The following is a 225458-nucleotide window of genomic DNA, read 5'->3' as shown; positions in this document are numbered from 1 at the left end:
GCCGGTATTGGCATCGGTCAGGATGTCGAGATCGGGATAGGCGGCGCGCACCGCTTCCACCCGCGCGATGTCGCGGGCGGGCGTGTCGCCCACGCGCAGCTTCACGGCGCGGAAGCCCTGCTCGACAAAGCCCGCCACTTCATCCACCAGCTTCGCCGGCTCCTGATAGCCGAGCGCGATGCCGCCGGCATAGGCGACCAGCGGGCGCGAGGCGCCGCCGAGCAGCTTGTAAATCGGCCAGCCCGTGGCCTTGCCGCGGATATCCCACAGCGCTGTGTCGATGCCGCTCATGCCCATGGCGGTGGCGGCGCCCATGCCGTGGCTGCCGAGCTGGAGCTTGTAGATTTTCGCCCAGATGCCGACGGCATCCGTGGCCTCCATGCCCACCACCAACTCGCGCAACGTGGTGTTCACCAACGTGGCGATGGCCAGATGGGCGCGCCCGTGATGGCTTTCGCCCCAGCCAGTAATGCCTTCATCGGTGGTGACCTTCACCACCACCGTGTCGCGCTTCACCTGCCGCCCGATGCCAAGCGTGACCTGCCGCTCCGGCGGCAGGGGGACAGTGACCGGAAAGGCCTCGACGCCGGTGATCTTCACGTGCCCGCTTCCTCCTGGGATAGGTTGTCGTCTTGCCCCGAGAATACGTATTCTCTGGGATGGGTCAACCGGAACCGGGTCCATTGGGGCCCTTTGAGGGAAGCTCTTGTCCTTGGTCACCGCCCGGGAGGTCGCCCGCCGCGCGGGCGTGTCGCAGCCCACCGTGTCCCGCGTCGTCGCCGGGCACCCCAGCGTCGGGCCGGAGATCCGGGAACGCGTGCTCGCCGCCATGCGCGAGACCGGTTACCGCCCGAACGCGGCCGCGCGCGCCATGCGCACGGGCAGCAGCGGCAATATCGGCGTCGTCACTGCACGCCTGCACAACCCGATGTATCCGGAACTGCTGCAGCTCCTGGGGCGGGAACTGCGCGCGGCCGGTCTGCGCATGATGGTCTGGAACGCCGACGAGACCGAAGGCGAGTTCGCGCTCGACGCAGCCCGGCAGGGCATGGTGGACGGGATGATCTTCACCTCGGCCAACACGGATTCCACCCATCTCAGCGAGGCCCTGGCAGGGCGCCTGCCCGTGGTGCTGATCAACCGCATCGTGGAAGGCTGGCCAACGGACCAGATCGCCAGCGACAACCGCGCCGGCGGGGCGCTGGTGGCCGCTTACTTCCTGAAGGGCGGACGAAAACGCCCTGCCCTGCTCAGCGGCCCCCTGCAACCCAGCACGATCCGGGATCGCGAGGCCGGCTTCCTAGCCGCAATGGAGGCGGCCGGGATGGGCGCGTTGCCGACCGCCCGGGTGGAGCGCTTCACCTATGAGGAAGCTTTCGACGCGCTGACACATCTCCTGGCGGAGGGTGTGTCGCCCGATGCGGTATTCTGCGCGAATGACCTGCTCGGCCTCGGTGGGCTGGACGCGCTGCGCGAGGCAGGGCGGCGCGTGCCGGATGATGCCTGGGTGGTCGGCTATGACGACATTCCGATGGCGGCCTGGCGCGCCTTCAGCCTGACCACGGTGCGCCAGCCCTTCGATGAAATGGTGCGCCGCGCCGTCGCGCTGCTGCGGCGGCGGATCGCCGGGGATGCCGCCGCCCCGGAATTCCACTGCCTGCCTGCCGAGCTCGTGCTGCGCGGATCGAGCGGCCGCGTGGCCTAGGGCACAATACCCGGCAGAACCGGCATCGCGCAGGAGGGCAGCCCGCGCGGCCCGCGCCGCGCAGGCTGCCGGACCGCTACTCCACGCGGAACCCGCCTTCCTCGATCAGCGGCTTCCACCGGGCGACCTCGCGCGTCACATGGTCCGCGAAATCCTTCGGGCTGCCGCCGACCATGCGCCCGGCCTGCGACCGGAAAACGGCTTCCTTCACCTCCGGCAAGGCGGCGATCCGGTTGAAGACACCGTTGACGCGATCCGTCAGGACCGGATCCATTCCGGCCGGCGCCATGATCCCGTGCCAGACCGCCAGATCGAAGCCCGGCAGCACCTTGGCCACGGGTGGCACCCCTGGCAGGGCCGGTGTCTCCTCCGCCGTGCTGACGGCAATGGCCTTTGCCTGACCGCCGCGGATCATCTGCAACGCGGAGGAGACCGTGGGGAAGCCGAACTGCGCGTCACCCCGCACCAGCGCCGTCACCATCTCCGCACCGGAGCGATAGGGCACATGCACCATCTCCAGCCCGGCCTGCTTCAGCAGCAGCGCCATGAAGAGATGGCTGCCATTTCCCGTGCCGGCCGAGGAATAAGTGAAGCTGCCCGGCTTCGCCTTTGCCTGCGCGATCAGGTCCGGCAGGTCCTTCACCGTCACTGAGGGATGCGCGATCACCACCCCAGGCAGGTTCACCAGATGCACGATGGGCGTGAAAGACGTGACCGGATCATAGGAAAGGTTCGGGTTCAGCAGCTTGCCGATGGCGTTGGAACCGACATCAGCCATCATCAGCGTGTAGCCATCCGGCTTTTCGCGCGAGACATAGGCGCCAGCGACCGTGCCGCCCGCGCCGGAGCGGTTTTCCACCACCAGCGTCTGGCCGCCCGTGAAATCGGCAAAACGCTGCGCCACGGTGCGGGACAGCGTGTCGATCGCGCCGCCCGCGCCAAAGGGCACGATCAGCCGCACGGGCCGGTCGGGCCAGGAGGATGCCGCCTGCCCCCGCGCCAGCCCCGGCACTGCCAGCCCCGCCATGAGCGCACCGATCCCGCGCCGGGACAGCTTTGGCTGCTCCATGCGTTCCTCCTCCTGTGTGCCGCCTCTTCCGTGCGGCCTTTCCCTGGACATGGCGCCGCCCAGCGCCGCTGGCGCCCGCATCCCGAGTGTAGCCGGGCCGATCCCCGGATTTCGAGAAGTTATCGCCCTGGCTGCGCGCTGGGTGGGTGACCCTTGACCCTGCCTCGGCCAGGCATGATGCAGCTCATTGGCTTCCTGGCTCTATCAGGAATGACCTCACCAGCAGTTCTGCACCTCAAAAGCGGTGCGGGGCGATAAAAGGAGGAACACAGGAATGGCTCATCCCGCCCTGAAAGCCGCGCTGGACGCCGGCCAGTTTGTCGTGGCGCCGGGCATCTTCGATATGATCTCCGCCCGCGTTGCAGACCGGATGGGCTTCACCGCCCTCTACGCCACAGGTTACGGCACGGTGGCCTCGCATCTCGGCGTACCGGATGCAGGGATCGCGACCTATACGGACATGGTCTCCCGCATGGCGCGCTTTGCCCAGAGCAGCAGGACGCCCGTGATTGCTGACGCGGATACCGGCTATGGCGGGCTGCTGAACGTCCGCCACACCGTGCAGGGCTATGAGGCCGGCGGCGTCACGGCGATCCAGCTGGAGGACCAGGAGGTTCCGAAGAAGTGCGGCCACACCCCGGGCCGTCGCGTGATCCCGGCCGAGGAAATGGCGCTGAAGATCGAGGTGGCCGCCGAGGCGCGACGCGACCCCAACTTCCTCATCATCGCGCGCACTGATGCACGCACCGGCCTCGGGCTGGACGAGGCGATCCGGCGCGGGAAGCTTTACCGCCAGGCCGGGGCCGACATCATCTTCATTGAGAGCCCGGAAAGCGAGGACGAGATGAAGCGCATCGGCCAGGAGATCGATGCGCCGTTGCTCGCGAACAATGTCGAGGGTGGCCGCACGCCCATCCTGCCGGCCGAGACGCTGAAGGCAATCGGCTTCAACATCGCGATCTTCCCCGCCATCGGCTTTCTCGCCACCACCGCCGCGCTGGAGCACGCCTATGGCCATCTGCGCCAGCATGGCGACAGCAACGCGCTGGAAACCTACGCCTTCAGCCGGATGAACGAGCTGATGGGCTTTCCGGAAGTCTGGGAATTCGAGAAGCGCTGGACGCGCGAACCGGGCTGATTCCGTCTTTCTCTGCCTGGCCGCCGTGTCAAAGGCGCGAAGCCGGCAGGCCTGCCCGGCGCCAGAATACGAGCGCAAGATCCGGGGCGCGGCCGCGCGCCCCGGCGTCTATGGCAAAGGCCGACTGGGGAGGCCGAAATGACGAAGGTGCACGATGCCGCACCGCCTAGGATGGGCGGCCGCGAATGGGCGATGCTGCTGGCCCTGGCCATCCTTTGGGGCGGCTCCTTCTTCTTCAACGGCGTTGCGGTGCGCGAACTGCCTTCCGTGACGCTGGTCTGGTTGCGCCTGGGCGTCGCCGCCATGGCGCTTCTTTTGGTGCTGCGCCTTCTCGGCCAAGCCCTGCCGCGGGAGCGACGGATCTGGGCCGCCTTCCTCGGCATGGGGCTGCTCAACAACGCCATCCCCTTCGTGCTGATTGTCTGGGGGCAGCACCGGATCGCCAGCGGCCTTGCCGCGATCCTCAATGCCACGACACCGCTGTTCGGCGTGCTCGTCGCGCATGCCCTGACCCCGGATGAGAAGCTCACGCTGCCCAAAGTGGCAGGTGTGGTCCTCGGCCTGTTCGGCGTCGCGGTGATGATCGGGCCGGGCGTTCTGGAAGGTCTCGGCCACGATCTGCCCGCCCAGCTCGCCTGCCTCGGGGCAGCACTCTCCTATGCCTTCGCCGGCATCTATGGGCGCCGGTTTCGGCGCATGGGCGTGGCGCCCCTGACCACCGCGGCGGGCCAGGTCTGCGCCTCGGCGCTCCTGCTGCTGCCCGTCATGCTTCTGGTGGACCAGCCCTGGACCCTCCCGCCGCCAGGCACCGCAAGCTGGGCCGCTGTTCTGGGGGTGGGGCTGCTCTCCACCGCCCTGGCCTACTGGCTGTATTTCCGCATCCTGGCGACGGCGGGCGCGACGAATCTGCTTCTGGTCACCTTCCTGATCCCGGCCACAGCCATCCTGCTTGGTGCCTTGGTGCTGGACGAAAAGCTACACGCGCAGCACCTGATGGGCATGGCACTGATCGGCGGGGGGCTGGCCTTCATCGATGGCCGCTTGCCCCGCCACCTTCGCCGGCCCCGGCCCGCGAAGGTGGGCTGAAGCCAGGGCCTGTTACGATCCGAGCCTGGGGCAGCGGGGGGGCGTGCCGGAACCCGTTTTATCTGGCGAACCACAGGCATAGACCCGCGTGAACGGAGGGGGCCGCGCTGAGATCATGAGTGCCCAGGCAGCCCGCTTCACATCACGTGGTTCCGGCGAGCGGTATGGAATCTTGCCTCATGCAAGATCCCGTTAGCTGGCAAGAGTGTGCTTTCCTGGGGCAGGAACTCGGCCTGACAGCCTTCCATTTTCTGATTACAAGCTAGGCCGCCGCAGCAACCCGCCCACCGGAGCGGGTCTTCCCGGTCATGGTAAGGACGACGCGTGGCCGAAAAACGAGAAGAGTCGGTCAACCCCGATGGGGATCCCCCGCGGATCTCGACCGGCAGCGAGGGTCTCGACAACATCCTGGGCGGCGGCTTCGATGCGGACCGCCTCTACCTTTGCGAGGGGCGGCCCGGCACCGGCAAGACGACCCTTGCACTCCAGTTCCTCCGTGAAGGGGCCCGCAGGGGCGAGACCACGCTTTACATATCCCTGTCGGAGACGGAACGGGAGTTGCGGCTCGTCGCCAGACGGCACGGCTGGTCCCTGGACGGCATTGCGGTGTTCGAACTCGTGCCCCCGGAAGCGAGTCTCGACCCTAGCCGGGAGCTGACGGTCTTCCACCCGGCTGAGATGGAGCTCAGCGAGACGACGCAGCTGGTTTTTGATCGCGTGGTGGAGCTGAACCCGTCGCGGATCGTCTTCGATAGCCTGTCCGAGATGCGGCTCCTGGCACAGAGCTCATTGCGGTACCGCCGCCAGATCCTGGCGCTGAAGCACTTTTTCACCAGCCGTGCCTGTACGGTCCTGATGCTGGACGACATGTCGTCGCAGAGCGACGATCTCCAGCTGCACTCGATCGCGCATGGCGTGGTTCACCTGGAACAGATCGCGGTCGACTATGGCGGCGAGCGCCGGCGCCTTCGGGTCGTCAAAATGCGTGGCATGCCATTCCGGGGAGGCTTCCACGACTTCACGATCAAGACAGGCGGGCTCGAAATCTACCCTCGGCTCGTCGCGGCCGAGCACCACCGGCCCTACCCTGGCGGCATCCTCTCCAGCGGCCATGCCGGCCTCGACGCTATCGTCGGTGGCGGCCTGGAGCGAGGCACCAGCGCGCTTCTGCTCGGCGCAGCTGGTGTCGGCAAATCCTCGCTGGCACTGACTTATGCCTTAGCCGCCGCGGATCGCGGCGAGCACGCCGTTATCTACGCTTTCGACGAAGGCACGGGCACCATCCTCGCCCGCGCGGCCTCGCTCGGATTGCAGCTTGAGTCAGCGCTGACTTCCGGGCTCATCCGGATTCAGCAGGTAGATCCGGCCGAGCTTTCGCCGGGCGAGTTCGCCAATCTGGTCCGGAATGCCGTGGAGGTGGACCGCGCGCGAGTTGTCGTGCTCGACAGCCTCAATGGCTATCTCAACGCCATGCCGGACGAGCGCTTCCTGATCCTGCAGATGCACGAGCTGCTGAGCTATCTGAACCAGCTGGGCGTGCTCACCATCCTCGTCCTGGCACAGCACGGCATGGTCGGGCCGATGCAGACCCCGCTCGACATCAGTTATTTGAGCGATGCGGTTCTCGTGCTCCGCTACTTCGAATTCGGCGGCACAGTGCGGCGAGCGCTTTCCGTGGTGAAGAAGCGCAGCGGCAGCCATGAGCAGACCATCCGTGAGTTCCGGCTCAGCTCGCAAGGGCTGGCGATCGGGCCGCCGCTCAAGGACTTCAGCGGCGTCTTCACAGGGACACCCCAGTATAACGGCACCGGCTCCCCTCTCCTGGCGGACGATGAACCCGACAGCCGCTGAACCCCAGCGGCCCATGGTGCTCGTGCTCGCCCCGACGGGGCGGGACGGCCTGGCCTCGGCGGAGGTGCTGCGCCGAGCAAGTCTGTCGGCGCGGGTCTGCGCCAATCTTGCGGAGCTGGTCGAGGGACTTGCAGCCGAACCCGACGCCGTGTTCATCGCCGAGGAGGCATTGCACAACCAGCCGATCGAAGGCCTGACGGCCTGGGTCGAAAAGCAGCCGCCCTGGTCGGACATGCCCTTCGTCATGCTGACAAGCCACCGGGAGCACCCCATGGTCGTCGCGGGGCGCGGGCGGCTGGTGGCGGCGCTCAGGAACGTGTCTCTCCTTGAGCGGCCGGTTCAGGCCATCACCCTGACGAGCGCCATTCACGCGGCCGTGCGGGCGCGGCGGCGGCAATACGAGGTTCGCGAACATCTGGCCGAGCGGAACCGGGCGGCGCGGGAGCTGGAAGACCTGGTCGCCGCGCGAACCAGTGAGTTGGAGGCCGCAAATCGTGAGCTACGCGCACAGATTGCCGAGCGCGCCAGGGTGGAGGATTCGCTGCGCCACGCGCAGAAACTCGAAGCCATTGGACAGCTCACGGGCGGGGTGGCGCACGACTTCAACAATCTGCTGATGGTTATCTCCGGCGGGCTCGACATGCTCGACCGCCAGACCGACCCCGCCCGGCGCCGGCGCCTCATTGAGGGTATGCGGCAGGCCGCCGGACGCGGCGCGACGCTGACGCGGCAGTTGCTCGCCTTCTCGCGCCGCCAGGCACTCCGGCCTGAGCCCATCGACCTTTGCGGGCACGTCAGTGGCATGCGGGATCTGCTCGACCGCAGCTTGCGCGGCGATGTCCATGTCACCCTTGATCTCGCAGCCGATCTCTGGCCCGTCGCAGTGGATCCTGGCGAGCTCGAGCTGGCCGTGCTGAACCTCGCGGTGAACGCCCGGGACGCCTTGCCGGCGGGGGGCACCATCACCATCCGGGGAGAGAACCTCCCCGATCTGGAGGATGGCGATCTCCGAGGCGACTTCGTGCGCCTCTCCGTCATCGACACCGGGACAGGCATGCCACCTGATGTGGCCTCGCGCGCATTCGACCCATTCTTCACGACCAAGGATATTGGGAAGGGATCGGGCCTGGGCCTCGCCCAGGTCTACGGCTTCACCAAGCAGTCCGGCGGGGCCGTCCGCATCGACACGGCCGACGGGCACGGCACGACCGTCTCCTTGCTCCTGCCACGGTCCAACGTGGCGCCCGCCATGGCGGAGCAAGCCCATGCCGAGCATGCGGTCGGGGGATCTCCGGACCTGGTGGTCGGCCATGTGTTGCTGGTCGAGGACGACGATGAGGTCGCGGCACTGGTCACCGAAATGCTCACCCAACTCGGCCTGGAGGCGACGCGGGCATCAAGCGCAACGGCCGCTCTCGGGGCACTCTCCAATGGCCGCGCCGTCGATCTCGTCTTTTCGGATGTGATGATGCCGGGCGGCATGAGCGGCGTGGATCTTGTCCGAGAGGTGAAGCGGCGCCGCCCCGGGCTACCGATCATCCTGACGACCGCCTACCCGGAAGCGGCCAGGCGCGAAGCCGAAGCCGAAGGCGTCGCGCTGCTGCCGAAGCCATACCGCCTGGAAGAACTCGCCCTTGCGACCCGGAACGTACTTGCACGGTTACGCGAAGCCTGAGGAAGTATGGAGGCCCCGCGATAGGGCCTTCGGTGCTTGTTCAGCGCGAGCGACAAGCACCGAGTAGATACATTCCCGTCCGAGCGGCGCGTCGTGCCTCAGCGCCGGATCGGGTCCAGACCCGTTTCCGCAACCAGCGGCGCGACCTCCGGCGAGCCAAGGAAGGCGATGAGCTGCCGCGCCGCCTCGGGTTGCTGCGCCCGGCTTCCCAGCGCGGCCGAGGCGTAGGAGACCTTCTGAACCTCCTCCGGGATGCGGATCACCTCAATCCCCGGAACCGGCAGGAGCTCCGAAATCTGCTGCAGTCCCAGCGCGGCATCACCCCGCGCCACCACCGCGCCGATCCGGTCCGGAAACCAGCGGCGCGACTTCGGCAGTACCTGCTCCGCGATGCCGAGGCGCTGCACCAACTTCCCTTCGTAGAAACGGCCCGAGCCGCTGGGTGAATAGGCGATACTCGGCGCGGCCAACAGCGCCGCGCGCAGCGCCTCCACCGTGGACATGTCCGGCCGCGGCGTGCCCGCGCGCACCGCGAAGGCGACCCGCGTCTCCGCGAGGCGTGTCACGCTTGCCCGGTCCACATGCCCGGCGGCCGCGAGTGCCTCCAGCGCATCCTCCAGCGCAAGTACGACATCCGCGGGCTCCCCTCGGGCCAGGCGTTGCGGCAGCGCGTCCGGCGCGGGGCCGAAGGACGCTCCGAAAGCGCTGACCAGCCGGTGCCCGGTCCGCCGCTCGAACTCCGGCGCCAGCCGTTGATAGGCGGCCGTGAAGCTGCCGGAGGAGAGCACATGTATCTCCACCCCCGTCGCCTGCGCCACGCGCAGGACCACAGGTGCCGCCAGTCCCGCGAGCAGGATGCGGCGCGATACGATTTCCATGGCTCAGCTCAGCCAGTTCGAGGGCACGAAGCGGTACCGTTCCGCGCCATCCCGCGCGATGAAGCCATGCGCCGGGAAGGGAAAGTCGTAGCCCGTCACGCGCACCCGGTCCGCCGCCACCCGGTCCAGCATGCGCTTGCGCGTCGCGGTCGCCGGGCCCTGCGCGCGCGTCGTGGAGGAGAGCAAAGAAGGGACGGCCGCACCGGCCAGTAGGCCGCGGCGTCCGGAATGCGATGCCATGGACGTGCTCCTCTCGCCGAGCTGGTCGCGCCGGCGCGGCATCGAGGATACCGGGCCCGCCACCGCGCGAGCTATCGCTTCTTCCCCCGCAGCTATAACCCGCCCCGTATAACCGCCTCCAAAACGCGACGGGCAAGCGGCTGCGGAAGCGGGATCCCTCGCCGCGCCGGCCGGTTCCCGTCCCGATCAGTTCACGTCACGCGAATGGCATTCAGCGCCGTCATTTCCGCTTCGCTCGGAGCCTGCCAGAGTGTTTCGACAAAATCGAACATCGGCCGGGTGACTTCCAGCGCGAAGGTCTTTCCCTTCTCGCGGTTGCGCGCCTCGACCCTTGCCCAGCGTGCCTCGGCGGGCAGGTCAAGGAAGTGCAGCACCACGTCCGAGCCCGCATCCCGGGCCAGGGCAGCCAAGCGCGCCCGCTGGTCAGCGCGGGTGAAGCCAAGATCCAGGACTGCGGGCAGCCCGTGGCCCGCACACTGGATCGCCATGCGGCCGATCTGGATCTCGCAACGGCCGATCCGCTCCATCATCCAGCCGAATTCGAGGGGCTGGGGGGCATCCTTCCCAAAAAGCGTAGTCATCCATTCATCTATGGAGAAGCGCACGCCTCTGAGCCGTTCAGCCAGGCTGAGTGAATAGGTTGTCTTCCCTGCCCCGGTGGAGCCGCAGACAAGATGAAACGGGGCAGGCAAGGATGGTCCTCGGATCTCGGGAACGGGTGATCGCTGTCCGCGGTGGGCCGACTCAGGCCGCGCGCCGCACCGCCGGCACGCCGCGCAACCGCCCGCCGGGTGTTCCGCCCGGCACGGCCGCGGCGAGATCCGCGGCTTCCAGCAGCCTGCTCCAATTAATGCCTGTCTCCACACCCATGCGGCGGAACAGCCAGGCCACGTCCTCGGTCGCCACATTGCCCGTGGCACCCGGCGCGAAGGGACAGCCGCCCAGCCCGCCAGCCGCGGAATCGAAAACCCGCACTCCGGCATCCCAGGCTGCGGCGACATTGGCCACGCCCATGCCGTAGGTGTCATGCCCGTGGAAGGCAAAGCGCCCACCCCAATTGGCCAGCGCCTTCTCAAACAGACGGCGCACCTGGTCCGGTGAGGCATTGCCCGTGGTGTCGCAGAGCGCGATCTCCATGGACGGATCGAGCGCCGCGATCCGCTCCACCCAGCCCAGCACCTCCTCCTCCGGCACCACGCCCTCGAAAGGGCAGTGGAAGACGGTGGAGAGGTTGAAGCGGATCAGCAGACCAGCAGCCGTCGCCTCCCGCACGATGGCGGCGAGATCGGCAAAAGACTCCTCCCGCGTGCGGTTGAGGTTCGACTTGTTATGACTCTCGGTTGCGGACATGAAGAGGCCAAGCCGCTGCGCGCCGGATTGGGCCGCCAGCTCGAAGCCGCGCCGGTTCGGCACGAGCACCGTGCATTCCAGCCCTGGAAGTTCCAGCGCGGCGCGCAGCACCTCCGCCGTATCCGCCATTTGCGGCACCGCCTTCGGGGAAACGAAGGAGCCGATCTCCATTCGCCTGACGCCCGCCTCGTAGATGGCGCGGACGATGGCGATCTTCGTCTCCGTCGGAACGAAGGGACCGATGGATTGCAGACCGTCGCGCGGCGCGACGTCGCTGATCGTGGCGAACTCGCTCATGGCGTTCTCTCCTTCAGCAGCTCGCCGAATACGTAGTCGTTATGCGCGCCCACGGAAGGACCGGGCCAGCGGACCATATCGCGCGGCGGCAGCCCCTCGAAGCGGAAGGGGGCAGCGGGATGCGGCACGGTCCTGCCGATCAGCGGATCCTCCACATCCAGCATCATCTCGCGCGCCTGGAAATGCGGGTCTTCTACGCAGTCCTTCATGTCGTAGAGCCGCGAGCAAGGCACCTGCACCGCCTCCAGGGCCTCCTGTGCCTCCTTCGCCGTCATGGTCCTGGTCCACTCGGCAATGGCGGCATCCAGCTCCGCCGCATTGGCGCAGCGGCCGGAATTGCTGGCCATGCGCGGATCATCGGCCAGGTCGGGACGGCCGACGCGCGTCATGAGGCGCCGGAAGATGAGGTCGGAATTGCCTGCCACGGCCAGCCATTTTCCATCGGCGCAGGGATAGGTATTGGTCGGCGCGGCGCTGGGCAGGGCGGCGCCCATGGGCTGCCGGATGCGGCCGAGCAGCCCGTATTCCGGCAACATCCCCTCCATCAGCGAGAAGACGGAGGAGACAAGGTCGAGGTCGATCGTGACCCCCTTCCCGTCCGCCTTCCGATCGCGCCCCCAACAGGCCGAGACGAGGGAGAGCGCCGCATACATCCCCGCTAGGTCATCGCTGATCGAAACGCCGCAGCGCGGCGGCGGCAGGTCGGTCTGGCCGGGATTGGCGGTCAGGTGCCGCAAGCCGCCCATCGCCTCACCAATTGCGCCAAAGGCGGGCTTGTCGCGATAAGGCCCGTCCTGGCCGTAGCCGGACACGCGGGCGATGACGAGCCGTGGATTTTCCGCCCGCAGGACATCCGGGCCGAGGCCGATCCGTTCCAGATAGCCAGGGCGGAAATTCTCCACCAGCGCATCGGCGCGGGCACAAAGGGCCCGTACCCGGCTCTTCCCCTCCTCGCTCTTCAGGTCGAGCGTGACGGAGAGCTTGTTGCGGCCATGAATGCTGAACCACACGGCATGGCCGTTCACCCGCGCGCCCCAGTCCCGGTGCGGATCGCCCTCGGGCGGCTCCACCTTGATCACCTCGGCGCCGAGATCGGCCAGTAGGCGGGTGGCGAAGGGGGCAGCGATGTAATGGCCCAGTTCCACCACCCGCAGCCCGGTCAGCGGCAGGCGCGGGTCCTCTCGCGGCGGGGTTAGCGGGATCGGACCGGCATCATCCGGCATGGGCATTCCTCCTGCGTCGGCAGGGGATGTTCCCCGGCGGGGCAGCGGTGGCAAGGGGGGGTCGGAAGAGCCGTGATCCGGTCGCTCTGGCCACGGGCATGGAGGACGCGTTGGCCCCACCTGGGCGGAGACGCGAGATACTTCGGCGGCAGCCGGGGCTTCGGCACGCCCGCCGGGGAAAGCTGGGCTACCCCCGCCGCAGCGCCACGGCCAACCCGGCCAGGCTGAGCAGGAGCCCGGCCAGAAAGACCGGCATGTGCTGGTTCCCGAATGCGGCGAAGAGCCAGGCGAAGCCATAGCCCGTAACCGCCTGGGCCGCCGCATAGACGGCCGTGGCGCGGGACCAGAAGCGGCCCGTCGCCGGCCCGGCCTCCGCCCGCAGCCGGCCCAGCGCGACGGCGGTGATCCCGATGCCCGAGAAGCCGGAGAGCAGGGCAGCCGGCAGCACCGCCGCCGGATGCGGAACCAGCGCGAAACCCAGCCCCGCCACCTGCGCCCCCATCCACAGCGCCATGGCCCATCGCCCCAGCCGGTCCACCGCGCGCCCGCCCGTCATGGTGCCAAGCGCCGCGCCCACCCCGAATAGCGCCCAGACCAGCCCGCCAGCCGAGAGCGCCATTCCATGCCCGCGCACCGCAAGATCCGCGAGGTAAACCATCGGGGCCGCCATGCCCGCAGCAGAGAACCCATAAGCAAGGATCAATGTGCCGGCGAAACCGCCCGGTGCTGCCGGGCTCGCCCCCGCCGCATCTGGCAAGCTGGGCGGATCAGGCCAGGACGGATGCGCGAAGGCCCAGAGTGCCGCCGCCAGAAGGCCGGAGCCGAGCCAAGTGGCCGCCACCCCGGCCGAGAGCAGGAGCGGAACCACGATCGAGACAAGGATGATCCCCGCCCCGACCCCGGCGATGACGATGCCGCCTGCCTGGCCACGCCGTCCCTCGGGCGTGACGGCCTGCACCGCGGGGCCCGCCAGGGAAATCGCCAGCCCGCCCGCGATTCCGGCCATTCCGCGCCAGAGAAGCAGCCAGAAGAAGCCGAACGGCAGCGCGCAGGCCAGCAGGGAGATGGTGGCGAAGGCCATGCCCAGGTCGAGCGCCCGCCGCACGCCCAGCCGCGCGCCGGCGGCTGGTGCCGCCAGTGCCCCCACCAGATGCCCGGCCAGGGTCGTGGCGCCGAGCGCCCCCGCCTGCCCGCCATCCACCCAGCCCCCTGCGACGAGAGCGGGAAAGAGCGGCACATAACCGAAGCGGGCCAGGCCGATGGTGGAGAGAAGCGAGGCGGCGCCGGCCAGGGCCGGACGAAGCGCCGACGGGGCGCTCACCCCCCCGCATCCTCCGCCGGGGCGGCGGAAGCCACAGCGGGAGGGACGGCAGGCTGGGCCAGCCCAGCATCCAGGGTGATAGTGGCCGAAAGACCAGGGGGCTCGCAGCCGGGACGCGCGTCCTCCAGCACCAGTTCCCCGCCATGCAGCCCTGCCACCGCGCGCACGAGGGAGAGGCCGAGCCCATAGCCCGGCGTGGTACGGGCGTTGTCGGCACGGAAAAAACGCTCCCCGGCCCGGGCGCGATCTGCGATCGGCAGGCCAGGCCCCTCGTCGGCCACGGTGATCCGCAGTTCGGAATCCGAGCTGGCCGCGGAAAGGCGGATCGTCCCGCCCTGCCCGGTGAATTTCACGGCGTTGTCCAGCAGGTTCGCCACCGCTTGGAGCAGCAGGTCGCGATCACCCGTCAGGATCAGGCTGTCCGGAAGCTTGGTCTCCAGGACCACGCCGCGCGCCTCGGCGATTGCCTCATAGAGCTCCGCCGCATCGGCCAGGAGCGGAACGAGGTCGAGCCGCGCGAAGGCGGCGCGGCGGGCGCCAGCCTCCGCCTCGGTGATCCGCAGCACGGCCTGGAAGATGCGGGTCATGCCATCAAGGTCGGCGATGCCCTGCTCGATCGCACGGCGCATGGTCTCCGCATCGCCATCCAGCGCCTCCTCAAGCCGGGCGCGGGCGCGGGCGACGGGGGTGCGCAGGTCATGGGCGATGGCATCGGACACACCACGGATGCCCGTCATCAGCGTGCCGATCTGGTCGAGCATGGCGTTCAGCGTGCGGCCCAGGCGGTCAAATTCATCTTCGCGCCCCGAGATCGGAACCCGCTGCGAGAGGTCGCCTCCAGCAATGGCGGTGACCGTTTCGGCCGCAGGCCGCAGACGCTGCTGCAGGGCGCTGCGCAGCAGCAGTGCGCCGATCAGCGCCATCAGGCAGGAGGCGCTGGCAGCCCAGCCCAGCCCCCGCCCCAGCAGCTCCCGCAGCCGCAGCCGCTCCTCGACGTCACGCCCGACGATCAGCCGGTCCCCATTGGGAAGGTCGGCGCGATACAGGCGCGCCTCGGTCAGCAAACCCTCCCGCAGCAGCGGCGCGCGCAGCCAGCGCAGCGCCTCGGCCTCGGGCGGCGGGCCGTCCAGCTCCTCCGGCGTGGTGTCGAGATTGCCGGCGATGTGACGCCCGGTGGAGTCCGTCAGGCGGTAAAGATCCTGGTCGTCGGTGTCGCGCCCCAGGCGGGCCTCGATCGCCTCCTGCACCCCAGCACGGCCAGCGGTGCGGAAGCGTTCGGTCAGTGCCCCGACATCGGCGCGGATCGCCAGATCCGTCTGCCGGTCCAGGCCACCCGCCGTGTTCCACCAGACGATGCCCGCAAAGGCCACGCCGCCCAGCAGGAACATGACGGCGAAGAAGACGGCGAAGCGGAAGCCCGCGCTGTCGACCAGCCGGATGACGGGAGCCCGGCGGACCCGCTCGATGGGCATGGCGCTACGAGGGCTGGTCCTCCGACCGGATCATGTAGCCAGCATTGCGGACCGTATGAATCAGCGGCTTGTCGAAGCCGCGGTCCAGCTTCTGCCGGAGGCGGGAGACATGCACGTCGATCACGTTGGTCTGCGGGTCGAAGTGGTAGTCCCAGACCTTCTCCAGCAGCATGGTGCGGGTCACGACCTGGCCGGCATGGCGCATCAGATGCTCCAGCAGGCGGAACTCGCGCGGCTGCACGTCGATTCGCTTGCCTCCGCGCGTGACGGAGCGGGAGAGCAGGTCCAACTCCAGATCGGCCACACGCAGCTTCGTCGCGGGCGCCTCGGCAGCGGGGCGGCGGCCCAGGGCCTCGACCCGTGCCAGCAGCTCCGCGAAGGCGAAGGGCTTGGTCAGGTAGTCGTCGCCGCCCGCCTTCAGGCCGCGCACGCGCTCATCCACCGCGGAGAGGGCAGTGAGAAAGAGAACGGGCGTGCGGTTGTCCTGCGCCCGGAGTGTCTCGACCAAACGCAGACCATCGACGCCGCCGGGCAGCATCCGGTCCAGCACCAACAGGTCGAAGGGCTCGCCAGCGGCGGCGAAAAGGCCGTCCTTGCCATTGTCCCGATGCTCGACACTATGGCCGGCCTCGGTCAGGCCCTTGCGGACAAAACGGGCGACCTCGGGATCGTCCTCCACCAGAAGAATTCGCACAGCACGTCCCTGGCTCTCGATTGCGGGCCGGCCTTTGGCAGGCCCTCCTGCTCCATAGCGTCATGCGCGGGAGCCGCGCGCAAGATGCTCCAAGTCCGGCCTGCCCCGCACGACGCGCCGGGCCGGACGGGCACAGGGGCAGGCAGAGCTAACTTCCAGGCCCTGGTCCGTCCCTCCGTCGCGGCCTGCGGCCTATTGCTGCGGCACGCCGGTTCCCGGCGGCCGGCGGCCCACCTGCACGTTGATGTCCTGGCTCCGCCCCTCCCGCAGCACCGAGAGTCGCACGCTTTGCCCCGGCGCGATGCTCGCGATGCTGCGGATCAGCGCGCGGGAGGTTTCGATCCGCTCGCCATTCAGGGCCGTCACCAGATCACCCTGGCGCAGCCCGGCCCGGGCGGCGGGGGAATTGCGCTCCACGCCCTGGATCTGCACACCGCGCCGGCCACGCGGGGCCTCGCTGCCCACATCCTGCACGGCCACGCCCAGCCAACCACGCTCCACGCGTCCATCGCGGCGAAGTTGCTCGATCACGCCCTTGGCCAGTTCGGAGGGGGTGGCGAAGCCGATGCCGGCGCTGGCACCTGAGGGAGAGTAGATGGCGGTGTTGATGCCGATCACCTCGCCCGAGGTGTTGAAAAGCGGCCCGCCGGAATTCCCGGGGTTGATCGCGGCATCGGTCTGGATGAAGTCGTCAAAGGGCCCGGCCCCGATCTCGCGCCCACGGGCGGAGACGATGCCGGAGGTCACGGTGCCGCCCAGGCCGAAGGGGTTACCGCAGGCCAGCACCCATTGCCCGACGCGCACGGGCGAGGTGCTCCAGGGCACGGCCGTCAGCGGCACGCGGGATTCGATGCGAAGCAGGGCGAGGTCCGTCAGCTCATCCGTGCCGACCACCCGCGCCGGGTGCTCGCTGCCATCCTGGAGGGAGACGACAACCCGGGCCGCCGAGCCGACCACGTGGTTATTGGTCACGACATAGCCAGCCGGATCGATGATGAAGCCCGAGCCCGCGCCCTGAACCTGCTGGCGGTTACGGCGCTCCCGGAAATACCGCTCGAAGGGCGTGCCGCGCAGCTCGGGCGGAATCTGGGTGGTCTGCTCGCCAATGACGGCGATATTCACCACGGCCGGCAGCACGGCCTGGGCGAGATCCGCGAAATCGGGAACCGTGGTGAAGCGGGGCGTGGGGGTCTGAACCTGGGCCTGCGCCCCGGCGGGCGTGCAGCCGGGCGCGATGGCCAGGGCCGCGAAGCCGCACAGGGCGGCACGGCGGGGCAAAGGCTGATGCATGTTGGCTTCTGGCTCTCCGGCGATTCGGCGAGGAAATATCCTCTCATAGAGAGGGAATGATCCCGGCGCGTTCAAGGCATCAGCTTTGCTGCGAAGGGTCTTCCGGCCAAGCGTGCCTCGGATAGCGGCCGCGCATCTCCCGCCGCACCTCCGCCCAGCCGCCGCGCCAGAAGCCCCCCAGATCCGAGGTAACGGCGATTGGCCGCCCGGCCGGGGAGAGCAGCGAAACCTGCAGCGGGATGCGCCCGCCCATCAGCGGCGGAGGGGCGGCAAGGCCAAAAAGATGCTGGGCGCGGGCCTCCAGGGCCGGCACCTCGCGGTCATAATCGATGGCGGCGGAGCGGCCCTCCGGCAGGTCCACGCGGGGCGGCAGCTCGGTGTCCAGGCGGCGCTGCAATTCCCATGGCACCAGGGATCGGAGGATGGCGCTCGCATCCAGGCCCTTCAGCTCCGAGAGGCGGGTCAGGCCGTTCAGATACGGGGCGAGCCATTCGGCGGCAGCGCCCGCCAGGGCGGTATCCGACACATCCGGCCAGGGCGCGCCCTCCGTCGCATGGGCCCAGCGCAGCCGGGCACGGAGTTGGATGGCGCCCTTGGTCCAGTCCAGGTCGCGGAAGCCACGGGAGGCGGCGGCGCGGGCCAGGGCCTCGGCCACCAGGGCCGGGTCGGCATGGGGAAGGTTGGATTCCTCCAGCACCAGCGGGCCGAAGCGCAGGCGCTTGCGGGCGACCACGGCATTGGTTCGGGTATCAAACTCCGTCACCTCCTCCCGCACGAAGCGGTCGGGGAAGCGGGCTTCGAGGGTGGCGCGGTCCAGCGGCGCGGCCATGCGGATACGGGCCTCGGTGCCCGCCAGCTCCAGCGCGGCGACCGCCAGCAGCGGCGCCTTCCGTAGTGGGTCCGTGGCGGTCAACCGGGCGCCCTGGCCGGAGGACAGGCGGAAGGCGCCCTCCATCGCGCCGCGCCGGGCCGCGATGCGGTCGGGAAAGCCAGCAGCCAGCAGGGCTGCGGGATCGCCCTCTGGCTGGGTGCGCTCGGGGATGGAAAGGCGGCGGCGGTGGAGTTGCGCGGTGCGGCGGATGCGCTGGACCGTGGCGCGGTCTGCCTCCGGATGGTCGCCGCCGCGCAGCAGGTCCAGGCGCAGGTTGATGTCGCTGGGCGCCTCCCGGTTGCGGATCGGGTCGCGCTCCTCCAGCAGGGCGGCAAGGTCAGCGGCGAGCGCCCCTTCCTCCGGCGTGCGCGTCTCCACCATCACCCGGGCCAGGCGAGGATGGGCGCCCAGGCGGGCCATGCGGCGGCCGGTGGGGGTGATCCGGCCCTGCGCATCCAGCGCGTCGAGGTCATGCAGCAGGGTGCGGGCAGCGGCCAGCGCACCCTCCGGCGGCGGGTCGAGGAATGGCAGCGCCCGCGGCTCGGCGCCCCAGGCGGCGCAGTCCAGGGCGAGGCCGGAGAGTTCGGCCTCCAGCATCTCCGGCCGGTCGGCCAGCGGCAGGCCACGATGCAGCGCCTCGGTCCAGAGGCGGATGGCGACACCGGGCTCGGCACGGCCCGCGCGCCCAGCACGCTGCTCGGCAGCGGCGCGGGAGATGCGGACGGTGGCCAGGCGCGTCAGGCCCGTGGCGGCATCCAGGCGCGGGGCCCGGCGGAAGCCGCCATCCACCACGATCCGCACACCGGGCACGGTCAGTGAGGTTTCGGCGATGGAGGTGGCCAGAACCACCTTGCGGCGGCTGGAGGGGTTGAGGGCCTTGTCCTGCTCGGCCGGCGGCATCTCGCCATGCAGCGGCAGCACATCGGCAGCCACCCCGCCTAGGCGCTCGGCCGTGCGGCGGATCTCGCCCCAGCCCGGCAGGAAGGCCAGGACGTCGCCGGGGTGGTCGCGCAGCGCCTCGCGGATAGCGCCGGCCATGGCCTCCGGCAGGTCGCGCGGCTCCTTGATGTCGCGGGGACGGTGGAAAATCTCGACTGGGTAGGCGCGGCCGGCGCTTTCGATCACCGGCGCGTCCAGCAGGCCCGCGAAGCCCGCCGCGTCCAGCGTGGCGGACATGGCCACCAGCCGCAGTTCCGGCCGCAGCTCCCGTTGCAGGTCCAGGCAGAGGGCCAGGCCGAGATCAGTATCGAGATGCCGCTCATGGGCCTCGTCGAACAGGACGGCCGAGACGCCCTCCAGCCCCGGATCAGATTGCAGGCGGCGAACCAGCAGCCCTTCCGTCACCACCTCCACCCGCGTGCGGTCGGAAACGGCCCGGTCCAGCCGGGTGGAAAGGCCGACCAGCCCGCCCGGTGACCCTTCCCCCGCGAGATCGGCCATGCGGCGCGCGGCGGCGCGGGCAGCGACGCGGCGGGGTTCGAGAACCAGGATCTTGCCGGTGGCCCAGGGCTCACTCAGCAGTACCAGGGGCACGATGGTCGTCTTGCCCGCGCCCGGCGGGGCGACGAGCACGGCATTGGAGGCCTCGCGCAGGGTAGAGAGGAGCGCGGGCAGGGCCTCGGAAACTGGAAGTTCGGGCAGTTGCATGGCCGCGCCGGTCTCGGGGGCGCGGCCCGGCTTGTCAAACGGGGCGGGGCCGGCCGCTCGGGTGAACACCTAATCGGGGAGGACGGCAATGGGTGGACAGCAGACCTTCAGGGATAGCGAGCGAGCAGGACCGTTGGCGCCCCGTCCAGCATGACTTCACGCTCTGGCGCGAAGCCCAGGCGCTCCAGCACTCGCCGCGAAGCTGGATTAGCCGGGCGCACGAGGCCGATGACCTTGCTGGCCTGCAAGGGGCCGAAGGCTATCAGGAGAGCTTCGGCTGCCAGTTCAGAGGCATAGCCATGCCCCCAGGCAGCAGGGTGTAGGTGATAGGATATGTTGAGCGCCTCGAAGCCCGTCTTTCTGGTCAGCCCTCCGAAGCCGATCAGCGCACCTTTCTGCTCAATAGCCCACCGCCCGAACCCATGCCGTTTCCAATGGCCCATTTCTCGGTCGAAGCGGGCGGCAGTGACGTCAGCGGAGTCTGGTTCAGGATGCGGGCGGTGCGCCACTAGCTCTGGGCGAGAGAAGAGATCCACCATGAAGTCGAGGTCAGCCAGGGTAGGACGCCGCAGTAGCAGGCGGGGTGTCCTCCGCTGTGCAGCTGTCGAAAGGTCGTGGGTGCTGCTCATCCTACGGTCATGTAATTCACTTCAACTCTGAAGCCGTAAGCGTCTCGGTTCAAGACATGCTCATGTCCGGTTTGGGTCGAGAGTAGCCCTCCTGATTGGGTTTACCCTAGGCCTTGCTGGGCTTTTCCTCCGCCGGATCACCCTCGCTGGGGCCTTTGGCAGGCGGCTCGCCGGTCCACTCGTCGGTGAGCATCCCCTGCTCCTTGCTGAGCTGGTCCAGCGCGCCAGGCGAAGGCGGCCGGGGGATATAGGCCTCGGAGGCCTGGTCCGCGCTGTAATCGGCCTTGGGGCCTTCCGGCGGTCGAGCAGCCATGCTGCGATCCTCCCTCCTGGCGTGTCCGTCTAGAACGCGCCAACGGTACCGGAAGTTCGCGCCCTGCGAGGCTGTGGCGCTGCGGGACAGGGAAACCAGCCGATGAGCCAGCACATCCAGACGATCAATGGCGCCTGCCATTGCGGAGCAGTGCGCTTCCGTGTGTCGTTGACCGACGGCTTCCGCACGGCCCGCCGCTGCAACTGCTCCTATTGCCGGATGCGCGGGGCGATCGTGGTTCCGGTGGAGCGCGCCGGCATCGAGATCCTGGCGGGGGCGGACCGGCTGAGCACCTATCAGTTCAATACTCGGACGGCGAAGCACCATTTCTGCTCGGTTTGCGGCATCTACACGCATCACCAGCGCCGCTCGAATCCCAACCAGTACGGCATCAACGTCGCCTGCCTGGAAGGCGTCAGCCCCTTCGACTTCCCGGAGGTGCCGGTGAATGACGGGGTGAACCATCCCGCCGACAATCCCGCGGGGCCCCGGATCGCCGGGGTGCTGCGCTATTTCCCTGAGGGCGCGGCAGGTTCCTGACCCTCAGCAGGAGGCCATGGCGCGTATTCACTGCGGTCCTGGCTCATGCCTGCGGCTCCCGGGCGCCCGGAAGCGGCTGCCAGGCCACGGCCTCCGCGGCGGCGTGGCTGGCCATCGCCTCCGTCACCGTGCCCCGCGTTTCCGGCATGGCCAGCCAGAACAGGAGGCCCCCCAGAGCGGCAATCCCTGACAGGGAGAGGAAGGCGGTGTCGTAGCCAGCATGCACGACAATCTGGCCCGCCAGCGCCATGCTGATCACGCCGCCGAGCTGGTGCACGGTGCCCACCACGCCCTGGGCAGCCGCGAAATGCCCGCTGCCCCGGGTCAGATCCGCCACCACCACCGGGAACAGCGCGCCGATCAGCCCCGCGCCAACCCCGTCGAGCAACTGCACCCCGATCAGCCAGACCGAGTTGTCGGAGAGGGTATAGAGCACCCCGCGCAGCACCAGCGCGACGAAGGCGGCTAGGAGCAGGGGCTTACGCCCCCAGGCATCCGCCCGCGCGCCGGCCAGCGCCGCCACAGGCACCATCACCGACTGCGCGGCGATCGCGGAGGCCGCCGTGAGCGTGATTCCCTGCCCCGTGTTCTGCAGGGCGAGTTTCTGCGAGACGAGCCCGAGCATGGAGGCATTGGCCAGGTGGAACAGGGCGCCGCAGGCCGCGAAGATCAGCAGGGCCCGGGAGGAAAGCAGCACGCGCCAGGCTGAAGGCCGCATCGCATGGGCCTCATCGCCTGGCAGCAGGCCCCGGGCCACATCGTGGTCGATGGCGTTACGGGGAACCGCCGCCGCCGCCGCCACGCTGGCCAGGGCGGTGAAGCACATCGTCCAGAACAGGACCGAACTGCCGAAGAAAGGCGCGGTGACCAGGATCAGCAGGCTGATCGCGCCATCCCCCATATGGAACAGCGACTCAGTCCGCCCGGCACGATGGGCGAAACGCTCTGGCCCGACCACGCCGAGCCCGATGGCTGCGAGGGTGGGCCCGATCGTAACCCCGGCCAGCGCACCGATCAGGCCGGCGATCACGACCGGCCAGAAGCGGGGCGCGAAAGGGATCACAAGACAGGACGCCGTCACCATCACGACCGCCCCCGCGATCAGCGCGCGCTTGGCCCGCACCGCATCGACGAGAGCCCCCATCGGGGCCTGCGACACCAGCCCGGTCAGCCCGCCGATGGTGAGCGCGGTGCCGATGCTTCCCGCGTCCCAGCCATGTTCGGTCATGAGATAGACGCCGAGGAAAGCGCCGAGACCGTAGCGGGCATCGGAGACGAAGAAGCTCAGCACGTCCAGCGCGCGCTCGGCGCGCTGTTTCTGCCGCATGGACCGCCCTCCCTGGCTGCCCTCCGGTCCGGTCGAAGGGCCCTCCCAGAGAAGCTAACCGGCTCGGCGCCGTGACGTTTCAACCTGCGGCTCACCGGGCGGAACCCGGTCGTCCCTGCCTCGATGCGACAGGGTTCCGATCGGGCGCCGCCCCTGGGCAGCGGGGGCATGGCTGCCCAACTGCGCCTCCACACAGGTATGAGGACCAACCCATGCAGAAGCGCCCGCTCGGCCGATCCGGCCTGGAGATCGCCCCCCTTGTCTTCGGCGGCAATGTCTTTGGCTGGACCATCGATGAGCGCACGAGCTTCAGCCTGCTGGACGCCTTCGTGGATGCCGGGCTGAATGCCATCGACACGGCCGATGTCTATTCCCGCTGGGCGCCGGGCAACCAGGGCGGGGAATCCGAGACGATCATCGGCAATTGGCTTCGCGCCAATCCCGGCAAGCGGGACAAGGTGCTGATCCTCACCAAGGTCGGCTCCGACATGGGCCAGGGTCACAAGGATCTGTCGGCCAAGTGGATCGAGAAGGCGGTGGAGGACTCGCTGCGCCGCCTGCAGACCGATGTGATCGACCTCTACCAGTCCCACTGGCCCGACCCGAACACGCCGCAGGAAGAGACGCTGCGTGCCTATGAAAAGCTGCTGAAGGCGGGAAAGGTGCGGGCCATCGGCACCTCCAACTACGACGCTGCGCTGCTGGCGGAGTCTTTCAAGGTGGCCAAGGAGAAGGGCCTGCCGCGCTACGAATCCCTGCAGCCGCAATACAACCTCTATGACCGCTCCAGCTTCGACGGCGAGTTGCGCGATCTGGCGATGCGGGAGGGGATCGGCGTGATCACCTATTACTCCCTCGCCTCCGGCTTCCTCTCGGGCAAATACCGCTCGAAGGAGGATCTTTCGAAGAGCAAGCGCGGCGCGGGGATCGAGAAGTATCTCACCGACCGCGGCATGAAGATCCTGGCGGCGCTGGACGAGGTGGCCGGGCGCAACGATGCCAGGCCCGCCGAGGTAGCGCTGGCCTGGGTGATCGCGCGGGAGGGGGTGACGGCCCCGATCGCCAGCGCGACGAGCCTGGAGCAGCTGTCCAGCCTGGTGCGCGCGGTGAACCTCAAGCTCTCGCCGGAGGATATCCGGGCGCTGGATGCGGCCAGCGCCTGAGCCACGTGTTGCGGGGGATGATGCATCGGTCCTATGCCACGCCGATGCGCGCCCTCGCCCTCCTGCTGGCCATCCTGCTCGCGCCCCTCACAGCGCATGCTGTGGAGAGCGATGCGGTGGAATCCCCCCGCGCCCGCGTGACGCTGGTGGCGGAGCAGGCCGCCGTGGCGCCCGGGCAGCCCTTCCGCCTGGCGCTGCGGCAGGTGCTGGCCAAGGGCTGGCACAGCTACTGGACCAATCCGGGCGATGCCGGCGAGGCGCCGGTGCTGGGGCTGAGCCTGCCGGATGGCGGGCAGGCCGGGCCGATGGATTTTCCGGCCCCGCTTCGCATCCCCTACGGCCCGCTGGTGAATTTCGGCTATCTGGGAGAGGCGGTCTTCCCGCTTACGGTCACGCCGCCCGCTGATCTCCAGCCCGGTCGCCTCTACACGATCGAGGGCACGGCGCGCTGGCTGGTCTGCGCCGATGTCTGCATCCCCGAAGAGGGTAATTTTCGCCTGGACCTGCCGATCGAGGCCGCGCCGCGCCCCGATCCGGCCATGGCCGACCTGTTCCGGCATGCCGAGGCCGCCCTCCCCCGTCCCTCCCCCTTCGCGGTGCGGGTGGGGTTCGAGGGCGCGCGCGGCGCCATCGAGATCGCCGGCCCCGGCCTCGTTCCAGGCGCGGTGAAGGAGGCCTTCTTCTTCCCCGATGAACTGGGCGTGCTGGACAACACGGCGCCACAGACCCTCTCCGTGCGGGAAGGCGCGCTGGTGCTGTCGCTGACCCGCGCGCCCAATGGACGCGAGCCTCTTCACCTCTCCGGCGTGGTGGCGATCACCGACGCGGCGGGGGTTCGTAGCGCCTATACTGTCTCGGCAGAGCCCAGCGCGATGCCGGCGCTCCCCCGCAGCGCCCCGGGCCTGCCGCTCTGGCAGGCAGCGCTCTGGGCCGCGCTGGGCGGACTGATCCTGAACCTGATGCCCTGCGTCTTCCCGATCCTGGCCATGAAGGCCATGGCGGTGGCGCGGCTCTCCGGCGCCTCGCGCGCCGCGGTGCGGAGTGAGGCCCTGGCCTATGTCGCGGGGGTGGTGCTCGCCTTCCTGGCGGTGGGCGGGGTGCTGGTGGCGGCACGGGCCGCGGGGCTGGCGGCGGGATGGGGCTTCCAGTTCACCTCGCCGGTCTTCGTGGCGGCCATGGCCTGGCTGATGCTGGCCGTGGGTTTGAATCTTTCGGGCGTCTATGCCGTGCGTGGGCCGGCCCTGGGCGGGGCCCCCGGGGGGCATGGCTGGGGCAGCTTCGGCACGGGCGTGCTGGCCGTGGCGGTGGCGACGCCCTGCACCGCGCCCTTCATGGCGGCGGCGCTGGGCGCAGCCCTGGCCATGCCGGCTGTCGCGGCCCTGGCCGTTTTCGGCGCAATGGGGCTGGGCATGGCCCTGCCCCATGCGGCGCTGGCCGCCTTTCCCAGCCTGGCCCGGCTTCTGCCCCCCCCGGGCGCCTGGATGGAGCGGCTGCGGCAAGCCCTGGCCTTCCCGATGTATGGCGCCGCGGCATGGTTGGCCTGGGTGGTCTCCGTACAGTCCGGGCCGGATGGACTGGTCTGGCTGCTCGGTGGCGCGCTGCTGGTGGGCTTCGCTGGTTGGGCCCTGGGTGTGGCGCAAGCTTCGGGGCGGTCGCGCTGGATCGGGCGCGGCGCGGCCGGGCTGGCGGTTTTGGCCGCGCTGGTCCTGCTGTCACGGGTCGAGGCCACGGCGCCTGCCGCCACCCGCACGGAAGCGGCGGGCGAGACCTGGTCGGAGGCACGGCTTGCCGCGCTGCGCGCGGAGGGCCGGCCGGTCTTCGTGAACCTGACCGCTGCCTGGTGCATCACCTGCCGGGTGAATGAGCGTGTGGCGCTGGAGACGGAGGCCGTGCGTGCCGCCTTCGCGCAAGCCGGTGTAACCATGCTGACCGGCGACTGGACGCGGGGCGATCCCGCCATTACCGCTCTGCTGCGCTCCCAGCGGCGGGAGGGCGTGCCGCTTTACCTCTTCTATCCCGCGAAGGGGGGCGATCCGGTGGTCCTGCCGCAGATCCTGACGGAGCGGATGGTGATCGAGACAATCTCGGCAGGGCGTGAGGGTGCCAGGCCGGCAGCGTGACGTGGCGCCGAAGGGCGCTATGCTGAGATGTCCCCCCTTGGCGGAACGGTAGACGCAGGCGACTTAAAATCGCTCACCCGTTGGGGTGTGCCGGTTCGAATCCGGCAGGGGGGACCATCCATGTCACACCACCAGGGGGAAGCGCACGGTGATGCTGGTGCCGCGCTCTGGCCTCCCGTACTCGACATCGCCACCAAGTTGCTTGGCGAGCAGCCGAAGAAGTTCGAGTCCCTGCCCCCCACCAGCTCGCCGGGCACCGAGCACGGCGGGATCGGTGCCACGCCCTTCATCAGCGACGGTGAGCGCCGCCTCGGCAAGCCTCTCATCGGTGTGGAGCGAGACACGGACCGTGCCCTCCTCACCTTCGGGATAGGCATGTTTTACGGCGTTGGTGACCAGTTCGTTGACCACGAGACCAGCCGCAACGGCCTTGTCGAAGGGCAGGACGCAAGGGTCCAGATCGACGTCGAAAACGACCCTTCCGCCGAGACTGAGTTCCAGGCTGCTGAGAAGTGCCTGCAGATAGCCCGCGAGGTCGGTGCCCGTTCCATCGGCGAGGCCACCGTCCTCCGCGCCTGACAAGCGGTCCTGGGCGAGGCCGATGGCAGTTACACGCTGCATGAGCGTCTCCAGCCGGGCTGCGGCACGCGCATCCTGCTCCGCACTCGCGGACCGCCGCTCCCGTCCGAGCATGGAGACGACGAGGGCGAGGTTGTTCTTGGCCCGGTGCTGAAGCTCGCGAAGCAGCATGGCGCGCCGCTCGGCCCGCACGGCGATCTCGGCCGCGGCGGCCTCTACCTGGGCGACGGCTTGGCGGCGCTGCAGGGCACCGGCAACAAGGGCCGCCATCGCCTCCAGGAACTCTATGTCGGCCTCGCCGAAATGGTTCGGCTCCTCGCTGTCAGCCTCCAGCGTGCCCCAGACGATGCCATCGAAGCGGATGGGAACGTTCAGGAGCGAGACGATTCCATGCTCCTCGATCACGGGATGCTGGCGGAACTCGGAGCTTTCGCGGATATCGTCGATCAGCACGGCCTGGCCGGTCTGCAGGGCGCGGCCGGGGGGTGAGGCAGTGTCGATGCCGAAGCGAGCCTTGCCGATGACACCGGGCCGCCAACCGAAGCCGGCCTCCGCGAGCAGGTCGCCGAGTTCAGAGCGGTAACGCATGATCTTCGTGTGTCCAACGCCGGTCGCGCGCGCTGCCTGGCCCACCGCGCGTTGGAGCAGCAGCTTGATCTCAAGGTCTTCGAGCGCGATCCGCCCGAAATCTCGCAGGATGCGCTGATGCAGGCGCAGGCGCCCTGCTTCCGTCTCTAAGCCGGACCCCACCAGGTTTTCGCGATGCTTCGAAGGCATGTTGCGTGAACGAGCCAAGAGGGGAAATGTTCAGGCCGTGCCCCAAGCTTTGATGGAACTGGTGTGGCCGTCAGGCTCCCGGCCGGCCAGCTTTGACGGAAGAGGACACCCGAACCACCAACGCCTCCAGTACCCTCGCCGAATGGTGCCGGGACCGTCGGCAAGGTCTCCACACCGTTCCACGCGAAGCCGCAATAGCTTCCCATCCTTCGAAACCGATGAAGTGTCATGCTGTTACAGTGGCGCTGCTTCAACCAATCGGAGGAGGTTTCATGCGTCATCACCGGACCAAGACCGCTGCCCTCGCGGCGGTTATCGCCTGCACCCTGGGCAGCGCCGCCATCGCTCAGACCACCGCGCCTGGCGGTACGACCGGCCCGGGCGCCGGTGCCGGCACGACCACCCGGACTGACGACCGCGGTTTCGACTGGGGCCTGCTTGGCCTTCTCGGGCTGATCGGCCTTGCTGGCCTGTCAGGCCGGAACCGCGCCACGACCACCTCGACCATGAACAGGTGATTCTTGCTGGCGGGAGGGCTGGTTCGCCTTCCCGCCATCCTCCGCTTACCAATGTGCGCAGGACCAAGACCGGGCAGGAGCTTACGCCTTCCAACCGGACACCTGCGCATTGCCTTAAAGGGTTTCGGCCACCACCACTTGGCTAAGATGACGGGCTGAAATCATCCCGTCATCCCATTCCGGGCACCTCCAATTCGCTGCAGCCGCCGGAAGGAGGCGCGTCGTTCCGGAAGGACCACTGACAGCGCTGCCTTGCCGATGGACCGGCTGCGTCACTTTCCTGCCTTTCCGCGTTACGCAGATGGATTGCGGACGGGAGGGAGCCATGCAGGAAGAAAAAGATCAGGACCGTATCAGGGAACGCGCCCACGCTTTGTGGGAGCAGCAAGGGCGTCCGGAGGGCCGCCACGAGGAGCACTGGCTCCAGGCCGAGCAGGAACTCAGTTCCGCGGGGGCGCCAGGGGCCACGGGCCCCGCAACAGCTACGGGGCAGGCCAATCTCAACCCGGGCGACGATGCTCCGCCGGGCACGCCCGGCACGGGGGAGGATGTCTGTCCGGTGTGCCAGGGTTCCGGCCGTGTCGAGAACCGGGCCTGCGACGCCTGTGGCGGTACCGGCATCGTCACCAAAGGGGTCGCTGGCGGCTGATATCCGGGTGGCGGGCTGCCCCATGGCGCCGCGCCTGCGGCTCGGGGCGGCCCACCAGCTTCGATGCGTGCCTACTGCGCCGAGGCGCTCTGCACCGGGGTCAGCATGCCCGGCTGCACGGAGGCGAGGCTGCCATGCACCCAACCCTCCGGCCCGTTCTCGCCCACCTGATACCAGCCGCCCGGCGCTGTGCCGTAGATGCTCAGCACCGAACCCGTGCGGGCAACGCGCAACACCGCGCCACCGCCATTGGGCGAGGAGCGAATATTGCCGTTCTGGCGCATCGTCAGCGTGCCGTTGAAGGACTGGCTGTCCGCCGGCCGCGCGGCGGCGGTCACGAGGTCCGGCGTCTTAGGCGGCTCCGGCACCACCTGGTCAAGAAGCGGCAGGCCGCTGGGCAGGGGCGGCGCCGGCTGGGCGACCTGGATACCGTCAGCACGGGTCACCGGCCCGCCGCCATCGAAGCAGCGGCTGACCATTTCCACATAGACCCGCGTCGCCTCGATATTCGTGCGGGCGACGTGCTGCTGCACCTCCATCCCACCATTCGTGGCCTTCACGACGGAGACGAAGGGGATGAACACACCGCTTCCCACCACCGTCGCCTGGCCGCAGACGGCATAGGTATCGGGCATGGCCTGGCGATAGGTTTCCACGGCGCGGAAGCGCAGCGCCTCGGGATCGCGCGCGATGTCGCGCACGCGCGCCTCCGCCGCGGTCCGTACCCGCTCCATCCCGCCCCGATCCGCCACCGGCGCCCCTTTGGGCGGCGCCTCTTCCAGGCACCCGCCGAGGGCGAGCAGCACGGGTGCCAGCAGTCCGGCGACAAAAACTTCCTTGCGTATCATCGCGCTTCACCGGCCTCTTGCATCGGGGTGAGAACGCGCGGGCCGTGCCTGCCTCCACTTCACGATGGCGTGGCATTATCTTGCGGCAAGATGGTTCCGCACGACGCAGCGAAAGCTGCTGGGCCGCGCAACCCTGCGCGTCCTTCGCTGCATGACCAAGTGTGGAGGTGGCCGATGCCCCAGGATGACCCGCGGATGCTTCTCGTCGTGGTGGATACGGTCTGCCCGTGGTGCTGGGTCGGCAAGCGGAGGCTGGACCAGGCGATGGCGATGCTGGCCGGGGAAGGGCTGCGCCTCGCCCGGCAGTGGCATCCCTTCCAGCTCAACCCCGATATGCCGCCGGGCGGGATGCCGCGCGCCGAATACCGGGCGAAAAAGTTCGGCAGCGTCGAGCGCGGGCGGCAGCTCGATGCACGTCTTGCAGCCGAGGGCGCGAAGGATGGCATCTCCTTCGATTTCGAGCGCATCGCCGTCAGTCCGAATTCGCTGGACAGCCATCGCCTGATCCGCCTGGCAGCGCTGGAGGGCGATGCCGCGCTGGCAGACCGCGTGGCCGAGGCAATCTTCTCCGCCTATTTCGCGGAAGGACGCGACATCGGCGACAAGGCCGTGCTGGCGGCGATCGGCGATGCCGCCGGCCTGCCGCCGGGCCGCAGCGCCGCCATGCTGGCCAGCGAGGACTATGCGGCGGAGGTGGCGCGCGACGCTGCCCGAGCCCAAGGGCTGGGCGGCGTGCCGGCGGTGATCCTGGACCGGCAGCTTATCATCTCGGGCGCGCAACCGGCCGAGGCCATGGCGGAGGCGATCCGCGCGGCGCTGCGCGCCATGGCCTGACGGCCTTTCAGGCCCCGTCCGCCGCGCGATAGGCGCGCCCCTTCCATCCGGCCGGGCGGCCAAGGGCGGACCGGGCCAGCGCCGTCCATTGGATTGCCAGCGCCACCGCGACGGTCGCGGGATGAAGCGGGATCGTCCAGGATGGCTCGCGCGCGCGCCAGGTGATGGCTGCACGGGTGAGGTAGCTCAGGACCAGGGCCGCGCCAGCCAGCGGCGACGGTAGCAGCAGCCAGGGCAACAGGTGGCCGCCCGCCAGCAGCACGGTCCAGACGGGCAGGCCGATGGGGGTCGCCATGCCTTCCCGTGCGTTCTTCAGGAAGCCGTTCCATGCCTCGCGGAAGCCGCCATACATGCGGCAGGTGGCGAGCGGAGCGCCGTTCACCACTTCGGTGCGGTGCCCGGCAGTACGCAGGTTGCGGGCCAGGGCCAGCCCATCATGCAGGCGGTGGCGAAAGGCGGCATGCCCCCCCACGGCCTCGTAGGCGCCACGTTCCACCAGGATGAGTTGGCCGCAGGCGGCGGCCATGGCCGGATGCATGGTGAAGGCGCGGCCGGCGCCGGGAAGATAGCCCAGCATCAGCAGATTGATGGCGGGAACCGTCAGCCCTTCCCCCAGGGTGCCTATGACCTGGCGCGGCACGCCGGTGACGAGCGCGATATCCTGCGCCTGCGCGTGACCGGCCATACGCGCCGCCGTCTGCGGCGCTAGGCGCACATCGGCGTCGATGAAGAGCAGATGTGTTCCGCGCGCGGCCTCCGCCAACCGGGCGCAGGCATGGACCTTGCCGGTCCAGCCGGGCGGCAGGGGAGGCGCGTGCAGCAGGCGCAGGCGCGGATCACTGGCGGCGCGGGCCGCGACGATCGCGGGCGTGGCGTCGCGCGATCCGTCATCCATCACCAGAACCTCCACCTCCACGCCCGCGCTGGCCAGGGCGGCGTCAAGGCAGGCCGCGATGTTGCCCGCCTCGTCCCGCGCGGGAATGAGGATGGAGACGAGGGTGCCGGGCGCGGGTGCTCCTGCCGCGCGGCCCAGCAAGGCGAAGTTTGCGGCGGCCATGCTGGCCGGGAAGGCGGCGATCAAAAGCGCCAGCAGGTCCATCATCGGGTGCGTCCGGCGCGTCGGGCGTGGCGTGGGTCGAAGCGGCGGCCACGCAGCAATGCGGTGAAGCGGCGCCAATGATCGTAGATGCCGCCCATTCCCTCTGCCCCCTCGGCCACGACCACGAAGCGCGCAGGATCCCGGGTGATGGCCTCGGCGGTCAGGCGGTCCATGGTTTCCGTCAGCGCCTCGCGGATGCGGGCCTCGCGCGCCTCGCGATCCAGGGTCAGCAGGTCGCGCGCCTCCAGCGGAGTGCCGAAAGCGGCCAGCATTTCCGCCCGCGGCTCGGTCCAGAAGACGTAATCGAGCGCGAGCGGCAGGACCACCGCATCGGGCGTGATCTCCGGCAGGCGCGTCACGCCCGGGGCGATGACCACGGGGCGCTCCCGCACATCCTGGAAGCGGCCGGGCGCGTTCATCCAGAGCATGGCGCGCGGGGCGGCCAGCACCTCCGCCGCGGTGCGGAGGAAGGCCACGGCGCCGCGCGGGCCGGGCTCGATCCCGAAGACACCGAGGCGGCGCATGAAGCGGTATTTCGCCAGCGCCGCCGCCTCCATCGGGATGAAAACCTGGCGCGTGGGGAAGAGCCGCGCGGAGAGCAGCATGAAGGCCACGCCGTCCCACCAGGACGGATGGTTCGCCAGCACGATCAGCGGCCTGCGGCCATTATCGGCGGGCAGTCCCCAGGGCGGGACACGCAGTGCCCCCATATGGCGGCGGAAGAAGCGTGTGAACACGACGTGGAAGAAGGCGTAGAGCCGTGCATCCCGCAGCGCCAGGGGCGACGGCTCCGCCATGCCGCTACTCGGCCGCCTGGGGGAGGAGTGCGTCCCGGATGCCAGCGCGCCGCGCCTCCGCCGACATGCCACGGCCGCCCATGTCCTGGTCCATCGCATCGGCCGCGATCCAGCCGGACATCATCACCATCGGCATGCCCGGCCCGGGATGCGCGGCACCGCCGGCGAGGTAGAGGCCCTTCACGGCGCGGGAGCGGTTGCCCGGCTTGAAGGCGCCCATCCAGGCACCGTGCGAGGCAAGGCCGTAGATGGCGCCATCCAGCACCTTGTAGCGGTCATGGATGTCCTGCGGCGTCAGCGCGCGCTCTACCACGATGCGCTCCTCGATATCCTCCATTCCCGCCGTGCGCTTCAACTTGTTCAGGATGACCTGGCGGTATTCGGGCAGCATCTTCGACCAATCCTGCCCGGGGCGAAGATGCGGTGTATGGACGAGAACATAGAGCGCTTCCCCACCATCCGGCGCCACTGAGGGATCGGTGCCAGAGGGCGCTGCCAGATAGGCGGTGGGATCGGGCGCCGGAACACCCTTCTTATAGATCGCGTCGAACTCCTCTTCCGCATCACGGGAGAAGACGAAGTCGTGGTGGGCCAGATGCTCGTAGCGGCGATTGAGGCCGAGATAGAGCACAACGCCGGAGCAGGCGGGCTCGAAACCCTTCTTCTCGTATTTCCGGCCGGTCCTGCCGCCCACCAGCTCCTTGTAGGTGCGGATGGCATCCATGTTGGAAATCACGGCATCGAAGGGGATGGTCTGCCCTTTCGCCACCACGCCCGCGACGCGCGTGCCGTTGTCGCGCAAGTCGAGGCCCGTCACCTCCGTGTTCGGGCGCAGCTCCGCGCCGAGGGATTCCGCGAGCTTTGCCAGCCCCTCGGCCACGGCGCGCGTGCCGCCCACGGGATACCAGATGCCCTCGCTCGCCTGCATGTCGCCGATGCTGTTGAGAACGGCAGGAGCGAGGTAAGGGGAGGAGCCGACATACTGGCAGTAATGGTCCAGCATCTGCGCCAGGCGTGCATCCGGCACATGGCCACGGATCACCTTGGCGACGGTCTTGCCCATCCCCAGCGCCATCACGTCCTTCAGCGTGTCGGATCGCATATTGGCGCGGAAGTCGATCGTGTCGGTCAGTCCTTCCACCGACTTCCAGAAGAAGAAGCCTTCCGAGATCCGGTGCAGGTTCTCGGACATCTTCTGGAATTCGCGATAACCGGAGCCATTGCCAGGCGCGAAGGCGTCCATGTCCCGCGCCATCTGCTCGACATTCTCGCGCAGGTCGATGCGCGTGCCGTCGTCGAAAAAGCAGCGCCATTGCGGGTCCAGCCGGATCAATGGCAGGTCGCGCGCCTGCTCCCGCCCGGCTTCCGCGAAGATGCGGCGCAGCACACGGGGCACTGTCAGGATGGTCGGGCCCATGTCGAAGCGGAAAGTGCCGCCATTGCGGCCGCCGGGCTCAGAGGGCGCATCCAGGTGAAGCACCGCCGCCTTGCCGCCCAGCCACTCGTTCTTGTCGAACAGCGTCACCTCATGCCCGCGCGCCTGGGCAACGCAGGCCGCTGCCAGCCCGCCCAGGCCGCCGCCGATGACCGCAATCTTCGCCATGGTGCTCAGATCCTCGTCGAGACAGGTGCGTGGCCGAGGTCACGCAGCAGCAGGCCGGCGCTGATCCGCGCCCCTTCATAGATCACGGGCAGGCCGGAACCGGGATGAGTGCCCCCGCCCACCAGATACAGGCCCTGCGTGTCGCCGAAGCGGTTGCCGGGCCGGAACATGAGCATCTGCCGAAGGTCATGTGCCAGGTTGAAGGTGGCGCCATAACCCACGGCGAACTCATCCCGCCAGTCGCGCGGCGTCACCACCTTTTCGAACCGGATGCGGGATTCGATGTCCCGCACGCCCAGCGCGCGCAGGCGGTCCAGCGCCAGTTGGCGGTAATGGCGCGTATCGGCCTCGGTCCATTCATGCCCATGCGTCAGGTTCGGCACGGGCACCAGAAGATACAGGCTGGAATGGCCGGGCGGCGCCATGGTCGGGTCCGTCGCCACGGGGTTGTGCAGGTAGAGCGAGGGGGTGTCGGGCACCGTGCCCTGCTCGATTTCCCGGATGTTCCGCTGGTAATCCTCGGAGAGCAGGACGGTGTGATGCCCGAGATCCGGGAACTCACCCTCCACCCCGAGATAGAGCATGAAGGTGGAGCAGGAATAGCGGGCCTTTCCGATCCGCTGATCCGACCACTTCCGGCGGATCGCATCCGGCACCAGCCGCGGCATGGCATGGGCGAAATCGGCGTTCATCACCACCCCATGGGCGGGGATGTAGGAACCACCGGCTTCTACGCCCGTCGCGCGGCGCCCGTCGAAGGTGATGCGGTCCACCGGGGTTTCCATCCGGAACTCGACGCCCAGATCGCCCGCCACCCGCGCCATCGCCGCCGCCACGCTTCCGCAGCCGCCGCGCGGGTGGAACACACCGTGCTCGTATTCCAGGAAGGAGAGAATGGTGAACAGGCTGGGGCAGCGGAACGGGCTCATCCCCAGGTATTTCGACTGGAAGGAGAAGGCGAGCCGCGTGCGCGGGTCACGGAAGTGGCGGCGCAGATCGGTGTCCACCGAACGGCCGGGCCGAAGCAGCGGCAAGGCGCGCAGCATGTCGGCGCCCATCACATCGGCCGCCCGGGTGAAGGCGCGCTCCAGCACCGGGCGGAAGGCCGCGAGCTTGCGGCGGTTCTCCTCCATGAAGGGACGAACCCCAGCCGCATCGCGCGGGTCGAGCTTCGCCACCTCCGCCTCCATGCGCGCCAGGTCAGGCGTGGCGTCGAGCGCGACATTGCCGGCGGCGCTCTCGAAGATCAGGCGGTACTGAGGGTCGAGGCGGATCATCTCCACCTCCTCCTCCAGCTGGGCACCGCATTCGGCAAAAATTTCCGCCAGGATGCGGGGATAGAGGAAGAAGGTGGGGCCGAGATCGAAGCGATACCCCCCCGGTGCCTCGATGGTGCGGCTGCGGCCACCGATCACCCTGTCTTTCTCCAGCACCGTCACGCGCAGCCCGCGTGCGGCCAACAGCATGGCGGAGGCAAGCCCGCCCGGGCCCGCCCCGATGACAACGGCATGCGGCCGTTCGGGACGCAGGGCGGGGCGACTGAGGGCGTTCATCGGACTCCAACGGGCTTGGACTGCGAGGATGTTTGGGCGGATGACGAACGCGCAAGGGCTCTTCCCAACCCTGGGCCCGGTGCTTTCGAAGGCGTGAACGGTTCAGACGGGTGCCATGGCCTCTACGAGCCGGGCCTGGGCACGCGGCAGAAGGCGGCGGAGGAAGAATCCGGCCTCAGGCGCGAATGCCGGATCGGCGGCCGCGGCGCGGGCCAGCCAGGCACCGCCCAGCAGCCAACCGGCGGCATCGAGGAAAGGCGCGGCCGCGCCACCCGCCCGCTCCGCCGGCGCGGTTGCCAACTCCTCCGCGGCCCGGGCAAGGGCCTGCGCCGGCGCCTCCAGGGCGGGGTCGGCGCCTCCTACTTCCTGCAACAACGCCAGGAAGGCAGGAAGGTCACGCGGCAGCTTGCGGACCACCAGGTCCATGGCCTGGATGCCGTTGGTTCCCTCGTAGATCGGTGCGATCCGGGCGTCGCGCCAGATCTGTGCCGCGCCGGTTTCCTCGATATAGCCGGCGCCGCCATGCAGCTGGATGCCGAGGCTGGCCACCTCCACACCACGATCGGTGCACCAGGCCTTCACGATGGGCGTCAGCAGGGCGACCCGCGTCTCCGCTCCCGCCTCCCCTGCCCGCGCGCGGTCCAGGGAAACGGCGCAGTCCAGCGCCAGCAGCCGCGCGGCCTGGGTCATGACGCGCATCTCGCCCAGCATCCGCACGACATCGGGATAGGAGGCGATGGGCTGGCCGCCCTGCACGCGCTCCGCCGCATAAGCTTCGGCGAGAATGGTCGCGCGGGCGCATTGGCCGACGCCCTCCACCCCCACGGCGAGGCGCGCGGCGTTCATCATGGCGAACATGGCGGGCAGGCCCCTGTTCACCTCTCCGACCAGCTCGGCCTCCGCATCCTCGAAGAGCATGATGCAGGTCGGGGAGCCGTGGATGCCCGCCTTGTGCTCGATACCGCCGCAGCGCAGGCTGTTGCGCCGCCCGTCCGGCAGGATCTTCGGGCAGGCGAAAAGGCTGATCCCGCGTGACCCCGCCGGCGCATCCGGCAGGCGGGCGAGAACGAGATGAAGCGTGTTCTCCGCGATGTCATTCTCGCCCCAGGTGATGAAGATCTTCTGGCCGCTGATGCGGTAACCATCCCCATCCGGCACGGCGCGGGTGCGGATGGCGGAAAGGTCGCTGCCCGCCTGCGGCTCGGTCAGTGCCATGGTGCCATTCCAGGTGGCGGAGATCAGCGGCGGCAGGAAGCGCGCGGCCTGGTCGGGTGTCGCGTGATGCGCCAGGAGCTCGATGGCGCCCGCCGTCAGCAACGGCATCAGCCCGAAGGCCATATCGGCGGAGGACACCATCTCGAGCACCGCGGCCCACAGGGCGTGAGGCAGGCCCTGGCCACCATGCGCGGTGGGTGCGGCAACACCCTGCCACCCGGCCTCGCGCCATTCCCTCAGCAGCCCGGCATAGTGCGGCGGGGTACGGACGCGGCCATTCTCCAGCACACAGCCCGCGCGATCGGCTTCCATCCGGCCCGGCGCGATGCGCTCCTCGGCGAAGCGGAATGCTTCGCCCAGCACCGCCGACACATCCTCGGCCGAAAGCGGCGTACCGAGGCGCTCCGACAGGGCCGGCAGGCCATGCAGCCGCGTCAGCGCGGAGGACAGGGCTTCAGGAGCGCTCATCATGCGGCCACATCCTTCTCCTGCATGTCCAGGCCAGCCGCCCAGCGCGGCAGCGCCGCCATGCGCGCGGGATCGTCCAGCGCTGCCGCCACTACGCGACCCAGCACGGGTCCGAACTTGAAGCCATGGCCGGAGAAGCCGCTCATCACCACGCAGCGGTCGGAAAGCGGCTCGACCACGAAGCGCTCCTGCGCCTCCACATCGTAGTAGCAGGCACGCGCCTCGACCACGCGATAGGCTTCGGCGTTCCGCAGGCGCGGTAATGCCAGGGCCAGGATGCCGTCGCGCTCCTCCGCACTGGCCGCGCGCGGGTCGTCGGCATCGCCCTGGCAGGAGAAGCGGTGGTCGCCGATTTTCAACCCGCCGCCGAGCACGGGCGGCACGGCGTAAAAGCCGCCCTCCTCCGACAGGTCCAGCACCATCGGCGCGCGTGCCCAGGCCTCGCGATGCTCCGCCGGGGGGTCGAGATAGACAATGATCTGGCGCGACGGCACCACGCGCCCGGCCAGTTCCGGCAGCAGCCGCGGCGCCCAGGGGCCAGCTGCGACGACGAGTTGGTCCCCTCCGAGTTGCGTGCCGTCTGAAAGATCCAGCCGCGCCCGTGCGGCATCGACCCGGGTCGCGCGGGCTCGGAGGAAGCGCACGCCGCGTCCTTCCAGATGCCGCGACAGCGCCGCCACGATCCGACGTGCCATCAGCACACCGCCGCGTGGCGCGAGGAAGGCCCGGGGCACCTGATCGGGGCGCAGCCAGGGGAAGAGGGTATCCAGCTGGTCCGGCGAGAGATCGCCGACGGCATGCCCATGCCCCCGCAGCGCCTGCAAGCTGGCGTCGAACCAGTCCGCCTCCGGCATGGCAGCCCCCGCCAGGGCCAACACCCCCGTCTCGGCATAGGGCCGTTCCCCGATCGCGTCGAAGAGCGCATCCCAGGCCTCATAGGCCTCGTCCACCATCCGCATATAGCCGGTGGCCGTGCCATAGGCGTGGCGGATCAGGCGATGATCATCCACCGAAGCGCCGCGCGGATTAGGGCGCTCGTCCTGCTCCACCACCGTCACATGATGGCCGGCACCCTCCAGCGCCCAGGCAGTGGAGAGGCCCATGATACCAGCCCCGAGGACGAGCACGTTTCCCATCCGCCCATCCTGACTCGACACGCGACCGGACGGAACCCGGCCCTGCCCCGGATCAACGGCCCATGAGGGTCTTCCGGGCCGTGCTGCTCAGCCTTGGCTTGGCGCCGCCCACCCATTCACATGGTTCACGCCCGCCGGCCTTCCGGCCCCGCGCGCCCGCCCCGCTGATCGTAGCGGATGGTATGATGCGCTTCTCCGAGAGCTTGCGGTCGAAGGCCTGTGCAACTCCCGGAATTGCAGATTGCCTCGCGTCATCGGACGCGCGACAGCGAGACGCCTCCCCTCATCGTCTCGCCTTGCCTGAGATGGCACATATCGCCCAGCGCGGCGAAGGACGGGCGGTTCACCACATCCGGCACATGGCTCACCGGCTCCACGCAGATCACGGCGGCACCATGGGGTGCGAAGACCTGGAGGTTGCGCGACCATGCACCCTCCCCGCGCAGTAAGAAGCCGGCCTCGCCCAAGGTGAGATGCGCGACGCCATCCCAGCCCGTGTAATGGGTGTCGAGGCCCGTATAGGCTTCCTCCCCGCCCGAAACACCTTGCGATGCCGTCTCGGCCACCGGCAGGTTGCGGTCATCCCGCGCCAGCGTGCCGGTTGCATGGAAAGACAGGTGCGTACCGGGCGGGCGAACGAAGAACGGGTGCCAGCCCGTGCCGAAGGGCATGCCGTCAGTTCCCTGATTCGTCACCGACAGCACCAGCGAGAAATCCTCTCCCAGCGCGACCTCCAGCCGCGCGTCGTAGCGATAGGGCGCTTCATTCACCCTTTGCACCAGCACGGCGCGGTCGGGCGCGGCGCTCTCCACCTGCCAGGGATGCTCGCGCGACAGGCCGTGCAGCGCCGTGCGCTCCGCCACGCGGTTGCAATAGAAGTGATGGACACCGCCGGGATAGGGCAGCTGCCCCTCATCCAGGCGGTTGGTCCAGGGAAGCATCAGGAAGGCGCCGGCCCAGGCATCGTTCGGATCCGCTCCGATGGGCAGCGGCATCAGCACATCGCGCCCGGCATGGGTCAGCATGGCCAGCGCGCCGCCACGCTCCGGCAACAGCGCCGCGCGCCAGGCACCGCCTGCGATTTCCAGCATAGCGGTCAATCCAGCGAGAACTGATCCTTCGGAGAGGGCTTTTCTCGCGTGTAATCCATCGCCGTGTAGCTGCCGCCCTGATAGCGCTCCGCCACCGGGTTCTTGGAAACCTTGCCGCCCACCTTCTCGCGGAAGGGCTCGGCGGAATCCTGCGGCTCCCAGCCGATACGATCGCGATGGTCCTTGCCCCAGTAGGTGGCCGGGTTCTTCGAGGCGCCCCAGACCACTGCATGCCCAACCCGCGGCGCGGTGAGGAACTTCTCCGCCACCCGCGCGAGGTCATCATAGGACAGCCAGGTGGAGAGCATCCGCGCATCCGCAGGCTCGGGAAAGGAGGAGCCGATGCGGAGGTTCAGGTTCTCCACCCCATGCTTGTCCCAGTACATCCGCCCCATCAGCTCTCCATAGGCCTTGGAGAGTCCGTAAAAGGTGTCAGGCCGGAATGCGCAGTCGGCGTCCAGCAATTCGCCATTGCCGGTTGGCCTCTCATGGAAGCCGATGGCGTGATTGCTGCTGGCAAAAAGAACGCGAGCCTTCTCCCGGCGCGCCGCCTCATAGATGTGGTAGAGGCCGCGAATATTGGGGCCCAGCACCACTTCAAAGGGATGCTCCGTGCTGATGCCGCCGAAATGCAGGATGGCCTGGCAGCCCTCGGCCAGGCGCAGGACGGTCACGCCGTCATTCAGATCCGCCTGAGTGAAGCGCGCCCCCTTCGGCAGCTCGTCCGGGAAGGGCGCGATATCCGTCAGCCGCAAGGTCCAGCCCGCGGCCCCCAAGGCCTTGCTCAGGGCGCGGCCCAGATTGCCGGATGCTCCGGTCAGCAGGACCGGCCGCTCCTTGGCAGCGGACATTTCGTCATTCTCCCCCGAATCCTGGGGCATATGGTGGCCTGCCCCGCGGGCGGCGTGAAGCACCCTGCCCCGCCCTACCACTCCCCCAGGAACACACCCGCGCGCTTGTGACTGTCGGTGCGCAGCTCCGCCTCGGCCCAGGTCAGGGTGGTGCGCCGCTTCAGCCCCTGGAACCAGAGAAGCAGCCGCTCCCGCATGGCCTGCCGTACGTCTTCCAGCGAGGGATCGGCGCCCAGATCCCGTAGCTCGTCCGGATCGGCCTCCAGGTCGAACAGCATGGGCCGCAGCCCGTCCGTCCAGTGGATGTATTTCCAGCGAGGGGTGCGGACCATCCAGGCATGGTGATGCCCGGTCGGCAGGCCCAGGCGCCGGCGGGCGCCACGGAACGTCCAGTCCAGTTCCGAGAAGGCGGCGTCGCGCCAGGCCACCTCCTGGCCCCTGGTGATGGGCAGGAGGGAGCGGCCATCCATCAGGTGCTCGGCCGGGTCCAGCTTCAGCGCGTCCAGCACGGTCGGCACCACGTCGATCGCCTCGGCCAAGCGGTGCTCCACGGTGCCGCGCGTCGCATCCGCTTCGGGTGACGGATCGTAGAGGATGAAGGGCACGCGCTGGATGCAGTCGTGGAACAACTCCTTCTCGCCGAGCCAGTGATCGCCGAGATAGTCGCCATGATCGGAGCAGAACACGACCAACGTGTCCTTCCAGCGCCCCAGCCGCTCCATCGCCTCCCAGACGCGGCCGAGGTGATCATCGAGTTGCTTGATCAGGCCCTGGTAGGTCGGGCGCACGGTCGCGACTGTCTCGTCGCGGGCGAAATTCTGCGCCACCTCCTCATTCTGGAACTCGCGCAGCACAGGATGCGCCTCCGGCCCCCGCTCCGCCTCGCCGCGCACCACCGGCAGGCAATCCTCCGGCCCGAACATCGCGTGGTAGGGCGCGGGCGCGACATAAGGCCAGTGCGGCTTCACATAGGAGAGGTGCAGCACCCAGGGCTGGTCGCCCTGCTCCTCCATAAAGCGGATGGCGACATCGGTGGTGTAGGCAGTTTCGCTGTGCTCCTCCCGCACACGCGCGGGCAGGCGGGCGTTGCGCATCTTCCATCCGGATCGCGGCCCTTCCGGCCCATCGACCGAGATCACGTAATCCGTCCAGGGATCGGGGCTGTCATAGCCCTTTGCGCGCAGCCAATCGGCATAGGCTGAATCGGGTTCGCCATGATGCCCGTCATGCCGGTCCACCAGGGTGAACCAGCCCTCGTCCAGCAGCGCCTTCAGATCGTGCTGCCCATCGAGGTTCAGGCGCTTCATGCCCCGCGCATCCGGCAGCACATGCGTCTTGCCGGCCAGTGCCAGCATCCGCCCGGACTCCCGCAGATGCCAGCCCAAGGTCACCTCCCCCACCGAAAGCGGTACGCGGTTATGCGTCGCGCCATGCGAGGAGACGTAGCGGCCGGTGTAGTAGGACATGCGCGATGGCCCGCAGATGCCGGACTGCACATAGGCCTGAGCGAAGCGCACACCACGCGCGGCGAGCGCGTCCAGATTCGGCGTTGGCAGATGCGGGTGCCCGGCGCAGGACATGTGATCCCAGCGGAACTGGTCCGCCATCACGAACAGAACGTTGCGCGCGGTCATGCCCTAGCTTGCCCCTGGTCGTTTCCCGCTTCCATAGTTATCCCCATGCAGACGCCGGCGCCAGACCGGCGGGTTTGAGCAGGGGAGGAGCGGCGAATGCCAGGAATCACACGTCGTGCGCTCGTGGCCATGGCGGTCGGCGCGGCGGCATCCGGCCCGGCGCTGGCACAGGGCGAACCCATCCGCATCATCGCAGCCTTCCCGCCCGGCGCGGCGCTGGATGGCGTCGCGCGGCTCCTGGCCGATGGCGCATCACGCGGGGTTGGCGGCAGGATCCGCAACACGGTGGTGGTGGAGAACCGCGCGGGCGCCAACGGCAACATCGCTGCCGCCGCCCTGGCCCGCGCCCCGGCCGATGGCCGCACGCTGCTGCTGGCCATCGACACGACCTTCAGCCTCAACCCGCATCTCTATGCCAATCCCGGCTTCGACCCGGCGCGCGATGTGGAACCTGTCGCCATCGCCGGAACTTTCCCATTGGCATTGCTGGTGCATCCCTCCACGGGGATTACCGACCTGGCAGGCTTCGTGCGCGCCGCGCAGAAGCAGCCCATGCTCTACGCCTCTGCCGGCAACGGATCGCCGGGGCATCTCGCCATGGAGTTCCTGCGTGGCACGCTGGACCTGCCCAAATCCGCGCTGGAGCATGTTCCCTTCCGCGGCAATGCCGAGGCGATGACGGACCTGCTGGCCGGCCGCGTGGCTGCCGGCTTCATCGCTGTCTCCGGCGGCGCCGATTTCGTGCGGGACGGAAGGCTGCGCGCCATCGCTGCATCCGGCCCGCGCCGCCTCGCCCTGCTTCCGGACACGCCGACCGTGGCGGAGTCTGGCCATCCCGGCTTCGACGTCCGCTTCGCCTATGTGCTGATGGCACCGCGTGGCGTTCCGGAGGAGACCAAGCGGGACTGGGCCGCCCTGGTCACCGCCGTGGTGGCCGAGCCCCAAACGCGGGAGCGCCTGGCCGCCTGGGCCGTGGAACCCGATGCCGGCGGGCCGGCGGAGGCCGCTGCCTGGATCTCCGCCGCCAACGCGCGCTGGGGCCAGGTCGCGCGCAACACCGGCATGAGGGTCGGCTGATGGCCAATCGGTTCGGACGCCGCACCGCACTCGGCCTCGCCGCCCTCACCCCCCTCTCCGCCCGTGCCCAGGCGCCGGAGCCCGGCCGCATCATCGTGCCCTTCCCGCCCGGCGCGGCCTCGGACGGCATCGGGCGTATGCTGGCCGAGCGGATGGCGCGCGCGGGCGCCGACGCGCCCTGGGGCGGCACGGTGCTGGTGGACAACCGCGCCGGCGCGGGTGGCAACATCGCGGGCGCGGCGGCGGCACGCGGCCGCCCCGATGGTCGTACCCTGCTGGTGACCATCGACAGCACGCTGACGGTGAACCCGCATCTCTACGACGATCTCGGTTACGATCCGGAGGCGCTGGAGCCCGTGGCCCTGCTCGGCACCTTCGCCCAGGTGCTGCTGGCGCATCCCTCCTCCGGAATCACCTCCCTGCCGCAATTGCTGGAAACGGCACGAAGCCGTGGCCTGGCCTATGCCTCCGGCGGTGTCGGCACGCCCGGGCATCTGGCGATGGAGGCTTTGCGCCTGGCCGCCGGCCTGCCGGCAACGGCCCTCGCGCATGTCCCCTATCGCGGCTCCGGGCCGGCGCTGACCGACCTCATTGCCGGGAACGCGCCCATCGGCTTCCTCGCTATTTCCGGTGCGCCCGATTTCGTGCGGGACGGCCGTGTGCGCGCCCTCGCAACCTCGGGAGCCGAACGGCTGGAGTTGCTGCCAACTGTTCCCACCATCGCCGAATTGGGCTTCCCCGGGCTCGACATGGAATTCGCCAATCTGCTGATGGCACCGAATGGTCTGCCGCAGCCGGTGCGGCAGCGCATCGCCGCCCTGGCGATCGCGATGCTGGACGAGCCACCGGTGCGCGCCCGCTTCGCGCAATGGAACCTCACCACCCGCACCGGCGGGCCAGCCGAGGCGGGCGCCTGGATCGCCCGCGCCCGACCCCGCTGGGGCGAGGTGGTGCGGGCGGCGGGAATGCGTGTGACCTGACCTGGGCCTAATGGAAGACTGAAGGAAGCCAGAGCGAAACCCAGGGGATGTAGGTCACGATCATCAGCACAAGAAAGCTGGCGATGTAGAAGGGCGCGCTGGTCTTGGTGGCATCCCACATCGAGACCTTCCCCACCGCGCAGGCCACGAAGAGCAGAGGCCCCACCGGCGGGGTGATCAGCCCGATGCCCAGGTTGAGGATCAGCACGATCCCGAACTGCACGGGATCCATCCCCGCCGCCACCGCGACCGGCAGGAACACCGGCGTGCCAATCATGATCAGCGGCGCCATATCCATGAAGGTGCCGAGAAGCAGCAGCACGATGTTGAGCAGCAGCAGCATCATCAGTGGATCGGCGGTCACGCCCTTCATCAGTTCCACCGTCATCGCCGGCACCTGCATCAGGGCCATGAGCCATCCAAAGGCCGAGGCCGTGCCGATGATGAGCAGCACCATACCCGAGGTGCGGCACGCGCCCAGCACCGCCTCCCGGAAGGCTTCCCAGGTCAGGCTGCGATAGACGAGACCGATCACCAACAACGCGTAGACCACCGCGACGCAGGCGCTCTCCGTGGCCGTGAAGATGCCGGAGCGGACACCGGCGAAGATGATCACGATCAGCATCAGCCCGGGGATCGCGCCGATGGTTAACCGCAGCAGCGCCCCCCAGCCCGGGAACTTCTCCCGGGGATAGCCGCGGCGCACCGCCACCAGCCAGGCCGCGCCCATGATGGCCAGCATCAGCAGCAGGCCTGGGACCAGCCCGGCGGTGAACAGGTCCGCCACGCTGATGGCCCCGCCGGCGGCGATGACATAGAGGATCATGTTGTGGCTGGGCGGAATCAGCAGGTCGATCAGCGCCGCATTGGCCGTGACGTTCACTGCATAGTCCGGTGCGTAGCCCCGCGCCCGCATCTGCGGGATCATCACGCCCCCGACCGCCGAGGCATCCGCGACGGCCGAGCCGGAGACGCCGCCGAACAGCGTGGCGGCCACGACATTCACCTGCCCCAGCCCGCCGCGCAGATGCCCGACCATGGCGGAGGCCAGCGCTACCAGCCGGTCCGCGATCTGGCCGCGCATCATCAGGTCCCCGGCGAAGATGAAGAAGGGGATCGCCAGCATGGAGAAGACATTCATGCCCGAAGCAATCTGCTGAAAAACCACCACGGCCGGCAGATCCAGCCAGAGCACGGTGACGAAGGCGGCGATACCGAGCGCGAAGGCGACCGGCGTACCGATCAGCAGCAGCAGCGTGAAGCTGCCGAGCAGGACCGCGATATCCATGTGATGGCCTCGGACGCGCTCAGGCGTCGGTCAAGATAGGGGTGGGATGCGTATCAGCCGGAGCGAGGTGCCCCGCGGCATGAGCGAGCAACCGCTCCAGCCCGAACAGCGTGATCAGGATGCCGCCCAGCACGAGCGGCATGTATTCCACTGCGCCGTTCAGCCCCAGCGTCGGCAGGGTGGTATCCGCCACCTCAGCCGCCAGCTCCCCGGCGAACCAGGCCATGCCGATGCCGAAGGCCGTGATGCAGAGATCCGAGATCACGTCGAAGGCAAAGCCGATGGGCCGCGGCAGCACGGCCTTGAGCGTGTCGAAGCCCATATGGAAGCCTTCACGCACGCCCACGGCGGAGGCCCCCATGATTACCCAGGCCATCAGCAGCATCGAGGCTGACTCAGCCCAGGCAGGGGTGTCGTTCAGCACAAAGCGCCCGAAGACCGCGTAGCCCACCACCACCACCATCGCGACCAGCGCGATGCCTGCAATGAAAAGGGCCAGGCGGCAGAGCAGATCCAACGCGGCCGAGAAGCCGCGCTGCGCCTGGTGCACCATGGTCAGGCCGTCTCGCGGATGCGGGCCACGATGCCCTTCATCCGTTCGTTCTTCACGAACTGGTCGTAAACCGGCCCCATGGCGCGCTCGAAGGGCTCCTTATTCATTTCGTTGATCTGCGATCCGGCGGCGATCACCGCCGCCTTCGCTGCCTCGCTGCGCGCCTGCCACATGCGGCGCATCTCCGGCACGCTATCCTTCGCAGCCTGGCGCAGCAGCTCCTGAATGTCCTTCGGCAGGCGGTCATGGGACCGCTTGGACATCACCAGCATCTCCGGCGCCATGGAATGCTCGGACAAGGAGTAGAATTTCGCCACCTCGAAGTGCCGGAAGGACTGGTAGGAGGGGTAGTTATTCTCCGCCCCGTCCACCACGCCGGTCTGCAGCGCTGAATAAACTTCGCCCGTCGGCAATGGCGTGGCGTTGGCGCCGAAGGCCCGCATCATTGCCACCCACATGTCGGAAGGCTGCACGCGAATCTTCAGCCCGCGCATGTCGCCCGGTTCGTGGATCGGCTTGGCCCGCGTGTAGAAGCTTCGGGCGCCGCTGTCATAATAGGCCAGCGGGATCATGTTGTGCCGTGTAACGCCCGAGGCGATGTCCTCGCCGATCGGACCGTCCAGCACGCGGTGCATGTGATCCTCGCTGCGGAACAGGAAAGGCAGGCCGGGGATCACCGTTTCCGGCACCAGGCTGTTCAGGCTGGCGGAATTCACGCGGTTGAGATCGATCACGCCAAAGCGCGTCTGCTCCAGCGTGTCTTTCTCTTCCCCCAGCGTGTGGCTGCCATAGACCTGGATGCGGACGCGGCCGCCCGAGCGCTCCTCCACCTGCTTGCTCATGAACTTCACCGCCTCGACGGTCGGATACCCGTCCGGATGCACGTCGGCGGAACGCAAAGTAACGGTCTGGGCGGCGGCGCGGCCGGCGATAAAGGGGGCGGCAAGCGCCCCGAGCAGCACGGCCCGGCGCGGGGCACGGATCGTCATGGACACTCTCCCGGGTTTCGTTTCGGGCTCCTCATTGGGTAACCCGGCGGTTATGGCGAGCCTGCTGCGCCCACCCCGCGACTGTCAACGCTGCTTGCATGGACGCCAAGTTAGACCCGACGCATTCTGGCGCCATGCAGACCATCGAAGACGCCGCCCGCGCCCTGGCAGCCGGCACCACCACCTCCGTCCAGCTCGTTGAGGAAGCGCTCGCCCGGATCACCGACCCCGCGGGCGAGGGTTCCCTTGCCTTCGTGGCGGTGCAGGCCGACGCCGCCCGCGCCGCCGCTGGCGCCATGGACGCGCTGCGCCGTGCCAACCGTGCCCCCAGCCCCTATGCGGGCATCCCGATCAGCATCAAGGACCTGTTCGACCAGGCCGGCGTCGTCACCGCCGCCGGCTCGGTCGCCCGGGGCAACGAGCCGCCCGCCACCGCCACAGCCCCTGCCATTGCGCGGCTGGAGCGCGCTGGCTTCGTCGTGCTCGGCCGCACGAACATGGTGGAATTCGCCTTCTCCGGCACCGGCCTGAATCCGCATTACGGCACGCCGCGCTCACCCTATAACCGCGCGACCGGCCACGTCCCCGGCGGCTCCTCCTCCGGCGCCGCTGTCGCCGTGGCGGATCGCATGGGCTTCGGCGCCATCGGTTCCGATACCGGCGGCTCCTGCCGCGTCCCGGCCGCGCTCTGCGGCATCACGGGCTACAAGCCCACGTCCAGGCGCGTACCCACCACCGGGGCTTTCCCGCTCTCCACCACGCTCGACAGCATCGGGCCGCTGGCACCCAGCGTCGCCTGCTGCGCCATCCTGGACGCTGTAATGGCCGGTGCCGAGGACGCCACCCCGCCCGCCGCCATGCCGCTGGAAGGGCTGCGCCTGGGCGTGCCCAGCGCGACCTTCCTCTTCGACGGCCTGGCCCAGCCGGTCATCAGCGCCTTCGACATCGCCCTCCGCCGCCTGGAGGCCGCCGGGGCGAAGCTGATCGACGTCGCCCTGCCCGAGATTGCGGAGATTCCCGCCGCCAACGCCACCGGCGGCTTCGCGGCGGCCGAATCCTGGGCCCTGCACCGCGACCTGATCGGCCGGGCGCGCGACCGCTACGACCCGCTGATCCTGGCCCGCATCGAGCGTGGCGCCTCGATGACCGCCGCCGATCTGATCACCCTGATGGCCGAACGCCAGCGGATCATCGCCGCCCTGGCCCCGCGCACCGCTGTCTTCGATGCCATCGTCGCCCCGACCTGCCCGCTGACGCCGCCCACGATCGCGGAGCTGGCCTCGGCGGAGGACTTCAGCCGCATCAACCTGCTGCTGCTGCGGAACACGGCAGTCGGAAACTTCCTAGACCGCTGCTCCATCAGCATTCCCTGCCATGCGCCGGGCGACGCCCCGGTCGGGCTGATGCTGATGGGCGAGCATGGCGGCGACACACGGCTCTTCTCCGTGGCGCAGGCCGTCGAGGCCGCTCTTCGGGTCGCATGAAAAAGGCCGGGGGAGCGAACTCCCCCGGCCTCCCTTCTCTTCGGATCTGCTTCTCAGCCGCCGGAGCGACCGAGAAGCCACCGCCGAACCCCAGCCCTCAGGTGGAGCTCAGCCGCGTCTTGGACATGGGCAGGCTGCGGATACGCTGGCCCGTCAGCGCGGCCACCGCATTCGCCACCGCCGGCGGCACACCGGGCACGCCTGGCTCGCCCACTCCGCCCAGCGCCGCGCCACTTTCCACCACTTTCACATGCACCCGCGGCATGCGGGCAAGCGGAAGGATGGAATAGGTGTCGAAGTTGCGCTGCTGCGGGGCACCACCGTCATAGGTGATCTCCTCCAGCAGGGAGGAGGACAGGCCGATGCCCGCGGCGGAGCGCACCTGCGCCTCGATGATCCCGGGATTCACGGCACGACCCGGATCGATCGCGATCCAGAGGTCGTGCACCTGGATTTCGCCATCGGTGATCGAGACCTCGGCGATGGTCGCCACCTCCGAGCCGAAAGGCGAAGCCATGGCGACGCCCCGCGCGCGGCGGACGCCATTCACCTCGAATGGTCCGCGCTTCCAGCCGCCCGAAAGCTCCGCCACGGCGCGTAGCAGCGTCGCGTGGCGCGGGCTGTCCTTCAGCATGGCCAGCCGCATCTCGAACGGGTCCTTGCCACCCGCCGCCGCCAGCTCATCCAGGAACGACTCGTAGAAGAAGTCGTTCATCGAATGGCCAACCGAGCGCCAGAAGGCGATGATCGTCGGCTGCTTCACCTTCACGCAGTCCACCCGCTTCGCCGCGATGGCGTAGGGCTTGCCGGCGATCCCCTCCACCATCGAGGAATCGACGGGCTGGCTCTGCGTGAAGTAGCGGCCGATCGGCCCCTCCCCAATCGCGGCGGCATGGAGCGCGACGGGCATGCCATCCGCTCCCACCGCGCCCTTGAAGCGGACGAAGCCCATGGGGCGGTAGCCGTCCCGCAGAAACTCCTCCTCCCGCGACCAGAGCACGCGCACCGGACGGTTCACCGCCTTGGCGAGCGCGATGGCCTGCGGATAGGGCGCCGAGGCCTCGTAGAGGAAGTGCCGCCCGAAGAAGCCGCCGAGCATGGGGGAATGGATCTTCACCTTCCCCGGCTCCAGCCCCGCGATCTTCGCGGCGGTGGCCTGGAACATCTCCGGCGCCTGGTTCGGCACCCACAGATCCAGCGAGCCGTCATCGTTGAAGCGCGCGATGGCGGAGGGCGGCTCGAGCTGCGCATGGGCGAGATAGGGCGCGTCGTACTCCGCCTCGATCGTCTTCGCGGCGCCGGCGAAGGCGGCGTTCAGGTCGCCATTCTCCTCCGCGGGGCTGCCCGCGCCCTTCTCGGCCCGCAGCCGCTCCAGCATCCCGGCCGAAGAGAAGTCCGCCGGCAGGGCGTTCGCGTTCTGCGCATCCGCCCAGTTGACCTGCAGCGCCTCCACCGCCTTGCGCGCGCGCCACCAGCTATTCGCCAGCACCGCCACCGCGCCGGGCAGCTTGTGGATGGAGTGCACGCCGGGCATGCCGCGCACCTCGGCCTCATTGGCGAGGTCCCCGGGCTCCTGGCCCAGGCGCGGGGCGTGCTGCACGGCGCCGTGCAGCATGTTCTCGACCTTCAGGTCGATCGCATACTGCGCGCGCCCCACGGACTTGTCGGGCACATCCAGCCGGGCGACGGACTTGCCGATCCAGCGGAAGTCCTTGGGGTCGCGCAGCGACGCCACCTCGCTCGGCTGCAGCTTCATCGCGTCGCCCACCAGTTCCGCATAGGTCGCGGAACGGTTGGAGGCGCGGTGCAGCACCTTGCCGGGCTCGGTGGTCAGCTCGGCTTCCTTCACGTCCCAGCGTGCCGCGGCCGCACGGACCATCAGGTTGCGCGCGGTGGCACCGAGCTGACGCATGGTGCCGTAGCTGGAGCGGACGGAGAGGCTGCCGCCCGTCAGGCGCCGGCCATTCACCACCAGGTAGTCCGGGCCGGGCGGCGCACAGTCCACGATAAAGTTGGCGGGGTCGAAGTCCAACTCCTCGCCCACGATCTGCGCCATGGCGGTGGCGATGCCCTGCCCGCCTTCCACGAAGGGCGAGAGCAGCCGTACCTTGCCGTCCGGACGGAATTCCAGGAAGGCGCCCACCTGGGTGCCGGGGCGCGGCGCGGCCGCGGCCAGCCCCTCGCCTTGCGCCCGGGCCGGACCGGCCTTCACCATTGCGCCCAGCACCAGCGCGCCGGCCGCCATGCCCAGCAGGCCGCGGCGGGAAAGATTAACGACGCCCTGCTCGGGGATCGCCACATCGGCCGCGCCCGGAAGAACTCCGGAGACCGGATTGATCATGCCGTCCATATCCGCGTTCCTCCGTTCAGGCGTTCGCGGCCTGCCGAACGGCGTCGGCAATGGCGTTGTAGGTCCCGCAGCGGCACAGATTGGTCATGGCCGCGGTGATGTCCTCATCGCTCGGCTTGGGCGTCTGCTTCAGCAGCGCCGTCGCGGCCATCACCTGGCCGGACTGGCAGTAGCCGCACTGCGCCACCTGCTTCTCCACCCAGGCCTGCACCACCTTGGCGCCCACGGGGTCGCGCTCCACCGCCTCGATGGTCGTGATCTGTGCGCCCACCACGCTTTCCGCAGGCGTCACGCAGGCGCGGGTGGCGTTGCCGTCCACCAGCACCGTGCAGGCCCCGCACTGGGCGATGCCACATCCATACTTCGTGCCGGTCATGCCCAGAGTGTCGCGCAACACCCAGAGGAGCGGGGTGTCACCCTCCGCATCCACTTGTCGGGTTTCGCCGTTGATCGAAAGTTCCAGCATCGTCGCCTCCGCCTGGAGCCCAAAAGGGGCTTCGGCACGGAAAATAGTCCAAGGCGAGTTGGACTACCATCCAAACGGCGCGTGGGGCTGCATCACGGAATCAGGACGGCCCGGCCCCTTGTCAGGACCGGGCCGTTCAGGACCGCATCAAATATGGATCTGAGCCGACCCCGCTTAGCGGCCGGTCATAATCCGCGAGACCAGTTCCTTCACCGTCGGGATGAACCCGTTGGAGTAGAAGGGATCCTGCGCAAAGCGATAGGCGTTATGCCCGGCGAACATCAGGTTCTTGTCGGGATCGCCGCCATGGCCGATGTCCTGCAGCGTCTTCTGAATGCAGAAGCTGCGCGGATCGGCCTTCTTGCCGTTCGAATGGTCGTCGCTGTGCTGCGACCAGTTGGAGAAGCGGCATTGGGAGAGGCAGCCCATGCAGGCCACCTGATCCGCCAGGATCTGGCGACTGGTCTCGGGCGTCACGAAGATCAGCGTGTCGTCCGGGGTGCGCAGCGCCTCGGTATGGCCCTCGGCTTCCCACTGCTTCACATGCTGCAGGTCGCCGGGCACGAGATAGACGGGCCGCTTGCGCGGGCCGACGCCATAGATGGCGGAATGCTCGCCGATCGGCTCGGAGGTATAGGCCACCTGGCGGTGGCTGCGCCCCTCCAGCTCACGCAGGAAGTCGTTGCGCACCGCGCTGCTGTAGAAGCCGGTCGGGGAAAAGTTCTGCAGCGACACGTCGCCGGGCTTCAGCGTCAGCAGCTTCTGCTTCCAGGCATCCGGAATCGGGCTCTCGCGCGTCACCAGCGGACGGGTGCCGAACTGGAAGGCGATCGGGCCCAGCTCCGGATTGTCGATCCAGTCCTCCCATTCCTCCAGCCACCAGACGCCGCCGGCCATGATGATGGGCACGTTGCCCAGGCCGAACTCGCGCATCTGCTGGCGCAGCTTGAGGACGCGCTCATAGGGCGCTTCCGGCTTGCGCGGATCCTCGGAGTTGGAAAGGCCGTTATGGCCGCCCGCCAGCCAGGGATCCTCATAGACCACGCCGCCCAGCCACTCGCTGGCCTTGGAATAGGCGCGCTTCCACAGCGCGTTGAAGGCGCGGGCGGAGGAGACGATGGGATAGATGTGGACGCGGTATTCCCGCGCGATATCAGCCAGACGATAGGGCATGCCGGCACCGCAGGTGATGCCGTGGATCAGGCCCTTGGCCCCTTCCAGCACGCCGCGCGCCACGCGCTCCGCCCCGCCCATCTCCCAGAGAATGTTGGCATGGACACGGCCGCGGCCGTTCGACCGCTCATGCGCCTCGCGCGCCTGCGCGATGCCGCCGGCGATGCCATAGGCCACCAGCTCCTCGTGGCGCTCGCGCCGCGTCTTGCCGCGATATTCCTGGGGAATGATTCTCCCCTCGGAGTCGTAGCTGTCCGCATTCACCGCGGAGAAAGTGCCGACCCCGCCTTCCGCAGCCCAGTGGCCGCAGGATGCACCGTTGGAGGCGGAGACGCCCTTACCACCCTCCACAAGAGGGAGGACATCGGCACCGCCCATGCGGATGGTGTTGATCGCCTTCAAGGCCGGGTTCTTCCCTGGAACGAGGACGGCAGGAGAGCCGTCACGAGGCCGCATATGGTCCGCGACGGGGAATGAAACAGACCCCCGACCACGGTTACAGTGTCTTCACGATGCCGCGATCAAGGGGCCGCGGTCACCCGCGGCCCCAGGGCGATCAGTCCTCGAAGCGGCGGGGACGGTCACCCCCGCGGTCCCGGCGCGGCGGACCGCGGTCACCCCGATCGCTCCGCTCGCGGCGCTCGCCGCCACCATTTTCCTCACCCTCGGGCCGGGGGCGCTTGGCACCCACCTGCTCCGTGATGTCGGCGCCGGTCTGCTGGTCCACGACGCGCATGGACAGCTTCACCTTGCCACGGTCGTCGAAGCCGATGACCTTCACCTTTACCTTGTCGCCCACGGAGACGACGTCGCCGGTGCGGCTCACGCGGTCCTGGCCGAGCTCGGAGATGTGGACCAGCCCGTCCTTGGCGCCGAGGAAGTTCACGAAGGCGCCGAAATCGGCGACCTTCACGACGGTGCCGTTGTAGATCGCACCCACCTCGGCCTCGGCCGTGATGCCGCGGATGCGGTCGATCGCGGCCTGGGTCGCCTCGGTGCTGCTGGACGCGATCTTGATCGTGCCGTCATCCTCGATGTCGATCTTGGTGCCGGTCTGCTCGACGATCTCGCGGATCACCTTGCCGCCGGTGCCGATGACTTCGCGGATCTTGTCCTTCGGCACCTGGATCACGGTGATGCGCGGCGCGGTCGCGGCCACCTCGCCGCGAGAGCCGGACAGGCCCTTCGCCATCTCGCCGAGGATGTGGACGCGGCCGTCGCGGGCCTGCTCCAGCGCGGTCTTCATGATGTCGAAGGTGATGGACGTGATCTTGATGTCCATCTGCAGGGCGGTGATGCCCTGCTCCGTCCCGGCCACCTTGAAGTCCATGTCGCCGAGATGGTCCTCGTCGCCCAGGATGTCGGACAGGACTGCGAAGCCCTTGTCTTCCTTGATCAGGCCCATGGCGATGCCAGCCACGGGGCGCTTCAGCGGCACGCCCGCATCCATCAGCGACAGCGAGGTGCCGCAGACGGTCGCCATGGAAGAGGAGCCGTTGGACTCCGTGATCTCCGACACGACGCGGATCGTGTAGGGGAACTTCTCCTTCTCCGGCAGCAGCGGGTGCACGGCGCGCCAGGCGAGCTTGCCGTGCCCAACCTCGCGGCGGCCCGGGGACCCCATGCGGCCCGTCTCACCCACCGAGTAGGGCGGGAAGTTGTAGTGCAGCATGAAGTCCTCGCGGTACTCGCCCGCGAGGGCGTCAATGATCTGCTCGTCCTGACCCGTGCCCAGCGTCGCCACGCAGAAGGCCTGCGTCTCGCCGCGGGTGAAGAGGGCAGAACCATGGGCGCGCGGCAGAATGCCGACCTCGGCCACGATCGGGCGCACGGTCTTGGTGTCGCGGCCGTCGATGCGGATGCCGGTGTCGAGGATGGCGTTGCGTACGACGTCCGCCTCCAGCTCCTTCATCAGGCCCTTGGCGGCGGCGACATCCAGGCCCTCGGCCTCGAGCTGCTCGGCGATCTTCTTCTTGACCTCACCGACCTTGGCGTAGCGGACCTGCTTCTGCGTCTCCTTGTAAGCCTCGGCCATATCGGCGCGGCCGATCTCGGCGATGCGGGCCTTCAGAGCCTGCTCGGCCTCGGAGGCCTCAGCCAGCGGCCAGGGCTCCTTTGCGGCACGCTCGGCCAGCTCGATGATGCCCTGGATCACCGGCTGGAAGGCCTTGTGGCCGAACTCCACGGCGCCGAGCATCACTTCCTCGGTAAGCTCCTTCGCCTCGGACTCCACCATCAGCACGCCCTCGGCGGTGCCGGCCACGACGAGCTCCAGCTCGCTCGTCTTGATCTGATCCAGGGTGGGGTTGAGGATGTACTCGCCGGCCGCATAGCCCACGCGAGCGGCAGCGATCGGGCCGAAGAAAGGAATGCCCGACAGGGTCAGGGCGGCGGAGCAGCCGACCATCGCCACGATGTCCGGGCTGTTCTCCATGTCATGCGACAGCACGGTCGCGATGACCTGCACCTCGTTCCGGAAGCCCTCGGGGAAGAGCGGGCGGATCGGGCGGTCGATCAGGCGGGAAATGAGGGTCTCGGCCTCGGAGGGGCGTCCCTCGCGCTTGAAGAAGCCGCCCGGGATCTTGCCGGCGGCGAAGGCCTTCTCCTGGTAATTCACGGTCAGCGGGAAGAAATCCTGACCCGGCTTGACCGTGCGGGAGCCAACCGCGGTGCAGAGGACAATGGTGTCGCCCAGGCGTGCCATCACGGCGCCATCGGCCTGGCGGGCAATCTTGCCCGTCTCAAGCGTGAGGGTCTTGCCCCCCCAGTCGATGTCCTTGCGGTAGTAGCTGTCGAACATGCGTGCGTCCTGTCGGCCCCAGGCGGCCGGATTGCCGGCGGGGCGGTGATGCGGACACGGTTGGGATGAAGGGTCTCTGCGCCAGCCCTGCCCCTGGAGCGCTGCTCCCTGCGGGGTTCGGGGTGCCCGGCGTCTCGGGCTGCATGGGGTCCGCGCGCAACCTGCGCAACGGGGTTCCATGTGGCCGGAAACGCCGCGCCGCGGCCGTTCCTGTCAGCCCACCGCGTACGCGGAGGGCGGGTGAACCTCGCGGCGCACCCGGCGGGCGGCTATATGGCGGCTTCGCCCCGCGAAGGCCAGGAAAAACGCATGATACCCGTCCTGGCGCCGGAAGACGGGGCGGTCGGGTTGCAATTCGTTCATCCAACCCCCACCTCCTTTTAGCCGCTGCTGGCCCAGACCGCCCGCCGCTCCACCCGGGGCATCGGGCCGCCGGCGGCCGGTTCCTCGCTTCCGCCGGCTGCGGCCGGGGAAGCATCCCCTGCCGAGAGATATGCGACCGATGCCAACCGGAACCGTGAAGTGGTTCAATGCGACCAAGGGCTACGGCTTCATCCAGCCGGACGATGGCTCCAAGGACGTGTTCGTTCACATTTCGGACGTCACCCGTGCGGGCCTGCGTGGCCTGAACGAAGGCGACAAGCTTTCCTTTGAGGTCCAGAAGGATCCGAAGGGCAAGATGTCTGCCTCCAACCTCCAGATGGGCTGAACGCCACTGAGGTAGCACTAGGGCGGCATGCCGCCCCTGTGCCGGATGGGTGGGGCGCCGTGGGCCGAAGGGCCTGCAGGCGCCCTTGCCGTATCCAGAGGGTAGGTTTCCGTTCCTCTAACGGGAACGTGAAACACAAAATCCCCGACAACCGCGTTGATGATCATCAACATAGCATGGCCGGCTTGGTCGTGGCCCCATTGGGCCAGGCACGGACCGTCCAGAACCGCCCGGCGACGCCCTGCGCCGCCAGGCCCAAGGAAAGAAACAAATGAAGATTATTTCCAAGCACGGGCAGCATCCCGCGCCCACCTCCACCAGCCGCTCCGTACCCGCTGGCACACTGAGTGAAGCCGAAATCCGTCAGATCGTCCGAGACATTCTGGGCTGACGATCCTCCCCGGGGCCGGTCAGCTCCTCCGGGAATAGGTACCGATCAGGCATCCCTTCGCCAGCACGCCCCGGCCCAGTGCCGTCCTGACCGCACTCCGCCCTGGCGTCCTGCCCAGTCCCGCCGGCCGTGCCAACAAGGCGAAAAGCTGGAAGGCGTAGCGGTGTGGCCCATGCCCCGGTGGCGGATCCGGCGGCAGCCAGGCCGCCTGGAAATACGAGTTCCGCCCCATCGACAGGCCGGGCAGGCCCGGCCGTCCCGGCCCAGGCAGGTCCCCGGCTTCCAGCCCGCCACCCTCTGGAGGCAGCGCCGTCACGATAGCGTGCACCAGGGGTCTCGGCGTCGGGCTGTCTGCATCTTCCACCACCAGCATCAGCGCCCCTGCCCCGGCGGGTACGCCGCGCCAGCTGAGCGGCGGCGACAGGCCCGGCCCGTCGGCCGTGTGCAAAGCCGGCATCACCCCGCCCCCGGTGAAGGCGGGACTGCTGATCTCGATCACCGCCGGCACGTTGACCCCTGCGAAGAGCAGGGCATTGATGCCGGGCCGCATTCCCGACAAGGCGCGGCCCAAGCCGGAAGGCAGGAACTGCAGCATGGGGCCTCCATCGGTTCGTCCCGGAAGGGACGCGCCGGAGCGCCCGGGGTTTCGGCCCGGCTTGCGGCCGGCGCACGGGCATCCCATCCAAGGTGCATGCCCGACACGCACCGCTTCGGCGACGCCACCCTGACCGCCACCGTTTCGGCCGTGGGGGCAGAACTGCAATCCCTCCAGGATGCAGCCGGGGGAGAATGGCTTTGGCAGGCCGGGCCGGAATGGCCGCGCCGGGCGCCCATTCTCTTTCCCATTGTGGGCCGCCTTCCAGCCGACACGCTGCGCCACGCCGGCCGTAGCCATCGCCTGACGCAGCACGGCTTCGCGCGCGATCTCCGCTTCACCTGGACACGGCAGGACGCGGACGGCGCCGCGCTGCGCCTGACGGAGGACGATGCAACGCGTGAAGCATACCCCTTCCCCTTCATCCTTGATGTGGAATGGGCCATGTCCGCGGGCAGTCTTGCCTGCACCGTCACTGTCTCGAACCCCGGCAGCGACCCGCTGCCCTTCAGCCTCGGCGCTCATCCCGCCTTCGCCTGGCCTCTGCCCGGCGCGCCCGTGACGGAGGGCCATAGCCTCGTCTTTCCGGACCTCACCGAAGCCGCCCTGAACGCCCGGCGTCTAACAGGCGGCCTGGTGGACGCGGCGGAGATCATCCCCTTGGCGGATGGGGTCCTTCCCCTGCATCCCGATCTCTTCGAACAGGACGCGATCGTCCTGCTGGGCTTTCCCGGCCGTCGTCTCCGTTATACCTCCCCGGGCCGCGCTGCGCTGGAGATGGCCTGGGAGGGCTATGGCGACCTGGGCCTCTGGACGAAGCCCGGCGCCGCCTTTCTTTGCCTGGAGCCCTGGTCCGGCACCGCCGCCTCGCTGGGCTGGGATGGCGAGTTCATGGAAAAGCCGGGCATCACCATCCTGCCCCCCGGCGATGCCCGATCCTTCAGGTGGTGGGTGCGGCCGGAGCCAGCCTGAGGCATCTTCCGTTCGCGCAGGTTTGCTTCAAATGCTCCGGCGCCTTGTGGTGGAGCAGATTCGGGCTTCCGGGCGGGTCCGCCCACCAGCAACCCGCTACGGCTGCGACACCGGTTGGGCCCGGGGACTCTGCTCCCCAGGCCTTCGGCACCTCAGAGCGCCGGCATCGGCGCCGCCGTCTCGTCCCGCATCGGCAGCTTCCCCCAGCCACGCTCATATTGCGGCGGAATGGCCAGCCGGTCCGTGCGCCCGAGTGCCTCGGCGGCATGCACGGGCCAGTAGGGATCGCGCAGCATGGCGCGGGCAAGCAGCACCATGTCGGCACGGCCTTCCGTGACGATGGCCTGGGCCTGCTCGGGCGTCTCGATCAGTCCCACCGCCGCCACGGGCAGGCCAGCCGCGCGCACGGCCTCGGCGCCCGGCACCTGGTAGCCTGGGCCGATCGGGATCTCCTGCCGCGCGGTTAGGCCCCCCGAGGAAACATCCATGAGGTCCACGCCCAGCGGGGCGACGCGGCGGGCCAGTTCCACGCTCTCAGCCGTGGTCCAGCCGCCCTCGGCCCAGTCGGTGTGGCTGATGCGCAGGGCGAGCACAATGTCGGCGGGCATCGTGTCGCGAAGTGCTGCGACCAGATCCCGCACCAGGCGCGTGCGGCCCTCGAAGTCGCCGCCCCAGGAATCGTTGCGCGTGTTGGAGAGCGGCGAGAGGAACTGGTGCAGCAGGTAGCCATGGGCGGCATGCAGCTCCACCACGCGATATCCCACGCGCACAGCCCGGCGCGCCGCAGCGACGAAAGCGGTGATGGTGTCCGCGATCTCCGATTCCGCCATGGCGCGCGGCGGCAGCATGTTCTCCATGGGCACCGCCGCGGGGCCGATGGTCTGCCAACCCGGCTCAGCAGGTCCATGCACCCAGGGCGGGTTACGGCTGGCCTTGCGCCCGGCATGGGAGAGCTGAATGCCCGGCACCGCGCCAACCGAGCTGATCGCATCCACCAGCCGGGCATGGCCGGGAACCTGCGCCTCTTCCCAAAGGCCAAGATCCGCGGGGGTAATGCGCCCCTCCGCAGTGACAGCGGCCGCCTCGGTAAAGATCAGGGCGGCACCACCGATCGCGCGCTGCAGCAGATGAGCGAGGTGCCAATCCGTCGGCCGTCCATCGGGGCCGCAGCTATACTGGCACATGGGCGAAAGCCCGATGCGGTTGCGCAGCGTCAGGCCGCGCAGGGTCAGGGGATCAAAAAGTTCGGGCAAGGAGGGCGGCTCCGGATAATAGATCCCAATTAGGGCCGCCCACCGGTACCTTGAAGCCCCGACGCGCCAGTTCTGGCGCGTCAGCGGTTTAGACGCGGAATTCTTCCTTCTTGCGGCCCTCGGCCTCCATGGCCGAAAGCCATTTCGGCATGCGTCCGCGGCCACTCCAAGTTTCACCGTTCGGCCCGCGGAAACGGACAGCAACGGAACCGCCGGCGTCGCGCCGCGTGCGGCGGGCCGACGCCTGTGCGGGCGCCGCACCGGGCAGCAGTGCTTCGAATGGAAGCCCAAGCTCGGCAGCCTTGCTGCGGAATTCTTCAATCAGCGCATGCCGCGCTTCTTCCTGTTTCTCGGCCCGCTTCGCTTCAGCGGCCTGGATCAGGGCGGTCAGTTCCTGCGCAGACATGGAGTCGAGGTCAAAGGATGTTTTGCGCTCGGCCATAGCCCAACTCCCTCAAAATGGATTTTAGAACCCGGGTTTCGCCCGTGCGGCAAAACGTCCGGGAATGCGACATATTATGGAACGAAATATCGTCTTTGCCAAAGATACTATCATCAGCGCGCATGCCACCCTTTCCCGGACCACGCAAGCCGAGCGCGAAACATGGTTGCAATTGCGAGCCAGAGAGGAAAACTCTGCTTATTCTACTTTCCCGAAACGCATGGAAATGACCGGCCCCGCCGAAAATGGCGGCAAATGTCCAAGCCGGTTCTCAATGACGGCAAAGACGACCGGCTCCCCGGGTGGGCGTGCCAGCAGCAACCCCGACGAATCGGCGGCATAGGCCGTCATCGTCACCGAATCGGCGACATTACCGCCCACAGCCTCGACGACCCCAGGGAGGACGCGGAGGACGATGTCGCAATGCATCGGACGGAACCGCCCTGTCTCGGCCAGCCGCCCGCGCCAGCTGGCAAGCGGATGGCGGGAGCGGTCGGCACAGACGAGATCACCGGGCTCTGGCGCGCGCTCAACCACCTCATGCGGCAGGAAGGGCGCCTGGGCCGGGAATTCGAGAGCGTCGCGCAGGATCGCGTCCAGATAGAAGGCATGGGAGGCGGAAGCGTGGAACTCCCGCTCATCCACCCCGGCCGCACGCATGACGTAGGAAACGAAGGCGGCCGACCAGGCCGGCTCCGACCAGACGCCCTCCCCCGGGCGCCCAGACAGCGAGGCTGACCAGCGTGCGCGGTTGCGGGTGATGGCTGCAGCGGCCTCCGCCTCCGGTACGGCGCGCCAATAGGCCAGGACGCGCGGAAAGGATGCGCTCTCTCCCTCGGCTCCCGGCAGCGGCCGGGGCAGGCCGGGCCCAACGGACAGCCGGCCCCATTCCACCCATTCAGCCTCGGCGATCCGCAGCATCCGCGCCCGAACCGAGGGCGGGTAGGCGATCGGCGGCTCCCGCACGGGCGGAGGCGCCGCGCAACCCGCGGCGCCGAGCAGCAGAAGAAGCGCGCCGAGGCTCCGCCTCAAACCGCCACCCCACCCCTGGAGAGCGCCGCCTCGTCCGGCGACAGCACGGCAAGAAGCAGGGCAGCCTGGCTCAGCGCATCGGCTTCCCCCTCCTCGCCCGAAAGAATCTCCAGCCGATCTGCATGGGCACGCAGGCGGTTGGTGAGGATCCGCAGGCAGGCGTCGATCACCTTGCGGCCATGGGCCTGGAGCGTTTCGTCCAGGGCGATTCGGCCGGTGGAGGCGAGCATGTCCACGGCTCTCAGGCCACGCAGCACGGAAGCAATGGCCGCGCTGTCCGGTCCTATCGCAAGGCCGCCCTCCGGCGCGGCGCCGGCCAGGGCCGGGCCTTCGGGGCGGAGCGCCTGCACGGCTCCGCGCAGCGCCTCCAGCACCCAGGGCTCGGGCACCAACGTCGCGGCGCGGGCCAGGGCCAGGATCGCCGCCCCATGGTCCCGCAGGCCGAAGCCGAAGGTCCCCTGGGGAGAGGCGGCCCCGACGAGCTGGCCGAGCATCTGGCGCAGCTTGCGCCGGTCGCGTGGCTGGCCAGCTGTACGCCAGGCGGCGTCGAGCGCGAGGACAAGCGGAGCCAGTTCCTCCACCGGCAGGGGATCGGCCTCTTCCTCGGGCAGGGCGGCCAGATGCCGGTCCAGCCAATCCTGCAGCCTGGCCAGCCTGTCGCGCGGGATGGGCCGGGCGAAGGCCGGGGCGTTCAGTAGCACCGAGGCCACGGCCGCCAGCGGCATCCCCGGCCCGGCCGGGCTGGGATCGCGGCCGCTCAACAGGTCCGGAGCCCGCAGCAGCCGCAGCGCCGCCTCGGCGGTGCCAGGGCCAGTACCGCGGACCAGCAGCCGGTCCTCCCGCAGCGCGGCCATACCCCCGCGCGGAAGCTGCGGCACGGTGTGGCGCAGCACCACCCAATGCGGCGCGCCGGCTCGGGACTGGGCACGGACGCTGTACACGCCTTCGGCCGCGCGGGGCCGGATATGAAGCGCCAAGGCCTGCCCGGCCGGGCCCGCCTGCCATAGATGCAGGGAGTCGACCGGCCCTTCGGCCAGCAGTTCCTCTGTCGCGAAATCCCCGGCCGGGCGGCGGGACTGGAGCCCGGCCCGGCCCACCGATACCCCCTGGAAGGGCACCGCATGCTCTGAGAGCGCGTCCACCGCCGTGGTCAGGCGGAGGCCGGTCAGCCGCAGGTCCGGCGCGGCCCGCAACGTGACGGTCAGGCGCAGCAGCGGATCGGCCGCGGAAACGCGGTACTCATAGCGCAGCGTGCCGATGACCGGCTTCAGCCCCGGCAGAAGCGGCAGGCGGAGCGTGCTCTCGTGCCACAGAAGGGCGCCCGCGCCCTCGGGCTGCACGCCCTGGGCCGTCACCGCCTCCTCAACATCCAGCGTGCGCGCCTTCGGGATGATCCGGGAAGCCAGTCCGGGCAGCCCACCTTCCACCCGCAGCCGCACCATGTTGCCGGTGTGCAGCACGTCCTGGCTCCGCTGATCCCCGCGCAGGCGCTGCCGCAGCACGCCATGGGCGAGATCGCCAGTGAACTCATGCCAGGGCGTCAGGACATGGAGATCGCGCGGGTCATCACGCAAAATCTGCGCACGCCCCTCGGCCACGGGCAGCACGCCACGCGGGGGCGGGCCAGGCTCCTCGCCCAGCGCCGTCACGAAGCTCAGTACGGCATCGGCCAGGGCTGGATCGGCCTCACGCAGCGCCGGGATAGCCATGGCTTCCGCCGCCACCGCATTGTCCAGCATCCGCAGCGGCGCGCCCGGCGCATCGCTATGGGCGAGGCCACTCACCGGCCGCCCGTCCAAAAGCACCTGACGCAGCAACCGGCGCAGCGAGGCGAGAAGCCGGTCGCGCTCGGCTGAATGCAGCAAGTCAGGCATGAAATCGCAGCCTCGACGGGGTTCAGGACGGAAGCGGGACGTGTGTAAAGCGGATCGCCCGCGCAGGGTATCCGCCATGAGCGCGAATTCGTGACCTCGCCCTTACCGCCGGGCCCAGATGGGCAGGACCATGACGGTCAGTCCGTCATCCGCACCCCGGTTTCGCGCGCGATCTCACCCCAGCGGGCGCTTTCCGCCGCGATGAAGCGCGCCATCGCCGCCGGGTCACGGTCCTCCACCGAGAATCCGGCGGCTGCCACTCCACGCCGGATGGTTTCGTCGGCGCGCGCCACGGCAAGGGCAGCGGCGATTCGTGCAACCGCCGCGTCCGGCGTGGCGCGCGGGGCAAAGAGGGCGTTCCACACCGGGAGGACGAAGCCCGGCACCCCCGCCTCGCCGAAGCTCGGCACCTCGGGCAGCAGCGGGTCGCGCCCCGGGCCCGTCACGGCCAGCGGCACCACCTTGCCCTCCCGGATCAGCGGCAGGGCGGAGCCAGTGGCGGCCACGACGGCGTCCAGCCGGCCGGCCGCAATCTCCACCAGCGCCTGGGGCGCGCCGCGATAGGGCACATGCTCCGCCTTGAGTCCCGCCTGCGCCGTTAGCCCGGCCATGAAGAGATGGCTGGCCGATCCGGCGCCGACGCTGCCGTAATTGATCTCCTCGGCCCTGGCGCGGGCCAGGAAGCCGGCCAGATCCTTCGCCAGATCCGGCCGCACCACCAGCACCTGCATGGAAACGCCAAGGAAGCCGACCGGGCGGAAATCCCGGTCGGGGTCGAAGGGCAGCCGGTCCGTCAGGTGCTTGTTGATCGAGATCGGACCATTGGTCCCGACAAAGAGCGTGTTGCCGTCCGGCGCCGCGCGGGACACGATTTCCGCCCCCAGGATGCCGCCCGCGCCAACGCGGTTGTCCACCACCACGGCCTGGCCCAGCAGCCCACCGATGGCGGCGCCGTAAAGCCGGGCGAGGATGTCGGGCGTGGTGCCCGCGGGAAAGCCGACCACAATGCGCAGCGGCGCACCCTCGGCCCCCGCATTCCGTGCGGTCAGCGCAAGCGCCGCAGCCATGGCCAGCACCGGCCGGCGGCCAAGCGTTCCCGTCATCAAAGTCTCTCCTGGCAAGGCGGCCCGGCGGACCCGGCCTGAAGCACGATCGCCTGGGCTGAAAGCACCGGAGGTTAGAGATCGCGCGGTCAAAGAATTGGCCGGAGCGCGGGAACGAACGCCTTTTCGCGGCCCGTGCTCCGGCGCCGGAGTTAGGCCGGACACCCGCTTTCGGGCAAGCCATGCACGCCACCGCCAGTTCCTGAGGGCAGGCCAGCCATGCCGGGCCGTCCTGCGCTGCCGGCCCGGCAGAATCAGGGCTGCGCGGTGCGCGGCGTCAGCCCTTCACCTCCTCATCCGCCGTGACGCCGAAGAACTCGTTCCGGCGCAGCCAGCCGCGATAATCGCCGACCTGCACTTCGCACCAGGCCGACCCCGCCGCACAGGCGCGAATGCGGCCCAGCACCCCCGGCTTCAACCGGGCGACCACATTGGCGGATTCCTCCGCGCGGCGGCGCAACACCCGCTCATGCCCCGTCACGATGAAGGTCCGGCGCCCCGTGAGATTGGATTGGTGGACCCAGCCCTCCGTGCCCTCCATGTCACGGATGCGCCGCCACAACTCGAACTCCCGGACGATCTCCACTGGCAGGTCGCGGCGACGATAGGTCCACTCGGTCGGGTAACGGGTGCCCGGACCGGCGCGCATATTCACCTCATCCGCCCGCAACGCGGCGAAGCGCGGCAGGGGCAGGCCGGTGACCGGCCCGATGGGGGGTTGCGGCTCCGGAGCCTCGGCGGGGGCTGGTGCCGGAGCGGGTGTCGCAGCAGCCCCGGCCGCAGCAGCCCCGGCGGCTGCCCCGGCCGCAGCGCCCGCCGCCCGGCGCCGGTTGGCCGGGCTCGGCTGCTGGGCGGGGGTCCGCGATGGCGCAGCCTGTCCTGCACGCGGCGTGGGCTGGCGGGCGGGACGCTCGGTCCGGCGTTCGGGTGCCGGGGCAGCGCTCCGCCCCGTCTCGGCCTGCCCCGTGCTCTCCGACCGCGTGGATGGGGCGGGGGCCGCGCGTGGCCTGGGCCGTGCCGGGGCGGGCGCCTCCCTGGGCGGCGCGGTGGGGCCCCTGGGCGGGGCGGCAGCAGGCGCCGCCGGAGCTGGGCTGGCGGGCGCCGCGTTGCGGGGAACGGGGGGCGGAAGGCTGCCAGCGGCCTGCGCCCAGCCCAACTGTGGCGAAGCCAGCAGCAGGGGCAGGATGGGGAGAAGGCGTCTCATCAAGACCGGATCACGCGCAAACCATCCTTCCCGGTCAAGCCGACTTCCCCCTCATAGTGACAGGACCTGCCCGTTGCCCACTGCCTCCAGGAAGGTAACGACGCCCGCCACCTCGATACCTTCGGCCAGATCGGCAGGCGCGATGTCCTCCACCCGCATACCCGCCTCGCAGGCGATGCGCCGCAGGCCCAGCTCCTCGGCCGCTTCCCACAGCGTCGCGATGCCGGCAACACCGCGGGATTCCAGATGCGCCTCCCGCGGATCGGCGGCCAGGGGCGCGTCGCGGCGGAACAGGGCCAACCCGGCATTGGTGGCGAAGAGCGTGACCGGCCGCCCGATGGCGGCGGCGGCGGTGGCCAGGACCAGGGCGTAATGCGCGGGCTCATGCCCCGCGCCACGCAGCAGGATGCCGAGCGGGATCATCCTCCGGTCCCGCAGAGCGGGCAGGCCGGGTCGCGGCGCAGGCGGATGGTGCGGAAGCGCGTGTCCAGCGCATCCCAGAGCAGCAACCGTCCGGAGAGGGATTCCCCGATGCCCAGGATCTCCTTCAGCACCTCGGTCGCCTGCAGCGTGCCCATGACGCCGGTGACGGCGCCCAGGACCCCCGCCTCCCCGCAGGAGGGCACGAGCCCCTCGGGCGGCATCTCCGGATGCAGGCAGCGATGGCAGGGATGCGGCGGGCCGAGATGGGACTTGAAGGTGGAAAGCTGCCCCTCGAAGCGCAGCACGGCAGCGGAGACCAGGGTTCGGCCGAGGCGATGGCAGCAGTCGCCCAGCAGGAAACGGGTGGGGAAGTTGTCGGTGCCGTCGCAGACCAGGTCGTAGCGGGGGATGAGGTCGCGCGCGGCGGCCTCGTCCAGCCGGCGAAGATGGGGCTCGACATTGGTCAGCGGATTCAGGGCACGCAGGGTCGCGGCCATGCTTTCGACCTTAGGCTGGCCGACGCGATCGGTGGTGTGGGCGACCTGGCGCTGGAGATTGGAGAGTTCCAGCGTGTCATGGTCGATCAGCCCGATCGTCCCGACGCCGGCCGCCGCGAGATACAGGGCCAGGGGCGATCCCAGCCCGCCCGCCCCCACAACCAGTACTCGCGCCTGACGCAGCTTGGCCTGGCCGATTGCGCCCACCTCACCCAACAGGATGTGGCGGGAGTAGCGGTGGAGTTCGTCCTCGGTGAAATCGAGGTCGAGGGGGGCTGGTCCATCCATGGGAGGCATGTCGTCGGTCCCGGCGCGCGGGGCAAGGCGCTTCAGCGCGTGCCTGTGCTGCCGAAGCCGCCCGTGCCCCGCAGGGTCTCAGGGAGCTCCTGCACTTCCTCGAAGGCCGCCCGCGTCACCGGCGCCAGCACGGCCTGGGCGATCCTCATGCCGCGCTCCACGGTGAAGGGCTCGGTCCCGGCATTCAGGACGATCACCTGTACCTCCCCCCGGTAGTCCTCATCGATCGTGCCGGGGGAATTGGGCAGGACGATCCCGTGCTTCAGCGCAAGGCCGGAACGCGGCCGGATCTGCCACTCATGGCCCGGAGGAAGCGCCACACGCAGGCCCGTGGGCACCAGGGCGCGGCCGTTTGGCGGGATCACCATCGGCAGGTCCACCGCGGCCAGCAGGTCCATCGCGGCGGCGCCATCGGTGGCATAGGCCGGCAGGGAAAGGCCCGCCGCATGGGGCAGGCGGACAACCTGAATCGTGGACCTCATGTATTCAGCGCCTCCGCCACCCGATCCGCCAGCCGCGCCGCCACCTCCGCCTTGGGCAGGCGCGGCCAGTCCTCCACATCACGCGCGGTCACAAGATGGACGGTATTCTCGGCGCCCCCCATGGCATCGCCCGAAACATCGTTCGCCACGATCCAGTCGCAGCCCTTGCGGGCCAGCTTCGCCCGCGCGTTCTCGATCAACCGCTCCGTCTCGGCCGCGAAGCCGATGACGAGCTGCGGGCGATGCGGATGGCGGGACAGGGTCGCCAGGATGTCGGGGTTCGGAACCAGCGCCAGGGGCGGTGCGGCCTGGTCGGCTCCCTTCTTCATCTTCTGCGTGGCGAACTCGGCGGGCCGCCAATCAGCCACCGCGGCAGCGAAGATGGCAGCATCGGCCGGCAGGGCGGCTTCGCAGGCCGCCATCATCTCCAACGCCGTCTCCACATGCATGACTTCGACGCCCGCCGGATCGGGAATGGAAACGGGGCCGGAAACCAGCGTCACCCGCGCCCCCAGCGCCGCCAACGCCGCCGCGATGGCATGGCCCTGCTTCCCGGAGGATCGGTTGGCGATGTAGCGCACGGGGTCCAGCGGCTCATGCGTCGGGCCGGAGGTGACGAGCACATGACGCCCCGAGAGTGGAAGCGCCCCGGGCTCCGTCCCCCGCAGCACATGGGGCGCCGGGCCGGACAGCGGTGCACGAGAGGCGGAGAAGGTCGAAGGCGCCGCTTCGGCCGGGCCGGCATGGTGGTCGATGGGCTGGGGCATGCCATCGGTGAAGCTGGACGGGTTCGCCATCCGGCGCGGCGGCGCGGGGCGGCCTTCCTGCTCCGCGATGGCAGCGTCCAGCGCGTCCTCCAGCGCCGCATCGGGGGCGCCGTGGTCCGGATCAGACAGGATGGCCGTGATGGCGGCCAGGATGGTCGGCGGCTCGGAAAGGCGGCCCGTGCCGCTCTCGGCCTCAGCCATCAGCCCATCCTCCGGGCCGATGAGGGTCACGCCGCGCGCCATCAGCGTCGCGACATTCGCGCCCGTGGCGGGATGGGCCCACATGGTCGGGTTCATGGCGGGGGCCACCAGCACCGGTCCGTCCCAGGCCAGCAGCACGGCGCCCGCCAGGTCATCGGCCAGCCCCGCCGCCATGCGGGCCAGCCGGTCGGCAGAAGCCGGCGCCACCACCACAAGATCCGTCTCCCGCGCCAGGCGGATATGGCCTCGCTCGGCCTCCTCCGGCAGCGACCACAACTCCTGCGCCAAGGGGCGGCCAGTGATGGCCTGCAGCGCATGCGGCGTGACGAAGCGCGCCCCGCCCTCGGTCAGCAGCCCGGTCACGCTCACCCCGGCCTTGCCGAGCAGCCGTGCCAGTTCCAGCGCCTTGTAAGCCGCGACTGATCCCGAGACGATGAGAAGGACGCGCTTTCCGGCGATGCTCACAGCCGCCAGCCCGAATGGATGGCCACAATCCCACCAGAAAGATTGCGGTAGGAGACCTGCTCCAGCCCCGCCGCGCGGAACATATCGGCCAGTTCCTCCTGATCCGGCATCATGCGGATGCTCTCGGCCAGATAGCGGTAGGATTCGGAATCTTTCGCCACCCGGGCGCCGATGGCGGGCAGTGCCTTGAAACTCCAGGCTTCATAGAGCGGATCGAGCGCCGCGACCTGCAGGCGGGAGAATTCCAGCACCAGCATCTTCCCGCCCGGCCGCAGCACGCGCCGCCCCTCACGCAGCACCGCCAGCTTGTCCGTGCAGTTCCGCAGCCCGAAGGCCATGGAAATCCGCTCCACCGAGCGGTCCGGGAAGGGCATTTTCTCGGCATCGCAGCAGACGAAATCGAGCCCTGATGCCAGCCCGCGCCCGAGGGCCCGGCCCTGCCCCACATTCAGCATGGAATGATTGATATCGGCCAGGATCACCCGGCCCGCCCCGCGTTCCTTCGCCAGGAAGCCGATGTCGCCGGTGCCTGCAGCCAGATCCAGCAGCGTGTCGCGCGGGCCGGCGCCGATGGCATTGACGAAGATGCGCTTCCAGATCCGGTGGATGCCGAGCGACATCAGGTCGTTCATCACATCGTATTTGGGCGCCACGCTGTCGAAGACCTGCCGCACCAGCCCGGCCTTCTGGTCGCGGGGGACGGGGGTGAAGCCGAAATCGATCGTGTCGTTCTGGGACATGGGCACAGGATAAGCGCCGGGGCGGGGCGCGTCACGGGCGCTCCTGGCCATCTGTTGGGGGGCGTGGACGCGGGCCGGCCGCGCACCCCATATTTTCGCCATGCCCGAACTGCCCGAGGTGGAGACCGTGATGCGCGGCCTCTCCGCCGTGCTCACCGGCCGGACCATCGCCCGCGCCGAAACCCGCCGCGCCGGCCTGCGCTGGCCTTTCCCCGAGAACCTGGCCGAGCGCCTGACCGGCCGCCGCGTGGAAGGCTTCCGCCGGCGCGGCAAATACATGCTGATGCGGCTTTCCGAGGGCGAATCCGTCCTGATCCATCTGGGCATGTCCGGCCGCATGGTCGCCCACCCGCCGGGTGAGGCCCCGCAGCCGCGCCTCGCCCCGCAGGGAAAGTATTCGGATGCACGGGGTGCCGGGGACGGCACGCTGCACGAGCATCTGGTCATGGAAACCGGGGATGGCTGGCGCGTGGGCTTCCAGGACCCGCGCCGCTTCGGCGCTGTGGACCTGGTGCCCACCGAGGCCGAGGAATCCCACAAACTGCTGGCCGGGCTGGGCCCGGAACCGCTGGAGGATGGCTTCACCCCCGCCGTGCTCTCGGCCGCCCTGCGCGGGAAGAACACGCCGATCAAGGCCGCGCTGCTGGACCAGAGCGTGGTGGCGGGGCTGGGCAACATCTATGTCGCGGAGGCGCTGTTCCGCGCTGGCATCTCGCCCCGCCGCCTGGCCGGCACCGTGCCGGGGGCGCGTGCCGCGCGGCTGGTGCCCGCCATCAAGGCCGTGCTGTCGGCCGCCATCCAGGCGGGCGGCTCCACCCTCCGCGATTATGTCCGCAGCGATGGGGAGCTAGGCGGCTTCCAGGACCAGTTCGAGGTCTATGACCGCTTCGGCCAGCCCTGCCCGAAATGCCCGGGCCCACCGGCCTGCGCCGGGGTGGCGCGGATCGTTCAGGCCGGGCGCAGCAGCTTCTTCTGCCCGCGCACGCAGCGCTAGCTAGCCGCCCAGTTCCGCCGCCGTGAAGCGCCAGCCCCGCCCTTCCGAGGGCGGCTCGACCCAGAGCGGCAGGGCATTGGGCGTGCGGACATTCGCGACCATGCCCACGGCCGACCGGAAGGCGCGCCACAGTGCACCATGCGCGACGACCAGAACCGGCCCCGGATTGGCTGTGGCGCGGTTGATCGCACGCACCGCGCGCTCGCGCAGGGCGGCGAAGGGCTCGCCCCCTTCCGGTGTCATGGTGCCGGCGATCCAGTCGTCGAACCAGCCCGACATCTCCTGCCCCTCCTGCACACCGAAGGCGACCTCCATCAGCTCAGGGTCCAGGTTCACCGGAAGGTTCAGCCGGGCGCCCACGATCTCCGCCGTCACACGCGCGCGGCTCAGGGTGCTGGCATAGATCGCGGTGATGCCCTTCCCCACCAGCGCCTCGGCCGCGCGGCCCGCCTGGGCGAGGCCCACCGGGTTCAGCGGAATGTCCACCTGCCCCTGGGAGAGCATGCGGGCGTTCCAGTCCGTCTCGCCATGGCGGAGGAACCAGAAGGGGACGGGATTGGGTTCGGTCATCCGATAAAAAGCCGGAAGGTACTCTCCGGCCCCCTTCTGTCTTGGGTGCTGGGGCGGCGCGCCAGCGTCACTGGTGCGCCCGGAAACTCGAAGAAAAAGATGAGGGGGCCCGGGGGAGAATTCCTTCTCCCCTGGTCTCTTCCTCAGGCCGGCAGGCCTTCCTGCTCCAGCGCCCGCTTCACCGCCGGCCGCTCCAGCATCGCCTTCAGATGGGCGTCCAGCTTCGGCGGCAGCGACTTGCCGACGCGCTTCGCATGCCAGTACTCAACGAAGAACAGGGCGGCGTCGGCCACGGAGTAGCCGCTCGATAAAATCCAGGTGTCACCGGCCCAGAGCTTCTCCACCACGCCGAAGAACTTCTCGGCATTGGCCTGCGCCTGCTCCACCGCCTTCGGGTAGTCCTCCTCCCGCGTCGTGTACATGTTCGGGCGGAACTGGCGGGTGAAGGCGTGCGGGTGCACCGTGCCAGTGATGTAGTCGATCGCCTCCAGTGCGCGGGCCTGGCCCACGGGGTCCTTCGGCAGCAGGTTCGCCTCGGGGTTCGCGTTGCCGAGATACAGGGCGATGGCCGGGAACTCGGTCAGCACATGGTCCTGGCCGATGTCCAGCGCCGGCACCTTCGACTTCGGGTTGATGGCCATGTATTCGGGCTTGTGCTGCGCCCCTTCCTTCAGCGCGACCGGAGCGAGCTCATAAGGCTTCCCGATCTCCTCAAGGATGACATGGATGCCCATCGAGCAAGCGCCGGGGGAGTAGTAGAGCTTCATGGCAGGATCCTCAGCCGTGTGTACGCCAGGGGCGAGCGCGGCGGAGGGTGGCCGGATTCGGGCCGGGTTTGAAGGGGGCCCGATCGCGCCGTCAGAGCATTTCCGGCCGGAAACGGCGCCGGAGGTTCAGCTCATCCCCCGCGACCATGAACTGGCCGTCGCCCCGGTAATGAATGGTCTTCGGGTATTTCGGCCGCCGCGGCGCATGCGCCTTTACGACCTCCAGGATAAAAAGACTGTATTTCCGCACCATCGCGGTATCGACCACACGGCATTCCAGATTGGCGAAGCATTCTGCGATCAGCGGGGCTTTCACCTGCTCGCCCTCCACAGTCGTCAGTCCGAAGCGCGCGAATTTATCGACCTCCGCGCCCGAGCAATTTCCAATGTCCACCACCACCTCCGCCAGATCGGCGGTCGGAACATTGATCACGCATTCCCGGCTGCGGCGGATCATCTCGCGGCTGTAATTCGCCTCCCAGATATAACAGCCGATCAGGGAGGGGCTGAACTCCATGACCATGTGCCAGCCCATGGTCATGATGTTCCGCTCGCCCTTCCATGCGGAACTGACGAGCACGATGGGGCCGGGCTCGATAAAGCGCCGGATCTGGTCGACCGGGAAATCCTGCTTGCGAATGGGCTTCACGCCGCGCTCCTTCCGGTAGAGGCGCGGCGTGAACGGTTGGATAGCCCGGGCGATGCACGCCCCACTCAGGCCGCAAGCGCCGGCATTCCGCGCAGCGCAGCGCCCTGCAGTGCCGCGAAGATGGCCACCACCAGCGCCTGGGCCAGCACGAAGCCGGCGCCGAGCAGATTCGGCACAACCCAGCCCAGCGCGAGGATACCGACACTTTCCACAACCCAGAGAGCATTGATGGCGACCACTGCCAGGACCATCCCCCGGGCGGGCATGGCACGCAGGCCCAACCAGGCGACGAAGGCGGCATAGGGCAGCAGCACCGCCCCGGCCCCGCGCAGCAGTTCCTGCGGCAGGTGGGTGTGCCCGGCGAGCGGCCCGGCCGCCAGGAGCATCAGCGCGCCTGTGGCGCCGCTGGCCACCGCGTCCAGCAGCAGGGCGCGGCGAAGGAAGGGGGAGGCGTTCATGGGATCGGTTCCTTTTCGTGCCCGGCGGGATGGCCGGTGCGGCGAAACCTGATCCACCGGCCCGTAGCGGGTCGATGACCTCGGAGGTCATGGAGATGCTGCGCCAGACGCCGCTACCCTCCGGGCATGAGCACACGCATGGCCCCGATCGGCGAACATCTCCGCAGCTGGCGGCAGCGCCGGCGCATGAGCCAGATGGACCTGGCGCTCGATGCCGAAATCTCCACCCGCCACCTGAGCTACCTCGAGACAGGCCGCGCCATGCCCAGCCGGGCCATGGTGCTGCGGCTGGCCGAGCAGCTGGACGTGCCGCTGCGCGAACGCAATCTTTGGCTGGTGGCGGCCGGCTTCGCCCCCGCCTATCCCGAGCGCTCGCTGGACGACCCCGCGATGCGACCTGCCCGTGCGGCGATGGAAGCGGTGCTGGCCGCCCATGCGCCCAATCCCGCCCTGGCTGTGGACCGGCACTGGAACCTTGTCGCGGCCAATGCTTCGGTGAGCGCGCTGATCGCAGGAGTGGATGCGTCGTTGCTGGCGCCCCCACTAAACGTGCTGCGGCTGGTGCTGCACCCGAAGGGGCTGGCGCCGCGCATCCTCGATCTGGCCTCGTTGAAAGAACACCTGCTCGCGCGGCTGGCACGGCAGGCGATGATCTCGGGCGATCCGGCGCTGGCGGCGCTCCTGCGGGAGCTGCGCGACTTTCCCGCACCGCCGGGCCATCCGGAGGACCCGGAGGCGCTCGCCCTGTCCTTCAGGATTCGCGTCGGCAATGCCGTGCTGTCCTTTCTCACCACCACCATGGTCTTCGGCACGGCGCATGAGGTCGCGCTGTCGGAACTGACGGTCGAGACCTTCTTCCCGATGGACGACGCGACACGGGACGCTCTGCGCCGTCTGGGGTGAGCAAGGCCGGAGGAAGTGCCAGCTCGCCCGAATGTTCAGGGTGTGCGGATCAACATCGCTGAGCCCAGAAGCTGGTGCGTGTTTCGGGCTGAGCGCGGATAGGCACTTTAAGGTGACCCCGCTTCCGCGGGCTGCCTTCTGGTCCTGCTGCATCGGGCCGCCTACCTGCGGGGCCCAGGGCGAGCAGGATGGTGGAGAGCATGACAGGATCGGCACTGATCGCAGGGGTGAGCGGCATCGTCGGCAACAACCTCGCCCGGCGCCTGATCGGGCAGGGCTGGCAGGTCAGCGGCCTCGCGCGGCGCCCACCGGGTGATATCGAGGGGCTGCGGCCGGTCGCGGCAGACCTACTCGATCCTGCTGGGCTGCAGGCCGCGCTGCGCGACCAGCGCCCGAGCCATGTCTTCATCACCACCTGGCTGCGCCAGCCCACCGAGGCGGAGAACATCCGCGTCAACGCCGCCATGGTTCGCAACCTGCTGGACGCGCTGCGGCCAGCCGGCAGCATCACGCATGCCGCGCTCGTCACTGGCCTGAAGCACTATCTCGGGCCCTTCGAGGCCTATGGGAAGGGCAGCCTGCCCGCCACGCCCTTCCGCGAGAACCAGCCGCGGCTCGACATCGAGAACTTCTATTACGCCCAGGAGGACGAGGTCTTCGCCGCCGCCGCGCGGGACGGCTTCAGTTGGAGCGTGCACCGCCCGCACACCATCATCGGCTATGCGGTCGGCAATGCCATGAACATGGGCGTCACCCTGGCAGTCTATGCCACGCTGTGCCGCGAGACCGGCCGCCCCTTCCTCTTTCCCGGCTCCGCCATGCAGTGGAACGGGCTGACCGACATGACCGATGCGCGGCTTCTGGCGCGGCACCTGGAATGGGCCTCCACCACGTCGGCAGCCCGGAACCAGGCCTTCAACGTGGTCAATGGCGATGTCTTCCGCTGGAACTGGATGTGGGGCCGCATCGCCGAATGGTTCGGCCTGCAGCCCGGCCCCTTCCCCGGCCAGGGCACGCCCCTGGAACAGCAGCTGGCGGATGCCGCCCCGGCCTGGCGCGAGATCGCGCAGCGCCATGGGCTTGTGGAGCCCGAGCTGAACCGCCTGGTCTCGGCCTGGCACACCGATGCCGATCTCGGGCGCCCGATCGAGGTTGTCACCGATATGAGCAAGAGCCGGAAGCTTGGCTTCCTGGACTACCAGGCGACGGACGACGCCTTCTTCGACCTGTTCAGCACGCTGCGACAGGCCCGGATCATTCCTTGATCCTACGCCACAGGATCAGGCCAGGGGGAAGACCGCCTTCCCCAGGCTTGTTTCCTCAATTGAACAGCGTCGAAACCGAGGCCTCTTCGCTGATCCGCCGCATTGCCTCGGCCAGCAGCGGCGCGATGGTCAGCTGCTTGATGTTGGAGGAGACGCGCACCGCCTCAGTGGCCTGAATGCTGTCCGTGGTGATCATGTGCTGGATCGGCGCGGCACCGATGCGCGCCACCGCCCCGCCCGAGAAGACGCCATGCGTGACATAGACGCTGACGGAATGCGCGCCGTTCTTCAGCAGCGCCTCGGCCGCGTTGCACAGCGTGCCGCCGGAATCGACGATGTCGTCCACCAGGATGCAGTCGCGGCCGCTCACATCACCGATGACGTTCATCACCTCCGACACGCCGGCGCGGGGGCGGCGCTTGTCGATGATGGCCAGGTCCGTGTGCAGGCGCGTCGCGATGGCACGGGCACGCACCACGCCGCCCACATCGGGGGAGACGACCATCAGGTCGCGGCCCTTGAACCGCTCCTGGATGTCGCGCGCGAAGAGCGGAGCGGCGAAGAGGTTATCGACGGGGATGTCGAAGAAGCCCTGGATCTGGCCGGCATGCAGATCCAGCGTCAGCACGCGGTCGGCACCGGCCTGGGTGATCAGGTTCGCGACCAGCTTGGCCGAGATCGGCGTGCGGGGGCCGGACTTCCGGTCCTGCCTGGCATAGCCGAAATAGGGAACCACGGCGGTCACGCGGCGCGCGGAGGCGCGGCGCAGCGCGTCCAGCGTGATCAGCAGCTCCATCAGGTTGTCGTTGGCCGGGTAGCTCGTGGACTGGATGACGAAGACATCCTCGCCGCGGATGTTCTCCTGGATCTCGACGAAGATCTCCATATCCGCAAAGCGCCGGACCGAGGCCTGGGTGAGCGGCAGGTTAAGGGCCGCTGCGACCGCCTCGGCGAGCGGGCGGTTGCTGTTGCAGGCGAGGATCTTCATCCGCGTGACTTCTCCGGGCGCGCCGCCCGCAGGTCCGGGATCAGGTCCGGGGCCAGGCAGCGTGGGGCGGCGGCGGGATAGCAACCGTTGAGTGACAAGTCCATTCCGGCGAGTCGGCAGAGCCGCCCCTCGCAGGACGCATGCCACGGTGAGCGGATGCGCCCTGCGGCCACGTAGATGTTATCGGGAGCGCCGTGGCGCGGGCAGATCAGTGGCCCCGCTGGCAGGCATAGCGGCGCTGCTCCCCGAATTCGGCCCGGCGGCCGGGGCAGGCTCGGGCCCTGAATTGGACGCCGGACGCCGTGCAGCCGCCTCGCCCAGCCCCCCGGCATTGGCGATGATATCGCGCACGGCGACCGCCGCCTCCTCCGCCACCACATAGGCCACGTCCCCCCAGAGCCCGTTCAGGCTGCCGGTCGGTACCTCGTTGAGCTGGAGCGCGCGGCCGAGGTCATGCCCGTCCCGCCGGGTGACGATCCACTTGATCTCCACCCGCTGCTTGCGGTCCGGCGCCGGGGCCATCGCGACCTCGCCCGAGACAGAGAAGGCAGCCCCGTTGGAATCGTCCTGCACCACCAGGCCCTTGGTGGCCAGGAAGTCGCGCATGCGCTGTGCCAGGGCTTGGTTGCCGTCGCCCGGCGCCCCGGTCACCCCGGTGAAGCGCACCCGGGGCGGGCCGCCCGAACCATCGAAGGCCACGTTTTCTGAGGCGCGGCGCGCGGCCTCCCCGCGCGACAGCAGGCCGGCCACCACCGGCGCATCGCGGGCGGCCACCTGCCGCAGCATCGCGGGATCGGACTGGCTCCAGTCCCGTATCGGCACGGCGGCCCCCCGCGCCTGCCCGAGTACCCGGCCATCCGCGTCCACCACGGCATAGGCCGGGACCACGCCCTGGCCCTCGCTTTCCGCCGTGATGTCCAACCGCCAATCCAATGGCAGGGGCGGCCCAGCCACCGCCGGAACCTCAGCGGACTCCAGCGCATCAGCCATGGCCACGGCGAAATCGCCCGAGGCGGCGTCGCCCAGCAGCGCGGCGCCGGGCGCCGGCACAGCGATGCGGTAGGCCGGCGGCACGGCCAGGCGGCGGGCTTCCGCCCCCGGATTACCTCGGAAGGGCTGGGGTAGCGGCCCGCAGGCGGCCAGCAGGGCCAGCGGCAGCAGGACTAGGGAAAGACGCATCCGCTCAGCCGATCACGCAGGAGGCGATCAGGGTCAGGAACATCAGCACGGTGAACATGAAAACATAGGGCATGGGCGGGGGCCCTTATCTATGGCCGGGCGGCCGCGCGCCAGGGTGGTTATCCCGGCGCGGATCATCCGGGCAGGGCGATGGCGGAGAGCTGGTGGCCGATTGGCCCGCCCCCTTCCAGCGTGCGGCGACGATGGGAGAAGAACAGGGCCTCCTCCGCCAGGGTATCGTTCGGCAGGGCCTCGGCAGCCACCCCGGCGGCGCGCAGCCGGGCCAGGATCAGCCCGGCCATGTCGAACTGCCAGTGTTCCGGGCGCTTGCCCGGGGCAAGGAAGCGCTCCCCCTCGGGGTCACTGGCCAGCAAGGCCTCTCGCAGGTCGGGCCCCACCTCATAGCTCGGCTGGCGGATGCAGGGGCCCAGCGCGGCGGCAATGCCGTCCCGCCTCGCGCCCAGCCGCTCCATGGCCTCGATCGTGGCCTCCAACACCCCCGCCAGCGCCCCGCGCCAGCCGGCATGGCAAGCCCCGACCACCCCGGAGCGCGCATCGGCGAAGAGCACAGGGCCGCAATCGGCGGTGACGATGCCCAGGGTCACGCCGGGACGATTGGTCACCGCCCCATCCGCCTTCGGCCGGTTGCTGATCGGAATCGGCGCATCGGCCACCGCCACATCCACCCCATGCACCTGGAACAGGCTGGAGAGCGAGCCCGGATCGGCCCCGATCGCCCGCATCGCCAGGGCCCGGTTCTCCCGCACGGCCTCCGGGTCGTCCTGGCTAGAGAATGAGCAGTTGAGGCTTGCGAAGCGGCCGGTGGAGACGCCGCCTCGCCGGGTGAAGAAGCCGTGCGGCATCCCGGCCAGGCCGGAGGCAGTCAGGAACTCGGCGGTCATGCGGATTCGAAACCGGGCGGGGTGGGAAGGTTCGGGTGGCACAGGACCAGTGCCTTGAACAGCCGCCCCATGGCCTCGGGCGCCGTCAGGCGGGTTGCGGCCTCCAGATGGCGGCTTCCACGGCCCGGATCGGAGGCGGCCAGGGCGGCGGCGCGGCTGTGCAGGCCCAGGCGGGTCAGGAACACGCCCTGTGGCAGCGGGCCATGCGCCGAAGCCCCGGCGGCACGGGCCGCGCCGGCCAGGGCGGCGAAATCGACATGGGCGGTCAGGTCGGCGGTCCCGGGCTCGGCGAGCGGATCGGCCCGCTGGCGGTTCCGGATGGCCTGCAGGCTCTCACCCGGGCCGCTCTCACCCGGCCCATAATCGATGAACAGTGCCGCGCCGCCCTGCGCGGCCAGCCTTGCGCCCAGGGCGGAAGCCAGGGCCAAAGCGGGTTCGTTCACCTCGCGGATCTCGCCCTCCTCCCCCGCATTCGGCAGGGGCGCGTCGGGGGCGGGCTGCTCGATGAAGGCGCCGTCGGCCACGAAGCGCTCCGCCCAGGCGCTGCCGCGGCGCACGAACTGGCGGATCGGCAGGGCGTCCAGGAACTCGTTCGCCAGCAGGATCAGCGGTCCCTCCGGCAGCTCCGCCGCGTCGTCATGCCAGGTGGCGTCCGGCAACCGGGCACGCTGCGCCACCCGCAGCAGCGGCGAGGTCTCGATCAGGTGCAGCCGGGCCGCCCTGGCGAAGTCGGGCACCATGGACCGGATGGCGCGCAGCGCATCAGCCATCAGCGTGCCGCGCCCGGGCCCGGCCTCGGCCAGGATCACGGGATCGGGGCGGCCCATCAACTGCCAGGTCACGGCGGCCCAGAGCCCCAAGCATTCGCCAAAGGCCTGGGTGATCTCGGGCGCGGTGATGAAGTCACCCGCCGCGCCGAAAGGATCGCGGGACGCGTAATAGGCCGCGTTCGCGCGCGCCATGAAGGCGTCGAGGCGCTCCGCGCTCACTCGGCGGGCACCGCCACGGGCCTGCTGCGCGCCATCAGCCAGATCCCCACCAGCACCATCGGGATGGAAAGAAGCTGTCCCATGGTCGCGCCCGCGAAGAGGAAGCCGAGTTGCGGATCAGGCTGGCGGAAGAATTCACCGACGATACGCGCGACGCCATAGCCCGCCAGGAAGGCGCCCGAAGTGAAGCCCGGCCGCGCCCGCAGCCGCGGCGTACGCACGATCCATTGCAGGATCACCAGGAGGATCAGCCCCTCCATCGTCGCTTGGTAAAGCTGGGAGGGATGCCGCGGCTCCGGACCCGCATTGGGGAAGATCATGCCCCAGGGCACGTCAGTGGTGCGGCCCCACAGCTCGCCATTGATGAAGTTGGCGATGCGGCCGAGGCCGAGGCCGATCGGCACCACGCTGGTGACCCGGTCCGAGAAGGAAAGGAAGGGCACGCGGCCGCGATGGCAGAACCAGGCCAGCGCGATGATCACCCCCGCGGCGCCGCCATGGAAGGACATGCCGCCATGCCAGAGATAGGCGATTTCCCAGGGGGCGTTCGTGATGATGTCAGGCCGGTAGAACAGCACGTAGCCGATCCGCCCGCCGAGGATCACGCCCAGCGTCGCCCAGGTGACGAAGTCGTCCACCTGCTCTGGCGTACCGGCGGCCGGCGCCTTGGTCACAAGGCGCCGCGCGACCTGCCAGCCGATGACGATGCCGGCGATATAGGCCAGCGCGTACCAGCGCACGACGAAGGGCCCGATGGCGATGGCCACCGGGTCGAAGGCGGGGAACATGATGGCGGGAATCATATAGGCAGCTCCTCCGCGCTGGGCCGTCCGGCGGCAAAATCGGAGCCAAGGACGCCGGCTCCGCCGGTGACAAGAAACATGCGCGGCCTATCGAGCGGGTTCCGAAGCACGCGGGGTATAGGACCGATCGCGGCGACGGGGAAATGCCGCCCGGGTGAGACATGCCCCGGGGAGACAGCGGGCGGCCATCCACCTTGGGGCTAGGAAAAGCGCCCCAGGGTCTACGCCCGCAGGCCCATCGGGGCCATGTTAAGCGGGTGAACTGAGTGGAGGCGGAGATGCAAGAGGGTGGACAAGGTTCTTCCGGATCCTCCGGGGGTGGAGGCCCCTTCGGTGGCTTCGGAAAGGGCTTCGGCCCCGGCCGCGGCAAGCTCTTTGACGACCTGGCGGGCATGGCAGGCGGCGCCTTCTCCGTGCTCAACGGCGCGCGGGCGGAGATCGAGGCTGCGGTGCAGGCCCAGGTGGAGGCACTGACCGCCCGGCTGAACCTGGTGAAGCGCGAGGAGCTGGACGCGGCGCTGGAAGTGGCCCGCCGCGCGCGTGAGGAGGCGGAGTCTCTTGCCCAGCGCGTGGCCGCCCTGGAGGCCCGGCTGGACGCCATGCCTGCTGCTTCCGGGAACTCCGGAAACGGTACGGGCGACACGCCGCCGGACAATGGAACCGATCCCATCGTGATCTGAACCAAACGTTGCAGCCTTCGGCCTTGTCGCTGCGTTCGCCATCGCAGTATCAACAAGTTGGGGCCGACCCAGCCGATTCGATACCAGACTCGGGGGTCCGCCCGTCTCGGGATAGGAGGTGACGCATGTCAGCCACCCTCGCTGCCGACCGGGACAAGGCCGCCAATCCGCTCGACGTTGTCGAGCAGATCGTGGCGGCCAACGAATGGGCCTTCGACCGTCGCTCCGATGGAGAGATGGCCGCCGAGGCCCCCGGCAAGTGGTGCGACTACGGGTTGCACTTCGCGTGGTCCAACGAAATCAGCGCCATGCATTTCACCTGCGCCTTCGACATGAAGGTGCCGGCGGGGGCCCGTGCCAAGCTGCATGAGCTGCTGGCCCTGGCCAATGAGAAGCTCTGGATCGGCCATTTCGGGCTGGAGGGCGAGGAGGGCATTCCCGTCTTCCGGCATGCCGTCCTGCTGCGCGGCGCCCGCGCCGCCAGCGTCGAGAGCCTCGAGGACATGGTGGACATCGCCATCACCGAGTGCGAGCGCTTCTTCCCGGCCTTCCAGTTCGTTCTCTGGGGCGGAAAGCCACCGGCGGAAGCACTGGCGGCAGCCATGCTGGACTGCGTCGGCGAAGCCTGAGACCCTGAGCAAACCCGCCGCGAGGCGGGATTTGTTTTTGGGGAACGGATCGGCGGGCGCTGCCCGCCGGCGTTCCGTTCCCGAGGCTTGAGGGATCGCCGATGTCCGCTGAGGTTCTGCCGCCCGTTCTGCTGGTTGGCTGCGGCAAGATGGGGGGCGCGCTGCTCCAGGGCTGGCTGGAGCGCGGCCTGTCCCGCGCCGTGGTGGTCGAACCGCACAAACCTTCCACCGACGCCTTCGCCCACAGGGTGGAGGTGGTGCCGGATGCCGAATCCATTCCCTCGGGCTTCGTGCCCGAGGCCGTGGTCCTTGCCATCAAGCCGCAGCAGGCAGCCGAATCTCTGCCGGCCTATCGTCCCTTCGCGCGCGGGGGGGCCCTCTTTGTCTCGATCATGGCCGGCCGGACCATCTCCGGCCTGGACGGCCTGCTGGAAGGCGCGGCGGTGGTACGCGCCATGCCCAACACCCCCGCGGCCATCGGCCAGGGATTCACCGTGGCCTGCCCTGGCCGTCGGGTCTCCTCGGCACAGAAGGACCTCGCGGACCGTCTCCTGAGCGCGACGGGCGAGGTGGCCTGGGTCGATGCCGAGAGTTTGATCGACCCGGTCACCGCCGTCTCCGGCGGCGGCCCGGCCTATGTCTTCCTGCTGGCGGAATTGCTGGAGAAGGCGGCGCTGGAGCAAGGCGTGCCGCCCGATCTCGCCCGCCGCATGGCACGCGCCACGGTCGCCGGCTCCGGCGCGCTGCTGGGCCGCAGCACGGAGGATGCGGCGGTGCTGCGGCAGAATGTCACCTCTCCCAAGGGCACGACCGAGCAGGCCCTGGCCGTGCTGATGGCGCAGAGGGCATGGCCCGCCCTGATCTCCCAGGCGATCGAGGCCGCCACCAGGCGGTCCCGCGAGCTCGCGGGCTAGCAGCCCTTCATCTTGCGGCCCGCCGCACCGCGCGGGCTCCGCGGCGGTGACGATCATCCGGGCCGGAAGGCCGGGCGTCTGACCGGCCCGCCGGTCCGCGCGCCACACGTGGTTGATCCCTTTGCCGAATGGGCCATCTTGCAACGCGATGGATACGCATGACGCCCCCTCCCCGGCCCTTTTCGACGCCTTCTGGCGCGTCGTGGCCCAATATGGCTGGCACGGCACCACCTTCGCCCGCATCGCGGCCGAAAGCGGCGAAGGCCTGAGCGATCTGCGTGGCCGCTACGCCACCCCGGTCGACCTGCTCCGCGTCTATCACAGGGCGGTGGACCAGGCGGTGCTGGAGGGCACGGTGCCCGGCCAGACCGGCTTCGGCAGCGCGCGGGATCGCGTCTTCGACCTGCTGATGCGCCGCTTCGACGCCCTGGCGCCGCACCGTGCCGGCGTACTGCGCCTTCAGCGGGACCTGACACGGGATCCGCTTTCCGCCCTGCTGCTCTCCCCACTTCTGATGGCCTCCATGGCCTGGACGCTGGAGGGCGCGGGCGTCTCCACGGCCGGGATCACCGGCGCGCTGCGCGTGCAGGGCCTGACCGGAGTTTGGATCTCCGCCGCCCGGGCCTGGGAGGGGGATGAGAGCATCGATCTCGGCCCCACCATGGCCGCGCTGGACCGCGCGCTGGACCGCGCCGAGAGGATCGCCCGCACCCTGCGCCTGACGGAGGAGGACCCCTCCCCCGGCCCGGTGGAGGGCGCCGATTCCCCGCCGCCCGACATTGTGGACCCGCCGCTGGCCGATACGGGCATCATGGTGGCGAGCGCCGATACCGGTTCCGACCTTCCAGGGCAGGGCGGCGAACCCGCCGTGACACCGGAGGCTCCCCTTCCCCCGAGCCCACCGGCGCCTCCTTCGGCGCTGGGCCCCGACGAGCCAGGCGATGCGCCGGAGGCCCCTCTCAAGAAGCCAGGGCGCGGCCCCGGCGCAGTTTCAACGGGCTGACATCGCGCCGTGCTTGCGGCGGCCCGCCGGGAAGCGCCAGAGTGAAACCGTCAATCCAGAATGGAGGAATGCCATGTCCGACCGCCCCACCCTTCCGCCGGAGATGGACCCGATGCGCCTCCTGTCCGAAATGCGCGTGCCCATGGTTGATGTGGAAGCCCTGGCTGCCGCGCAGCGCCGGAACCTGGAGGCACTCTCCGCCGCCAACCGCGTGGCGCTGGAGGGCGCGCAGGCGGTGGCCCGCCGCCATATGGAAATCCTGCAGCAGTCCATGTCGGACATGACGGAAGCCGTGCGCGGCGCCTCCACTGGCGGCAACCCGCAGGAGCGCGCTGCCAAGCAGGCCGAGATCGTCAAGGCCAGCTACGAGAAGGCCGTGACCAACATGAAGGAACTGGCCGACCTCATCCAGAAGTCGAACGCCGAGGCGCTGACGGTGCTGAACAAGCGCTTCTCGGAAGCGATGGACGAGGTGCGCGGACTGGTCGCGAAGAAGTAGCGCTGAAGCTGCCGGCGGGCGCCGCGACTACGGCGCCTCGCCTTCCGGCTTCTCCAGCCGTGCACCGTCCAGCAAGGCATCGCGCTTCGTCCTCGCCTCTGCATCCTTCGCCCGCTCTGCCTTTGTGCGGCCATGGGCGGTCCGGTTGGCGGCTGCCCTGGCCTCCGTCGCGGCTCGGTCGCGCGCCTTGCGGGCGCGGTTCAGGTTGACGATCTCGGCCATGGGCTCAGGATAGGATGGATTGCGCCGGATCGGAATCGGCCGGTTCGCAACCTGGCTCCGCCATCTTGGCCGGGGCGCGCCCAAACCGCCGGGTGGCATGGCCCGGCACCATGGAAATGCCGGAGTTCCCCGCATGCAGATCGAGCTGACTGCCGCCGATGGCCATCGCCTCTCCGCCTGGCGCACCGGCCCCACCGATGCGAAGCGCGCCCTGGTGGTGGTGCAGGAGATTTTTGGGGTGAACCCGCATATGAGGCGGTTGTCGGACCATCTCGGCAGCCTGGGCTATGCCGTGGTCACCCCCGCCTTGTTCGACCGCGCCGAGCGCGGGGTTGAACTGGGTTACGAGGCCGAGGACCGCGAGCGCGGGATGGCGCTGCGGAAGCAGGTCTCGGATGAAGCCGTGATGATGGACATCGAGGCGGCGGCGAAGGCCCTGCCGGCGGGCGCCACGCACGGGATCATCGGCTATTGCTGGGGCGGCACCATCGCCTGGTGGGGCGCCACCCGCTCCCGCTCCTTCAAGGCCGCGGTCGGCTATTATGGCGGCGGCATCGCCGGCACCCGCACCGAGGCGCCCCATTGCCCGGTCCAGCTCCATTTCGGCGCCGAGGACAAGGGCATTCCCCTCTCTGATGTGGAGCTGGTGCGGCAGGCGCAGCCGGATGTGGAGATCTTCGTCTATCCGGGCGCCGGTCATGGCTTCGCCTGCGAGGACCGCTCCAGCTACGACGCCGCTGCCACGGCGCTGGCCGAAGAGCGGGCACTCGCCTTCCTCTCCAGGCATCTGGGCTAAGAAGCCAGAGCGATGCTCCAGCCGCTGGTCGCGATCGTCATCTTCCTGCTTATGCTGATCGGTATCCCCTATGTCTGGCCGAATGGCTTCTCGGAGCCGCCGCTGGTGATGATCGGGCTGCTTGCGATTGCTGCTGCGGCGGCATTCGTGGTGGGGCGCCGCCGCCGGAAGCGTGGCTGGGGCACCAGCTCCAGCGCCTGACCCGGTCGGGGCGGATCAGCCGCCCCGGCCGGCCGCCCGGGCCAGGATCGTCGCCGCATCCGCGCCCTGCCCTTCCCCGGCCCAGGCTACGAACTGGTCGGGCCGGACCAGCACCTGCGTTGCCGCATAGGCAGCGCGCGCGGCCTCGCCGCCTTCCACCACCGTCAGCGGAACGCCGAGCCTTCCGGCCGCCTCGGCGAAAGGCCCGGCACCGCTTCCCTTCATGTCGAGAAGGGTGAAGCCCAGCCCCAGGACCTCGAAGACATTCGCGCCGGAGGGCAGCGGCTGCGGCGCGAGATGATGGCCCGGCCGCGCAGCGAGGCTGTGGGATCCCATGGCACTTGGCCCCCGCCCCGGCGGTCCGATAACTATCGGGGAGCCCTCGTAATTCGGCTCGAAGGAGGCGACCTCTGACTTCGCGCCCGACTGCCGGGCAGTCCATTCCGCCTCGAAGGCGTGTTTGTCGCGCGCGGGGTCGAAGGCGGCCAGGAAGTCGCGGTCCGCATGAATGGACTTCTCGATGAAGTCCGCAGCGGTGGAGGCGAAAACGGGCCGGCGCTCGGCGTCGTAGGAATCGAGCAGCCCGGGCCCCGCCCAGCCCTGCAAGGTCGCAGCCAGCTTCCAGGCGAGGTTCGCCGCGTCCTCCAGCCCCGTGTTGATGCCGTAGCCGCCATAGGGCGGATGGCTGTGCGCGGCATCGCCGGCCACGAAGATGCGGCCCTTGCGATAGCTGTCGGCGATGGCGAAGCGCAGGTCCCAGAAGCCGATATGCTGGAAGGCCACGTCGAACTCGGCACCCGCCGCGCGATGGAGATAGGCGGCGAAGTCCATGCTGTCCTTCGTGGTGCCCACGGGCACCGGGGCGTGGAAGAAGAAGGTGCCCTCCAGGTCCACCCGGCCGAAGAACTGCCAGTAGCCCCGCAGCTCGGGGTGTAGCACGTTGTAGTAGGACTTGCCGGGATATCGCTTGAGCAACTCGTTCAGCCCTTCCGAGCGGAAGACGAGCAGCACCATCAGGCGGTCATGGTCCGAGCGGGTCTGCGTGATCCCGGCTGCCTCCCGCACGGTGGAGCGGCTGCCGTCGCAGCCCACCGCGTATTCGGCCCGCAGCACCCGCCGCCCTTCCCCGCCGCGTTCGGCGATGGTGACGCGCACGCCTGATTCGTCCTGCTCGACGCTTTCGGCGGTCCATCCATAGACCGCCTGCACGGAGGGAAGCTGCGCCAGGCGGGCGCGCAACACGGCCTCGGTCGCGTATTGCGGCAGGCGCTCATTGTCCGTGAAGTAGAAGGGGCGCACCAGTTCCCGCTGCAGCCAGTCGTAGTGATACTCGCTGAGCAGGGTGCCGTAGGCGGTCATGCCGCCAATCCCGTACTCCTTCGGGATGGTGCGGGCGGCGCGCAGCTCCTTCTCCGCGCCCCAGAAATAGAAGTGCTCCATCGTGCGCTGGGTCAGATTCTGGCCCTTCGGGATGGGCTGGGGCTGGAGATAGCGTTCGACCAAGGTGCAGCGGATGCCGCGCTGGCCGAGCGCGATCGCGAGGCCCGTGCCGACCGGCCCTCCTCCCACGATGATGACCTGGCTACTGTCCGGGGAGGCGGCGTTCATGGGCGTTGTCCGAAGCGGTCTTGGAATTGGCCTGCGGGGAAGCAGACCCCGTCAGGCTTCCATGAGGGGTTACGGCCGTCAAGTCGTCAGACGGCTGACGATCTGCGGCCCGGCCCGGTGATTCTGCCCGCGATGATTGACAGACGTCTCACCAATCGGACAGGCTGTTCGGATCCAGATCGCCAGAAGAGCAGGAAACGTCCGTGCGTCACCACGCCGTCCCGCGCCGCGGGCTCGCCGCGCTTGCCGCCCTCCCCTTCGTCGCGCGCGTGGCCGGCGCGCAGCAGACAGGGGCACCGCTACCCGATGGGCCGGTCACGATCGTCGTGCCCTACACGGCCGGCACGGGGCCCGACATCCTGGCGCGGCTCGCCAGCCCCTATCTGCAGCCGCGCCTGCGTCAGCCCGTGGTGGTGGACAACCGCGCGGGTGCCAGCGGGGTGATCGGCACCCAGTTCGTCGCCCGCGCGACGCCGGACGGGCGCACGCTGATGATGCAGCCCAACACCTTCGTTATGAATGCCAGCCTGTTTCCGCAGGTGCCCTATGACCCCGTGAAGGGCTTCACGCCCATTGCGCTGCTCACGCGCGGCGACCTGGCGCTGGTGGTGAATCCGGACGTGCCGGCGCGCGACGCAGGCGCCTTCGCGGAACTGGCCCGCAGCAGGCCCGGGCAGATCGACTACGCCTCTCCCGGTAATGGCACCCCGCAGCATCTGGGCATGGCGCTCTTCGCTCTCACCGCGAAGGTGGAACTGAACCACGTGCCCTATCGCGGCTCGGCTCCGGCGATCCAGGACCTGCTGGGCAAGCGCGTCGCGGCGATGGTGCTGCCCGTGCACACGGCGCTGCCGCTCGTCCAGGCCGGGCAGATCCGGATGCTGGCCGTGGCCAGCGACCAGCGCGCGCCCTCCGCCCCCGAGATCCCGACCCTGGCCGAGGCCGGTTTCCCCGGCGCCCAGGCCGATCTCTGGTACGGGCTGCTTGGTCCCGCCGGCCTGCCGGATGCGCTCGTGCGCCAGCTGAACGCCGAGTTGAATGCCTGGCTGGCCGAGCCTGCGACAGCCGAGGCACTGAAGGGCCAGGGCATGATCCCCACGCCCACCACGCCCGAGGCTTTCGGTCAGCTCGTGGCGCGTGACTACGCGCGCTGGGCAGCGGTGATCCGGGAAGCGAAGATCACGGCCGGGTAGGAGATCCGGGGCCGGACCAGGTGCGGCCGCGGGCGGACTGGAAGGGGCGGGTGATTTCCTGCAAACGGGATCCACCCTGCGTGAGGACCGGCCGCTGACCCAAACCGCTCCCTTGCCCACTGATGAGACGCAAGCCACGCGCGTCCCGTGCCCCGCCACGCTCGCGATCCTCTATGACCGGCCGGGCTTCAAGCTGCGGCGTGCCCATCAGGCCGCGCTCTCGGTCTTCGCCGAGGAGTGCCGGGCTTTCGAGGTAACAACCACCCAGTACGGAATCATGCTGGCGCTTCGGGAACGCCCCGGGCTGGATCAGATCGGCGTGGCGCAGGCGCTTGGCCTGGACCGCTCCACCACCGGCATGGTCGTCGGTCTGCTGGAGGAACGCGGCCTGCTGCGGCGTGAGAGGCACGGAACGGATCGCCGGCGGCGCGTGCTGACCCTGACGGAGGAAGGCACCCGCTTACTCGAAGCCATCGGCCCGGCGGCGGAGCGCGCGCGCCAGCGGCTGATGGAGCCCCTCTCGGAGAAGGAGGCTGCGTCCCTCAGCGCGTTGCTGGACAAGCTGCTGAACCACCACGACGCCGCGGTGCGCGTGCCGCTGATGCGCGCCGGGACCTGAGCGGCGACTAGACCGCTGCCCCGGAGCGCCGGCGCAGCCGCGTGACATAGGCGAAGCGCGCCGCTGGATGCAGGCTGATGGTGACCACCAGCGGTGCCCCCGCCGGGTCAAGATAGCGACGCATGATTTCCAACGCGTGGCTATCTGGATCCGCCTCCAGCGCCCGAGCAACCGGGCCTTCCGGCACGCCGGAAGCGCGGATTTCCTGCCGCACCTCCTCGATGGGACGGCCTGAGGCTTCCGCCACCATGACCGCGATCAGCGTCAGGCATTCCGGATCGCGCAGGCGCTGGGCCAGGTTGGTCGGCGCGGAGTCGGCATCCGCATAGGCGTCCGTCCAGCATAGCGGCGGGCCGCCATCCGCCAGCGGGATGCGCAGGCTTTCGACATGGAGCCAGCGACTGCCAGGGCGCACCGAGAGACGCGCGGCCAGGCCGTCATCCGCCACCACCGGACGGATATGCATCACGCGGCGAGTTGTCTCGGCCGCGTATTGCAGCAGGTCATCCACAGCGTTCAGAGATTGCGAATAGGCGCCGGGCTGGCCTTCCGGCCTCGTCGCCGTCACCCGCGTGCCGTCGCGGCGCCGGCGGGAGACGAGGCCCAGTTCCTCCAGCCGAAGCAGCGCTGCCCGCACCGTGGCGCGGCTCACCCCACGCTCGGCGGACAGCTCCAGCTCGGTCGGCAGGCGGCTGCCCACGGGGTGCAGGCCGCGCGCGATTTCGCCGGCGATGTCACGGGCCAGTGCGGCGTAGCGGGGCGGAGCTTGGGAGGCGGACATGGAACCCTGCCAGGGTAGGCACGGAGGGCGCGTTGACAAGGCCGCCCCAGCCTCCTTATTGGTTCGTACCAATAATTAAGAACGAACCTTTGGGAGAAGTCTCCATGGCCCTGCGCCGCCGCTCCGTCCTGGCCGCCGCGTCCCTGCTGCCCGCCCTCTCCGCCCGGCGCGTCATGGCCCAGGGTGCCTATCCCGACCGCCCAATCCGCCTGATCCTGCCCTTCGCAGCGGGCGGCCCCACCGACACACTCGGACGCGTCTTCGCCGAAGCTCTGGGCAAGCAGATGAACGCGCGCGTGCTGGTCGAGAACCGCACCGGCGCCGGATCGACGATCGGGGCCGATGTCGTCGCGAAGGCGCCAAAGGACGGCTACACGCTGCTGTTCAACAACCTGTCCCACTCCATCAACCCATCGCTCTATCGGCGCATGTCCTATGACACGGTGGCGGACTTCGCCCCGGTGAGCACCTTGATGGAGGGGCCGGTGGTGCTGCTGGTCCGCGCGGATTCACCCTTCCGTTCGCTGCGCGACCTGATCGAGGCAGTGCGCGCCCAGCCCGACCATTTCGACTATGGCTCCGCCGGCAACGGCTCCGCAGCGCATGTCTCGCAGGTGCAGATCCTGTCCCTGACGAAGACGCGGATGAACCACATTGTCTATCGCGGCGTCGCGCCAGCGATGACGGATCTGATCGCGGGCACGCTGACCCTGGTGAACGACACCTCCACCACCGCGCTGGGCAGCATCCGTGGTGGAATGGTACGGCCGCTCGCCGTTACCTCCGCCACGCGCGTGCCCTTCCTGCCCGACCTGCCCACCGTGCGCGAAAGCGGCATCCCGGAACTGGCGGATTTCCAGATGTCCACCTGGAACATGCTGCTCGCCCCGGCGGGAACGCCACAGCCGATCCTGGACCGCCTGCATGAGGACACGCGCAAGGTGCTGGCGGAGCCCGCCTTCATCGCCAAGCTGGCCGAGCTGGGCAATGTGCCGATGCCCGCGACCGATCAGGCCGGTGCCCGTGCCTTCCTCGTCTCCGAGATGGAACGCTGGCGCGGCGTGATGCAGGCCGCCGGCATACAGCCCGAATAGCACGCAGCACCACCGACCGCCTTCCCGGAGTTCCCATGCCCAGCACCCCGCTCGACTCCCTGCTCTTCCGCGACATGTTCGGCACGCCGGCCATGCGCGCCATCTTCACCGACATGGCTCTCGTAGACCGCTATCTGGAGGCGGAGGTGGCGCTCGCCCGCGCCGAGGCACGCTGCGGCGTCATTCCGGCTGAAGCGGCTGACGCCATTGCCAAGGCGGCCGGGAACATGGCGATCGACTGGGATCGCCTGCGGCTCGAGACGGAGAATGTCGGCTATCCCATCCTGCCGCTCGTGCATCAGCTTTCCGAAGCAGCGGGCGAGGCCGGACGGTATGTGCACTGGGGTGCGACGACCCAGGACATCATGGACACGGCCAATGTGCTCCAGCTTCGCGCCGCGCTGGAGCTTGTCGCGAGTGATATCGAGGCGCTGCGGGGCATCCTGGCGGTGCTGGCCGCGAAGCACCGCGACACGCCGATGGCCGGGCGCACCCATTTGCAGCAGGCCCTGCCCGTCACCTTCGGCTACAAGGTTGCCATCTGGCTCTCCGCCATGGATCGGCATGCGGAGCGGCTGGAACAGCTTCGCCCGCGCGCGCTGATGGGGCAGTTCGCGGGCGCGGCCGGCACCCTCGCCTCCCTCGGCGAGGATGGGTTCCGCGTGCAGCAGGCCTTTTGCGAGGAGCTGGGCCTGAACCAGCCGCCGATCACCTGGCATGTCGCGCGTGATGGGTTGGCGGAGGCGGTGTCCTTCCTCGGTCTCGTCACCGGCAGCCTCGGCAAGATCGCGACCGATGTGATGCTGATGATGTCGAGCGAGTTCGGCGGCGAGGTGATGGAGCCCTTCGTGAAAGGGCGCGGCGCCTCCTCCACCATGCCGCAGAAGCGCAACCCGATCTCCTCCGAGATCATGCTGGCCACCGCCAAGGCTGTGCGGCAGCAGGTGGCGCTGATGCTGGACGGCATGATCCACGATTTCGAGCGCGCGACCGGGCCGTGGCACCTGGAATGGCTCGCCCTGCCGGAGAGCTTCATCCTGACCGCCGGCTGCCTGGGGCAGGCGAAGTTCGCCCTCTCCGGCCTGACCGTCGACGCGGCACGGATGCGCGCGAATCTGGACATGACCGGCGGGCTGATCGTGGCGGAGGCGGTGATGATGGCCGCGGCACCGAAGCTGGGCCGGCAGCATGCGCATGACGTGGTCTATGATGCCTGCCGCGCCGCCATCACCTCCAGCCGCACCCTGGCCGAGGCCCTGATGGAGGTGCCGGAGGTGGTGGACGCGCTGGGTGGACGCGAAGGCGTGGAAGCGCGCTGCGACCCGGCAAATTACCTTGGATTGGCGCCGCGGATGGTTGACCGGGTGCTTGCGGGACGCTGAGTGCTAAAAGGCCGGGGAGAGGGAATTCTCCCCGGCCTCGTTATTCTCTTAGTCGAGTTTGGAGCGCGATCAGGCTGCCTTTAGCACCCGTCCAGCAACAGCATCCAGCTTGGCCACCAGCGCCGGATCACGCTTCTCCGGCGGGGTGACAATGGCGTTGTCCAGCGCGCGGTCGCAACCGGAGGGGCAGAGGCCGCGCGGCTTGCCCAGGGCCGGCACCACGGCGCGCACAAGATCCTTGGCGCGGCCGGCATTCTCCAGCATCACCTTCACCACCGCATCGACGGTGACGTGGTCATGGTCCGGGTGCCAGCAGTCGTAATCGGTGACCATGGCGACGGTCGCGTAGCAAAGCTCCGCCTCACGAGCGAGCTTGGCCTCCGGCATGTTCGTCATTCCGATCACGTCACAGCCCCAGGCGCGGTACAGCTCGCTCTCCGCCTTGGTGGAGAATTGCGGGCCTTCCATCACGAGATAGGTGCCGCCGCGCTTGTACTTCAGCCCGATTCCGCGCGCAGCCTCCTCCAGCTCGTCGCCCAAGCGCGAGCAGAGCGGGTGAGCCATCGACACATGCGCAACGCATCCCGTCTCAAAGAAGCTCTTCTTGCGGGCGAAGGTGCGGTCGATGAACTGATCGACGATGACGAAGCTGCCGGGCGGCAGGTCGGCATTGAGGCTGCCCACCGCCGAGAGGGAAAGAATTTCCGTGCAGCCGGCACGCTTCATGATGTCGATATTGGCGCGGTAGTTCAGCTCACTGGGCGGAATGCGGTGCCCCCGGCCGTGACGCGGCAGGAAAACGCAGCGCACCCCGCCCAGGGTGCCGAAGAGCAATTCGTCCGAGGGCTCGCCCCAGGGGCTTTCCACACGCTGCCAACGCCGGTCTTCCAGACCCTCGATGTCATAAAGGCCGGAACCGCCGATGAGGCCGATGACGGGCGTGATCAGGTCGGACATCGCGAGCTCCGTAGGACTCTGGTGAGAGGTGCCCCGCTCTAAGGCCTGATCAGCCAAAGGAAAAGCAACTAGGCTCGAATCCGTGCGAGGTGCCAGAAAGCGGCTATACTTAAGCCGGAACGAACGATGACACCGGGAGCGGAATAGAATCAACCCGGAGTTACGAATAGCAACTGAGAGTTGTCATCATCGGTTCGGAATTTTCAATCCTGAAGGAGATATGGTGGCATGACATCGGCGCCGAAGCCGGCCAGCGAGGCAGAGCGGCTGGCCGACGTGGCTGATATTGCCTCCTTCGACCGGGCCACAGAGGACTTGCTGGGTGCCTTTCTCCGGGTGGCAAGCGACCTCATGGGCATGCCCATCTCGGCTGTGTCGCTGGTGGGTGAGCAGGAGCAGTTCTTCAAAGCGGTCCTGGGATTGAGCAGCGGCAACATGCCGCGCAACGCGGCGTTCTGCGCCCATGCCATCCTCCGGCCGGATGAGGTGATGGTCGTACCCGACCTCAAGGCTGATCCACGCTTCAGCGACAATGCCCTGGTCATCAACGACCCGAATCTCCGATTCTATGCGGGCGCCCCGCTGCACGGGGCCCGTGGCCACGCGGTCGGAACCCTTTGCGTGCTCGATCGGAAGCCGCGGCAACTCGCCCCGGCGATGATCGAGCGTCTGCAGGACCTGGCGCGTGGCGTCTCTGCGGCGCTGTCGCTGCAACACGCCATTCATGAGGTGTCCCGCGCGGCGCGGACCGATCCGCTGACCGGCATGGCCAACCGGAAAGGCATGGAGGAAATGCTGGCCGAGGCCGATCTGCAGGGCCTCGGCGTCCTTATGATCGACCTGGATGGCTTCAAGCCGATCAACGACACCTACGGCCATGCCGGAGGCGACAAGGCGCTGATCGAGGTCGCGCGCCGCCTGCGCGTCACGGTGCGCACAGGAGACAGCGTGGTCCGGCTGGGCGGCGACGAGTTCATGGTCATCCTGCGCGGGGTGGAGCGGCCAGATGCCGGGATCGGGCTTGCCAGCCGCATCCATGCGGCCCTCGCCGACACCTTTCTACTGAACGGCTCGCCCGTACCACTGCGTGGCTCCATCGGCTTCGCCGCCGCGCCCTGGCACGCGAGCGACGTGCACACGCTGATGGAACGGGCGGACGCCGCTCTCTACGCGGCGAAGCGGGCCGGACGGGGCATCACCCGCGCCGCCAACACGGTGCCGGAACGCAAGGCGGTGGGGCGGGTCACGCTGGAGGCGCTGCTGCGCGAGGCCTTCGCGCCCGGCGGCACCGTGCCCTTCCATCTCGTCTTCCAGCCCATCATGGACCTAGAGCGGTGCGAGATCACATCGGTAGAGGCGTTGCTGCGCTGGCGGACGGAAACCGCCCTCTCTTTGCGGCCGGCGGATGTGCTGCCGGTGATCGAGGGCATGGGGTATTCCGGCATGCTCGATCGCTGGGTCCTCGGCGAGGCCTGCCGGCTGATTGCCGCAGACCGCCCGCACTGGATAGTTGCGGTCAATGCATCCGCCAGCACCTTCGGCATGCCCGGCTTCGACGCGCAGGTCGCGACCATTCTGCGCGAGCACGGCGTGGCGGGCGAGGCGCTGATGATCGAGATGACCGAGGGCTCCCTGGCCGGGGATGAGGCCGCGGCGCGGTCGAACATAGAGGGCCTCGCGCGGCTGGGCGTGAACGTATCGCTTGACGACTTCGGTGGCGGCCACAGCACCTTGGCCCGGCTCCGCGGCTATCCCTTCGCCGCCATCAAGCTCGACCGCTCCCTGGTGGCGGATTGCGCGCGCACCCCGCGGGGCATGGCTCTGCTGGAGGCGGTGGCCGACATGGCTCATGCGCTCGAGATCCCTGCCCTCGCGGAGGGAGTGGAGGAGGCGGCGCAGGTTGCCGTGTTGGAGCGCCTGGGCGTGAAGCAAGCGCAGGGCTTCTTCTTCTCCCGCCCCTTAGCCTGGGACCGGATCAGCGAGATCGAGCCTGTTGCCTGCGAACGGGCCTGTGCTGCCCTGGGGCGAAGCCTGCCCGCTAGTGCCTGACCTACGGCTGTTCCGGAGAGCGGCAGCGCCGTTTCCCCGGCCAGCGCTGCCGCCGGTGAAACGAAAAGCCCCGCTCCGGCAATCCGGAGCGGGGCTTCTTACTTCAGCGGGGGAGGCCCCCTCTCAGTGCAGCTCGGCCCAGACCTTCCGCTTCACCGCGTAGACGAGGCCGCCGAGAATCGCCAGGAAGATGATCATGCGCACGCCCATCGCGCGGCGCTGCTCCAGTTCCGGCTCCGCCGCCCAGGCGAGGAAGGTGGAGACATCGGTCGCCATCTGGTCGATCGTGGCATTGGTGCCGTCCGCATAGGTCACCTGGCCGTCGGAGTTCAGCGGCGGCGCCATGGCGATCTGATGGCCCGGGAAGTACTTGTTGTAGTGCATCCCCTCCATCACGGTCACGCCTTCCGGCGGGTCGGAATAGCCGGTGAGCAGGGCGTGGATATAGTCCGCCCCGCCCTCACGCGCCTTCACCATCACCGACAGGTCGGGCGGCAGGGCGCCGTTATTGGCGGCGCGGGCTGCAGCGTCATTCGGGAAGGGCCGGCGGAAGCGGTCCGAAGGACGTGCCGGCCGCTCGAACATCTCGCCATTGTCGTTCGGCCCGTCCTGCACCTGGGCCTGCGAGGCCAGTGCCTGGACCTGGCCCTCGGTGAAGCCCAGCCCGCGGAGATGCCGGTAATAGATCTGGTTCATCGAATGGCAGGCGGAGCAGACCTCCTTGTAGACTTGGAAGCCCCGCTGCGCGGACGCCCGGTCGTAGGTCCCGAAGATCCCCTCAAAGGAGAACTTCGTGTCCGGGATGTGGATCGTGTGATCCTGCGCGCGCGCCGCCCCATTGATGGCCGAAGGTGCGACGGCGAGGACTGCCGCAATGGCGGCGGCCTTCAGGGTCGGGATCATGCGGCGCATCACGCCTTCTCCATCGGCTTGGCGGCAGCGCCGGCAGGCAGGGGTCCCCCGCCCCTTCGTCCCAGCACCGCCTCGGCAATGCTTGCGGGCAAGGGCAGCGGGCGTTCGAGCTTCGACAGCAGCGGCAGGATCACCAGGAAGTAGGCGAAGTAGTAGGCCGTGCAGATCTGGGCGATCAGGATATAGGGCTGCTCGGCCGGCCGGCCGCCAACCCAGGTCAGGACGCCGAAATTCACCGTCCAGAGCAGGAACAGCCACTTGGCGATCGGACGGAAGCGCATGGAACGCACCGGCGAGCCATCCAGCCAGGGCAGGAAGAACAGCACGAACAGCGCGCCACCCATCAGCACCACGCCGCCCAGCTTGTTCGGAACCGCGCGCAGGATCGCGTAGAAGGGCAGGAAGTACCATTCCGGCACGATATGCGCGGGCGTCACCAGCGGGTTGGCGGGAATGTAGTTGTCGGGGTGGCCGAGATAGTTCGGCATGAAGAAGACAAAGACCGCATAGACCATCAGGAAGACGATGATCCCGAAGCTGTCCTTGATCGTGTAGTAGGGGTGGAAGGGGATGGTGTCCTTCTTCGTCTTCGGCTCGACGCCCAGCGGGTTGTTACTACCCGTGATGTGCAGCGCCACGACATGGAGGAAGGTCACGCCCACGATCACGAAGGGCAGGAGGTAGTGCAGCGAGAAGAAGCGGTTCAGCGTGGGATTGTCCACGGAGAAGCCGCCCCAGAGCCAGGTCACGATATGCTGGCCGACCAGCGGCAGGGCGGAGAACAGGTTCGTGATGACGGTGGCGCCCCAGAAGGACATCTGGCCCCAGGGCAGCACGTAGCCCATGAAGGCCGTGGCCATCATCAGGATGAACAGGACCACGCCGAGCATCCAGAGCAACTCACGCGGCGACTTGTAGGAGCCGTAATAGAGCGACCGCCACATGTGGATGTAGACGGCGATGAAGAACATGCTGGCGCCGTTCGCATGCGCATAGCGCAGCAGCCAGCCATAGTTCACGTCGCGCATGATGCGCTCGACGCTATCGAAGGCGAGATGCGTGTTCGCGGCGTACTGCATGGAAAGAACCACGCCCGTCGCGATCATGATCATCAGCACCACCATCGCGATGGCGCCGAAGTTCCAGAAGTAGTTGAAGTTCCGGGGCGTCGGGAAGCTGCCATACTCGAGCTGGATCATCGAGATGACGGGCATGCGCTGGTCGATCCAGCGCAGCACGGGATTCTGCACCTTTGAGTCGTGCATGTGCCGGACGTCGCTGTCCGGATCACTCAGCTCATGTTGTTCGCGGGGGCCAGCCATATCGTGCGCTCCTCAGCCGACCCGGACGCGGGTGTCGGAGGTGAAGTTGTAATCGGGAATGGCGAGGTTCAGCGGCGCGGGGCCGCGGCGGACGCGGCCCGCCGTATCGTAATGGCTGCCATGGCAGGGGCAGAACCAGCCGTCGTAGTCGCCGCGCGGGTCAGTCGGCTTCTGGCCCAGCGGCACGCAGCCCAGATGGGTGCAGACCCCGAGCACGATCAGCCACTGGTCCTTGCCGGGCTTCACACGGGACTGGTCGGTCGCCGGGTCACGCAGTTCGGAGATGTTGACGGAGCGGGCCTCCTCGATCTCCTTCGCGGTCCGATGGCGCACGAAAACGGGCTTGCCGCGCCACATCACCGTGATGGCCTGCCCCTCGGCGACCGGGGTCAGTTCCACATCGGTGCTGGCCAGCGCCAGCACGTCCTGGCTCGGGTTCATGGAATGGATGAAGGGCCAGGCCATCACGCCCACGCCGACTGCGGCAAAGGAGCCGGCGGCGAGCTTCAGGAAGTCCCGGCGGACCGGCCCTTCCTCATGCACCGGACCTGCGGGGTCGGCGTGATGCGGCCCGGATTCGGCGGAGCTTGTCTGGGGCGGGTTAGCCAACACATCGGCCATTCGATCGCTCGTCCTGTTCTCCGTCCCTTCTCCGGACCCTGGGTTGGGGCGCCGGGTGGGCCGTTGCTTTCGGTCCCCGCGGACCCGGCCTGTGCGGCCGCGCGCGCGAGGCGGAGGCCGGGCGCGCGCGGGGACGCGGTGCCAGACCGGTGACAAGGTCATATAACGGTCCCGAACGCGGGGTGGCAACGGCGCCTCCCCGCGCTGCAACACGTTGATGGCGCGAATGACACAAGGCTTTCAGCAGGACCCGCATCCGGAACACCCGGCGGGCGCCTCCACCCCCATTGATCACCCGATGGCCGGCCCGGCCCGGGCCTGGTTCGAGAGCCTGCGTGACCGGCTTTGTGCCACTTTCGAGGCGATCGAGGACGAGGGCACCACCGGCCCCCAAGCCGACCTGCCGCCCGGCCGCTTCGTCCGCACCCCCTGGGACCGGCCGGAGGGCGGCGGCGGCGTCATGTCGGTGATGCGGGGCCGTGTTTTCGAGAAGGTGGGGGTGAATGTCTCCACGGTCTGGGGCGAGTTCAGCCCCGAATTCCGGCGCCAGATCCCGGGGGCGGAGGAGGATCCGCGCTTTCTGGCCACCGGGGTTTCGCTGGTGGCGCATATGCGCTCCCCCCTCGTGCCGGCGGCCCATATGAACACGCGCTTCATCACGACGCGCCGGACCTGGTTCGGCGGCGGAGGGGACATCACGCCGATGTTCCCCGATTCGCGGGAGGCCCAGGCCGACGCGGCGGACTTCCACGCTGCCTTCCAGGAGGCCTGCGACCGGCACGACCCTGCCTATTACCCCCGCTTCAAGAATTGGTGCGACGAGTACTTCTTCCTGCCCCATCGAAACGAGCCGCGCGGCCTGGGAGGCATCTTCTATGACTGGCTCGGCCGGGACGACCCGGACGATTCGCGCCTGCCCGACCATTTCGCCTTCACTCGCGACGTGGGCGAGGCCTTCCTTGCCGCCTATCCCACCATCATCCGCCGCCGCATGCATGAGCCCTGGACCGCGGAGGAACGCGATCAGCAGCTCATCCGCCGCGGCCGTTACGTGGAGTTCAACCTTCTTCATGACCGCGGCACGCTCTTCGGCCTGCGAACGGGCGGGAATGTGGAGGCGATCCTGATGTCCATGCCGCCGGAGGTGCGCTGGCCGTAGCCCCCTGGCGGCCATGACGCCAGGCTGGCTAGTCTGGGGGCAACCACAAGGTCGAGGGAGCCTCCATGATCTCACGCCGCCCCCTTCTCGGGGCAGGGCTGGCCCTGCCTTTCATCAGGCCCGCCTCCGCTCAGTCCAGTGACTGGCCCAACCGTACCATTCGAATCATCGTTCCCTTCCCGCCCGGCGGCTCCACCGATGTGATGACGCGGATCTATGCCGAGCAGCTTCAGCAGCGCCTCGGCCAGAGCTTCGTGATCGAGAACCGGCCGGGGGCCGGCGGCAATATCGGGATGGACGCCGTCGCGAAGTCGGCGCCCGATGGATACACGCTGGGCATGGCCACGATCGGCCAGTTCTCGATCAACCAGTTCCTCTATTCGCGCATACCCTGGGATATCGACCGCGATTTCGTGGCGGTCGCCCTCACCTATCAGATGCCGAACGTGGTGGTGGTCAGCAGCCAGCACTGCCCGGCCCGCACGCTGCAGGAGTTCATCACCTGGTCGCGGGAGCGGTCGCAGGGAATCAGCTATGGTAGCCCCGGCGTGGGCACCACCGCGCATCTCTCGGGTGCGCTCCTCGCCCATCGGCTGAAGCTGAACGCCGAACACGTGCCCTTCCGCGGCGCGGCACAGATCACGCCGGCCATGCTGGCGGGCGACCTGACCTGCGCGATCGACAATCTCGCCTCCTACATCCCCATCATTCAGGAAGGGCGGATGCGGGCCTTCGCCGTGACCGACTCCGAACGCTGGCCGAGCCTGCCGGACATCCCGACCATGGCCGAGGCGGGAATACCGGATTTTGTCATCACCTCCTGGGCGGCCTTCGTCGCGCCTGCCGGCATGCCAAGGCCGATCGTGGACAAGCTCAACGCCACGCTGAAGGTGATCACTGAGGATCCTGCGGTGCAGCGGCGGTCCCTGCAGGCCGGCACGAAGCTCCTCTGGTCCACCCCGGAAGAAGCGGTGGAACGCGGCAGGAAGGAGCGGCCGATGTGGCAGGAGGCGGTGCGCCTGACCGGGGCGCGGGCCGACTGACGGCTTGCGGGGCGCTGCAGAGGCCCCGTCCGCGATGCCGGAAAGCCGACCCGCTGCATTCCGGCAGCGCCTCGTCACAGAACTGGACGGCGCGGGGCCTGTATCCAGCCCGGGCCCTGGCCGATCCGTCAGCCTAGGCGCCCGCTCGGAAAGAAACAGCACGCCTGACAGGCTGCGCCGCCCGGCCCGCCGGACGCCCCTCGGGCGCAGGCGGGAAGGCGGTGAGGCCCGGGCACGGCCGGATCAGCCGCGCCCGGACTGATCGGCGCCGGTCAGTACCCCGTGCGCTCGCCCTTCATCTTGGGGTCATGGGTGTGATGGCTGTCGCGCTCGCCCCCACCGCCCGAAACCTGGCTCTTGGCGGCATTGGTCGGGGCGCCGGGCACAGTATGCCCCCCCTTCTCCCGATGGGCATGGCCATGGTTGCCGCCCTGATGGCTACTGCCCGGCCCACCGGCGGAGCGGTCCGTATCGGCATTTCCCTTCGGCATGGTTCAACGATCCTGCTGATAGCCCTGGTGGTGGGTGTTGATGCCGGTGCCGCCTGTGATGCCCTGCTGGCCCGGATCATACTTGGCCCGGTTGGCGGCGGTGTTCTTGGCCTCCTTCGGGTTCACCTCACCCTGGCCCGGCGTGTTGCCTCCGTGATTGGGCGCCTGATTGGCCGGCGGAACCGGCGGCATATGGGCTTTGGACATGGCGGGCCTCCTCTACTTCCCTCAGAGAGTGGGTTAACGCCCGTGCGGTGAGGGATGTTTCCCCCGGCGTTGCCCTTCCGCCCTCCCCCGCCCTATGTCCCCCTCATGCCGCCCAGCGCCAATTATGACCTGACGACACCGGCGGGACGCCGGGCCGCTTTGGCGAACAGCCTCTTCGTGGACCACGCGATCCTGCGCCAGGGCTGGCGCAACTGGGGCGTGGTGGTTCCCGGGCGGCTCTACCGCTCCAACCATCCCTCCCCCTGGCAGCTGCGGGACGCCACGCGGCGCTTCGGGCTGAAAACAGTGATCAATTTGCGCGGCGAGCGTCTGGATTGTGGCTCCGACGCCCTCTCCCGCGCCGAAGCGGCACGGCTGGGCCTCATCCATATCGACGCGCCCTTCGAGAGCCGCGGGGCCCCGCACCGGGACCGCATCCTGCGCCTGGCCGGGATCTACGCGGAAATGGAGGAGCCCGCCCTGCTCCATTGCAAATCGGGCGCGGACCGCACGGGGCTGGCCGCCGGCATCTTCCTGCTACTGGAGGGCCGGACGAGCGCCGAGGCGCTGGGCCAGCTGCACTGGCGCCACGGCCATGTCAGCTCCTCCCGCACCGGTATCCTGGATGCTTTTTTCCGCCTCTATGCGCGTCAGGCGGAGGGGCGGCTGCCTTTCCTGGACTGGGTGCGGGACGAATATGACGAGGCCGGACTGCGGACCGCGTTCCGCAGCCGCGCCTGGGCGGACCGGCTGGTGGATGGGGTGCTGCGGCGGGAATAGGGGCTTCCGCCTGCCTTAACGGCCCAGCAGTTCCGCCTATCCCTGTTTCGGGTGGAGTTCGACCACAATCACGATGGCCGCGACGCTGGCGGCCCGAACGGGTTCCGGACCCGGATGCAGCATCGTGTCTCCGGCTTCCAGCGTCTTCCCGCCCATCTCAACCGCGCCCTCAGCGCAGAACACGGCCAGGCATCCCACGGGAAGGCCGACCTGGTGCGAAGCCGCGATGCTGCATACGGCGACCCGCGCTTCAAACATCGCGCGATCGGTGATGACGTTGAAGGCGCGCCCTGCCCCGGCTCGCGGCCGATAGTAGGTGGGCACATCCCCGGGAAAGCTGGTCGGCACCAGCGGAGGACAGGGCAACGGGCCGCGCCCCTCCAGTTCGAGTGTGGCGCCAGCGCCCTTAATGATCGTGAAGACCCGGTCCAGCCCGGCGAAATGAGAGAAGGCGGCCTCCCCAGCCAGATCGGCGACGCCCATCTGCCAGCCCTCGCCCGAGGCCACGTCCCGCGTGGTGCCGAGCCCATTCGGCCAGGGGCGCGGACGCAAATCGGGGGCCCGGATGATGGATGAGGCCACTTCCTACTCTCTCCCTGGGCGACACCTCAGGCCGCCACGAAGGCCTGCGCGTGCACCAGGCTGGCATAGAGGCCGCCTTGCGCCAGCAACGCCTCATGCGTGCCGGACTCGGCCACGCGCCCGCCCTGCATCACCACAATCAGGTCCGCATCCCGCACGGTGGAAAGGCGGTGCGCCACCACCAGCGTCGTGCGTCCCGCACGGAGCCGCGCAAGCGCAGCCTGCACCGCAGCCTCGCTGGCCGTGTCCAGCGCGCTCGTCGCCTCGTCCAGCAGCAGAACACGCGGATTGCGCAACAAGGCGCGCGCCAGGGAGATGCGCTGCCGCTGCCCGCCGGAAAGCCGCGCGCCGCCCGGCCCAAGCACGGTGCCATAGCCCTGGGGCAGCGCGGTGATGAAGTCATGCGCGGCGGCGGCACGGGCGGCGTCCTCCACCTCCTGCACCGTGGCGCCGGGGCGGCCGCAGGCGATGTTGGCGAGGGCCGTGTCATCAAACACCGTCGCGTCCTGGCCGACATAGGCGATGGCGTCTCGCAGGGATTCCAGCGACACGGCGCGGATATCGGCGCCATCGATCGTCACGCGGCCGGCCGTCGCGTCATAGAGGCGCGGCACAAGCGCCAGAGCGGTGGACTTGCCGGCTCCGGAAGGGCCGACCAGGGCGACCGTGCGGCCGGGCTCCGCGACGAAGCGCACGCCGTCCAGCGCGACGCGGCCATCCTCATAAGCGAAGTGGACATCCTCAAAGGCGATGCGGCCGCTGCCTTGGGGCAGGGCGGGCGCGTTGGGCGGACTCGTGATCCGGCGCGGCGCGTCGATCACGGCATTCACCCGCGCGAGGCCCGCCAGCCCCTCCTGCAAGGCGGCGTTCAGGCTGCCCAGCGCGCGCACCGGGCGCGCCGCGATCAGCAGCGCGGCTATGAAGCCGGTGAACTCGCCCACCGTCCCCTCCCCCTGGCTGACGCGCCAGCCGACCAGGGCAAGGATGGCCGCCACCGCCACGCCGCCGATCGCCTCCAGCATCGGATCGAGGCTCGCGCGGGTGCGGGCGATGGAGAGAAGGCTGGCGCGGAGATGGGCAAAGAGCTTTTGGGCGCGGGCCTCCTCCGCCTCCTCCAGCCGGTAGCTGCGGACCACGCGGGCGGCGGCGAAGCTCTCGGTCAGGCTGGCCGCCGCCTCCCCCACCCGCTCCTGCATGCCACCCGAGGCCCGGCGGATGCGCTTGCCCAGCCGCAGGATCGGCACCACCGCCACCGGATAGAGCAGCGCCGCAATCAGCGACATCTTCCAGTCCAGCCAAATCATGGAGGCGACCAGCCCCACCACGGTCAGGACATCGGCGATGGCGTTGATCGCCTTGCCCAGTGCCTCCCGGATCGCGGCGGCGTCGGCGGTGAAGCGCGCGGCATGGCGGGCGGGCGCCTCCCGCGAGACGGTGGCGAAATCGGCGCGGGTCAGGGCATGGAAAAGGCGGTTCTGCAGCCCCTCGATCACCCGCAGCACGGTGGAGGCGATCGCGACGGCCTGGCCGTATTGCGCCAGCGCCTTGGCGACGGTCAGCAGGATGATGGCAGGCGGGATGGCCCAGACGATGCGCTGGTCGCCCGCGGTGAACAGGTCGAAGGCCTGCTGGATCACCACGGGGTAGAGGGCGGTCAGCGCGGCCACGAGCCCGGTGCAGACCAGGGCGAGGATGATGCGGCGGGGATGCTGCCGCACCTCCTCCTGCCAGAGCCGCGCCACCAGGGCGCGCGTCGTGTCGGGATCGAGGCGCCGAGCCTTGGTCTTGGGGGCCATGGGCGCGCGGTTACTCCGCCCGCCCGTTGATGGCCAGAGCGAAGGGAGCCGGGGAGGCGAAGGGGGCCTCCCCGGCAGCCGGTCAGGCCTTGCGGCGCGCGGCGTCCACGCTCCAGGGCCCCGGGCCGGCGAAGACGAGGTAGAGGAAGACGAAGCAGTAGAGGATGGCGGCGTCGCCGCCATTCAGGGTGGGGTAGAGATTCCGGGGCGCGTGGAACATCCAATAGGCCACGGCCATCTCGCCGGAGAGGATGAAGGCCACCGGCCGGGTGAAGGCGCCCAGCAGCAGCAGGATGCCGCCCACCAGTTCCAGGATCGCGCCGATACCGTAGATGGACATGATCGGCGGCAAGCCGCTGGCGGGCGGGGCCGGGAAGCCGAACAGCTTCTGCGTGCCATGCAGCAGGAAGATCAGCGCCGCGACGATCCGCAGCACGGAGAGTATGCGGGGAGCCCAGACATTGAGGGCAGGAGACATGGCGAGGCCTTCGATTCGGGGATGGATAACCCGTAACCCAGGGCATCAGCGTTTCGGAAGCGACTTCCCGTGAATGTCGCTCATCAGTTCCGCCAATCGCGAGCGACAGGCCTGGGCATCGGCGGTGCAACCGCCCTCAAGCCACCAGCGGCGCGTCTCGGCCAGGAGACGACCCATTTCAGGCCCTGGCTTCACCCCCATGGCCAGCGCGTCGCGGCCTTGCAGGGGGAAGACGGGGCGCGGCATGGCGGCCAGCCGGTTCCGGAACCGGGCCCAGGCGGCCTCATCGGGCCCCTGCCAGCCCCAGGCGCGGTTGACGGCCTGCCGGAGCCAGGCTGCATCCAGAAGGCGCTCCGCCTCCTGGTCGGCCAGCAGGCGCCGCAGCGCGTCGTCATCCGGCCCGCCGGCGGCGATGTCGGGCTGCATGGGCAGGATGTCGTGCCCCGCGCGATAGCGGGCGACGAGGCGCTGCACCTCCTCGTTTGAAGCCTTCAGCCGGCGGGCTGCCTCGGCCGTGCCATGGGTCAGCAGGGCGTCGAAGCGCAGCATCGGGTCGGCGGGGGCGCCAATCTCCGCCAGGGCGCGAAGATGGCGCGAGGCGCCAAGGGAGTCCGGACCGAGAACCGCGGGCAGCACCCCCGTCTCCTCCATCAGCGCCACGGCCCCGGACGGGTCCGGGGCGGTAAGAAGGCGCTTCAGCTCCATCCAGACCCGCTCGACCGAAAGCCGGGAGAGAAAGGGTACGGCGTCGCGGATGGCGGCTACGGCCGCCGGATCGGGCTCGCCCCGGCCATAGCGGGCCTGAAAGCGGAAATAGCGGAGGGCGCGGAGATGGTCCTCCGCGAGCCGGGTCGCGGGATCGCCAACGAAGCGCACCCTTCCAGCCGCCAGGTCCTCACGCCCGCCGAAATAGTCCCAGAGATCGCCCTCGGCCGAGAGGGAAAGGGCGTTCATGGTGAAGTCGCGCCGTGCCGCGTCTTCCCGCCAGTCGGTGGTCCATTCCACCACGGCGTGGCGGCCGTCGGTCACCAGGTCGCGGCGCAGGCTCGTCACCTCCACGGGCTCGCCATCCAGCACGGCGGTCAGGGTGCCATGGGCCAGGCCGGTCTCGTGCACGCGCAGCCCTGCGGCGGTCAGGCGGGCGGCAATCTCCTCCGGCGGGAAGGGAGCGGCCACATCCATATCAGCCACCGGGCGGCCGGCCAGGGCATCGCGCACCGCCCCGCCCACAGCCCGCGCGCCCGGCAGGGCCGCCAGCACGGCGGCGGCGGCCGGCTCCGCGAGGAAGCCGGGCGGGTCGATCCGGGCAACGGGCGGGTCATCCATGGGACCGGTCATCGGGGCGATGGTCCCTCATGCGGCGGCGGCGGGGCCGGGATGGCGGCTGGCGGCGGCCAAGGGCCCGGCGGACGCGCGGGGGCGCCATGGCCAGCCTCGATCCCTTTCGGGGTCATGCGGGGCGGCACATAGGCGGCACCCGGGTCCATCCCGCGCGAGAGCCCGTACCAGATCGCCCCGCCGATCGCGATGGCCAGGCCCACCAGGGCGAGCGCGACGATATGGGCGCCCACGGCCCGGCCGGGATTCAGCCGCAGCCAAATCCCGTAGAGGGCGAAGGGGGCCAGGAAAAGGATCGCCTCGACAAGATAGGGCATGGGCCGTCCCTTATGCCGCCGGCTGTGATCCGCCGGTAGGGTGGCCTTCCTCCACGGCCTCCCACGGGCTTTCCTGATGAGGAATGCCATGGCGAAAGGCGGTTCCCATGTTCCTTGAGCGGAATACCGTGGTTGTGATCGGCGGCTCCTCCGGCATTGGGCTCGCGACGGCCCAGATGGCCGCGGGCCAAGGGGCGCGGGTCGTCATCGTGGGGCGGGATGCGGCTAAGCTCGACAGCGCGGTCGCAGCGATCGGTCCGGCCGCGCGCGGCACGGCGCTCGATGCCGGGAACCGGGATACGATGGCGGCCTTCTTCCAGAGGCTCGGGCCTTTCCAGCACCTCGTCCTGGCCGCCTCCGGCGGACGTGGCGCAGGTCCCTTTGCCAAGCTGGACGCGGACGGGTTGCGGGCAGGCTTCGAGGCGAAGTTCTGGGCCCAATGGAACGCCGCGCAACTCGCTCTTCCCACGCTGGAGGCGGGTGGATCCATCACCTTCGTGACGGCCGCCTCATCCCGCCTCGCCAATCCCGGCACCTCGGGGCTGGCGGCGGTGAATGGTGCGATCGAGCGGATGGTGCCCACCCTGGCGCGGGAGTTGGCGCCCCTGCGGGTCAATGCGGTTTCTCCCGGCGTGATTGAGACGCCCTGGTGGGCCGACAAGCCGGCCGGCCTGTTTCAGGAACAGGCGCGCAAGGCCCCTCTGGCCCGCCCCGGCCAGCCGGAGGAGGTGGCGGATGCGGTGCTGTTCCTGATCCGCAACGCCTTTGTCACCGGCATCGTGCTGGATGTGGATGGGGGTCTGCACCTGACCTGAACGGTCAGTCCCGCAGCGTGATCGCCAAGCTCCGCAGCATGTTGGCGGTCGCGCCCCAGATGGTCTGGGTTTCGTGCGGCCAGGCCCAGTATTCCCGGTGCCGGCCGCCAAAGACCCCACTCCGCCGCTCAGGCGAGGCCGGGTCCAGCAGGCGGTCCAGCGGATATTCGAACACCTCCGCCACCTCGGCAGGCGCGGGTGTGAGGGTCACCGGCGGGTCCAGCAGGGCGACCACGGGAATCACATGGAAGCCCGTACCGGTCACCAGCGCAGGCAGCCGGCCAGCCAAGCGCGGCAGGCGGGGGTCCAGCCCCACCTCCTCGGCGGCCTCGCGCAGGGCGGCGGCCTCGGGTGTCTCGCCCGGCTCGATCCGGCCGCCGGGAAAGGCGACCTGCCCGGCATGGGAGGAGAGGGTGGCGGCCCGCCGGGTCAGCAGGATAGTCGGTGCCTCGTGCAGCAGGATCGGCACCAGCACGGCGGAGCGGCGGGCGCCCGCCGGGGGCTGCACATCCGCATCGGCGCGGGCAAGGCGCGCCGGGTCGGACAGGCGCTCCTCCACTTCAGCGGAACTCAGGGAAGGCAGCAGAACGGCCGGAAGACGACCGGCGGCTGGGGCGCTCACGCCACCTCGTCGTCCAAAGCGTCGATGATCTCGTCCTCGGCAGGGCTGTCGTCGATCATGAAGAAGACGCCCTGGCTCCAGACGCCCATCACCTCGCGACCGTCCACCGTCTCCGGCTGGGCCAGGGCCACGAGCTCATAGAAAACCGGACGGCTGATCCGCGCCTCGAGCCCGGGGCGGACCGTGATGTAGGGGCGCGGCTCGCGCGTCACCGGGTCGATCTCGACACGGATCGGATGTTCCTCGTCGGCCGTGACCATCTCGTCCAGATTGGTGCGGAAGGTCAGGCACTGACGGGCGCGGCGGACCGGCGAGCCGCCGGAATCGCAGGCCCCCTCACCGCAGCAATGGCCCCAGTTGAGCTCCACGGCCACGAAGGGCGCGTCCTCTACCTCGATCCGTCCACGCTCGACCGGGGTTTCCAGCCAGTAACTGCCATCCGCCTCCCGCTTCAGGACTGAGGCGAAAAGGCAGACCAGTTCCTTCCGGCCGATCGGGCTGCCCTGATAGTACCAGGTGCCATCGCGGGCGATCCGCATATGGAAATCGCCGCAGATCGTGCGGGGTTGGCGGGCCAAAGCTCCTGCGACCACGGCCGGGGCCGGTTCACGGCCAGCTGTCATATCATGCATCCCCAGCGCCATGTGACTTTCTCCGCGCCATCGAAGGGTCCTACCCTCCCGAATCCTCCGGCACGCCTCCATGTGTTGGAGAGGACGGGGGGCCGGGTGTTACCCACCGGCAATATGGAAAGGGCGTGCGTATGGTTGAAGTGCCCAGCGTCACGGAAGCGTCAGGCAATGCCGAGAAACTTCTGACCGAGGCCGAGGCGCTCTCCGCCCGGCTCGCCAGGGTGCGGGCTGCCGTCGGCCAGGTGATCCTGGGCCAGGAGGATGTGGTGGAGCAGGCGCTCGTCACCCTTCTCGCTGGCGGGCACATGCTTCTGGTCGGCGTGCCGGGCCTGGGCAAGACGAAGCTCGTGGAGACGCTGGGCACGGTCATGGGCCTCGATGCCCGCCGCGTGCAGTTCACCCCGGACCTCATGCCCTCCGACATCCTGGGCTCCGAGGTGCTGGAGGAAGGCGAAGGCGGCCGTCGCGCCTTCCGCTTCCTGCGCGGGCCGGTTTTCTGCCAGCTGCTGATGGCCGACGAGATCAACCGCGCCTCCCCCCGCACGCAGTCCGCGCTGCTGCAGGCCATGCAGGAGCGGCGCGTAGCAGTGGGCGGCGAGGTGCTGGACCTGCCCGCCCCCTTCCATGTGCTGGCCACCCAGAACCCGATCGAGCAGGAGGGCACCTATCCCCTGCCCGAGGCGCAGCTCGACCGCTTCCTGCTGGAGATCGAGATCGGCTACCCCGACGAGGCCGCCGAGCGCGCCATGCTGCTGGCCACCACCGGCGCCAGCGAGGCCCGGCCGGAGGCCGCACTGCGCCCCAGCGAGCTGATCGCCGCACAATCCCTGATCCGCCGCCTGCCGGTGGGCGAGGCGGTGCTGGACGCCATCCTGCGCCTGGTGCGCGGCGCGCGGCCCGACACGGCCACCCTGCCCGCCGTCAAGGAGCATCTGGCCTGGGGACCGGGGCCCCGCGCCGCCCAGGCGCTGATGCTGGCGACCCGCGCCCGCGCCGTGCTGGATGGACGCCTCTCGCCCAGCGTGGAGGATGTGATCGCGCTGGCCGAGCCGATCCTGCGCCACCGCATGGCGCTGGGCTTCGCCGCCCGTGCGGATGGAGTCCGATTGTCCGAGGTGATCGGCGCCCTGAAGGCTGATCTTGGCTGAGCGCGCCTCCACCGGGAACAGGACGCTTCCCCTCCACGCGGAGGCGACCGCGGCGCGGCTGCCGCCCCTGGTCGTGGCTGCGGAGCGCGTGGCGGCGACGGTGATGCAGGGTGTCCATGGCCGCCGCCGCTCCGGCCAGGGTGACGCCTTCTGGCAATTCCGCCCCTATCTGCCCGGCGATGACGCCGCCCGCGTGGACTGGCGGCAGAGCGCGAAGTCCGACCGTCTCTACTTGCGGGAAACGGAGTGGGAATCGGCCCAGACCGTGGCGCTGTGGCGGGATTCCTCACCAGGCATGGATTGGTCCGGCGCAACGTCGCGCCCCACCAAGCGTGCGCGGGCGGATCTGCTGGCGCTGGCACTCTCCTCGCTCCTGCTGCGCGGCGGGGAGCGGGTGCGGTTGATGGGTGGCGGTCGCGGCTTATCCGGACGGGGCGCATTGCCGGAACTGGCGATGCGGCTGGAGGGGCAGTCGGGCCCACCCGTCGATGAAAGCCTGCCGCGCCATGCGCGCACCGTGCTGTTCAGCGACTTTCTGGCGCCCCTGCCCGAGCTGCGGGCCATGCTGGCGCCCCTGGCCGCCGCCGGGGTGCGCGGAACCATGGTCGCGCTGCATGACTCGGCGGAGGAGACCCTGCCCTATGGCGGCCGGGTGCGCTTCGAGCCGCTGGACGGCACTGATGCCGCGCTGGTTCCACGTGTGGAGGGTATCCGCGCCCTCTACGAGGAACGCATGGCCGTACATCGCGAGGGGCTTTCGGCCCTCGCGGCGTCACTCGGCTTTCGCCTGTTGTCGCACCGCACGGACCATCCGCCGGAAGCTGCCCTGATGGCGCTCTGGCAGGCTTTGGCGCCACAGGGGGCGCGATGAACGACGGAGAGGGTGGAATTCGGACCCGCCTCAACCTGCCTGGAGATTCCCGTTGATGGGCGGCCTCTCTTTCGCCGCGCCCTGGCTGCTGGTCGCGCTCGCTGCCCTGCCTGCCCTGTGGTGGCTGCTGCGGGTCACCCCGCCCACGCCGCGCCGGCAGTCCTTTCCCCCTGCCCGTTTCCTACGCGACCTGCCGGCGGTGGAAGAGACGCCCGCGCGCACGCCCTGGTGGCTACTGCTGATCCGGCTACTGGCTGCCGCGCTGATCGTACTCGGCCTGGCGCGGCCGGTCTGGAACGCGGCACAGGGCGATGCCGCCGAAGCGCCGCTGCTGGTCGTGGTGGATAACGGATGGGCCTCGGCTTCCGACTGGCCGGATCGCATGGCGGTGGCGGGCGCGGCGCTGGACGCTGCCGCCCGCTCCGGCCGGCGCGTGGCGCTGCTAGCCACGGCCCCGGCTGCGACCGGCGAAGCACCCCGCCCCACCGGCTGGATGCCGGCCGAGGAGGCGCGGTCCCGCCTCGCCGCATTGCGCCCGCATCCCTGGGCGCCTGATCGCGCCGCTGCGCTGGCCGCGCTGCAATCCTGGCCTGGCGGCGCCTTCGCCAGCCTCTATGTGACAGACGGGCTGGCGCAGGGCGGCGATGATGGCTCGGCACTGATGAATGCCTTGGCCTCGGCTGGCCCGCTGCAGGTGGCGCGCGGGGCGCCCGGCACCGCCCGCGTACTGACGCCGCCCCGGGCGGAGGCGGACCGCCTCATCCTCAGCCTTCGGCGCGCCCCCGGCGGCCCGGCCGGCGAGACGGGCGTGCTGGCGATGACGCCGGATGGCCGCACCCTCGGTCGCGCCGCCCTGTCCTTCGCCGCCGGCGCCACTGAGACGGAGGGCGCGCTGGACCTGCCGATCGAGATCCGCAACAGCGTCACGCAGCTCGTGCTGGAGGGCGACGCGCCCGGCGCAGCAGGCGTGGTGCTGCTGGATGAGCGCTTCCGCCGTCGCCCCGTGGGCCTGCTCTCGGCACAGGAGGAATCCGCCGACACGCCGCTGACCGGCTCGCTCTACTATCTCGACCGTGCCCTCTCCCCGACCGCCGAAATCCGGCGCGGGACGCTGGAGCAGCTTCTCTCGCGCCGCCTTGCCGTGCTGGTCCTCGCCGACCGCCCGCTGGCGGAAGGGCCGGAGACGGAGGCGGTGACGCGCTTCGTGGAGAATGGCGGGCTGCTGCTTCGCTTCGCTGGCCCGCGCCTGGCGGAGAAAGGCGATGCCCTGCTGCCGGTGCCGCTGCGCGCCGGTGAACGCGCCCTGGGCAGCGCCCTTTCCTGGGAACGTCCGCAGACCCTGGCGCCCTTCCCGGAGGGCAGTCCCTTCGCCGGGCTGAACCCGCCCGCCGAGGTGACGGTCTCCACCCAGGTCCTGGCCGAACCGATCCCGCGGCTGGCAGAACGGAGCTGGGCAAGGCTGAGCGACGGCACGCCACTGGTGACCTTTGAGAACCGTGGTGCCGGGCGGATCGTGCTGTTCCATGTCACCGCCAATGCGGATTGGTCCAACCTGCCGCTCTCGGGCCTCTATATCGACATGCTCCGGCGCATCGTCGCGCTCTCATCCGGCGTGGTGGGCAGCGAGGGTGACGCGCCGCTCGCGCCGATCGAGACGCTGGACGGCTTCGGCCGCCTCGGCGCCCCGCCGCCGGCAGCCGGGCCGATCACGGCGGCGCAGCTCGACGCGACCCGCCCCGGCCCGCGCCATCCACCGGGCTGGTACGGCACGCCCGGCGAGGGCGGGGAGCGGCGGGCGCTGAACCTTTCCGCGCATCTTCCCGAATTGCGCGCCGCGGCGCCGACGCCTGCCGGTGCGCGGGAGACGCGGATCGGCGGCGTGCCAGCCGAGCGCGATCTCGGCCCCTGGCTTCTGGCCGCGGCGCTGGTGCTGCTGGCGGCGGACCTACTGCTCTCGCTGCAAAGCCGTGGCCTCGGGCTGCGGGCACGGGCGGCTGCGGTGGCGCTCCTTCTTCTGGTGCCGGGCGCTGCCTCCGCGCAGCAGGGGCAGCCGGAGGGCGCGGCGGCGCTTTCCACACGCCTCGGCTATGTCATCACGGGCGATACGCAGACCGACGAGGTATCGCGCCAGGGGCTGGTGGGCCTGTCCGAATATGTGAACCGCCGCACCGCCGCCGCCCTGGCCGAGCCTGTCGCGCTGCGCCCCGGGACGGATGATCTTTCCTTCTACCCGCTGCTCTACTGGGTGGTGCTGCCGGACGCGCCCGCACCGGATCCCGCCGCCGTGGAGGCGCTGAACACCTTCATGCGCAATGGCGGCATCATTCTCTTCGACACGAGGAACGAAGGTTCCGGCGAGGGCGTGTCGCTGGGTGCCGATGCGGCGCTGCGGCGGCTGACACGGAACCTGCAGGTGCCGCCGCTGGCCCCGGTGCCGGAAGAGCATGTGCTGAAGCGCGCCTTCTATCTGCTGCACGACCTGCCCGGCCGCTATGCTGGCGGCCCGATCTGGGTGGCGCGCGACACGGACCGGGCGAATGACAGCGTCAGCCCCGTCATCATCGGCGGCCATGACTGGGCCTCGGCCTGGGCCGTCGATGCGCGCGGGAACAACCCCTATGCCGTGATCCCCGGCGGCGCGCGGCAGCGGACGCTGGCCTACCGCTTCGGCGTCAATCTCGTGATCTACGCGCTGACCGGCAACTACAAGGGTGACCAGGTGCATGTGCCGGCCATCCTGGAGCGCCTCGGAAACTGATGGTCCGTTCCCTCACATCCATCGACCTTGCGCCAATCCTGCCGCACTGGCTGCTCATGGCGCTTGCTGTGCTCGCGGTGCTCGCGCTGGTGCCTGCGATCCTGCGGCGGGCACGCGGCGCGTGGTGGCGGGCGCTCGCCTTCCTGCTGATTCTTGGCGCCATCGCCAATCCCCGGCTGGTGCAACAGACGCGGGAGGTGCGGCCCGATATCGCGCTGCTCGCGGTGGATCACAGCGCCTCCACGGAGGTAGCTGGGCGGGAGGCTGCCATCGCCGCAGCCCGCACGGCCATCGAGGCACGCATCGGCCGCCTGCCCGACCTGGAGCTGCGCACCGTGACGGCGGAGGAAGGCGGCAGCCAGGGCACGCGCCTCTTCACGGCCATCGAGCGCGGGCTGGCCGACATCCCCCGTGCGCGGCTGGCAGGCGTCATCGCGCTCAGCGACGGTCAGGTGCATGACGCGCCGAACAACTTCCCCGGTGACGCACCGCTGCACCTGCTTCTGCCGGGCCGCGCGGGCGAGGTGGACCGGCGGTTGCGCGTGATCGAGGCACCCGGCTTCGGCATCGTCGGCAGGGGCGTCGAGCTGCGGGTGATGGTGGAGGATCTCGGCATCCCCGCGGGCAGCCCGCAGCCGCCGGTGCGCCTTTCCATTCGCCGCGACGGCAATGCGCCGCTGACCGAGAGCGTGGTGCCCGGCCGCGAGCACCGCATCGCCGTGCCGATCGAACGCGGCGGCCCGAGCGTGATCGAAATCACCGCCGAGGAACGCTCCGGCGAGGTCAGCACGGTGAACAACAGGGCCATTGTCACCGTGAACGGCGTGCGCGACCGGCTGCGCGTGCTGCTCGTCTCCGGTGAGCCGCATGCGGGCGAGCGCACCTGGCGCCGACTGCTGAAGGCCGATCCGAATGTGGATCTGGTGCATTTCACTATCCTGCGCCCGCCCGAGAAGGACGACCTGACGCCGCTGAACGAGCTGGCGCTGATCGCCTTCCCCGTGCGTGAGCTGTTCCAGCAGAAGCTGCGCGACTTCGACCTGATCGTCTTCGACCGCTTCTCCAACAGGGGCATCCTGCCGCCGCAATATCTCCGCAACATTGCCGAGCATGTGCGCCAGGGTGGTGCGCTGCTGCTATCGGTGGGGCCGGAATTCGCCGGGGCCTCGTCCCTCGCCAGCACGCCACTCGGCGCCGTGCTGCCTGCGCGGCCGGTGCCCGGCAGCCAGCCAGTGCTGGAAGCTCCCTTCCGCGCCCAGGTGAGCGAAACCGGGCTGCGCCATCCCGTGACTGAGGGACTGACCGGCGCCAATGCCAATGCCGCGGCGCAGGCGAGTTGGGGCCGCTGGTATCGCATGCTGCGCGCCGAGCCGCGCAGCGGCGCCAACATCATGAATGGCCCGGACGGCAGTCCCCTGTTGCTGCTCGACCGCGTGGGCGAGGGCCGCGTGGCGCTGCTGCTGTCCGACCAGATCTGGCTCTGGTCCCGCGGCCATGACGGCGGCGGCCCCCAGGCGGAGTTGCTGCGCCGCATCGCCCACTGGCTGATGCGCGAGCCGGAGCTGGAAGAGGAGGATCTGACGGCCACCATCGCCCAGGGGCAGCTGACCGTTACCCGCCACAGCCTTTCGGACACGCCGCCGCCCCAGATTACCGTCACCGCGCCGGACGGCACGGTGTCCCGCCACGCGCCGGAGCGCCGGGAAGGCGGCCGCGCCGTGGTGGCGCTGCCCGCGCCCCAGGCCGGCGTCTGGTCCGCCACCGACGGCACCCGCACCGTCTTCGCCGCCGCTGAGGCCGCCAACCCACCCGAGATCGCCGATCTTCGCGCCGATGCCGGGCGGATGCAGGGCGCGGTCGAGTCCTCCGGCGGCGCGGCCCGCTGGATCGGGGATGGGTCCGCGCTGCCCGATATCCGCCGCGTCTCCATGGGGCGCGACACCAGCGGGCCCGGCTGGATCGGGCTGCTGCGGCGGGAGGACCATACAATAACCGGCATTTCCGCCCTGCCGCTGCTGCCGCCCTGGCTGGCGCTGCTGCTGGTGCTGGGCGTGGCGGTGATCGCGTGGCGGCGGGAGGGGCGATAAGCTTCGGCCTTTTCTCCGGCATCCCACCTGGCGGTTGACCGGCGGCGCTTCTGCGGCGACACGGCGGTGATCGTATCGGGGGAGAACCGTTTTGCGCCTTGTCATCGCCACCGCCGCCGTGCTGGGCCTTACGGCCCCCGCCCTGGCCCAGTCGGGCAATGGGCCGCCATCCGCCCCGACCCGCGATTTCGCCGCGACCTACCGGGAGAGCGGCAGCCGTGGCCGGGAGCTCCGTATGTCCTGGCTGAATGCGGAGGGCATTCTTCGCATCGATACCGCAGGCGGCGCACTGCTGCAGAACACCCGCACCAATCGCACGACCATCCTGATGACCGAGCACCGCATGTTCGTCGAAGGCGCCAGTGACGATGATCGCGGCCCGGGAATCGGCCTGGTCGAGCCCGGCAGCCGCGTAACGCGCAAGGGCACCGACCGGGTGGCCGGGCATAGCTGTACGGTCTGGCGGATCGAGGAACCGAAGGAAGATCCGGAGGACGAGCCAGAGGTGAAGGAGGCCTGCGTCACCGCCGACGGCGTGCCGCTTCGCATGGTGGAGTTCGAGGACGGCAAGCCCGGGGATGCGACCACCGCCACGCAGCTGGACTATGCAAGCCAGGATTCCGCGCGCTTCCGCGTGCCCGCGGATTATCGTCCCTTCGATCCGAAGGCGATGAATCCGCGCCAGTGAGCGCTTTCCGGCCCGGCGGCTGCCGGGCCGGGCGCTTCAGCCTTCCACCCCGCACCAATCCGCGATGAAGGCGGCCATCGAAAGTGTCGTCTTCTTCAGCAGGTCCAGATTGGTGCGCTCGTCGAAACCGTGATTCCCCTCGCCGCCCGGCCCGTAGCAGAGCGCGGGCATGGCGTAGTAGCGGCCGTAATACCGCGTGTCGTTCACGGCGGTGGAGCGGCGCTCCTCCATCTCGGCACCAAAGGCGGCCTGGTGCGCGGCGGCCAGGATGCGCTCCGCCTCACTGCCGGGTTCCAGCACATAGCCATCGGCCTGGAAGCCGTGCCAGGTGATTTCGGGCGGGTTGTTGGAGAGGAAGGCATCGCCGGCCCGCGCCGCCTCCACGGCCTTCTCCACGCCACGCATCACCTCCGCCACCTCCATCGAGGGGGTGAGGCCGATACGGCAGTCCACCTCGCACCAGGACGGCGTGGAGGAAGCCCAATCGCCACCGCGGATGATGCCGGGGTTGAACTTGATCGGGTTCTTCACCATGCCGAAGGAGGGATCGGCCTTCGCCTTCTCGTTCAGCGCCACCGTGTGGTCCTGCAAGGCGCGGATCAGGTGCATGGCGGAGAGGATGGCGTTCGTGCCGGAATCGGCCACCGCGACATGCACGGGCACGCCGCGCACGCGCAGGCGGAACCACAGCGTGCCCGTATGCGCGCGGGTGATGGTGCCCGCCGTGGGCTCGGGGATAAGGCAGGCATCGGCGCGATAGCCGCGCAGCAGGGTGGAGAGCGCGCCATTGCCCGTGCTCTCCTCCTCCGTCACGGTCTGCAGATGGATGTCGCCCTGCGGCGTCAGCCCGGCGTCGCGCAGCGCGTCCATGGCGAAGACCATGGCGGCAACGCCCGCCTTCATGTCGTTCGCGCCGCGGCCATACAGCCAGCCATCCCTGACCACGCCGGCATAGGGCGGGTGCGTCCACATCTCCGCCGGGCCTTCCGGCACCACGTCGATATGCCCCTGAACAATCAGGCTGCGCCCGCCCGCATCCTTCGCGCGCTTCGTCGCGACCACCTGCACGGAACCGGCCGGGTCCACATCGACCATCGGCGCGGCCTTCTCATGTGACTCCAGCGGCACATCGGCCAGGGTGTAGCGATCCACGGAGTAGCCGCGTTGCGCCATCTGCCGCGCGAACCAGTCCTGCAACGGCGCCTCACGCCCGCGCAGGCTGGGGAAGCGGACGAGATCGGAGAGGAAGGCGGTCTGGGCCTCGAAGTTCTTCTCCACCGCGACGCGCAGGCGGTTGAGGATGGCAGGGTCGGGCAAGGCGGCACGTCCTGTTTGGTGGCCCGGGGATGATGGACCACGAAACAGGTGGCAGGAAAGCCGGGCCGGCGGCGCGGCATCCCGTCTGGCAGACCAGCCTCGTGCATGGGTGCCAGCCGGGCACGCCTCCGCTACCTCTCGCAGCAGTGCAGGCCCCCTGCCTCGACACAGGTGCGACGCGGGGGCGAGTATGTCCGCATGAACCCCGCCATCCGTGCCGTCCTGCCCATTCTGGCTGGCACGGCGGTCATGCTCTCCCTCGCCATGGGCATTCGCCAGAGCCTCGGCCTGTTCATGGTGCCGGCGACGCGCGAGCTCGGCGTGGCCGTCGCCGACTTCACCCTCGCCATCGCGGTGCAGAATCTCTCCTGGGGGCTGCTGCAGCCCTTCGCTGGGGCGGCGGCGGTGCGCTGGGGGTTCCGGCCCATGCTGATGCTGGGCGTCACCTCCTATCTCATCGGCCTTGCCGTGATGGCGCTGGCACGGGGCACCACCGGGCTGATGATCGGGCCAGGGCTCCTGATGGGTCTGGCGATGTCCTGCCTCGGCAGCGGGATGGCGATGGCGGTCGCCTCGCGCCCTGTGCCCGCAAGCATGCGCTCCTCGGTGCTCGGGCTGGTTTCGGCGGCGGGGTCCGTGGGGGCGCTGATCACGGCACCGATCGGCCAGATCCTGTCCGAAGGCTGGGGCTGGCGGGCCGGAGTCCTGGGCTTCCTGGCGCTTGCGGCCGCCATGCTGCCAGCGGCCTGGATAGCCGGCCGGGTGGACCGCGTGCCGATGCCCCCGCAGCCGGTCGGCGAGGCGCCGGGCATGGGCGCGGCCCTGTCCCGTGCGCTGAGGCATACGCCCTTCCTCGTTCTGGCGGGGGCCTATTTCGTCTGCGGGCTTCAGCTCATCTTCCTGAGCACGCACCTGCCCTCCTATCTCGATCTCTGTGGCCAGGACCCGATGCTCTCGGCCAAGGCGCTAGGAACGATCGGCGGGTTCAACGTGCTCGGCTCGCTCTTCTTCGGCTGGGCGGGCGGGCGCTGGAACAAGGGACTTCTGGTCGGCAGCCTCTATATCACGCGCTCACTGGTGCTCGGGCTCTACTTCGCCTGGCCGCCCACGGAAGCATCAACGATCATCTTCGCGGCGGTGATCGGCTTCCTCTGGCTCGGGGTGGTGCCGCTCGTCTCCGGCCTGGTGATGGAGATGTTCGGCCTGCGCTTCATGGCGATGATCCAGGGCATCGCCTTCATGTCGCACCAGATCGGCTCCTTCCTCGGCGCCTATGGCGGCGGGGTGCTGTTCGACCTGCGCGGCGACTATGTGCTGGCCTGGCAGCTCGGGGTCGGCATGGGGCTGTTCGCCGGGGCCATCCAGATTGCCTATGCGGTGCGCCCCCCGCGGCCGCCGGCGGTAGACCCGCGGCCCGTCCCGGCCTGACACTTCCCACCGCGTCGCGGATGCGGCCACCGCATGACTGTCGACTCCGCCATGAGTGACGGAGCCGCAAGAGCATGAAGGCCCCGGCTCGGTTGCCTCAAGGCCCGACGACCGTCACCTCCAGCCGCATCTTCGGATGGATCCCGCAGAAGGCCACGTAGCGCCCCGGCTTATCCAATTGCCAGGTCACGGTCTGGCCGGGATCCTGGATGCCGCTGTTCAGGTGCAGGTCGGGCGCGTCGATGCGGATGTTGTGGGAGGTGTTGTCGTCATTGGCGATCTCCAGCACGCCCCCCGCCGTAATCGCCGCGCGCAGCGGCGCGAACTGGCGCCCACGCTGGGACACGTGCGCCCGCGCCACCGGCGCCATGGCGGCGGTGACAGCCGGGGTCGCGGCGGGCGGCGTTGCCATCTCCGGCAGTGGCGCGTCGGGCGGGCTGGTCAGGGTGGCCAGGAAGGCGATCAGGTCCGCGCGCTGCCCGTCATCCAGCGTCAGGCGCCGAGGCAGCTCCGGCGGCAGGGTCGGGCGCTGCACGACGCCGTTCGCATAATGCTCGATCACTGCCTCGATCGTCGGGATCGAGCCGTCATGCATATAGGGCGCGCGGCGCATGACTTCGCGCAGGCTCGGCGTCTTGAAGGCGTGGTTGGTCTGCTCCAGCCCCAGCACGGGGCCGCGGCCCAGATCCGGCGCCGGTCCCTCGGGCAGGCCGATGTCATAGAAAGCGTAGTCGGTGAAGGCCCAGCCCGAATGGCAGTTCGCACATCCGGCGGGGCCGTGGAACAGGGACAACCCGCGCCGCTCCTGCGGAGTCAGCGCCGAATCGTCGCCCTCCACCCAGGCATCGAAACGCGTGCGGGGGGAGATCAGCGTGCGTTCCCAGCTTGCCAGCGCGCGGACAAGGTTCTCGCGCGTCACCGGCTGGGCCTCGCCGGGGAAGGCGGTGCCGAAGGCGGCGCGCCAGCCGGCATCGCCGGCCATCCGCTCGGCCAGCGCGCCCAGCGGCTGGCCCATTTCCTCATGCGCCTCGATCGGTCCCTCGGCCTGCGCCTCCAGCCCCTCGGCGCGGCCATCCCAGAACAGGAAGGGCGCCCAGGCCAGGTTCCAAAGCGTCGGCGCCTTGCGGCGCAGATCCCGCCCGTCATTCCCGCGGGAGAGCTTGCGGCCATCCGTGAAGCCCCGCGCCGGCTCGTGGCAGGTGGCGCAGGACATGGTGCCGGAGGCGGAAAGCGACGGATCGAAGAAGAGCCGCCGGCCAAGCTGTGCCTTCTCGGCGGTGAAGGGGTTCTCCGCGGGCGTGGGCGGCGGCTCGGCGGGGCGGCGATAGGCGGCGCGCAGCGCGGCATCCTCCGCCGCCGATCCGGGATCGGCGGAGCCGGCCGGCGCGATCAGCGCGCCGACGCTGACCGCCGAGAGCAGGAGCAGCGCCCCCGCCAACAGCCCATCCAGAAAGCGCCGCGTCACCGCCAGGCCAGCGCCGCCCGCTCAAGCCGCCCCACGGCCGCGATCACCTCGGCGACGCCCAGCACGGGGCGGGCGGGCGGCTGGGCCGTGGGCCAGACAGGGCGCAGCACTCCCATGGCGGCTTGCAGTTCCGCCCAGTCCTTCTCCCCATCGGGGGCGGCGCGCAGGGCGGCGGCGTGGCGGTTCAGCAGGGCGTCGGCCTCCAGCAGGAAGCCATGGCCGTCCTGATACTCCACGACATTCGCGATGCGGCCATCCTCGATCGCCGCCTCGTACTCGGCGGCTGCGGAGCGCATGGTGCGGGCAGCGACCTCGGCCACGAAGGCGGGCGCGTTCCGCTCCTGTGCGGGAAGGCCGGTGGTCCAGGCGCGGTCCACCGCGGCCAGTGTCTGCCGATAGGCCGCTTCCAGCTCCGGCCCACCCTGCTTGGCGCGCACGCGGGCGGCCAGCGCGTCCAGGTCATCAATGAAGCCGGGGGCGCGGCGCCGCTGCAATTCGGGGCTCAGAGCCTCGTAGATCTCCTCCTTCGGATGAAGGAAGTGGAAGACCGCGTCGTCCCAGGCGCCAGCCCGGGCCAGTTCTATGCCCACGGCCAGGTGGCCACGCACCAGCATCAGTCGCCCAGCGAAGGAAATGTCGGGCGACGCGCTCATCAGGGCGCCGCTCTCACCCCCCTCGCCGCCCTCACCGCCTTCCCCGCCCTGGCCCATCATGGCGCCATGGCCGGCATGGGAGGGAACGGCGGCGGGCGTCTGAGCACCCGGCGCGGCGGGCCGCGCCTCCGAAGCGGGAGCCTGGGCGCCGGCAGGCTGCACGGGCATGCCGGCAAGGGCGAAGGCCCCCACTCCCACCCAGAGCCGCAGCGGACCGAATCGAACCGGACCACTCCCCATCGGTGAACTCTCCTGCCAAGCTGCGAGCGATGATCGTTTGCATCCCCAATGTGCTTCCGCCCGAGACCCTCGGCAAGCTGCGCACTCTGCTGGCCAGCTCCGCCTTCAGCGACGGGGCCGCAACGGCCGGCTGGCACGCCCGCGGCGTGAAGGAGAATGAGCAGGCCGACCCGCTGGACCCTCTGGCGCGGGAGGCTGCCTCCATCGCCGCCGATGCGCTGGAACGCAACGAGGTGTTCCGCGCCGCCATCCTGCCCCGCCGGATGCGTCCCTTCCTCTTCGCCCGCTACGCCCCCGGCAAGACCTATGGCACCCATGTGGATGATGCGCTGATGGGCGGCGGCGCCCCCTCGGACCCGCGCGGGGAGGCGCCGCTACGGGGCGACGTGGCTGTCACCCTCTTCCTCTCCGACCCCGAAACCTATGATGGCGGCGAGCTGGTAATCGAGACGACGGCAGGGGAGATGGCCGTGCGCCTCGGCGCCGGCGAGGCGGTGGCCTATCCCGCCGGCACCCTGCACCGCGTCGCCCCCGTCACGCGCGGAGAGCGCCTGGTCGGGGTAACCTGGGTGCAGAGCCTGGTGCGCGACGCGGCCTGCCGGGACATCCTCTTCGACCTCGACACGGCGCGCAGGGACCTCTTCGCGCGGGAGGGCAAGTCGCGCGCCTTCGACCTGCTGGCGAAATCCCGCGCGGCCCTGCTGCGGCGCTGGGCCGAAACATGAACGGGGTCCTTCCGCCGGCGCATTGTGAACCCAGATTACCATCCATGCGCCACGCCCTGATCCTGCTCCCCCTGCTTGGCCTGGCGGCCTGCGCCAGAGGCCCCACCATTGACGAGCGCCTTTCCAGCTATGTCGGGCGCACGGAGCTTGAGCTGGTGCAGGCGCTGGGCGTGCCGAACCGCAATTACGAAACTGGTGGGCAGAGATTCCTGCAATATGAGGAGCAGCGCACCGTCGCCCTGCCCGGCGGCTACGCCGGTGGGCCGATCGGGCCCTATAGGCGCGGCTATTATGGTGGCTTCGGCTTCGGCCCGACGATCTATGCCCCCGTACAATGCGATGTGACCTTCGCCCTGAGGGACGGGCGCGTGGCCGGCTATGTCTATCGGGGCGAAGGCTGTGCGTGACACCAGCCCTAGGGAAGGCCGTGCCTTCCGGGAGTGGCCCCGGCGGCGCCGCGCGGCTATAGGCAAGGCTATGCGCCGCCTTTCCCTCCTCCTGGCCCTGGCCGGTCCGCTGCTGGCCTCCGTCCTCCTCAGCCCGGAGGTCCGGGCGCAGGGGGTCGGACGCAACGCCCCCATGCCCACCGGCCAGGCGACCCGACCGCCGCCGCCGGCCCTGCCGGGCCTGGCTGGCCGCCGCGCAGTGGAACCCATCCCGCCCGAAACCCCGACCGCCAGCCTCTCGCCGAATGACGCGCTGTTCGACGCCATCAACCGCGGCGACCTCGCCGCGGCCCGGGACGCGATGGGGCGGGGCGCGGATCTGAACGCGCGCAACCAGCTCGGCCTGACCCCGGTGGATGCGGCAGTGGATCAGGGGCGGAACGAGATCGTCTTCTATCTGCTCTCGGCGCGCGGCAGCTCGGGCAGTGGCCCGTCCCAGGCGCCCGCTGAGCCAGCCGCCCCCCTCCCGGCCACGGCCGGACGGCGCGGCCGCGCCGCGGGCGAAAACCTGAACGCCCCCTCCGTCGCCAGCCTGCCCGGGGCCGATGAGCCGCCCCGCGCTGCGGCCACCCGCGAGGCGCCGCGTGGCCGGGCGCCGGGCGCCGCCCCCGCCCTTCCGGCGCGTGCAGTGCTCTTCGCGAATGATGGCGGGTCGCCACGCCCGGAGATTGGCTTCCTCGGCTTTGATGCGGGACGCCCGGCCGGGGCCGAACCGCGGCCGGCGGCGCCTGTGCGGACGCAGTCCTCGGGCCGGCATCGCGCCCGCTGAACGGCTGCCGGCCGCACCAGGCGGCCGGGCCTGGAAGCCCTGCTGCCCGCTTGGCCGCGCCGCCCCGCTCGTGTTACCGCCCTCGCACCCGCGAGGAGAGCGATGCCCCCGCCGCAAGACCTGCCAGCTGAGGAGCCGGGCCCAGAGGCCGGCCCGCTGGTTCTGTTCGACCTGAGTGGGCAGCCCTGCGCCCTGCCGCGCAGCGCCGTGCGGGCGCTGCTGCCACTCCCACGGCTCGATTCCCCACCTGGCCTGCCATCGCCGCTGGCCGGCTTCATGAATCTGGGTGGCACCGCCGTGCCGGTGGTGGAGTTGGCCTTGCTTCTTGGCCTTCCGCGCGGCGAGCCCCATCCCTACCGCCACCTCATCCTGCTCGACCGGCCTGCCGGCGGGCCGGAATCCGCCTTTGCCCTGCTGGTGGACCGGGTGGCGGACGTGTTGCCAGCCGGGTTGCCGCTCCGTCCGCTGGGGGCGGAGCGCTCGCCCGGCGGCATCGTCACTGGCGAGATCGCGACCCCGGTCGGCAGCGCCCACCTACTGGATCCCGCCCGCCTGCTGCTGGCGCAGGAGGCCGCAATTCTCGAAGCGCTCTCTGAGCAAGCACAGCGCCGGCTGGCACAATGGGGCACGGCCGGCGACCTGGCATGACAGCGGCCACTCAGCCGGACGACACCTTCCCCGAACTGAAGCGGCGGATCATCGAGCGCACCGGCCACGCCTATTACGAAGACAAGGACTCCGCGCTCTGGGAACGGGTGCAACGCCGCATCCGCGCCACCGGCACAGGAAACAGCACCGGCTACCTCGCCCTGCTGGGGGAAGGCGAGGCGGAATGGGCCGCCCTCGAATCCGAAATCACCATCGGGGAGACCTTCTTCTTCCGCGATGCCGGCCAGTTCGACGCCTTGCGGGACACAATCCTGCCGAACCTCATCGCTCGCCGGGCGGAGCAGCGGCGGCTGCGCATCTGGTCGGCCGGTTGCTCGACCGGAGCGGAGCCCTATTCCGTCGCGATCCTGCTGCGCCGTCTTCTGGGCGCGGCACATCGGGAATGGAGCATCACCATCCTCGGCACCGATATCAGCGAGGCGGCGTTGGAAGCGGCGCGCCAGGCCCGCTTCAGCCCCTGGGCACTGCGGGGCCTGGGCCCAGCCGAATGCGCGCAGGACTTCCTCTCGCTGGAGAGCGGCCGTGCCTGGCAGCTCCGGCCCGAGCATCGCGGCACGGTGCGCTTCGAACGGCAGAACCTCCTTGGCCTGCTGGATGACAGCCTGCCACTGGGCATGACAGGCTTCGACCTGATCCTCTGCCGGAACGTGCTGATCTATCTCGACCGGGAGGTGGTGCCGCAACTGGTCCGGGCGCTCGGCAGCCGGCTGGCGCCGGATGGCTGGCTTTTGCTGGGCCATTCGGAGCCCGATCCGGCCTTCAACGCCTTCCTGCAGCCCGTAGCCCTGCCGGGAACGACAGCCTGGCGCCCCGCCCTTCCCGTGGAGGCCGGGACCGCGGATCAGCAGGAGGCGCCCCGCACCCCACCCCAAGCAGAGCCAGAGGTGGCGCATCCCTTGGCCGCGCCCGCTCCACCTTTGCCTCGTCCGGCTCCTGCGCCTCGCCCGGTTCCTCCGCGAATCCAGTTGCCTGCGGCGGAAGCGGGACCCGTGGATACGGATGGCCCGGGCGCCCTGCTGAACCGTGCCCGCGCTCAAGCGGATTCCGGCGCACTTCATGATGCACGGGAGACGCTTCGGGAGGGGCTTCGGGCCTATCCGACGATCGCCGCATTGCACCTGCTGGACGGGCTCATCGCACGCGCATTGGACGACACGGCGGCAGCGGAAGCCGCGCTGCGGCGCGCCCTCTACCTCGACAAGGGCTTCGTGGCGGCGCACTACCAACTCGGCCTGCTGCTGCTTGACCGGGGGGCGACGGAAGCTGGGCGGCGCAGCATCGCCAATGCGGCGCGGCTGGCCCGCGCCCTGCCCGGAGGAACGGTGCTGGAGGAGGGCGATGGGATGACAGCGGAAACCCTGCTCGGCCTCGCGCGGTATCATCTGTCCGGACGGGACAGGGCCGCGCGATGACCCAGCGCCCCCTGCCCGCTCCCGAAATCCTGGGCGACCTCGGCGAAGCACGTGTTGCGCGGCTGCTGGATGAGCGTGCCGAACGGCTCGCCCGCCGCGGTGCCGCGCCCCAGGCCGCGGCAGCGGCGCCCGTCCTGGTGCTGGCGGTCGGCGCGGAACGCTTTGGGCTGGACCTGCGCCATGTGGCCGAGGTGCTGCCGGTCGCTCCGCCCACTCCCTTGCCAGGCAGCCCGCCTGCGGTGCTCGGTCTGCGCGCCCGCGGCGGCCGGCTGCATACTGTGCTGGATCTCGCCACCCTGCTCGGGATCATCCCCGACAGGTCGGAGGCCAGTGCCGGGGGACATGACGTGCTGCTGCGGCCAGGGCCGCGCGCCGCCGGGACCACCGGGAACCGTCGCTTCGCCCTGCGGGTGGGACGTGCCCTCGCGGCCCAGGCGCCCCTTCCCTTACCGCCGGAGCATGCCCCCCCGAGCACCAGCGGCGCCGTGGCCTTCCACGCGCGGCTACAAAGCCCGGCCTCGCACAGCCCCGGCCTGGCCGTGGCAGAGGCGCTTGGCGCCTTGCCCGGGGCAGAGGCACTTCGCGCCTCGCCTGAGGCAGAGACCGAGACAGAGACGATCCTCGCCGTGCTCGACCTCGACCGGCTTCTGCGGCCCTTTGCCGCCTCCTCCTCTCCCGCACCCGGAGCCTGACCCGCGTGTCCATTACCAATCGAGCCCTGCTGGGCTTCGTGACGCTGACGCTGCTCACCATCGGCCTCGGCCTCTGGAGCCTCGAGCAGTTCGAGACGGTGCGCTCCTCCAGCCGCCTCGTCATTACCCGCGACGGCACCGTCACGCGCCAGGTCGCGGAACTCCGGGAAGCGCTTGTCGAGATGCGCGACGCGCGGCAGCGCATCATGGTGGCCTTCCTGGGCCGCCACGCCCTGCCCGGCGCGCCGGCCGGGCCCGATTTCCTGACGGACTGGCAACGGGCAAACAGTCATACCTCGGCGGCCCTGAGCCAGGCCCTCAGCGCCGCACAGACCCTGTCCGGCCAGGCGCTCTCGGATGACCGGCGGGAGGCGTGGGCCCGCGTCATTACCGGGTTGAACGAAGTTTCCGCCATGCTCTCCCGCTATCGCGACCGGGTGGAGTCGAAGCTTCGTCTGCTCCAGGCCAACGATGTAGCCGGCGTGATCGCTGCCGATCCGGCGGCCATCAATAGCGCCTCCGAGGTGGATCAGGCGATGGAGCGCGTGGACGCGGCGACAGCGCATCTTTCAGCGCTTGGCCAGCAGCGCATCGAAGAGATTACCGATCGCGCGCGCACGCTCATCCTGGCTGGCGCCGGGGCCGGTGCCCTCATCGCCGTCCTCGTCTCCTTCCTTATCCGCCGGGCCATTGCGCGGCCGGTGGAGACACTGATGGAATTCGTGCAGCGGATCGGCCGCGGAGACCTGTCGGGCGCCCAGGCGCGCGAGGGCAGTGACGAGATGGGTAGGCTCGGCGAGACCCTGAACGCCATGGTCGCGGGGCTGCGAGACCTGGCCAGCCAGAGCCGCGAAGCGACACAGCAACTGGACGCGGCGGTCGCGGAGATCCGCGCCAGCACGCAGGAGCAGGCTGCCAGCGTGGAGGAGCAGCTTGCCGCCGTGCAGGAAACGGCCGCGACGGTGGATGAGATCACCCATTCCGGCGCCCAGATCGGCAAGCGCGCGCAGGAGGTGATCGCCGCCGCCCAGGCCACCGTCCGCACCAGCGACAACGGGCTGCGTGCCGTGGAGGAGACGGTGCGCGCCATGGACAACATCCGCGAGCAGGCGGAGCGCGTTGCCGAGAACATCGTGGCGCTGAGCGAGAAGACCGCCGCGATCGGGGAGATCACCGCGACGGTGAACGACATCTCCGAGCGCAGCCACCTGCTGGCGCTGAACGCGGCCATCGAGGCGGCGGCGGCTGGTGAGGCCGGGCGCAGCTTCTCTGTCGTGGCGGCCGAGCTGAAGTCCCTGGCCGACCAGGCGAAGGAAGCGACAGGGCAGGTGCGGGCCATCCTTGGCGACATCCAGCGCGGCATCAATTCCTCGGTGATGCTGACGGAGGAAGCGGTGAAGCGTGCCACCACCGGCCGCGAGCGCAGCACCACCAGCCACGCGACGATCCACGAGATTACCGCCCGCATGCAGGAGGCCGTGCAGACCTTCCAGCAGATCGTCGCCAGCACGAACCAGCAGCAGCTCGGCATCGAGCAGGTGATGGGCGCCCTGACCAATATCCGGCAGGCCAGCCAGCAGACCGCCTCTGGCACGCGGCAGCTTGATCAGGCAGCCGCGAACATGGCCGGGCTGAGCCAGGGGCTCGTGCGGATCGTCGAGCGCTACCGGATCTAGGCCTCGGGACGTAGAGGTTTCCCGTGTCCGACTTCCGCGCGGAACTGCTGGCGGCCTTCGCCGCCGAGCACCGTGAGCACCTCGCCGCCATTCGCGAAGCCCTCTCGGCCGAGGACGGGGCGGGCGCGGTGGCGCTCGAGCCGCCGGCGCTGCGGGAGGTGTTCCGCCGCGCTCATTCCTTGAAGGGCGCCGCCCGTGCCGTGGACCTGCCGGCGCTGGAAGCGGTGGCCCACCGGCTTGAGACGCTGCTGGCGCAGGAGACGGAGCAGGCCGGGGGCGGCGCGGCCCATCTGGCGCCGCCGCTGGTCGCCTTGCTGCACCGGGGGCTGGATGCGATCGAGTCCCAGGCGATGGCCATGGCGGAGGGCGCGCAGCCCCCGCCGGTGGAGCCGGTCCTGGCGGCGCTCGATGCCGCGGTCGCCGGAAAGCCTGCCGAGCCATCACCGGCCCGCGCGGCACCGTCCGGGCCCTCCTCCGTAGAACCTTCCGTGCCGGCCCGGCCTGCGGCGCCGGCCGAGCCCGCCCCCCTGGCCGAGGGCTATCTGCGGGTGGAGGCCGGCCGCGTGGAGCGGCTCTCCGCCGCCATGTACGGGCTGAAGGCGCTGATCCAGCGCCATGATTCCACCGCGGCCGGGTTGCGCGAGCTGGAGGCGGAGCTGCGGTCCCTGCGGCGCGGCTGGGAAGGCCTGCGCGGCGTGCTGGCAGCCGATCCGCCCCTCGCACCCCGGTTGCGCGGCTTCGAGGCGGCGCTGGGCGAGGTTGTGCGCCGGACGTCCGGCCTCTCCCGGCAGGCGCGCGCAGCCGAGGACGCGCTGGATCGCGCAGCACTGGCCCTGCGGGAGGAAGTGGAAGCGATTGCCCTGGTGCCCGCCGGCACAGTGCTCGGCCCCCTTGCCGCCGCCGCCCGGGAGATGGCGCGGGAAGCCGGACGCGAGGTGACCGTGCGAACCGAGGGGATGGAAACCCAGGCCGAGCGCCGCGTGCTGCAGGCGCTGAAGGATCCGGTGCTGCACCTGTTGCGCAACGCGCTGGGCCATGGCGCGCCCCGGGACGAAAGGCGCGCGGAGATCGGATTGCGCGTGGCGGCGAATGGCGGCGGGCTGACGATCACCGTCTGGGACAACGGACCAGGGCCGGACCTCGCTGCCATCGAGGCCACAGCCACCCGCCAGGGCCTGCTACAGGCCCGCCCACCCGGCAACGCGCCCCTTCCGGCGGAAATGCTGCTCGCCCTGGTCTTCGAACCGGGCTTCTCCACGGCAACGGCGGTGGACAGCCTGTCGGGCCGCGGCATGGGGCTGTCGGTGGTGGCGGAGACAGCGCGGGCGCTGCATGGCGCCGCCGCCTTGCGCCCGCGCGCCGAGGGCGGGGCGGAGGTGGTGATCGCATTGCCGCCCTCCACCGGACGGCAGATTCTCTTGTTGGTGGAGACCGGGGGGCAGGTGTTCGGCCTGCCCGGCGGGGGCGGGCTGGTCACGGTGGGGCCGCTCCTGCGGCTGAACCCGGCGAGCCTGACCACCGCCGAGGGCCGGCCGGTCGCACGGCTGCCTTTGGGCGGGGACGAAGCGCTGGTGCCCTTGGTGCCACTCGCGCCCCTGCTGGGGCAGATGGAGGAGCCCCCGCCGGACGGACCGGTTCCGGCGGTTTTGCTGACCCGCGGCACGGCGCGGCTGGCGCTCTCCGTCTCTGCCCTGCGCGACGCCCGCAGCCTGGTGGTGACGGAGCTGGACGCCCCAGGGCTCGATACCGCGCTCGTCTCCGGTGCCGCCCTGCTGGAGGGGGAGGCGGTGGCACTGGTCCTGCGCCCGGACGGGCTGCTGGATCGGGGCTTGCGGGAAGCGGCACGGCCCGGCGCCTACGCCGCCCCGCCGCCCCGCCCTGCACCAGAGCGGCAACGCCATGTGCTGGTGGTGGACGATTCCATCACGACCCGCACGCTGGAGCGCAGCATCCTGGAGGCGGGCGGCTACCGGGTGACCCTGGCCGTGGACGGGGTGGACGCCCTCAACTCTCTGCGCGAGCCCGGTGCATCGGTTGACCTTATCCTCGCCGACGTCGAAATGCCCCGCATGGACGGGTTCGGTTTGCTGGAGGCGGTCAGGGCCGACCCTCATCTCGCGGGGATTCCGGTGTTGCTGATGACTTCCCGCGACAGCCCAGGCGATGTGCAGCGCGGCATGGAGCTGGGCGCAACCGCCTATCTGACGAAGCAGGCCTTCGACCAGCAGACGTTGCTGGCGACCATCGGCCAACTGATCTGAGTTCCCCTGTCTTGAACACACCCGTGCGCGTGATGATCGTCGAGGACAGCACGGTGGTGCGCCAACTTCTGGCGCATATCGTCTCGCGCGATTCCCGGCTTGAGCTGGCCGCCGCCGTTCCCTCGGCCGAGGAGGCCCTGGCCGAGCTGGGACGGGTGCGGCCCGACGTGATCTCCATGGATATCCGCCTGCCCGGGATGGATGGGCTGGAGGCGACGCGTCGCATCATGGCCGAGCACCCCACCCCCATCGTGGTGATTGCCGATGCGGTGGAGGAACAGGGGCTCCGGATCTCGATGAATGCGCTGCGGGCCGGAGCGCTCACCGTGGTCGAAAAGCCGCTCGGCCCCACCCGCGAGGGCTGGGAGCAGGTGGCGGAGGCCATATGCACCCAGCTCTACATCATGAGCCAGGTGCCGGTGATCCGGCGGCGCGCGCCGCGTTTTCCCGCTCCGCCGGAGCCGGTGCGGCGCGTCGAGCCACCCCTTATCCGTGCCCGGCCCAGCCTGGTGGGCATCGCCGCCTCTACCGGCGGCCCGCCGGCCCTGGCCCGCGTGCTGGGCGCCCTGCCGGCCGACTTTCCCGTGCCTGTGCTGGTCGTGCAGCATATGGGCGCCCCGTTCCTGGAGGGCTTCGCGGCCTGGCTGGATGGGCTGGTGGAGCCGCGGGTGGTGATGGCGGAACACCTGGCACTGCCCCGGCCCGGCCATGTGTATGTCGCACCGGGAAACCGGCATCTCGGAGTGGCCGCAGGCGGGCTGATGCAGGTGAGCGAAACGCCGCCGGTGGGTGGCCAGCGTCCCGCGGCCGATGTGCTGTTCCAGTCCATGGCACAGACCCTCGGCCCCCGCGGCATGGGAATCGTCCTCACCGGCATGGGCGAGGATGGCGCGCGAGGACTGACTGCCCTACGGAACGCCGGAGGGCTGACCCTTGCTGAGGACGAGACGAGCGCGATCGTCTATGGCATGCCTGCGGCAGCGGCCCGGCTGGGCGGGGTTTCGGCCTCACTACCGCTGGACCTGATCGGACCACGCCTCCTGAAGGCGGTGATGACGGAGCAGGGGTGAACACGGAAACGGCATCGCGGCCAGAGGCGGTGAGCGAAGCGCCCCGCATTCTGCTCGTCGAGGATTCCGAGACCCAGGCCCTCCAGCTCCGCCGGATGCTGGAGACGGAAGGCTTTGCCGTCTCCCGGGCCGCGACGGCCGAGGCCGCCCTGGAGCAGTTGAACGGCCCCCTTCCCGCCCTGGTGATCGCCGACTACCACCTGCCCGGGATGAACGGGGACGAGTTGGTCCGCCGGATCCGCCTGAATGTCCGGGCCCGGGCCCTGCCTGTGCTGATGCTGACAGGGTCCCAGGGCGACGCCCATGGCGACCTGGAACGGCAGGGGCTCGAGAGCGGCGCCGACGCCTATGCGCCCAAATCGGCCGGGCGAGAATTGATCCTGCTGCGCATGCGCGCGCTGCTCCGGCGCAGTGTGGGCGATGTGGATTCGATGCCGGATTCACCGGGCACGGAGTTTCGCCGGGCCCGGCTGCTGCTTGTGGATGACAGCCCCACGCACCGGTTGTGGCTCTCCTCCCTGCTGGCCGGGGATGGCGACAGCGTGGAAGCGGTGAGCACGGCCGAGGCGGATACCGCGGCATCCCGGCCTGATGAATCCTGGGACGGAATCCTTCTGAACCTGGCTGGACTGGGGGAGGACGGGCTGGCGCTGTGCCGCCGGCTGGACGCGATCCGGTCCGCTGGCACAAGCATCGGCGGGGGCTTCCGCATCGTTGCGCTGGAGGGTGCGCGCGCCGCTCCGATCGCCGCTTTTGAGGCGGGCGCGGACGACGTGTTGCCCGCCGAGGCTGGGGCGGAGGCCATCCGCCTGCGCGTGCGCGCCCTGGTCCGCCGCAAGCTGCTGCGCGAGGAAAACCGGCGTATCGAGAACGCAATGCGCGAGCGGCTGCGGGAGGTTGAGCGCGCCCGGGCCGAAGCTGCTTCCGCCGAAGCCCGCGCCGCCCTGGCCGGCGCGCTGGAGCGGGCCAATACCGAGCTGGAATCCACGAACCGCGCCCTGCGCGACACCCAGGGCAAGCTGGTGCAGGCCGCCAAGATGGCTTCCCTGGGCGAGCTGGTGGCGGGGATCGCCCATGAGATTAACAATCCGCTGGCCTTTATCCTGGCGCATCAGGGCACCGTGACCCGCCTGCTCGGCCAGGTGGCCGCGCGCGTAACTGAAGATAGCGAGGCGGCGCGGGCGGTGGAAAAGGCCAGGCTGCGCGCGGAATCAATGACGATCGGCCTGCGCCGCATCCAGGAACTCGTGCAGAATCTCAGGAAATTCTCCCGGCTTGAGGAGGCGGGCGCGCAGGAGGTGGATGTGCCGGAGGCCATCAGCACCGTATTGGTCCTGCTGACGCACAAGCTGTCCGACCGTATCCTGGTGGAACGTGACCTTACCGCGCCGCGGGTGCTGCGTTGCTCGCCCGCCCTGCTGAACCAAGTGGTGATGAACATTATCGGCAACGCGGCGGATGCGATCGATGGGGAGGGCCGTATTCGCGTCGCGACGCGGGTAGAGGACGGGAACTACGTGATCGCGATCTCCGATACCGGCCCGGGCGTGCCCGAGGGGATCCGCGCCCGCATTTTTGAGCCCTTCTTCACCACCAAGCCGGTCGGCTCCGGCACCGGGCTGGGCCTATCCATCGCTTATGCGGTGGTGGAAGCGCATCGTGGCAGCATCGTAGTGGACGATGCGCAATGGGAAGACGGGCGCAGCGGCGCCCGTTTCACCATTCGCGTCCCGGTGGAGGCCGCGGCGTGAGCGAGGAAAGACAGGCCGGGCGGGCAACCATCCTTCTCGTGGATGACGAGGCGGAGATCCTGACGGCGCTGACCGACCTGCTGGAGGAGGAGTTCGAAGTCGTCTCCACCACCCGGCCGGAGCGGGCGTTGGAGATGCTGGCGGGAGGGCTGCACCCCGCTGTCATCCTCTCCGACCAACGCATGCCCGGCCTGACGGGCGATGCCTTCCTGGAGCGCGCGCGGGCCCATTCGGATGCCGAGGCGCTGCTGCTGACCGGCTATGCCGAGTTGGACGCGGTGGTGGGGGCACTGAATCGCGGCCGCATCGCCGGCTATGCCGCCAAGCCATGGGAGCCAGCCGGGCTCGTGGCCATGATCACCGCCGCCCGGGACCGCTACGAGCTGCGCCAGGCCCTGGCGACGGAACGCGCCCTGTTGCGCGGCCTGCTGGACAACCTGCCCGACCAGCTCTCCTTCAAGGATTCCGCCGGGCGTTTCCTCCGCCTGAACGCGGCGAAGGCCGCCAGCCTCGGTGCCACGATCGATTCCTGCCTCGGCCGTCAGGAGGCGGATTTCCTTCCGCCGGAGGAGGCCGAGCGCCTCGCCCGGACCGAACGGGCGGCCCTGACGGAGGGCGCCGTCTCGGAGGTGGTGGAGCAGCACGGTGCCGAGGGTGCGACGCGATGGCTGCAGGTCAGCCGGGTTCCCCTGCAGGACGGCATGCTCGTTACCATTGGGCGGGACGTGACGGAGGCGCGCCAGATGGAGGCACGGCTGCGTCAGGCCGACAAGATGCAGGCCCTGGGCACCATGGCCGGCGGCATCGCGCATGACTTCAACAACCTGCTCACTGCCATCCTCGGCAGCCTGCACCTTGCCGGGCGGCGGGTGCGGGAACAGCCGGACCTTCAGCGCCTGCTGCGGAACGCCACCCTGGCGGCGGAACGCGGCTCGGCGCTGACGCGGCGCCTGCTCTCCTTCTCTCGCCAGAACGACCTGGCGCTGCGAAGCGTCTCCGTGAACCAGCTGATCCTCGGCATGGGCGACCTGCTGTCCCGCACCCTGGGCGGCACGGTGGAGGTGAAGCGGACGCTTTCGGCCGCCCCCGATACTGCACGAGTGGACCCGGAGCAGCTCGAACTCGCCGTCCTCAACCTCTGCATCAATGCACGGGACGCCATGCCGGGCGGCGGGACCATCACCCTGGCCACTGAGGCCGTGACGCTGGCGGCGGATCAGGTGCCCGAGCTGCCAGCCGGAGCCTATGTCTGCGTTTCCGTCACCGACACCGGCACGGGCATGACGCCCGAGGTGCTGGCGCGCGTCTTCGAGCCGTTCTTCACCACCAAGGAGATCGGCAAAGGCACGGGGCTGGGCCTGCCCATGGTCTATGGGCTGGTGCGCCAGTCCGGCGGCGGCATCACGATCGACAGCACACCGGGCAAGGGCACGTCTGTCATTCTCTACCTGCCTGTCAGCCTGGTGGAGACGGATGGACAGAACGATGCGGAGCGCGACGCGCCGGCCTCGCAGCAGCCCGTGCGCGTGCTGGTGGTGGATGACGACGACACGGTGCGCGAGGTAACGGCTGGCTTCCTGATCGATCTCGGCCATGAGACGGTGGAGGCCGAGGATGGTGAGGCCGCGCTGCGTGTGCTGGAGCGGGATCCCTCCGTGCGCCTGATGGTGGCGGATTTCGCCATGCCCCGGATGACGGGGGCAGAACTGTCCGAGCGCGCTCGTGCGATGCGCCCGGATCTACCGATCCTCCTCGTCACCGGCTATGCGGAGCTGGCCAAGCTGGCGGCCAACATCCCCGTTCTGCACAAGCCCTACCGCCAGAGGGATCTGGCGGAGCATATCGCGCTGCTGCTGGGCGTGGAGACAGCTGGATAGCCAAGCCTGGCGGCGGGGTTCACAGGCCCGGCAGGCGGTCCTGCCCGGCGGATTCCGCCAAGGTAGCGCCGGCGAGCGCGGCAATTTCCCGCAGCGCCGCAAGGGTGAGCGGCACCTGGGTTATGGCCCCATCGGCGCCATGCAGGTGCAACGAGACGCCGGCTGGTCCTTCCAGGATAGCGGCGGAATGGATCGGGCACAGCGCACGGGGCCGGGCCGGCGGGGCGATCGGCGTGACCATCGGGTTAGCCTCCTTTTGAGGGGATGCCGGATTCTCCGGCGCCGTCAGCCTTCCGCTGTGTCGGTGAAAGAAAGGTGAAAGCACCCTTTTTCCCTTGATGCCGCGTTGCCACAGCCAGGCCCGGAGGGGGCTCTCGGAATCGCGATCCCCGCTAGGCAGCCGGCCTGGGGAGGGTTATTGCGGAAGCGAACGCCCGCGTTCGACGGGCCGCCCAAGGGAGTCCGAACATCCGATGAACCGACGCCGTTTCGTTGCGGGCGCGCCACTGGCCGCCGCAGCAGCCACCACTCTGGCCGCCCCGGCCCTGGCCCAGGCCGCGCCGGAGTTGCGCTGGCGTTGCGCCTCCTCCTTCCCCAAGAGCCTGGATACGATCTATGGCGCGGGGGAGATCGTAGCGAAGCGCGTCGCCGCCCTGACCGACGGCAAGTTCCAGATCCGGGTCTTCGCGGCCGGGGAGATCGTGCCGGCCTTCGGAACGGTGGACGCGGTGCAACAGGGCAATATCGAGTGCGCCCACACGGCGTCCTATTACTTCACCGGCAAGGACCCGACCTTCGCCTTCGACGGCACGGTCCCGTTCGGCATGAATTTCCGCCAGATGAATGCCTGGCTGAACGCTGGCGGCGGGCATGATGTGCTGCAGGAATTCTTCGCGGGCTACAACATTGTCTCCTTTCAAGCCGGCAACACGGGCGCCCAGATGGGTGGCTGGTTCCGCAAGGAGATCAAGACAGTTCAGGACCTGTCGGGCCTGAAGTTCCGTATCGGCGGCTTCGCAGGCAATGTCGTGCAGAAGCTGGGCGCTGTGCCGCAGCAGATTGCGGGCGGCGACATCTACGCCTCGCTGGAGCGCGGCACCATCGACGCGGCCGAGTGGATCGGGCCCTATGACGACGAGAAGCTCGGCTTCAACCGTGTCGCTCCCTATTACTACTACCCCGGCTGGTGGGAGGGCGCGCTGAACCTGTCGCTCCATGTCAACAAGGCGAAGTATGAGGAGCTGCCCCAGCTCTATAAGGATGCGCTGCAGAGCGCCTGCCGCGATGCCACCATCGAGACGATCGCTAAATACGACGCCCAGAACCCGGCGGCGCTGCGGCGCCTGATTGCCGGAGGCGCGCAGCTCCGCGCCTTCCCGCGCGAGGTGATGCAGGCCTGCTACCGCGCGACCTTCGAACTGTATGACGAGACGGCGGCGGCCAATCCGCGCTTCAAGAAGGTGTATGACCACTTCAAGGCCTTCCGCGACACCCAGCTCCAATGGTTCCGTGTGGCCGAGAATTCATATGACAGCTTCGTGTATCTGATGCAGGCGCAGGAGCAGCAGCAGGCCGCCCAGCCGCGCCGGTAAGGCGCGGCCCCGGCGCCGACGCGCAAAGGACCGGAAACGACGATGAAGCCCCTGCTCGCCTTCTCCCGTGTGGTGGATGACGTGAACGCCTTTTTCGGGCGGATTGCGGACTGGCTGACGCTGCTGGCCTGTGCGGTCAGCGCCGGCAACGCCTTTGTGCGCTACGGCATTTCCTACTCCTCCAATGCCTGGCTGGAGGTGCAGTGGTACTTCTTCGCGGGGATGGTGATGCTGGGGGCTTCCTATACGCTGTTCCGGAACGAGCATGTGCGGGTGGACATCCTCTTCGGCAGCCTGTCGGAGCGGGCGCGGCTTTGGGTGGATGTCTTCGGCATCGTCGTCTTCCTCTTGCCGGCCATGCTTCTGCTGGCCTGGATGACATGGCCTTTCTTTCTCGACAGCTGGTACCGGGGCGAAGGCAGCCAGAATGCGGGCGGCCTGATCCGCTGGCCGGTGAAGATCCTGCTGCCGGTCGGTTTCGCCCTGGTCGCCCTGCAGGGCGTCTCGGAGCTGATCAAGCGCATCGCCCTGCTGCGGGGCATGCGGCCCGAAAGCGAGGCGGTCGTCGCCTACGAGCGGCCCTTGCAGTGAACCTGAACCACCAGACGACGACTGGACGGGCCTTCTCATGAACCTGGACTATATGCCGCCGCTGATGTTCGGCGGGCTGGTGGTGTTTCTGCTGATCGGCTTCCCCGTGGCCTTCTCCCTGGCCGCGGTGGGGCTGTTCTTCGGTTTCATCTCTATCGAGCTGGGCTTCTTCACCACGGCCTATCTCGGCAACCTGCCACTGCGGGTCTTCGGCACGCTGTCGAATGACCTGATGCTCTCCATTCCTTTCTTCACCCTCATGGGCGCGATCCTGGAGCGCTGCGGGTTGGCGGAGGACCTGCTGGAGGGAACGGGGCAGCTCTTCGGCAAGATCCCGGGCGGCCTGGCCTATGCGGTCATTCTGGTGGGCGCGGTGCTCGGCGCCATCACCGGCACGGTCGCCGCCTCGGTCATCGCCATGGGCATGATCAGCCTGCCGATCATGATCAAGTATGGCTATGATATGCGGATCGCGACGGGCGTAATCGCGGCCTCCGGCACCATCACCCAGGTCATCCCGCCCAGCCTCGTGCTGATCGTGCTGGGCGACCAGCTCGGCCGCTCGGTCGGCGACATGTATGCGGGCGCGATCGGCCCCTCCATCCTGCAGATCCTGCTGTTCCTGCTCTTCATCGCGGGCGTCTCGATCTTCGCGCCCCACAAGGTGCCGCCCCTGCCGGCAGAGGCTCTGGGCACGCGCGGCTGGCCGCTGATCTGGCGCGTGCTGAAGGGGATGGTGCCCTCGATCGTCCTGATCTTCCTCGTGCTCGGCACCATCTTCATGGGGCTGGCCACGCCAACGGAAGCGGGCGCCATGGGCGCGGTGGGCGCGGTCGCGCTGGCCTGGGTCAATGGCCGGTACTCCTGGAAGCTGATCCGGGAGGCGATGTCGAACACCATGCGGATCACCGCCATGGTGATCTTCATCCTGCTCGGCGCCACCGTCTTCTCCCTGGTGTTCCAGGGCGTCGATGGCGGCATCTGGCTGGAGCACATGATGTCGGCGGTGCCAGGCGGCCAGGTCGGCTTCCTGATCTTCGTCAACGTCTTCGTCTTCTTCCTGGCCTTCTTCCTCGACTTCTTTGAGATCGCTTTCATCATCGTGCCCTTGCTGGCCCCGGTGGCCGCCAAGCTTGGCATCGACCTAGTGTGGTTCGGTGTCCTGCTCTGCATCAACCTTCAGACCAGCTTCATGCACCCGCCCTTCGGCTTCGCGCTGTTCTACCTGCGCGGCATTGCGCCGAAATCCGTGCTGTCGCGCGACATCTACTGGGGCGCCATCCCCTGGCTGCTGCTGCAGCTCGTGCTCGTCGCCGTCGTGATCCTCTGGCCGGAAAGCGTGACCTACTGGATCGACAAAGGCACGGGCGTGGATCCAAACAGCGTCCGCATCGAGGTGCCCATGCCCGATATGGGCGAGGAGGCGCCGCCCATCACCTTCAATTAAGGCGATGGCGGGATTCCTGAGCCGCATCCTTGACCGGGCCCGGGGGGCGCTTCGCGGCGCCATCCCGGGCCTTTTCCGTTCCAGGCTGGTGGCGGCGCCGGATTGGACGGCTGATCGTGCCCGCATCCTGCTTGTCGGCCCGACCGGCGCGGGGAAGAGCACCTTGGTGAACGCCATCCTGGGCGAGGGCACGGCCGCTGCCGGCGCCGGGATGCCGGTGACAGCCACCACCACCTGGCATGGCCGGGAATCCGGCCTTCCTCTGGCCTTAGGCGACACGCGCGGGCTGGAAACGGCGGCGAGCAAGGCACAAGCGGCTGCTTTTGCGGCCTCCCTGGCGGCGCTGCCCGCCTCCCGCCGTCCTCATCTGGCCTGGCTGGTCATGAACGCCGAGACGGCGCGCGCCTTCACCGGGCAAGGCACGCTCGGCGCCGTGGCGGAGGCGCTGCGGATGGCAGGGATCCCTGCTCTAGCCGTGCTGACCCATGCGGAACCCGGGCCGGATGCCTATGCCGGGCTGCGCGCCCGGATCAGGCAGGCAATGGGCGATGTGCCTGTCCTGGCAGTGAATACAAGGTCGCTGATCGGGGCGGATGGCGCGGTCTTGATGCCGGCCCATGGCCTCGATGCGCTGTGGGACGCATCCCGCCCCTTTCTGCCTGGGGTGGAAGACCCGCTTCCCCGCTAGGGGGAGTTCAGCGGCCCAAGCAGGCCCATGAGCCGCGACAGCATCTCGCGCAGGTCCCACAGCCCGGAAGGCGGCGGCGGGGTGCTGCCCTCCGGCTGGCGCGCCCGCAGCCAGGACAGGGCGGTGGGCGTTTCGGAAAGCCGCAGCTCCACGGGTTCCTGCATCACCTGCGCCTCAGGCACCAGCAACCCGGTTACCCGCACCAGGACGCGGTCCGCGGCGGGCAGTTCTGCGGCGGCGCGGACAAGGTCACCCTCGCGCGGCGCGCAGACCAGGGAACGCCCTTCGAGCCCACAGGGCATCTCGAAAAGCCGGTTTGGCGGAAAGCGGAGTTGCACTGTGCCGGTCAGGGCCAATGCCCCGCGCGCCGCGCCCTCCAGCGACAAGTCCCGCGCCGCCACCACTGGCACCAACCGCCCGCCGCGATCCTCCACCTCCAGCGTCAGCGCGGCCAGGCCGGCCGAGGCGGGCTGCACCGGCAGCCGGTGCAGCATCCGGCACTCCGCACGGTCGGTCATGCGGTCCGTGGTGCAGGAGAGCAGCCAGGGGCCGAAGCTCGCCGTCTGGCCCTGCGGCGAGGCAGGTTTGGCCGGCACCGTTCCCTGGGACAGGGCCGGCATGGCGAGCAGCAGAAGGAGGGCGACAAGCCGCATCATGCCGCCCACATTCGCACGGACGGCCGGCCTTGTGTGGCCCTTTCACGTGACCTCATCCGGAGACACCCGCCCATGCACCATGTCCGCCTGCCCGATGGCACCGAGGTTCCGGCGCTCGGCCAGGGCACCTGGCATATGGGGGAGCGAGGGGCCGACCGGCGGGCCGAAGCGGATGCGTTGCGGCTGGGCCTCGATCTCGGCCTTACCCTGATCGACACGGCCGAAATGTATGCCGATGGCGGAGCGGAGGAGGTGGTGCGCGATGCCATCGCCGGCCGGCGCGACGAAGTTTTCCTGGTCAGCAAGGTCTATCCCCATAATGCCTCCCGCACGCGCATGGCCCGGAGTTGCGAGGCCAGCCTGCGCCGGATGGGGGTGGAGGCGATTGACCTCTACCTCCTGCACTGGCGCGGCAGCGTGCCGCTGGCCGAGACGGTGGAGGCGTTCGAGCGGCTGATCGAGGACGGAAAGATCCGCCGCTGGGGCGTGTCCAACCTGGATGTAGAGGATCTGGAGGAACTCGGTGCCGCCCTACCGGACTGCGCGACGGACCAGGTTCTCTACAATCTGGAGGCACGCGGGCCGGAATATGACCTGCTCCCCTTCTGCCGGGACCATGGGATGCCCGTGATGGCCTATTCCCCAGTGGGCCAGGGCGGACGCCTGCTGCGGCACCCGGCGCTGCGGTCGGTGGCGGCGCGGCATGGCACCGGCCCGGCCGCTATTGCCCTTGCCTTCACGCTGCGGAGCCCTGGCGTGATCGCCATTCCCAAAGCCAGCGATCCCGCCCATCTGCGCGAGAATGTTGCCGCGCGCGACATCATTCTGACCGAGGCCGATCTGCGCGAGTTGGACGCCGCCTTCCCGCCGCCCCGGCGCAAGCAACCGCTCGCCATGCTCTAGGGAACGGGTGAGTCAGTCCGCGGAAAAGCCGGGGTGGGGGGGCTTCACGCCCAGGCTCCGCATCGCCTCCCTTAGGTCCCGCGTGCGGAAGGGCTTGCCAAGGAAACGCTCCTTCGGCCCGAAATGCCGGTTGTTGGCATGGTCCGGACGCCCTGTGAGATAGATGACGGGCAGAGAGGGATGACGCTCCTGCGCCGCCTTGGCGGCATCGAAGCCATTGGCGCCCGGACCGAGGTCGACATCAGTCAGCAGGAGATCGCATCCGCCTGCGGCTTCGATCTGTGCGATGGCATCGTCGGCCGAGGCGGCGGAACGGACGGCAAAGCCCTCTGCTTCGATGATGTCCGTCAGGACATCCCGCACCAGGTCATCATCCTCGAGAACCACTACATCATGCATCGGCTGACTGCCGCTTCCTATGCGTCCATTACATGCTTTAACGCACAGGACAGCGATATGTTCGGCGCAGGCGCGAAATCAGATGGACATGGTGGCGATCGAGTTACCGTCAACTCTGGAACTCGCGCCGTTCGTGAGGCTCGCTATTTCTGAGTACGCCAGCGCGACGGCCATCGCCACCGGCGACGCAGGTCCGCAGCGTCCGTCATCGGCATCGCGACACAGCTGGGCAAAGGCTGTCCTTCGGAACGGACGACCTCCGTGCCCTAAGGCGGCGAAAGCTTTGCGGTTTCCGGCGGCGGTAATCTGGCACCACGCTTCACAAACATAGAACAAAACGGGCCACGTTATCAGTCGGCGGAGAGGGGAAGCCGCCGGAGAAGCATGCCGCCCCTGCAGCACAGGCGCCTCAATGACCTGCGATCAGGACAATAGCGAGATAGTGGCAGATGGCCGCCGCAAGAACCGAGGCATGCCAGATGGCTGAGTGATAGGGCAGCCTGGACAGGTGCACCGGAACGCCGACGCTGTAGAGGACTCCGCCGAGGCCGAGGAGCCCAAGCTGCCAGGGAGACAAGGTCTGGATCAGCGGGAACAAGGCGAATACGCCGACCCAGCCGAGAAGAAGATAGGCGGCGATGGCGGCCCGATCGAAGCGGTGGGGCGCACAAAGCTTGATGGCTGCTCCGAGAATTGCGCCTGTCCAGACGAAGGCGAAAAGGACCATCCCCGGAATGCCGCCGATCGCCAGCAGGGCGACAGGGGAATAAGTGCCCGCGATCAGGAGGAAAATTGCCGCGTGGTCACACCGGCGCAGCCACGCCTTGGAGGGCCCCGGAGGCGCCAAGTTATAGACCGCCGAAAAGCAGAAGCTTGCCAAAAGTCCCAACGCGTAGAGGCCGAGCGCGAGAATGGCGACCGTGCCGGGTGGCAAGATCGTCGCGAGGAAAAGACTGCCCACCACAGCCGCGGCGGCGCCCAGGACAAGCACAGCAGCATCGGCCGCCTGCTCTGGCCCGGAGAGAAGGCGGGTTGCACGGGGCACCCCCCATTCTTCACTCCCGCCAGCGGCGCTCAATGCCTCAGGAGCAGGATCGAGGCGGTCCAAGGATTACCGCCGGGATTTGCCGCGCTGGATCTCGCGCTCGATCGCGCTGCGCTCCGCAGAGCCCAGCTTGCGAACGATCTCCGCCACAATGGCGGTAGAGATGCGGTGCCGCTTGGCGAGTTGAGCAATCAGGTCTTCGGTCGCCTCATGGCCAACCTTCTCGACCACGTCAGGTTTGGCTTTGCCTTGCGACACGAAATGTCCCCAGCACAAAAAGGGGCGCGACTGCGCCCTATAGTTTAAATTCAGGCAAGCGGGATGTTCTTCCCGAGCGCGGCCGTCGGCCCGAGTCGCATCTGGCTCTGGCTGACCACACGCTCATGCCCGTCATGCGTGCTCCTGACGCGGTACTCACGGTCAACCCCGTCATTCGGCAGAAGTCGCACGACGGTGTAGACGCCAAGAGCATCGCGCGGAGTCAGGTGGCCGGCAATAATCTCAACGTTCTGACCGACCTCGAAACTGTGGCGCGGCATAGGCTTCCCTTTCAGGACGCGATCAACCGGCCTCGTCATCGACAGGCCAACCGATCGGAGATCAGTGGCGTGAGTTGCGGAAAGGGAGGGGCATTGCCCTTCCTTTCCGCCGGTGCCGCCTGCTGGCGGCGAAAGCGTCAGGCCGCCTTCAGGTTGCTGGCCGAAACCCGGCCCTGCTGACCACGCTGCAGCTCATACTCAACCCGGTCGCCCTCGCGCGGCTCCTGGATGCCAGAGCGCTGAACGTCGGAAATGTGCAGAAAAACGTCCTTGGAACCGTCTTCCGGCTGAATAAAGCCAAAGCCCTTGGTCGAGTTGAACCACTTAACAGTGCCGATAGCCATGAGGGTATCCGTTCGCAAAGAAATACCGGTCCTGGATACCCAGGACCGCATCAAACTCAGGAGAGAGACGGACACCGGGCTCGGCGCTCCGGAGGAGCAAGGAGAGCAGGCCGAACCCAACGAGGATGATAAGTAGAATTTGGTGAGACGGGACGCCCCATTCAAGCTGCGAGAGTAATCGCACCAGGAACTGTTCCGAGGACAGAAACGGAGGCGGAGGCGCAAAAGGCACTCGTATGGGTCGCCCAGCTCTTCAGGAATGGGGCCGCATGCCGGTCCGCTCAGGTCACCACGCTCATTAGTGGATTCCCGGCCAGGAAGGCCGCGAGGTTCTTCATTACCACTTCCTGCTGCGCGAACTGCGCTGTTTCCGCATAGGCCGCGATATGCGGCGTCAACACGACGTTTGGGATGGCCTTCAGCCGTTCGGGTACTTCCGGCTCGTTTTCGTACACGTCCAGCGCCGCGCCGGCGATCACCTTGCGCTCCAGCGCGTCGCACAGCGCCGTTGTATTCACCACGCTGCCGCGGGAGATGTTCACCACAATTCCCCGCGGGCCAAGGGCCTCAAGGATTTCCGCATTGATGGCATAGCGGTTTTCCGGCGCCGCACGCACTGAAACCATCAGCACATCCGACCAGCGCGCGAGGGCTTCCAGCGAAGTATGGTATTCGTAATCCACGCCCGCTGCCGGCCTGCGGTTGTGATAGCCGATTGTCATACCGAAGGCGGCCGCACGGCTGGCGATGCGCTTGCCGATGGCACCCAGACCGTAGATGCCCATCCGCTTGCCCATCAGGCCGGGCACCAGGGGCAGGCGCTCGACGGCATTGCCGGTCCAGCGCCCCTCCCGGACGAAGCGGTCACCTTCCACGATCTTGCGGCCACTGGCCACCACCACGCCCATGGCGAACTCCGCCACGCTGTCCGCATTCGCCTCGCCTGCATTGGTCACCCGGATCCCGCGTGCGGCGGCGGCGGCCAAGTCCACGCCCTCGAAGCCCGTGCCGTAGCAGAGGATGAGGCCGAGCGAAGGCAGGGCCGCCATCAGCGCGTCATCGGTGGAAAAATGACCGAGGGTGATCAGGGCCCGCGCCGCTTCGGCACCCGGCGGAAGGGCGTCCGGAGCTGAGCGCTCCATCGGCCCGAGCAGCGTGTAGTGCTCCTCCAGCATCGACACGATCCTCGCGGGCAGGCGCGGGGCCATCAGGATCACGGGCTTCAAGGCTAGGCTTTCCGTCGGTTGATGCGGCGCAGCATGGTCCCGGCGGGCCGATGGCGCTACCCCCGGAAGCGCCCGAGGAAGGCAACCACCTCTTGCAGGCTGGGCGGCCGTTGCAGCACCGCCCAGCGATCCCGCAGGAAGGAGAGATAGGCTTGGCCCAGCGCCGTGGTCAGCCCATAGGCCACCGCGGCGTTCACTGCCCCGCCCGCGACGCTGCCCACGCCCGGGACGAATTTCAGCAGCGTGCCCAAGGCCCGCGCCGCCACGCGCCCGCCGACCCCGGCGGCGGCGGGGCCGAGCAGGGCGGCAGCCACGGCCTTCAGCGGCATCTCCTCGGCCGGGGTGCCCAGGCGCACGGTCACATCTACGATCATCTTGGCTTGCACACCGAAGATCAGAGCGGCATCGGCGAAGGGGATGGGTGTCGTGGCCAGGGCGGCGGCGATGCGGGCATGGGCGGCGATGGCGCCTTCCGCCTCCGCGATCTTCGGCGCCAGCGCCACGAGATTGGCCGCGGCCGCGGCGGCGCGCCGGCCTTCGGGCAGGGCGGCCACCGTTTCCTCCACCAGCGCCTCCAGCCCCTGCGCCTCGACCCTTGCCCCTCCCGGAAAGAGGCGCGGCGCGGCCACCACCCGGAGCACCGCCCGCGCCTGCGGGATCGAGCTGCGGACAGTGTCGGAAAGCCTGTCCTCCCCCCAGGCCTTGGTCAGCACGATGATCACCGGCACCCCCTGCTCCGCCAACAGCCGGGCAAGCTCCTGGTCCGCCGGCTCCACCCGCTCCCCAGCCGCGTCAATGCAGAGCCAGGCGAGGTGCAGCCGTTCCTCCTCCTCCAGCGCCGCCAGCCGGGATAGTTCCGCCCCCACGGCCTCCCGCGTCTCGCGATAGGCGCCCGGCTCCAGCCCGCGCGTATCGGCCAGGTAAAGCGGCGCGCAGGGATGGCGGTACCAGGTGGCGACAGTCGAAACCGGCGCCCCCTCCCCGGTCTCGGCCACCACATGGCCGAAGACAGCGTTCACCAGCGTGCTCTTGCCCGCGCCGGACCGCCCGGCCAGCAGCACGTTGCAACGCTGCATCCCGGCCAACCGCTCCTCCAGCCCAGGCACGGCGCCCACGGCGTCGTCCAGCAGGGTGGCGCCGCGGCCAAGCAGCCGGCCGACCCAGCTTCCCCGCCTTGGCGCTGGCCGGGTGAAGCCCCGCACCACCGGCGAGGTCTCCCCGAGCGCGGAGAGTTTCCGCACCCGAAGCGCCGTCAGCAGCGCCGGCAGGACGGGTGGCACATCGGCGCCCTCCACCAACATGGGCCGCAACGCCGCGGCCAGGGAGAGCGGCTCGGTCTCGGCCAATCTGGCAGCCGCGGCGATCTCCGCCCGCTCCTGCTTCGTGCAGAGCAGGAGCAGAGGCAGGGGATCACCGCCTGCCACTGCCCGGCGGGCATGGTCCAGGGCGACGGCGATCGGATCGGGCTTGACCGACTTGCGGAACATCAGGGACGACTCTGCCCGGCATGGCCCAGCCCGTCCAACCCGAGCCGCCCCGCCTGGCGGCACCCTCCCAGGAGGGTGACAGCGCCTCGCTGATCGCCGCCCTGCTTGCGGGAAGCGAGGCGGAACTGGCGGCTGAGCTGGAACCGGCTGTGGAGGCCTTCATCGGCAACGCCGTGTTCCGCTACGTCGCCGAGGAGGCGCTGGTCGCGATCGGCGTCACGGCCGTGTTCTTCTTCCTGGCGGCGATCACACCCTACCTGCCCAGCATTACCTGGGCGTTGATCGCGGCGGGGGCGGTACTGTTCTGGTACCTCGTGCACTTCGCCCAGGGAATCGTCTCGGCCTGGCCGCTGGCCCGGGCGCTGTTCCTGCTGCGCGGCGCATCGGTGTTCCGATTCGCCCTCTTCGTCCTGGCGCGCTACGCGATCACGATGCTGGAGGCGAAGATGGAGGAGATCGGCCGCGCCGCTTCCCTTGTCCCCCGTTTCGGATTGCGTCTGGCACGGGTGGTCTATCAGGACGATCGGGACCGCGTGGCCCTGGCCCTGGCCGACGCGCTGAGCCGGCCCGTGCGGCGGGAGCTGCTCTGGACGGCGGCACTGGGGCTGCTGCCGATGCTGGTGGTGATGTTCGGCTTCCGATCCGCCCTGATGTGGAAGGCCGGGCTCTACGGGGTGGCGCATATGGCTTGGTACGAGCTTCTTCTGCTGCCTTTCCGAGGCGGGCTGGGGGGCTAGCCTTCCCTCATCCTGCATCCGGCCCCGGATCGCAGCCCGCCTCGTCGTCGTTAGCGGGCAGGCTTTCCCGTGAACACGCCGGAACGGCGCCGTCTGAAATCATGCTCCGAAAGGAGTTGCACGATCGCCGCGGCGATCTTCCTCCCTCCCTGGCCGGAGGGCTCGATCGGATTGGCGAAATCCGCGTCCTCGTCGCAAATCAGCCGCAGATCGAGCACGGGAAGCCCCTGGGCGAAAGCGGCCCGGCTGATGCCATCGTTGAACAAAGTTAGGCCCATCAGGCCCAGCCTCTGGCGCAGCGGGTCCGTGAAGCGTGGGTCATAGATGGTGCAGAGCGCCACTGGCAGACCTCGTGCCAGCACCGCATCGAGCATGGCGCCGTAATCCCGCCGGAAGGCCTCGCGCAGCTCCGCCAGCTTGCCCGCAGCCTCGCCGACGCTCCGCGCCGCCTCGTTGAAGATCCCTTCCCGCCGGAGGGCATCGTTGCCGCCGACGCTAACCACCAGATGGGTGGCATCGGCCGGGATCTGGGCCAGTTGCCTGCCGATGTCGCTCACCACCGCCCCGTCCCTGGCGGCTAGCGTCACGCGCCATGGATGCGGCACCTGCCCGCGCAGATGGGTCACCACATCGGGCTGACCGCCCACATAAGCCTTGTTGTCGAAGGAAGAATCGCCCAGCAGCACGACATGCCCTGTGGCCCCCGGCAGAACGGCCTGGGCGTGGGCCGCGCCAGCAGCCACACCCAGCCCCGCCGCGGCCAAACCACCGATTGCGTCCCGGCGATGCGTGGTGGAGGAAATCGGAGCCTGCATCGCATGCCACCCTTAACGAGGCCCGCAAAGCCGGGCTGAGTGGTGGGTGAAACGCCTGAACGGTTGAAGAAGCGGCACCTGAATGGGGCGCCCCGTCATTCATTCCGGCCTTCGCCAGCCGTCACGGGTCGAAGCTGACGGCTCGGGTGAGGATCAGCCCGCCGGCGGCTCTCTCCGAAGCAGCCACACGCCCAGGATGACGGAAACCACGAACAGCGCCGCGCCGAGGACAAGCTGCGCCGTCCGGTCCACGGCCACGCCATCCCCCAGCAGGACGAAAACCAGGGTCTGCGGCAGGTAGCCAAGGGCCGAGGCGGCCAGGAAGGGCGCCATCCGCAGGCCGGACAGCCCAGCCAGCAGGTTGAGGGCGAGATTGTTGCCCACGGGCAGCAGCCGCAGCGCCAGGGTGGCGCCGAAGGGCTTGGCTGTCAGGCGGTCGTGCAACGGCCGCAGGCGGCGTCCGAAACGCCCCTCCAGACGCCGCGCGGCCCAGCCGCGCCCGACCAGCCGCGCCCAGCTAAAGGACACGGCACAGCCCAGCACCTGCGCCACCAGGGACAGCGCCGTGCCAATCGGGGCACCGAACGCATAGCCACCCAGGAAGGCAACGGCCTGGCGTGGCAACCCGGCCGCTGCGGCGGCCGTGCCGACGCCGAGGAACACAGCCTCCCCCCACAACCCCTGGCCGCGGATCCAGTGGTCCACCCAGGCCATGCCGGTCTCGCCACCCGGGGCGAAGCCGAGCATGCGGATGATCCAGCCCGCCACCCCTAGCCCGGCCGCCATCAGTGCCATCCGCCCGGCGGCGGTCAGGGCGCGGCGCGTACGGGTGGCGGGCGTGCCGGGGGCGGAGGTGGCGCTCACGCGGCAGCCGGCGGATCGGTATCGTCGGGCAGCAGCCTGGGGCGCTTCCAGCGGTGCTGCAGCCACATTACCCCGAACAGGTCCACGACCCCGACCGCGAGCCGGTCCAGCGTACCGTATTTCGAGACACCGCGAGTCCGGGGGCGATGGCCCACCGGTTCGCTCACCACGCGGCCGCCGCCTCGCAGGACCAGGGCCGGCAGGAAGCGGTGCATGTGGTCGAAATGCGGGAGGGCCAGGAACAGCTCCCGCGGAAAAACCTTCAGCCCGCAGCCCGTATCCGGCGTCGCGTCGCCCAGCAGGCGGGCGCGCACGCGGTTGGCGATGCGGCTGGTGCGGCGCTTGGTCCAGCTGTCCTTGCGGGTGGTGCGCCAGCCCGCGACCAGCGTGTCCGCTCCTTCTGCCTGGGCGCGCGCCCAGAGCCGGGGGATATCGGCGGGATCGTTCTGGCCATCCCCGTCCAGCGTCGCGATCCAGGGAGCGTGGGCGGCGCGAATGCCCGTGACCACGGCGGCCGACTGTCCGCAGGAGGCCGCATGACGCAGCAGGCGCACCGGGGCCGGCGCCGCGCGCACCGCCGCGGCGGTACCATCGGTCGAGCCGTCATCCACGTAGATGATCTCATGTGGCACGCCCGCCAGGGCGGCCGCAATCTCGGCCACCAGAGGGGCAATGTTCGGGGCCTCGTTCCGCACGGGCACCACGACGCTGATCAGGGGCCCGCCCCCGGGCAGGAAGGTCGGCGGCCCGCCGGCGGCCAGGGCGCCGGGCGCCGGCCGGTCGAGCGGAGGAAAGGGCGGGGACATGCGGCGGCGGGGGGTAGCAGGGGCCGGGCAGCACGTCCAGCGCGGCCCCGTCGGAACGCCAGCAAGATGAAACAAACGGACAGCGGCTTGGTTGCAAGCTCCCCTTGCCCCACATGGGCAGGCATACTTCCCTGCGCTTGCGGCCCGCGCCGCCCACGTCATTTATCGGACATCATGCCCTTCGACGCCCAGGCTCCTTACCTTAGCACCGCCACGCCGGCCGGGCGCACCCGCGCAGTCGCTTTCTGGCTGCTGGCCGTGGCCGTGATGGTCTGGGTCATGGTGGCACTCGGCGGTGCCACGCGGCTGACCGGATCGGGGCTGTCCATCATGGAATGGGCGCCCTTGCGGGGTACCCTGCCGCCGATGAGCGATGCCGAGTGGAACCGCCTTTACGAGCTCTACCGCACCATCCCGCAATACCATCTGGTGAATCGCGGCTTCGGGCTGGAGGGCTTCAAGGGCATCTTCTGGCTGGAATGGACCCATCGGCTCTGGGGCCGGCTGATCGGGCTGGTCTATGCCGCCGGCCTGGTCTGGTTCTGGCTGCGTGGGGCCATCCCGCAGGGCTATGGCAAGCGTCTGGTGCTTCTGCTGGCCCTGGGCGGGCTGCAGGGGGCGGTCGGGTGGTTCATGGTCGCCTCGGGCTTCGAGGCGGACCGCACCGCCGTCTCGCCCTGGCGGCTGGTGATCCATCTCGGCCTCGCGCTGCTGCTCTTCGCGATGCTGCTCTGGACCGCGCTGTCGCTGCTGCGTCCTGACCGGAACGCACCGCCCGAGGCCCGGACCTTGCGGCCGCTGGCCCATGCCACCGCGGGGCTGGTGGTGCTGACCATGCTGGCGGGTGGCTTCGTCGCCGGCATCAAGGCGGGGCTGGACTACAACACCTTCCCGCTGATGGGCGGCCAGATCATTCCGGAAGGCTATGCCGCACTGACCCCTTTCCTGCGCAACCTCGTCGAGAACGTGGCCGCGGTGCAGTTCAATCACCGCCTGCTGGCGACGCTGACCGGTCTTTCCGCCCTGGCACTGGGCTGGCTGGCCCTGGCACGCCTGCCAGCGGGCCCTGCTCGCGCAGCCGCCATGGGCCTCGCCGGGGTGGTCATGCTGCAATACGCGCTGGGAGTGGCGACCCTGCTGCAGGTCGTGCCGGTCTGGCTGGGCACGCTGCACCAGACTGTGGCGGTGGCGGTGCTGGGGGCTGTGCTGATCCTGATGCACGCGCTGCGCCGGCCCCGAACAGGCCCACCCGCTTGAGCGACGCCCCACCCCAGGAAGGCCTTCAAACTGATTCACTGACCCGCAGCGTGATAGACGCGCTGCCGCATGGTGTTTGCGTCTATGGCCCGGACCGGCGCGTGCGGCTGGTGAACGCCGCCTATCAGCGTGTCATGGCCGGAGCCGAGGTGGAGGTGGGCGAGAACCACGGGGACATCCTCGCGCGCCGCATCGCCGCAGGCGAGTTCGGGACGGAAATGGAGCAGACGCTGCGGAATGCGCGCTCTGCCTTCGATATGGCCTATGAGCAGGTTCGGACCCGGCCCAACGGCACCGTCATCTCCGTTCGCGTCGTTCCGCTTCCGGATGGCGGGCGGGTGGCGGTGGTGACGGATGTGACCGCCCGCGTGGCGGCCGAGGCAGCGGCCGAGCGCCGCATGGCCACCCTTCGGGCCATGCTGGACAACCAGCCCGAGGGTGTCGCGCTGTTCGACCTCAATAGCACCCTGATCGCCGCAAATGCCCTGGCCGCGCAGATGTGTGGGCTGCGCGTCGAGGACATGGCGCCCGGCCGTCATATCCTGGAATTGCGCGGTCTGCAGATCGCTGCGGGCGAGTTCGGGGCGCCGGAGGAAGTGCGCCGCTTCACCAAGGCGCGCGGCGCCCAGCCGGTCCGGGATGTCGGCCGCTACATTCGCCGCCGCCCCGATGGGACCCTGCTGGAGATCCGCACCGATCCGACCCCGGATGGTGGCTTCATCCGCACCTACCGCGACGTGACGGAGGACCAGCGCGCCCGGGCGGAGTTGCAGGCCGCCCGCGACACGGCCGAGGCCGCCTCACGCGCCAAGACGAGCTTCCTGATGACGATGACGCATGAGTTGCGCACCCCGCTGCATGCAGTCATTGGCTTCTCCGAGGCCATCCTGGAGGAGGGCAAGCCCGACAGGATGCGCGCCCATGCCGAGGAGGTGCTGGCGGCCGGCCAGCAGCTTCTGGGGCTCGTCGACGGGCTGCTGGAGGCGACGCGGATCGAGACGGAAGCTGTCGCCATGCGCGGCACTGTCTTCGATCCCGCCCCGGTCCTGCATGCCGCAGCCGCCTCCGCGCTCAAGGCGGCCGGGGGCCGGCTCGGATTCACCCTCCGCATCCCGGAGATGCTGCCGCCGATGCGCGGCGATGAGGCCAGGCTGCGGCAGGTGCTGGACGCGCTGCTGTCGAACGCCATCAAGTTCACGCCGGCGGGCGAGGTGACGCTCTCGGCAATGCCGCGGGATGGCGGCTCGGTCATCACCATCACCGATACGGGCATCGGCATAGCGCCGGAGGACATCCCCCGCGCCATGGAAGCCTTTACCCAACTCGAGGGCGGCCTGACCCGCCACTACTCGGGCTCCGGCCTCGGCCTATATCTGGCGCGTTCGCTGGCGGAGGCGATGGGAATCACCCTGACACTGGACAGCACCCCCGGAGAGGGCACCACCGCGCGGCTTACGGTGCCCCCGGCAGAGGAGAATTCGGCATGAGCGCCTTCATCAACGACGCGCCGCTGGACGCCACCGCCCGCCTGTTCTTCCGCGAGATGGACGCCGCGGAAGCCGGGCGCATTACCGCCGACGCCCTTTCGGGCGCCGAGGACGGGGAGTTGTTCCTGGAATACCGGGAAAGCGAGATGCTGAGCCTGGAGGATGGGCGCATCCGCTCCGCCACCTTCGACACGCAGCGCGGCTTCGGTCTGCGCGCGGTGCGCGGGGCGGCGGCGGCCTATGCCCATGCGGGCGAGGTCTCGGCCCCTGCCCTGCGCCGCGCCGCCGCTGCCGTGCGCGGCCTGGCGGGCGATGGCGCGATCCGCGTGGCCGAGCCGCCACGCGCGACCAATGCGCGCCTCTACGATTCCGCCAATCCGCTTCAGGCGATGGATTTCGCCGCCAAGACGGCGCTGCTGGCGGAGATCGACGCCTTCGCCCGTGGGCGCGACCCGCGCGTGGTGCAGGTGATGGCCTCGCTCTATGGCGAGTGGCAGGCCGTGCGGATCATGCGCGCCGATGGGCGCGAAGTGGCCGATCTGCGCCCGCTGGTGCGGCTGAACGTCTCCGTCGTCGTGGAAAAGGACGGGCGGCGCGAGACCGGCAGCTACGGCATGGGCGGCCGCTTCGCCTATGACCGTATGCTGGGCAAGGAGAACTGGAAGGCCGCAGTGGACGAGGCGCTGCGCCAGGCCGTGCTGAACCTGGACAGCGTGCCTGCCCCGGCCGGGGAGATGGAGGTCGTGCTCGGCCCGGGCTGGCCCGGCATCCTGCTGCATGAGGCGATCGGCCATGGGTTGGAGGGGGACTTCAACCGCAAGGGCACCAGCGCCTTCGCGAAGCTGATGGGCCAGCGCGTGGCCTCCAAGGGCGTGACGGTGGTGGATGATGGGACCATCCCGGACCGTCGCGGCAGCCTGACCGTGGACGACGAGGGCACCCCGACCAGCCGCACCGTGATGATCGAGGATGGCATCCTGACCGGCTTCATCCAGGACCGGCAGAATGCCCGCCTGATGGGCGTGGCGCCCACCGGTAATGGCCGGCGCCAGAGCCATGCCCATGTTCCGATGCCGCGCATGACCAACACGGTGATGCTGGGCGGAGAGCACGCGCCGGAGGAGATCCTGCGCAGCGTGAAGCGTGGCCTCTACGCCGTGAATTTCGGCGGCGGGCAGGTGGATATCACCTCGGGCAAGTTCGTCTTCTCGGCCTCCGAGGCCTACATGATCGAGGACGGGAAGATCGGTGCCCCCGTGAAGGGCGCGACGTTGATTGGCGACGGGCCGAGCGCCCTGACCCAGGTTTCCATGATCGGAAACGACATGGCGCTGGATGCCGGCATCGGCACCTGCGGCAAGCAGGAGCAAGGCGTTCCAGTGGGCGTGGGCCAGCCGACGCTGAAGATGAAGGGACTGACCATCGGCGGCACGGCCGTCTGACCGCCAGGTGGGCTTCTGGGACTTCATCCTCGCCGATCTGGTCGTCGCGCTTTCCGCCATCGTCCAGCTTTCGGCGGGGCTCGGGCTGACGCTGGTGGGGGTGCCGCTGCTGGTCGCTATCGACCCGCGGCTGGTTCCGGTGCCCTTCATCCTCTCGGCGCTGGTGATGATGTTCGGCCAGTGGCGGGTGGATTCACGCGCCGTGCCGCCGGGGATGCTGCTGCCCTCCGTGCTGGGGGTCGCGGCCGGCACGGCGATCGGCATGGCGCTGGCCGTGCTGCAGCCGGCCCTGGCGACGCGCCAGGGCTATGGGGTCGTGGTGCTGATGGCAGTCGCGCTGGCCATCGCGGTGCCCCGGCTGCGGCCGACAGTGCCGATGCTGGCCGGGGCCGGCTTCGTCTCGGGCGTCATGGGCGGCATCTCCGGCGTGCACGGGCCGCTGATGGGGCTGGTGGTGTCGCATCTTCCGGCCCAGGCAGTGCGCGGCTTCCTCGGGCTGTTCTGGCTGCTGGCGCATCTCACCCTGCTCGGCATGGCCATTCCTGCGGGGCGGCTGGGCTGGCAGGAGGTGTGGCTGGCGTTGGGGCTGTTGCCGGGCATTGCGCTGGGGGCGGCGCTGTCCGGCCCCGCGCGGCGCTGGCTGCACGGAGCAAGGCTGCGCTGGGCCATACTGGGCATCTCAGCGGCTGGCGGCATCGGGCTGGTGGCGGCCGGATGAGCCCGCTGCGCCTCGCGCGGCCGGAAGAGGCCGCCGCCATCAAGGCGCTGGTCGAGCGGGCCTATGCCCATTACGTCCCCCTGCTCGGCCGCCGTCCGGCACCGATGGATGACGACTTCGCCGCCCGGATCGCCCATGGGCAAGCGCATGTAATGGAGCGGGACGGCGCGATCATCGCCCTGGCGGTGATCGAGGATCGCGCCGACCATCTCTGGATCGAGGATCTGGCCGTGGAGCCGGCGCTGCATGGCCAGGGGATCGGTCGCATGCTGCTCGCCTTCGCCGAGACGGAGGCACGCCGCCTCGGCCTGCGCGAGCTGCGCTTGCTGACGAATGAGCGGATGGAACGTAACCGCGCCATCTACGCGAAAGCCGGCTTCACGGAGACGGAGCGGCGCGAGGAGGAAGGGTTCCGCCGCGTCTATATGGTGCGCCGGCTGTCCTGACGGCGGCCTTCGGGCCGAAACGCTGGCCCCGAGCCGCTCCGCCGGTGTGGTTTCCGCCCGGCCGGAAGGCGCGGGACCGTTACAGCGCCGCCTCCTCGAAGACCCGCGACACATCCCCGCCCCAGCTCTCGGCATTGCGGCGCAGCCAGTGATCGGCCTGGGTTTCGCCCGAGGCCGCGACGCGCTCCAGCGGGGCCAGGAAGCGCTCCTCCCCATGGCCCCGGGCGCGCAATCCGTCGCCCGCGATGGCGAGCACCTCGCGCGCCACCTCGCGCAACGGCACGCCGCTGATCTCGGCATCCAGCGCCTGCATCGGCACGGCGGCACGGAGCGCCTGCATCTGCGCGACGGACCAGTCGCGCGTGAGGGCGGCGACCGCCTTCTGCGCCGCGTCGTCATAGAGCAGCCCGACCCAGAAGGCCGGAAGCGCCGTCACCATGGAGGCGGAGCCCATATCGGCACCGCGCATCTCCAGGAATCGCTTGAGGCGGACATCGGTGAAGACCGTCGTCACATGGTCCGCCCAGTCGCCCATGGTGGCGCGGATGGAGGAGTCGCTCGGCAGTCCCTTCGCCATAAAGTCGCGGAAGGTGGTGCCGGTCGCGTCCACGAAGCGTCCCTCGCGCATCACGAAATACATGGGCACGTCCAGGACCCAGTCGGCGAAGCGCTCGAAGCCGAAGCCGTCCTCGAAGACCACGGGGGGGATGCCGGTGCGGTCGGGATCGGTGCGGGTCCAGACCTGGCCGCGTAGCGTGCGGTATTCCGTTGCCGCCCCCTCCCGGAAAGGGGAATTGGCGAAAAGGGCGGTGGCCAGCGGCTGGAGCGCGAGGGAGATGCGAAGCTTCTCCACCATGTCCGCCTCATCCCCGAAATCGAGATTGGCCTGCACGGTGGCGGTGCGCAGCATCATGTCGAGGCCCATATCGCCCACACGCGGCATGTAGTTCCGCATGATCGCGTAGCGCGTCTTGGGCATCCAGGGCATCGCCTCCCGCGTGGCGATGGGATGGAAGCCGAGGCCCGCGAAACCGATGCCGAGCGGCTCCGCCACCTCGCGCAGGTCGCGCAAATGGTCGTCCAGCTCGGCCTCGGTCTCCCCGATTGTCGCGACAGGGGCGCCGGAGAGCTCGAACTGGCCGCCCGGCTCCAGGCTGACGCTCGCCTCGCCGCGCTTGAGGCCGATGAGCTTGCCGCTGTCCTCGATCCGTTCCCAGCCCTTGGCGGCCAGCCCTTCCAGCAGGGCGGCGATGCCGTTGGGTTCATAGGAGGGCGGAGTGAAGCCTCGGCGGTGGAAGCCGATCTTCTCGTGCTCTGTGCCCACCCGCCATTGGTCGCGCGGCTTGCTGCCGGCGGCGAACCATCCGGCGAGGTCACGCGCGGACTGGATCGGCGTGAGATCGGCCTCGCCAGGATTGGACATGCTGCTTTCTACTCGTCCGTGTGATGGGTCCAATCGCCGCGGATCGCCTGCACAACCGCCAGCGCCGAGACCGCCGCCGTCTCCGCCCGGAGGATTCGGGGGCCGAGGCTGGCCATTGCAACAAAGGGATGCCGCGCCAAGGCGTCAAGTTCCGGTCCCGTGAAGCCGCCCTCGGGACCGACGAGAAGGGCCGGAACGGGACCGGCCAGGAGGGTGGCCAGGGGTGCCGCCTCCCGCCGCTCGGCCGCCACGATGAGGGGGGTGGCGGGGTCCCAACCCTCCAGGGCGGCATATAATGGCACGGCCTCGGCCAGATCCGGCACATCCAGGCGCTCGCACTGCTCCGCCGCCTCCCGGGCGATGAGGGCCAGGCGGGCGCGGTTCACCCGGTCCGGCACGGCGCGGGTCGTGAGGACGGGGTGGATGGCCCGGGCGCCCAGTTCGGTCGCCTTCTCCACCACCCATTCCATTGCCTCCCGCTTCAGGGCGGCCACCAGCAGAACGGGGCCGGCCGCGGGCGGCTGCGGCCGGACCAAGACTTCGGGCACCAGCGCCGCATCATCCTTGCGGATCGTGCCGATGCGGCCGCGCCACTCTCCATCCCTGCCGTTGAAGAGGGTCACGGCATCCCCCTCCTTCTTTCGCATCACCGCGCCGAGATAGCGGCCTTGCCCCGGGGCGGCGGGAATGGCCGTTCCCTCGCGCAGGTCATGTTCGGTGAAGAGACGCGGGATGGACACAGGCGGCGATCCGTCGGACAGGGAGTTCGTGGCTCCTTACACCGATATCCGGCGGGAAGGCCTGTCCGGCTGGCTTCCTTCCGCCCTCATTCCCTATGCCCTGCTGATGCGGCTGGACCGCCCGATCGGCTCCTGGCTGCTCTTCCTTCCCGGGCTCTGGGCCTTCGCGGCCGCCGCGCCCTCCTGGGGGCGGGGATTGTGGCTCACCCTGCTGTTCGGGGTCGGGGCGGTGGTGATGCGCGGCGCGGGCTGCGTGGTGAACGACCTGTGGGACCGCGACCTTGACCGCCAGGTGGAGCGGACCCAGGGCCGCCCCCTGGCATCCGGCGCCGTCTCCTCCCGGCAGGCCCTCGCCTTCCTGGCCGCCCTGCTGGTGCTGGGGCTGGTGATCCTGCTCCAGCTTCCCCCCGCCGCAATCCTGTTCGGCGCCTGCTCGCTGGTGCCGATTGTCCTCTATCCTCTGGCAAAGCGCGTGACGAACTGGCCTCAGGCCATGCTGGGCTTCGTCTTCACCTGGGCGGCGCCAACGGGTTGGGCGGCAAGCACCGGGCGGCTGGAGACCCCTGCCCTGCTGCTCTGGGTCGCCGCTTTCTTCTGGACCCTGGCCTATGACACGATCTACGCGCACCAGGACCGGGAGGATGACGCGCTGGTCGGCATCCGCTCCTCCGCCCTGACACTAGGGGAGCGCACGCAGCCCTTCCTCGGGGTGTCCTTCGCGATCTGCATCCTCCTCGTGGCTGCGGCGGGGCTTGTTGCGGGGCTGGACCCGCTTTTCCTCGTCGCGCTCCTCGTACCGGCAGCCCATTTCTCCTGGCAGGTATGGCGGCTCGATATCCATGATCCAGGGCTCTGCCTGCGGCTGTTCAAATCGAATCGCGACGCCGGATTGCTGATCGCCCTGGCGCTTCTGGTGGGACGGTTGTGAAAGGCGGGGAAGGACCGGCACTTCGGCATCTGGGCACATCGGCCGAAATCCCGTGAAGGATCCCGAGGCCTTTGTCGTCGCCCACACGGCCATCGCGCACCCAGCCCTGGTACCCGAGATCCCGCTCTATCTGGCCACCGAGATCACCCCGATCTGGCAGGCGACCGAGGCCTGGCTCGGCGAGCAGGGCATTGAGCCCCCCTTCTGGGCCTTCGCCTGGCCTGGCAGCCAGGCGCTGGCCCGCTGGGTGCTGGACGAACGGTCGCGCGTAGCGGGACGGCGCGTGCTGGACTTCGCGGCGGGGGGAGGCCTGGCCGCCATCGCGGCGGCGCGGGCCGGGGCAGCACTGGTGGAGGCCGCGGAGATCGACCCACTTGCCCATGCCGCCACCCGGCTCAACGCCCGGCTGAACGGCGTTTCCGTGCTGGAAGCACCCGGCGATGTGGTGGGCACGCCCAATCGGTGGGACACGGTGCTGGCCGGCGACGTCTGCTACGAGGCGCCGATGACCCGCCATATCCTGCCCTGGCTGCGCAGCCTGGCGGCAGCGGGGGCTGAGGTGATCCTGGCCGATCCTGGCCGCGCCTATGTTCCCAGCGAAGGCTTGGCGCCGGTGGCCCGCTTCCGAGTGCCGGTCACGCGGGAGTTGGAAGATCGCGACGAGCGCGAGGTGGTCCTGTCCCGCCTCCTGCCCTGAGGGCGGCTGAGGTGCCACGAACACACTGCCGCACTGCGATCCATGGGACGAAACCCCTGGCACCCCATTCAGTTCTCCCGGCGTCACCCAGTCGTCGGATAAATGTCATGTCGCAGCGCATCCTGATCGTGGAGGACGAGGCTCTTATCGCCCTCGACCTCTCCTATTCCCTTGAGGCCATGGGCCATGAGGTGGTGGGCGCTGTGGCGGACTCGCGGGAGGCCCTGAAAATTGCCCAGGAAGGGATCGATCTGGCGTTGGTGGACCTGAATCTGCGGGACGGCCCCACCGGCCCGAGGCTGGGCGAAGTCCTGTCCCAGGACTGGGGTGCCACCGTCATTTATCTCACTGCCAATCCGCATCAGGTCGGGCCGGGGATCAGCGGTCCGGTTGGCATCCTGTCCAAGCCCCATTCCGAGGCGGCGCTGAACGAGGCCGTGCGCTTCGCCATCTCCCTACGCGAGGGGCGCTCCGCGGTGCCGCCCGACGAGCTACGCCTGCTGGCGGGTACGGCGACGGCGATCGAGGGCGTCCACCGGCAGGCGGGCTTCTAGCTCCAGACCCTCCGGCGTCCAGTTCCGCGTGATGGTGCCACCAAGCTGGCCCTGCACGCTGATGGTTGCCAGCCGGCTGCCGAACCCCTCACGCGCAGGCGGGCCGGCCAGGGGCGGGCCGCCACTCTCGTGCCAGCGCAGGACGATGGCCTCGGCCTGCTGCTCCACCAAGATACGGACGCGCCCGGCTGGGCGGGACAGGGCCCCGTATTTGGTCGCGTTGGTCGCGAGTTCGTGGAACAGCAGCGCGAGCGGCGTGGCCGCAGCGTCATCGAAAGCCTGGTCATCGCCGGCAATGACGATCCGATCCTCCTGCCCGGGGCTGGGGGCGTAGGGGGAGAGCAATTCGCGCAGGAAGCGAAACAGGGTAGGCCGGTCCCCCTGGAAGCGGCCGCCAGGGCCCGGCGGGCGGGCGAATTCATGGGCGCGGGCCAGGGCATTGATCCGGCCACGCAAATCCTCCGCGAAGGCCCCGGCCTCGGGGTGGCCGCGGGCGGAGAGGGAGACGAGCGAGACGATGACGGAGAAGAGATTCTTGATCCGGTGCGTCAGCTCATGGCCAACCACCTCCTGCTCCGTGGCCAGGCGGCGCAGGTCGTGGATATCGGTGCAGGTGCCGAACCAGCGGGTGATGCCTCCGCGCGCGTTCCGGACCGGCATGGCGCGGGCGAGAAACCAGCGCCAGGATCCGTCGGCCATGCGGAGGCGATACTCGACCTCATAGGTTTCGCCGGTGGTCAGCGCGTGGCGCCAGCGCTCCCAGGCTTGCGGCTGGTCCTCCGGGTGAACCATCTCGGACCAGGCCTCCCCATCGGCCTCGCCGGGCGCCATGCCGGTCATGTCATACCAGCGGCGATTGAAGTAGTCGTGGTAGCCGTCCGGGCGGGCCGACCAGACGACCTGGGGCATGGTGTCGGCGATGGCGCGGAAACGGGCGTCACTCTCCCGCAACGCGGCCTCGGTGTTTTTTTGGTCGGAGATGTCCAGCGCGACCCCGGCCAGGCGCATGGCCGTGCCCGCGGCATCACGGAGCACTCGGCCGCGCAGCAACACCCAGACGACATCCCCGCCCGGCGGCCAGACGCGGTAGGCGATATTCAGCGGCGCGCGACCAGCCAGGGCCAGGGCCAGGGCCCGATCCAGCGAGGGACGGTCCTCCGGCACCACATGGGCGAGAAGCGTGGGGCCAGGTGCTCCCTGCTCACCCAGCATCGGGTCCATGCCATGCAACATGCAGGCGCGGGCATCGCCATGGATGAGATTGGTTTCCGCATCCCAGTCCCAGGCGCCGGCGATGCCGGAGGCCTCAAGAGCCAAGGCCAGGCGCTCCTCGGCCCAGGCACGCGGCCTCGGGGAATGTGATGGGTCAGTGGGCAAGCGGCGGTTCCGCGCAGTTTCGTGGCGGCAAGCTTACGCCATGCTGGGGGGGGCGACGTCAAACGCGCAGATTAGGAAGCGATGCGTCGGGGCTGCCATGCGGCGGAGTCGTCGGGAAAGGGCGATCCACGGAACGAGTCGGCACAGCGGAGGGCGCCGGAAGCAGGCGGGGCCGCCCCCGGCCATGAAGGGCCAAAGACTCCGTGAAGCACCACATGAACCAACCTGAGCCAATTCAAACCAATTCAACGCCCACAGCCCGCAGAAGCATGCCCCGCCATGGTTCTGCTTGACAGCCAGACAAGCCGAGCCTCTGATCCTCGGAGAAAAAAAGAGGGCTGGCGGTCTCACTGACCAACTGGCCCAGGAATTGGTCCAGGAAAGGTTCATGGCAACGATGCCTGTCACCTTGATCAAGCACACGCGCTGCCCTGACATCATGCTCGCGCAGGGCGGATAGCCACCACAGTTTTGGAAGCGTGCATCCACCCGGCATCGGCCCGCCTGGACGCCGCATAAGTAACGCTTTCCATCCCGGCAGCCGCCAGATGATGAACCGGGTCTTCAGTTATGGGCGGGCAGTGGAGGCATTCAGGAAATGCCGGCCCGGCCGGGTGCTGACGACCTCAACGGGGCGGGCTCGCCTCGCCCAATGCCGAGCATCAAGCACCGGATCTCGGCCCGAAGGAGGAACGTATGACGACAGCATTCACCCCAAGCGCCAAGAACCATGAAAATCTTCATCCCCTGGCATCACGCCTGGTGCACGCGAATGACCTTCCGTGGGAGCCGATCAAGTATCCTGGGGTTTATGTGAAAACGCTGCTCGTCGATAAGGCGACCGGCCTGTTGACCGTGCTCCTAAAAATGGATCCCGGCGCCGAGTTGCCGGACCATGAGCACGTCCTTCTGGAACAGACCTACGTGATGGAAGGAAGGCTGGTCGACAAGACAGGCCATGAGGTCGGCCTTTCCGTCGGGCCCGGCGAGTTCGTCTGGCGCCCAGCCGGAAGCCGGCATTCCGCCTGGACTCCAGAGGGCGGCCTGATGCTGGCCATGTTCCAGGTGCCCAACAAGTTCTTCGAGAAGGACGGCAGCATCGTCGACCTGGTCGGGGACGACTGGGGATCGAAGTGGCAGGCCGCCATCAAGGAACCCGCCTGAGCACACGCCGTCGGCCGCTTCCGGCGACGGAAGCGGCCCCACGTCTTTTCCCTTGATTCGGGAGTTCCGGGACAAGGCTCCTTCCAGACTGCACGAACCAATCAAAGAACCGCGGAAAAGCGGAGAAACGGGAGAGAGACATCCATGAGTGGACAGGTCGAAGGACCGGTTCTGCCGGGCGCCGCCACCCCCGACGATGCCAGCACAGGGGTTTTCGGCTGGTACAGGGAACTGACGGGGAAGGAACGAAAGACCTTCTGGGCCTGCTTCGGCGGCTGGGCCCTCGATGCAATGGACGTCCAGCTCTACAGCTTCGTGATTCCGACGCTGATCGGGCTGTGGGGCCTTACCCGCGCCGATGCGGGGGTGCTGGCGACAGTGACGCTGCTGGCCTCCGCGGTCGGCGGATGGGCGGTGGGTATCCTGGCCGACCGCTACGGGCGCGTGCGGATGCTGCAGATTACCGTGCTGTGGTTTGCCTTCTTCACCTTCCTTTGCGCCTTCACGCAGAACTTCGAACAGTTGCTGATCTGCAGGGCGTTGCAGGGCCTTGGCTTCGGTGGCGAATGGGCGGCCGGCGCCGTGCTGATCGGCGAGATCATCCGCGACAAGCACCGCGGCAAGGGCAACGGCACCGTGCATAGCGGCTGGGCCGTGGGATGGGGCGCGGCGGCGCTGCTTTATACCGTCTTCTTCTATCTTCTTCCGGCCGAGATCGCGTGGCGCGCCCTCTTCGCCGCCGGGCTTCTGCCGGCCATCTTCGTGATCTTCCTGCGCCGCTACGTCGCCGAACCCGAGATCTTCCTGGAGAACCGGCGGAAGATCGAGCAGGGTGCCGCACGCTCCAGCTTCCTGGACATCTTCTCCTCAGGCATCCTGCGGACGACGATCCTGGCCTCGCTGCTCGCGGTTGGCACGCAGGGCGGCTACTACGCGATCATGGTCTGGCTGCCGACTTATCTGAGTACGGTGCGCGGACTTTCCGTGCTGAGCACCGGCGGCTACCTGGCCATCGTGATCGTCAGCTCCTTCCTGGGCTATGTGATCAGCGCCTATCTGACGGATGCCATCGGCCGGCGGAAGAACTTCTTCCTCTTCGCCTGCTGCTCGGTCATCACCGTGCTGGTCTACATGTTCGTGCCGATCGGTGACTCTGTGCTGCTCCTGCTCGGCGCGCCGCTCGGCTTCTTCTCCTCAGGCATCTACAGCGGCATCGGCGCCTTCTTCAACGAGCTGTTTCCGACGCGGATACGCGGCTCTGGCATCGGCTTCTGCTTCAATTTCGGCCGCGCGGTCGGGGCGCTGTTCCCGGCGCTGGTTGGCATCCTGAGCGCGACGGTCCCATTGGGGCAGGCCATCGGCATGTTCACCGTTGGGGCCTACGGACTCATCATCCTGGCGGCCCTGCTGCTGCCGGAAACCAAGGGGCGGTCCCTTACCGCCTGAGAGGCCAGGCACCAGGGCGCCTCGTCACGCCCTGGTGCCAGACCGCCGCCGGCCTCTGTCAACCCGCGGCGAGAAGCGCAACGGGCAAAGCGGCCAGCAGCTTGGCCACCGGCAGGCGCTCCCCACGCGCCGCCGCACCGTCACCCAGCGCATCCTGGAAGGACAGCCCGGCCAGGGCAGGCGGCAGCACCAATGCCGTGTCGCCCCAGGCTTCGGCAGGAATCATGGGCAGCGCATCCGCACCGAGATGCCTCCCCGGTAAGCGGGTGACGACCGTGATGCTGGCCGAATCCCCATGGCACCGCGCAAAGGCGAGAATATGCGGCGCTATCTCGCCTTCCGCCTCCAGCGGGAGGTATTCGCCTTCCGCGAAAAGTTCGGGCAAGCGGGCGCGCAAAGCCAGGGCGCGGGCGATCAGCGCGGCCTTGACCCGCCCATCCTTCCAACGCGGTAGCAGGGCGGCAGGCATTTCACCCGCCTCCAGCGCGGCCTCGCGCGCCGCGAAATCCACGGGGCGGCGGTTGTCCGGATCCACCAGGGAGAAGTCCCAGAACTCCGTGCCTTGATAAAGATCCGGGATGCCCGGCGCGGTGCAGCGGATCAGCACCTGGGCCAGCCCGTTGACGGCTCCAGCCGGGGCGAGGCGCCGGACGAGCGCCGCCACCTCGTCCCGCAGGCGCGATGCACGGTCCGCGGCGAGCATGCTTGTGAGGAAGTCGCGGCAGGCTGCCTCATAGGGCTCGTTCGGCACGGCCCATTCGGAGCGGCGCTTGCCTTCACGCAACGCCTTCTCCTGCCAGGCGGCAAGACGCTTGATCAGCTCCTCCACCCCTGCCTCGTCGGAGGGATCCAGCTCCAGCGGCCACGCGCCGATAAGAGACTGGTAAAGCATGATCTCGTCGGCGGCGTCGGGCGCGGGCTCGCCGTCCACCTCCTTCTTCAGCGATGTATTCAGTCGCGTCCAGCGCGTGAGGGTGCTCGCCCATTCCTCGGGCAGCTCGGAAATAACGGCCAGGCGGGCACGCGTGTCCTCGCCGCGCTTGTGGTCATGCGTCGCGGTCGCCAGCAGCTCGCGCGGAAAATACTTCGCGCGCTCGCGGCAGTCGGCGTGAAAGGCAGCGGGGGTTTCGGCGAAGTGAGAGGGCTCGGAGCCCACCTCATTGCGCGAGATCAGGCGGCCATAGCGGTAGAAGGCCGTGTCCTCAACGGACTTGGCCGCAACCGGTGCCGAAAGCTGCTGGAAGCGCACGGCGGCGCGCTGCCGTTCCCGCCGCTGGGCATGCGGCAGGGTCCGCGGAGCATCACCGCCAAGCCAGGAGTCCAGCAGTTCGAGCAACGGCCTCTCGGTTGCGCGTACGGTTCGGCGGGCGCCAGCCATGGCCCAGTCCAGCAGGCGGCGATCTGACTCGCTGCGCCCGGCAATGCCGAGATAGGAGCGATAGGCGGGAAAATGGACCAGCACCTCCGTCAATGCCCGGCGGATGGCGGTCAGGGTGAAGTCGCGCGTGGCCAGGTCGCGCATGGCAATGCGCTGCAGCGCGACGGAGGTGCCGTTCAACTCACTGGCCAGATTGTAACGCAGGATCTGGCGCCGGGCCTCGCGCGCCTCTTCGCCGAAATCGGCGGGACGGCCGGTCAGGTCGTGCCAAAGCGCGGCGAGCGGCTCCGCGCCAGCGGGGTCGTGCAGGACGCCCGAAACCTCGTCCATGAAGTTGTAGCCGGTGGTGCCGTCCACCATCCAGTCGCGGCGCAGCTTCTCATGCGGCGCCAGGATCTTCTCGATCAGCAGCAGCGGATGGCCCTTGGGGGCGTTCGCCGGGCGCTTCGGCGTCAGCGCCTCCAGCCGGCGGCGCAGCTTGCGGCAATAGCCGCGCGGATCGGCCAGACCATCCACATGGTCCACGCGCACGCCGTCGATCCAGCCTTCGGCATAGAGGCGCAGGATCAGGGCATGGGTTGCCTCGAAAACAGCCGGGCGCTCCACCTGCAGGCCGCCCAGCGAGGTCACGTCGAAGAAGCGGCGCCAGTTGATCTCATCCGTCGCCGCACGCCACCAGGCCAGGCGGTAGTTCTGCATCTCCAGCAGCTCATGCAGCCGGGCGCGGCCTACCTCGTCTTTCGGATCATGCGCCGCAATGGCGGCATCGATCTGCACGCGGCCCTCGGGCGTACGGGCATGCTGCGCCAGCATGTCCAGGGCAAGTCCGGCGGCGGCGCGCGTGGCGTCGCGGTCGGTGCCGGTCTCCAGGGAGCGGAAGGTCTGGGCCAGGCCCGTCAGCATCGGCTCTCCAGTGGCGGAGAGCAGCATCGCGTAGGTATGGGGCGCCAGAGGGAAGCGGTGCTCGAAATACTGGGCGTAGATCTTGCCGCTTTCGGGTTCGAAATGCAGGGCCAGGTCGCCCGATTCCAGCACGGTGCCGTAGGGGGCACCGAGGAAGGGCGCCAGCATCCGGTTGTTCAGCGTGGGATCGGGCGGGTTCCAGTCGATGTCGAAGAACTTGGCAAAGGGGGATTTCGGTCCCCATTCCAGCACATCCAGCCACCAGCCATTATCGGCACCGCCGACGCCCATATGGTTCGGCACTATGTCGAGAATGAGGCCCATGTCATGGGCGCGCAGCGTGGTGACGAGACGTTGCAGCGCCTCCTCCCCGCCCAGTTCCGGGTTGATCCGCTCCGGGTCCACGATGTCGTAGCCATGGGTGGAACCGGGCCGCGCCTTCAGGATGGGCGAGGCATAGAGATGGCTGATCCCGAGCTTCTGGAAATACGGCACCAGGGGCACCGCCGCATCCAGCGGGAAGTCCTTGTGGAACTGCAGGCGCGCGGTGGCGCGGGGTGTGGTGGGGGCGGGCATCAGCGTGAGACCATCAACGTGCCTCGGCGAAAGCGCGCAGGCGCGCTGCGGTTTCCGGCTGGTCCAGTATTGTAGCGGCCTCGCCCGGCAGGCGCCGGCGCCAGTTGGGATGTCCCTCGGTGGTTCCCGGCAGGTTCGGCGCCTCCTCCAGCGCCAACGCGTCCTCCATGGGCAGCAGAGCCAGGGCGCAGGCGGCAGAGGCGACGTGGCGGGCAGCCACCGTCGCCACCTCCTCCCCCTGATCCTCGCCGGGCATATCGCCCTGCGTGGCGCCGCTCGCGCGCATGGCTTCCCAGAGATGGACGCGGTCGCGCGCGCGCTCCTCGCGTTGCGGCGTGCCGTCGGCACCCTCACCCAGGCGGCCGAGCTTCACGCGCCATTCGATGTCGCGTCCCTTCCACCAGCCCGCGACGGTGGGCAGGTCATGGGTGGTGGTGACGGCCACCGCGCCCGGCGACCACTGGGAGGGCGGGGTGAACCGGCCATCCTTCTCCTGCTCGAAATACAGCACGCGCAGGCCCATCAGATTCGTCTCGTCCAGGCGCTCGCGGAAGCCCTCGGGCAGGGTGCCGAGATCCTCGCCCACCACGATGGCCTGATGGCGCCGCGATTCCAGCGCGACCAGGCGCAGCATGTCGTCCACGGGAAAGTGGAGATAGGCGCCCTTGGTCGCGTCCTCCCCGTTCGGGACAAGCCAGAGACGGGCGAGGCCCATCGCATGGTCGATCCGCACCCCTCCGGCATGGCGCATGGCGGCGCGCAGCATTTCCAGGAAGGCGGTGTAGCCATTGTCGCGCAGCCCGCGCGGCGAGAAGGCGGAAATGCCCCATGACTGGCCAAGGGGCGAGAAAATGTCGGGCGGTGCACCGACGCCGACGCCGCGGAGGATCTGCCCCTGCCGCGACCAGCCATGGCTACCCCCGCCATCCGTCCCCACGGCGAGATCGGCGATCAGTCCGATCTTCGCCCCCGCGCCCTTGAAGGCCGCCTGGGCGGCGCCGAGGCCGCGATCAGCCACCCATTGCAGGAAGGCGTGGAAGGTGACCTCCCGCTCGTGCTCCTGCGCGAAACTGGCAACGCCGGGGGCGTCCGGGCTACGGAACTCGTCCGGCCAGCTCTTCCAGTGCCACAAGGAGGGGTCGCGGCCGTAGAGATGGGCGTGCAGCGCCTCGAAGCGGGCATGGCTCTCCAGCGCCTCGCCGCCCTCCTCGCGGAAGCGGTCGAAGGCCGGATCGCCGGAGAAGCGGTCGAAGATGGAGCGGAAGAGGCGAAGGCGCAGGCGCGCGGCCGCCGGCCAATCCACGAGGTCCAGCCCCTCCAGCCGCTCGAACTCGTCGGCCAGCCCGGTCTCGGACAGGGCGGTGCGCAATGCGTCCTGGCCCAGCGCGGCCGGATCAGCATGCAGCACATTGAGGAAGAGGCGCGAGGAGGGCGCATAGGGCGAGAAGCGCTCTGGATCCGCCGAGAACTGCGCATGGACGGGAGAGATGGACATGGCCTCCGCCCCGTGCCGGGCCGCCGAGGTGGCGAGCTGCGCGAGGCCGGTGAAATCCCCGATCCCGCCATCCCCCTTGCGGTGCGGCGAATAGAGCTGCAGGGCCAGGCCCCAGGGCCGCGTGCCCGGCGCGATCCCGTGGCAGCGCTGCGGGCAGACGGCCAGCACTGTCTCCTGCCCGCCGATCTCCAGCCGGTGGTAGCCGGTCTCGTTCACGGGCGGCAGCGTGCAGAGCCCGTTCTCCTGCCATGCACGGCCCTCCCAGCTCTCGCCGCTCTCAAGCGTCAGGCGGAACTCCGGCTCCCCGGGAAGGCCAAGCAGGATAGGGCGGTGCTGGATTGCCGTGCAGAGCGGGGGCAGGCCGCTCTGCTCCTTCCGCAGCCGCTCGCGGCTCTCGCGGATCTCGGCCTCGTTGCCGGCCGGCAGTTCCAGCGAGGCCAGGATGGCCCGCATGGCCTCCGGTGGAACCACCTGGTCCCGCCCGTTCACGTCCTTCCATTCCACCGCGATGCCGGCGGCACGGGCGAGGTCGCGAAGCTCATTGTCACTCATCAGGCGGGGTCCAGCAGGGCGATGGTCGTGTGTGGCGGCAGCGTGCCGGCAGCCAGGGACGTGGCGGCGCCGGGAGTGCTCTCGAACAGGGTCCGGGCGCCGGCCGCCTTAACCTGTGCTGCTTCGCCCCCGAGATTCGTCGCGATCGTCAGCAGGGCACCGTCGCCCATGCGCCAGCGCGCGACGACAGCGGCCTCGCCCACCGGCTCCGCCCCCTCGGCCTTCGCACCGGCCAGGCGGGGGATGATTTCGGCATGGCGGATTGCCAGCAGCGCCTTGTGATGGGCCAGGATCGCGTCATGCGGCGGACGCTGCGCCTCGGTGGGATCGGGGCGGGACCGCTCGAAGGTGGCGGGGTCGTTCGGGTCGGGAATGCGCTCCCGGGCTTCCTCATCCTGGAAAGCCTTGAAATGCGCGAACTCCTTACGGCGGCCTTCGCGCACCGCCTTGGCCAGTTCGGGATCCTTGAAGCCCGTGAAGAAAAGGAAGGGAGCGGTGGCGCCCCATTCTTCCCCCATGAAGAGCATGGGGATCTGCGGGCAGAGCAGCAGCAGGGCGGTGCCCGCGGCCAGGGCCTTGGGATCGGCCAGGGCGCTCAGCCGCTCCCCCATCGCGCGATTGCCGACCTGGTCGTGGTTCTGGAGGAACAGCACGAAGGCGGTGGGCGGCAGATGGGCGGAGGGCTCGCCGCGGGGGCGGTGGAGATGCGGCATCTCCTCTCCCTGGAAGAGGAAGCCTTCCCCCAGCACACGGGCGAGCTTCTTCGCGCCGTCCTCGGCGAAATCCTCGTAATAGCCCTCGCGCTCGCCGGTCAGCAGCGGGTGCAGGGTGTTATGCCCATCGTCGTTCCACTGGGCATTGTAGAGGCCGGGCACCAACTTGGAGGCGGTATTGCCCTCGTTCTCCAGCACGAGATGAACTTCGCGTCCCGTGATCTCCGCGCGGATGCGATGGGCCAGCACATCCAGCCAGGATTGCTCGGAAATCGCGTGCACGGCGTCCAGCCTCAGCCCGTCGATGCGGTAGTCGCGCAGCCACATGAGCGCGCATTCCTCGAAGAAGGCGCGCACCGGCTCCTTCTTGAAATCGATCGCGGCGCCCCAGGGGGTATGGATGCCCTCATCGAAGAAGGGCTTGGCGAAGGCGTGCAGGTAAGCGCCATCAGGGCCGAAATGATTGAAGACGCAGTCGAGGAAAACAGAGAGGCCGAGGCGGTGCGCCTCGTCCACCAGATCCTTCAGCTCATCCGTCGTGCCGTAGCTCGGATCGGGGGCGAAGGGCTGCACGCCGTCATAGCCCCAGTTTCTTCCACCAGGGAATGCGTTCAGCGGCATCAGCTCCACCGCCGTGACGCCGAGATCGCGCAGCCGCGGCAGCATTCCCTTCACGCCGGCATAGCCGCCGCAGGTGCCGACATGCAGCTCATAGAGCACCGTCTCGTGCCAGGGACGGCCGTACCAATCGGTGGTCTTCCATTGGTAGGCGCTATGGTCCACCAACACCGAAGGACCGTGCACATCCTCGGCCTGCGCGCGGGAGGCTGGATCCGGCACCAGCAGATCGGGGGAAACGCGAAAGCGGTAGCGTGCGCCGGGCTTCACCGCCGCATCGGCAGCATACCACCCTTCCCCCGCCGCCTGCATGGGGATGGGGTCCATTCCCTCCACCTCCAGCGACACGGATTGGGCGGAGGGCGCCCAAAGGCGAAAGGTCGCGCCGCCCTCATGGAGCAGCGGTCCCCAGAGCATCGTCGTCATGTCGTATCGCTCTCAGGATTGTCGAGCCGGCTCCAGAGGAGCACGACGGAACGGGAGGCCACCTGCACCGTGCTCTCATTCCCCTCCAGCAGGCGCTCCGGCGCATCGGGCTGTGCGCTGTCGAGGAGAATGGTCCAGTGCCGTACCAGCCCCGGCAGGGTGAAGACCTGGTCGGCGCTGTCGGCGTTCATCATCAGAAGCACGGTATCGGCGCCACCATCCGGGGCGCCGTCCGCACGCAGCAGGGTGAAGGTCTTGGCCACGGGGTTGCCCCAGTCCTCCGGGCGCATGTGCTTGCCATCCTGGCTGAACCACTGCGTGTCCGAGATGCCCGGAACGGGTTCGGACTGGCCATGCGGAAAGCGCGGCGGGCGCAGCGGCGCCAAGCGGCGCCGTAGTTGCGCCAGCCGGGCGGTGAAGCGGATCAGCGACTGCGCTGATTCCGTGGCAGCCCGCTGCCAGTCCACCCAGGAGATCTCATTATCCTGGCAATAGGCGTTGTTGTTGCCCTGCTGGGTCCGGTCCATCTCGTCACCGGCCAGGAGCATTGGTGTACCGGCGGAAAAGAAGACCGTCGCGAGCATCGCGCGCTTCAGGCGGCCGCGGATCTCGTTGATGTCGTCGTCATCCGTCTCGCCCTCGACGCCCCAGTTGTAGCTGTAGTTCTCGCTGTGGCCGTCGCGGTTATTCTCGCCATTCGCCTCGTTGTGGCGCTCGCTGTAGGAGACCACGTCGTGCAGCGTATAGCCGTCATGCGAGGCGACGTAATTCACGCTGGCCCAGGGCTGGCGGCGACGGCGATCGAACAGTTCGGCGGAGCCCAGCAGGCGCGCGGCAAAGTCGGGGCGCATTCCCTCATCGCCCTTCCAGAAACGGCGTACGCCGTCACGGAACTTGTCGTTCCACTCCGCGAAGCCCGGAGGGTGATTGCCAAGCTGATAGCCGCCTGGCCCGATATCCCAGGGTTCGGAGATCAGCTTCGTGCGGGAAAGGACAGGATCCTGCCGCACCGCATCGAAGAAGCCTGAGCCGGGGTCGAATCCGTTTGTCTCGCGCCCGAGAATGCTGCCCAGATCGAAGCGGAAGCCATCCACGTGGAACTGCTCCACGTAGTAGCGCAGGCTATCCATCACCATCTGGATCACGCGCGGATGCGACATGTTCACCGTATTGCCGGTGCCAGTGTCGTTGATGCAATGACGTGGGTTATCCGGCAGCAGACGGTAATAGGAGGCGTTGTCGAGGCCGCGCCAGGACAGGGTCGGGCCCATCTCCGATCCCTCGCAGGTGTGGTTGTAGACCACATCCAGGATGACCTCGATGCCGGCGGAATGCAGGCGGCGCACGGCGGAGCGGAACTCGTTCAGGCTGCCTGTGGCGAGGTAACCGGGCTCGGGTGCGAAGAAGGAAAGAGTGGAATAGCCCCAGTAGTTGCTCAGTCCCTTCTCCACCAGGAAGCGGTCCTGCAGGAAGGCATGAACCGGCAGAAGCTCCACCGCGGTCACGCCGAGTTTCAGCAGGTGGTCGATCACCGCCGGATGGCCAAGTGCCTGGAAAGTCCCACGGATCGGCTCCGGCACTGCCTCATGCCGCTGGGTCAGGCCTTTGAGATGCGCCTCGTAAATGACCGTGTCGGACCAGGGCCGTTCCAGCGGGCGATCCCCGCCCCATTCATAGGCGCGGTCATCGACCACCACCGCCTTGGGCATGGCCGCGGCGCTGTCACGGCGATCGATGGTCAGATCCGCACGCTGGTTGCCAACGCGATAGCCGAATAGCGCATCCGACCAGGTGACACCGCCGACGAGTTGCCTTGCATAGGGATCCAGTAGCAGCTTCGTCGGGTTGAAACGGTGGCCCTTGGTGGGCTCATAGGGCCCGTGCGCCCGGTACCCATAGACCGTGCCGGGCCCCGCATTGGGCAGGTAGCCGTGCCAGACCTCATCAGTGCATTCCGGCAGGTTGTAGCGCGCGATCTCACGGCGCCCATTGGCATTGAAGATACACAGTTCGATCCGCTGGGCATGGGCGGAGAAAACGGCGAAGTTCACTCCCAACCCGTCCCAGGTGGCCCCCAGCGGATAGGGCTTCCCGGTTTCGAGACGGGTCGGCGCGGCTGGCATCGGCAGGGCGGGTCTCCTTAGGGCGAGAAGATCAGCGTCGCCAACGGTGGCAGGGTGAGGACCAGGGAGGCCGGCTGCCCATGCGAGCCTTCCCCCTGTGCATCCACGCCGCCAGCATTGCCAACGCCAGACCCGCCATACTCGGATGCATCGGTGTTGAGAATTTCCCGCCACCATCCCCCAAAAGGCACACCGATCCGGTAGCCTTCCCGCGGGACGGGGGTCAGGTTGCAGACGACCAGGACGGGCGCGCCCTCCCGCCCGAAGCGGAGGAAGGCATAGACGCTGTTCTCGGCGTCGTCGCCGATAACCCAGTCGAAGCCGCCCGGCTCGGCATCCCGCAGATGCAGGGCGGGCGTGTTGCGGTAGGTGCGGTTCAGGTCCCGCACGAGGGCCTGCATGCCCCGGTGCCGGGGATCATCCAGCAGATGCCAGGGAAGCTGGGCATCGTGGTTCCATTCCGTTGGCTGCGCCAACTCGATGCCCATGAAGAGAAGCTTCTTGCCAGGATGGGTCCACATAAAGCCGAGATAGGCGCGGAGATTGGCCCGCTTCTGCCACGCATCGCCCGGCATCTTGCCCAGCAGCGAACCCTTTCCGTGCACCACCTCGTCATGGGAGAGGGGCAGAACGAAGCGCTCGGAAAAGGCATAGATGAGGCCGAAGGTCATCTGGCCGTGGTGCCAGCGCCGGTTAACCGGATCCTCCTGCATGTAGTGCAGGGTGTCGTGCATCCAGCCCATGTTCCACTTGTAGTGGAAGCCCAGGCCGCCCTCCTGAACGGGCGCGGAGACGCCAGGCCAGGCCGTGCTTTCCTCCGCCACCATGATGGCGCCGGGGCAGCGCTCTCGCACCGTCTCGTTCAACTCGCGCAGGAAGGCAACGGCCTCCAAATTCTCGCGTCCGCCAAACTGGTTCGGAATCCATTCCCCAGCATTGCGGGAGTAGTCACGGTAGAGCATCGAGGCCACCGCATCCACGCGTAGCCCGTCGACATGATAGTGCTCCAGCCAGTGCATCGCGGAGGCGATGAGGAAACCGCGCACCTCGTTCCGGCCGAAATTGTAGATCAGGGTGTTCCAGTCCTTGTGGAACCCCTCACGCGGGTCCGCATGCTCGTAGAGCGCCGTGCCGTCGAAATGGCCGAGCCCATGCGGGTCGGACGGAAAATGGGCGGGAACCCAGTCCAGGATCACGCCGATGCCGGCCTCGTGGCAGCGATCGACGAAACGGCTGAAGCCCTCCGGCGTGCCGAAACGCGCGGTGGGGGCGAAAAGGCCGAGAGGCTGGTAGCCCCAGGAGCCGCCGAATGGGTGCTCCATGATCGGCAGCAGTTCCACATGGGTGAAGCCGAGGCCGGAGACATAGGGGATCAGGCGGGCCGCCAGCCCGTCCCAGTCCGGCGCGGCCCCGTTATCCGCATGCCACCAGGATGTCGGATGGACCTCGTAGATTGCGATCGGCGCCTCGGGCGCCTGCAGCGCACCGCGGCGGCCCATCCAGCCGGCATCGCCCCAGGGATAGGGCGCCGGGTTCGGCACGACGGAGGCGGTGGCGGGAGCCAGCTCCGCCTGGCCGGCGACCGGGTCGGCCTTCAGCGGCAGCACGCCGCCATGGGGCCCGACAATCTCGTATTTGTAGCTCGTGCCTGGGGTCAGGCGGGGGATGAACAGCTCCCACACGCCGGTCTGGCCCCGCAGCCGCATCGGGTGGCGGCGGCCGTCCCAGGAATTGAAGTCGCCCACCACCGAGACACGACGCGCATTCGGCGCCCAGACGGCGAAGCGCACCCCGGCCACGCCATCGACGCTGACGGCATGGGCGCCGAAGATCCGCCCCAGTTCCCGGTGTCGCCCCTCGCCGAAGAGGTAGAGGTCAAGATCGCCCAGCAGCAGGCCGAAGGAATAGGGATCCTCCGTCACCTGCACGCCGCCGGGCCAAGTGATCCGCAGCGTGTAGGAGCCGGGCGGCACCTCCCCCTCGAACAGGCCATGGTCGTCCGTGATGCCCAACGAGAGAGGTTGCCCCCCCGCCGGCACGGCCTCCACCGAAAGCGCGCCGGGCTGGAATGTCCGGACCACCCCGTCATGCGGGCCGAGCACGGCGAAGGGGTCGCCGTGGCGTCCCTCGACGATGGCTTGCAGGGCGTCGGGGGGCAGTTCGCTCATGCGGTCACCAGTCTATCGGCCAGCGCGGCGAGGCCACGCAGGGGGATGGGAAGCCAGGCCGGGCGATTCGCCGCCTCGTAGCGCAGCTCGTAGGCGGCCTTCTCCAGCAGGAAGAGGTCAAGCAGCGCGTCGCGCGTCTCGGGCGGCGCCCATTGCCGCGGCGAAGCGTCCTCGGCCTCCTGATAGGCCGTCATGAAGCAGGAACCCGCCTCCTCGCGGAAGCGCGCGAGCAGTGCGTCGCGCCGTTCCGCAGGCGCGGTGCTCAGGGCACCGGCCGCGGCGGCCGCGGCGTAGTCCAGGCTACGGAGCAGCCCGGCCACGTCGCGCAGCGGGCTGCCCTTGGCGCGGCGCTCCTCCAGCGTCCGGGCGGGCTCGCCCTCGAAGTCCACGATCACCGCGTCGCCCTGCGCCACCAGAACCTGGCCCAGATGGAAGTCGCCATGCACGCGTGTCATCAGCGCGCCGTCAGCGGACTGAGCGAGGCGGCGCACGGCCTCCTTCAGCGCATCCCGGCGGGCAAGCAGGCCGTCGGCCAGCGCCTTCTCCTCCTCACCCAATTCGGCCCTGGACAGCAGGTCCAGCGCGGGGTCGAGCTGCGCGATGGCGCCCTCCGCCCAGGCAGTGCGGGCTTCCTCCCCGGCCACCACTGGCGCGAAGGCGGGATCGTCGCTCGGACGTGCCAGCACGGCATGCAGCTCGCCCAGGCGGCGGCCGAGGGCCGAGATGAAGGAGAGATAGCCGGAGAGCGCGTCGCTGTGCTCCTCATCCGTCTGGTCTGCCGCGCGGGCCAGCCAGTCCAGGGTCCAGCCCCAGCCATCGCCCTGGTTACGGACGAAGCCCTGCAGCAGCATCAGCGTGACGGGGACGCCATCCTTGCCGTTCCGCACCACCTCGCCCCGCAGCGGGGCAATATTGGTGAAACCGGCATCGGTCAGATACCGCGTCATCTCGGCCTCGGGGTGGACGCCCGGGGTGAGCTTGCGCAGGATCTTCAGCACCGCTTCCTCGCCGACGATGATCGAGGAGTTCGACTGCTCGCCGGGCAGGCGCCGCACAACGGGCTCATCCCCGAGCTCCAGCGAGGCCATGCGCTCGCCACCCATGAAGAGCACCGGCCCGTCCTCGGTCTGCGCCACCGCACCCTCCCGCAGGGCACGCAGGACGCGGTGCACGAAGTGATCGGAGGCGAAGGCATCCGTCAGATAGCCAACGCGCCGCCCCTGCCGCACGCGGGACAGGGCAAGCTGATAGGCCAGCTGTCCGGCGCCTTCTTCCTCACCCATCGCAGCCAGCGGCACGCAATAGCGCTCGGTCCGGCCGGGAAGTGTCACCTCCACCTCGGCCAGCAGCGTGTACTGCCCGCCGGGGATGGGCGCGATGGCGCGGAGGCTGACAGATTGCAGTCTCTCGTCCTTCGAGGCGAACCAGCGGCGCTTGGGCAGCCAGGCCGGCAGCACCTCGCGCTCGATTTCGGCCTTTTGGGCGGTGCCCATGGCGGTGGCATTGGTCGGGAAGACGATGGTGCGGAGGTCGGGCAAGGGTTCGGGTGCCTTCACATGCCAGGGCGGAAGCGCCTGTTCGGTTGCGAGGACGAACCAGTAGAACCCATAGGGCGGCAGCGTGAGCAGATAGGTTAACTGCCCGATGGCCGGAAAGGCCGTACCGCCCAGCATCTCCACCGGCACGCGGCCGGCGAGGTCGGAGAGATCCAGCTCCACCGCCTGCGCCGAGCGCGAGAGATTGAAGACGCAGAGGATCACCTCGTCGCCCATCTCGCGCAGATAGGCCAGCACCTTGCGGTTGCCGGGATAGAGCAGCCGCATCGTGCCGCGCCCGAAGGCCTGGCTGCGCTTGCGGGTGGCAAGCATGCGCCGCATCCAGTTGAGCAGCGAATGCGCGTCGCGCGCCTGCGCCTCCACATTCACGGCCTGATAGCCGTAGAGCGGATCCATGATGGGCGGCAGAACGAGCCCCGCCGGATCGGCCTTGGAGAAGCCGCCATTGCGGTCGGGCGACCACTGCATCGGCGTGCGCACCCCGTCGCGGTCGCCGAGATAGATATTGTCGCCCATGCCGATCTCATCGCCGTAATAGATTACAGGCGTGCCGGGCATGGACATCAGCAGCCCGTTCATCAGCTCGATGCGGCGACGGTCACGCTCCAGCAGCGGCGCCAGGCGGCGGCGAATGCCGAGATTAATGCGGGCGCGACGGTCGGCCGCATAGGTGTTCCAGAGATAGTCCCGCTCCTTGTCGGTCACCATCTCCAGCGTCAGCTCGTCATGGTTCCGCAGGAAGATCGCCCACTGGCAGCCCTCGGGGATGTCGGGCGTCTGGCGCAGGATATCGGTGATCGGGAAGCGGTCTTCCTGCGCGATCGCCATGTACATGCGCGGCATCAGCGGGAAGTGGAAGGCCATGTGGCATTCGTCACCCTCCCCGAAATACTGCTGCGTGTCCTCGGGCCACATATTGGCCTCGGCCAGCAGCATGCGGCCTTGGTGCTCCTTCTCCAGCGCACGCCGGATCAGCTTCAGGATGTCATGGGTCTCTGGCAGGTTCTCGTTGCTGGTGCCGTCGCGCTCGATCAGATAGGGCACGGCGTCCAACCGCAGCCCGTCCACCCCGGCATCCAGCCAGAAGCGCATGATATTCAGGACGCGCTCCACCACCTCCGGATTGTCGAAGTTCAGGTCGGGCTGATGGGAGAAGAAGCGATGCCAGTAGTACTGCCCGGCCACCGGATCCCAGGTCCAGTTGGACTTCTCCGTGTCCAGGAAGATGATGCGCGTGCCCTGGTAGATCTGGTCGGTATCCGACCAGACATAGATGTTGCGCTCGGGCGAGCCCTTGGGCGCGTTGCGCGCAGCCTGGAACCAGGGATGGTCGGAGCTGGTGTGGTTGATGACCAGCTCGGTGATCACGCGCAGGCCCCGGCGATGCGCCTCCTCGATGAATCGCTTGGCATCCTCGATCGTGCCGTAATCCGGATGCACGCCGGTGTATTCGGCAATGTCGTAGCCGTCGTCGCGCCGCGGGCTGGGATAGAAGGGCAGCAGCCAGAGCGTGTCCACGCCCAGTTCCGCGATGTAGTCCAGCTTCGCCATCAGCCCGGGGAAGTCGCCCACCCCGTCATCATTGGAATCGAAGAAGGATTTTACGTGAAGCTGATAGATCACCGCGTCCCGATACCATTGCGGGTCGCGCGGATCGGGCTCGTGGCTCGGCAGAGCGTCGCCGGCCGGCAGGGATGCGTCGTCGGGCATGGTTCGGTCTCGTTGCGTCAGGCGCCGAAGGGGCGGACGCGCCAGATGGCGAAAGGAAGATCGGCAGGGTCAAGACGCATCTGCTGCACCTTGCCATGCCAGGCGAAGCGATTGCCGCGCATCAGGTCCTCAACCTGCAGCCCCTCATGGTCAGCCAGGCCCCAACGCCAGAGCGGCAGTTCAAAGCCCGCCTCCTGCACCCGGCTGGAGTCCATGCTGACGGCCACGAGGACCACATTGGAACGATCCGGCGTCGCTTTCTCATAATAGAGGATGTTGTCGTTCCAGGCCGGCAGGAAGCTGACGCCCAGATGCGTCTGCAGCGCAGGGTTGGCGCGGCGGATCATGTTCAGCCGCGTCACCTCGTCCACAATGTCACCGGGGCGCCGGGCCGGCCAGGCGCGGATCTGGTACTTCTCACTGTCCAGATACTCCTCCTTGCCGGGCAGCGGCGTCGCCTCGCAGAGCTCGAAGCCCTGATAAACGCCCCAGAGGCCGGAGAGTGTCGCAGCCAGCGCGGCGCGCACGAGATGCATCGGCCGCCCACCGGTCTGAAGGTGGCGCGGGTTGATGTCAGGCGTGTTGACGAAGAAATGCGGGCGGAAGAAGTCGCGCGGCGCCGTCGTGGACAGCTCCGTCAGGTATTCCGCCATCTCCTCCTTCGTCTCGCGCCAGGTGAAGTAGGTGTAGGACTGGCTGAAGCCGCTTTTCGCCAAGCGGTACATCACCTTCGGCCGCGTGAAGGCCTCGGAGAGGAACAGCACATCCGGGTGATCGGCGCGGATCTCGTTGATCATCCACTCCCAGAAGGGCAGCGGCTTGGTGTGGGGGTTGTCCACCCGGAAGGTCTTCACCCCCTGCTCCACCCAGAACTTCACCGTCTGGTACAGCGCGACCCAGAGCGAAGGCTTGGCCCCCTCCGCGTAGAAGTCGACGTTGACGATATCCTCATACTTCTTCGGCGGGTTCTCGGCGTACTTGATCGTGCCGTCCGGCCGCCAGTCGAACCACTCCGGGTGCTCCTTCAGCCAAGGATGGTCCGGGGAGCACTGGATGGCGAAGTCCAGGGCCAGTTCCAGCCCATGCGCATGCGCGGCATCCCGCAGCCGGTGGAAGTCCTCCATCGTGCCCAGAGCCGGGTGCAGCGCATCGTGCCCGCCCTCCTCCGATCCGATGGCATAGGGGCTGCCCACATCCTCCGGGCCGGGCGTTAGCGTGTTGTTGCGGCCCTTGCGGTTCTTCCGGCCGATCGGATGGATCGGCGGGAAGTAGAGCACGTCAAAGCCCATCGCCTTCACGCGCGGCAGCTGGGCAATCACGTCGTTCAGCGTGCCGTGTCGGTTCTCATCGCCGGATTGGCTGCGTGGGAAGATCTCGTACCAGCTCGCGAACCGGGCGGCGATCCGCTCGGCCTCGACCCGCCCCACCGGGTTCATTCGCATCCGATGCGGACGATTGTCGGCCTGGGCCATCAGGCTCGCCGTCTCCGACGAGAGCAGCAGGGCCACACGCTCGGCCTCCGTCGCCGTCTCCAGCACCTTGGCCAGGGCAAGCAGCCCGCGTCGCGCGGTGCCCGGGCGGGCTGCGGCCTTCGCCACGTGCTGGCGTCCCTCCTCCAGCTCCAGCGCCACCGGCACGCCCGCCGCATGCTTCTTCGACAGCTCGTCGCGATAGCCGGCGAAAACATCCAGCCATGCCTCGACGGCGTAGAAGTAGCGGCCCATCCGCTCCAGCGGGAAGCTCGCGGTCCAGCGGTCATTGCCCAGCGGCGTCATCCGCACTTCGCGCCAGCCCTTCTCATCGGCCGGGCGCCAGAGCAGCGCGACCCCGAAGGTGGCGTGGGTATCCGCGACAATATCGGCCTCCACCGTCACCACCTCGCCCACGATCCGCTTGATCGGGAAGCGGCCGCCATCCACCAGTGGCGTCACCGCCTCGATCCCGATGCGCGGGATCAGGACACCCTGTTCCGCGGGCAGGCGCGTATCTGCGGGGCGCAGGATGGGATTGGGGCGCCCCGCCTGCACCACCCGCACCTCGCCGGCCGCCAGCGGCACGGGAACCCCCGGCGTCAGCGCCGCGCTGCCATCGGCATTGAGGAAGGTCGAAGGTCCGCCGGCGACCCCCGGCAGGATCGTCTCCGGTGCCAGGGCGGCCGGGGCATGCCGGTCGGGATTGGCGATCACGAGGGTGGCGGATTCCGCCACGCGCGGATCCTCCGTCATCCGCAACATCGCCAGCACCTTCGTGTCAGGCCCCGTCAACTGACGCATTCCCGCCCCTGCGACCGGAGCGAGCCCGGTGAGCATCGCATTCGCTTCCCGGATCTCGGTGGAAAGGTCGTAGGGCGCATTGTCCCGCAGCCAGGTCCAGTCGCCCGGGCGGTCCTGCGCCGGGTTAACCGGGCGGCGCGCACCGTATTCGAAGCCCTGCGGCACCAGCAGTGCGTCGCAGAGCGTCGCGGCCAGGCGCAGGGAGAGGGTAGCAGCCCGGGCGCGCGCGGCCGCGTCGCCCTCCTCCATGGCCACACGCTGGCCGAAGGGCGCCTCGGGGAAGCCGATCAGCGGCGCGCCCAGTGCCTCGCGCTCTGCCATGAACCAGGGATCACGCCCGTTCCACCAGGCGATGGAGGAGGTTAGCCAGCCAAATCCTGCCTGCCGCAACGCGGCCGCCTCGTGCCAGGGCATCCCGCTGGTCCAGGCAATGAAGCCCGCATCAGCTCCCACGGCGCTGATCAACCGGCCCCAGGCAGGCGCAGGCACTTCCCCCGGCTGCAAGGCGCGAAAGCCGGAAACCCCCGCCGCGACCCAGTCCCGCAGCCGCGCCTCCCAGAAGCCGAGCGGCCCTTCCGCGGAGAAGTCCAGCGGAAGCATGCCCATCGGCACGGCGCCACCACGCGGATCGGGCAGGTTGGCCTCGGGCCGCCTGAACCAGTCGGGATGCATGGCCGGCAGAGCGCCTTCCGCCGCCACGTATTGCGGCGCGAGGTCGAGCCAGAGGCCAAGCCCGGCCGCGCGGCAGGCCTGGGCGATGGCGGCGATGGCGGCTGTTCCATCCATCCCAGCTTCGAGCAGCGGATGGGGCCGGTCGTGGTCCGCCACGTCCAGCAGGTTACCGGAACGGCCCGGCGCAAGCGGCGGCGGAAGACAGACAGCTCCGAAACCGAGCGCGGCAATCCGTTCCAGCTCCGCCCCCCAGCCGGACAGCGGACCGAGGAGCAGCGGATTCAGGTGATACAGGGCGATGGGACGCATCGGCGAGGAACGGTGGTCGGCGGTCATGGTTCCCAGTTCCTGATTCGTCGATCAGCCCCAGGGGATCGCAGTCCCTGCCGATGCGGCCAAGCGTCCCGCGCTGCAACAAGGCGTGAGGAGGAAGAATGTTCCGGGACAGCCTAGGCCATTCGGCCTCAGGCGGCGCCGCACGGTCTCTCTGCTGGCACAGCGGCGGCGATGGCGGCGGCCAGGGCCTCGCGGCCGAAAGGCTTATCGAGGCGAGGCAGCTCCGGCGTCTCCCCGAAGGGGAGGTCGGCATAGCCGGATGCGAGGATCACCGGCAGGGCGGGATAGAGCGCCCTGATCCGCGCGGCCAGTTCCGCCCCAGTCATCCCGGGCATGGCGTGGTCGGTCACGATCAGGTCGGGCAGCCTGCCCGCCCGCAGCGCATCCAGCGCGGCGGCGGCGGAGTCGGCCTCATGCGCCTCATGGCCGAGGTCGGTGAGCAGCGCGACACTGCTCGACAGCACCAGCGGATCGTCGTCCACAACAAGAATGGAGAGTCGCCGCATTGGCCTCGCGGGCTGGGCGGCGGTGAGGTCAGGGGACGAGTTCGAAGCGGGCCCCTCCACCGGATCGGCGCGGGGAAGCCAGATTTCGGCGGTGGTACCCTGGCCGGGAGCGCTGACCAGCCGCAGCGCGCCACCGGATTGGGCACACAGCCCATGCACCATGGAAAGCCCCAGCCCAGTGCCGCGCCCGACCCCCTTGGTGGTGAAGAAGGGCTCCGTCGCTCGAGCCAGCGTCTCGGCATCCATGCCCAGCCCCTCGTCCGACACGGCAATCACCAGGCAGTCGCCGGGAGGAGGCGGATCGCCTGCGCCCCTCTCCTCCCGGGCCCCGGCAGGCGCGTTGCGGGCCGTGATCCGGAGCCGCCCATGGGGAAAGCGGTCCAGCGGCATGGCGTCGCGCGCATTCACGCAGAGATTCAGCAGCGCCAGCTCAAGCTGGTTCGGATCGGCATGGACCCACCACAGCCCTTCTGGCAGCTCAACCTCCAGCGGCGTGGCGGGGCCGATGCTGCGGGCCAGGATGTCGCGCAGGGAACCAATCAGCGCCGCTGTGTCCACCGCCTCCAGGCGCAGCTCCTGCCGGCGCGCGAAGGCGAGCATGCGGCGGGTGAGCGCGGCACCCCGCTCCGCGGCGCCGGCGACGCCCTCCACCAGGCGCCGTGCCTTGGGATCATCCGCGATCGCGGGGCGCCGGCTCAGCAGGGCTGCGCCGGAGGTCACGACCTGCAACAGGTTGTTGAAGTCATGCGCCACGCCGCCCGTGAGCTGGCCCAGCGCCTCCATCTTGCGAGCCTGGGCGAGTTGCGCCTGTGCCACCTTGGCCGCCGCGACCGCCTCGGCCACCCGCGCCTCCAGCACCGCCTGTGCGGTGCGGCGCTCGGTAATGTCGGCATAGACGCCGACGAAGCGTGTCGTCGTGGCCAGGCTACGGCCGGTGACGGCGATCCAGCGCTCCCCGCCGGAATGGGGAAGGATGCGGTACTCGATTGTCACCGTGTTCCCCTCAGCCAAGGCTTGGCGCCAGGTCTCAACCGCGGCGTCCCGATCATCGGGATGGATCGCGTTCAGCGCCTCGTCCAGGTCACCGCGCCCATCCGGCGGAACGGGAAGGCCGAGCAGGGCAAAGTGCCCCGGCGAGAACACGCCCTGGCGCGTCAGGACGTCCACGTCGAAGGCGATCAGCCCGCCAGCCTCAAGCGCCATGCGCAGCCGCTCCTCCGCGGCGGCCAGGGCAGCCTGGTTCTCGGCCAGCCGAGCTTCGGTGTGGCGCAGGGCGGAGACATCCACATGCACGCCACGCATCCGGATTGCCTGACCCTGGGCATCGCGCTCGATCTCGGCCAGGGCGGAGATCCAGCGCACCTCGCCCGACGGCATCAGCACCCGATACTCGGCGGAATAATCATTGCCGCTTCCTTCGAGGGCGGCCTCGAAGCCCGTGGCGACGCGCGCGCGGTCCTCCGGATGGATGCGAAGTACCCAGTTCTCGTGCGGCTCCTCCTCCGCCTCGGGCCCTAGGCCATGCAAGGCGAGGTATTCGGGCGAGCGGAAATTGTGGAAGCGAAGAAGGCCGAGGGGATCGCGGTTGATCGCGATCTCGAAGCCGCCTACCCGTGCCAGGCGTTGCGTGCGGGCGAGTTGCGCCTCGCGCTCCCGCAACGCCGCGTCGCGCGCCGCGATCGTGTCGGCGGCATCGGCAAGCACGGCACTGATCGCGTTCACCTCCCGCAGCACGGTGCGCACCGCCGGCACGGGCTCGCCGCGCCCCAGGGCCGCCGCCGCCGCGGAGAGGCTGCGCATCGCGCGCTCGATCCGCGAGGCCGCGAAGAGCGCCAGCAGCAGCGCGCAGGCCAGCAGCACCGCCCCGGTGCCGATGAGGGCCCTGACGGCGCGGCGGACCGGGGCATCCACTACCTCGGCGGGCAGGCTGACCTCGATGACCCAGCCCGCGGCGGTTCGCCCACGGGCCGCGACCACCGCACTGCCATCCGCATCCGGGCGACGCGAGAGGACATGGAAGGAGGTTTGGTGGAAGCTCGGGCCGGCATCGCGCCCCACATTCGCCTCGTGCTGCCGATTGCTGGCGACGATGCGGTTGGTCCGGTCCACGATGACAGCCGTCCAGCGCGGCTCCGGCACCTCCTGCCGCAAGCGTTCCGTCAAGTGGCTTGCTGGAAAGCCGGCGGCCAGCAGCATCCGCCGGCCCTGGCCGTCTTCGACCGGCAGGATCAGGCCGTAAGATGGCTGCCCGCTGGACCTGCCGACGAAGAGATCCGTGACCTGCGGGCCATCCGAAAGCGGGCGGTCGCCGGCCACCCATCCCGGCGGCCTCGTCTCCGCCCTGTTGGCCTCGCCATAGGGAAGATGGCTATGGAGAAGAAGGTGCCCGTCAGCGTCGCGCAGGGTGAGCATGCCATCCAACCCCGCCGCAACGGCGACAAGATGCCGGTAAATCCCAGGCAGGTACCCGGCCCGAAAACTATCGGTGGTGGCGATGGCTTGCAGGGTGGAGGCAAGGGCCTCGAACTCCGCATCCACGGTTCTGGCCAGTCCCTCGGCCCGCGTCAGCACCGATCGCTCCAGCGCGTCTTCCTGTGCCTCCGCAAAGCGCGAGAGGGCAATTCCAGCGAAGCTCAGCACTGGCAGAACCGCCGCCAGCACCAGGAGCAACAGCCGCGCCCGGATGCCGAGCGCCGGGGACGGACCGTGCCCGGAGCCGTGCATCGCAATGAGGACGGGCCGTTCTGGCATTTGCCGCAGCCTGCACTGCTCTGCGGCCCGGCACCAGAGCGGCGGGACCACTCAGCCGGCTACAGCGCCGGAAACCGGCGCGAACCGGCCCCTGAGCTCTGATGCCAATCGGGTGCCCCCGGCCCGGAGCCTTCGTGACCCGCCCTATGCCGGCAGTGCGCTTCCAGGGGCGACCTCCACCGCGGCCTCAAGACCCATGACAGCGGCAAGGCTGTCCACCCGGCGCTGCACGCTCTCCCCCGCGAAGACGCCGCTGCCCTCCACCAGGCGAAGCACGAGGCGGTTGCCGCGCGGGATCAGGGCGGTGCCGGCCAGCAGGGCCGGCGTGCCGCCCGAGAGGGTATAGGCCAAACGCAACGCCGCCCCGATCCGCTCTGCCCGTTGCTGCGCCGCAGCCCCCAGCAAAGCCCGCGCCGGGGCGAGCAGCGCGGCGTCGCTGGCATCGTAGCGGAGCGCCGTGGAGAGGGCGAGAAAGGCGCGCGCATGATGGTCCAGCCCTACGCCGGGCTGGCGCAGCACGCGCAGGAAGGCCTGCTCCGCGCGGTAATCCGGATGGTCATGGCTGCCGGTATCGGAAACCTGGCATGCGGCACGGCGCAGCGCGGCCTCGGCCGGGCTCTCATCGGGGAAGAGGGGCGCGGTCCAGGCTGCGAGCGCCGGCGGCATTGCGGGGTCGCGGCCGAAGCGCCCCGACAACTCGGTGCCCGCCGCCATCAGCGGATCCTGCATCCGCACCTCATCCGGCAACAGGCGGGAATACCATCCCTCCCGCAAGCCGTTCGCCGAGAAGACGACCCGCCGCGCCCCGGTCCGGCGGAGCAACCGGCGCAGCACGACGGCGGCATAGGGCAGATCGGCCCAGCGCTTGGCCGGGGCCCCCGGCAGGCGGTTTTGCCGGCCACCCGCGGCGATCACGGCGGCGCAGAGGTCGCGCGCCTCTTCCTTCCGCAGCACGTAGTGATGGACGATGGAGAGCGGATAACCCGTCTGCACCATGTGGATCTTCGCCAGCGCGCGCCAGGCGCCGCCCACGAGGTAGAGGTCCCGCCCCAACCCACGATCCAGCCATGGCGCGGCTGAGAGCGTCTCCTCCGCAATGGCCCGGGCCCGGACCGGATCGTTGCCCGATCGCTCGGCCAGGCGAATGACGCCGAGCGGCAGGCTGACCGAATCCAGCGGCCGTCCATTGGCGAGGTCCACCAGTTCCAGGCTGCCGCCGCCAATATCGCCGAGGATGCCGTCGGCGCCCGGCACGCCGAGCAGCACCCCATCCGCGGACATGGCCGCTTCCTCCTCCCCCGTAAGGATACGGAGGGGAACGCCCGGCATGCGCGCGCGCAGCGCTTCCGCGAAGGCCGGGCCGTTGGCGGCGTCACGCATCGCCGCGGTGGCCAGCACCTCGACCGGATCGCAGCCCATGGCACGCGCGATGGCGAGATAGCGCCCCATGATGGTAAGCGCGCCCTCCACCGCCACCGCGTTCAGCTTGCCCGTGGACTGCAGCCCGCGGCCGAGGCCAAGCACGGCCTTTTCGTTGAAGATGGCCACGGGATTCCGGCAGCGCCCCTCGAAGACGACGAGGCGGACGGAGTTGGAGCCGAGATCCACCACCCCGGCGCGCTGCGGAGCAGCATCGCCCATACGCGGCGGGTGGTGAGCGGTTCCATCAGGAAAATCCAAGCGTTTCAGTCCTGTGCGACGCGATCCGGCCGGCGCCGCGCGGGCGCGCGGGTGCGTGGCGCGCGATGCAGCGCGCTGCCCCGGCCGGAAAGGGATGGATTGGTCATGAAGTACTCATGCGCCGAGAGCGGCTGCGTCCCCGGCTCGAGGCGGCGGTAGCTTCCATCCGGATACAGCTCCCAGGACTGGTCGCGATCCTTCAGGTTCACCACCATGATCTGGTCCAGGATCTGCGCATGCACGGTGGGATTCTCCACCGGCACCATCGTCTCCACCCGCCAGTCCATGTTGCGCGCCATCCAGTCGGCGCTGCTGATGAAGACACGGGCACGGCGGCTGGGCAGACGGTGGCCATTGGCGAAGACGCAGATCCGCGAATGCTCCAGGAAGCGGCCAACGATGGACTTCACCCGAATGTTGTCTGACAGCCCCTTCACCCCCGGCCGCAGGCAGCAGATGCCGCGCACGATGCATTCCACCTTCACCCCGGCCTGGCTCGCCCGGTAGAGCGCGTCGATCAGCGTCTCGTCCACCAGCGAGTTCACCTTCACCCAGATGCCGGCTGGCAGACCCTCGCGCGCGTTGATGATCTCCTGCTCGATCAGCCCCATCAGGGCGGGGCGAAGAGTGAGCGGGGCGAAGACGAGACTCTCCATCGTCTCGGGCCGCGCATAGCCGGTCATGTAGTTGAACAGCCGCGCGGCATCGCGCGTCAGCCCCGGATCGGCGGTGAAGAAGGAGAGATCCGTGTAGATGCGCGCCGTGACCGGATGATAGTTTCCCGTGCCAAAATGCGCGTAGGAGCGGAGCCCGCTCGCCTCGCGCCGCACGACCAGCGAGACCTTCGCGTGGATCTTCAGATCCACGAAGCCATAGACGACCTGCACCCCGGCGGCCTCCAGCTCGCGCGCAAGGGCGATGTTGCGCTCCTCGTCGAAGCGCGCCTTCAGCTCCACCATGGCGGTGACGGATTTGCCGGCATCGGCCGCCTCGATCAGCGCGCGGGCGATCGGGCTGTCGCGGCTCGTGCGGTAGAGGGTCTGCTTGATCGCCACCACGGCCGGGTCCCGCGCCGCCTGGCGCAGGAACTGCACCACCACGTCGAAGGACTCATAGGGATGGTGGACGACGATATCCTTCGTGCGGATCGCCGCGAAGCAGTCACCGCCGAAATCGAGGATGCGTTCCGGGAAGCGCGGCGTGTAGGGCTTGAAGAGCAGGTCCGGCCGGTCGTCCAGGATCAGCTGCTTCAGGTCAGAGAGGCCGACCAGCCCCTCTAGGTGGAAGATCTCATCCCGCGGCGCGTCCAACTCCTCCGCCACCAACTCCACCATGTCGGGCGGCATGTCGGCGGTGACGGAGAGGCGGATGGCGCGGCCGCGGCGGCGGCGCTTCAGCGCGCTCTCGTAGGAGCGCACGAGGTCCTCGGCCTCTTCCTCGAACTCCACATCGGTGTCGCGAATCAGACGGAACAGCCCGTGCTCCGCCAGGATGAAACCGGGGAAGAGGCGGCGGAGGTTGAAGAGGATCACCTCCTCCAGCAGCACGAAGCGCGCAGGCTCGCGCGTGCCGTCCGCGCGCGGTCCGCCGGATGGCAGGCGGATGAAGCGCTCCAGCTGCGGCGGCAGGGGCAGGATAGCCCGCATCGTGCCGCCATCCTCCTCCCGCACCAGCTTCATGATGAGGCAGAGCGCGAGATTGGCCAGGAAGGGAAAGGGGTGGGCCGGATCGATCGCCAGCGGGGTCAGCACCGGGAAGACCCGGTCCATGAACCAGTTGGACAGCCATTCCCGGTCCGCTTCCGACAATTCCGCGGAATCGCTGACGCGGATTCCGGCTTCCGCCAGTTCCTCGCGCAGGGCGAGCCAGCGCTGCTGCTGCCGGGTGAGAAGGCGGCGGGCGCGATCATGGATGGCGGCGAGCTGCTGGCCGGGCGTCAACCCGTCCGGCGAGACGGCGGCGATGCCAGCCCTCTCCTGCCCCACCAGCCCGGCGACACGCACGGAGTAGAACTCGTCGAGGTTCGAGGAGGAGATGGCGACGAAGCGCAGCCGCTCCAGCAGCGGATGGGCGGGGTTGGACGATTCCTCCAGCACGCGCTCGTTGAAGGCGAGCCAGGAGAGTTCCCGGTTGATGAAGCGGGAGGAGTCCGTCATGGCTGCGTTGGACGCTTCGGCTGGCGCCGGCCCGACGGTCTCGGGAACCACACCCCGCAAGGAAGCATCTTGCAGCGTCGGTGGTGCGGGCTCCCGGGCCGGCACTTCCTTGGAGGCACCCTCCCTGGTTCCCGCTTCCTTCAGTCCTCCTTCCCGGCCCTGCGCCTCGCGCGCGGAGGGGCGTGAGGCGGCTGCACGTGGCTCAGCCCGGGCCTGGGCCCTGGCTCCCCCTCTCGGCGATTCGGTCTTGGCGGTGTCCTGATTGGCGTCCATGACCTGAAGCTACAGCAGCGTGCCCATGGAAGCAGAGGGCGCAGCCAAGGTTGCCACGGAATCGTCACCAAACAGATCTTCCTCCGGGGGTCCCTCACCGCTGCCGTCCAGCAGCCCGGCCAGGGCGGTGCGGGCCAGGGCGCGGGTAACGGCGCCGCCATCCGCCAGGGCCGCACGATCCAGCCGGGCCGCGGCCTCGGCCAGCGCCGCGGCCTCGCGCGGCAGGCGTGCCAGCAGCCAGTCCTGCACGGCCGGCTCTACACGAAGCTGCCGGCGCTCGAAATGCCGGGCCAGAAGGGCACGCAGCAGGGCATCGGTGGGCTGGCCCAGCGGCGCCGTGGCGGTGGCGCGCAGCCGGCTGGCCAGGTCCGGCAGGGCCACACCCCAGCGTGAAGGTGGCTCCCGCCCGGCCATCAGCAGCAGGTGCCCGCCCGCGGCGCAGGCATTGATCAGATGGAACAGGGCCGGTTCCTCGGCCGCGCAATCGGCATCGTCAAGGGCGGTGGGCGCCCCGTGCGGCACGCCGCGCAGAGTCGGGCCGGAAAGGCGGCGCAGGCCGAGCCGGCGCGCTGCCTGGGCGAGGAAGGCGGATTTCCCGCTTCCCTCCGGCCCGTGTAGCGCCAGCCGCCCGGCGGGCCAGCTTGTCGGGTCGCCCAGCCAGGTCCGAGCCACGGCGTTGGAGGAATCCGGGATCGGCTCGATCTCGATATCGGCACGCGGAAGCAGCGGCAGCGGAAGCTGTCGGGCCATGCGGGTCAGCCCCCCGTCCTGGGTGGGTCGAGATAGAGCGGGCTCTCGAGATAGCGGCGAAGCCAGTAGCGGGCCAACACCCCGATGGCCGCCGCGATGGGCACGGCCAGCAGCACGCCCAGGAAGCCGAAGGCCACGCCACCGGCGAAAAGGGCGAAGATCACCCAGACCGCGTGCAGCTCCACCCGATTCCCGAGCAAGCGAGGATAGATGATGTAGCCCTCCACGATCTGCCCGAGGAGGAAGACGCCCATTACAACCGCGACCTGCCGCCAATTCCCGAACTGCCCTATGGCAAGCAGGATCGCCGTGGCCATTCCCGTCAGGGAGCCGACATAGGGGATGAAGGTGAGCATCCCGGCGAGCAGCCCGACCAGCAGCCCCAGTTCCAGCCCCACCGCCGAAAGGGCCAGGGCATAATAGACCGCCAGCAGCGCGCAGCAGAGGAGCTGCCCGCGCAGCCAGGCCGAGAGCACGCGGTCCGTGTCATGGGCAAGTTGTCGCAGCACGGCCGCGTTGCGGCGCGGCAGCCAGGATTCGATACGCGCCATCAGGCGGGGCCAATCCCGCAGCAGGTAGAAGCCGACGATCGGGGTCACCACCGCGAAGGTGAAGACGTTGAACAGCGCATAGCCGCCGCCAATCAGCCGCGTGGCCGAGGTGCCCAGCCAGACCAGCATCGAGCCGACCTGGGAAACGGCCAGATCCTTCAGCCCAGGATTGATGGCCATGGGCTCCATCGCCTCCTCCGCGGCGGCAAGCAGGTCGGCCACCTTCGCGCCGATCGTGGCCACATAGGAGGGCAGCCGCGTCAGCAGCACGCCGATCTGCGAAATCAGCAACGGATAGAGCAGCACCAGCGCCACCAATGCGAGCGCCATCAGCCCCATGATCAGCAGCCCCGCCCCCAGCCAGCGCGGCACACCGATCCGTGCCAGCCGCCCCGCCACGGGATCGAGGAAATAAGCCACGCAGATCGCCAGCACGAAGGGCGTCAGGATCGCGGAGAAGAACCACAGGGCGAAAATGAAAGCCGCCAGCAGCCCCAGGGCCAGCCCCAGCCGCTGCGCCCGCGTCGCGCTGCGCGGGCCAGGCGAGGGCGGCAGCGCCGGCCGGGGTGGCACCGCCGCCCGGGGCGGCGGTGGCGGAAGCGCATCGGCGGGACGGGGCGGCGCTTCACCCACGGGCGCATTCGGGCGGAGGCTCATGCCGCCCCGCGACGCGCGGCATCGCGCACATAGGCCGCGCCCGAGGCGATGGTGGTGACCGTGACGCAGCCGATCAGCAGGGGCAGCAGCCATCCCGCATCCAGCCCGAAGCCGGCCAGCATCAGGGCGATGCCGGCCAATGCGATCTGCATCAGCGTGTTGAGCTTGGAGATCAGGAGCGGGCGGATGGCGGGGCGCGAGCCCATCAACGTCAGCAGAAGCAGCCCGCCGACGATCAGCAGGTCGCGGAACACGACCAGGATGGCCAGCCAGTCCGGAAGCACATCGATGATGGCCAGGGTGACATAGACGGAAACGAGCAGCGCCTTGTCAGCCACCGGGTCCAGCATGGAGCCGAGCACGGAACGGGCATTGAGCACCCGCGCCAGCCAGCCATCGATCGCGTCCGACACCCCGGCGCCGACAAAGATGAGAAAGGCGAGGTCCAGCCGGTGCTGGATCACCAGCCACACCACGGCCGGCACGGCGCAAAGCCGGGCGAAGGTGATGATGTTGGGCAGGGTGAGGAGCGCGCCATCCGCCGGCGGGGCGGTGCCGGGCGCGGTCTCCGGCTCGGGCCCAGGCTCACGCGCCCCCGGCAAGGCCCACTCGCCAGGCGGGACCGGTGACGGGAGCCGGAACGCCCGGCGGCGCGGCGGGCACCAGCATGACCCCGCCTGTGACCAGTTCCTGCGCCGCCACATTGGGCGGGCTACGCAGGCCGATGGTCAGCTTCGCGCCCTCCACCGAGATCGCCAGGATGTCGACGCTGCCGACCGAAGGCTGCGCCAGCAGGCGCCGCCGCAGCGCCAACCACTCGTCGAGCGAACGGAAGCTGGCCCCGGCCTCGATCCGGGAACTCACGGGCAGGCTGGAGGCGCCGGCCGACGAACCCGAGGGCGATGCCGGGCCGCCGAGCGGCGGGAGGGTTCCCCCCGCCGTAGCCGTGTCGGTGCCGCCCGGCGGGCGGGCGCTCCGGAACCGGATGGTATAGCGGCCGGAATAGCCGTTCAGGGTGGAGCGCTCCTGCTCCACCACCATGCTCGTCACCATCGACTCGATCTGCGACGGGGAGGCATTGGGATTGGCCCCCGTGGCAGCCGCATAGCGCTGATAGGCCAGGCGCTGGGCATTCGCGATGGCCCGTTCCTTCGCCACCACGGCATTCTCGGCCGTCGCCTCGGCCGGCACGCCGCGCTGCACCGCCGGATCGTCCTGGGCGAATGCGGCCGGAATCGCGACAGGGGCCAGGACAGGCGCGGCCAGCAGCGCCGCGCCCATCAAGCCCGCGCGAATCGTCGCGCGCATCCCCGCCCCGCGAAAGCGGCGGATTGCGCCGGAGCACGGGACATGATGGGTTCCGCGACCGTCTGAACTGGGCATAAGCCGCTCCCCGTGGACCGCATCCTGGTTCGCCCCTGGGGATAGCCGATCAAGGACCGCCATGACCAGACTGACCTATCGCGACGCCGGCGTGGATATCGAGGCCGGCGATGCGCTGGTGGACCGGATCAAGCCGCTGGCTCGTTCCACTGACCGCAACGGTACCATGGGTGGGCTCGGCGGCTTCGGTGCGCTGTTTGACCTGAAAGCGGCAGGCTTCAGCGACCCGGTCCTCGTCTCCTCCACCGATGGCGTGGGCACCAAGCTGCGCCTGGCGATCGATGCGAAGCATCACGGCACGGTGGGCATCGACCTGGTTGCCATGTGCGTGAACGACCTCGTCGTTCAGGGGGCCGAGCCGCTCTTCTTCCTGGACTACTTCGCCACCGGCGCGCTGGACGTGGCCCAGGCCACCGAGGTGGTTTCGGGAATCGCCGAGGGTTGCCGCCAGGCCGGCTGCGCCCTGGTGGGCGGCGAGACGGCCGAGATGCCCGGCATGTATCACAAGGGCGATTATGACCTGGCCGGCTTCTCCGTCGGCGCGGCCGAGCGCGGCGCGCTGCTGCCGGCCGGCGATGTCGGCCCGGGTGACGTGGTGCTGGGCCTGGGCGCCTCGGGCGTTCATTCCAACGGCTTCTCCCTGGTCCGCCGCATCGTGGAGGCCGGGAATGCCGGCCTGACCGACCCGGCCCCCTTCGCCGCCGGCAAGACCCTGGGCGAGGCCCTGCTGGAGCCGACCCGCATCTATGTGAAGCCGGTGCTGGCCCTGCACCGCGCCGGGCTGATCAAGGCGGCGGCGCACATCACCGGCGGTGGCCTGCCGGGCAACCTGCCCCGCGTTCTGCCTGACGCCACAGTGGCCGTGGTGGATGCCAAGGCCTGGCCAGTGCCGCCCGTTTTCGCTTGGCTGGCCCACACGGGCGGGGTGGCGCCGGAGGAGATGCTGCGCGTCTTCAACTGCGGCATCGGCATGTGCCTGGTGGTCGAGGCGGGTAAGGTCGAGGCCGCCATTGCCATGCTGAAGGAGCATGGCGAAACCGCCTACCAGATCGGCCGCATTCAGGCTGGCGAGGGCGAGGCCGAGGTGCGGATGGAGGGGCTTTCCCCCGCATGGCCGAACTGAAGCGGCGCGTCGCGGTCCTCATCTCCGGCCGCGGCAGCAATCTGGGCGCACTGATCGAGGCAGCACGCCACCCGGACTACCCGGCGGAACTGGCCCTGGTTCTGTCGAACAAGGCGAGTGCCGCCGGGTTGGACCGGGCGCATGAGGCCGGAATCGCTACCGCCGTGGTGGAGAGCCGCCCCTTCGGCCGGGACCGCGCCGGATTCGAGGCCGCGATGCAGGCAAAGCTGGACGGGGCCGGGGTCGAGTTGATCGCCCTGGCCGGATTCATGCGCGTGCTGACCGAGGGCTTCGTCACCCGCTGGTCCGGCCGGATGCTGAACATCCATCCGAGCCTCCTGCCCGCCTTCCCGGGCCTGGACACCCACCAGCGGGCGATTGACGCGGGGGTGCGGCTGCATGGCTGCACCGTGCATTTCGTTACGCCCGGCGTGGATGAGGGGCCGGTCATTGTTCAGGCCGCCGTCCCGGTTCTGCCGGAGGATGACGAGGCCGCCCTCGCCGCCCGCGTCCTGGCGCAGGAGCACCGGATTTATCCCGCCGCCCTGGCCTGGGCGGCCTCCGGTGCCGCGCGGCTGGTGGACGGCCGGGTGGTGCTGGATACGCCAATGGCGGATGGCGCCTTCGCCAACCCCTTGCCCGGTTCCCTCGGCCTGCCTACAGAAACGGCCTGAACGCCGCGCCGACGCGGCCCATCACGAGGCGAACCCCATGGCCGAGGCCCAGCAGCACGTCGACTATGTTGAGGTGAAGGCGCAGGACATCCTTGCCGAGCGCCAGACCGGCTGGGCCATGTTCACCCGCGCCACCCTCTGGACGATCATTGCCGTCGTCCTGCTGTTGATCTTCCTGAAGGTCTTCTTCGGCTGATCAGATTGCCGCGTCGGGGGTGACCTACCGGCGCGGCAATGTCAGCCCCTGGAGGCTGCGGGCCATGTCGCCAAGATCCACGCGCCGGTAGCCTTCCGGCACGCGGAATCGCGCGGGATCCTGGCGGGCATAAGCCACCCGCACTGCCTCCACACCCTCTCCCCGGTCATTCAGGCCACGCAACAGCACGCCATCCGCCGTCAGGCAGGCCGTGCCGCGCTGGCCCTGCTGTTCCCAACGGTAGTTCGTGCAGCGCTCCCCAGCCTGGGTGGCGGTACCGGCCCGGGTCAGCCGCGCTGTTTCGGCCAGGCGAAGATACCGCGTGGCCTCCTCCTGCTTCAGCGGGCTCGGGGTCACGACGCGCATGGAATCCATCACCATCTCCGTGCGCCCGGTTTGGCGGTCCATCAGCCCCCAGGCTGGCAGAGATGGGGATTCGACTCGCAGCCGTCCCTCCGCCGCCAGCGCAGCCACGGTGAACTCACGCGGCGCCTGGGGGGAGGCATTGCCGAGCACGCGGTAGCTCACCACCACGTCCCGCGTCGGGAAGGTGGCGGGGCGGCTCTGGGCCTGCGCGCCGGTTGGCAGGGCAGCGAGGGCCAGCAGGGGAATGAGGCGGCGCATGAAACCCTCCGGTGATCGGCGAAAGAAGGGCCGGAGTCCGGCGCGCTGCAAGGGCAGCGCGGATCAGTTCCCGCGGCGGACGCGTCAGAGCTGGGACTCGACGGGCAGATAACGCACCATTTGCGCCAGGGCACGGCGGCGGAGCGAGGCATCCGGCTCCCGGCGCTGCACGACTGTCTCGCCGGCTTCCGTGGCGGTCCAGACAAGCCGGCCCGGCCCTTCCCGCGTCACGCGCCAGCTCCGCGCAGGGTCGGCCAGCCGGGCGTGTTCCTCCCGCAGCTCCTGCGCGATTCCGGGATGGCGGATGAAGGTCCCCATCTCCGTATTCAGTGCTGCCGAGCGTGGGTCGAGATTGAAGGAGCCAACAAAGGTCCGCGTCCCATCCACCACCAGCGCCTTGGTGTGCAGGCTGGCCCCGCGCGAGCCAAAGACGCTCGCCCCCTCCACGCCTGTCGGCTTCAACTCGTGCAGTTCCACCCCGGCAAGGAGCAGTCGCTCGCGGTACCGGGTATAGCCGCCATGGACCGCGACCACATCGGTGGCGGCCAGGGAATTGGTGACGACGGACACATGCACGCCGCGCCGGGCCAGCGCTTCCAGCATGCAGGCCCCGTGCTCACCCGGCACGAAATAGGGGGAGATCAGCAGCGCCTCCTCCCGGGCAACGCGCAAGGCGGCGAGAATGGCAGGCGCCAGGCATTCCCGGACGGGCGCCCGGCCGATCGCCTTGTCCGGCGGATCCGCGACCACCTGGATGTCCTCGGGTTCCACCCAGGCCAGATGGCTCGGATCGCCGTCCAGCACCTTCCGTACGTCAGGGTCGGCCTTCAGCCCTTCAAAGAAGGGTCTGGCCTCCGGCGCCGCGCTGGCGGCATCCAGCCGCGCGGCCAGGGCACGAAAGCCGCCGCGACGCCGCGCCGCCTGGCTGACCGTTGCAATTGGCCGCGACAGGCGGTGGTTCCAGTAACGCTCGAAGATGGCCTGCGCCTCGCCTGCCGCCGGTCCGGCGATCACCAGGTCCAGGTCGCGGAAATTGATCTCGTCGGCAGCCTCGAAATACTCGTCGCCGATATTGCGCCCGCCGCAGATAGCCAAGCGCCCATCCGCGATCCAGGCCTTGTTGTGCATGCGCCGGTTCAGGTGCCAGCCACCGAACAGCATTTCCAGCAACAACCCGAACTGACCGAGGGAGCGCCAGCGCGTGGCGTTGAAGAGCCGCACCTCGATATGCGGGTGCGCGTCCAGCGCGCCGAGCAGGCGTTCCCGCCCGATCGCGTACATGTCGTCCAGCAGCACGCGCACCCGCACGCCGCGCTCCGCCACGCGCAGCACCTCCCGCGCCAGCGCCCGGCCGGTCAGGTCATCACGCCAGTGATAGTATTGCAGGTCCAGGCTGGTCGTCGCTGTCCGCGCCGCCTCCACCCGGGCTGCGAAGGCGGTCAGCCCACCCTGCATCAGCTCCACGCTGCTGCCTTCCCGGGCCTGCAGGGCCGAGATTCCGGTGGTCAGGACGCGGCCATCCGCGTCCGGGGCAACGGATGAGCCCATCAGGCCGCCATGGAGACAGCGGTGACGCCATGCGCGGCCGCCCCCACCAAGTCCAGCCGCCCCTTTAGCGGCAGATGATCGGAGGCAATGCGGGACAGCGGCGTGTCATGCGCCTGGAGCGCCCGGACCAGCCCATGCGGCCGGCCGAAGATCCGGTCCAGCGGCAAAATCGGCAAACGACTGGGGAAGGTGGCGGGGCCGGGATGGGCATGGCCGAAGGGACCCGCCAGGGCACGTAGCGAGGAGCGCCGGCCCGGTCGCCACTCATTGAGATCACCCAGCATAATCGTGGGCATGTCGTCATGCTGGGCCAGGGCCGAAAGGATGGCCGCCACTTGCTGCGCCCGGTGGCGCCGCAGCAATCCGAAATGGGCGGCGATCACCCGCAGTGGCCCCGCTTGCAGTTCCATCTCCACCATGACGGCGCCGCGCGGCTCGCCCCCGGGCAGCGCCATGCGATGCAACCGCGTCACCTGCCCTTCCCGCAGCAGCAGCGCATTGCCATGCCAGCCATGCCCGCCTGGGGTGGTAGAGAGCGGAACGAGGCGAAGCCCGGTGCGGCGCTCAATCTCCGCCATATCCAGCAGCCCCACGCGACGGCCGAAGCGGCGGTCCGCCTCCTGCAGGGCCAGGATGTCGGCATCCAGCTCGGCGATCACCTCCGCCACCCGCGCCGGGTCGAAGCGCTTGTCGGTGCCGACGCATTTGTGAACGTTGTAGGAGGCGACCGTCAGCGCCCCATCGGGAATCGGCACGGGATCATGCACCGGACTGCTGAAACGGCCTCGGATCTCGGCCAGGACGCGGGGCAAGGTAGGCTCGCGACCAGAGAGCGGCCGCGGGGGTGGTGATCTCATCCTGCCTCAGACCTGGACATCGGGCGGAACCCGCCCGGGGGACACCTGACTTGGGAATGCGGAGACCGCAAACCAAGCTGGAACGGAAGACACCAGCCGGCAAGCGGGTTCCGCTCGCTCCAACATATCTTCACATATCCAACAGATCACGGGGCCCGGAGCGTGCCTCCGCAGGGCTATCACGCCCAGCCCGGCAGCGCACCGCCGTCCACCGGGTTGCGGGCCGGACGGAGCACGGCTGCGAGGTTGGCCTCCACCTCGGCCCGCTCCGCGGGCTCGCCGCGCCGAATGTCGTAATCCGCCCCACCCGGATAGGCACCGACCACCTCGAAATCCGCGCTGGCCCATTCACGGCAATGGCCGACGCCCGCAGGGATCACGACGGCGTCGCCGGCACGCAGCACCAGGGTTTCCCCTGCGGGCCCGCCGAAGCGGATCCGGGCCTCCCCACGGGACACGCCCAGGGCTTCGTGCGCGGTGCTATGGAAGTGGTGGTAGGGAAAGACCCCGTCGGTCCAGGCGTTGGACCAGCCATGGCGGGCGAAATGGGCCGTGATGCCCCCGGCATCCCCAGCCAGGGCGCCCCGCCAGATCAGCAATGGCAACCTCGAATTGGGAATGGCACCACTTGGCGCAAAACGGTGCTGTTCCAACATCCTGCGGCGCTCCGGTTGTGATTCCACGTCCTTCTACACGCGATTGCCCTTGGAACTTCGTTCCGATCCTGCGTTGATGTGGGAATAAGGAGAAGACCGGAACCGGCGAGACCATGGAAGCGCCTGGGGTGAGGCAGTCACCAGCGATAACGCAGGTCGCGGACGGGCTGTTCCGGACAGCCTTCGAATACGCCGCCCTGCCCGCGCTCATCACGGAACCTGACCTCGCCTTTCCCGGGCCAAGGATCCGGTTCGCCAATGCAGCCATGGCGAGCATGACCGGCTTCAGCGTGGAGGAGCTGGTGGGCAAGAGTCCCCGGATCCTCCAGGGCCCCCGGACCGACCGCGCCGTGCTCGACCGCCTGAAAGCCGGGTTATCCCGTGAGCGCCGCTTCAGCGGGGAGGTCGTGAACTACCGTAAAGATGGTAGCGAATACATGGTCGAGTGGGCCATCACCGCGCTTCCAGGAGCGGATGGCAGTGTGCAGGGCTGGTTATCAATCCAGCGCGACGTCACAGAGCGCCGCGCGTCGGGCCGTGCCCTGGTCGCGGCCGAGGCACGGCAGCGGGCGCTGGTGGAGGGCATCCCGCAGCTCGTGTGGCGAGCAGCGGACAGCGGCAGCTGGACTTGGTCCAGCCCGCAATGGAGCCGCTACACCGGCCTGAGCGAGGAAGAGAGCCAGGGGCAAGGCTGGCTGGCCGCGCTACATCCCGATGACCGCGAAGCTGCCCTGGCAGCCTGGGCAGGCGCCGAGAATGGCGTGCCGCTGGATATGGAAACCCGGATCTTCCGCGCCGCCGAGGGTCGCTACCGTTGGCACCGGACCCGCGCGACGCCCGTGTCAGACGAGTCAGGGCGCCCCATGGAATGGCTGGGTACCTCGACCGATATCGACGACCTCCGGCGCCTGCAGGACCAGCAGGGCGTGCTGATCGCGGAACTGCAGCACCGCACGCGCAACCTCCTGGGCGTGGTGCGCTCCATCGCAGAGCAGACGATCGCATCGAATAATTCGGTGGCGGCTTTCAGGAAGGAATTCGGCGAACGGTTGGAAGCGCTGTCGCGGGTTCAGGGTTTTCTTTCCCGGTCAGCACAGGAGCCGATCACCATCGGCGCCCTGATCCGGGCCGAACTGGCCGCCCTGGGCGGGGAGGAATTCTGGAGCCGCATCACGCTGGACGGACCAGAGGTGCCCTTACGCAACTCCATGGTGCAGATCCTGGCCATGGCGCTGCATGAGCTTGCCACCAATGCCCGCAAATATGGCGCGCTGGCGGTCATGCATGGACGCCTGACGGTAACCTGGCGGATCCAGGAGGGCGACGGACGCCGCCTGTTGCTGCAATGGGTCGAAAGGGGCGTCGGCCGGCGCGCACCGGACCGGGAGAGCGCCCGGCGGGGCTATGGGCGCGAGCTGATCGAGAAGGCCCTGCCCTATCAGCTTGGCGCGAGCACCATCTACGAACTCGATGAGAACGGGTTGCGCTGCATCATCAGCGCGCCGGTAGTCAGCCTGGCCACCGCCTAGTCGGCCCAAGGCCCTGCGCGTCGGCGGGCCTCGGGCCGCGTGGGATCAGCCACCCCCGGCGCAGCGGCGTGCCGGATCAGTCATCCGCCCCGACGGAACGGGCCAGCACCTCGCGCTTGCCGACATGGTTAGCCGGGCCGACCACACCTTCGCGTTCCATCTGCTCGATGAGCTTGGCAGCGCGGTTGTAGCCGATATTGAGGTGCCGCTGGACGAAGCTGGTGCTCGCCTTGCCCTCGCGGGTGACCAGGGCGACGGCCTGCTCGTAAAGCCCCTTCTCGCCGCTGCCGGTGTCGAGCGGCATGGAGCCGCCCTCCTCGTCGTCCTCGGTCTCCGTCACTTCCTCGATATAGGCCGGCTCGCCCTGCTCGCGCAGGAAGTCCACCACGCGCTCCACCTCCTCGTCCGAGACGAAGGGGCCGTGCACGCGGTTCACGCGACCGCCGCCGGCCATGTGCAGCATGTCGCCCTGGCCGAGCAGCTGCTCCGCCCCCTGCTCGCCGAGAATGGTGCGGCTGTCGATCTTGGACGTGACGGCGAAGGAGATGCGCGTCGGGAAGTTCGCCTTGATGGTGCCGGTGATGACGTCCACGGACGGGCGCTGCGTCGCCATGATCACATGGATGCCGGCAGCGCGGGCCATCTGCGCCAGGCGCTGCACCGCGGCCTCGATCTCCTTGCCCGCCACGATCATCAGATCCGCCATCTCGTCGATCACCACGACGATCATCGGCAGGGATTGCAGATTGAGCGGCTGGTCCTCGAAGACCGGCTTGCCGGTCTCGGGATCGAAGCCCGTCTGCACGCGGCGGGTCAGCAGGTCGCCGCGCTGGGCAGCGGCCAAGACCTTCTCGTTGTAGCCGCCGATGTTGCGGACGCCGAGCTGGCTCATCGCCTTGTAGCGGCGCTCCATTTCCCGCACCGTCCACTTCAGCGCGCCGATCGCCTTGGGCGGCTCCGTCACCACGGGAGCCAGCAGATGCGGGATCCGGTCATAGACCGACAGTTCCAGCATCTTCGGGTCGATCATGATGAAGCGGCACTCATCCGGCCCGAAGCGGTAGAGCAGCGACAGGATCATGGTGTTGATCCCGACCGACTTACCGGAGCCCGTTGTACCGGCGATCAGCAGGTGCGGCATGCGCGCGAGATCGGCCACCACCGGTGCACCGCCAATATCCTTGCCGAGTGCCAACGGCAGCTTACCGGGATTTCGCGCCCAATCCTCCGCTTCCATCATCTCGGAGAAATAGACCATCTCGCGCTTCGCATTCGGCAGTTCGATGCCGATCACGTTGCGGCCGGGCACGGTCGCGATGCGGACGGCCAGCACGGACATGCTGCGCGCGATGTCGTCGGCCAGACCGATGACGCGGGCGGATTTGGTGCCAGGCGCCGGCTCCAGTTCGTAGAGCGTGACCACCGGACCGGGGCGGATATCCGCGATCCGCCCGCGCACGCCGTAATCCTCCAACACGGATTCCAGCAGCCGCGCATTCTCCTCCAGCGCCTCGCGGGAGGGGCCGCTCTCGCGGCGCGGAGGGGCCGGAGCCAGCAAGGAGAGGGGCGGCAGGCGGAACTTGCCGTCATCGCCCTTCTTCACCGTTTCCGAGATCGGCAGGCGGCGCTGGGGAAGCACGCGGTCGGCGATCCGCAGGCCCTCAGCCTTGGCCTCTTCCACCTTCGGCTCGGGCCGCGGGCGCGGGGCCGGGCGCGGGCGGGGAGCCGGCGGCTCCGCCTCGGCAGCCGCATCGGCGGCACGCAACAGAGCGGAAAGCTGCGGCGAGGGCTCGGGGCGGCGGCGCATCAGTCCGGCGAGCGCGCCGGGCGCGCCCAGCATCCGGGCGAACAGGCCGGGTCGGCGCTCCTCAGCCACCGGGTGCGAGGAGGCCCGGCGCTCGCGCGCCTGGCGGGCCTCGGCGGCCCGGGCACGTGCCTCGGACCGGCGGCGCAGGATGTTGCTGGCCATGCCGGAGCTACGCCGCGCCGCCGCGCCGCCCGCCCGCCGCCAGGAGGAGAGCGGAATGGCCAGCGCCAGCACCGAGGCCAGCACCGCCAACCCGGTGATCGCGGTATTACCAAGCACGTCGCCCAGCGGCCCGAACACGGCGCCGATGGTTTCGTCCACCGCCTGGCGCACCAGCGGGCCCATGGCCCCGCCGGGGGTACCGCTCGGAACCGGCACCGGCAGAGGGGTGCTGGAGAGCGCCGCTGCGAGCAGCGGCAACGCGGCTAGCAGTGCAGCCACCCGCCCGGCGAAGGGCGACAGCCCGCGATGAGTGGCCAGTCGCAGCGCCCAGGTCAGCAGGCAGAGTGCAGGCAGCAGCCCCGCCCAGCCGAAGCCCTGGAGCAGCACATCCGACACCATGGCGCCGAACGGCCCGGCCAGATTGGTCGGGGCGCGCGTTGTGGCGGTGGAAAGAGAGGGATCGGCCGGGTTGTGGCTGGCCAGCGAAACCAGCACTGCCAGACCCAGCAACCCGCAGATCATGCCCAGAAGCTGCCCCCCGCGCCGCTTCAGCGCGGCCTTCACGGCGGGCGAGGCGAAACGGCGGATGCCGGCCGAAGTACCAAAGGGGTTCATGCCGGTATCCGCGGCGATCGGGGCATTGGAGGATCGATTCGCGGTGGCGCGCGGCATGGTCTTCCCAGGCAAGGTTGATGCAGCGGGGGAAGACTACACCGCAATGCCTTGGTTTGGGCGACACAGTTGTCGGCCAATCGACGTGGCGCCGGGGGCCGAAAAGAAAAAAAGCCGGGGAGAAGGAATTCTCCCCGGCCTCCTCGTCTCTTACTCCGGGTCGAAGGCGCGCCAGCCTTGCCGGCGCGCCTCGGCGGCTCAGTAGCGGTACAGCTCCGCCTTGAAGGGCCCCTGCTGCGGCACGCCGATATAGTCGGCCTGCTGCTGGGTGAGCTTGGTGAGCTTCGCGCCGACCTTCTCCAGGTGCAGGAAGGCCACCTTTTCATCCAGGTGCTTCGGCAGGGTGTAGACCTGCTTCCCATAGGCCGAACCGTTCGTCCACAGCTCGATCTGCGCCAGCGTCTGGTTGGTGAAGGAGGCGGACATCACGAAGGAGGGATGGCCCGTGGCATTGCCCAGGTTCACCAGCCGGCCCTCGGAGAGCAAGGTGATCTTCTTGCCGTCCGCGAACTCGATCTCGTCCACCTGCGGCTTGATGTTCGTCCACTTCAGGTTGCGCAGCGCCGAAACCTGGATCTCGCTGTCGAAGTGGCCGATGTTGCAGACGATCGCGCGGTTCTTCATCGCGCGCATGTGGTCGATGGTGATGACGTCCACATTGCCCGTGGCCGTGACGAAGATGTCGGCGCGGGGCGCGGCATCCTCCATGGTCACGACCTCATAGCCCTCCATCGCCGCCTGCAGCGCGCAGATCGGGTCGACCTCCGTCACCATCACGCGGCAGCCGGCATTGCGGAGGCTGGCGGCGGAGCCCTTGCCGACATCGCCGAAGCCGGCGACGCAGGCGATCTTGCCTGCCATCATCACGTCGGTGCCACGGCGGATGCCATCCACCAGGGACTCGCGGCAGCCATACAGGTTGTCGAACTTCGACTTGGTGACGCTGTCATTCACGTTGATGGCGGGGAAGAGCAGCTTGCCCTCCTTCGCCATGGTGTAGAGGCGGTGAACGCCCGTGGTCGTCTCCTCGGACACGCCCTTGATCGAGGCGGCGAGCTTGGCGAACCAGCCCGGCTTCTCCGTCAGGGTGCGCTTGATGAGGGCGAAGAAGACGGTCTCCTCGTCATTCGTCGCCTTGTCGAGGAAGGCGGTGTCGCCCTGCTCGGCGCGCAGGCCGTAATGGACCAGCAGCGTCATGTCGCCGCCATCGTCCAGCAGCATGTTCGGCTCGCCGCCATCAGCCCATTCCAGGGTGCGGCGGACATAGTTCCAGTACTCTTCCAGGCTCTCGCCCTTCACGGCGAAGACCGGGGTGCCGGCGGCCGCGATGGCGGCGGCAGCGTGGTCCTGGGTGGAGAAGATGTTGCAGGAGGACCAGCGGACATCGGCGCCAAGGGCCTTCAGCGTCTCGATCAGCACGGCCGTCTGGATGGTCATGTGCAGGCAGCCGGCGATCCGGGCGCCCTTCAACGGCTGGCTGTTGCCGTATTCGCGGCGGGTGGCCATCAGGCCGGGCATCTCGTCCTCAGCCATCTCAATCTCCTTGCGGCCCCACTGGGCGAGGGAGAGATCGGCGACGACGTAGTCGTTCTTCGGGGGCAGGGTGTCGGGCATGTCAGGCGGCCTTCCGTGTCTGCCGAGGCGCCTATCACGTGGAGGCCCCTGGCGAAAAGGGGATAAACGATATCAGGATATCTTTATATTCCCCCTTCCGCAGTGAAAGGAGAACCTCCCGCACACGAACAGGTCAACAGCTTTCCCAACCCAGGTTAGCGCGGCGACTCCGGCCGAATCCTAGGTCTGGCGCGCGGTCATGAGCTCCGGCGCGAATAGGCCATGGCCGCCGCAGACAGGGAGAACGCCATGACCGAAAGCATCAAGGGCATGATGACGGAGAAGTTGGGCCAAGCACTCACGGCAGAGAGACTGGCCGTCGAGAATCTGCCCAAGCTCATGCAGGCCGCGACGTCACCAAAACTCAAGCAGGCCTTCGAGCAGCACATGCAGGAGACGCGCGAGCAGATCACACGACTGGAGCAGGCCGGCAAGATGATGCAGCAGCAACTTCAGGGCGAGCCCTGCGAGGCCATGCAGGGGCTGGTACAGGAAGCTGAGCGCATCATCTCGCAGCACCAGCCCGGCCCCATGCTGGATGTGATGTTGATCGCCGCTGCCCAGGGCATCGAGCATCACGAGATCGCCGCCTATGGCACGATGCGCTCCCTCGCCAGTTCCTCAGGTATGGCTGACCTCGCCCGGTTGCTCGAGCAGACCTTGCAGGAGGAGAAGGCGACCGACGAGAAACTCACCGCCTTGGCGGAAAGCGAGGTTAACCCGGCCGCGCTGAAGCAAGCGGCCTGAGACAGCGCGGCCTGGCGAAGGCTCCGGGGAGAGCGGCGTCTCCCCGAAGGTTCATGCCGGGCCGAGGGTGGGGCCGCCGCGTGCCCGCAGCAGCGCGCGCAGGTTGCGGATGACCGGGAACACCTCCTGGTTCCAGTCCGCGCCCTGCGCGTCATGCGCCGCCTGCTCCATTTCCACGATGTCGCGGTCCTCCTTGAAGATGCGTTCGGTGAACAGCACCAGCAGCGGCCAGCCGGCTTCCAGCAGGCCGGGAATTTTCGGACGCTTGACGGAGAGCAGGCCGAAGGTGCGGTTGCGGCGTTGCTGAGCGTCCACCGGCACATAGGCGATCCAGAGATCCATCACCGGCGCGTCGTCACCCGTCTGGATGCGCAGCGTCTGGTACGGATACTCCGTCCGGATCGTCATCAGGTCCTTCTGCGCGGTGGAGGATTCCGTGCCCACCGCGCGGCGCTCGCCGAAGATCGCCGCTTCCGCCCAGGGCTGCTTTCCTCCCACGCGGGAGAAGGTGTAGCGCGCCTCGACGAAGTCCTCGCCCTTGTCCCCGCCCATGTAGCGCGGGACCATGTTCCCCATCTGCCTCCGGTGCAGGAACTGATGGTTCATGTCCATCAGGTTCTCATGCATGAAGCTGTAGTGGCAGGCGACCTCGCGCCCGAAGCGGCGTGTCTTGTAGCGCGGGTCGGCCACGGAGCCGAGGCCGGGCAGCGGCACCGTCTCCGCCAGAGCCGGATCGCCGGGAAACACGAAGATCAGCCCCTCCACTTCCCGGCAGGGATAGGCGCGCACGCCGTTGGGCAGCTTGCCCTTGCCGAGATAGGGCACGTCCGTGCAGTGGCCGCTCTGGTCATAGGCCCAGCCATGATACCCGCAGCGGATGGCACAGCCCTCCACCAACCCCTTGCTGAGCGGCACCTGGCGATGGGCGCAGCGATCCTCCAGGGCGAAGACGGGGCCCTGCTTGGGGCGGACCAGCACGATAGGGTCGCCCGCGAAGCTCACAGCATGCGGCTTGCCCGGCTTCAGCTCGGTGGACCAGGCCAGGGGATACCAGTGGTCGGGGTGGATGGAGACACGGCGCAGATCGCGCTCCCGATCACCGCGGTGGCGGGTATCGTCCTGTACCGACCGAACCTGATCCATGCACACCTGTCCCTGCCGATAGCAACCGGCTTGCCCCGAAGGAACAAGCCGCGCATTCCGGAAAACTGGCACAGATCCGCGGGGCGTGTCAGAGGCCGCGCCCCCCGCCCTCCCCCGGCTGGAAGGTCATGACCAGCTCCTGGATGCGCTTCGGGTCGCTCTGCTCCATCACTCGCCGCGCGAAGCGGGCGCAATCATCCACGTTCAGGGCGCGCACCATCTGCTTCACGCGCGGGATGGCGCTGGCGTTCATGGAAAGGCTCCGCAGCCCCAGCCCCATCAGCAGCGGCACCAGCCGTGGATTCCCCGCCATCTCACCACAAACGGAAACCGGCATGCGCAGGCGCAGCGCCGCTTCCGTCGCGAACTGGATCAGGCGCAACACGGCGGGGTGCAGTGGGTCATAGAGGTGGGAAACCTCCACCTCCCCGCGATCCACGGCCAGGGTATACATGGCCAAATCGTTAGTGCCGATCGCGAAGAAGTCAGCCTCCAGCGCGATGGCGTCGGCAGCCAGCGCCGCGCCCGGCGTCTCGATCATCGCGCCCAGCGGCGGCATCTTCTCCGGTAGGGCCACGCCGCGGCGGCGTACCCGCTTGATGACGCGCTCATAGATCTCGCGCGCCTCCCGCACCTCTTCCGGAATGGTCACCATGGGCAGCAGAATGCGGACCGGGCCCAGAGCCGCCACGCGCAGGATGGCAGCGAACTGCACTTCCAACAGCTCCGGCCGGCGCAGCAGCATGCGGATACCGCGCAGGCCCAGCGCCGGGTTGGGGCCGGCATGGAAGGGCTCGATCCCCTCCGCCAGCGCCTCCATGTCCTTCTCGCCGCCCCAGTCCAGCACGCGGATCGTCACGCCGGCGCCGTCCGTACCCTCCACGATCTGGCGATAGGCCTGGAAATGCGCCTCCTCATCCGGCAAGCCCTGGCGGTTCATGAAGAGGAATTCAGTGCGCAGCAGCCCGATGCCGGCAGCACCGGCCTGGGCGATCAGCGGCAGCTCCGCCGGAATCTCCAGATTGGCCTGGAGTTCCATCTCCTCCCCATCCGTGGTGACGGATGGCAGGCGGCGCAACTTGCCGAGGCGGGTACGCTCCTTCGCATAGGCGCTTGAGGCCTCCCGCCCTGCTTCCAGCGCCTCCTTGCCCGGACGCAGCACGATGGTGCCAGTGCCGCCATCCAGCACCGCCTGGTCGCCGCGGGAAATGGCATTGGTCAGGCCGGGCAGGCCCAGCACGCTGGGGATGCCCAGCGCGCGCAGCATGATGGCGGTATGGCCATCCGCCCCGCCTTCCTCGGTCGCCACCCCGGCGATACGGGAGGGATCGAGCAGCGCGGCATCGGCCGGCGTCAGCTCCTCGGCAACGAGGATCGAGCCCTCCGGCACGTCTTTGAAGGACCGGAAGCCGGATTGGGTAAGATTGCGGGTCAGGCGGCGGGCGATCTCATGCACCTCGCCGGCGCGGCGGCGCAGCCCCGCCTTGTCGTCATCGCGTGCCTGGAGAATGGCACCCGCGATCGCCTCCGCCTCGTCCTGCACGGCGGTCTCGGCGGAAAGCAGCTCCGCCTCGATGCGCTTGCGGGCGCCGCGGATCAGCCGGCTCTCCCCCAGCATCATCGCATAGGCGTCCAGCAACGGCTCCAGCTCCTCCTGCGCCTCCTCTGGCAGGATGGCGAGGCGGGCCTTCAGCTTGCTGACCTGCTTGCGCGAGGTGGCGATTGCGTTCGCCAGCCGGGCTCGTTCGGTCTCCACCTCCGACGCCGTGATGCTGCGGCGCGGGGCGGCGGCAGGCGCTTCGTCGATATCGTAAACGGGGCCAATGGCGACGCCCGAGGAGATCGGAATCCCCTTGATCGACAATTCGCGCGCGCGGCGCCCCGTCTTGCGCGCCTCGGCCGACTTGGCTTCCGCGGCGCGGGGTGTGGCGGGCGCCTCCGTCTTCATGCATCCGCTCCTACCGGCTCTCGGCCGGCGCCGTCCTGCATCGGCCGGCGTTTATTCCTCGTGAAAGCCAGCCTCGATCAGGGCGGCCACTTCATCCAGCGTCTCCCGCGCATCCCAGCCTTCCGCTTCGAGAAGGACGGTCGCGCCCTGGCCGGCGCCAAGCATCATCAGCCCCATGATGGAGCAGGCCGGCACCGTCTGCCCGTCATGCGTGACGCTGAGACAGGAACAGTGCTTTTCGGCCAGAGTGACCAGCTTGGCCGCCGCTCGGGCGTGCAGGCCGCGCTGGTTGCGGATCAGCACGCTCCGCCGCAACGGCACGGGCGCGCCCTCGGGCTTCTGGGGGGCGTCCGGCGTAACCGGCACCGATGCCGTGTTGTCGCTCATCGCCTCGCTCCTCCGTTCACCACGGTCTCACCACGCAGTTCGCCGGCGGTGGCCATGTATTTCCGGCCCGCATTCACCGCATGATCCACTGCCTCGGCAAGCGGCTCGGAACCACGCAGTTTCGCCAGCTTCACCAGCAAGGGCAGGTTCACCCCGGCAATCACCTCCACTTGGCGGCCGCAGCAGGATTCGGGCCCGCATGTGCGGATGGAAGCAGCAAGGTTGGACGGGGTGCCGCCGAACATGTCGGTCAGCACGACAACGCCATCGCCCTGGTCCACCTCCTCTACCGCAGCCCGGATGTCGCCGCGCCGGCTCTCGAGGTCATCCTCCGGGCCGATGCAGATGGTCGAGACATACTTCTGAGGCCCCATGACATGCTCCATGGCGAGGCGGAGTTCCTCGGCCAGGCGTCCATGGGTGACGAGAACGAATCCGATCATCGGGGGTCCGGAAGGGCCGCGGGCGCAGTTCGCGGTATGGGAAGGGGGGGATGGGCCGCGCTTGGCGTGCCCGGGGGGCATTCATTCATGCTCGTGCGCCGATATGGGGTGCGGAAGGGTCCGCTTGGAGTCGGGGGGCGGGGCATGGACACCCGGAAGACTCTCGCGAATCGCCAGCTCGCGATGGGAGAGCTCCACCGGCCAGCCACCCCGAGCCAGGTGCCGGGCAAGGCGTTCTGCTGAGAAAACAGAGCGATGCTTGCCGCCCGTGCAGCCGAGCGCGATGGTGAGGTACTTCTTGCCCGCCGTTTCGTAGGCCGGCAAGAGGGGGTCCAGCAGCGCCGTCATGCGCGCCCAGAATGGAGCCCATTCCGGATCGGCTTCGATATAGTCAGCCACAGGCGCGTCCCGGCCCGTCAGGGGGCGCAGCGCCGGGTCGTAATGCGGATTCCGGAGGAAGCGCAGGTCGAAGACCAGGTCTGCCTCGCGCGGTAGGCCCCGCGGATAGCCGAAGGACTGGACTGTGACGGACATCCCCGCCGTGCCGGCCGTGCCGTAGCGCCGCTCGATCATCCGCCGCAACTCGGGCAGGGGCAGGCCGGTGGTGTCGATCACCCAATCCGCCGCCTCGCGCAGCGGGGACAGCACCGCGGCCTCCCGCGCAATTCCGTCCGCGACACCGGCTCCCGGTACCCCGGCGGGCGCGAGTGGGTGGCGCCGCCGGGTTTCGGAGTACCGGCGCAGCAGCACATCCTCGGCTGCATCCACGAAGACGAGTTCCGGTGCGGCCGCCCCACGGGCGCGCAGGGCGTCCAGCCCTGCCAGCAGGGCGGTGGCATCGAAGCCGCGGGTGCGGGTATCCACCCCCACTGCCAGGGGCCCTTCCCCCGGCCCGGCCATCAACTCGCCCAGCACGGCCATGGGGGGGTTGTCCACGGTCTCGTGGCCGAGATCCTCCAGCACGCGCAGCACCGAGGATTTTCCGGCGCCGGAGAGGCCGGTGACCACCACAGCCGGACGGGGGGCAGGCGGGGAGTTCAGCGTGTGGCCTCCAAAGCGCCAGCGCGGCAGATGACACGGCCGGCCAGGGTATCGAGCGCCAGGGCGAGCTTGCGCGGGGTGGAGGCATCCTGCGCGTGCAGGGCAATGCGCGGCAGGCTGTAGCCCAGCGCCTCGAAGCGGGCTGGCATTGGCAGCCGGGGCACCTCATCCCGATGAACGCAGTCCACCGCCAGAGTAAGGGCGGCCTCGGGCGCCGAGTCGAATCCTTCCAGCAGGCCCAGGCCCCGCACCTCGATCATCCCGCGCAGGGCTTCGGGCGGGGAGGCACGCAGGCCTCCGCCCGCCGCCCGCAGCACGACCTGGTCATCGGCCACGAGCTGCCATCCCTCGCCCGTCAGGCGAAGGAGGAGATCGGACTTCCCGGCACCGGACGGACCGAGAAGGAGCACTCCGGCCCCGTCCCGCGCGGCGCAACTGCCGTGTTGCAGCATGGCTGGATGGTGACACCCCGGACAGGGTGAAGAACGTGGCAGAAATCGGGCGTGGACGGAAGCGGGCGGTGGACAGTGGACCGGCCCGGGTGCATGCCGCCCGCCATGCTTACACGTCCCGATATCGAGGCCGCCGCTGCCCGGATCGCCCCCTATATCCGCCACACGCCGGTTCTCTCTCTGTCCGCCCCGGCGCTCGGTGGTCCCTGCGATGTGGCGCTGAAGCTGGAGCAGCTGCAGGTCAGCGGCTCCTTCAAGGCGCGCGGTGCCTTCAACGCGCTGCTGCAGTCCGAGGCCGGCCGAACCGGCGTCATCGCCGCCTCGGGCGGGAATCACGGGGCGGCGGTGGCGCATGCCGCCGGGGCACTCGGCATCCCGGCCGAGATCTACGTGCCTGCCATCGCCGCCCCCTCCAAGGTCGCACGCATCCGGGAGGCCGGGGCGGTGGTGGTGCAGGGCGGCGCGACCTATGCCGAGGCCCTTGCTGCCAGCGAGGCACGGCGCGCCGAAACAGGCGCGGCCTCCGTCCACGCCTATGACCAGGCCGAGGTTCTGGCCGGCCAGGGCACGGTCGCACGCGAATTTGAGGCGGACTCGCCCGGCCTGACCCATGTGCTGGTGGCCGTAGGAGGCGGCGGGCTGATCGGCGGCATGGCATCCTGGTTCGCCGGCACAGACACGCAGGTGGTGGCGGTGGAGCCGGAAGGCTGCCCGACGCTCTTCTCCGCATTGCGGTCTGGGGCCCCCGTGGATGCGCCGGTGGGTGGGCTTGCGGCGGACAGCCTCGGCGCGCGGCGGGTTGGGTCGCTGATGTTCGAGGTGGCCAGGGCAGTGATCCGCGACTCCGTCCTCGTTCCGGACGAAGCGATCCGCGACGCCCAACGCCGCCTCTGGTCTGCCTGCCGCGTGGTGGCCGAACCGGGGGGAGCGACGGCGCTGGCCGCCCTTCTCTCCGGTGCCTGGGTGCCGCCCGAAGGGGCGCGGGTCGGGGTATTGATCTGCGGAGGGAATTGCGAGCCGGGATCCGTGGCAGGCTGAACCCAATCGGTTACGGCGGTCGGAAGGCGGCCCCCTTCTGGGGCCGCAGGCGCCCCCCTATTCGCGCGCTATTCCCAGTTCCCGCAGCACGGTCCGGTTTGCATCGCTCTCCTGGGCGAAGCGTTCGCGGAAATCGGCTCCCGGGGCGAAGCTCGGCACGGAATTCAGCCGCTCCGCCGCTGTGCGGAAGCTCTCGCTGCGCACCGCCTCGCCGCAGGCGCGCTCGATCACCGCCGCAGCCGCGTCGGGCAGGCCAGCCGGCGCCACCAGCCCGCCAGCAGAACTGCCGACGATGGGGTAGCCGGCTTCCGTCACCGTTGGCACATCCGGCAGCCCGGCGATCCGCTGGGCACTGAACACCCCGCCCACACCCAGGCCGGTGGAGGCCGGGATGGAGGGGCTTTCGACGAAGGCCATGATCTGCCCGCCCAGTGCAGCCTGAGACATCGGCCCGGCACCAGTGAAGGGAGCGTGCAGCCCGTCCACCCCGGCGGCGCGCAGCAGGCGGGCGATCAGGATGTGCTGCGTGCTTCCCTGCCCCGGCGAGCCGAAGACCAGCGCCTCCTTGCCCGTCCGGGCATGGGCGATCATCCCCGCGAGATCCCTGAAGGGTGCATTGCGCCCCAGGACGATCACCTGCGGGTTGTCATAGACGAGGCAGAGGAATCGAAAGCTCTCGAGCGAATAGCTGACCGGCACGATGTGCGGCTGGGTGGTCAGGGGTGCGTTGGGCGAGAGGCCGATCGTGTAGCCATCCGGCCTGGCGCGGGCGAGTTCGGCATCGCCGATCGTACCAGCCGCGCCGCCGCGATTCACGATCACCACGGTCTGGCCGAGGGCCTGCGACAGGGCCGGCTGCAGCGCGCGGGCCATCAGGTCGGTGTTGCCGCCCGGCGGATAGGGGACGATCATCTGGATGGGGCGAGAGGGATAGCTCTCCTGCGCCGCGGCCTTCCCGGCATGGACGAAAGGCAGCAGCCCTGTCAGGCCGGCACAGCAAAGCCTCGCCCAGTGGCGCCAGTTGCTCATCCGAATCCCCTCCCGCGATGTCATTGCGAGCAGCCTATTGGCCGCTTTGCGGCCGCTCAACCTACCTTGTTCGGAGAAGAGGCTGCCTCAGCCGAGCTCGGAGGCGCCGGGCGGGCTGGGCGCGATGCCCTTCGCCGCCCGGGCGGCACGCAGCACGGCTGCAGCCATGACATGCGGCACGATGGTGCCCAGCGCCATCATGTTCCCCGGCCTGTTGCTCTTGCCCGTCGCCAGGGCAAAGACCGTGTCGCCATCCGACATGGTGTGGATCGGGTCGATGGTCCGGGCCAGCCCATCATGGGCCGCACCGGCCAGGCGCTGGCATTGCGCCTTGGTGAGGACGGCATCGGTCGCCACCACACCGATGGTGGTCGCCATCCCCGCCTGCATGGCGGCCGGCAAATCGCCGCGCAGGACGGCAGCGCTGGCGCCCATGGGCCGGCGGCCCTCCACATCCCGCGCCCCGGCCACCACCTGCCCCGTGGCTGGATCAATCACGTCCCCGATCGCGTTGACCGCTACGACCGCCCCCACCGTGATCGCGCCCACTTTGATCGAGGCGGTGCCGATCCCGCCCTTCATGGCGCGCGCCATGCCGAAGAGCTTGCCCAGCGTCGCGCCTGTGCCGGCACCAACGCTCCCTTCTTCCGGCGGCTCGGCCCGCGCGGCCTGGCAGGCGGCGTAGCCCGAGGCGGCATCCGGACGGATGCGGTGGTTCCCAAGGGCCAGGTCGAACAGGATGGCGGCGGGCACGATGGGCACGCGGGCCGGGCCCGCCGGAAAGCCGATTCCCTTCTCCTCCAGCCAGCGCACCACGCCCGTCGCCGCCTCCAGCCCAAAGGCGGAGCCTCCGGAGAGCAGGACGGCATGAACCTTCTCGACGAGGTTCGTGGGGTTGAGCAGGTCGGTTTCCCGCGTGCCAGAGGCGGCCCCGCGCACATCCACGCCGGCGGTGGCCCCGTCCTCGGTCAGGATGACGGTGCAGCCGGTGGGGCGGCGCGTCTCAGTGAAATGGCCGAGCTTGATGCCCGGCACATCGGTAATGGCGCCGCCCATGACGAGCGGGGGCGCGGCGGTCTGGCCCATGGCGGCTCCGGAGGAGAAGGTGGCGGCGCCGATTCCGGCAAGGTCCCGGTGCCCCATATGTCACGCACGGGCTGGCAGGGTCACGGAACCAGCCGCACCACCCCGTGCGCGGTCCGGATCGGTGGCGCGAATGATGAACTCCTCGATCTTCGGCGCGTAGTCCCGCCACAGCCCGGCCAGTTCCGCGATCGGGTCCGCTGCCCGGTCCACGCGCAGGTCGGCGAGGGCGAAGTCGAATTCGCCATGCAGTTCCAGCACGGCGGAGACAACCGGACCATGCTCGCCGCCCGCCGCCTCCCCGGCCGCAAGGGCGGCCAGCAGGCGATCGCCCAGCGGGGCCGCGGGATCAGCTTCGAAAGCGCGCACCATGGCGGCGGGTACACCATCGCTGGCGAGAATGTTGCCGATCGCCACGCAATCCCGGCCATGGGCATCGGCTCGCTCGGGCTTCACGCGGGCCCCGTGGTGATGGGCGGTGCGCCCCCATGCATCCAGCGCCGCAAGCTGCCGCCATTCCTGGTACGGCGTGGATGCGATAAGCGCCGCCACCGTCTCCTGTGCTGAGCAGCCGCTCCGCAACAGCCCCAGGCCGCGTGGGCCAAGCCGCGGATCGGTCCGGTGCTGCGTCAGCACCGCGCCCACCCCAGCCGCGACATGCTGGATGCGCGCACCGACGGCGAGGTCGGAGGTGGCGCCGACCGCGCCGATCTGGCCGGTGCGGGCACAGCGCCCGATCAGGGAGAAGGTCATGCCGCGATCCTTGGGCGGGATCGCGCTCCTGTCCATCAGGCATGATGGCACGCGGTTGTAGAAGGCACGTGGAATTCGCGCTTGACGCGTATCCAGATCACTCACGAAAACGAGAAGGTGTTCTCCGGCCTTCCACTGCGGACCGCTTGGCTCGCCCTGATACTCCTGCTGACCCACCCTGCCCGTGCCGAGGAGGTGCCGGCCAGCGGCGGCAATTTCGGCGGCGCAGGCCTGCTCGAGACGCGCAATGCCCGCTTCCGCGAGGATGGCACGCTGGAGGCTGGCGGTTCGCTGCGGAACCAGCGGCGCTTCTGGTTCATCAACTTCCAGGCCCTGCCCTTCCTGGAGACGACCTTCCGCTTGAGCGAGCGGCTGAACGCCACCACCGGCCAGGGCAGCACGACGGACCGATCCTTCGATGTAAAGCTGCGGCTGCTGGAGGAGGGGCCATGGAACCCGGCCCTGGCGATCGGACTGCAAGACCTGATCGGCACCGGGATCTATGGCGGGGAGTATGTGGTCGCCTCGCGCCGCTGGGGGCCGCTGGACCTGTCGCTGGGCCTGGGCTTCGGGCGGCTGGGCACGCGGGCCGATTTCGGCAATCCGCTGGCGGAGATCTCGAACGCGTTCCACACGCGGCAGCGCGATGTCGGGCGCGGCGGCACGCTGCGGCTCGACTTCTTCCGGGGCGAGGATGTCGCGCCTTTCGGCGGCGCTGAATACAGCCTGCCGGCCCTGGACACGCCATGGGGCGAGTTGGACGGGCTGCGCGCGAAGCTTGAATGGTCGGGCGACGCGCTGCGGGACGAGCGCGGCGGCTACCCCGCCCGGCGCGACGCGCTGCGGGGCAAGGCGCGCAGCCCCGTGAATGTCGGCCTGCAATGGCAGGGCGAGCATGTCGATGCCGGGCTGAGCTTTGTGCACGGCACGGACCTGCTGGCCCGCCTTTCCCTACGGATGAACCCGGCGAGACCGCCCGCCTTTCCACCCCTGCGTCCCGTGCCGCCCATGCCAGCGCGCGGCGCCTTTGGCGACGCGGATAGTCGCGCCGCCGCTGCCTTCGCAGCATTGCGCGAGGCCGGGTTCCGTCCCCTGGCCTATGAGGAACGCGGGCTGGAGGCGCGCATCGCCGTCGCCGAGGGTGCCTTCGCCAGCCTGCCGCAGGTCGCGTCCCGCGTGTTGCGGGCCGTGAACGGCATCCTGCCGCCAGAGGTGGAAGTCCTTCGGCTCTCCTGGTGGCAGGCCGGGGCGGAGATGGGCGCGCTGCTGATCCCCCGCCATGCCGTGGAGGCTGCGGCCGGCCCCTGGGGCAGCCCGGAGGAGGCCTGGTCCGCGACGACGCTCTTCCCCGCTGAAGGCAAGGAGTGGCCGGAGGCCTTCACCGAGCCCGGCCCGCACTGGGACTGGGCGGTGGAACCGCGGCTGAACCTGCAGCTCGGCGACCCGTCGCGCACCCTCCGCTACCAGGGCGCGGCCGCCGCAGGCGCGCGGGTGGAATTCGGGAAAGGCTTCAGCGCCGCCGGCGCGGTGCAGCAGGCGGTGTTCGGCAATCTCGACCGCGGCCTGCCCTCGGACAGCCAGTTGCCGCATGTACGAAGCGACTATGCGCTCTATGCGCGGGATGGAAAAACATCCATTCCCGCCCTGTATGGCGAGCGCGTGTGGAATCTGGCGCCTGACGTCTTCGCCCGCGTCACTGTCGGGCTGCTGGAGCCGATGTTCGGCGGCCTGTCCTCCGAGGTGCTCTGGCGGCCGGTCGACCACAGCTTCGCCGTTGGGCTGGACCTGAACTTCGTGCAGCAGCGCGCGACAGACGGTCTGTTCAGTTTTCGCGATTACGGCGCGGCGACCGGGTCTCTCTCGCTCTATGCCGACCTGCCGGTCTGGAACCTGTACGGGATCTTTCGCGCGGGCCGGTATCTGGCGGGCGACTGGGGCGCGACGGTGGAACTGGGACGCCGCTTCGACAGCGGCATCGAGGTCGGCGGTTTCGCCACCTTCACCGATGTTCCCTTTTCCCGCTTCGGCGAGGGCTCCTTCGATAAGGGCATCTATGTCCGCCTGCCGCTTTCCCTTTTCGGAGCGGATTCACGCGGCAATGGCACGGCGGTGATCCGGCCGGTGCAGCGGGATGGCGGACAAAGGCTGGCCGTCGACAACCCGCTATGGGAGGTGACCCGTGCGGGACGAGAGGACGCCGCGCGGCGCGGAGTTGCCGGATACGCGCGTTAGGCCGGAATACCAGGGAAGGCTGTGTCCACGGGACGGTTCGTAGCGCCGCCCGATGTTTCGGGCAGCGCCTCCGCCGAAAGCTTGCCCGATGCCTGCTCGTCCAGCAGATCGCCAATGCAGCGCAGCAGCGCCGATGTCTCCAGATTGCCCATGTACTCAGCGGCGAAGGAGAGATTCCTCAGATTTCGTACCGCGCCGAGCAACTCTTGCCGGAATTTCGTGGCGACCTCGTCCTGCTCGCTCATCTCACGCCTCTCATCTGGCATGGCTGCCCCGCCGGGCCGACCGCAACTTCCAGTGCGGGTCGGTCACCATGGGGAAGCCCTCTGGTCCATCGGGGTCACGGTGCAGGCCGCATTCCGAGAATCCCGACGAGGAAGCCTCTCACGTCAGGCGCGCTCGATCCCGAATCGGATGCGGGGTTCCAGAAAGTTTATCATCCCATTCCAGGGCCCCGCAGCGTCGGGCGGACGGCCTTCCGCCTCCTTCCCGAGGACAGAACCAGCGAAGGCCGGGCCGGTTTCCAAACTCAGACCCGCCCGGCCATGGGTCAGTTCACCGTAATCCGTGCCTCGCGCACCACGGCGCCCCAGGTCTCGACCTCCTGTGCCATCTTTCGCTGCAACTCCTCCGGCGAGGAGGAGACTGCGTCCGCCCCAGCCGCCAGCAGGCGTTCCTGTATTTTCGGATCGGCAAGCGCCTCCCTGAGCACGGCGTTCAGCCGGGTGATGACCGGAGCGGGCGTGCCATGCGGCGCCATCACGGCGCCCCAGGAGGTTGCCTCGGCCCTGGGTAGCCCGATTTCGGCCATGGTCGGCACCTCCGGCAGCTGCGAGGTGCGGCGCGGGCCGGTGGTGGCGAGCGCCCGCACCTTGCCGCCCTGGATCATGCCAAGGGCGGAGGGCAGCTGGTCCAGCATGAACTGCACATTCCCCGCCACCGTGTCGTTCAGCGCCGGCGCGCTGCCGCGATAGGGCACATGCGTCACCTCGACCCCAGCGGCGGTGCGGAATAGCTCCGCCACCATATGGGTGGAGGAGCCGGAGCCTGCGGAGCCAAAACTCACCTTGCCCTGATTGGCACGCAGCCAGGCCAGGAATTCCTGCGCCGTGCGGGCGGGCACCCTGTCATTCACGATCAGCACGTGATCCGTGGCGAAGGCCATGCCGACAGGCGCGAGATCCCTCACCGGATCAAATCCCATACTGGCGTAGAGATGCTGGTTGATGGTCAGCGTGCCCGTGGTGCCCATCAGGATCACGCTGCCATCGGCGGGGGAGCGCACGACATTCTCCACACCGATATTGCCGCCCGACCCCGCACGGTTCTCCACCACAACAGGCTGGCCCAGGCGCTCGCCCATGCGCTCCGCCAGCACGCGCGCCACCACATCCGTGGCGCCGCCTGCCGCGAAGGGAACGACAAAGCGAATGGGGCGCGTGGGCGTCCAATCCTGGGCCCGCGCGGGAAAGGCGGCGGAAGCTGCGGTCAGCGCGGTTGCGCCACCGATAAGATGACGTCGGGTGATGTGCATTCTGGCGTTTCCTCCTGTCCTCTGTTCTTTGTTCTTTGTTCTTGGTGTTAGCAGGCCGTGGCGTGCCTCCGCTTGATGTCCTGGAGCACGTCATCCGGATCGGCGGCCCACCAGCGGCGGGAGAGGACTTCCACCTCCGTATGGCCGCGATAGCCTTCCGCTTCGACCATCGCCCGGATGCCGGGGATATCGATCACGCCCTCCCCCGGCAGGCCGCGATCGAAGACAGTATCGGTGGTGGGAACCAGCCAGTCGCAGACATGGAAGGCGGCGATGCGCGATCCGGCTCGCCGCACCTGCTCGCGTAATGCCGGATCCCACCAGACATGATAGACGTCGAGCGCAACCCCGCTGCCCGGTCCCAACTCGTCACACAGGTCCAGTGCCTGGGCGAGGGTAGAGAGCACGCTGCGATCCGCGCAGGTCATGGGATGCAGCGGCTCCAGGGCGATGGTGATGCTGGCGGCACGCGCGTGGTCCATGATGGCATGCAGCCCGTCCCGCACCATGGCGCGGGCGCCGTCCAGGTCCTTTGATCCGGGTGGCAGCCCACCGCAGACCATGACGAGGCATGCGGCACCAAGCGCATGTGCCTCATCGATGGCGCGGTGGTTGTCCTCGATGGCGGCCGCGCGTCCTGCGGCATCACTGGCCGGGAACATGCCGCCGCGACAGAGGCCGGAAACGGAAAGGCCCGCATCACGGATGGCACGGGCAGCCTGCTGCACCCCCATGGCCTGCAGCACGTCCCGCCAGGGGGAAATGCCGGGGATGCCATGGCGGGCACAACCCTCGATGCATTCTTTCAGGCCCCAGCGCTCCTTCACTGTCGCGGTGTTGAGGCTGAGCGGACCAGGCGCGCCCATCAGGCCACCCCATGCAGCGCGAGGAGCGTCTTCATGCGGGATGCCGCGCGCTCGGGATCGGAAAGCAGACCGGCCTTGTCGGCCAGGCGGAACAACTCGGAAAAGTGCTGGATGGACCGGGTGGATTGCTGCCCGCCCACCATCACGAAATGGTCCTGGTGCCCGTTCAGCCAGGCCATGAAGACCACGCCCGTCTTGTAGAACCGCGTGGGTGCCTTGAAGATGTGGCGGGAGAGCGGGACCGTCGGCGCCAGAATCTCGTGGAAGGTCGAGAGGTCGTTACGCGACAGCGCCGCCAGCGCGCCACCCACCGCGGGCGCGATCGGATCGAAAATTCCGAGCAGCGCATCGGAATAGCCCTCCGCATCGCCCGCGATCAGCTCGGCATAGTTGAAGTCGTCGCCAGTATACATGCGCACGCCCTTGGGAAGGCGCCGGCGCATGGCGATCTCCTTCTTGTCGTCGAGGAGGGAGATCTTCACGCCGTCCACCTTGTCCGCATGGGCAGCGATGACGTCGATTGCCACCTCCATGGCCTGCATGTGGTCGTGATGGCCCCAGTAGCCCTCCAGCGCCGGGTCAAACATCTCGCCGAGCCAATGGATGATGACGGGCTGCCTGACCTGGGACAGCACGCGGTCATAGACGCGCACATAGTCCTGCGGTGACTTCGCTGCCTTCGCCAGCGCGCGCGAGGCCATGAGGATGATGCGGCCGCCCATCCCCTCGACCGCCTCGCACTGTTCCTCATAGGCGCGGATGACGTCGTCCACTGTCACCTCGGGGCCGGGCGCCAGATGATCCGTGCCGGCGCCGCTGGCGATGACCGCCTCCGGGAAATCCTTCGCAGCATCCAGTGAACGGCGGATCAGCTCCTGTGCGCCGGCCCAGTCCAGGCCCATGCCGCGCTGCGCCGTGTCCATCGCCTCCGCCACGCCCAGGCCCAGCGACCAGAGGTGGCGACGGAAGGCGATGGTCCGGTCCCAGTCCAGCTTCACATCCAGCCAGGGATCCTGCTCGGCCAGCGGGTCCGCCACCACATGGGCAGCGGCGAAGGCGATGCGGGGGTAAGGCGGCTTCGCAACCGCGAAGTTCCCGGGCGCGCCGGTGCTGTAGGATTCCAGCGCGCCGCCCGCTTTGGGCAGGGTGATGGTGGCCATGTCAGGCCTCCAGCCTGGGCAGGTCGATCCAGCGGCGCTCTGCCCAGGACTTCAGCCCGGCTTCCGCAAGCTGCACGCCCTTGGCGCCGGCCAGCAGGTTCCAGGGATAGTCCGGCCGCTCGCCGGCAACATGCTTCAGGAATTCCTCCCACTGCACCCGGAAGCCGTTCGGATAGGGCTGGGTGTCCGGCACCTTCTGCCAGCCCTCGTAGAAGTTGATGGTCTGCGGCTCGTCCGGGTTCCATACGGGCTTGGGCGTGTTCACGCGGGACTGGGTCCAGCAATCAGTCAGCCCGCAGACCGCGCTTCCATGCGTGCCATCCACATGGAAGGTCACCAGATCGTCACGCCGCACGCGCGTGACCCAGGAGGAGTTGATCTGCGCGATCACCCCGCCCTCCAGTTCGAAGGTGGCATAGGCGGCATCATCGGTATCGGCGTTGTAAGGCTTGTTCTGCTCGTCGTAGCGCACGGGGATATGCGTGGCGCCGAGGCAGGACACCGACTTCGTCTCGCCGAAGGTGTTGTCCAGCACGTAGCGCCAGTGGCAGAGCATATCGAGGATGATGCCGCCGCCCTCGGCCTTCTTGTAATTCCAGCTTGGCCGCTGGGTCGGCTGCAGGTCGCCCTCGAAGACCCAGTAGCCGAATTCGCCGCGCACGCTCAGGAGCTTCCCGAGGAAGCCACTGTCGATCACCATCTTCATCTTGCGCAGCCCGGGCAGGAACAGCTTGTCCTGCACCACACCGTGCTTGATGCCGGCCTTCCGCGCCACGCGCACGAGATCCAGCGCGTCCTCCAGGTTATCGGCGGTCGGCTTCTCGCAATAGATGTGCTTGCCGGCGGCAATCGCCTTGCGGATCAGCTCCGCGCGCATCTGCGTCGTGGCGGCGTCGAAGAAGATCGTGTCGTCGGGATTGGCCAGGGCGGCGTCCAGATCGGTGCTGACCCGGTCCACGCCATGCGTCTTTGCCAGGGCCTCCAGCTTTTCCCGGTTCCGGCCGACGATGATCGGGTCGGGCATGATCCGGTCCCCATTGGGCAGGGGCACGCCACCATCGCGGCGGATCGCGGCGATGGAGCGGATCAGGTGCTGGTTCATTCCCATGCGACCCGTCACGCCATGCATGATCAGACCGATACGGCGCTGCGCCATTTGCGCGTTCCTCCCTTTGGGCTGCATAGGTAACTGTACGGTTACCTGAGCACCCCGGGAGGGGCCGCGTCAAGGACGAAGCCAGCCCAGCACCACCTCCTCGCAATGGGCCTCTCGTGCCTCGATCGCCGCCTCGGCCTCCAGCCCCGTGCCGAAGATCGCGGAGAGGGTGTGCATGTTCGAGATATAGAAATGCCCCAGCGCCACGATGGTGATATAGGCCTGCATGGGATCCACCTCCTGGCGGAACACGCTTTCCGCCGCGCCGCGCCGCAGCACATCGCGCAAGGTTTCCAGCAGGGGAGTGTAGAGGTCCCGCACCTGCCCGCTGCGCGCGAGATAAGCGGCGCGGTGCAGGTTCTCCTGATTCAGCAGGGCGACGAATTCGGGGTGGCGCGCGGTGTAACGCAGGTTGAAACGTACCAGTCGCGCCATGGCCTCGACGGGCGGCAGGTCGTCCACGCGCAGCGCCCTCTCCTCGCTGCGCTTATGGGCATAGGCGGTTTCCAGCACCGCCACCCATAGATCCTCCTTGTTGCCGAAATAGGCATAGAGCATCCGCTTATTCGCGCCCGCCCGCGCCGCGATCTCATCCACCCGTGCGCCGGCCAGGCCACGAGCGGCGAATTCAACCAGGGCGGCGTCAAGGATGCGCTGGCGGGTTGCCTCGGCGCGGGGACTCTGCGGAACGGTTCGGGCTGGGGCATCCATGCGCGCATCCTGTCCGTGATGCGCGCCGGAGGCGAGAGCCCAGGCAGAGGGCCGCCCATCCCGCGGATGGACGGCCCGGCCAAGCTTTGGTGGCGCGGCCTAGTGCAGCACGCCGAAGAGCCAGAGCAGGATGATGACGGGAATGGGAATCCCGATCAGCCAAAGCAGGATACCGCGCATCATGGTGTCTCCTATGTTGTTTCGTGGTCGTGCAACGTGAGGGACTTGCGAGAGGTTGCGGGCCCGCGCAGCCTGCATGGCATGGACACGTCCTTCGACAACGAGGCCCCCTGGGCCCCCTCCCCCCGCATCCCCGATCCGCGGCTGCGCGATCTGGATCCGTCCTTCGCCCGCTATCGCGTGATGAACGGCATGGTGCAGAAGCTGGCGGGCGGCACGCGCTGGGGCGAGGGACCGGTGTGGTTCGGCGACCACCGCTGCCTTATCTGGTCCGACGTGGTGGGCAACCGGATGCTGCGCTGGGACGAACAGACAGGCGCCACCGGCGTCTTCCGCGCCCCGTCGAATCACGCCAATGGCAATGCGCGGGACCGCGAGGGGCGGCTGATCACCTGTGAACACCTGACGCGCCGCATCACGCGTACGGAACATGACGGCCGCATCGCCGTCATCGCCGACCGCTTCGAAGGCAAGAGGCTGAATTCTCCCAACGATGTTGTGGTGAAATCCGACGGAACGATCTGGTTCACGGACCCGCCTTTCGGCATCCTGAGCGATAATGAGGGCGAGCGCGCGGAAGCCGAGTTGCCGCAGAATGTCTACCGTGCCGATCCCACGCGCGGCACGCTGGAGGTGGTGGCCGACGGCATCGAAGGTCCCAACGGCCTCGCCTTCAGCCCTGACGAATCCCTGCTCTACATCGTCGAGAGCCGCACCAGCCCGCGCAAGATCCTCTGCTATGCCGTGGGAACCGACGGGCGCCTCTCCAATCGCCGCGACTTCATCGTGGCGGAACCCGGCGGCACGCCGGATGGCTTCCGCGTGGATGAGGACGGCAATCTCTGGTGCGGCTGGGGCATGGGCACCCCGGAGCAGGATGGGGTGCGGGTCTTCAATGCCGCAGGCGCCCCGATCGGGCATATCGACCTGCCGGAGCGGGCCGCCAATCTGTGCTTTGGAGGCCTGCACCGGAACCGGCTGTTCATCACGGCGGCGAGGTCGCTCTATGCCGTTGTGGTGAACACGCGGGGAGCTTGAGTGACAGCCATCGCCTCGCCCTGGCGCCGCCCTTAGGCCACGCCCCGGTCGCGGCGCTCAGCGGCTGAGCGTGCGCCCTACCGCCGCCCGCCAGGCCTCGTGCCGCCGGTTCGCCTCGGCCGCCGGCATATCCGGCTCGAAGCGCACGCGGCGGCGCCAATGGGTGGCGTTGTCGCCGGGCGGCGGGCAGAGCCCCGCCTGCACCCCGGCCAGGTAGGCGGCACCCAGCGCTGTCGTCTCCGCCACCGCGGGAACATCCACAGGACATTGCAGCGCATCGGCCAGGAAACGCATTGTCCAGTCGCTCGCGGTCATGCCGCCATCCACGCGCAGCACCGTGTCGCCCATATCCGGCCAGTCCGCGCGCATGGCATCCAGCAGGTCGCGGGTCTGCCAGGCGACGCTTTCCAGCGCGGCGCGGCAGATCTCGGCGGCGCCGGCGCCGCGGGTCAGGCCCAGGATGGCACCGCGTGCCGCTGGATCCCAATGCGGCGCGCCCAGGCCGGTGAAGGCAGGCACCATCACCACCCCGGAATCCGGATCGGCGCGCGCGGCCAGCTCCCCCGCCTCGGCGGCGTGTCGGATGATGCCCAGGCCGTCGCGCAGCCATTGCACGGCAGCACCGGCCACGAAAATCGCGCCTTCCAGCGCATAGGTGCGGGCGCCATTGATCTGCCAGGCCACGGTGGTCAGCAGCCGATGGCCCGAAAACACGGGCGTATCCCCCGTGTTCAGAAGCATGAAGCAGCCCGTGCCATAGGTGGATTTCGCCATCCCCGGCCGGAAGCAGGCCTGGCCGAGCGTGGCGGCCTGCTGGTCCCCTGCCATGCCGCGGATGGGGACAGCGGCGCCGAGCAGCGCGGGATCGGTGGTACCGAACTCGGCGGCGCAGTCCCGCACCTCCGGCAGCAGGGCGCGTGGGATGTCCAGGGCGCACAGAATATCCTCGTCCCATTCGCCCCGGCGGATGTCGTAGAGCATGGTGCGGGCCGCGTTGGTCGCATCCGTCGCGTGGACCCGGCCGCCGGTCAGGCGCCACAGCAGGAAACTGTCCACCGTGCCGAAAGCCAGTTCCCCGCGCATCGCGCGTTCCCGCAGGCCCGGAATTTCAGACAGCATCCACATCAGCTTGGTGGCGGAGAAATAGGGATCGGCCAGCAACCCGGTGCGCTCGGTCAGCAGCGTTTCCAATCCCTCAGCCCGGAGGCGGTCGCAGACAGGGGCACTGCGGCGATCCTGCCAGACGATGGCGTTGTGCACCGCCCGCCCCGTGGCACGCTCCCAGACCAGCGTCGTCTCGCGCTGGTTGGTGATGCCGATCCCGGCAACCCGAGTCGCCGGCGCCCCGCCGCGCCGCAGCGCGCCACGCAGGCATTCCACGGAATGCGCGATCAGGTCCTCGGCCGCATGCTCCACCTGCCCCGGCGCGGGAAAGTGCTGTGGCAGTTCCACCTGATGCGTCGCACGAGGATGCAGTTCCGCATCGAACAGGATGGCCCGTGTTGAGGTCGTGCCCTGGTCGAGCGCCAGCAACACATCCGCACCCATCCGCTTCCCCCCAGGTGATTCCCGGCGCAGCATAGGCGGCATGGGTGTGATCCTCCATGACCTCTGCGGCGCCAATCCGGCACGGCGCTTCTCCCCCTATTGCTGGCGGGTGCGAATGGCCCTTGCCCATAAGGGTATCGCGCATGAGGCGGTGCCCTGGCGCTTTACCGAGAAGGCGGCCATCGCGGATGCCGGCACGGATAAGGTGCCCGTGCTGCGCCATGGCGATCGCACGGTCCATGAGAGCTGGACCATCCTCGAATATCTTGAGGACAGCTGGCCCGGCGCCCCCAGCCTGTTCGGCGGGGAGGGCGGGCGGGCCCTCGCCCGCTTCGTCAACACCTGGTCCGACGCGGTCATGATGCCGGCCATCGTGCGCCTGATCATCTCCGACATCCCGGCCCTGCTGGCCCCTGAGGACGCCGCCTATTTCACCCGCACGCGCGAGGCCCGGTTCGGCAAACCGCTGGCCGAGGTGACCGCCGGCCGGGAGCAGGCCGTGGAATCCTTCCGCCGCGACCTGCACCCGCTACGCATGGTGCTGCGGGAACGCCCCTGGCTTTCCGGCGTCACGGCCGGGGCCGCGGACTATATCGCCTTCGGGCCGCTGCAATGGGCACGCTGCGTCTCCGCCTTTCCCCTCCTGCAGCCGGACGACCCGGTCCATGCCTGGCGCGGGCGGCTCCTGGACGCCTTTGGCGGCCTTGCCCGCTCCACCCCCGCCGAGGACGTGGCCTGACCTCCTGATGGACGCCTGGCTGGACGCCTTTGTGCCCGCCTTCGGGATGATCGCGCTCGGCGCCTTCCTGAAGCGCCGCCTCCTGCGCGACGACGCAGTCTGGGCGGGAATCGAGAAGCTGGTCTTCTGGGTTCTCCTGCCCTGCCTCCTGGCCTCCTCCCTGTCGCGGGTGGATCTCGGCGCGCTGCCGGTCGGCGGCATGGCGGCCGCGCTCTGGGTGGCCCTGCTGATCGGCACCGGGGCCTCCCTTCTGATGGCCCGGGCCTTCGGCCAGGGCCACGCTGCGGCCAGTTCGGTGCTGCAAGGCGGGATCCGCTTCAACAACCTGCTTGGCTTCGCCATCACCGGCGCAGTGTTCGGCCCCCCGGGAACGGCGTTGGCGGCCGTGACGGTGGGGCTGATCGTGCCCGGCGTGCAGGTGATCATCACGCCGTTTTTTGCCCTGGGAGGAAGAGCGCGGCCCCGCCCGCTCGCGGTGCTCAGGCAGATGGCGCTGAACCCGCTCATTCTTGGCTGCGTCGCGGGCTTTATCCTGGCAGCTCTCGGCGGCTTGCCCCCGGGAATCGGGGCGCTGACACGCACCCTCGGCCAGGCTTCGGTTTCGTTGGGCCTCCTGGCCGTAGGGGCGGCGCTGGGCGCGGAGGCCATGCGGGACCGCCTATCACTCCAGGGCGCGACCGCGGCGCTGAAGCTGCTGGTCATGCCGGCCCTGACCCTCGCGCTCTGCGGGGCGATGGGCCTGGACACACTCCCGACCTGCATCGCGGTGCTGTTCATGGCCCAGCCCACCGCCACCACGGCCTATGTCATGGCTCGGATGATGGGCGGCGACGCGCCGCTGATGGCAGCCATCACGACGATGCAGCACATCGTGGCCGTGCTCACCCTTCCCCTGTGGCTGGTCATTCTCCGGGCATGGCTACCTCTGCCCTGACGCGATCCCAGGCAATGTCGTTCGGCATCCGGTGAATGCATTCTATGAGCCGATTGGCGCAGCAGCGCCCCTGCCCCATGATGGGCCAACGCACCCGATGGGAATCTCTTTGATGCTGACGCGCCGCGGAGTTGCGCGCGGGGCCTTGGGTCTCGGCGCCGCCTCCTTCACCCCCTCCCTCGCTGGCGCCCAGGGGACGGCAGCGGGCACTTGGCCTGATCGCCCGTTGCGGCTGATCATCGGCTACCCGCCCGGTGGCGCCTCGGACCTGTTCGGGCGGATGATCGCCGCTCAGATGGGGCCGCGCCTCGGCCAGAATGTGGTGGTGGAGAACCGCCCGGGCGGCGGTGCGGTGGTGGCGAGCGAGGCCGTGACCCGCAGCCCGGCCGATGGCTACACCCTGCTCCATGTCGACAACGGCATCCTCGTCTACAACCCCGCCCTCTATGCCCGCTTGCCCTATGACCCCGACAAGGACCTGACCGGGGTGGGCTTCATCGGCCGTTTTCCGCTCTTTCTCGTCGTGCGTGCCGACAGCCCGATCCAGGACCTGGCCGGCTACATTGCCGCGGCAAAGGTGAAGGTGCCGACCTATGGCTCACCCGCCGTCGCCTCCCCGCACCATCTGGCCATGGAGATGTTCAAGCGCCGCGCCGATTTCGATGCGACCCATGTTCCCTATCGCGGCGGCCCGGCGGCGATGCAGGACCTGCTCTCCGGCACCGTGGACAGCGTCGTCATCGACTGTGCCACCGGCACCGCCTTCATCCGGGACGGCAAGGTGCGCGCCCTTTGCGTGCTGAGCGAGGCACGTTCCCCCACCAGCGCCGAGGTTCCGACAGCCCGGGAACTGGGCCATGCCAATGTGGTGGCCTATGGCTGGCAGGGTATCTCCGTGCCTGCCAACACCCCTGCCGCGGTCGTTTCGCGCCTTTCGACGGAACTGGCCCGCGCCATCGCCTCGGACGAGATTCAGGCCCGCTTCACCACCCTGGGCATCGAGCGCGCCAATTACAGCCCCGCCGAGTTCGGAGCCTTCGTGCGGAAGGAAAATGCCGAGTGGCGCCCGCTAATCCGGGAACTGGGGATCCGCCTGGACAGTTGATTGGCCCTGCCCCGCCAGGATGGTCAGGACGGGGGCAGACGGGTAGGTAGCGGGACGGCCCAGTCCTGTCAGGATCACCAACGCCCTTGTTCCGCCGCTCTTCCACCCCGGACTACGGAATTGGCCGCTTCCGGTTGGGCCAGATCCTCGCGAAGCTCCAGTCGCTGCAGCTGACTGTCGGCGCGGCGGAGCGAAACGCGGAACTGGCGGCCTGGAACAGCAAGGTGCTCGGCTCCGTTCTCGCCAGCCGATTTTATGAGGCGGGGCTGGCCGGCCCGTCGGCCTCCCTGCCCCCGGAGCCTGTCCAAATGGGCTTCGGCGGCCGTCTCTGCCGGCAAGAGGACATCGAGAGCGCCTGGCTTCGCTACTGGTGCGGCCAGGTCGGCTTCGCGCCTATCTACCACCGCAAGGTCTGGGAGGACTGCTACGCCCTCCAGGTCCTGCATGAGCGCGGGATGATGGCCCCCGGCCGGCGCGGGTTAGGCTTTGCGGTCGGTACCGAGTTCCTGCCGAGCTTCCTGGCCAAGCATGGTGTGGACGTGCTGGCCACCGACCTTGATCCGGGTGACCCTCGTGCCAGGGCCTGGCTTGCGGTGGACCAGCATGGCAGCCAGCTGGATAAGGTCCATAAGCCCGGCCTGCTGGATCTGGAGACCTTTAACGCCCGCGTCGCAACCCGTGCCGTGGACATGAACCATATCCCCGCCGACCTGCATGGTGGCTTCGACTTCGTCTGGTCCGTCTGTTCGCTGGAGCATTGCGGCTCCATCGAGAAGGGACTCGACTTCGTGGTGGAGGCCATGCGCTGCCTACGCCCCGGCGGGATCGCGGTGCACACCACCGAGTTCAACATGGACCCCGAAGGGCCAACCCTGAAGAAGGGTCCCACCGTCCTTTTCCAGCGCCACCACATGGAGGCCTTGTCGGCCCGCCTCGCCAAGGCTGGGCACCGAATGCTGCCGGTGGATTTTGATCCGGGCACTGGGGTGCTGGACCAGTTCGTGGATCTGCCGCCCTACCCGAACACCGCCTGGCCACTCTCGATCACCGAGCCTCCGCATCTGCGACTTTCCATCCGTGGGCTGGTGGCGACCTCGCTGGGCTTCATCGTCGAGAAGGGCGGATAGGAGTGTCCCCCGGGGCGCCTCGCAGCCCCGGGCCCCCGCGATCTGCTTTCTAGAGCCCTGCAATCAAGGGCAGCGCAGCGACCACGAAGCCCATCCATTCCGGCATAGAAAAGATATGCACAGCTAACCTATGTGAATGGAACTGGCAACCTACTTGGGCGAAGTAATCGCGGTTCCGCGAGATGTGAAGGGACAGCGGCTTCGATGCACAAGTCAAGATCCAACAAGCACAACTACAAGCAGAAATCTAATGCAGGCTATACTACCGATGGTTGGATTGGCCTGGGCGGTCTGAGACCCCGTTTGAGAATTGCTACGGGTCGGGGTGAGCGACGCGGCGGAGCAGGAGGGCACCCATGCTGAGGTGGATCATAGCGTCCGACACGTCCAGACGCTTTTCGTAGTCCCGCACCAGCCTGCGCCAGCGGGTCATCCAGCCGAATGTACGTTCCACCACCCAGCGCCGCGGCAGCACCTGGAAGCCTTTCTGGTCCGGCAGCTTGCGCACCACCTCCAGCGTGAAGTCCTTGTAGGCGGCAAGGCTCGCAAGCCTGCCCCGGTCATAGGCGCCGTCGGCGAACAGGTGCTTCAGCCACGGCCAGCGGCGACGCACGGCCTTGATGATCTCCTCGGCCCCGGCGGCGTCCTGCACGTCGGCCGTGGTCAGATTGACCATCAGCAGGCGCCCGTCCGTATCCACGGCCACGTGGCGCTTGCGGCCTTTCAGCTTCTTGGCGGCATCATAGCCGCCGCCACCAGGTGCATGCGGCGCCTTGACGGTTTGGCTGTCCACCGCGCCCGCCGTGGGACTTGCCTCCCGTCCGGCCTGCTCGCGGTCGAGCATCAGCATTACATCGTGGACCGTCTGGAACAGCATGCGGCGCACCAGGCGCCGGAACCACCAGTACACTGTCTGCCACGGCCCGAAATGCACCGGCAGCATGCGCCATCCGCCGCCCGAGCGGGCCATATAGCGGATCGCGTTCAGTATCTCGCGCAGGTCCACCCCGGGCTTCCTGCCCCGTCTGGGCGGCTTCGGCAGCAACGGCCTGACCCGCTCCCATTCCTCGTCGGTCAGGTCAGTCGGGTAGCGCCGGCCCCGCTCAAACGCCAGCTGCCGCGCACGGTGCTCCTTGGTCCACATCCCGCCTATGTGGCCATGCAGACCGGCCCAACCCAGGCCGGAACTGCATTCTCAAACGGGGTCT

The 225458-nt window shown here is 69.1% G+C and carries 206 protein-coding genes and 1 tRNA gene (1 of these 207 running past the window's edge); 81 read left to right on the top strand and 126 right to left on the bottom strand.

Features of this window, described 5'->3' with window-relative positions:
- A protein-coding gene (locus tag ACO1BU_RS05000; RefSeq protein WP_424134810.1) for a mandelate racemase/muconate lactonizing enzyme family protein crosses the window boundary here: on the bottom strand, positions 1–600 show its 5' portion. It extends 537 nt beyond the left edge of the window; 600 of the gene's 1137 nt are visible here — the first part of the coding sequence; the start codon lies at positions 598–600; its stop codon lies off the left edge, out of view.
- Positions 601–706: 106 nt separating this feature from the next.
- Between ACO1BU_RS05000 and ACO1BU_RS04995 the strand changes: the two genes are divergently transcribed.
- Entirely contained in the window at positions 707–1705 is a 999-nt protein-coding gene (locus ACO1BU_RS04995) for a LacI family DNA-binding transcriptional regulator (RefSeq protein ID WP_424134809.1), read from the top strand.
- 76 nt (positions 1706–1781) lie between these two features.
- Here ACO1BU_RS04995 and ACO1BU_RS04990 read toward each other — a convergent pair whose 3' ends face one another.
- Positions 1782–2774: a Bug family tripartite tricarboxylate transporter substrate binding protein gene (locus ACO1BU_RS04990; RefSeq protein ID WP_424134808.1), complete on the bottom strand. Its 993-nt coding sequence runs from the start codon at positions 2772–2774 to the stop codon at positions 1782–1784.
- Between the two features lie 274 nt (positions 2775–3048).
- Between ACO1BU_RS04990 and ACO1BU_RS04985 the strand changes: the two genes are divergently transcribed.
- From ACO1BU_RS04985 to ACO1BU_RS04970, 4 genes are all read left to right on the top strand, one after another.
- Positions 3049–3912 (top strand): isocitrate lyase/PEP mutase family protein, encoded by an 864-nt coding sequence (locus tag ACO1BU_RS04985; protein WP_424134807.1) that lies wholly within the window; start codon positions 3049–3051, stop codon positions 3910–3912.
- 138 nt (positions 3913–4050) lie between these two features.
- Entirely contained in the window at positions 4051–4998 is a 948-nt protein-coding gene (locus ACO1BU_RS04980; RefSeq protein WP_424134806.1) for a DMT family transporter, read from the top strand.
- Positions 4999–5322: 324 nt separating this feature from the next.
- Positions 5323–6849 carry an ATPase domain-containing protein gene (locus ACO1BU_RS04975; protein ID WP_424134805.1) on the top strand — a complete coding sequence of 509 codons (1527 nt, stop codon included), beginning with the start codon at positions 5323–5325 and terminating at the stop codon, positions 6847–6849.
- Positions 6830–8524, top strand: coding sequence for a response regulator (locus tag ACO1BU_RS04970; protein ID WP_424134804.1), 1695 nt, complete (start codon positions 6830–6832; stop codon positions 8522–8524). The genes ACO1BU_RS04975 and ACO1BU_RS04970 overlap by 20 nt, the downstream gene beginning before the upstream one ends.
- A gap of 98 nt (positions 8525–8622) precedes the next feature.
- Here the strand turns inward: ACO1BU_RS04970 and ACO1BU_RS04965 are convergent, their stop codons facing one another.
- From ACO1BU_RS04965 to ACO1BU_RS04910, 12 genes are all read right to left on the bottom strand, one after another.
- Positions 8623–9402: a substrate-binding domain-containing protein gene (locus ACO1BU_RS04965; protein ID WP_424134803.1), complete on the bottom strand. Its 780-nt coding sequence runs from the start codon at positions 9400–9402 to the stop codon at positions 8623–8625.
- A gap of 3 nt (positions 9403–9405) precedes the next feature.
- Positions 9406–9642 carry a hypothetical protein gene (locus ACO1BU_RS04960; protein WP_424134802.1) on the bottom strand — a complete coding sequence of 79 codons (237 nt, stop codon included), beginning with the start codon at positions 9640–9642 and terminating at the stop codon, positions 9406–9408.
- Between the two features lie 191 nt (positions 9643–9833).
- Positions 9834–10334, bottom strand: coding sequence for a P-loop nucleotide/nucleoside kinase family protein (locus tag ACO1BU_RS04955; RefSeq protein ID WP_424134801.1), 501 nt, complete (start codon positions 10332–10334; stop codon positions 9834–9836).
- Positions 10335–10386: 52 nt separating this feature from the next.
- Positions 10387–11289, bottom strand: coding sequence for a hydroxymethylglutaryl-CoA lyase (locus tag ACO1BU_RS04950; RefSeq protein WP_424134800.1), 903 nt, complete (start codon positions 11287–11289; stop codon positions 10387–10389).
- The gene (locus ACO1BU_RS04945) at positions 11286–12512 is read right to left on the bottom strand and encodes a CaiB/BaiF CoA transferase family protein (RefSeq protein WP_424134799.1); all 1227 of its coding nucleotides are present in this window, start codon (positions 12510–12512) and stop codon (positions 11286–11288) included. Before ACO1BU_RS04945 ends, ACO1BU_RS04950 begins: the two co-directional genes overlap by 4 nt.
- A 187-nt stretch (positions 12513–12699) precedes the next feature.
- Positions 12700–13833, bottom strand: coding sequence for a YbfB/YjiJ family MFS transporter (locus tag ACO1BU_RS04940; RefSeq protein ID WP_424134798.1), 1134 nt, complete (start codon positions 13831–13833; stop codon positions 12700–12702).
- Complete coding sequence (locus tag ACO1BU_RS04935; protein ID WP_424134797.1) at positions 13830–15305, bottom strand: sensor histidine kinase; 1476 nt, start codon at positions 15303–15305, stop codon at positions 13830–13832. The genes ACO1BU_RS04940 and ACO1BU_RS04935 overlap by 4 nt, the downstream gene beginning before the upstream one ends.
- Positions 15306–15309: 4 nt before the next feature.
- A complete protein-coding gene (locus ACO1BU_RS04930; protein ID WP_424134796.1) occupies positions 15310–15999 on the bottom strand; it encodes a winged helix-turn-helix domain-containing protein in 690 nt (229 codons plus the stop codon).
- A gap of 192 nt (positions 16000–16191) precedes the next feature.
- A complete protein-coding gene (locus tag ACO1BU_RS04925) occupies positions 16192–17289 on the bottom strand; it encodes a trypsin-like peptidase domain-containing protein (protein WP_424134795.1) in 1098 nt (365 codons plus the stop codon).
- A gap of 79 nt (positions 17290–17368) precedes the next feature.
- Entirely contained in the window at positions 17369–19807 is a 2439-nt protein-coding gene (hrpB, locus tag ACO1BU_RS04920) for an ATP-dependent helicase HrpB (protein WP_424134794.1), read from the bottom strand.
- A gap of 107 nt (positions 19808–19914) precedes the next feature.
- Complete coding sequence (locus tag ACO1BU_RS04915) at positions 19915–20436, bottom strand: GNAT family N-acetyltransferase (RefSeq protein WP_424134793.1); 522 nt, start codon at positions 20434–20436, stop codon at positions 19915–19917.
- Positions 20437–20542: 106 nt separating this feature from the next.
- Entirely contained in the window at positions 20543–20749 is a 207-nt protein-coding gene (locus ACO1BU_RS04910; protein ID WP_424134792.1) for a hypothetical protein, read from the bottom strand.
- 102 nt (positions 20750–20851) lie between these two features.
- On the opposite strand from ACO1BU_RS04910, the gene ACO1BU_RS04905 reads away from it, so the two are divergent.
- Entirely contained in the window at positions 20852–21289 is a 438-nt protein-coding gene (locus tag ACO1BU_RS04905; protein ID WP_424134791.1) for a GFA family protein, read from the top strand.
- Between the two features lie 43 nt (positions 21290–21332).
- Here ACO1BU_RS04905 and ACO1BU_RS04900 read toward each other — a convergent pair whose 3' ends face one another.
- The gene (locus ACO1BU_RS04900; protein ID WP_424134790.1) at positions 21333–22616 is read right to left on the bottom strand and encodes an MFS transporter; all 1284 of its coding nucleotides are present in this window, start codon (positions 22614–22616) and stop codon (positions 21333–21335) included.
- Between the two features lie 212 nt (positions 22617–22828).
- On the opposite strand from ACO1BU_RS04900, the gene ACO1BU_RS04895 reads away from it, so the two are divergent.
- The 3 genes from ACO1BU_RS04895 (at position 22829) to ACO1BU_RS04885 (ending at position 26016) form a co-directional block, all read left to right on the top strand.
- Positions 22829–23779, top strand: coding sequence for an aldo/keto reductase (locus tag ACO1BU_RS04895; RefSeq protein WP_424134789.1), 951 nt, complete (start codon positions 22829–22831; stop codon positions 23777–23779).
- 17 nt (positions 23780–23796) lie between these two features.
- Positions 23797–25899 (top strand): protein-disulfide reductase DsbD family protein, encoded by a 2103-nt coding sequence (locus ACO1BU_RS04890; RefSeq protein WP_424134788.1) that lies wholly within the window; start codon positions 23797–23799, stop codon positions 25897–25899.
- A gap of 31 nt (positions 25900–25930) precedes the next feature.
- Positions 25931–26016: transfer RNA gene (locus ACO1BU_RS04885), tRNA-Leu, on the top strand.
- 6 nt (positions 26017–26022) lie between these two features.
- Here the strand turns inward: ACO1BU_RS04885 and ACO1BU_RS04880 are convergent.
- Positions 26023–27255 carry a sensor histidine kinase gene (locus tag ACO1BU_RS04880; RefSeq protein ID WP_424134787.1) on the bottom strand — a complete coding sequence of 411 codons (1233 nt, stop codon included), beginning with the start codon at positions 27253–27255 and terminating at the stop codon, positions 26023–26025.
- A gap of 272 nt (positions 27256–27527) precedes the next feature.
- Here ACO1BU_RS04880 and ACO1BU_RS04875 point away from each other — a divergent pair, with 272 nt between their 5' ends.
- Positions 27528–27773, top strand: coding sequence for a WGxxGxxG family protein (locus tag ACO1BU_RS04875; RefSeq protein ID WP_424134786.1), 246 nt, complete (start codon positions 27528–27530; stop codon positions 27771–27773).
- A 325-nt stretch (positions 27774–28098) separates the two neighbouring features.
- On the top strand, positions 28099–28422 hold the full coding sequence (locus ACO1BU_RS04870; RefSeq protein WP_424134785.1) for a DUF2934 domain-containing protein: 324 nt from the start codon (positions 28099–28101) through the stop codon (positions 28420–28422).
- Between the two features lie 71 nt (positions 28423–28493).
- Here the strand turns inward: ACO1BU_RS04870 and ACO1BU_RS04865 are convergent, their stop codons facing one another.
- Positions 28494–29270 (bottom strand): SH3 domain-containing protein, encoded by a 777-nt coding sequence (locus ACO1BU_RS04865; protein ID WP_424134784.1) that lies wholly within the window; start codon positions 29268–29270, stop codon positions 28494–28496.
- A 174-nt stretch (positions 29271–29444) separates the two neighbouring features.
- On the opposite strand from ACO1BU_RS04865, the gene ACO1BU_RS04860 reads away from it, so the two are divergent.
- Positions 29445–30104 (top strand): DsbA family oxidoreductase, encoded by a 660-nt coding sequence (locus ACO1BU_RS04860; RefSeq protein WP_424134783.1) that lies wholly within the window; start codon positions 29445–29447, stop codon positions 30102–30104.
- Between the two features lie 7 nt (positions 30105–30111).
- On the opposite strand, the gene ACO1BU_RS04855 is transcribed toward ACO1BU_RS04860, so the two are convergent.
- The 9 genes from ACO1BU_RS04855 to ACO1BU_RS04815 form a co-directional block, all read right to left on the bottom strand.
- The gene (locus tag ACO1BU_RS04855; protein WP_424134782.1) at positions 30112–31206 is read right to left on the bottom strand and encodes a glycosyltransferase family 2 protein; all 1095 of its coding nucleotides are present in this window, start codon (positions 31204–31206) and stop codon (positions 30112–30114) included.
- The gene (locus ACO1BU_RS04850; protein WP_424134781.1) at positions 31203–32000 is read right to left on the bottom strand and encodes a lysophospholipid acyltransferase family protein; all 798 of its coding nucleotides are present in this window, start codon (positions 31998–32000) and stop codon (positions 31203–31205) included. The genes ACO1BU_RS04855 and ACO1BU_RS04850 overlap by 4 nt, the downstream gene beginning before the upstream one ends.
- A 4-nt stretch (positions 32001–32004) precedes the next feature.
- On the bottom strand, positions 32005–33603 hold the full coding sequence (locus ACO1BU_RS04845; protein ID WP_424134780.1) for a phytoene desaturase family protein: 1599 nt from the start codon (positions 33601–33603) through the stop codon (positions 32005–32007).
- Positions 33604–33608: 5 nt separating this feature from the next.
- The gene (crtI, locus tag ACO1BU_RS04840) at positions 33609–35156 is read right to left on the bottom strand and encodes a phytoene desaturase family protein (protein WP_424134779.1); all 1548 of its coding nucleotides are present in this window, start codon (positions 35154–35156) and stop codon (positions 33609–33611) included.
- 102 nt (positions 35157–35258) lie between these two features.
- Positions 35259–36842, bottom strand: a complete 1584-nt coding sequence (locus ACO1BU_RS04835) for an acyl-CoA dehydrogenase family protein (protein ID WP_424134778.1) — start codon at positions 36840–36842, stop codon at positions 35259–35261.
- Positions 36839–37975, bottom strand: coding sequence for an FAD-dependent oxidoreductase (locus ACO1BU_RS04830; protein WP_424134777.1), 1137 nt, complete (start codon positions 37973–37975; stop codon positions 36839–36841). Before ACO1BU_RS04830 ends, ACO1BU_RS04835 begins: the two co-directional genes overlap by 4 nt.
- 251 nt (positions 37976–38226) lie before the next feature.
- Positions 38227–39066 (bottom strand): aldose epimerase family protein, encoded by an 840-nt coding sequence (locus ACO1BU_RS04825; protein ID WP_424134776.1) that lies wholly within the window; start codon positions 39064–39066, stop codon positions 38227–38229.
- A 5-nt stretch (positions 39067–39071) separates the two neighbouring features.
- A complete protein-coding gene (locus ACO1BU_RS04820; RefSeq protein WP_424134775.1) occupies positions 39072–39917 on the bottom strand; it encodes an NAD-dependent epimerase/dehydratase family protein in 846 nt (281 codons plus the stop codon).
- 74 nt (positions 39918–39991) lie between these two features.
- Positions 39992–41551, bottom strand: coding sequence for a sulfatase-like hydrolase/transferase (locus tag ACO1BU_RS04815; protein ID WP_424134774.1), 1560 nt, complete (start codon positions 41549–41551; stop codon positions 39992–39994).
- 96 nt (positions 41552–41647) lie between these two features.
- Between ACO1BU_RS04815 and ACO1BU_RS04810 the strand changes: the two genes are divergently transcribed.
- Together ACO1BU_RS04810 and ACO1BU_RS04805 are read left to right on the top strand one after the other, a co-directional pair.
- Positions 41648–42628: a Bug family tripartite tricarboxylate transporter substrate binding protein gene (locus ACO1BU_RS04810; protein WP_424134773.1), complete on the top strand. Its 981-nt coding sequence runs from the start codon at positions 41648–41650 to the stop codon at positions 42626–42628.
- Positions 42628–43608, top strand: a complete 981-nt coding sequence (locus ACO1BU_RS04805; protein WP_424134772.1) for a Bug family tripartite tricarboxylate transporter substrate binding protein — start codon at positions 42628–42630, stop codon at positions 43606–43608. Before ACO1BU_RS04810 ends, ACO1BU_RS04805 begins: the two co-directional genes overlap by 1 nt.
- 7 nt (positions 43609–43615) lie before the next feature.
- Here the strand turns inward: ACO1BU_RS04805 and ACO1BU_RS04800 are convergent, their stop codons facing one another.
- Genes ACO1BU_RS04800 through ACO1BU_RS04790 form a run of 3 tightly spaced genes read right to left on the bottom strand, consistent with a single transcriptional unit; the run spans position 43616 to position 46438 of the window.
- Positions 43616–44896 (bottom strand): TRAP transporter large permease, encoded by a 1281-nt coding sequence (locus ACO1BU_RS04800; RefSeq protein ID WP_424134771.1) that lies wholly within the window; start codon positions 44894–44896, stop codon positions 43616–43618.
- Positions 44897–44915: 19 nt separating this feature from the next.
- A complete protein-coding gene (locus ACO1BU_RS04795) occupies positions 44916–45449 on the bottom strand; it encodes a TRAP transporter small permease (protein WP_424134770.1) in 534 nt (177 codons plus the stop codon).
- 2 nt (positions 45450–45451) lie between these two features.
- Positions 45452–46438: a TRAP transporter substrate-binding protein gene (locus ACO1BU_RS04790; RefSeq protein ID WP_424134769.1), complete on the bottom strand. Its 987-nt coding sequence runs from the start codon at positions 46436–46438 to the stop codon at positions 45452–45454.
- A 134-nt stretch (positions 46439–46572) separates the two neighbouring features.
- Here ACO1BU_RS04790 and ACO1BU_RS04785 point away from each other — a divergent pair, with 134 nt between their 5' ends.
- Positions 46573–47922 (top strand): amidase, encoded by a 1350-nt coding sequence (locus ACO1BU_RS04785; protein WP_424134768.1) that lies wholly within the window; start codon positions 46573–46575, stop codon positions 47920–47922.
- 97 nt (positions 47923–48019) lie between these two features.
- Here ACO1BU_RS04785 and ACO1BU_RS04780 read toward each other — a convergent pair whose 3' ends face one another.
- The 4 genes from ACO1BU_RS04780 to pnp form a co-directional block, all read right to left on the bottom strand.
- A complete protein-coding gene (locus ACO1BU_RS04780) occupies positions 48020–50272 on the bottom strand; it encodes a xanthine dehydrogenase family protein molybdopterin-binding subunit (RefSeq protein ID WP_424134767.1) in 2253 nt (750 codons plus the stop codon).
- 16 nt (positions 50273–50288) lie between these two features.
- On the bottom strand, positions 50289–50738 hold the full coding sequence (locus ACO1BU_RS04775; RefSeq protein ID WP_424134766.1) for a (2Fe-2S)-binding protein: 450 nt from the start codon (positions 50736–50738) through the stop codon (positions 50289–50291).
- 174 nt (positions 50739–50912) lie between these two features.
- A complete protein-coding gene (locus tag ACO1BU_RS04770; RefSeq protein WP_424134765.1) occupies positions 50913–52313 on the bottom strand; it encodes an NAD(P)H-dependent flavin oxidoreductase in 1401 nt (466 codons plus the stop codon).
- A 154-nt stretch (positions 52314–52467) separates the two neighbouring features.
- Positions 52468–54711, bottom strand: coding sequence for a polyribonucleotide nucleotidyltransferase (gene pnp, locus ACO1BU_RS04765; RefSeq protein ID WP_424134764.1), 2244 nt, complete (start codon positions 54709–54711; stop codon positions 52468–52470).
- 502 nt (positions 54712–55213) lie between these two features.
- Between pnp and ACO1BU_RS04760 the strand changes: the two genes are divergently transcribed.
- Positions 55214–55420 (top strand): cold-shock protein, encoded by a 207-nt coding sequence (locus ACO1BU_RS04760; protein ID WP_424134763.1) that lies wholly within the window; start codon positions 55214–55216, stop codon positions 55418–55420.
- 410 nt (positions 55421–55830) lie between these two features.
- Here ACO1BU_RS04760 and ACO1BU_RS04755 read toward each other — a convergent pair whose 3' ends face one another.
- Positions 55831–56406, bottom strand: a complete 576-nt coding sequence (locus tag ACO1BU_RS04755; protein WP_424134762.1) for a YbhB/YbcL family Raf kinase inhibitor-like protein — start codon at positions 56404–56406, stop codon at positions 55831–55833.
- A gap of 96 nt (positions 56407–56502) precedes the next feature.
- Here ACO1BU_RS04755 and ACO1BU_RS04750 point away from each other — a divergent pair, with 96 nt between their 5' ends.
- The gene (locus tag ACO1BU_RS04750) at positions 56503–57378 is read left to right on the top strand and encodes an aldose 1-epimerase family protein (protein WP_424134761.1); all 876 of its coding nucleotides are present in this window, start codon (positions 56503–56505) and stop codon (positions 57376–57378) included.
- 152 nt (positions 57379–57530) lie between these two features.
- Here the strand turns inward: ACO1BU_RS04750 and ACO1BU_RS04745 are convergent, their stop codons facing one another.
- The 11 genes from ACO1BU_RS04745 to ACO1BU_RS04695 form a co-directional block, all read right to left on the bottom strand.
- Positions 57531–58631: an NADH:flavin oxidoreductase/NADH oxidase gene (locus tag ACO1BU_RS04745; RefSeq protein ID WP_424134760.1), complete on the bottom strand. Its 1101-nt coding sequence runs from the start codon at positions 58629–58631 to the stop codon at positions 57531–57533.
- Between the two features lie 88 nt (positions 58632–58719).
- On the bottom strand, positions 58720–59073 hold the full coding sequence (locus tag ACO1BU_RS04740; protein WP_424134759.1) for an H-NS histone family protein: 354 nt from the start codon (positions 59071–59073) through the stop codon (positions 58720–58722).
- Positions 59074–59271: 198 nt separating this feature from the next.
- A complete protein-coding gene (locus tag ACO1BU_RS04735) occupies positions 59272–60105 on the bottom strand; it encodes a DUF2272 domain-containing protein (protein ID WP_424134758.1) in 834 nt (277 codons plus the stop codon).
- Positions 60102–61979: a hypothetical protein gene (locus ACO1BU_RS04730; RefSeq protein ID WP_424134757.1), complete on the bottom strand. Its 1878-nt coding sequence runs from the start codon at positions 61977–61979 to the stop codon at positions 60102–60104. The genes ACO1BU_RS04735 and ACO1BU_RS04730 overlap by 4 nt, the downstream gene beginning before the upstream one ends.
- Before the next feature lie 137 nt (positions 61980–62116).
- On the bottom strand, positions 62117–63082 hold the full coding sequence (locus ACO1BU_RS04725; protein WP_424134756.1) for a Bug family tripartite tricarboxylate transporter substrate binding protein: 966 nt from the start codon (positions 63080–63082) through the stop codon (positions 62117–62119).
- A gap of 277 nt (positions 63083–63359) precedes the next feature.
- Complete coding sequence (locus ACO1BU_RS04720) at positions 63360–64286, bottom strand: SH3 domain-containing protein (RefSeq protein ID WP_424134755.1); 927 nt, start codon at positions 64284–64286, stop codon at positions 63360–63362.
- Positions 64287–64337: 51 nt separating this feature from the next.
- Positions 64338–64709 (bottom strand): DsrE/DsrF/DrsH-like family protein, encoded by a 372-nt coding sequence (locus ACO1BU_RS04715; protein ID WP_424134754.1) that lies wholly within the window; start codon positions 64707–64709, stop codon positions 64338–64340.
- A complete protein-coding gene (locus ACO1BU_RS04710; RefSeq protein ID WP_424134753.1) occupies positions 64706–65494 on the bottom strand; it encodes a HesA/MoeB/ThiF family protein in 789 nt (262 codons plus the stop codon). Before ACO1BU_RS04710 ends, ACO1BU_RS04715 begins: the two co-directional genes overlap by 4 nt.
- A gap of 41 nt (positions 65495–65535) precedes the next feature.
- On the bottom strand, positions 65536–65985 hold the full coding sequence (gene dut / locus ACO1BU_RS04705) for a dUTP diphosphatase (protein WP_424134752.1): 450 nt from the start codon (positions 65983–65985) through the stop codon (positions 65536–65538).
- Positions 65982–67418, bottom strand: a complete 1437-nt coding sequence (locus tag ACO1BU_RS04700) for a bifunctional phosphopantothenoylcysteine decarboxylase/phosphopantothenate synthase (RefSeq protein WP_424134751.1) — start codon at positions 67416–67418, stop codon at positions 65982–65984. The genes dut and ACO1BU_RS04700 overlap by 4 nt, the downstream gene beginning before the upstream one ends.
- Entirely contained in the window at positions 67415–68209 is a 795-nt protein-coding gene (locus tag ACO1BU_RS04695; RefSeq protein ID WP_481133209.1) for a class I SAM-dependent methyltransferase, read from the bottom strand. The genes ACO1BU_RS04700 and ACO1BU_RS04695 overlap by 4 nt, the downstream gene beginning before the upstream one ends.
- A 49-nt stretch (positions 68210–68258) precedes the next feature.
- Here ACO1BU_RS04695 and mutM point away from each other — a divergent pair, with 49 nt between their 5' ends.
- Positions 68259–69152: a bifunctional DNA-formamidopyrimidine glycosylase/DNA-(apurinic or apyrimidinic site) lyase gene (mutM, locus tag ACO1BU_RS04690; protein ID WP_424134749.1), complete on the top strand. Its 894-nt coding sequence runs from the start codon at positions 68259–68261 to the stop codon at positions 69150–69152.
- Here mutM and ACO1BU_RS04685 read toward each other — a convergent pair whose 3' ends face one another.
- The 4 genes from ACO1BU_RS04685 to ACO1BU_RS04670 all read right to left on the bottom strand — a co-directional run bounded on the left by ACO1BU_RS04685 (position 69153) and on the right by ACO1BU_RS04670 (position 71596).
- Positions 69153–69722: a histidine phosphatase family protein gene (locus ACO1BU_RS04685; RefSeq protein ID WP_424134748.1), complete on the bottom strand. Its 570-nt coding sequence runs from the start codon at positions 69720–69722 to the stop codon at positions 69153–69155.
- A gap of 143 nt (positions 69723–69865) precedes the next feature.
- On the bottom strand, positions 69866–70489 hold the full coding sequence (locus tag ACO1BU_RS04680; protein WP_424134747.1) for a glutathione S-transferase family protein: 624 nt from the start codon (positions 70487–70489) through the stop codon (positions 69866–69868).
- Positions 70490–70580: 91 nt separating this feature from the next.
- Positions 70581–71138, bottom strand: coding sequence for a flavin reductase family protein (locus ACO1BU_RS04675; protein ID WP_424134746.1), 558 nt, complete (start codon positions 71136–71138; stop codon positions 70581–70583).
- A 65-nt stretch (positions 71139–71203) separates the two neighbouring features.
- Entirely contained in the window at positions 71204–71596 is a 393-nt protein-coding gene (locus ACO1BU_RS04670; protein ID WP_424134745.1) for a hypothetical protein, read from the bottom strand.
- A gap of 126 nt (positions 71597–71722) precedes the next feature.
- On the opposite strand from ACO1BU_RS04670, the gene ACO1BU_RS04665 reads away from it, so the two are divergent.
- Together ACO1BU_RS04665 and ACO1BU_RS04660 are read left to right on the top strand one after the other, a co-directional pair.
- Positions 71723–72499: a helix-turn-helix domain-containing protein gene (locus tag ACO1BU_RS04665; protein ID WP_424134744.1), complete on the top strand. Its 777-nt coding sequence runs from the start codon at positions 71723–71725 to the stop codon at positions 72497–72499.
- A 200-nt stretch (positions 72500–72699) separates the two neighbouring features.
- Complete coding sequence (locus ACO1BU_RS04660) at positions 72700–73764, top strand: SDR family oxidoreductase (RefSeq protein ID WP_424134743.1); 1065 nt, start codon at positions 72700–72702, stop codon at positions 73762–73764.
- A gap of 55 nt (positions 73765–73819) precedes the next feature.
- On the opposite strand, the gene ACO1BU_RS04655 is transcribed toward ACO1BU_RS04660, so the two are convergent.
- The 5 genes from ACO1BU_RS04655 to lgt all read right to left on the bottom strand — a co-directional run bounded on the left by ACO1BU_RS04655 (position 73820) and on the right by lgt (position 78625).
- Positions 73820–74752, bottom strand: a complete 933-nt coding sequence (locus ACO1BU_RS04655) for a ribose-phosphate pyrophosphokinase (RefSeq protein ID WP_424134742.1) — start codon at positions 74750–74752, stop codon at positions 73820–73822.
- A 180-nt stretch (positions 74753–74932) separates the two neighbouring features.
- Entirely contained in the window at positions 74933–75931 is a 999-nt protein-coding gene (locus ACO1BU_RS04650) for a hypothetical protein (protein WP_424134741.1), read from the bottom strand.
- A 134-nt stretch (positions 75932–76065) separates the two neighbouring features.
- Positions 76066–76833, bottom strand: a complete 768-nt coding sequence (gene pgeF, locus ACO1BU_RS04645; RefSeq protein ID WP_424134740.1) for a peptidoglycan editing factor PgeF — start codon at positions 76831–76833, stop codon at positions 76066–76068.
- Positions 76830–77795 (bottom strand): class I SAM-dependent methyltransferase, encoded by a 966-nt coding sequence (locus ACO1BU_RS04640; protein ID WP_424134874.1) that lies wholly within the window; start codon positions 77793–77795, stop codon positions 76830–76832. The genes pgeF and ACO1BU_RS04640 overlap by 4 nt, the downstream gene beginning before the upstream one ends.
- A 23-nt stretch (positions 77796–77818) precedes the next feature.
- Positions 77819–78625, bottom strand: a complete 807-nt coding sequence (gene lgt / locus ACO1BU_RS04635) for a prolipoprotein diacylglyceryl transferase (protein ID WP_424134739.1) — start codon at positions 78623–78625, stop codon at positions 77819–77821.
- 278 nt (positions 78626–78903) lie between these two features.
- Between lgt and ACO1BU_RS04630 the strand changes: the two genes are divergently transcribed.
- The 5 genes from ACO1BU_RS04630 to ACO1BU_RS04610 all read left to right on the top strand — a co-directional run bounded on the left by ACO1BU_RS04630 (position 78904) and on the right by ACO1BU_RS04610 (position 82350).
- Positions 78904–79305: an accessory factor UbiK family protein gene (locus ACO1BU_RS04630; RefSeq protein WP_424134738.1), complete on the top strand. Its 402-nt coding sequence runs from the start codon at positions 78904–78906 to the stop codon at positions 79303–79305.
- A 125-nt stretch (positions 79306–79430) separates the two neighbouring features.
- The gene (locus ACO1BU_RS04625; RefSeq protein WP_424134737.1) at positions 79431–79934 is read left to right on the top strand and encodes a type III secretion system chaperone family protein; all 504 of its coding nucleotides are present in this window, start codon (positions 79431–79433) and stop codon (positions 79932–79934) included.
- Positions 79935–80035: 101 nt separating this feature from the next.
- Positions 80036–80848, top strand: coding sequence for a pyrroline-5-carboxylate reductase (gene proC, locus ACO1BU_RS04620; protein ID WP_424134736.1), 813 nt, complete (start codon positions 80036–80038; stop codon positions 80846–80848).
- Between the two features lie 148 nt (positions 80849–80996).
- Complete coding sequence (locus tag ACO1BU_RS04615; protein WP_424134735.1) at positions 80997–81851, top strand: TetR family transcriptional regulator; 855 nt, start codon at positions 80997–80999, stop codon at positions 81849–81851.
- Between the two features lie 73 nt (positions 81852–81924).
- The gene (locus ACO1BU_RS04610; protein ID WP_424134734.1) at positions 81925–82350 is read left to right on the top strand and encodes a phasin family protein; all 426 of its coding nucleotides are present in this window, start codon (positions 81925–81927) and stop codon (positions 82348–82350) included.
- Positions 82351–82377: 27 nt separating this feature from the next.
- Here the strand turns inward: ACO1BU_RS04610 and ACO1BU_RS04605 are convergent, their stop codons facing one another.
- On the bottom strand, positions 82378–82572 hold the full coding sequence (locus tag ACO1BU_RS04605; RefSeq protein ID WP_424134733.1) for a DUF4169 family protein: 195 nt from the start codon (positions 82570–82572) through the stop codon (positions 82378–82380).
- Between the two features lie 133 nt (positions 82573–82705).
- On the opposite strand from ACO1BU_RS04605, the gene ACO1BU_RS04600 reads away from it, so the two are divergent.
- A complete protein-coding gene (locus ACO1BU_RS04600; protein WP_424134732.1) occupies positions 82706–83368 on the top strand; it encodes a dienelactone hydrolase family protein in 663 nt (220 codons plus the stop codon).
- Between the two features lie 12 nt (positions 83369–83380).
- Positions 83381–83569: an LPXTG cell wall anchor domain-containing protein gene (locus ACO1BU_RS04595; protein WP_424134731.1), complete on the top strand. Its 189-nt coding sequence runs from the start codon at positions 83381–83383 to the stop codon at positions 83567–83569.
- A 15-nt stretch (positions 83570–83584) separates the two neighbouring features.
- On the opposite strand, the gene ACO1BU_RS04590 is transcribed toward ACO1BU_RS04595, so the two are convergent.
- On the bottom strand, positions 83585–85177 hold the full coding sequence (locus ACO1BU_RS04590; protein WP_424134730.1) for an FAD-dependent monooxygenase: 1593 nt from the start codon (positions 85175–85177) through the stop codon (positions 83585–83587).
- Between the two features lie 203 nt (positions 85178–85380).
- On the opposite strand from ACO1BU_RS04590, the gene ACO1BU_RS04585 reads away from it, so the two are divergent.
- Both ACO1BU_RS04585 and ACO1BU_RS04580 read left to right on the top strand, forming a co-directional pair.
- Positions 85381–86370: a tripartite tricarboxylate transporter substrate binding protein gene (locus ACO1BU_RS04585; RefSeq protein WP_424134729.1), complete on the top strand. Its 990-nt coding sequence runs from the start codon at positions 85381–85383 to the stop codon at positions 86368–86370.
- A 112-nt stretch (positions 86371–86482) separates the two neighbouring features.
- On the top strand, positions 86483–86989 hold the full coding sequence (locus tag ACO1BU_RS04580) for a MarR family winged helix-turn-helix transcriptional regulator (protein WP_424134728.1): 507 nt from the start codon (positions 86483–86485) through the stop codon (positions 86987–86989).
- A 7-nt stretch (positions 86990–86996) separates the two neighbouring features.
- Here ACO1BU_RS04580 and ACO1BU_RS04575 read toward each other — a convergent pair whose 3' ends face one another.
- Positions 86997–87770, bottom strand: a complete 774-nt coding sequence (locus tag ACO1BU_RS04575; RefSeq protein ID WP_424134727.1) for a GntR family transcriptional regulator — start codon at positions 87768–87770, stop codon at positions 86997–86999.
- Between the two features lie 104 nt (positions 87771–87874).
- Between ACO1BU_RS04575 and ACO1BU_RS04570 the strand changes: the two genes are divergently transcribed.
- Together ACO1BU_RS04570 and pcaB are read left to right on the top strand one after the other, a co-directional pair.
- On the top strand, positions 87875–88864 hold the full coding sequence (locus tag ACO1BU_RS04570; RefSeq protein ID WP_424134726.1) for a Bug family tripartite tricarboxylate transporter substrate binding protein: 990 nt from the start codon (positions 87875–87877) through the stop codon (positions 88862–88864).
- Between the two features lie 35 nt (positions 88865–88899).
- Entirely contained in the window at positions 88900–90246 is a 1347-nt protein-coding gene (gene pcaB, locus ACO1BU_RS04565; RefSeq protein ID WP_424134725.1) for a 3-carboxy-cis,cis-muconate cycloisomerase, read from the top strand.
- Positions 90247–90315: 69 nt separating this feature from the next.
- On the opposite strand, the gene ACO1BU_RS04560 is transcribed toward pcaB, so the two are convergent.
- Entirely contained in the window at positions 90316–91203 is an 888-nt protein-coding gene (locus ACO1BU_RS04560) for an S-methyl-5'-thioadenosine phosphorylase (protein WP_424134724.1), read from the bottom strand.
- 228 nt (positions 91204–91431) lie between these two features.
- Here ACO1BU_RS04560 and ACO1BU_RS04555 point away from each other — a divergent pair, with 228 nt between their 5' ends.
- Entirely contained in the window at positions 91432–93252 is a 1821-nt protein-coding gene (locus ACO1BU_RS04555) for a putative bifunctional diguanylate cyclase/phosphodiesterase (RefSeq protein WP_424134723.1), read from the top strand.
- 123 nt (positions 93253–93375) lie between these two features.
- Here the strand turns inward: ACO1BU_RS04555 and ACO1BU_RS04550 are convergent, their stop codons facing one another.
- From ACO1BU_RS04550 to petA, 3 genes are all read right to left on the bottom strand, one after another.
- Positions 93376–94164, bottom strand: a complete 789-nt coding sequence (locus ACO1BU_RS04550; RefSeq protein WP_424134722.1) for a cytochrome c1 — start codon at positions 94162–94164, stop codon at positions 93376–93378.
- Positions 94164–95429: a cytochrome b gene (locus tag ACO1BU_RS04545; RefSeq protein WP_481133210.1), complete on the bottom strand. Its 1266-nt coding sequence runs from the start codon at positions 95427–95429 to the stop codon at positions 94164–94166. The genes ACO1BU_RS04550 and ACO1BU_RS04545 overlap by 1 nt, the downstream gene beginning before the upstream one ends.
- 69 nt (positions 95430–95498) lie before the next feature.
- Positions 95499–96107 carry a ubiquinol-cytochrome c reductase iron-sulfur subunit gene (gene petA, locus ACO1BU_RS04540; RefSeq protein WP_424134720.1) on the bottom strand — a complete coding sequence of 203 codons (609 nt, stop codon included), beginning with the start codon at positions 96105–96107 and terminating at the stop codon, positions 95499–95501.
- A gap of 298 nt (positions 96108–96405) precedes the next feature.
- Here petA and hemF point away from each other — a divergent pair, with 298 nt between their 5' ends.
- Complete coding sequence (hemF, locus tag ACO1BU_RS04535; protein WP_424134873.1) at positions 96406–97266, top strand: oxygen-dependent coproporphyrinogen oxidase; 861 nt, start codon at positions 96406–96408, stop codon at positions 97264–97266.
- A 65-nt stretch (positions 97267–97331) separates the two neighbouring features.
- Positions 97332–98309: a Bug family tripartite tricarboxylate transporter substrate binding protein gene (locus ACO1BU_RS04530; protein WP_424134719.1), complete on the top strand. Its 978-nt coding sequence runs from the start codon at positions 97332–97334 to the stop codon at positions 98307–98309.
- Between the two features lie 272 nt (positions 98310–98581).
- Here the strand turns inward: ACO1BU_RS04530 and ACO1BU_RS04525 are convergent, their stop codons facing one another.
- Complete coding sequence (locus ACO1BU_RS04525; protein ID WP_424134718.1) at positions 98582–98800, bottom strand: hypothetical protein; 219 nt, start codon at positions 98798–98800, stop codon at positions 98582–98584.
- A gap of 3 nt (positions 98801–98803) precedes the next feature.
- Complete coding sequence (locus tag ACO1BU_RS04520) at positions 98804–99007, bottom strand: hypothetical protein (protein ID WP_424134717.1); 204 nt, start codon at positions 99005–99007, stop codon at positions 98804–98806.
- Between the two features lie 105 nt (positions 99008–99112).
- Between ACO1BU_RS04520 and ACO1BU_RS04515 the strand changes: the two genes are divergently transcribed.
- Positions 99113–99787 carry a tyrosine-protein phosphatase gene (locus ACO1BU_RS04515; protein ID WP_424134716.1) on the top strand — a complete coding sequence of 225 codons (675 nt, stop codon included), beginning with the start codon at positions 99113–99115 and terminating at the stop codon, positions 99785–99787.
- Between the two features lie 36 nt (positions 99788–99823).
- Here the strand turns inward: ACO1BU_RS04515 and ACO1BU_RS04510 are convergent, their stop codons facing one another.
- From ACO1BU_RS04510 to ACO1BU_RS04490, 5 genes are all read right to left on the bottom strand, one after another.
- Positions 99824–100369, bottom strand: a complete 546-nt coding sequence (locus tag ACO1BU_RS04510; RefSeq protein ID WP_424134715.1) for a HutD/Ves family protein — start codon at positions 100367–100369, stop codon at positions 99824–99826.
- A gap of 26 nt (positions 100370–100395) precedes the next feature.
- Complete coding sequence (locus ACO1BU_RS04505; RefSeq protein WP_424134714.1) at positions 100396–102165, bottom strand: ABC transporter ATP-binding protein; 1770 nt, start codon at positions 102163–102165, stop codon at positions 100396–100398.
- Between the two features lie 82 nt (positions 102166–102247).
- Positions 102248–102643 (bottom strand): DoxX family protein, encoded by a 396-nt coding sequence (locus tag ACO1BU_RS04500; protein ID WP_424134713.1) that lies wholly within the window; start codon positions 102641–102643, stop codon positions 102248–102250.
- Positions 102644–102688: 45 nt separating this feature from the next.
- The gene (locus ACO1BU_RS04495) at positions 102689–103969 is read right to left on the bottom strand and encodes a CCA tRNA nucleotidyltransferase (RefSeq protein ID WP_424134712.1); all 1281 of its coding nucleotides are present in this window, start codon (positions 103967–103969) and stop codon (positions 102689–102691) included.
- Positions 103970–103977: 8 nt separating this feature from the next.
- Positions 103978–104298: a hypothetical protein gene (locus ACO1BU_RS04490; protein ID WP_424134711.1), complete on the bottom strand. Its 321-nt coding sequence runs from the start codon at positions 104296–104298 to the stop codon at positions 103978–103980.
- Positions 104299–104405: 107 nt separating this feature from the next.
- On the opposite strand from ACO1BU_RS04490, the gene ACO1BU_RS04485 reads away from it, so the two are divergent.
- Positions 104406–105113 (top strand): SDR family oxidoreductase, encoded by a 708-nt coding sequence (locus ACO1BU_RS04485; protein ID WP_424134710.1) that lies wholly within the window; start codon positions 104406–104408, stop codon positions 105111–105113.
- 4 nt (positions 105114–105117) lie between these two features.
- Here ACO1BU_RS04485 and ACO1BU_RS04480 read toward each other — a convergent pair whose 3' ends face one another.
- Together ACO1BU_RS04480 and ACO1BU_RS04475 are read right to left on the bottom strand one after the other, a co-directional pair.
- A complete protein-coding gene (locus ACO1BU_RS04480; RefSeq protein WP_424134709.1) occupies positions 105118–105735 on the bottom strand; it encodes a CoA pyrophosphatase in 618 nt (205 codons plus the stop codon).
- Positions 105732–106358, bottom strand: a complete 627-nt coding sequence (locus tag ACO1BU_RS04475; RefSeq protein WP_424134708.1) for a DUF1285 domain-containing protein — start codon at positions 106356–106358, stop codon at positions 105732–105734. Before ACO1BU_RS04475 ends, ACO1BU_RS04480 begins: the two co-directional genes overlap by 4 nt.
- A gap of 140 nt (positions 106359–106498) precedes the next feature.
- Here ACO1BU_RS04475 and ACO1BU_RS04470 point away from each other — a divergent pair, with 140 nt between their 5' ends.
- From ACO1BU_RS04470 to ACO1BU_RS04450, 5 genes are all read left to right on the top strand, one after another.
- Positions 106499–107515 carry an AAA family ATPase gene (locus tag ACO1BU_RS04470; RefSeq protein WP_424134872.1) on the top strand — a complete coding sequence of 339 codons (1017 nt, stop codon included), beginning with the start codon at positions 106499–106501 and terminating at the stop codon, positions 107513–107515.
- Complete coding sequence (locus ACO1BU_RS04465; protein WP_424134707.1) at positions 107508–108386, top strand: DUF58 domain-containing protein; 879 nt, start codon at positions 107508–107510, stop codon at positions 108384–108386. The genes ACO1BU_RS04470 and ACO1BU_RS04465 overlap by 8 nt, the downstream gene beginning before the upstream one ends.
- Positions 108387–108441: 55 nt before the next feature.
- Entirely contained in the window at positions 108442–111144 is a 2703-nt protein-coding gene (locus ACO1BU_RS04460; protein WP_424134706.1) for a DUF4159 domain-containing protein, read from the top strand.
- Positions 111144–113231: a hypothetical protein gene (locus ACO1BU_RS04455; RefSeq protein WP_424134705.1), complete on the top strand. Its 2088-nt coding sequence runs from the start codon at positions 111144–111146 to the stop codon at positions 113229–113231. The genes ACO1BU_RS04460 and ACO1BU_RS04455 overlap by 1 nt, the downstream gene beginning before the upstream one ends.
- A 91-nt stretch (positions 113232–113322) precedes the next feature.
- Positions 113323–113919 (top strand): hypothetical protein, encoded by a 597-nt coding sequence (locus tag ACO1BU_RS04450; RefSeq protein ID WP_424134704.1) that lies wholly within the window; start codon positions 113323–113325, stop codon positions 113917–113919.
- A 36-nt stretch (positions 113920–113955) separates the two neighbouring features.
- Here ACO1BU_RS04450 and ACO1BU_RS04445 read toward each other — a convergent pair whose 3' ends face one another.
- Positions 113956–115236, bottom strand: a complete 1281-nt coding sequence (locus ACO1BU_RS04445) for an ArgE/DapE family deacylase (protein WP_424134703.1) — start codon at positions 115234–115236, stop codon at positions 113956–113958.
- A 198-nt stretch (positions 115237–115434) separates the two neighbouring features.
- On the opposite strand from ACO1BU_RS04445, the gene ACO1BU_RS04440 reads away from it, so the two are divergent.
- Entirely contained in the window at positions 115435–116664 is a 1230-nt protein-coding gene (locus ACO1BU_RS04440) for an MFS transporter (RefSeq protein ID WP_424134702.1), read from the top strand.
- 97 nt (positions 116665–116761) lie between these two features.
- On the opposite strand, the gene ACO1BU_RS04435 is transcribed toward ACO1BU_RS04440, so the two are convergent.
- Positions 116762–118129: a cytochrome c peroxidase gene (locus ACO1BU_RS04435; RefSeq protein WP_424134701.1), complete on the bottom strand. Its 1368-nt coding sequence runs from the start codon at positions 118127–118129 to the stop codon at positions 116762–116764.
- On the bottom strand, positions 118126–119022 hold the full coding sequence (locus ACO1BU_RS04430) for a hypothetical protein (RefSeq protein ID WP_424134700.1): 897 nt from the start codon (positions 119020–119022) through the stop codon (positions 118126–118128). Before ACO1BU_RS04430 ends, ACO1BU_RS04435 begins: the two co-directional genes overlap by 4 nt.
- A 29-nt stretch (positions 119023–119051) precedes the next feature.
- Here ACO1BU_RS04430 and ACO1BU_RS04425 point away from each other — a divergent pair, with 29 nt between their 5' ends.
- From ACO1BU_RS04425 to ACO1BU_RS04375, 11 genes are all read left to right on the top strand, one after another.
- Positions 119052–119747, top strand: a complete 696-nt coding sequence (locus ACO1BU_RS04425) for a Fe2+-dependent dioxygenase (RefSeq protein ID WP_424134699.1) — start codon at positions 119052–119054, stop codon at positions 119745–119747.
- A gap of 44 nt (positions 119748–119791) precedes the next feature.
- Positions 119792–120154 (top strand): hypothetical protein, encoded by a 363-nt coding sequence (locus tag ACO1BU_RS04420; protein WP_424134698.1) that lies wholly within the window; start codon positions 119792–119794, stop codon positions 120152–120154.
- A gap of 70 nt (positions 120155–120224) precedes the next feature.
- A complete protein-coding gene (locus tag ACO1BU_RS04415) occupies positions 120225–120962 on the top strand; it encodes a hypothetical protein (RefSeq protein ID WP_424134697.1) in 738 nt (245 codons plus the stop codon).
- Positions 120963–121064: 102 nt separating this feature from the next.
- Positions 121065–121610, top strand: a complete 546-nt coding sequence (locus tag ACO1BU_RS04410) for a chemotaxis protein CheW (RefSeq protein WP_424134696.1) — start codon at positions 121065–121067, stop codon at positions 121608–121610.
- Positions 121607–123043, top strand: a complete 1437-nt coding sequence (locus ACO1BU_RS04405; RefSeq protein ID WP_424134695.1) for a CheR family methyltransferase — start codon at positions 121607–121609, stop codon at positions 123041–123043. The genes ACO1BU_RS04410 and ACO1BU_RS04405 overlap by 4 nt, the downstream gene beginning before the upstream one ends.
- Positions 123040–123735: a chemotaxis protein CheW gene (locus ACO1BU_RS04400; protein WP_424134694.1), complete on the top strand. Its 696-nt coding sequence runs from the start codon at positions 123040–123042 to the stop codon at positions 123733–123735. Before ACO1BU_RS04405 ends, ACO1BU_RS04400 begins: the two co-directional genes overlap by 4 nt.
- Positions 123736–123740: 5 nt before the next feature.
- Positions 123741–125411, top strand: a complete 1671-nt coding sequence (locus ACO1BU_RS04395; protein ID WP_424134693.1) for a methyl-accepting chemotaxis protein — start codon at positions 123741–123743, stop codon at positions 125409–125411.
- 23 nt (positions 125412–125434) lie between these two features.
- Positions 125435–127672, top strand: coding sequence for a hybrid sensor histidine kinase/response regulator (locus ACO1BU_RS04390; protein ID WP_424134692.1), 2238 nt, complete (start codon positions 125435–125437; stop codon positions 127670–127672).
- 11 nt (positions 127673–127683) lie between these two features.
- Complete coding sequence (gene cheB / locus ACO1BU_RS04385; RefSeq protein ID WP_424134691.1) at positions 127684–128742, top strand: chemotaxis-specific protein-glutamate methyltransferase CheB; 1059 nt, start codon at positions 127684–127686, stop codon at positions 128740–128742.
- A 29-nt stretch (positions 128743–128771) separates the two neighbouring features.
- Positions 128772–130493 carry an ATP-binding protein gene (locus tag ACO1BU_RS04380; protein WP_424134690.1) on the top strand — a complete coding sequence of 574 codons (1722 nt, stop codon included), beginning with the start codon at positions 128772–128774 and terminating at the stop codon, positions 130491–130493.
- Entirely contained in the window at positions 130490–132370 is a 1881-nt protein-coding gene (locus ACO1BU_RS04375; RefSeq protein WP_424134689.1) for a response regulator, read from the top strand. Before ACO1BU_RS04380 ends, ACO1BU_RS04375 begins: the two co-directional genes overlap by 4 nt.
- Before the next feature lie 19 nt (positions 132371–132389).
- Here the strand turns inward: ACO1BU_RS04375 and ACO1BU_RS04370 are convergent, their stop codons facing one another.
- Complete coding sequence (locus ACO1BU_RS04370) at positions 132390–132611, bottom strand: hypothetical protein (protein WP_424134688.1); 222 nt, start codon at positions 132609–132611, stop codon at positions 132390–132392.
- A gap of 232 nt (positions 132612–132843) precedes the next feature.
- Between ACO1BU_RS04370 and ACO1BU_RS04365 the strand changes: the two genes are divergently transcribed.
- The 4 genes from ACO1BU_RS04365 to ACO1BU_RS04350 are packed head-to-tail and all read left to right on the top strand — an operon-like array spanning position 132844 to position 136688.
- Positions 132844–133962 carry a TRAP transporter substrate-binding protein gene (locus tag ACO1BU_RS04365; RefSeq protein WP_424134687.1) on the top strand — a complete coding sequence of 373 codons (1119 nt, stop codon included), beginning with the start codon at positions 132844–132846 and terminating at the stop codon, positions 133960–133962.
- Between the two features lie 42 nt (positions 133963–134004).
- Entirely contained in the window at positions 134005–134553 is a 549-nt protein-coding gene (locus ACO1BU_RS04360; protein WP_424134686.1) for a TRAP transporter small permease subunit, read from the top strand.
- Positions 134554–134590: 37 nt separating this feature from the next.
- Positions 134591–136000: a TRAP transporter large permease gene (locus ACO1BU_RS04355; RefSeq protein ID WP_424134685.1), complete on the top strand. Its 1410-nt coding sequence runs from the start codon at positions 134591–134593 to the stop codon at positions 135998–136000.
- A gap of 4 nt (positions 136001–136004) precedes the next feature.
- Positions 136005–136688: a GTPase gene (locus ACO1BU_RS04350; protein ID WP_424134684.1), complete on the top strand. Its 684-nt coding sequence runs from the start codon at positions 136005–136007 to the stop codon at positions 136686–136688.
- On the opposite strand, the gene ACO1BU_RS04345 is transcribed toward ACO1BU_RS04350, so the two are convergent.
- The gene (locus ACO1BU_RS04345) at positions 136685–137344 is read right to left on the bottom strand and encodes a hypothetical protein (RefSeq protein WP_424134683.1); all 660 of its coding nucleotides are present in this window, start codon (positions 137342–137344) and stop codon (positions 136685–136687) included. The two genes, ACO1BU_RS04350 and ACO1BU_RS04345, sit on opposite strands and share 4 nt — an antisense overlap.
- Before the next feature lie 72 nt (positions 137345–137416).
- Here ACO1BU_RS04345 and ACO1BU_RS04340 point away from each other — a divergent pair, with 72 nt between their 5' ends.
- Positions 137417–138247 (top strand): aldo/keto reductase, encoded by an 831-nt coding sequence (locus tag ACO1BU_RS04340; protein WP_424134682.1) that lies wholly within the window; start codon positions 137417–137419, stop codon positions 138245–138247.
- A 12-nt stretch (positions 138248–138259) separates the two neighbouring features.
- Here ACO1BU_RS04340 and ACO1BU_RS04335 read toward each other — a convergent pair whose 3' ends face one another.
- From ACO1BU_RS04335 to ACO1BU_RS04305, 7 genes are all read right to left on the bottom strand, one after another.
- The gene (locus ACO1BU_RS04335) at positions 138260–138646 is read right to left on the bottom strand and encodes a response regulator (RefSeq protein ID WP_424134681.1); all 387 of its coding nucleotides are present in this window, start codon (positions 138644–138646) and stop codon (positions 138260–138262) included.
- Between the two features lie 409 nt (positions 138647–139055).
- Entirely contained in the window at positions 139056–139691 is a 636-nt protein-coding gene (gene trhA / locus ACO1BU_RS04330; protein WP_424134680.1) for a PAQR family membrane homeostasis protein TrhA, read from the bottom strand.
- Positions 139692–139757: 66 nt separating this feature from the next.
- Entirely contained in the window at positions 139758–139949 is a 192-nt protein-coding gene (locus ACO1BU_RS04325) for a hypothetical protein (RefSeq protein WP_424134679.1), read from the bottom strand.
- Positions 139950–139999: 50 nt separating this feature from the next.
- The gene (locus tag ACO1BU_RS04320) at positions 140000–140230 is read right to left on the bottom strand and encodes a hypothetical protein (protein WP_424134678.1); all 231 of its coding nucleotides are present in this window, start codon (positions 140228–140230) and stop codon (positions 140000–140002) included.
- A 137-nt stretch (positions 140231–140367) separates the two neighbouring features.
- The gene (locus ACO1BU_RS04315) at positions 140368–140574 is read right to left on the bottom strand and encodes a cold-shock protein (RefSeq protein WP_424134677.1); all 207 of its coding nucleotides are present in this window, start codon (positions 140572–140574) and stop codon (positions 140368–140370) included.
- Positions 140575–140855: 281 nt separating this feature from the next.
- Positions 140856–141791, bottom strand: coding sequence for a 2-hydroxyacid dehydrogenase (locus tag ACO1BU_RS04310; RefSeq protein WP_424134871.1), 936 nt, complete (start codon positions 141789–141791; stop codon positions 140856–140858).
- Between the two features lie 65 nt (positions 141792–141856).
- Entirely contained in the window at positions 141857–143287 is a 1431-nt protein-coding gene (locus tag ACO1BU_RS04305) for a GTPase (RefSeq protein ID WP_424134676.1), read from the bottom strand.
- Between the two features lie 20 nt (positions 143288–143307).
- Here ACO1BU_RS04305 and ACO1BU_RS04300 point away from each other — a divergent pair, with 20 nt between their 5' ends.
- Positions 143308–144024 carry a hypothetical protein gene (locus ACO1BU_RS04300; RefSeq protein WP_424134675.1) on the top strand — a complete coding sequence of 239 codons (717 nt, stop codon included), beginning with the start codon at positions 143308–143310 and terminating at the stop codon, positions 144022–144024.
- 50 nt (positions 144025–144074) lie between these two features.
- Here the strand turns inward: ACO1BU_RS04300 and ACO1BU_RS04295 are convergent, their stop codons facing one another.
- The 3 genes from ACO1BU_RS04295 to ACO1BU_RS04285 form a co-directional block, all read right to left on the bottom strand.
- Positions 144075–144839, bottom strand: a complete 765-nt coding sequence (locus tag ACO1BU_RS04295) for an SGNH/GDSL hydrolase family protein (protein ID WP_424134674.1) — start codon at positions 144837–144839, stop codon at positions 144075–144077.
- 153 nt (positions 144840–144992) lie between these two features.
- Positions 144993–145703, bottom strand: coding sequence for a TVP38/TMEM64 family protein (locus ACO1BU_RS04290; RefSeq protein ID WP_424134673.1), 711 nt, complete (start codon positions 145701–145703; stop codon positions 144993–144995).
- The gene (locus ACO1BU_RS04285; protein ID WP_424134672.1) at positions 145700–146509 is read right to left on the bottom strand and encodes a glycosyltransferase family 2 protein; all 810 of its coding nucleotides are present in this window, start codon (positions 146507–146509) and stop codon (positions 145700–145702) included. The genes ACO1BU_RS04290 and ACO1BU_RS04285 overlap by 4 nt, the downstream gene beginning before the upstream one ends.
- Positions 146510–146683: 174 nt before the next feature.
- On the opposite strand from ACO1BU_RS04285, the gene ACO1BU_RS04280 reads away from it, so the two are divergent.
- Genes ACO1BU_RS04280 through ACO1BU_RS04260 form a run of 5 tightly spaced genes read left to right on the top strand, consistent with a single transcriptional unit; the run spans position 146684 to position 151859 of the window.
- Positions 146684–147766: a COX15/CtaA family protein gene (locus ACO1BU_RS04280; protein WP_424134671.1), complete on the top strand. Its 1083-nt coding sequence runs from the start codon at positions 146684–146686 to the stop codon at positions 147764–147766.
- Positions 147763–149253: a PAS domain-containing sensor histidine kinase gene (locus ACO1BU_RS04275; RefSeq protein WP_424134670.1), complete on the top strand. Its 1491-nt coding sequence runs from the start codon at positions 147763–147765 to the stop codon at positions 149251–149253. The genes ACO1BU_RS04280 and ACO1BU_RS04275 overlap by 4 nt, the downstream gene beginning before the upstream one ends.
- Positions 149250–150695, top strand: a complete 1446-nt coding sequence (gene tldD, locus ACO1BU_RS04270; RefSeq protein ID WP_424134669.1) for a metalloprotease TldD — start codon at positions 149250–149252, stop codon at positions 150693–150695. The genes ACO1BU_RS04275 and tldD overlap by 4 nt, the downstream gene beginning before the upstream one ends.
- Before the next feature lie 7 nt (positions 150696–150702).
- Positions 150703–151413, top strand: coding sequence for a sulfite exporter TauE/SafE family protein (locus ACO1BU_RS04265; protein WP_424134668.1), 711 nt, complete (start codon positions 150703–150705; stop codon positions 151411–151413).
- On the top strand, positions 151410–151859 hold the full coding sequence (locus ACO1BU_RS04260) for a GNAT family N-acetyltransferase (RefSeq protein ID WP_424134667.1): 450 nt from the start codon (positions 151410–151412) through the stop codon (positions 151857–151859). The genes ACO1BU_RS04265 and ACO1BU_RS04260 overlap by 4 nt, the downstream gene beginning before the upstream one ends.
- Before the next feature lie 79 nt (positions 151860–151938).
- Here the strand turns inward: ACO1BU_RS04260 and ACO1BU_RS04255 are convergent, their stop codons facing one another.
- Complete coding sequence (locus ACO1BU_RS04255) at positions 151939–153282, bottom strand: glutamate--cysteine ligase (protein WP_424134666.1); 1344 nt, start codon at positions 153280–153282, stop codon at positions 151939–151941.
- An 8-nt stretch (positions 153283–153290) separates the two neighbouring features.
- Positions 153291–154022, bottom strand: a complete 732-nt coding sequence (locus ACO1BU_RS04250; RefSeq protein ID WP_424134665.1) for a 16S rRNA (uracil(1498)-N(3))-methyltransferase — start codon at positions 154020–154022, stop codon at positions 153291–153293.
- On the opposite strand from ACO1BU_RS04250, the gene ubiA reads away from it, so the two are divergent.
- The 3 genes from ubiA to ACO1BU_RS04235 all read left to right on the top strand — a co-directional run bounded on the left by ubiA (position 154015) and on the right by ACO1BU_RS04235 (position 156201).
- Positions 154015–154950: a 4-hydroxybenzoate octaprenyltransferase gene (ubiA, locus tag ACO1BU_RS04245; protein ID WP_424134664.1), complete on the top strand. Its 936-nt coding sequence runs from the start codon at positions 154015–154017 to the stop codon at positions 154948–154950. The two genes, ACO1BU_RS04250 and ubiA, sit on opposite strands and share 8 nt — an antisense overlap.
- A 52-nt stretch (positions 154951–155002) precedes the next feature.
- Positions 155003–155647 (top strand): class I SAM-dependent methyltransferase, encoded by a 645-nt coding sequence (locus tag ACO1BU_RS04240; RefSeq protein WP_424134663.1) that lies wholly within the window; start codon positions 155003–155005, stop codon positions 155645–155647.
- A gap of 107 nt (positions 155648–155754) precedes the next feature.
- Complete coding sequence (locus tag ACO1BU_RS04235; protein ID WP_424134662.1) at positions 155755–156201, top strand: response regulator; 447 nt, start codon at positions 155755–155757, stop codon at positions 156199–156201.
- On the opposite strand, the gene ACO1BU_RS04230 is transcribed toward ACO1BU_RS04235, so the two are convergent.
- Complete coding sequence (locus ACO1BU_RS04230; RefSeq protein ID WP_424134661.1) at positions 156139–157578, bottom strand: sensor histidine kinase; 1440 nt, start codon at positions 157576–157578, stop codon at positions 156139–156141. The genes ACO1BU_RS04235 and ACO1BU_RS04230 overlap by 63 nt on opposite strands.
- Before the next feature lie 696 nt (positions 157579–158274).
- Between ACO1BU_RS04230 and ACO1BU_RS04225 the strand changes: the two genes are divergently transcribed.
- Entirely contained in the window at positions 158275–158742 is a 468-nt protein-coding gene (locus ACO1BU_RS04225; protein ID WP_424134660.1) for a cupin domain-containing protein, read from the top strand.
- A gap of 144 nt (positions 158743–158886) precedes the next feature.
- Positions 158887–160188, top strand: coding sequence for an MFS transporter (locus ACO1BU_RS04220; protein WP_424134659.1), 1302 nt, complete (start codon positions 158887–158889; stop codon positions 160186–160188).
- A gap of 58 nt (positions 160189–160246) precedes the next feature.
- Here the strand turns inward: ACO1BU_RS04220 and treY are convergent, their stop codons facing one another.
- The 14 genes from treY to ACO1BU_RS04150 all read right to left on the bottom strand — a co-directional run bounded on the left by treY (position 160247) and on the right by ACO1BU_RS04150 (position 188319).
- Positions 160247–163045: a malto-oligosyltrehalose synthase gene (gene treY, locus ACO1BU_RS04215; RefSeq protein WP_424134658.1), complete on the bottom strand. Its 2799-nt coding sequence runs from the start codon at positions 163043–163045 to the stop codon at positions 160247–160249.
- A gap of 13 nt (positions 163046–163058) precedes the next feature.
- On the bottom strand, positions 163059–165092 hold the full coding sequence (malQ, locus tag ACO1BU_RS04210) for a 4-alpha-glucanotransferase (RefSeq protein ID WP_424134657.1): 2034 nt from the start codon (positions 165090–165092) through the stop codon (positions 163059–163061).
- Positions 165092–166849 (bottom strand): malto-oligosyltrehalose trehalohydrolase, encoded by a 1758-nt coding sequence (gene treZ / locus ACO1BU_RS04205; RefSeq protein WP_424134656.1) that lies wholly within the window; start codon positions 166847–166849, stop codon positions 165092–165094. The genes malQ and treZ overlap by 1 nt, the downstream gene beginning before the upstream one ends.
- Positions 166846–168972: a glycogen debranching protein GlgX gene (gene glgX / locus ACO1BU_RS04200; RefSeq protein ID WP_424134655.1), complete on the bottom strand. Its 2127-nt coding sequence runs from the start codon at positions 168970–168972 to the stop codon at positions 166846–166848. Before glgX ends, treZ begins: the two co-directional genes overlap by 4 nt.
- A gap of 17 nt (positions 168973–168989) precedes the next feature.
- Entirely contained in the window at positions 168990–171140 is a 2151-nt protein-coding gene (gene glgB, locus ACO1BU_RS04195) for a 1,4-alpha-glucan branching protein GlgB (protein WP_424134654.1), read from the bottom strand.
- Entirely contained in the window at positions 171137–174406 is a 3270-nt protein-coding gene (treS, locus tag ACO1BU_RS04190; RefSeq protein WP_424134653.1) for a maltose alpha-D-glucosyltransferase, read from the bottom strand. The genes glgB and treS overlap by 4 nt, the downstream gene beginning before the upstream one ends.
- Before the next feature lie 17 nt (positions 174407–174423).
- Positions 174424–177687 carry a maltotransferase domain-containing protein gene (locus ACO1BU_RS04185; RefSeq protein ID WP_424134652.1) on the bottom strand — a complete coding sequence of 1088 codons (3264 nt, stop codon included), beginning with the start codon at positions 177685–177687 and terminating at the stop codon, positions 174424–174426.
- Positions 177688–177815: 128 nt separating this feature from the next.
- Positions 177816–180944 (bottom strand): PAS domain-containing protein, encoded by a 3129-nt coding sequence (locus ACO1BU_RS04180; protein WP_424134651.1) that lies wholly within the window; start codon positions 180942–180944, stop codon positions 177816–177818.
- A 144-nt stretch (positions 180945–181088) separates the two neighbouring features.
- A complete protein-coding gene (locus ACO1BU_RS04175; RefSeq protein ID WP_424134650.1) occupies positions 181089–182585 on the bottom strand; it encodes a Ppx/GppA phosphatase family protein in 1497 nt (498 codons plus the stop codon).
- 44 nt (positions 182586–182629) lie between these two features.
- Positions 182630–185053: an RNA degradosome polyphosphate kinase gene (locus tag ACO1BU_RS04170; RefSeq protein WP_424134649.1), complete on the bottom strand. Its 2424-nt coding sequence runs from the start codon at positions 185051–185053 to the stop codon at positions 182630–182632.
- A 9-nt stretch (positions 185054–185062) separates the two neighbouring features.
- Positions 185063–185803 (bottom strand): P-loop NTPase family protein, encoded by a 741-nt coding sequence (locus tag ACO1BU_RS04165; RefSeq protein ID WP_424134648.1) that lies wholly within the window; start codon positions 185801–185803, stop codon positions 185063–185065.
- A 5-nt stretch (positions 185804–185808) separates the two neighbouring features.
- Complete coding sequence (locus ACO1BU_RS04160; RefSeq protein WP_424134647.1) at positions 185809–187011, bottom strand: AI-2E family transporter; 1203 nt, start codon at positions 187009–187011, stop codon at positions 185809–185811.
- The gene (locus ACO1BU_RS04155) at positions 187008–187613 is read right to left on the bottom strand and encodes a CDP-alcohol phosphatidyltransferase family protein (protein WP_424134646.1); all 606 of its coding nucleotides are present in this window, start codon (positions 187611–187613) and stop codon (positions 187008–187010) included. Before ACO1BU_RS04155 ends, ACO1BU_RS04160 begins: the two co-directional genes overlap by 4 nt.
- Positions 187597–188319, bottom strand: a complete 723-nt coding sequence (locus ACO1BU_RS04150) for a hypothetical protein (RefSeq protein WP_424134645.1) — start codon at positions 188317–188319, stop codon at positions 187597–187599. Before ACO1BU_RS04150 ends, ACO1BU_RS04155 begins: the two co-directional genes overlap by 17 nt.
- Positions 188320–188455: 136 nt before the next feature.
- On the opposite strand from ACO1BU_RS04150, the gene purM reads away from it, so the two are divergent.
- Genes purM through ACO1BU_RS04135 form a run of 3 tightly spaced genes read left to right on the top strand, consistent with a single transcriptional unit; the run spans position 188456 to position 190387 of the window.
- On the top strand, positions 188456–189517 hold the full coding sequence (gene purM, locus ACO1BU_RS04145) for a phosphoribosylformylglycinamidine cyclo-ligase (RefSeq protein WP_424134644.1): 1062 nt from the start codon (positions 188456–188458) through the stop codon (positions 189515–189517).
- On the top strand, positions 189505–190191 hold the full coding sequence (purN, locus tag ACO1BU_RS04140; RefSeq protein WP_424134643.1) for a phosphoribosylglycinamide formyltransferase: 687 nt from the start codon (positions 189505–189507) through the stop codon (positions 190189–190191). The genes purM and purN overlap by 13 nt, the downstream gene beginning before the upstream one ends.
- 37 nt (positions 190192–190228) lie before the next feature.
- Positions 190229–190387, top strand: coding sequence for a preprotein translocase subunit SecE (locus tag ACO1BU_RS04135; RefSeq protein ID WP_424134642.1), 159 nt, complete (start codon positions 190229–190231; stop codon positions 190385–190387).
- A gap of 24 nt (positions 190388–190411) precedes the next feature.
- On the opposite strand, the gene ACO1BU_RS04130 is transcribed toward ACO1BU_RS04135, so the two are convergent.
- The 4 genes from ACO1BU_RS04130 to ACO1BU_RS04115 form a co-directional block, all read right to left on the bottom strand.
- Positions 190412–191011, bottom strand: coding sequence for a hypothetical protein (locus tag ACO1BU_RS04130; RefSeq protein ID WP_424134641.1), 600 nt, complete (start codon positions 191009–191011; stop codon positions 190412–190414).
- Between the two features lie 84 nt (positions 191012–191095).
- Positions 191096–192559 (bottom strand): phospholipase D family protein, encoded by a 1464-nt coding sequence (locus ACO1BU_RS04125; RefSeq protein ID WP_424134640.1) that lies wholly within the window; start codon positions 192557–192559, stop codon positions 191096–191098.
- Complete coding sequence (locus ACO1BU_RS04120; RefSeq protein ID WP_424134639.1) at positions 192559–193371, bottom strand: endonuclease/exonuclease/phosphatase family protein; 813 nt, start codon at positions 193369–193371, stop codon at positions 192559–192561. Before ACO1BU_RS04120 ends, ACO1BU_RS04125 begins: the two co-directional genes overlap by 1 nt.
- A 224-nt stretch (positions 193372–193595) precedes the next feature.
- A complete protein-coding gene (locus ACO1BU_RS04115) occupies positions 193596–194015 on the bottom strand; it encodes a cupin domain-containing protein (protein WP_424134638.1) in 420 nt (139 codons plus the stop codon).
- Between the two features lie 185 nt (positions 194016–194200).
- Between ACO1BU_RS04115 and ACO1BU_RS04110 the strand changes: the two genes are divergently transcribed.
- Entirely contained in the window at positions 194201–195601 is a 1401-nt protein-coding gene (locus ACO1BU_RS04110) for a PAS domain S-box protein (RefSeq protein WP_424134637.1), read from the top strand.
- A gap of 76 nt (positions 195602–195677) precedes the next feature.
- Here ACO1BU_RS04110 and ACO1BU_RS04105 read toward each other — a convergent pair whose 3' ends face one another.
- On the bottom strand, positions 195678–198242 hold the full coding sequence (locus ACO1BU_RS04105) for an FtsK/SpoIIIE family DNA translocase (protein ID WP_424134636.1): 2565 nt from the start codon (positions 198240–198242) through the stop codon (positions 195678–195680).
- Positions 198243–198440: 198 nt separating this feature from the next.
- A complete protein-coding gene (gene ahcY, locus ACO1BU_RS04100) occupies positions 198441–199856 on the bottom strand; it encodes an adenosylhomocysteinase (protein WP_424134635.1) in 1416 nt (471 codons plus the stop codon).
- A gap of 249 nt (positions 199857–200105) precedes the next feature.
- On the opposite strand from ahcY, the gene ACO1BU_RS04095 reads away from it, so the two are divergent.
- Entirely contained in the window at positions 200106–200603 is a 498-nt protein-coding gene (locus tag ACO1BU_RS04095; RefSeq protein WP_424134634.1) for a DUF892 family protein, read from the top strand.
- A gap of 51 nt (positions 200604–200654) precedes the next feature.
- On the opposite strand, the gene ACO1BU_RS04090 is transcribed toward ACO1BU_RS04095, so the two are convergent.
- The 6 genes from ACO1BU_RS04090 to ACO1BU_RS04065 all read right to left on the bottom strand — a co-directional run bounded on the left by ACO1BU_RS04090 (position 200655) and on the right by ACO1BU_RS04065 (position 206017).
- A complete protein-coding gene (locus ACO1BU_RS04090) occupies positions 200655–201746 on the bottom strand; it encodes a Rieske 2Fe-2S domain-containing protein (protein ID WP_424134633.1) in 1092 nt (363 codons plus the stop codon).
- Positions 201747–201834: 88 nt separating this feature from the next.
- Positions 201835–203694 carry a phosphoenolpyruvate--protein phosphotransferase gene (gene ptsP, locus ACO1BU_RS04085; RefSeq protein ID WP_424134632.1) on the bottom strand — a complete coding sequence of 620 codons (1860 nt, stop codon included), beginning with the start codon at positions 203692–203694 and terminating at the stop codon, positions 201835–201837.
- Between the two features lie 51 nt (positions 203695–203745).
- Positions 203746–204081: an HPr family phosphocarrier protein gene (locus ACO1BU_RS04080; protein ID WP_424134631.1), complete on the bottom strand. Its 336-nt coding sequence runs from the start codon at positions 204079–204081 to the stop codon at positions 203746–203748.
- Positions 204078–204524, bottom strand: coding sequence for a PTS sugar transporter subunit IIA (locus ACO1BU_RS04075; protein WP_424134630.1), 447 nt, complete (start codon positions 204522–204524; stop codon positions 204078–204080). Before ACO1BU_RS04075 ends, ACO1BU_RS04080 begins: the two co-directional genes overlap by 4 nt.
- A gap of 81 nt (positions 204525–204605) precedes the next feature.
- Positions 204606–205535 carry an RNase adapter RapZ gene (rapZ, locus tag ACO1BU_RS04070; protein ID WP_424134629.1) on the bottom strand — a complete coding sequence of 310 codons (930 nt, stop codon included), beginning with the start codon at positions 205533–205535 and terminating at the stop codon, positions 204606–204608.
- A gap of 26 nt (positions 205536–205561) precedes the next feature.
- Positions 205562–206017 carry an HPr kinase/phosphorylase gene (locus tag ACO1BU_RS04065; protein ID WP_424134628.1) on the bottom strand — a complete coding sequence of 152 codons (456 nt, stop codon included), beginning with the start codon at positions 206015–206017 and terminating at the stop codon, positions 205562–205564.
- Positions 206018–206122: 105 nt separating this feature from the next.
- Here ACO1BU_RS04065 and ACO1BU_RS04060 point away from each other — a divergent pair, with 105 nt between their 5' ends.
- Positions 206123–207055: a threonine/serine dehydratase gene (locus ACO1BU_RS04060; RefSeq protein WP_424134627.1), complete on the top strand. Its 933-nt coding sequence runs from the start codon at positions 206123–206125 to the stop codon at positions 207053–207055.
- 57 nt (positions 207056–207112) lie between these two features.
- Here ACO1BU_RS04060 and ACO1BU_RS04055 read toward each other — a convergent pair whose 3' ends face one another.
- The 3 genes from ACO1BU_RS04055 to ACO1BU_RS04045 all read right to left on the bottom strand — a co-directional run bounded on the left by ACO1BU_RS04055 (position 207113) and on the right by ACO1BU_RS04045 (position 209956).
- Positions 207113–208084, bottom strand: a complete 972-nt coding sequence (locus tag ACO1BU_RS04055) for a Bug family tripartite tricarboxylate transporter substrate binding protein (RefSeq protein WP_424134626.1) — start codon at positions 208082–208084, stop codon at positions 207113–207115.
- Between the two features lie 87 nt (positions 208085–208171).
- On the bottom strand, positions 208172–209227 hold the full coding sequence (locus tag ACO1BU_RS04050) for a P1 family peptidase (RefSeq protein ID WP_424134625.1): 1056 nt from the start codon (positions 209225–209227) through the stop codon (positions 208172–208174).
- A 3-nt stretch (positions 209228–209230) separates the two neighbouring features.
- Complete coding sequence (locus ACO1BU_RS04045; protein ID WP_424134624.1) at positions 209231–209956, bottom strand: DUF1028 domain-containing protein; 726 nt, start codon at positions 209954–209956, stop codon at positions 209231–209233.
- 45 nt (positions 209957–210001) lie between these two features.
- On the opposite strand from ACO1BU_RS04045, the gene ACO1BU_RS04040 reads away from it, so the two are divergent.
- Complete coding sequence (locus ACO1BU_RS04040; RefSeq protein WP_424134623.1) at positions 210002–212152, top strand: YjbH domain-containing protein; 2151 nt, start codon at positions 210002–210004, stop codon at positions 212150–212152.
- Here ACO1BU_RS04040 and ACO1BU_RS04035 read toward each other — a convergent pair.
- From ACO1BU_RS04035 to ACO1BU_RS04005, 7 genes are all read right to left on the bottom strand, one after another.
- Positions 212149–212397: a hypothetical protein gene (locus ACO1BU_RS04035; protein WP_424134622.1), complete on the bottom strand. Its 249-nt coding sequence runs from the start codon at positions 212395–212397 to the stop codon at positions 212149–212151. The genes ACO1BU_RS04040 and ACO1BU_RS04035 overlap by 4 nt on opposite strands.
- Before the next feature lie 305 nt (positions 212398–212702).
- Positions 212703–213686 (bottom strand): Bug family tripartite tricarboxylate transporter substrate binding protein, encoded by a 984-nt coding sequence (locus ACO1BU_RS04030; RefSeq protein WP_424134621.1) that lies wholly within the window; start codon positions 213684–213686, stop codon positions 212703–212705.
- Positions 213687–213733: 47 nt separating this feature from the next.
- Positions 213734–214552 (bottom strand): sugar phosphate isomerase/epimerase family protein, encoded by an 819-nt coding sequence (locus ACO1BU_RS04025; RefSeq protein WP_424134620.1) that lies wholly within the window; start codon positions 214550–214552, stop codon positions 213734–213736.
- On the bottom strand, positions 214552–215712 hold the full coding sequence (locus ACO1BU_RS04020) for a dihydrodipicolinate synthase family protein (protein ID WP_424134619.1): 1161 nt from the start codon (positions 215710–215712) through the stop codon (positions 214552–214554). The genes ACO1BU_RS04025 and ACO1BU_RS04020 overlap by 1 nt, the downstream gene beginning before the upstream one ends.
- 1 nt (position 215713) lies before the next feature.
- Positions 215714–216868 (bottom strand): Gfo/Idh/MocA family protein, encoded by a 1155-nt coding sequence (locus ACO1BU_RS04015; protein WP_424134618.1) that lies wholly within the window; start codon positions 216866–216868, stop codon positions 215714–215716.
- A gap of 69 nt (positions 216869–216937) precedes the next feature.
- Positions 216938–217579, bottom strand: coding sequence for a TetR/AcrR family transcriptional regulator (locus ACO1BU_RS04010; protein ID WP_424134617.1), 642 nt, complete (start codon positions 217577–217579; stop codon positions 216938–216940).
- Positions 217580–217678: 99 nt separating this feature from the next.
- The gene (locus ACO1BU_RS04005; RefSeq protein WP_424134616.1) at positions 217679–217837 is read right to left on the bottom strand and encodes a hypothetical protein; all 159 of its coding nucleotides are present in this window, start codon (positions 217835–217837) and stop codon (positions 217679–217681) included.
- 3 nt (positions 217838–217840) lie between these two features.
- Between ACO1BU_RS04005 and ACO1BU_RS04000 the strand changes: the two genes are divergently transcribed.
- Positions 217841–218797 carry an SMP-30/gluconolactonase/LRE family protein gene (locus tag ACO1BU_RS04000; RefSeq protein ID WP_424134615.1) on the top strand — a complete coding sequence of 319 codons (957 nt, stop codon included), beginning with the start codon at positions 217841–217843 and terminating at the stop codon, positions 218795–218797.
- Positions 218798–218854: 57 nt separating this feature from the next.
- Here the strand turns inward: ACO1BU_RS04000 and glpK are convergent, their stop codons facing one another.
- A complete protein-coding gene (gene glpK, locus ACO1BU_RS03995) occupies positions 218855–220387 on the bottom strand; it encodes a glycerol kinase GlpK (protein ID WP_424134614.1) in 1533 nt (510 codons plus the stop codon).
- Between glpK and ACO1BU_RS03990 the strand changes: the two genes are divergently transcribed.
- From ACO1BU_RS03990 to ACO1BU_RS03975, 4 genes are all read left to right on the top strand, one after another.
- A complete protein-coding gene (locus tag ACO1BU_RS03990) occupies positions 220386–221084 on the top strand; it encodes a glutathione S-transferase family protein (RefSeq protein WP_424134613.1) in 699 nt (232 codons plus the stop codon). The two genes, glpK and ACO1BU_RS03990, sit on opposite strands and share 2 nt — an antisense overlap.
- A gap of 7 nt (positions 221085–221091) precedes the next feature.
- Positions 221092–222018, top strand: coding sequence for an AEC family transporter (locus tag ACO1BU_RS03985; RefSeq protein WP_424134612.1), 927 nt, complete (start codon positions 221092–221094; stop codon positions 222016–222018).
- A gap of 112 nt (positions 222019–222130) precedes the next feature.
- Positions 222131–223123: a Bug family tripartite tricarboxylate transporter substrate binding protein gene (locus ACO1BU_RS03980; protein ID WP_424134611.1), complete on the top strand. Its 993-nt coding sequence runs from the start codon at positions 222131–222133 to the stop codon at positions 223121–223123.
- A gap of 86 nt (positions 223124–223209) precedes the next feature.
- Complete coding sequence (locus ACO1BU_RS03975) at positions 223210–224250, top strand: class I SAM-dependent methyltransferase (protein WP_424134610.1); 1041 nt, start codon at positions 223210–223212, stop codon at positions 224248–224250.
- A 313-nt stretch (positions 224251–224563) separates the two neighbouring features.
- Here ACO1BU_RS03975 and ACO1BU_RS03970 read toward each other — a convergent pair whose 3' ends face one another.
- A complete protein-coding gene (locus ACO1BU_RS03970; RefSeq protein ID WP_424134609.1) occupies positions 224564–225394 on the bottom strand; it encodes an IS5 family transposase in 831 nt (276 codons plus the stop codon).
- Positions 225395–225458: the final 64 nt, after the last annotated feature.

The sequence above is a fragment of the Roseomonas chloroacetimidivorans genome (assembly GCF_049629625.1).
GTDB classification, from domain to species: Bacteria; Pseudomonadota; Alphaproteobacteria; order Acetobacterales; family Acetobacteraceae; genus Roseomonas; species Roseomonas chloroacetimidivorans.
This window is presented reverse-complemented; position numbering and strand designations above follow the sequence as displayed.

Bases quoted from the DNA above. Each gene is read 5' to 3' on its own strand.
- ACO1BU_RS04060 (WP_424134627.1), top strand. From the start codon at position 206,123: ATGCTTACACGTCCCGATATCGAGGCCGCCGCTGCCCGGATCGCCCCC.
- ACO1BU_RS04315 (WP_424134677.1), bottom strand. From the start codon at position 140,574: ATGGCTATCGGCACTGTTAAGTGGTTCAACTCGACCAAGGGCTTTGGC.
- ACO1BU_RS04370 (WP_424134688.1), bottom strand. From the start codon at position 132,611: ATGGTCACGCCGATCGCCCCGCCGGCCCGGCCCCGTGCGCTGTGCCCG.
- ACO1BU_RS04365 (WP_424134687.1), top strand. From the start codon at position 132,844: ATGAACCGACGCCGTTTCGTTGCGGGCGCGCCACTGGCCGCCGCAGCA.
- treY (WP_424134658.1), bottom strand. From the start codon at position 163,045: ATGCCCGCCCCCACCACACCCCGCGCCACCGCGCGCCTGCAGTTCCAC.
- ACO1BU_RS04165 (WP_424134648.1), bottom strand. From the start codon at position 185,803: ATGGCCCGACAGCTTCCGCTGCCGCTGCTTCCGCGTGCCGATATCGAG.
- ACO1BU_RS04035 (WP_424134622.1), bottom strand. From the start codon at position 212,397: ATGAGCGAGCAGGACGAGGTCGCCACGAAATTCCGGCAAGAGTTGCTC.
- ACO1BU_RS04150 (WP_424134645.1), bottom strand. From the start codon at position 188,319: ATGCGCGCGACGATTCGCGCGGGCTTGATGGGCGCGGCGCTGCTGGCC.
- ACO1BU_RS04440 (WP_424134702.1), top strand. From the start codon at position 115,435: ATGAACCCCGCCATCCGTGCCGTCCTGCCCATTCTGGCTGGCACGGCG.
- ACO1BU_RS04095 (WP_424134634.1), top strand. From the start codon at position 200,106: ATGACCGAAAGCATCAAGGGCATGATGACGGAGAAGTTGGGCCAAGCA.
- glgX (WP_424134655.1), bottom strand. From the start codon at position 168,972: ATGCCAGCCGCGCCGACCCGTCTCGAAACCGGGAAGCCCTATCCGCTG.
- ACO1BU_RS04075 (WP_424134630.1), bottom strand. From the start codon at position 204,524: ATGATCGGATTCGTTCTCGTCACCCATGGACGCCTGGCCGAGGAACTC.
- ACO1BU_RS04630 (WP_424134738.1), top strand. From the start codon at position 78,904: ATGCAAGAGGGTGGACAAGGTTCTTCCGGATCCTCCGGGGGTGGAGGC.
- ACO1BU_RS04775 (WP_424134766.1), bottom strand. From the start codon at position 50,738: ATGCTGGAACTTTCGATCAACGGCGAAACCCGACAAGTGGATGCGGAG.
- ACO1BU_RS04105 (WP_424134636.1), bottom strand. From the start codon at position 198,242: ATGCCGCGCGCCACCGCGAATCGATCCTCCAATGCCCCGATCGCCGCG.
- ACO1BU_RS04090 (WP_424134633.1), bottom strand. From the start codon at position 201,746: ATGGATCAGGTTCGGTCGGTACAGGACGATACCCGCCACCGCGGTGAT.
- ACO1BU_RS04180 (WP_424134651.1), bottom strand. From the start codon at position 180,944: ATGCCAGAACGGCCCGTCCTCATTGCGATGCACGGCTCCGGGCACGGT.
- ACO1BU_RS04780 (WP_424134767.1), bottom strand. From the start codon at position 50,272: ATGGACGGCATGATCAATCCGGTCTCCGGAGTTCTTCCGGGCGCGGCC.
- ACO1BU_RS04500 (WP_424134713.1), bottom strand. From the start codon at position 102,643: ATGTCTCCTGCCCTCAATGTCTGGGCTCCCCGCATACTCTCCGTGCTG.
- ACO1BU_RS04640 (WP_424134874.1), bottom strand. From the start codon at position 77,795: ATGGCGCGCGCGAACGCGGCCTATTACGCGTCCCGCGATCCTTTCGGC.
- ACO1BU_RS04710 (WP_424134753.1), bottom strand. From the start codon at position 65,494: ATGGATGGACCAGCCCCCCTCGACCTCGATTTCACCGAGGACGAACTC.
- ACO1BU_RS04415 (WP_424134697.1), top strand. From the start codon at position 120,225: ATGCGCCGCCTTTCCCTCCTCCTGGCCCTGGCCGGTCCGCTGCTGGCC.
- ACO1BU_RS04755 (WP_424134762.1), bottom strand. From the start codon at position 56,406: ATGCTGCAGTTCCTGCCTTCCGGCTTGGGCCGCGCCTTGTCGGGAATG.
- ACO1BU_RS04900 (WP_424134790.1), bottom strand. From the start codon at position 22,616: ATGCGGCAGAAACAGCGCGCCGAGCGCGCGCTGGACGTGCTGAGCTTC.
- ACO1BU_RS04455 (WP_424134705.1), top strand. From the start codon at position 111,144: ATGGTCCGTTCCCTCACATCCATCGACCTTGCGCCAATCCTGCCGCAC.
- ACO1BU_RS04790 (WP_424134769.1), bottom strand. From the start codon at position 46,438: ATGACGATCCGTGCCCCGCGCCGGGCCGTGCTGCTCGGGGCGCTTGCC.
- ACO1BU_RS04820 (WP_424134775.1), bottom strand. From the start codon at position 39,917: ATGTCCGCTGCCAAGGAGCGGCCGGTCCTGCTGACCGGAGCATCCGGC.
- pcaB (WP_424134725.1), top strand. From the start codon at position 88,900: ATGCCCAGCACCCCGCTCGACTCCCTGCTCTTCCGCGACATGTTCGGC.
- ACO1BU_RS04175 (WP_424134650.1), bottom strand. From the start codon at position 182,585: ATGGGCGATGCTGCTCCGCAGCGCGCCGGGGTGGTGGATCTCGGCTCC.
- ACO1BU_RS04785 (WP_424134768.1), top strand. From the start codon at position 46,573: ATGCAGACCATCGAAGACGCCGCCCGCGCCCTGGCAGCCGGCACCACC.
- ACO1BU_RS04020 (WP_424134619.1), bottom strand. From the start codon at position 215,712: ATGGCCACCATCACCCTGCCCAAAGCGGGCGGCGCGCTGGAATCCTAC.
- ACO1BU_RS04970 (WP_424134804.1), top strand. From the start codon at position 6,830: ATGAACCCGACAGCCGCTGAACCCCAGCGGCCCATGGTGCTCGTGCTC.
- ACO1BU_RS04170 (WP_424134649.1), bottom strand. From the start codon at position 185,053: ATGGACGCCAATCAGGACACCGCCAAGACCGAATCGCCGAGAGGGGGA.
- ACO1BU_RS04505 (WP_424134714.1), bottom strand. From the start codon at position 102,165: ATGGCCCCCAAGACCAAGGCTCGGCGCCTCGATCCCGACACGACGCGC.
- ACO1BU_RS04670 (WP_424134745.1), bottom strand. From the start codon at position 71,596: ATGAACGCCTCCCCCTTCCTTCGCCGCGCCCTGCTGCTGGACGCGGTG.
- ACO1BU_RS04965 (WP_424134803.1), bottom strand. From the start codon at position 9,402: ATGGAAATCGTATCGCGCCGCATCCTGCTCGCGGGACTGGCGGCACCT.
- ACO1BU_RS04730 (WP_424134757.1), bottom strand. From the start codon at position 61,979: ATGCCTGACTTGCTGCATTCAGCCGAGCGCGACCGGCTTCTCGCCTCG.
- treS (WP_424134653.1), bottom strand. From the start codon at position 174,406: ATGCCCGACGACGCATCCCTGCCGGCCGGCGACGCTCTGCCGAGCCAC.
- ACO1BU_RS04220 (WP_424134659.1), top strand. From the start codon at position 158,887: ATGAGTGGACAGGTCGAAGGACCGGTTCTGCCGGGCGCCGCCACCCCC.
- ACO1BU_RS04665 (WP_424134744.1), top strand. From the start codon at position 71,723: ATGAGCACACGCATGGCCCCGATCGGCGAACATCTCCGCAGCTGGCGG.
- ACO1BU_RS04425 (WP_424134699.1), top strand. From the start codon at position 119,052: ATGATCGTTTGCATCCCCAATGTGCTTCCGCCCGAGACCCTCGGCAAG.
- purM (WP_424134644.1), top strand. From the start codon at position 188,456: ATGACCAGACTGACCTATCGCGACGCCGGCGTGGATATCGAGGCCGGC.
- ACO1BU_RS04720 (WP_424134755.1), bottom strand. From the start codon at position 64,286: ATGAGACGCCTTCTCCCCATCCTGCCCCTGCTGCTGGCTTCGCCACAG.
- ACO1BU_RS04335 (WP_424134681.1), bottom strand. From the start codon at position 138,646: ATGCATGATGTAGTGGTTCTCGAGGATGATGACCTGGTGCGGGATGTC.
- ACO1BU_RS04525 (WP_424134718.1), bottom strand. From the start codon at position 98,800: ATGCCGAAGGGAAATGCCGATACGGACCGCTCCGCCGGTGGGCCGGGC.
- ACO1BU_RS04045 (WP_424134624.1), bottom strand. From the start codon at position 209,956: ATGGACAGGAGCGCGATCCCGCCCAAGGATCGCGGCATGACCTTCTCC.
- ACO1BU_RS04475 (WP_424134708.1), bottom strand. From the start codon at position 106,358: ATGACAGCTGGCCGTGAACCGGCCCCGGCCGTGGTCGCAGGAGCTTTG.
- ACO1BU_RS03990 (WP_424134613.1), top strand. From the start codon at position 220,386: ATGGGTGTGATCCTCCATGACCTCTGCGGCGCCAATCCGGCACGGCGC.
- ACO1BU_RS04055 (WP_424134626.1), bottom strand. From the start codon at position 208,084: ATGAGCAACTGGCGCCACTGGGCGAGGCTTTGCTGTGCCGGCCTGACA.
- ACO1BU_RS04015 (WP_424134618.1), bottom strand. From the start codon at position 216,868: ATGGCGCAGCGCCGTATCGGTCTGATCATGCATGGCGTGACGGGTCGC.
- ACO1BU_RS04005 (WP_424134616.1), bottom strand. From the start codon at position 217,837: ATGCAGGCTGCGCGGGCCCGCAACCTCTCGCAAGTCCCTCACGTTGCA.
- ACO1BU_RS04400 (WP_424134694.1), top strand. From the start codon at position 123,040: ATGACCCAGCGCCCCCTGCCCGCTCCCGAAATCCTGGGCGACCTCGGC.
- ACO1BU_RS04750 (WP_424134761.1), top strand. From the start codon at position 56,503: ATGCCCGACACGCACCGCTTCGGCGACGCCACCCTGACCGCCACCGTT.
- ACO1BU_RS04555 (WP_424134723.1), top strand. From the start codon at position 91,432: ATGACATCGGCGCCGAAGCCGGCCAGCGAGGCAGAGCGGCTGGCCGAC.
- ACO1BU_RS04980 (WP_424134806.1), top strand. From the start codon at position 4,051: ATGACGAAGGTGCACGATGCCGCACCGCCTAGGATGGGCGGCCGCGAA.
- ACO1BU_RS04130 (WP_424134641.1), bottom strand. From the start codon at position 191,011: ATGCGCCGCCTCATTCCCCTGCTGGCCCTCGCTGCCCTGCCAACCGGC.
- ACO1BU_RS04950 (WP_424134800.1), bottom strand. From the start codon at position 11,289: ATGAGCGAGTTCGCCACGATCAGCGACGTCGCGCCGCGCGACGGTCTG.
- ACO1BU_RS04910 (WP_424134792.1), bottom strand. From the start codon at position 20,749: ATGGCTGCTCGACCGCCGGAAGGCCCCAAGGCCGATTACAGCGCGGAC.
- ACO1BU_RS04135 (WP_424134642.1), top strand. From the start codon at position 190,229: ATGGCCGAGGCCCAGCAGCACGTCGACTATGTTGAGGTGAAGGCGCAG.
- ACO1BU_RS04810 (WP_424134773.1), top strand. From the start codon at position 41,648: ATGCCAGGAATCACACGTCGTGCGCTCGTGGCCATGGCGGTCGGCGCG.
- ACO1BU_RS04615 (WP_424134735.1), top strand. From the start codon at position 80,997: ATGGATACGCATGACGCCCCCTCCCCGGCCCTTTTCGACGCCTTCTGG.
- ACO1BU_RS04915 (WP_424134793.1), bottom strand. From the start codon at position 20,436: ATGAGCAGCACCCACGACCTTTCGACAGCTGCACAGCGGAGGACACCC.
- ACO1BU_RS04030 (WP_424134621.1), bottom strand. From the start codon at position 213,686: ATGCACATCACCCGACGTCATCTTATCGGTGGCGCAACCGCGCTGACC.
- glpK (WP_424134614.1), bottom strand. From the start codon at position 220,387: ATGCCGCCTATGCTGCGCCGGGAATCACCTGGGGGGAAGCGGATGGGT.
- ACO1BU_RS04925 (WP_424134795.1), bottom strand. From the start codon at position 17,289: ATGCATCAGCCTTTGCCCCGCCGTGCCGCCCTGTGCGGCTTCGCGGCC.
- ACO1BU_RS04515 (WP_424134716.1), top strand. From the start codon at position 99,113: ATGCCGCCCAGCGCCAATTATGACCTGACGACACCGGCGGGACGCCGG.
- ACO1BU_RS04945 (WP_424134799.1), bottom strand. From the start codon at position 12,512: ATGCCGGATGATGCCGGTCCGATCCCGCTAACCCCGCCGCGAGAGGAC.
- ACO1BU_RS04460 (WP_424134706.1), top strand. From the start codon at position 108,442: ATGGGCGGCCTCTCTTTCGCCGCGCCCTGGCTGCTGGTCGCGCTCGCT.
- ACO1BU_RS03985 (WP_424134612.1), top strand. From the start codon at position 221,092: ATGGACGCCTGGCTGGACGCCTTTGTGCCCGCCTTCGGGATGATCGCG.
- ACO1BU_RS04655 (WP_424134742.1), bottom strand. From the start codon at position 74,752: ATGAAGATCCTCGCCTGCAACAGCAACCGCCCGCTCGCCGAGGCGGTC.
- ACO1BU_RS04285 (WP_424134672.1), bottom strand. From the start codon at position 146,509: ATGTCCCCGCCCTTTCCTCCGCTCGACCGGCCGGCGCCCGGCGCCCTG.
- ACO1BU_RS04685 (WP_424134748.1), bottom strand. From the start codon at position 69,722: ATGACCGAACCCAATCCCGTCCCCTTCTGGTTCCTCCGCCATGGCGAG.
- pnp (WP_424134764.1), bottom strand. From the start codon at position 54,711: ATGTTCGACAGCTACTACCGCAAGGACATCGACTGGGGGGGCAAGACC.
- ACO1BU_RS04280 (WP_424134671.1), top strand. From the start codon at position 146,684: ATGCCCTTCGACGCCCAGGCTCCTTACCTTAGCACCGCCACGCCGGCC.
- ACO1BU_RS04600 (WP_424134732.1), top strand. From the start codon at position 82,706: ATGCAGATCGAGCTGACTGCCGCCGATGGCCATCGCCTCTCCGCCTGG.
- ACO1BU_RS03980 (WP_424134611.1), top strand. From the start codon at position 222,131: ATGCTGACGCGCCGCGGAGTTGCGCGCGGGGCCTTGGGTCTCGGCGCC.
- ACO1BU_RS04830 (WP_424134777.1), bottom strand. From the start codon at position 37,975: ATGGGAAACGTGCTCGTCCTCGGGGCTGGTATCATGGGCCTCTCCACT.
- ACO1BU_RS04605 (WP_424134733.1), bottom strand. From the start codon at position 82,572: ATGGCCGAGATCGTCAACCTGAACCGCGCCCGCAAGGCGCGCGACCGA.
- ACO1BU_RS04470 (WP_424134872.1), top strand. From the start codon at position 106,499: ATGGTTGAAGTGCCCAGCGTCACGGAAGCGTCAGGCAATGCCGAGAAA.
- ACO1BU_RS04405 (WP_424134695.1), top strand. From the start codon at position 121,607: ATGACAGCGGCCACTCAGCCGGACGACACCTTCCCCGAACTGAAGCGG.
- glgB (WP_424134654.1), bottom strand. From the start codon at position 171,140: ATGAGCGAACTGCCCCCCGACGCCCTGCAAGCCATCGTCGAGGGACGC.
- ACO1BU_RS04880 (WP_424134787.1), bottom strand. From the start codon at position 27,255: ATGCCTTCGAAGCATCGCGAAAACCTGGTGGGGTCCGGCTTAGAGACG.
- ACO1BU_RS04895 (WP_424134789.1), top strand. From the start codon at position 22,829: ATGCAGAAGCGCCCGCTCGGCCGATCCGGCCTGGAGATCGCCCCCCTT.
- ACO1BU_RS04715 (WP_424134754.1), bottom strand. From the start codon at position 64,709: ATGATCCCGCTCGGCATCCTGCTGCGTGGCGCGGGGCATGAGCCCGCG.
- ACO1BU_RS04545 (WP_481133210.1), bottom strand. From the start codon at position 95,429: ATGCACGACTCAAAGGTGCAGAATCCCGTGCTGCGCTGGATCGACCAG.
- ACO1BU_RS04340 (WP_424134682.1), top strand. From the start codon at position 137,417: ATGCACCATGTCCGCCTGCCCGATGGCACCGAGGTTCCGGCGCTCGGC.
- ACO1BU_RS04890 (WP_424134788.1), top strand. From the start codon at position 23,797: ATGATGCATCGGTCCTATGCCACGCCGATGCGCGCCCTCGCCCTCCTG.
- ACO1BU_RS04260 (WP_424134667.1), top strand. From the start codon at position 151,410: ATGAGCCCGCTGCGCCTCGCGCGGCCGGAAGAGGCCGCCGCCATCAAG.
- ACO1BU_RS04225 (WP_424134660.1), top strand. From the start codon at position 158,275: ATGACGACAGCATTCACCCCAAGCGCCAAGAACCATGAAAATCTTCAT.
- ACO1BU_RS04590 (WP_424134730.1), bottom strand. From the start codon at position 85,177: ATGAACGCCGCCTCCCCGGACAGTAGCCAGGTCATCATCGTGGGAGGA.
- ACO1BU_RS04835 (WP_424134778.1), bottom strand. From the start codon at position 36,842: ATGATGAGCGCTCCTGAAGCCCTGTCCTCCGCGCTGACGCGGCTGCAT.
- ACO1BU_RS04080 (WP_424134631.1), bottom strand. From the start codon at position 204,081: ATGAGCGACAACACGGCATCGGTGCCGGTTACGCCGGACGCCCCCCAG.
- ACO1BU_RS04695 (WP_481133209.1), bottom strand. From the start codon at position 68,209: ATGGCCAGGAGCGCCCGTGACGCGCCCCGCCCCGGCGCTTATCCTGTG.
- ACO1BU_RS04860 (WP_424134783.1), top strand. From the start codon at position 29,445: ATGCCCCAGGATGACCCGCGGATGCTTCTCGTCGTGGTGGATACGGTC.
- ACO1BU_RS04855 (WP_424134782.1), bottom strand. From the start codon at position 31,206: ATGATGGACCTGCTGGCGCTTTTGATCGCCGCCTTCCCGGCCAGCATG.
- ACO1BU_RS04575 (WP_424134727.1), bottom strand. From the start codon at position 87,770: ATGTCCGCCTCCCAAGCTCCGCCCCGCTACGCCGCACTGGCCCGTGAC.
- ACO1BU_RS04985 (WP_424134807.1), top strand. From the start codon at position 3,049: ATGGCTCATCCCGCCCTGAAAGCCGCGCTGGACGCCGGCCAGTTTGTC.
- ACO1BU_RS04360 (WP_424134686.1), top strand. From the start codon at position 134,005: ATGAAGCCCCTGCTCGCCTTCTCCCGTGTGGTGGATGACGTGAACGCC.
- petA (WP_424134720.1), bottom strand. From the start codon at position 96,107: ATGGCCGATGTGTTGGCTAACCCGCCCCAGACAAGCTCCGCCGAATCC.
- ACO1BU_RS04845 (WP_424134780.1), bottom strand. From the start codon at position 33,603: ATGGCGAAGATTGCGGTCATCGGCGGCGGCCTGGGCGGGCTGGCAGCG.
- pgeF (WP_424134740.1), bottom strand. From the start codon at position 76,833: ATGACCGCCGAGTTCCTGACTGCCTCCGGCCTGGCCGGGATGCCGCAC.
- ACO1BU_RS04850 (WP_424134781.1), bottom strand. From the start codon at position 32,000: ATGGCGGAGCCGTCGCCCCTGGCGCTGCGGGATGCACGGCTCTACGCC.
- ubiA (WP_424134664.1), top strand. From the start codon at position 154,015: ATGGACACAGGCGGCGATCCGTCGGACAGGGAGTTCGTGGCTCCTTAC.
- ACO1BU_RS03970 (WP_424134609.1), bottom strand. From the start codon at position 225,394: ATGTGGACCAAGGAGCACCGTGCGCGGCAGCTGGCGTTTGAGCGGGGC.
- ACO1BU_RS04760 (WP_424134763.1), top strand. From the start codon at position 55,214: ATGCCAACCGGAACCGTGAAGTGGTTCAATGCGACCAAGGGCTACGGC.
- ACO1BU_RS04740 (WP_424134759.1), bottom strand. From the start codon at position 59,073: ATGGCCGAGCGCAAAACATCCTTTGACCTCGACTCCATGTCTGCGCAG.
- ACO1BU_RS04410 (WP_424134696.1), top strand. From the start codon at position 121,065: ATGCCCCCGCCGCAAGACCTGCCAGCTGAGGAGCCGGGCCCAGAGGCC.
- ACO1BU_RS04485 (WP_424134710.1), top strand. From the start codon at position 104,406: ATGTTCCTTGAGCGGAATACCGTGGTTGTGATCGGCGGCTCCTCCGGC.
- ahcY (WP_424134635.1), bottom strand. From the start codon at position 199,856: ATGCCCGACACCCTGCCCCCGAAGAACGACTACGTCGTCGCCGATCTC.
- hrpB (WP_424134794.1), bottom strand. From the start codon at position 19,807: ATGCAACTGCCCGAACTTCCAGTTTCCGAGGCCCTGCCCGCGCTCCTC.
- ACO1BU_RS04680 (WP_424134747.1), bottom strand. From the start codon at position 70,489: ATGAAGCTCTACTACTCCCCCGGCGCTTGCTCGATGGGCATCCATGTC.
- ACO1BU_RS04875 (WP_424134786.1), top strand. From the start codon at position 27,528: ATGCGTCATCACCGGACCAAGACCGCTGCCCTCGCGGCGGTTATCGCC.
- ACO1BU_RS04650 (WP_424134741.1), bottom strand. From the start codon at position 75,931: ATGCGTCTTTCCCTAGTCCTGCTGCCGCTGGCCCTGCTGGCCGCCTGC.
- ACO1BU_RS04990 (WP_424134808.1), bottom strand. From the start codon at position 2,774: ATGGAGCAGCCAAAGCTGTCCCGGCGCGGGATCGGTGCGCTCATGGCG.
- ACO1BU_RS04185 (WP_424134652.1), bottom strand. From the start codon at position 177,687: ATGACCGCCGACCACCGTTCCTCGCCGATGCGTCCCATCGCCCTGTAT.
- tldD (WP_424134669.1), top strand. From the start codon at position 149,250: ATGAGCGCCTTCATCAACGACGCGCCGCTGGACGCCACCGCCCGCCTG.
- malQ (WP_424134657.1), bottom strand. From the start codon at position 165,092: ATGAGTGACAATGAGCTTCGCGACCTCGCCCGTGCCGCCGGCATCGCG.
- ACO1BU_RS04825 (WP_424134776.1), bottom strand. From the start codon at position 39,066: ATGCTGGAAATCGCAGGCGGTGCCTGGCGCGCGGCGCTGTTGCCGGAG.
- ACO1BU_RS04870 (WP_424134785.1), top strand. From the start codon at position 28,099: ATGCAGGAAGAAAAAGATCAGGACCGTATCAGGGAACGCGCCCACGCT.
- ACO1BU_RS04595 (WP_424134731.1), top strand. From the start codon at position 83,381: ATGCTCCAGCCGCTGGTCGCGATCGTCATCTTCCTGCTTATGCTGATC.
- ACO1BU_RS04305 (WP_424134676.1), bottom strand. From the start codon at position 143,287: ATGTTCCGCAAGTCGGTCAAGCCCGATCCGATCGCCGTCGCCCTGGAC.
- dut (WP_424134752.1), bottom strand. From the start codon at position 65,985: ATGAGGTCCACGATTCAGGTTGTCCGCCTGCCCCATGCGGCGGGCCTT.
- ACO1BU_RS04805 (WP_424134772.1), top strand. From the start codon at position 42,628: ATGGCCAATCGGTTCGGACGCCGCACCGCACTCGGCCTCGCCGCCCTC.
- ACO1BU_RS04490 (WP_424134711.1), bottom strand. From the start codon at position 104,298: ATGCCCTATCTTGTCGAGGCGATCCTTTTCCTGGCCCCCTTCGCCCTC.
- hemF (WP_424134873.1), top strand. From the start codon at position 96,406: ATGGCCGGCCCGGCCCGGGCCTGGTTCGAGAGCCTGCGTGACCGGCTT.
- lgt (WP_424134739.1), bottom strand. From the start codon at position 78,625: ATGATTCCCGCCATCATGTTCCCCGCCTTCGACCCGGTGGCCATCGCC.
- ACO1BU_RS04625 (WP_424134737.1), top strand. From the start codon at position 79,431: ATGTCAGCCACCCTCGCTGCCGACCGGGACAAGGCCGCCAATCCGCTC.
- ACO1BU_RS04025 (WP_424134620.1), bottom strand. From the start codon at position 214,552: ATGGGCGCGCCTGGTCCGCTCAGCCTCAACACCGCGACAGTGAAGGAG.
- mutM (WP_424134749.1), top strand. From the start codon at position 68,259: ATGCCCGAACTGCCCGAGGTGGAGACCGTGATGCGCGGCCTCTCCGCC.
- ptsP (WP_424134632.1), bottom strand. From the start codon at position 203,694: ATGAAGACGGAGGCGCCCGCCACACCCCGCGCCGCGGAAGCCAAGTCG.
- ACO1BU_RS04235 (WP_424134662.1), top strand. From the start codon at position 155,755: ATGTCGCAGCGCATCCTGATCGTGGAGGACGAGGCTCTTATCGCCCTC.
- ACO1BU_RS04550 (WP_424134722.1), bottom strand. From the start codon at position 94,164: ATGCGCCGCATGATCCCGACCCTGAAGGCCGCCGCCATTGCGGCAGTC.
- ACO1BU_RS04935 (WP_424134797.1), bottom strand. From the start codon at position 15,305: ATGCCCATCGAGCGGGTCCGCCGGGCTCCCGTCATCCGGCTGGTCGAC.
- ACO1BU_RS04125 (WP_424134640.1), bottom strand. From the start codon at position 192,559: ATGGGCTCATCCGTTGCCCCGGACGCGGATGGCCGCGTCCTGACCACC.
- ACO1BU_RS04725 (WP_424134756.1), bottom strand. From the start codon at position 63,082: ATGACGGGAACGCTTGGCCGCCGGCCGGTGCTGGCCATGGCTGCGGCG.
- ACO1BU_RS04660 (WP_424134743.1), top strand. From the start codon at position 72,700: ATGACAGGATCGGCACTGATCGCAGGGGTGAGCGGCATCGTCGGCAAC.
- ACO1BU_RS04530 (WP_424134719.1), top strand. From the start codon at position 97,332: ATGATCTCACGCCGCCCCCTTCTCGGGGCAGGGCTGGCCCTGCCTTTC.
- ACO1BU_RS04795 (WP_424134770.1), bottom strand. From the start codon at position 45,449: ATGGTGCACCAGGCGCAGCGCGGCTTCTCGGCCGCGTTGGATCTGCTC.
- purN (WP_424134643.1), top strand. From the start codon at position 189,505: ATGGCCGAACTGAAGCGGCGCGTCGCGGTCCTCATCTCCGGCCGCGGC.
- ACO1BU_RS04865 (WP_424134784.1), bottom strand. From the start codon at position 29,270: ATGATACGCAAGGAAGTTTTTGTCGCCGGACTGCTGGCACCCGTGCTG.
- ACO1BU_RS04300 (WP_424134675.1), top strand. From the start codon at position 143,308: ATGGCCCAGCCCGTCCAACCCGAGCCGCCCCGCCTGGCGGCACCCTCC.
- ACO1BU_RS04160 (WP_424134647.1), bottom strand. From the start codon at position 187,011: ATGAGCCTCCGCCCGAATGCGCCCGTGGGTGAAGCGCCGCCCCGTCCC.
- ACO1BU_RS04905 (WP_424134791.1), top strand. From the start codon at position 20,852: ATGAGCCAGCACATCCAGACGATCAATGGCGCCTGCCATTGCGGAGCA.
- ACO1BU_RS04355 (WP_424134685.1), top strand. From the start codon at position 134,591: ATGAACCTGGACTATATGCCGCCGCTGATGTTCGGCGGGCTGGTGGTG.
- ACO1BU_RS04050 (WP_424134625.1), bottom strand. From the start codon at position 209,227: ATGGGGCACCGGGACCTTGCCGGAATCGGCGCCGCCACCTTCTCCTCC.
- ACO1BU_RS04320 (WP_424134678.1), bottom strand. From the start codon at position 140,230: ATGCCGCGCCACAGTTTCGAGGTCGGTCAGAACGTTGAGATTATTGCC.
- ACO1BU_RS04295 (WP_424134674.1), bottom strand. From the start codon at position 144,839: ATGCAGGCTCCGATTTCCTCCACCACGCATCGCCGGGACGCAATCGGT.
- ACO1BU_RS04430 (WP_424134700.1), bottom strand. From the start codon at position 119,022: ATGGGGAGTGGTCCGGTTCGATTCGGTCCGCTGCGGCTCTGGGTGGGA.
- ACO1BU_RS04350 (WP_424134684.1), top strand. From the start codon at position 136,005: ATGGCGGGATTCCTGAGCCGCATCCTTGACCGGGCCCGGGGGGCGCTT.
- ACO1BU_RS04815 (WP_424134774.1), bottom strand. From the start codon at position 41,551: ATGACCGCGCGCAACGTTCTGTTCGTGATGGCGGACCAGTTCCGCTGG.
- ACO1BU_RS04065 (WP_424134628.1), bottom strand. From the start codon at position 206,017: ATGCTGCAACACGGCAGTTGCGCCGCGCGGGACGGGGCCGGAGTGCTC.
- crtI (WP_424134779.1), bottom strand. From the start codon at position 35,156: ATGAACGCCCTCAGTCGCCCCGCCCTGCGTCCCGAACGGCCGCATGCC.
- ACO1BU_RS04495 (WP_424134712.1), bottom strand. From the start codon at position 103,969: ATGGATGACCCGCCCGTTGCCCGGATCGACCCGCCCGGCTTCCTCGCG.
- treZ (WP_424134656.1), bottom strand. From the start codon at position 166,849: ATGACGACGATGCTCTGGGGACCGCTGCTCCATGAGGGCGGCGCGACC.
- ACO1BU_RS04520 (WP_424134717.1), bottom strand. From the start codon at position 99,007: ATGTCCAAAGCCCATATGCCGCCGGTTCCGCCGGCCAATCAGGCGCCC.
- ACO1BU_RS04420 (WP_424134698.1), top strand. From the start codon at position 119,792: ATGCGCCACGCCCTGATCCTGCTCCCCCTGCTTGGCCTGGCGGCCTGC.
- ACO1BU_RS04010 (WP_424134617.1), bottom strand. From the start codon at position 217,579: ATGGATGCCCCAGCCCGAACCGTTCCGCAGAGTCCCCGCGCCGAGGCA.
- ACO1BU_RS04610 (WP_424134734.1), top strand. From the start codon at position 81,925: ATGTCCGACCGCCCCACCCTTCCGCCGGAGATGGACCCGATGCGCCTC.
- ACO1BU_RS04000 (WP_424134615.1), top strand. From the start codon at position 217,841: ATGGACACGTCCTTCGACAACGAGGCCCCCTGGGCCCCCTCCCCCCGC.
- ACO1BU_RS04800 (WP_424134771.1), bottom strand. From the start codon at position 44,896: ATGGATATCGCGGTCCTGCTCGGCAGCTTCACGCTGCTGCTGCTGATC.
- ACO1BU_RS04960 (WP_424134802.1), bottom strand. From the start codon at position 9,642: ATGGCATCGCATTCCGGACGCCGCGGCCTACTGGCCGGTGCGGCCGTC.
- ACO1BU_RS04560 (WP_424134724.1), bottom strand. From the start codon at position 91,203: ATGTCCGACCTGATCACGCCCGTCATCGGCCTCATCGGCGGTTCCGGC.
- ACO1BU_RS04570 (WP_424134726.1), top strand. From the start codon at position 87,875: ATGGCCCTGCGCCGCCGCTCCGTCCTGGCCGCCGCGTCCCTGCTGCCC.
- ACO1BU_RS04345 (WP_424134683.1), bottom strand. From the start codon at position 137,344: ATGATGCGGCTTGTCGCCCTCCTTCTGCTGCTCGCCATGCCGGCCCTG.
- proC (WP_424134736.1), top strand. From the start codon at position 80,036: ATGTCCGCTGAGGTTCTGCCGCCCGTTCTGCTGGTTGGCTGCGGCAAG.
- ACO1BU_RS04255 (WP_424134666.1), bottom strand. From the start codon at position 153,282: ATGTCCAATCCTGGCGAGGCCGATCTCACGCCGATCCAGTCCGCGCGT.